The sequence below is a fragment of the Pseudomonas sp. B5(2017) genome, from assembly GCF_002112825.1.
Taxonomy (GTDB): Bacteria; Pseudomonadota; Gammaproteobacteria; order Pseudomonadales; family Pseudomonadaceae; genus Aquipseudomonas; species Aquipseudomonas putida_Z.
On record NZ_NEIR01000006.1, the window covers coordinates 56,950 to 283,535 of the forward strand.

Sequence of the window (226,586 nt, forward strand, 5' to 3'; positions counted from 1 at the left end):
GCCCGCGCCATCTGCGACCTCGAACACGAGCCGGTGCTGCTGATGACCGGTGGCACCTGGGACCCGCATTCCGAGTCGTTCCAGGGCCAGGTGGCCGAGCAGGTGTTGCGCTCCTACGATTTCGACCAACTGTTCATCGGCGCCGACGGCATCGACCTCGGCCGCGGTACCACCACCTTCAACGAACTTCTCGGGCTGAGCCGGGTCATGGCCGAAGTCGCCCGTGAAGTGATCGTGATGGTCGAATCGGACAAGGTAGGGCGCAAGATCCCCAACCTCGAGCTGCCCTGGGGCAGCGTGCACACCCTTATTACTGACGAACGCCTGCCCGCAGCGGCACGCGAACAAATTCAAGCCCGCGGCATCAACCTGATCTGCGCCGCGATCAGCCAGGAGCAATAAACCATGTGTGGAATCGTTGGTGCCGTCGCCGAGCGCAACATCACAGCCATCCTGATCGAAGGCCTCAAGCGTCTTGAGTACCGCGGGTACGACAGCGCCGGCCTGGCCGTCCTCACCCAGAACGGTGAACTGCAGCGCCGTCGCCGTATCGGCAAGGTCAGTGAACTGGAAGCCGCTGTTGCCGCCGAGCCACTGGCCGGCCAGCTGGGCATCGCCCACACTCGCTGGGCCACCCACGGTGCGCCGACCGAGGGCAACGCCCACCCGCACTTCTCGGGCAATGAAGTGGCCGTGGTGCACAACGGCATCATCGAGAACCACGAAGAACTGCGCGAAGAGCTGAAGGGCCTTGGCTATGTCTTCACTTCGCAGACCGATACCGAAGTCATCGTCCACCTGATCCACCACACCCTGAAGAGCATTCCGGACTTGACCGATGCCCTGAAGGCTGCGGTGAAGCGCTTGCATGGTGCTTACGGCCTGGCGCTGATCAGTGCCAAGCAGCCTGACCGCCTGGTAGCCGCACGCAGTGGCAGCCCGCTGGTCATCGGCCTGGGCCTGGGCGAGAACTTCCTGGCGTCCGACCAGCTGGCCCTGCGCCAGGTCACCGACCGCTTCATGTACCTGGAAGAAGGCGACATTGCTGAAATCCGCCGTGACCAGATCTCCATCTGGGACCAGGATGGCCACAAGGTCCAGCGCGAAACCGTGCAGTACCACGAAGGTGCCGAAGCTGCCGACAAAGGTGCCTACCGCCACTTCATGCTCAAGGAAATCCACGAGCAGCCAAGCGTGGTGCAGCGCACCCTGGAAGGCCGCCTGGGCAAGGACAACGTGATGGTCCAGGCCTTCGGCCCGCAGGCTGCCGAACTGTTCGCCAAGGTGCGCAACGTGCAGATCGTTGCCTGCGGTACCAGCTACCACGCCGGCATGGTCGCCCGTTACTGGCTGGAAAGCCTGGCCGGGATCCCGTGCCAGGTTGAAGTGGCCAGCGAGTTCCGTTACCGCAAGGTGGTAGTGCAGCCGGACACCCTGTTCGTCTCCATCTCGCAATCTGGCGAAACCGCAGACACCCTGGCCGCACTGCGCAACGCCAAGGAGCTGGGCTTCCTCGGTAGCCTGGCGATCTGCAACGTCGGTATCAGCTCGCTGGTGCGTGAGTCGGACCTGACCCTGCTGACCCTGGCCGGCCCGGAAATCGGCGTGGCCTCGACCAAGGCTTTCACCACCCAGCTGGTTTCGCTGATGCTGCTGACCCTGGCTCTGGGCCAGGTGCGCGGTACCCTGGAAGCCGGTGTCGAAGCCGAGCTGGTTGAAGAACTGCGCCGCCTGCCGGCCCGCCTGGGCGAAGCCCTGGCCATGGACGCCACCGTCGAGAAAATCGCCGAGCTGTTCGCCGACAAGCACCACACCCTGTTCCTCGGCCGTGGTGCGCAGTACCCGGTGGCGATGGAAGGTGCGCTCAAGCTCAAGGAAATCTCTTACATCCACGCCGAAGCCTACCCGGCAGGCGAGCTGAAGCACGGCCCGCTGGCGCTGGTGGACAGCGACATGCCAGTGGTAACCGTTGCGCCGAACAACGAACTGCTGGAGAAGCTGAAGTCCAACCTGCAGGAAGTACGCGCCCGTGGTGGCGAGCTGGTAGTGTTTGCCGACGAGCAGGCCGGCATGACCAATGGCGAAGGTACCCACGTGATCAAGGTGCCGCACATCGCCGACGCCCTGGCGCCGATCCTGTACACCATCCCGCTGCAGCTGCTGTCGTACTACGTCGCCGTGCTCAAGGGCACCGACGTGGACCAGCCGCGTAACCTGGCCAAGTCGGTTACGGTCGAGTAAGCCAGAAGCCAGGGGCGCTTTGCGCCCCATCACGACACAAGGCCGCTCCACAGGAAATTGCGTTCTCCTGTAGGAGCGGCCTTGTGTCGCGATGGGCTGCAAAGCAGCCCCCGGCTATCTCACATCAAATCTGCATCGCCATCCCGTCCACATTCATCGCTGCCTGGCGCAAGGCCTCGGAGCGGGTCGGGTGGGGGTGGCAGGTGAGGGCGATGTCTTCCGCCGAGGCCGAGAACTCCATGGCCACGCAGAACTCACCAATCATCTCGCTGACACTTGGGCCTACCAGGTGCACACCCAGCACTTCGTCGGTCTCGGCATCGGCGATGACCTTGGCGAAGCCTTCGGTCTCGTGGTTGATCTTGGCCCGGCTGTTGGCCGTGAACGGGAACTTGCCGACTTTATAGGCACGCCCTTCGGCCTTGAGCTGCTCTTCGGTCTTGCCCACGGTGGCCAGCTCCGGGCGGGTGTAGATCACGCCAGGGATAAGGTTGTAGTTGACCTCGTGGGGCTTGCCGGCGATGCGTTCGATGCAGGCCACCGCTTCGTCTTCGGCTTTGTGCGCCAGCATCGGACCGGAGGTGACGTCGCCAATCACCCAGATACCCGGCACGGAAGTGCGGTGGTGGTCGTTGCCGAGCATGCCGCGCTTGTCGGTTTCCAGGCCCACGCTTTCCAGGTTCAGCCCTTTGGTATAGGGGCGTCGTCCGATGGCGACGAGTACATAGTCAGCTTGCAGCGTTTCTGCGGTGCCACCGGCGGCCGGCTCCAGGGTCAGGTTCACGCCATCGGCGCTGGCGCTGGCGCTGGCCTGGGTCACCTTGCTGCCCAGCTTGAACACCATGCCTTGCTTGGCCAGGGCCTTCTGCAGGGTCTTGGCGGTTTCTTCGTCGGTACCCGGGCAGATGCGGTCGAGGTATTCGATGACCGTGACCTGGCTGCCCAGGCGGCGCCATACCGAACCCAGCTCAAGGCCGATCACGCCGGCGCCGATGACGACCAGGTGCTTGGGCACCTGTGGCAGCGACAGCGCGCCGGTCGAGTCGATGATGCGCTGGTTGTCGATGGTCACGCCCGGCAGGGGCGTAGGTTCGGAGCCGGTGGCAATGACAATGTCCTTGGCCTGCAGTGCGGTTTCGCTACCGTCCTCAGCCTTGACCACGACCTTGCCGACGCCGTCCAGGCGGCCCCAGCCCTTGATCCAGTCGACCTTGTTCTTGCGGAACAGGTACTCGATGCCCTTGGTCAGGCCGGTCACGCTCTCGTCCTTCTGTTTCATCATCTGGGCGAGGTTGAGGGTAGGTTTGACTTCGATACCGAGGTGGGCGAACTCGTCACCACTGGCGGCTTCGTACAGCTCGGAAGCATGCAGCAACGCCTTGGAGGGCATGCAGCCCACGTTCAGGCAGGTGCCGCCCAAGGTCTGGCGGCCTTCCACGCAGGCTACGCTCAGGCCCAGTTGGCCGGCGCGGATGGCTGCGTTGTAGCCGCCAGGGCCACCGCCGATGATCACCACGTCATAGGATTTCATGGGTTCAACTCCAGGATGAAGAAGCGCAAGAGGGGCACAAGGTTAAGCTGAGATGCAAAAATTGTATACAATCTGCTGCGTGGATAAGATCAGTTGGTTCTAGACCATGGTCTCGTTTAGAGGAAACATCCCACGAATGAACTACTCTGATCCGGCGACGTTCGAAATATCAGGCGTCGTGGCCAAATACGGACAGGAGGGTCGTTCATGCTTGCGCAACTTCCACCGGCACTGCAGAGCCTGCATCTGCCGCTGCGGCTGAAACTGTGGGACGGTAACCAGTTCGATCTGGGGCCTAGCCCACAGGTCACTATCCTGGTCAAGGAGCCACAGCTGATCAGCCAGTTGAGCCACCCGAGCATGGACCAGCTGGGCACGGCATTCGTCGAAGGCAAGCTGGAGCTGGAGGGCGATATTGGTGAGGCCATCCGCGTATGCGATGAGCTGAGCGAAGCGCTACTGACCGATGAGGACGACGCTCCACCGGAGCGCCGGGCCCATGACAAGAGCACCGACGCCGAAGCCATTTCCTACCATTACGATGTTTCCAACGAGTTCTACCAGCTATGGCTGGATCAGGACATGGCCTACTCGTGCGCCTACTTCCGCGAGCCGGACAACACGCTGGATCAGGCACAGCAGGACAAATTCGATCATCTATGCCGCAAGCTGCGCCTGGACGCAGGTGAGTACCTGCTCGACGTCGGCTGCGGCTGGGGCGGGCTGGCGCGTTTCGCTGCTCGCGAATATGGCGCCAAGGTGTTTGGTATCACCTTGAGCAAGGAGCAACTCAAGCTCGGTCGCGAGCGGGTGAAGGCAGAGGGGTTGGCCGACAAGGTCGACCTGCAGATTCTCGACTACCGCGACCTGCCTCAGGATGGCCGCTTCGACAAGGTTGTGAGCGTTGGCATGTTCGAGCATGTCGGGCATGCCAACCTGGCGCTGTATAGCCAGAAGCTGTTCGGTGCCGTGAGGGAAGGGGGGCTGGTGATGAATCACGGTATCACCGCCAAGCATGTCGATGGCCGCCCGGTCGGGCGTGGCGCGGGCGAGTTCATCGATCGCTACGTCTTCCCCCATGGCGAGCTGCCGCACCTGTCGATGATCAGTGCCAGCATCTGTGAAGCGGGCCTGGAGGTGGTAGACGTGGAAAGCCTGCGTTTGCACTACGCCAAGACCTTGCACCACTGGAGCGAGAACCTGGAGAACCAGCTGCACAAGGCGGCGGCGCTGGTGCCCGAGAAGACTTTGCGCATCTGGCGCTTGTACCTGGCCGGGTGTGCCTATGCCTTCCAGAAAGGCTGGATCAACCTGCATCAGATTCTGGCCGTGAAGCCGTACGCCGATGGGCACCATGACCTGCCTTGGACGCGTGAAGACCTGTATCGCTGAATTGCTCCAAAGCATGCAAGCGCGCCACCATACCCTGTGGGAGCGGGTTTACCCGCGAATGCGTCGGTACAGCCACTGACGTCTTCGCGGGTAAACCCGCTCCCACAAGGTCCGCGATACCCTGCAACGGGCGCAGGCGCATCAGAGAATCGGCGAAATCAGCCGCGCAATCCGCATCCCCAGTTGCTGCAGCCGATGAGTATCGCGGCTGTCCTCCGCAGTAATTTCCCGTGCCTGTTCAAAGTCATTGTTCAGCATGTTCTCGACCTGGTCAGCGAAGCCGCGGTCGACTGTCAGCAGGGTGATTTCGAAGTTCAGGCGGAACGAGCGGTTGTCCAGGTTGGCACTGCCGATCGCGCTGACATCGTCATCCACCAGCACCACCTTCTGATGCAGGAAGCCCGGTTGGTAGCGGAACATGCGCACACCCGCACGTACCGCTTCGAAGGCGAAAAGGCTGGAGGCGGCATAGACGATGCGATGGTCTGGGCGTGACGGAATCAGCACTCGCACATCGACCCCACGCAGTACCGCCAAACGCAATGCGGCGAACACCGCCTCGTCGGGGATGAAGTACGGGCTGGTGATCCACACGCGCCGGGTGGCTGAATGGATCGCCTCAAGGAAGAACAGCGAGCAGGTTTCCTGTGGGTCGGCCGGGCCGCTGGCCAAGGCTTGGCACAGTACGCCGTTGTCCGGGTAGGCATCCGGCAGAATCAGCGGTGGTAGCTGGCGCGTGGCCCAGTACCAGTCTTCGGCGAACGATTCCTGCAGGCAGGCCAGCACCGGCCCGCTGATCTGCACGTGGGTGTCGCGCCAGGGTGAGAGCTTCGGGTGGCCACCGAGGTACTCATCGCCCACGTTGTGCCCGCCGATGAAACCGAGCAAGCCATCCACCACCACGATTTTGCGGTGGTTACGGAAGTTCACCTGGAAGCGGTTGAACCAGCCACGACGGGTTGCGAAGGCATGAATCTGTACACCACCGTCGCGCAGCAACTGGCTGTAGCTTGCCGGCAAGGCGTGGCTGCCGACACGGTCATACAGCACGAACACCCGCACACCCTCGGCGGCCTTGCGCAGCAGCAGTTGCTGCAGCGCTTTGCCAAGGTTGTCGTCATGGATGATGAAGAACTGCACCAACACTACGTCGCGGGCTTTTTCGATGGCGGCGAATATTGCATCGAATGTTGCCTTGCCATCGATCAGCAGCTTCACCTCGTTATTGGCAAGGCAGGGCATACGCCCGAGCTTGGGCATGGCGCGCAACGCCGCATAGCTTTCCGACTCGCGGGCGGTAAGGGCTTCTTCTACCCAAGGCCGCCAGTTGAGGTTGGCCATGGCCACATGCATTTCCTGGTTGGCCTGGCGCCGGGCCTTGATGTAGGCATAGAACGAGCGCGCACCAAAGATCAGGTAAGGGATCAGGGTGAGGTAGGGGATGAAGAACAACGGCATGGCCCAGGCGATTGCGCCTTGGGCAGTGCGCACGGTGAACAGTGCGTGCAGTGCGGCGACGATACCCAGCAGGTGAACCAGGCCGAGTAGGTAACCGAAGAAGTAGGGGCTGTGGTAGTCCATATGCATCCTGCTTGCCGAGTACACTTGAGTAACAGAACACGTTCCCGGTCCGCCTTGCAACCTGCAGGTGGATTTGGCGTCTAAGGCTCAGCCCGGCCCGCTTGGCCGGCTTTTTTTCCAGGAGCGTTCGTCCATGAAGATTCGTCTGCCACTGTTGGCGTTGGCCCTAGGTGTGAGCAGCCCGCTGGTGCATGCTCAGATGCTACAGCCAGGTTTGTGGGAGCTGACCACCAGCAACATGCAGGTCGATGGCAAGCCGTTACCCGACATGGAGTTCATGCTCGGCCAGTTGAAGAACCTGCCGCCAGAGCAGCGCGCGATGATGGAAGGGGTGCTGGCCAAGCAGGGAGTGACTGTTGGGGGTAAGGGGGTGCGGTCGTGCCTGACGCCAGAACAGGTGGCAACCAACGATATCCCGCTGCAGGACCCGAAGTCAGGGTGTACCCAAAAGATCACCGACCGCACCGGCAATGTGTGGAAGTTCCAGTTCAGCTGCCCCAAAGCGCAGGGCAGTGGCCAGGCGACATTCCTCAGTGACCGGGAATTCACCACCCAGGTCAACGGTACGTTCAACGCCTCGGGTGTACAGCAGCAAGGCAGCATGAACACCCGTGCCGTGTGGTTGGGTAAAGACTGCGGCTCGGTCAAGCCGCGCAGCTGACATCCCATTGCCACTGGCTGGTCGCGACAGCATCGTGGGCATGCAGGCTTTCTGCATGTTCCACGCGCAGCTTGAAGGCCGTGCTCCATTCCATTTGCCGTAGCGCTTTGTGCAGGCGTCGTGCGGCGTCTTCGCAGAACATCAGGTTCTGGCCGTTGGCCAAGGCAAAGGCTTGTTCGTCTGCGCGCTTCACTGCGGTCTGCACCGCTGTCCCCAGGCTTGCTTCTATGCGGTCGATCAACTCGGTGATTGGCAGAACCTGCTGATTGCTGCGCAGTCTTACCTGGATTTGCGCGCTACTACGTTGGCTATGGGGCGTCGCTACGATGCCTTCGGCGCTGCCAAGCCACTGCAGCACTGCAGATTTGTCGACCTGCTCGGCGCTGAAATGCGCCTGGAACTGCTGCTGAATCAGCTGCCGTGCAAGTGCAGCCGAGCATGGGCAGGTTGAGGAGTAAGGGACGGAAACGGATAGTTCCACGTGGAACATTTCATTTTCGATCCTTGCATCGACTGTGACGGCATAGCTTTTCCAACCCTCCAGCGGGCTGATCAATGCAGGCCTTTTTAGCAGATGCTCGAAGCGCAGACGCAAATAGGCTGCGGAAGAAAGGCCTTCATGGCTGCTGAGGAAGTCAGTCAGCAGCTGGTGGATGGTGAGCGGCGTCAGGGGCTGGTGCTCCAACGACTCCAGGGCGAGATAAAGCCGCGACATATGGATACCGCGTGAGCTGCCGTCTACCAGGCTAACGCCGGCATCGACAGTGGCAGCTGCTGTGCGCCCCTCGAACTGCAAAGCTTGGGCGATCCCGCACATCCCCACCCAGTTCAAAGGCAAGGCGTATTCATGGGTTTGTGCGGCAATGTCGGGGAGCTTGAGCTGAGTCATCTGGTATTCCAAACAAAAGGGAGATCAGCGGCCACCACCGATCAAGCTGCAATGCCGGGAGGGGCACCCTGGCACTTGGCGGGTCATTTATCCTCCCGGGGGCACTCGTTCGTCACGAACGGCTTGGCGAAATTGTATTGTTACTTTATAACATTGTGCAATGCATCGTTTCGAATGCGCTCGCCTGAAGAGGTTTCGCCATGTCCAACCGTCTCCCTGTCACCGTGCTGTCCGGCTTCCTTGGCGCCGGCAAGAGCACCTTGCGCAACCATGTGCTGCGTAACCGCGACAACCTGCGGGTTGCGGTCATCGTCAATGACATGAGCGAAATCAACATTGATGCCAGCGAGGTGCAGCGCAACGTAAGCCTCAACCGTGCCGAGGAGAAGTTGGTGGAGATGAGCAATGGCTGCATCTGCTGCACGCTGCGTGAAGACCTGCTCGAGGAAGTGGCGCGGCTGGCCGAAGAAGGGCGTTTCGATTATTTGCTGATCGAGTCCACGGGGATCTCGGAGCCACTGCCGGTGGCCGAGACCTTCACCTTCCGCGACGAACAGGGCCGTAGCCTGTCCGACATGGCGCGCCTGGACACCATGGTCACTGTGGTCGATGGCCTGAACTTCCTGCGTGATTACCAGGCAGCAGACAGCCTGGCCAGCCGTGGCGAAACCCTTGGTGAGGAGGACGAGCGCTCGATCAGTGACTTGCTGATCGAGCAGGTCGAGTTCGCCGATGTACTGTTGCTGAGCAAGATCGACCTGATCAGCCAGCACGAGCGCGAAGAGCTCATGGCCATTCTGCGCAGCCTCAATGCCCGGGCGCAGATCGTGCCCATGGTCATGGGCCAGGTACCGCTGGAACGCATCCTTGACACCGGCCTGTTCGACTTCGACCAGGCCGCCCAGGCACCGGGCTGGCTGCAAGAGTTGCGCGGCGAGCATGTGCCGGAAACCGAAGAGTACGGCATTGCCGCCACCACCTGGCAGGCCCGGCGCCCCCTTCATCCACAGCGCTTTTTCGACTTTATCCACACGCCCTGGAGCAATGGCCGACTGCTGCGTTCCAAAGGTTTTTTCTGGCTGGCCAGCAAATACCAGGAGGCCGGCAGCTGGTCGCAGGCAGGCGGCATGATGCGCCATGGCCTGGCGGGCCGCTGGTGGCGTTTCGTGCCGCGCGAGCAGTGGCCACAGGATGTGGATAACACCACCGCGATCTTGAAGAACTGGGTTGCCGAGAGCGGTGACTGCCGCCAGGAACTGGTGTTCATCGGGCAGAATATCGACTTCGAAAAATTATCCACAGCACTCGATGCATGCCTTTTGACCGATCAGGAAATGGAATTGGGGCACATGGGCTGGTTGCGCCTGCCCGATCCGTTCGGTCCATGGCATGAGGAGGCCGCAGCATGAACCCTGCACGCAAGCCTGTGGATATTTTTCAGGTATTTGGCGAGACACCGCAGGTGCTGAGCGATGTGCTGCAGGATGGCGTGAACCTGGCGGTATGGCGCCGACGCTTGCCGCCACAACTGGAGGACTTTGCCGCGCTGGTAGTCAGCCTCGGCCAGCCCTTGGCAGACCAGCGCGTCATCGATGTGGACGAGCAGCACATGCCGGTATTCACCGAACTCTTGCGCGAAGCGGCCGACTTGCACGGCTATGAGGCATTCGTGGCGGATGTGGCCTGGCTGGTGGCGGCCTATACCTGCCTGGTGGGTGCGCAACGGGTAGGTTTGCGCCTGCGGGTACTGACAGGCCCGATGTGCCCGCGCTTCCATGTGGATAACGTTCCGCTGCGTCTGCTCACTACCTACGCAGGCCCAGGTAGCGAGTGGTTGAAAGAGGACGCGAGCCCTCGTGACAACTTACACACAGCAATACTGCCTGTGGATAACGTTCAGCACCTGCAAGCTGGCGACGTGGCTGTGCTCAAAGGTGAGAAGTGGCAGGGCAACGAAGGTGCGGGCCTGGTGCATCGTTCGCCGTCGGGGCAGCTGGGGCGCCTGCTGCTCAGCCTTGACTGGCTGGCCTGACAGCGCATAGTGAGGCATCACCATCGCCCGAAGCCGCCCCATGCTGCAGAACATTCCCACCCACGTGATTGCCGGCCCGCTGGGGGCCGGCAAGACCACCCTGATCCGTCACCTGCTGGCCCAGCGCCCGGCCAATGAGCGCTGGGCTGTATTGATCAACGAATTCGGCCTGGTAGGCCTGGATGCGGCCTTGCTCAGCCGTGACGAAGACGGCATCGCCATCGGCGAGGTCGCAGGTGGCTGCCTGTGCTGCGTCAATGGCATGCCGTTCCAGGTGGGCCTGGGCCGACTGCTGCGCAAATCCCGCCCTGACCGGCTGTTCATCGAGCCGTCCGGGCTGGGTCATCCCTTGCAGTTGCTTGCTCAGTTGCAAAAAGCCCCTTGGGCTGGAGTGCTGACAATACAGCCATTGCTGATGGTCGTGGACACGCAGTCGATGGTCCGGAACGAGCAGCTTCCGGAGGATCAACAGCAGGCGTTCGATGCTGCTGAAAGCGTTGTCTTGAACAAATCAGAGGCTGTGGATGAAAGCACTAAGTTGTTGATAACTAATAAATTTCATAAAAAGAAAATATTCTGGACCGTCCAAGGTAGGCTGCCCTTGTCGGACCTTCCGGCTGTACCCCATGGCATTGTCGACAGCTCGCTTGTGGATAACAGGATTGTCGACAATCTTGTAAATCCACCGGCAGCGCTATGGGCAGACCCCGGCCAGCCTATCTGTCTTGCCCAGCAGGGAGAGGGAGGTTGGAGCATCGGCTGGCGCTGGCACCCTGGCCAGCAGTTTTATCCACAGCGGCTGCAGGCGTTCTTGCGGGCTTGGCCGTGGCGGCGCGCGAAGGGGGTTATCCACAGCGTGGAGGGCTGGCAATCATTCAATGGCCTGAATGGGGACATGCCCGCCTGGCAGCCCAGCGACTGGCGCAGGGATACGCGTATCGAGCTGATTTTCGACCAGCCGCAATCGCAATCCGCGCTGCAGGCCGGGTTGAGCGAATGTCGTGTCAGCTGATCAGTTGCGCCAGCGGTTGTGCTCCTGGCGCCACTGCTGCATCTCGATGACATTGTCGGTGCGTGGTGGGGTCTTGATCTCGAACGGGTAGGGCGCCAGTTCGATCTGCACGCTGTGGGCGCCGAACTGGGTCACGGTACCGGGGTGGCGCTGTTCGCCCGTGACGGTGAACTCGAATGCGTAGACGCGCGCCAGGCGCTTGCGGCCGTTGGCGTCACGGACAAAGGCGATACGCTTGAGAGCGACCGCGTCGTCGAGCAGTTCGAGGTCGAGCTTGGCGCAATGCTGTTTGACCCGTTCCAGGGCTTTCTCGCGCAACCCGTGGTTGTGCCACAACCAGGCGCCTGCCGTGGCGACCAGCATCAGGACGAAGAGGTTTTCCAGGGTCAACATTTGCGTATGCTCCAAACAGGTCGATCCAGCTTAACTGCGTCCCTGGCCTGTCGTACAGGTGGCAATCGAGTTCATACTGCGTTGCGCACAATCCCTGAAACAGCTTTGGAAACCTCCCGCATGAAACGTACCCCGCACCTGCTCGCCATCCAGTCCCACGTGGTGTTCGGCCACGCCGGCAACAGCGCCGCGGTGTTTCCCATGCAGCGTATCGGGGTCAATGTGTGGCCGCTCAATACCGTGCAGTTCTCCAATCACACACAGTATGGCCAGTGGGCGGGTGAAGTGCTTGCCCCCGCGCAAATTCCTGCGTTGGTGGAAGGCATTTCCAACATCGGCGAACTGGGCCATTGCGACGCGGTGCTGTCCGGTTACCTGGGCAGCGCCGAACAAGGTCGGGCGATTCTGGCCGGCGTCGAGCGCATCAAGGCAGTCAACCCAAAGGCTTTGTACCTTTGCGACCCGGTCATGGGGCACCCTGAGAAGGGCTGCATCGTGCCAGCGGAAGTCAGCGAGTTCCTGCTCGACGAGGCGGCTGCCAGAGCTGACATCCTGTGCCCCAACCAGCTGGAACTGGACAGCTTCTGTGGCCGCCGAGCGCAGTCGCTGGAGGACTGCGTGAACATGGCGCGCAGCCTGTTGCAGCGCGGGCCGCAGGTGGTGCTGGTCAAGCACCTGGCCTACCCCGGGCGCGCCGAAGACCAGTTCGAGATGCTGCTGGTGACCGCCGAGCAAAGCTGGCACCTGCGCCGCCCGCTGCTGGCGTTCCCGCGGCAGCCGGTAGGGGTGGGTGACCTGACTTCAGGCCTGTTCCTGGCCCGCGTTCTGCTCGGCGACAGCTGGGTGCAGGCGTTCGAATTCACCGCTGCGGCCGTACACGAAGTGCTGCTCGAAACCCAGGCCTGCTCCAGCTATGAACTGCAGCTGGTGCGGGCCCAGGACCGCATTGCGCACCCGAGGGTGCGCTTCGAGGCACAGCTGCTGGCGCTTTAAATCGCGTCGGTTTTCAGGTCCTGGTAGCGCTTTTCCAGCTCCTGGCGGATCTGTCGGCGCTGCTGGCCCTGCAGGAAGCGGCGCTTTTCTTCACTGCTTTGCGGCTGGCGCGGCGGCACCTGCACCGGGCGACGGTTGTCGTCGACCGCGACCATGGTGAAGAAGCAGCTGTTGGAATGGCGCACCGAGCGCTCGCGGATGTTCTCGGTCACCACCTTGATGCCCACCTCCATCGAGGTGTTGCCGGTGTAGTTGACCGACGCCAGGAAGGTCACAAGTTCACCCACGTGCACCGGCTCGCGGAAGATCACCTGGTCGACCGACAGGGTGACTACATAGCTGCCGGCATAGCGGCTGGCGCACGCATAGGCCACTTCGTCGAGGTACTTGAGCAGGGTGCCGCCATGTACGTTGCCAGAAAAGTTGGCCATGTCCGGGGTCATCAGGACGGTCATGCTCAGCTGGGCGTTTCCAGGTTCCATAGTGTGCTCACGGTGAGGTTGCGCTGAATCGGGCGAATGGGGGGCATTATCTGCAGACACTTCTGTTCCCCTCTTTTGAATTTGCCTTCCTGGTACGGGACGTTGGCTGACGCTCCATCGTCACGCCGATCATGCCATCAGCGGCGCTTTTCCAGCCGATCTGTTTCTGCATATTGCACCGCCTTTTTGCGGCGGGGTGCGATGTTAACCTGACTACACCCATGCAACATGGGCTTTTCCTGCATTCAAAACAGTATGTACTTGCTGCTCGCTCAGGGTTGCCTTGGCAGAGGAGCGGTCTGTCCAGGCATCCAGCAACGGACGAGAAAAGGAGTATCACGCCATGCATGCCATCAGCTTCATCCAGGACCTGGCAGTCATCATGCTGGTTGCTGGCGTGGTCACCATTCTCTTCCACCGCCTCAAGCAGCCCGTGGTGCTGGGCTACATCGTCGCCGGCTTCATCATCGGCCCGCACACCCCACCGTTCGGCCTGATCCACGACGAAGACACCATCAAGACCCTCGCCGAGCTGGGGGTGATCTTCCTGATGTTCTGCCTGGGGCTCGAATTCAGCCTGCGCAAGCTGTTCAAGGTAGGCGCCACGGCGTTCATCGCGGCGTTCCTGGAAATCGTGCTGATGATCTGGATCGGCTTCGAGATCGGCCGCTGGTTCGGCTGGAACACCATGGATTCGCTGTTCCTCGGCGCCATCCTGGCGATTTCCTCGACCACCATCATCGTCAAGGCGCTCAACGACCTGAAGATGAAGAACGAGCGTTTCGCCCAGCTGATATTCGGCGTGCTGATCGTCGAGGACATCCTCGGTATCGGCATCATCGCCCTGCTGTCGGGCATTGCCGTCAGCGGCACGGTCAGCTCGGGCGAGGTGTTCTCCACTGTCGGCAAGCTGTCGCTGTTCATGATCGTTGCGCTGGTCATCGGCATCCTGCTGGTGCCGCGCCTGCTGGCCTACGTGGCCAAGTTCGAAAGCAACGAGATGCTGCTGATAACCGTATTGGGCCTGTGCTTCGGCTTCTGCCTGCTGGTGGTGAAGCTCGAGTACAGCATGGTGCTTGGCGCCTTCCTGATTGGTGCGATCATGGCCGAGTCGCGCCAGTTACTGAAGATCGAGAGCCTGATCGAACCGGTACGCGACCTGTTCAGCGCCATCTTCTTCGTCGCCATCGGCCTGATGATCGACCCCCAGGTGCTGATCGACTACGCCTGGCCGATCGTGGTCATTACCTTGGCGGTGGTGTTGGGCAAGATGTTGTCGTGTGGCATGGGCGCGTTCATTGCCGGAAATGACGGGCGCACATCGCTGCGGGTGGGCATGGGGCTTTCGCAGATTGGCGAGTTTTCCTTCATCATCGCCGCGCTGGGCATGACCCTGCAGGTGACCAGCGACTTCCTTTACCCGGTGGCTGTGGCGGTATCGGCAATCACCACGCTGCTGACACCCTACCTGATCCGTGCCGCCGACCCGCTGTCACTCAAGCTGGGCAAGGTGGTGCCCAGCCGCCTGGCGCGGGTGCTGTCGTTGTATGGCGAATGGTTGCGCAGCATCCAGCCGCAGGGCGAGGGCGCCATGCTCGCGGCGATGATCCGGCGCATCCTGTTGCAGGTTGGGGTGAACCTGGCGCTGGTGATCGCCATCTTCTTCAGTGGTGGCTATTTCGCCGGGCGTATCGGCAACTGGCTCAGCGAGTGGGTCAGCGATGCCAGCCAACAGAAAGCGCTGATCTGGGGGGCAGCGTTGTTGCTGTCGCTGCCGTTCCTGATTGCTGCCTATCGCAAGCTCAAGGCACTGTCGATGCTGCTGGCGGAGATGGGGGTGAAACCGGAAATGGCCGGGCGGCATACCCAGCGCGTGCGCCGTGTGATTGCCGAGGTGATTCCGCTGTTGTCGCTGCTGGTGATTTTCCTGCTGCTGTCGGCGCTGTCGGCGAGCATTCTGCCCACCAGCGAGCTGCTGCTGGTGATTGCCGTGGTGGCTGCGGTGGTGGTGGCCTTGCTGTGGCGCTGGTTTATCCGCGTGCATACGCGCATGCAGATTGCCTTGCTGGAGACGCTGGAGAACAGCCGCGAGAATACGCACTGAAGGGGGCAATGCTCCCTGCGCAAGATTTCACCGTCGTCCGAGGGGATGGAGCGGTAGCGATTTCGCCAGGCGCAGAAAGCCTGGCGATTTTGACTACATTGATGGCACTAGGCCATATTTTTTCCTATTCCTGTGCCGGCCTCTTCGCGGGTAAACCCGCTCCCACAGGTACTGCACAATGCTCAACACCTGTGCAGTACCTGTGGGAGCGGGTTTACCCGCGAAGAGGCCGGCACAGGCAGCATCAAATCAGAGGTTGGAATCAGCTCTCCAGCCAGACATCCCGCGCCCAGTGCCACACCGATTCCCAGCTGTCTTCACCGACGATTTCCTCTTCGGCATCCCACAGCACCACGGTGCCATCCTCTTCGACGCAGTAGTAGTTGTCGCCGTCCTGGCACAGCGGAATCAGGTCACGTGGCACGCCGGCATCCCAGGCGTTGGCGGCGACTTCTGGCAGGTAGGTATGCGACTGTGGGTCGGTAACGGTCACCGGCTCCAGTGAGCCATACACCACGTCACTGACGGTCAGCAGGAACTCTTTGAACACGAACGGAATGTTGATGAACAGCTCTTCTTCGATCTCGACCAGCTGGTCCTCGTCGGGAAGCTCAAGGGGCACCGGCACTGGCTCGTTGGCTTCACGGAGTTGTTCGATCACTTCTTCCACGGTTCACTTCCTCTGACCTAGATGACAACGCTGCGCGTTATACCCTAGTAGGCCACTCTGGCAAAAGCAAAAACCCCGGGACAGGCCCGGGGTTTTTTGTGCAGCACGCAGCGGTTAGCCGTTTTGACGGATACCGGCCACCAGCCAAGGCTGGTTTTCGCCCTGGGCGCGAACCATGTGCCAGCTTTCGCTGAACACTTCGCCCTGGTCGAAGCGCGAGTTCTTCGACACGCCACGGAAGGTCAGGGTGGCGTCGGTACGGTCGGCGCGGTCGTCGACACCGTCCAGCTGTACCTCGAGGTTGTCGATGTAGGTGGACTGGAAGCCATCACCCAGTTCGGCGCGCTCGCGCTTGAGGAACTCGAGCATCTGCGGGGTGACGAACTCGGCGATCTTGTCCATCTCGTTGGCGTCCCAGTGCTGCTGCAGCGCCTGGAAGTGGTTACGGGCAGCAGCCAGGAAGTTCTGCTCGTTGAACCAGGCCGGGGCGGTGATCACCGGGGCGGCTGCGGCAGCAGGTGCGGCCGAACCACCGAAGATCGACGGCTGGGCAGGCTGCGCGTGAGCTTCACGCTGCATCGGCGCATGGCCCGGCATGGCCATTTGCGGCTGCTGCTGGCGACGGCGCGCGGCGATGAAGCGGAACACCAGGAAGGCGATGAGCGCCACGATCAGGAAGTCCATGATCTGGAAGCCTTCGAAACCGTCGCCCATGAACATGGAAGCCAGCAGGCCACCGGCGGCGAGGCCGGCCAGAGGGCCCAACCAGCGCGAAGCACCGCTGGCGGCCGGGGCGGCACGGCCAGGTGCGGTCGGCGCGGCGGCAGGCGTGGTTGGCGTGGCCTGGCGGGTCTGGTGAATAGGCGCGGAGCCCGAGCTCTTGCCGCCGCCAAAACGCTTGGCGTTGGCGTCCAGGCTCAGCGTCAGGCCGACGCAGAGCGCCAGAGCGATGCTAAGAAAACGTTGCATAAGTGGGATATCCCCTGTTGTGGATTGCACGCGCGTCATGGTGCACAGGTTCCCGGGCACATGACCAGCGACATAATGTTTCGAGCTTTTGCCTGAATGTTACAAGGTGCTTATGACGGACCTGTAGGAGCGGCCTTGTGTCGCGATAGGGCTGCGAAGCAGCCCCGAGATATCAGTGTCAACGCCACGATTGTGGGGCCGCTTTGCGGCCCTATCGCGACACAAGGCCGCTCCTACAAGGGACCGCGCAGGCTTTTAGATGGCCTCGAGCTTGGCATACCCCAGCATCAGCCACTTGCTGCCTTCGGCAAAATTCACCTGCACCCGCGCCTGGGCGCCGGAGCCTTCGAAGTTGAGGATCACACCCTCGCCAAACACCGCATGCTGAACACGCTGGCCCAGATTGAACGGGGTCTGCGGAATGCTGGCATTGGCGAACAGGTTGCTGTTCGTGGCCGTCTTGGCCCCGCCGAACGGGCGGCTGACGCTGTTGGACAGGCGCACTTCCTGAACCAGGCCTGCCGGAATTTCGCGTACGAAACGTGACACCTTGTTGTAGGTCTCGCTGCCATACAGGCGACGCGTTTCGGCGTAGGTCATGACCAGCTGGCGCATGGCGCGGGTGATGCCCACATAAGCCAGGCGGCGTTCCTCTTCCAGGCGGCCAGGCTCCTCCAGGCTCATCTTGTGCGGGAACAGGCCTTCTTCCATGCCCACCAGGAACACATACGGGAACTCCAGGCCCTTGGCGCTGTGCAAGGTCATCAGCTGGACGCTGTCTTCATGCTCGTCGGCCTGGGCATCGCCTGCCTCGAGCGAGGCGTGGCCGAGGAACGCCGAGAGTGGCGAGAGGTCGGCGTCTTCTTCGGTGGATTCGAAGTTGCGCGCTGCGCTGACCAGTTCCTCAAGGTTTTCTACCCGTGCCTGGCCCTTCTCACCCTTTTCTTCCTGGTGATAGATGATCAGCCCGGACTGCTCGATGGTGGTCTGGGTCATGGTATGCAGTGGCATGTCCACGACCTTCGCCGCCAACCCCTCGATCAGCTCGATGAACGCACCCAGGGCACTGGCCGCGCGGCCTTTCAGGGCTTTGGCGGCGAGCAGCTGGCACATGGCCTCCCACATCGACACCTGGCTGTGGCGGGCGTGCTCGCGGATGGCTTCGACGGTTTTTTCGCCAATGCCACGTGGCGGCACGTTGATCACCCGCTCCAGGGCTGCATCGTTGCCACGGCCTTCGATCAGCCGCAGGTAAGCCATGGCGTTCTTGATTTCGGCGCGCTCGAAGAAGCGCTGGCCACCGTAGATGCGGTAGGGGATGCGTTCGCGCAGCAGGGCTTCTTCCAGCACCCGCGACTGGGCGTTGGAGCGGTACAGAATGGCGATCTCGTTGCGCGCATTGCCCTGCTTGACCAGGCTCTCGATGGTTTCCACCACGTAGCGGGCTTCGTCGTGCTCGTTGTAGGCCGCATACAGGGTCAGCGGTTCGCCTTCGCCCATGTCGGTCCACAGCTCCTTGCCCAGGCGCCCGCTGTTGTTGGCGATCAGCGCGTTCGCTGCCTTGAGGATGCCGCCAGTGGAGCGGTAGTTCTGCTCCAGGCGGATCATCTCGGCGTCGGGGAAGTCGGCAGTGTACTGGTGAATGTTCTCGATCTTGGCACCGCGCCAACCGTAGATCGACTGGTCGTCATCGCCCACCGCCATCAGGCTGTCACCGCCGCGCGCCAGCAGGCGCAGCCAGGCGTACTGCACGGCGTTGGTATCCTGGAACTCGTCCACCAGCACGTGGCGGAAGCGCCGCTGGTAGTGCTCCAGCAAGCCCGGGTGGTCGCGCCACAGGTCCAGGGCGCGCAGCAGCAGCTCGGAGAAGTCGATGACCCCGGCGCGCTCGCAGGCCTGCTCATAGGCGGTATAGACGTCGCGCATGGTCGACAGGAACAGGTCGCCCCCGGCCTGGATATGCTGTGGTCGCAGGCCTTCGTCCTTCTGCCCGTTGATGAACCACTGGGCCTGGCGTGCCGGCCATTTCTGCTCGTCCAGGCCCAGCTCGCGCATCACCCGCTTGATCAGGCGCTGCTGGTCGTCGCTGTCGAGGATCTGGAAGTTCTGCACCAGCCGTGCTTCCTGCCAGTGGGCCCGCAGCAGGCGGTGGGCCAGGCCGTGGAAGGTGCCGACCCACATGCCCGCCGGGTTGATGCCCAGCAGTTGCTCGATCCGCTGGCGCATTTCTGCCGCGGCCTTGTTGGTGAAGGTCACCGACAGGATCGAGTGCGGCGATGCCTGCTCCACCTGGATCAGCCAGGCAATGCGGTGCACCAGCACGCGGGTTTTACCGGAACCGGCGCCAGCAAGCACCAGTTGACGCCCGAGCGTGGCCGCTACGGCCTGGCGTTGGGCATCGTTGAGGGAATTCAGCAGGAGGGAGAGGTCGTCTGTGCGCATCGGGCCATTCTAGGGCGCGGCAGGAAATGGGGCAAACCTCTACTGTATAAATATTCACCTGCCGCATGCCCGTTCATCGAGCCGATGGCAGGTGCCAGGCCACCGCTCGGGCGGCCTGACAGGCAGCGGCTCAGTCAATCGCCTCGATGGTGCGAATTTCGCAGCGCTGCGAACCGTCGGCATGGATGATCTCCACGGTTTTCCAGCCAGTGCCGCCTGCACGTTCGAAAACCACGGCTTTTTCGGTCAGCACCTGCGGGGTGATTGCGCCGCTATCCAGCAGCTTTAGCTCCAGCACTTCCCAGCCACCCCGGTGGCGCAGCTTGGGCTCGACCAGCACCGGTTCGATGGCCGGAGAGGCGACCGTAACGGTGCCATGAACCCTGAAAACCTGCTTGCCGTGGGCGATGTCGTTGATTGCAACGAGGTTGGTGATAGTAGCCATTGTCTGCTCCTGTCTCGGGTTGAAAGTAGCGCCAGCGCGCTGGGGCTACTTTCTGCCCTTTAGCCTGCCACGGGAGCAGGGCAGTGCTTCAGCTATGCCAGTGCCTGCCGTGCCTGGCCAGCAGGCTGTTGGCTTGCTCCGGCCCGTTACTGCCTGCCGGGTACGGTCGCGGTGCCTGGAAGTGCTCTTCACAGCCCTTGATGATCGGGTCGATCCAGGCCCAGGCCGCTTCCACTTCATCGCGGCGCATGAACAGCGTCGAGTCGCCCTCCAGCACATCCAGCAGCAGGCGCTCGTAGGCGTCCCAGCGGCGGGTCTGGCTGAACACCTGGGCCAGATTCAGGTCCAGGTCCACAGGTTCCAGGCGCATGCCCTTGCCCGGGCTCTTGGTCATCATGCGCAGGCTGATGCGTTCGTCCGGTTGCAGCTGGATCAGCAGCTGGTTGACCTGGCCGCCATTGAAAAGCTCGTGGGGCACCGGCTTGAACTGGATGACGATCTGCGATGAGCGCCGTGCCATGCGCTTGCCGGTCCGCAGGTAGAAGGGCACGCCCGCCCAGCGCCAATTGTCGATGTGCGCCTCGATAGCGATGAAGGTTTCGGTGTCGCTGTCGTTGTCGACGTCCTTTTCGAAGTAATAGGCCGGCACTTCCTGGCCGCCGATGCGCCCGGCGCCATACTGGCCGCGTACGGTCTTGTCCTGCACGTCCTGGCCAGTGATGGGCTTGAGGGCCCGCAAGATCTTCACCTTCTCGTCACGCACCGCTTCGGCCTCGAACTGCGCGGGCGGCTCCATGGCCACCAGGCATAGCAGCTGTAGCAGGTGGTTCTGCAACATGTCGCGGGTCGCCCCGGCGCGGTCGTAGTAGGCGCCGCGGTTCTCTACACCCAGGGTCTCGCAAACGCTGATCTGCACGTGGTCGACCTGATTGTTGCGCCACACCGGCTCCAGCAGGGCGTTGGCAAAACGCAGGGCCATCAGGTTCTGCACGGTTTCCTTGCCCAGGTAGTGGTCGATGCGAAATACCTGGTTTTCCTCCAGCACTGCGCCAATCGCTTCGTTGATGGCGGTAGCCGATTCCAGCGAGTGGCCGATCGGCTTTTCCAGCACGATGCGCGCTTCGGCGTCGGCCAGGCCGGCGTTACGCAGGTGCTTGGCAATCGGCACGAACAGGTTGGGGGCGGTGGCCAGGTAGAAGATGCGCGTCAAGCCGCCGGGTTCGCCCAGGTAGCGCGCCAGGCGGCCGAAGTCGGCGCTTTGCGAAGCATCCATGGCGAAATAGTCGACCCGCGCGGAAAACCGCTGCCAGACCTCTTCGTCGAAGTCGTTGCGGGCAATTTGTGCCCGGCAATGGCGCTCGGCGAGCTTGAGATAATCGTTACGTGGCAAGTTGCGTCGTGCCAGCGCGATGATGCGCACGGCGTTGTTCAGACGGGCCTCGCGAAACAGGTGGTAGAGCGCCGGAAGCAGTTTGTGCAGGGCCAGATCGCCGGTGCCGCCGAAGACCAGAATGTCGCAAGGAATAGTCAAACCACCACTCTCCACGTTCGTTTAACTGGGCGGGTTGGCGTCCATGTAGTATAACTACAAGATAGCTACAACCCGGCCAGCCGATCATAACCGAGTCCAGCCTGTGAATCTGTTGCAACATATCGCCCAATCGCGCCACCTGCTGCGCAAATCGGAACTCAAAGTAGCCGACCACGTGCTACTCGACCCGGCTGCCGTCATGCACAGCTCCATGGCCGACCTGGCGCACAGCGTGGGTATCAGTGAACCGACCATCGTGCGTTTCTGCCGCGCGATCGGTTGCTCGGGCTTCCAGGACCTGAAGCTGAAGCTGGCGCAGAGCCTGGCTGCGGGGGCCAGTTTCGGCCAGTTCGCCATCCATGAAGATGACTCGGTCGCCGACTACAGCCTGAAGATCTTCGACACCACGCTGCACACCCTGATGGAAGTGCGCGAGCACCTCGACCCGCAGGCGCTGCAGCAGGCGGTGACCGCCATGGCCCAGGCGCAGCGTGTGGAGTTCTATGGCTTTGGCGCCTCCGGTGCGGTAGCGGCCGATGCCCAGCACAAGTTCTTCCGCCTGCTGCTCAGCGCGGCAGCCTATTCCGACCCGCACATGCAGGCGATGTCGGCGGTGACCCTGAAGCCGGGTGATGTGGCGGTATGCATTTCCCAGTCGGGCCGTTCCAAGGACCTGCTGATCACCGCCAACCTGGTCCGTGAGAGCGGCGCCAACCTGATAACCCTGTGCCCCAGCCAGACACCGCTGGCGGAGCTGTCGACGGTCAACCTGGCGATCGACGTGCATGAAGACACCGAAATCTACACCCCGCTGACCTCGCGTATCGCCCACCTGGTGGTGATCGACGTGCTGGCCATGGGCGTGGCCATGGCGCGCGGGCCGAGCCTGGTCAACCACCTGAAGAGTGTGAAGCGCAGCTTGCGCAGCCTGCGCTTGTCGCCCAAGTCGATCAAGGCTACCGACGACTGATCTGCATTGCCTGTGCTGGCCCTATCGCCGGCAAGCCGGGCTCCCACACAGTCACCACAGGCCTCGAGTCCTGTGGAGTACCTGTGGGGGCTGGCTTGCCGGCGATAGGGCCAGCACAGGCAGCAAAAATTCACTGTTTTGTCACCATTCCACAGCCAAACCGTAAACCACTCAAGCCAGTCTGAAACTCCCGCATCCTATCTGGGAGACAGGCAATGGCTCGTGACTTCGACGGTACGTACCAACCCAGCGCCAAGGCTCGCAAGCAGCAGGAAAAGGATCAGCGCCGCATGGAATACCGCCGCGCGATCGAGAGCTATTGCGACCAACGTCAACTGCTCCGCGAACTAGTGGATTACCCCGAGCTGCAAGAGCTCACGGTCTGGCAGGCGTCGGCAGCAGCTTCCCCGAAAAACGCTCAACCAGTGCGCTGATCAGCGCACGTTCGCTGCGGATGAACGCCAGGAAGGCCAAGGCCACCGGCGACTGCCGTTTGGCCTTGGACTGCACCACGCACCAGCTGCGGTACAGGGGTAGTTCCTCCACGGGCAGCTCCCTCAGCACACCGGTGGCCAGCTCCAGGTTGACCGCATGGCGGGTAAGCATGGCAATGCCCAGGCCGGCGATCACGCATTCGCGCTGGGCGTCGGCCGAGGCCACCTCCAGGGTCTGGGTGAAATGCACGCGCTTGTCCTTGAAGTATTCCTCGCAAGCCTTGCGCGTGCCCGAACCCTGTTCGCGGACCAGCAGGGTATGAGGCTCCAGGTCCTGCAGGCGCAGTTGCTCCAGCTTGCACAGCGGGTGCTCGGGCGGCGCCACCGCGACGATCGGGTTGTTGAGGAACGGCAGAAACTCCAGGCCCATGTCCTGCGGCACCATGGACATGATGATCAGGTCGTCGCGGTTGTCCGACAGGCGGCGGATGGCCTGGGCGCGATTGACCACCGTCAGGGTCAGGTTGACCTCCGGGTGACGCTGCTTGAAGGCCGCGAACAGGTGTGGCACGAAGTACTTGGCACTGGACTCGATCGCCAGTTTCAACTGCCCCTGCAATGAGCCCTGCATGTCCGAAAGCTGCATGTCCAGGCTCTCCAGGCGCCCGAAGATATCGCGGCTGGCGCGTTGCAGGGCCTCGGCAGCTTCGGTCAGGTAGAGCTTCTTGCCCACGTACTCGAACAGCGGCTGGCCGATCAGCTCTTCGAGCTGGCGGATCTGTAGACTAACGGCGGGTTGCGTCAGCGCCATCTCTTCCGCCGCACGGCTGTACGAACGCAAATCGCATACCTCGTTGAAGATCTGCAATTGACGCAAAGTCATACGCATCAAGGACTTACGCATTTTTATCCGCCCTTCGGCAACACCTTGTTACCGCACTATAAGCTTTTGCTAATACAGCCCCTAACAAATATTGATTTTTGTTTATCAATCTACAGCGCTAGGGTGAATGTGCGACTGGCCAGCAACGTCTGGTCACGCGCCGACCGGGAGAACCGGCTCGACTGTTCCTACGGCTTTGGGAAGACTCCAGTGATAAAAAAAATCCTGATCGCCAACCGAGGTGAAATTGCAGTTCGGATCGTGCGTGCCTGCGCCGAGATGGGCATTCGCTCGGTGGCGATCTATTCCGACGCCGACCGCCACGCGTTGCACGTCAAGCGCGCCGACGAAGCCCACAGCATTGGTGCCGAGCCGCTGGCCGGTTACCTGAACCCGCGCAAGCTGGTGAACCTGGCTGTGGAAACCGGCTGTGATGCCCTGCACCCGGGCTATGGTTTCCTGTCGGAAAACGCTGAACTGGCAGAGATCTGCGCCGAGCGCGGGATCAAGTTCATCGGCCCGGCCGCCGAGGTCATTCGCCGCATGGGCGACAAGACCGAAGCACGCCGCACCATGATCGCCGCCGGTGTACCGGTAACCCCGGGTACCGAAGGCAACGTTGCCGATATTCACGAAGCCCTGAGTGAAGGTGACCGCATCGGTTACCCGGTCATGCTCAAAGCCACTTCTGGTGGTGGTGGCCGTGGTATTCGCCGTTGCAACAGCCGTGAAGAACTGGAACAGAACTTCCCCCGCGTCATCTCCGAGGCTACCAAGGCCTTTGGTTCTGCGGAAGTGTTCCTGGAAAAGTGCATCGTCAACCCCAAGCACATCGAGGCGCAGATCCTCGGTGACAGCTTTGGCAACGTCGTGCACCTGTTCGAGCGCGACTGCTCGATCCAGCGCCGCAACCAGAAGCTCATCGAAATCGCCCCGAGCCCACAGCTCACCCCCGAACAGCGCGCCTACATCGGCGACCTGGCGGTGCGTGCGGCCAAGGCAGTGAACTACGAGAACGCCGGTACCGTGGAGTTCCTGCTCGCCGATGGCGAGGTGTACTTCATGGAAATGAACACCCGGGTGCAGGTGGAACACACCATCACCGAGGAAATCACCGGTATCGACATCGTCCGTGAGCAGATCCGCATTGCCTCGGGCTTGCCGCTGTCGGTCAAGCAGGAAGACATCCAGCACCGCGGTTACGCGCTGCAGTTCCGCATCAACGCCGAAGACCCGAAGAACAACTTCCTGCCCAGCTTCGGCAAGATCACCCGTTACTACGCCCCCGGCGGCCCGGGCGTGCGTACCGACACGGCGATCTACACCGGCTACACCATTCCGCCGTTCTACGACTCCATGTGCCTGAAACTGGTGGTGTGGGCGTTGACCTGGGAAGAAGCCATGGACCGCGGCCTGCGGGCCCTGGACGACATGCGCGTGCAAGGGGTGAAGACCACCGCCGCGTACTACCAGGAAATCCTGCGCAATCCCGAATTCCGTAGCGGCCAGTTCAACACCAGCTTCGTCGAAAGCCACCCGGAACTGACCAACTACTCGATCAAGCGCAAACCCGAAGAGCTGGCCCTGGCCATCGCCGCCGCCATCGCCGCCCACGCAGGCCTGTGAGGAATCCCATAATGTCCAAGAAAATTCACGTAACCGACACGATCCTGCGCGACGCCCACCAGTCCCTGCTGGCCACCCGCATGCGTACCGAAGACATGCTGCCGATCTGCGACAAGCTCGACAAGGTCGGCTACTGGTCGCTGGAAGTCTGGGGTGGCGCCACCTTCGACGCCTGCGTGCGCTTCCTCAAGGAAGACCCGTGGGAGCGCCTGCGCAAGCTGCGCGCGGCACTGCCCAACACCCGCCTGCAAATGCTGCTGCGCGGCCAGAACCTGCTGGGCTACCGCCACTACAGCGACGATGTGGTCAAGGCGTTCGTCGCCAAGGCAGCGGTCAACGGTATCGACGTGTTCCGCATCTTCGATGCGATGAACGACGTGCGTAACCTGCGCGTGGCCATTGAAGCGGTCAAGGCGGCCGGCAAGCATGCCCAGGGCACCATCGCCTACACCACCAGCCCGGTACACACCATCGAAGCCTTCGTGAAGCAGGCCAAGCAGATGGAAGCCATGGGTTGCGACTCGGTGGCGATCAAGGACATGGCCGGCCTGCTGACCCCGTTCGCCACCGGCGAACTGGTCAAGGCGTTGAAGGCCGAGCAGTCGCTGCCGGTGTTCATCCACTCCCACGACACTGCCGGCCTGGCCGCAATGTGCCAGCTGAAGGCTGTGGAAAACGGCGCCGATCACATCGACACCGCCATCTCCAGCTTCGCCTGGGGCACCAGCCACCCGGGTACAGAGTCGATGGTTGCCGCGCTCAAGGGCAGCGAATTCGATACCGGCCTGGACCTGGAGCTGCTGCAGGAAATCGGCCTGTACTTCTATGCCGTGCGCAAGAAGTACCACCAGTTCGAAAGCGAGTTCACCGCCGTGGACACTCGCGTGCAGGTCAACCAGGTACCGGGCGGCATGATTTCCAACCTGGCCAACCAGCTCAAGGAGCAGGGCGCCCTCAACCGCATGAACGAAGTGCTTGCCGAGATCCCGCGCGTGCGTGAAGACCTCGGCTTCCCACCGCTGGTAACCCCGACCTCGCAGATCGTCGGTACCCAGGCGTTCTTCAACGTGCTGGCCGGCGAGCGCTACAAGACCATCACCAACGAGGTGAAGCTGTACCTGCAAGGCGGTTACGGCAAGGCTCCGGGCGTGGTCAACGAGCAGCTGCGCCGTCAGGCGATCGGCAGTGAAGAAGTGATCGACGTGCGCCCGGCCGACCTGCTGAAGCCGGAAATGGCCAAGCTGCGTGCCGATATTGGCGCCCTGGCCCGTTGCGAAGAAGACGTGCTGACTTTCGCCATGTTCCCGGACATTGGCCGTAAGTTCCTCGAAGAACGCGAAGCCGGCACCCTGACCCCTGAAGTCCTGCTGCCAATTCCTGAAGCGGGCGCAGTGGCGTCTCATAGCGGTGAAGGCGTACCGACCGAGTTCGTCATCGACGTGCACGGCGAAACCTACCGCGTCGACATCACCGGTGTGGGCGTGAAGGCCGAAGGCAAGCGCCACTTCTACCTGTCGATCGACGGCATGCCGGAAGAAGTGGTGTTCGAGCCGCTCAACGAATTCGTCGGCGGCGGCAGCAGCAAGCGCAAGCAGGCCAGTGCCCCGGGCCATGTCAGCACCACCATGCCAGGCAACATCGTCGATGTGCTGGTCAAGGAAGGCGACATGGTCAAGACCGGCCAGGCCGTGCTGATCACCGAAGCCATGAAGATGGAGACCGAAGTGCAGGCGGGTATCGCTGGCAAGGTCGTGGCCATCCACGTGGCCAAGGGCGACCGCGTGACACCGGGCGAGATCCTGATCGAGATCGAAGGCTGAGATAAGCCTTCATCTACAAGCGGTTAACCTCTGGGGAGCGGAATGCTCCCCTTTTTTTATGGAACAATATGCAATTTAGTGCAGATTACAGGCGCCAAAGCCTCCATAATCTGCACTAAAATGCATAAATTGGGTGTGGTTCAGAAAAACATCTGCACTATACTGCAGGCTGACGGCTGAGGCTGATCGAATACATGCAGTAAATTGCAGGTGGCCAATGTACCGACTCACGCTCCAATTACATGACCAAGGTAAATGGCATGATGCTATTGCCATCGCCTTCGCCGAACCGGAAAGAAGCCTCTCCAGTCCTTGCGAGTTCGGATACACATCCAACTACGTCAAGACCAATCTGCATGCGTACGACAGCCTGTTCAGCCAGGCGGCCAGTGCCAAGCTCCCGGTGGACTTTGGCTCTCATCGTCTACCGCATGCTCCTGCATTCCTTTACGACATCGCGCCTGCAGGGGCTGCGAAGCGTTTTCTGCTGAGGCATATCGGTCGTGAAAAACCGGCAGGCATGGGGGAAGACTTGTTTCTGCTAGGGCGCTCCACCCCAGCTCCGATTGGCAATATGCGCATCAGGGAGTCGGCTGAGTTACTGGACCTTGCGGACCCCATCGGTTTTACCCGCCAGGACGTCATCGTTCGCGATCAACGTTTTCTGGAGTACGCCTACGAGCAGGGTGCGGCCATAGGTGGCGCGACAGGCGCCGGTGGAGAGGCGCCAAAGCTGCTGATGACCGAAGATGAAAACGGCCAGCTGTACCCGGACGCGGTGCTTGCGGATGAGAGGGCCTGTCGCCATTGGTTCATCAAGTTCGCCAGGCACCAGGCCTTGGCCGATGATCAGGAGATCCTGCGGGCCGAGTACCTCTATTACAGGGCGTTGCAGCAGCTTGGCATCGAGACGGTGGCCAGTGAACACATGGCGCTGGAAGAGGGAGCCAAGCCCAGCCTGTGGATGGAACGCTTTGACCGTCAGGTTACCGATCAGGGAGTACAGCGGTTTGCCGTGGAATCGATGTATTCCTTGTGTGGTGTAACCGAACCCGGTAGCCGGATGGGGCATTTGGAGGTGATCGAGACGCTCGTTGGCTTGTGGAAGATGGCCGGGCAGGGTAAAGAGGTGCCTGATCTGATCGCGGATTACCTGCGGCGCGACCTGATCAACAAGATCCTGGGTAACGCCGATAACCATGGACGTAATACAGCGATCATTCGTACCCGCGACACGGTGCGTCTTGCACCCATTTACGACTTGGCACCGATGGTGATGGATCAGGAAGGAGTAACCAGAACGACGAAGTGGCCCGCTTTGATCGAAAGAGCAGGCGAAATCGACTGGCAAGCAGCCTGTGTTGCGCTGGCCGAATTCATCGATCCGGATGAGGCTTACCAGCGTCTGCGTCAGGAGGCCCGGCACCTATTGGCATTGCCCGATATCTTGTCCGGCCTTGGGCTCCCGGAGGCAGTGATGAATCACCCGGCAATTGCGCTGGGCAAGCTCGAGCGCCGGATGGCGGAGTGGGGGTTGGCATGACGGTTTCCATCGATGCCCGAGGTCTGATGATCGATGGCGTGCGCGAAGGTATTGCCGACGGCACAATCGAGCTGGGTACTGCCGTTCGCCGCCTGCGCGTAGAAGTTGCAAAGATGCAGCAGACCCAGTTTGCGCTGATGTGCAAGATTTCCGTGCGAACGCTCATTCAGATCGAGCAGGGGGACGGTAACCCCACGCTCAAATCGTTGAACGCGGTATTCAAACCGTTCGGTTTGCAGATGGGCGTCGTCAGGCGTGCGAGCCCGATCAGATAACCGGGCTTGCACCGATCGCGGGCCTGCCGGCCCGTGATCGGTTATGCCGTTCACCCCCTACGGCAGTCCTCAAGTGTCCGCACCTGGCCTTGCGGCCGCTGGTTCTCTTCACTCAACCAGCGCTCGAACGCGGTCGCCAGCGCCGGCCACTCATCATCGGTAATCGAATACCACGCCGTATCCCGGTTGTGATCCTTCACCACCAGGTGCTTGCGGAAAACCCCCTCGAACACAAAGCCAAACCGCTCCGCCGCACGCTTGGAGCGTGCGTTGGCGTTGTTGCACTTCCACTCCAGCCGGCGGTTGCCCAGCTCGAAGCCCAGCTTACCCAGCAGGTACACCGCCTCGGTGCCCCTGGGCGTACGCTGCATGGCGGCGCCGAAGGCAATGTGGCCGATTTCGATGCGGCCGTGGTCGGGCACGATCGACATCAGGCTCAGGATGCCCTGGGCCTGGCCGCTGGCGCGGTCGATGACGGTGTAGAACAGCGGGTCGCGGCCAGCGGCGTTGCCTTCCAGCCAACGGTCGAAGGCGGCACGTTCTGTGAACGGGCCATAGGGCAGGTAGTCCCACAGCACCGGGTCGGCCGCCGGGCCTTGCAGCGCCTCCCAGAGGTCGTCGCCATGGCGCGCCCGGTCGAGCTTTTCCAGGCGGATGAAGCGGCCGTCGATGGGCTCGGCCTGGGGGGCTGCGGCGGGTTTCCAGTTCAATGCGTCGGTCATGTTCGGCTTAGAACTCTTTGCGGAATTGGATGAAGCCCGAGCGCTCGGCAACCTGTTGGTACAGGCTGATGGCGGTGGCGTTGGTCTCATGGGTAAGCCAGTGCACCTTGGCGCAGTTGTCGGCCTTGGCTTTGGCGTAGACGTGCTCGATCAGCTGGCGGCCAATGCCAAGGCCGCGCTGTGTGCTGTCCACGTACAGGTCCTGCAGGTAGCAGGCGTTTCCGATGCTCCAGTTGGAACGATGGTAGATGAAGTTGACCATGCCCACTGCCTTGCCATCGACCCAGGCAAGGGCCGAATGGGTCGGTTCGTTCGGGTCGAGCAGGCGTTGCCAGGTGTTGAGGCTGACCTCTTCGGTCAATTCGGTCTCATAGAAGTGCAAGTAGGCCTGCCACAGGGCGAGCCAGGCAGCATGGTCTTGGGTGGTAACAGGACGCAGGGTAACGCTGGACATGGGCTATTCCTTCAGAGTTGGCGCATGTGCGCCGCGAGTTGGTTATCCAGGTAATCGGGGCTGGCGCTCAGGCCTTCACGCACGCCGGCAATGTCTTGCTCAGAGCGGTTCTGGCTGAGCTTGCGCGCGCCTTGCAGGCGGGCGATGGGCAGGCGGATGCCGACGATGGCGCGGAGCATGCCATCGAGGTAGTCACGCGGGGCATCGGTGACGTTCCACGGTTCGCCGCGGCCTTGTTCGTGGCGCTCGGTCAGGCGGCTGACAATAGCCAGCAATGGCTCGGCTTCGTGAATCACTTCGGCCGGGCCATAGGCGTGCACGGCCAGGTAGTTCCAGGTTGGCACCACCTTGGGGTTGTCGGCCTTGCTCGGGTAGTAACCGGGGCTGACATAGGCATCGGCGCCGGGGAACACCAGCAGGGCTTCGCCACCTTGCTTCAGGTCGTGCCACTGGGGGTTGGCCCGCGCCAGGTGGGCATAGACGGTGCCGAATTCGCCTTCGGCGATATCGACCAGCACTGGCAGGTGCGTGGCCAGCAGGCCTTGTTCGCCCTGGCTGACCAGGATGGCCAGGCGGGTGTCGAGCATGTGCTGGTGCAGGCGCCCGAGGTCGTGTTCCTGATGGGGTTTGCTGTTGTACATGCTCGGTTTCCTTGTGCGATGGCTCCATCCTAGGCAGGCTATTGGTTCATAGTAAGAGCCATTAACGGCTGTTTTTATAGGTCCAATGCCATGAGCGAGCGCCCCCTAGTGTTGCCTTTCGACCCTGCCGGGATCGCCCTCGATCGCCGCCGCGGGCTCAGCCAGCAGCTGTACCAGGCGCTACGTGCGCGGGTGCTGGACGGGCGCCTGAGCAGTGGCACGCGGCTACCGGCCACTCGTGATCTGGCCGCCATGCTGGCGCTGTCACGCAACAGCGTGGTGCGGGCCTATGACCAGCTATATGCCGAGGGCTACATCGAAAGCCGGGTAGGCGACGGCACCTATGTCAGCCAGTTACCGAAACTCTCCACTGCAAAACTATCCACACAAGTATCCACAGGGTTATCCCGGGGGTTATCAACAGACTTATCCACATTTTCCTCAGAAAATACTGAGGATTTATCCAGCAAACGCTGTTCCAGCGAGCCTTTGCAGCGCCTGAAAAGTAACCATCTGCCGCCCCCAAGAAGCGGTGCACCGCGTGCTTTTCGCGTCGGTATTCCGGCGTTCGACCTGTTCCCGTTCGACGTCTGGGCCAAGCTGCAGGCGGGTTTCTGGCGCAACCCGGCTCCGGCGCAGTTGGGTTATGGCGACCCGGCAGGCGAGCCGCTGCTGCGCGAACTGATCGCGGCCTACCTGCGTCGCTCGCGTGGGCTGAGTTGTACTGCTGAACAAATTGTGATCACCAGTGGTGCGCAGCAGGCCATCAGCCTTTGTGCACAGTTGCTGTTGCAGCCCGGCGACGGTGTGGCTGTGGAAAACCCGGGTTACCGCGCAGCCGGACATGCCTTTGCGCTGGCCGGTGGCAGGTTGTGTGGTGTGCCGGTGGACGAGGACGGCATGGACTGTCGCCGGCTTGGGCAGCTGACGGATTGCCGGCTGGCCTATGTCACGCCAGCCCACCAGTACCCGACCGGGGTGACCATGAGCCTGGCGCGACGCCTGGAACTGCTGGCCTGGGCCGAGCGCAGCGAAGGCTGGATCATCGAAGACGACTACGACGGCGAGTATCGCTACAGCGGTGCGCCCTTGGCCCCGCTAGCGGCACTCGACCGGCACGGGCGGGTACTGTATGTCGGTACCTTCGGCAAGATCGCCTTTCCAGCGTTGCGCCTGGGCTACCTGGTACTGCCGCCGCAACTGGCGCAGGCGTTCAGCCAGGGCAGGGCGCTGGCGGTGCGGCATTCGGAGGTCAGTAGCCAGTGCGTGATGGCCGAGTTCATGGCCCGGGGGCACTTCCAGCGGCATATTCGGCGCATGCGCAAGGCAGCGTTGAGCCGGCGCAATGTGCTCAAGGCTGGCTGGCCTGTGGATATTCCGGGTTTGGGCGGCATGCCGGAGGTGGCGGCCGGGCTGCATGTGAAGGTCGATGTGGATAACTTTGCGCGGGAGCAGGAGCTGGTGGTCAAGGCTGAAGCGGTGGGGGTGGAGGTGACGCCGCTGAGTAATTTCTGGCTGGCGGACAGCGAGGTACCTGTGGATAAAAGGGCAGGGCTGGTGCTGGGGTTTGCAGCGGTGCCGGAGGGGGAGATTGCCGAGGCGTTGATGCGCTTGCGCAAGGCCTGGAGAAAGTGAATGGGGCCGCTGTGCGGCCCTTCGCGGGCACGCCCGCTCCCACAGGGACTGCACCGGTCTTGAGAGCTGTGCAGCCCTGGGGAGCAACTGCCTTGCACTAAATCCTCAAGCTTGCGAGATCCCTGTGGGAGCTGGCTTGCCGGCGATTGGGCTGCAAAGCAGCCCCCGGCTCTAAATCAGGTGCCGGACTTGATCCGCGTCCAGGCCCTGGTCCGAGCCCGCTCGGCATCCCGCGCCAGGGGCTTGAGGGTATACAGCTTGGCCATCGCCTCCGCCGTCGGATACAGGTTGGGGTTGTTGCGAATCGCCGGGCTCACCTTGTCGGTCGCGTCTTTGTTCGGGTTCGGGTACCCGACAAAGTCACTGATCGGCGCAATCACTTCGGGCCGCAGCAGGTAGTTGATGAACGCGTGGGCATCTTCCGGGTTGGCCGCGTTCTTCGGAATCGCCAGCATGTCGAACCAGATCGGTGCACCTTCCTTGGGCAGGCGCATGTCCACCACCACGCCATTCTTCGCCTCGACGGCGCGGTTGGCGGCCTGCGAGAAGCTGCCGCTGTAGCCCACTGCCACGCAGATATCGCCGTTAGCGATGTCGGCCATGTATTTCGAGGAATGGAAGTAGGTGATGTGCGGGCGGATCTTCAGCATCAGCGCTTCGGCTTTCTTGTAATCAGCCGGTTTGTCGCTGTTAGGTGGCAAGCCCAGATACTGCAACGCCAGCGGCATGATCTCCGACGGCGAGTCGAGCAGGGCCACGCCGCATTGCTTGAGCTTGGCGATGTTCTCTTCCTTGAAGATAAGGTCCCAGCTGTCCACCGGGGCGTTGTCGCCGAGCGCAGCCTTGACCTTGGCCGGGTTGAAGCCGATCAGCACGGTGCCGTACATGTAGGGCACGGCAAATTTGTTGCCGGGGTCGTTGGCCTCGATCAGCTTCATCAGCGCCGGGTCCAGGTGCTTCCAGTTCGGCAGCTTGCTGCGATCCAGTGGCTGGAACACCCCCGCTTCGATCTGCTTGGCGAGGAACACGTTGGACGGCACTACCACGTCATACCCGGAGTTGCCGGTCAGCAGCTTGGCTTCCAGCGCCTCGTTGGTGTCGAAGATGTCGTAGACCAGCTTTACCCCGCTGTCTTTCTGAAATTCGGTGAGGGTTTGCGGAGTGATGTAGTCGAACCAGTTGTACACCCGCAGGGTGCGCTGTTCGGCCTGGGCGTGCAGGGCACCGGTGAACAGGGTAGCGGCGATGAACGGGGCGAGCAGACGCTTGAGTCGGACCATTACCGGGCTCCTGGCTGGGCGTGCTGGAAGCCTTCCAGCACATTGACCGCGTTGATACCGATTTCTTCCACAGCGTAGCCGCCTTCCATCACGAACAGGGTCGGCTTGCCGAGCTGGGCGATGCGCTTGCCCATTTCCAGGTAGTCCGGGCTGTCCAGCTTGAACTGCGAGATCGGGTCGTCCTTGAAGGTATCCACGCCCAGCGAGATCACCAGCACATCGGCGTCATAGGCGGCGATGCGCTGGCAGGCGTCCTCCAGGGCAGCGCTCCAGGCGGCCCAGTCGCTGCCGGCCGGCAGTGGGTAGTTGATGTTGCAGCCTTCACCGGCACCCTCGCCGGTTTCATCGGAATAGCCGAGGAAGAACGGGAACTCGTCGCGCGGGTCGCCATGGATCGAGGCGAAGAACACATCGTTGCGGTTGTAGAAGATGTCCTGGGTGCCGTTGCCGTGGTGGTAGTCGACGTCGAGGATGGCGACCTTGCGCCGGCCCTGGTCGAGGAAGGCCTGGGCGGCGATCGCGGCGTTGTTCAGGTAGCAATAGCCACCCATGACTTCGCCGGCGGCATGGTGCCCTGGCGGGCGGCACAGGGCGAAGGCGGAATGGGCGCCTTGCTGGATAGCTGCCTGCGCGGTGAGGGCGACCTGGGCGGCGCTGTAGGCGGCCTGCCAGGTACCGGCGGTGATCGGTGCGCCGGCATCGAAGCTGTAGTAGCCCAGCTCACCGTGCAGGCCGGTGGGTTTTACCTGGCGCAGGGTGCGTGCGGGCCAGGTGAACGGCAGCAAGTCGCCTTCCTGGCCCAGTGCGGCCCAGCGCGCCCAGGCGCCTTCGAAGAAGTCCAGGTAGCCGGCGCTGTGGATGCGCAGCAATGGTGCGCGCCCGAAGTCGGTGGGGCCCTGGATGTCGCCAAGGTTGCGCTTCTTGACTTGGTCGAGCACATGGTCGGCGCGTGACGGCATTTCGAAACAGGGCATCAGCTTGCCGTCGATCAGCTCGCAGCGGCCGTGGTGCAGGCGGTGGTCATCGGAATAGATCGTCAGCATTGTTGTTCTCCGGTGGGTACTGGCGTGGGCCCATTCTCATGGGCGGGCCAGTGGGGGAGAACGACGCAAGTGGCCAAAAGGGGATCGATATGGCCAAGCTCTTTGGCTGGATTTGTTGGTGGCCTGTACTGGCCCTTTCGCGGGTGAACCCGCTCCCACAGGTACAGTGTTGCACCTGAGTGTGTGCAATCCCTGTGGGAGCGGGTTCACCCGCGAAAGGGCCGGTACAGGTCAACCGCGAAAATGGCTGGGCGCGACGCCACTCCAACGCTGGAAGGCATGCCGAAAACTGGCGGTCTCGCTGAACCCCAGGCACTCGGCAATCCGATAGATCGGCATCTGCTCATCAGCCAGCAATTGTTTGGCCCGCTCGAACCTCAGTTCATCCAGCAGCTGTTGATAACTGCTGCCCAACGCCTGCAAATGCCGGCGCAGGGTGCGCGATGAGCAGTTCATCTGCCGCGCCAGCCCTTCCAGCCCGGGCGCTGCATCCAGTTGCTGCGCCAGCAGTTGGCGAATCCTCCCCAGCCAGGCCTGGCGGCCGGTGAATTCCAGGTTCAGGCGCCGGCAGCGTTCGCTCATGGCCTTGTGGGTAATCGGGTCGGCCAGCGGCAGTGGCGTGTCCAGCCAGCGCCGTTCGAAGGCAAAGGCATTGTCCTCGGCTTCGAAACCGACCGGGCACTGGAATGCCCCGGCATAGAGTGCGTGGTAACCGGGCCGTGGGTGTTCGAAACGGGCTGCCAGCAGGGGCAGCGGGCGGCCGAGCAGGTCGTCGCAGATGACCTTCAGCGACACCAGGCAGAACTCGGCGTTGAAGGCGGTCAGCGTCGGGCTGTCGTGGTAGTCGCTGGCGCTGAACCAGACGCGCTGGCCGTCGTCGAGCAAACGCAGCTTGAAGACTGTTCCCAGCAGTGCCGGATACTGCAGCGCCAGGCGCAAGGCGTCACCCAAAGTGGCACTGGAGAGCAGGGCGTAACCGAGCATGCCGTAGCACGACACATGCATGCGTCGGCCCAGTTCCAGGCCGATATCCTCGCGTCGGGCAACGGCGTTGGCGCACACCTGCAGTTCCTGCTGGGTAGTGATGCGCGCATCGGCATGGCCCAGGTCTGCCGGGCCGATGCCGCTGCCGGCTAGCAGCGCCGACGCCTCGCAACCGTCTGCCTGGAAGACGTTGAGGATCAGCGAAACCGCGTTGAGGGTGGTCAGGTGGCTGTGCAGCATGCTGGGTAATCCCGTTGGGCTGGGCGCATTATGGAGCAAGTTGTGTGCCGATGTTCGGGGGCCGCTCCCACATTGGCCGGTGTACGCAGGGCTCTTGCAGGAGCGGCCTTGCGTCGCGATGGGCTGCAAAGCAGCCCCAAATCCTTCAGGCAAAAAAAAAGGCCCGAAGCATAGGCTCGGGCCTTGGAAAGGTTGAGAGGTGTCTAGTCCCTCGACCTGGTGAGACTGTTTACAGCGGCCTGGTTACGCCTTCAGCGGAACCAGACGGGGAGCGATCATGTTTTCCGGACGCAGGATGTCGTCGAGCATCGCGTCGTCCAGCAGCTTCTCTTCGCGCACCAGTTCCAGTACGCCGCGGCCGGTTTCCAGGGCAACGCGGGCGATACGGGTGGCGTTTTCGTAGCCGATGTACGGGTTCAGGGCGGTGACCAGGCCGATCGAGTGCTCGACCAGTTCACGGCAGCGCTGTTCGTTGGCGGTGATGCCGACGATGCAGTGCTCGCGCAGCATGTCCATGGCGCGTTGCAGCAGGCGGATCGAGTCGAAGATCTTGTAGGCGATCAGCGGCTCCATAACGTTCAGCTGCAGCTGGCCACCTTCGGCGGCGACGGTCAGGGCCAGGTCGTTGCCCATGATGGCGAAGGCCACCTGGTTGACGGCTTCCGGGATAACCGGGTTGACCTTGCCTGGCATGATCGAGCTGCCTGGCTGACGCGCTGGCAGGTTGATCTCGTTGATGCCGGTGCGCGGGCCGCTGGACAGCAGGCGCAGGTCGTTGCAGATCTTCGACAGCTTGACGGCGGTACGCTTGAGCATGCCGGAGAACAGCACGAAGGCGCCCATGTCCGAGGTGGCTTCGATCAGGTCGGCAGCCGGTACCAGTGGCTGGCCGCTAATGGCAGCCAGGCGCTGTACGGCCAAGGCCTGGTAGCCAGGGTCGGCGTTGATGCCGGTGCCGATGGCGGTACCGCCCAGGTTGATTTCGGTCAGCAGTTCCGGGGCCAGCGAGCGCAGGCGCTGCAGGTCTTCGGTCATGGTAGTGGCGAAGGCGCGGAATTCCTGGCCCAGGGTCATCGGTACGGCGTCCTGCAGCTGGGTACGGCCCATCTTCAGTACGTGGTCGAACTCTTTACCCTTGGCAGCGAAGGCCTGGATCAGGCTGTCGAGGCTGGCCAGCAGGGCGTCGTGGCCCAGCAGCAGGCCCAGACGGATGGCGGTCGGGTAGGCGTCGTTGGTCGACTGCGCCATGTTCACGTCGTTGTTCGGGTGCAGGTACTGGTACTCACCCTTCTGGTGGCCCATGGCCTCCAGCGCGACGTTAGCGATGACTTCGTTGGCGTTCATGTTGGTAGAAGTACCAGCACCGCCCTGGATCATGTCCACCACGAACTGGTCGTGGTAATCGCCTTTGATCAGGCGGGCGCAGGCTGCGGTGATGGCAGCGTGCTTGGCATCGCTCAGGTGACCCAGCTCACGGTTGGCGTCGGCAGCAGCCTGCTTGACCATGGCCAGGGCCACGACCAGCTTCGGGTAGTGCGACAGCGGAACACCGGAGAGGTGGAAGTTGTTGGCAGCGCGCAGGGTCTGGATGCCGTAGTAGGCATCTGCAGGAACTTCAAGGGTACCCAACAAATCTTTTTCGACGCGGAACGATGCAGCGGAGGACATGATGTATATCATCTCGATTTTGACCCGGCACATGCCGGAATGGCGCCAATCCTAGGCCTGAAGGTGATTTTGCGGCCAATGCTGTTGCACGCTAACCTATGCACAAACGGCATAGTGTTTCATGTGACGCCAATTGACATTCGAGCGTGTTCCATTTTGGTGCACGCCAGGAGATGTGCTTCGTGAACCTTGAAAGCAAATGGCTGGAAGACTTCAGCGCGCTGGCCGCCACCCGCAGTTTTTCCCAGGCGGCAGAGCGGCGTTTCGTCACCCAACCGGCCTTCAGCCGGCGCATTCGCAGCCTGGAAGCAGCCTTGGGCCTGCAATTGGTGAATCGTTCCCGCACGCCGATCGAGCTGACAGAGGCCGGCCAGCTGTTTCTTGTCACGGCGCGTACTGTTGTCGACCAGTTGAGCGAAATTCTCCGCCACTTGCATCATCTGGAAGGCGGGCAGGGTGAGGTGGTGCAGGTGGCCGCAGCACACTCCCTGGCATCGGGCTTTTTCCCGCGTTGGGTGGCCCAGTTGCGCAACGACGGGTTGAACATCGCCACCCGCCTGGTTGCGACCAACGTCGGAGATGCAGTGCATGCATTACGCGAAGGTGGCTGCGACCTGATGCTGGCCTTCTATGACCCGGATGCCGCCCTGCAGATGGATGCCGAGATCTTCCCGTCACTGCACATGGGCACCACTGAAATGTTGCCGGTATGCGCCGTGGATGCCGACGGCAAGCCGTTGTTCGACCTGGAAGGCGAGGGCAGCGTGCCGCTGCTGGCCTATACCGCCGGCGCCTTCCTCGGTCGCTCGGTCAATTTGCTGCTGCGTCAGCGCAACCTGCGCTATACCACCGTCTATGAAACCGCCATGGCCGACAGTCTGAAGAGCATGGCGCTGGAAGGCATGGGCATCGCCTGGGTACCGCGCCTGTCGATGCGTGGCGAACTGGAACGGGGCGAACTGGCGATCTGCGGCGGCAGCCAGTGGCACGTGCCGCTGGAAATCCGCCTGTACCGCTGCGCCCTGGTGCGCAAGGCCAATGTAAGGCTGTTGTGGCGCAAGCTCGAGGGGGCGGCAATGGTTGACCCAAAAGTCAGTCAAAGCCCCGAAAAATAAGGGGCGACAGTTGGTCGCCGGGGTGCCTTAAACGCACCACCTTACGGTATACTGCGCGGCCTTTCGACCGGATGCGTCCGGTCCTGATCAGCAAACAAGCCACGCCGGTCGTCCCGCGTGGCTTGTTGTTTTTTGACGCGCCCAAGGGCGCACAAGCGAAGAGGCTCGACGATGAGTGCACTGGTTGGCGTGATCATGGGCTCCAAGTCCGATTGGTCCACCCTTAGCCACACCGCCGATATGCTGGAAAAACTCGGCATTCCCTACGAGGTGAAGGTGGTTTCCGCCCACCGTACCCCGGATCTGCTGTTCCAGTATGCCGAGGAGGCTGGGGGCCGTGGCATCGAGGTGATCATCGCCGGTGCCGGTGGCGCAGCCCACCTGCCAGGCATGTGTGCCGCCAAGACCCACCTGCCGGTGCTGGGCGTGCCTGTGCAATCGTCGATGCTGTCGGGTGTCGATTCGCTGCTGTCGATCGTGCAGATGCCAGCCGGCGTGCCGGTTGCCACCCTGGCCATCGGTCGTGCCGGTGCGGTCAACGCCGCGCTGCTGTCGGCCAGCATCCTCGGCGCCAAGTACCCGCAGTACCACGCGGCGCTCAAGCAGTTCCGCACGGAACAGACCGACACCGTGCTGGACAACCCAGACCCGCGCCAGGCTTGAGGCTCAACCCATGAAGATCGGTGTAATCGGTGGCGGCCAGCTGGGCCGCATGCTGGCCCTGGCGGGTACCCCGCTGGGCATGAACTTCGCCTTCCTCGACCCGGCGCCGGACGCCTGCGCTGCGCCGCTGGGCGAGCACCTGCGTGCCGACTACGGCGACCAGGACCACCTGCGCCAGTTGGCCGACGAAGTCGACCTGGTCACCTTCGAGTTCGAAAGCGTCCCGGCCGAGACCGTGGCCTTCCTCTCGCAGTTCGTGCCGGTGTACCCCAGCGCCGAAGCGCTGCGCATCGCCCGTGACCGCCTGTTCGAGAAGAGCATGTTCCGCGACCTGGGTATCCCTACCCCGGCCTTCGCCGACATCCTCTCGCAGGCCGACCTGGACGCCGCGGTGGCCAGCATCGGCCTGCCGGCCGTGCTGAAAACTCGCACCCTGGGTTACGACGGCAAGGGCCAGAAGGTGCTGCGCACGCCTGAGGACGTGGTCGGTACCTTTGCCGAGCTGGGCAGCGTACCTTGCCTGCTGGAAGGCTTCGTGCCATTCACCGGCGAAGTGTCGCTGGTGGCCGTGCGTGCCCGTGATGGCGAAACCCGCTTCTACCCGCTGGTGCACAACACCCACGAAAGCGGCATCCTGCGCCTGTCGGTCGCCAGCCAGGCGCACCCGCTGCAGGCTCTGGCCGAAGACTACGTGGGCCGTGTGCTCAAGCAACTGGACTATGTGGGCGTGATGGCCTTCGAGTTCTTCGAAGTCGACGGCGGCCTGAAGGCCAACGAAATCGCCCCGCGCGTGCACAACTCCGGGCACTGGACCATCGAAGGCGCCGAGTGCAGCCAGTTCGAGAACCACCTGCGCGCCGTCGCCGGCTTGCCGCTGGGCTCGACTGCCAAGGTCGGCGAGAGCGCGATGCTCAACTTCATCGGTGAAGTGCCGGCGGTGGACAAGGTGGTTGCCATCGGTGACTGCCACCTGCACCACTACGGCAAGGCCTTCAAGGTTGGTCGCAAGGTTGGCCACGCCACCCTGCGCTGCCACGACATGGCCACCCTCGAGCGCAAGATTGCCGAAGTAGAAGCCCTGATCGGCAACTGATCGAACTTCTACCAGCGGCTTGCCCTCTGAAATGGCAACAAGCCAAAGCGCTGTCTAGGCTTTGGCTTGTTCCATCTTCACTGCAGAGGGATTGCCATGGGTATCATTGGAACCATCTTCATCGGCCTTATCGTCGGCCTGCTGGCCCGCTTCATCAAGCCGGGCGACGACAGCATGGGCTGGATCATGACCATCCTGCTGGGGATTGCCGGCTCGCTGCTGGCCACCTACGGCGGTCAGGCGCTGGGTATCTACCAGGCCGGGCAGGCTGCCGGTTTCCTTGGCGCGCTGATCGGTGCTGTGATCCTTCTGGTGATCTACGGATTCATCAAGAAACGCTGAATACTGGTTAGAATGCCCGGCAATTCATTCGAGTTGCCGAGCATTTTCATGCGTGCCTTTTTCCTCGCCCCACTGCTGTTGGCCAGCACCCTGGCCCATGCCGAACTGCCTGAAACCGACTGGCTGGAGCTGATGCCCAAGTCGGACCAGCAGGCACTCGAGCAAATGCCCGATATCGACCACAACTCGCCGGAAGCCATGGGCACCTTTACCGACAAGGGCGGCCTGAAGCAGAGCAAGGGCCTGCCGGCGGTGATGTACTCGACCAAGACCGTGGCGGCCATGAACGGCAAGGAAATTCGCCTGGGCGGCTACCCGGTGCCGCTGGAGAGCGATGCCAAGGGCAACAGCACGTTGTTCTTCCTGGTGCCGTACCCGGGCGCGTGCATCCATGTGCCGCCACCGCCACCGAACCAGCTGGTACTGGTGCGCTACCCGAAAGGCCTGAAGATCGATGATATCTACACACCGCTGTGGGTCAGCGGCAAGCTGAAGGTGGAGAAGGTCAGCAATGACCTGGCCGATGCGGCCTATGCGCTGGATGCCGGGAAGGTGAGGGTGGTGGAGGATGCAGACCTCTGATTGCCTGCACTGGCCCTTTCGCGGGTAAACCCGCTCCCACAGGGTCTCCACAAACCTTGAATATTGTGGAGACCTTGTGGGAGCGGGTTTACCCGCGAAGGGGCCCGAACAGGCACTGCAAAACTCAGATCATTTCACAGCCAATCCTGACCCCCAGCGAGCTGCTGCCCCCAGGCTTCAATTCCACCAGGTCATCCCACACATTCGCCGTCTCGATGCACAGCATCCGCTGCCACCCATCATCAGCCATGTCCGGCAGATCCCTGGCCCGTTCAGTCCAAGGGTTCCAGATCACCGCCGAGCGCGACCCACTGCTGGTCAAGGTAATGCGCCGCTCCCAATGCGGGTCGACGATGCTAAGGGTTTGCGGGGTCGCCAGGTAGATCCGGTCGGTCTCCCCGGCAAACGCCAGTGGCCCCTGCTGCTGGCGCTGCTCCCAGTCAGCCAGGGTCTCGATATAGCTCAGTCCCTCCACCCCTTCGACCCGCGCCTGGCGCACGTCACTGACCGCGAAGTAGCTGTGCAGGGCCTGGCTGATGGTGACGGGGGTATTGCCCATGTTGCGGCTGGTCAGGTTCAGCTTCAGGTCCTCGCCCAGCTCCACTACCAGCTTCAGCTCGACGTCATGAGGCCAGCCAGGCAGGTCACCCTGCGCTTCCGGCAGTTCGAATTCGATACGCAGGCCTTCGCCCGCTTCCTCGATAGCCAGCAATTGCCAGTCGCGCGCGCGCACCAGGCCGTGGGCGGGAGCCTGTTTGCCGTGGTACATGGCCTGCACGGCCTGGGGGTTGCGCTGCAGGTTGCCGAACCACGGCCAGCACACCGGCACACCGGCGCGTACCGACTTGCCCTGACGGAAGATGGCCTGGTCGCTCAGCCACAGCAGCGGTGGCTCGCCAACGCGCTGGTAGCTGAGGATCTGCGCGCCCTGCTGGGCGATCAGTAGTTCGGCTTGGTCGCTGCTGATACGCCAGCAGTTGAGTTCGCCATGTTGCTCGGTTACGACCTGGAAGGTAGCCATTGCATTCATCTCATTGATTGCCAGTGGGCCTTGGACCCGGGCACATGCAATGAGTTTACCGCCGGCGTGGCTCAGCGACGAGGTACGGAGCGGGTGCGGCCACTGCCGTCGATGGCGACGAAGACGAAGACTGCTTCGGTGACCTTGCGCCATTCGCTGGACAGCGGGTCGTCGCTCCACACTTCGACCATCATCTGGATCGAGCTGCGACCGATTTCCAGGGTCTGGGTATAGAACGACAGCTGCGCGCCGACGGCGACCGGGACCAGAAAGGCCATGCGGTCGATGGCTACGGTGGCCACGCGGCCGCCGGCGACACGGCTGGCCATGGCGGTACCGGCCAAGTCCATCTGGGCGACCAGCCAGCCGCCGAAGATGTCGCCAAACCCGTTGGTTTCGCGCGGCAGTGCGGTGATCTGCAAGGCCAGGTCACCTTGCGGGATAGGATCTTCTTGTTCGAGCTCAATCATGCGATGGGGCCTCTGACCCGTGACGCTTTTCGTTGGTGTGGCGCAAAGGCCGGGTAAACGATTCAGCTTGAAACATACTACGCCGATTTCGTTTCACTGAGCGGCCGTAGGGAAACTCTGCGAAACCGCCTGACATAAAGACCGGCGTTTTCGCACAACATCCCACGCTAGCAGCAACCTTTTCCTACGAACTGCCAGTATATAGAGCATAACGGCCAGCGACGACCGTGCATTCATGAATATGTGTAGGGATTTTGTATCGCTTCCGGCGCAGCTCAGCAATTTGCTATCTTCGCCTGTCTCCCACTCCAGAAGCCGCGTGCCAAGCGGCCTGCATGCCTACAAAGAGAACAATCAGCGATGACTTCCGTGCCGAGCAGTATCGAGCAGCCCTCGCGGCCGCTGACCCGCAGTGACTACAAGACTCTCTCACTGTCCGCCCTGGGCGGCGCGCTGGAGTTCTACGACTTCATCATCTTCGTGTTCTTCGCCACGGTGGTCGGCAAGCTGTTCTTCCCCGCCGACATGCCCGAATGGCTGCGCCTGATGCAAACCTTCGGCATTTTTGCCGCCGGCTATCTGGCGCGGCCGCTGGGCGGCATCATCATGGCCCACTTCGGCGACCTGCTCGGGCGCAAGAAGATGTTCACCCTGAGCATCTTCATGATGGCCCTGCCAACGCTGATCATGGGCCTGCTGCCCACCTATGCACAGATCGGCATGTGGGCGCCGATCCTGTTGCTGCTGATGCGCGTGATCCAGGGCGCGGCCATCGGCGGTGAGGTACCGGGCGCCTGGGTATTCGTGTCCGAGCACGTGCCAGAGCGCAACACCGGCTACGCCTGCGGCACCCTAACCGCTGGCCTCACCGCGGGTATCCTGCTTGGCTCGCTGGTGGCGACCCTGATCAACAGCGTCTACAGCGCAGAGGAAGTGGCCGATTACGCCTGGCGTATCCCGTTCCTGCTCGGCGGTGTATTCGGCCTGTTCTCGGTGTACCTGCGCCGTTGGCTGCACGAAACCCCGGTGTTCGCCGAGATGCAGCAGCGCAAGGCGCTGGCCGAGGAGCTGCCGTTGCGCGCGGTGCTGCGTGACCATCGCGGTGCGATCATCCTGTCGATGCTGCTGACCTGGATGCTGTCGGCCGCCATCGTGGTGCTCATCCTGATGACTCCGGCGCTGCTGCAGAGCATCTACCACATCAGCCCCACCGACTCGCTCAAGGCCAACAGCCTGGCCATCGTGCTGCTCAGCTTCGGCTGCATCGGCGCTGGCAGCCTGGCTGATCGTTTTGGCGCGGGCCGGGTGTTCGTGATCGGCAGCCTGTTGCTGCTGGCGACCTCCTGGACCTTCTACCACAGCTTGCCTACGCGCCCCGAGCTGCTGTTCCCGCTGTATGCAGTGACCGGCCTGTGCGTGGGCGTGATTGGCGCGGTGCCTTATGTGATGGTCAAGGCGTTCCCGGCGGTGGTGCGCTTCAGCGGGCTGTCGTTCTCGTACAACGTGGCCTACGCAATCTTTGGCGGGCTGACGCCGATGGTGGTGACTGCGCTGCTGAAAGTGAGCCCGATGGCACCGGCCTACTATGTGGCGGGGTTGTGTGCCGTTGGTCTGGTTGTGGGCCTGTACCTGCTCGCCAACAAGCGCTGATCGGCACCGATTGGTCAACGCAGTCATTGTAGGAGCGGCCTTGTGTCGCGATGGGCTGCGCAGCAGCCCCAGAGATCGCAACCCGGCACAAATTGCCGGGGCTGCTGCGCAGCCCATCGCGACACAAGGCCGCTCCTACAGGTATTGCCAAGCAGCTGAGCGGTGATGGCCTTTCATCCAATTGTCATATTCAAGTCATATCGTATTCATGCGGCCTGCAGATACTTGGGCCCGTTCCATCCAACACCCCAATATTCCTGCTAGGAGCAAGGCATGAAACTGAAGCGTTTGATGGCGGCCCTCACCTTTGCCGCCGCTGGCGTTGCAACCGCCAACGCGGTAGCCGCTGTCGATCCTGCGATCCCGACCTACACCAAGACCACCGGTGTTTCGGGCAACCTCTCCAGCGTCGGTTCGGACACCCTCGCCAACCTGATGACTCTGTGGGCCGAGGCCTACAAGAAGGAATATCCGAACGTAAACATCCAGATCCAGGCTGCCGGCTCCTCCACCGCGCCACCCGCGCTGACCGAAGGCACCGCCAACCTCGGCCCGATGAGCCGCAAGATGAAGGACGTCGAGCTGCAGGCCTTCGAGCAGAAGTACGGCTACAAACCGACCGCCATCCCGGTCGCCGTAGACGCCCTGGCTGTGTTCGTGCACAAGGACAACCCGATCAAAGGCCTGACCATGGCCCAGGTCGACGCCATCTTCTCTTCCACCCGCCTGTGCGGTGGCAAAGCCGACGTCAAGACCTGGGGTGACCTGGGTGTGACCGGCGACCTGGCCAACAAGCCAGTACAGCTGTTCGGCCGTAACTCGGTATCGGGCACCTACGGCTACTTCAAGGAAGAAGCCCTGTGCAAAGGCGACTTCAAGCCTAACGTCAACGAACAGCCTGGCTCGGCCTCGGTCGTGCAGTCGATCAGCTCCTCGCTGAACGGTATCGGCTACTCGGGCATCGGCTACAAGACTGCCAGCGTCAAGACCGTGGCCCTGGCCAAGAAGGAAGGCGGCGAGTTCGTTGAAGACAACGAAGCCAACGCCCTGAACGGCACCTACCCGCTGTCGCGCTTCCTGTACGTCTACGTCAACAAGGCCCCGAACAAGCCTCTGGCCCCGCTGGAAGCCGAGTTCGTCAAGCTGGTGCTGTCGCAAGCTGGCCAGCAGGTCGTGGTGAAGGATGGCTACATCCCGCTGCCGGCCAAAGTCGTCGACAAGACCTTGGCTGACCTGGGCCTGTCCCACGCTGGTAACGTCGCAAAAAAGTAAGTAATTGAAGGGGAGGCCGGCGCTGATGCCCGGCCTCTTCCACGAAATTCCAGTCCGAAGCCAGGTTTCCTGTGCGGCGGGCTTTCGTGCGTCACCACTTTGTAATGTTTTTGTCACACGGGACCGCTAGGGTGTGCGCATGAATGATCTGGCCAACTCCAACATGACCCAAAACTCCCAGCCCGTGCGGATTGATTTCAATACGCCGGAGTTGCAACGCAAGCGCCGCATGCGCGCGCTCAAGGACCGCCTGACCCGCTGGTATGTACTGGTGGGCGGGCTTGCCGTATTGGCGGCGATCACCCTGATCTTCTTCTATCTGGCCTATGTGGTGCTGCCGCTGTTCCAGGGCGCCGAGCTGACCAGCAAGAAAGCCTTGGAGCCGACCTGGTTGCAACAGGATGCCGGCAAGCCGCTGATGATCGCGCTTGAAGAGCAGAACCTGGTGGGCATGCGCGTTTCGGACAAGGGCCAGGCACTGTTCTTCGATACCAAGACCGGTAACGAGCTCAAGCGTTTCGACCTGCCGGTACCGGCAGGCACCCAGGTCACTTCGATCAGTGCCGACCAGCCGGGTAGCCCGCTGGTGGTGCTGGGCTTGTCCAATGGCCAGGCGCTGGTGTTCCACCACACCTACAAGATCACCTACCCGGACAACAAGAAAACCATCGCCCCCGGCATCGACTACCCGTACGGCGAGCAACCGTTCGTGCTCGACGAGCAGGGCCGTGCGCTGGAGCATGTCAGCGTCAACGTCAATGGCGACACCCTGCTGATGGCCGGTTCCACCGGCGCGCACCTGCAGGTGGTCGAGCTGACCCGCACCGAAAACATGATGACCGAAGAGGTCACCACCGAGCAGAACCGCATCGAATTGCCGCAGATGACCGAAACGGTGAAGAACATCTTCATCGACCCGCGTCAGCAGTGGCTGTACGTGATCAACGGCCGCGCCACCGCAGACGTGTTCAACCTGCGCGACAAGAGCCTCAACGGCCGCTACAAATTGTCTGAAAGCGCCGACACCGAAATTACCGCCACCGCCCAGCTGGTCGGCGGCATCTCGCTGATCATCGGCGACTCCAAGGGTGGCCTGGCTCAGTGGTTCATGGCCCGTGACCCGGATGGCGAATCCCGCTTCAAGCTGATCCGCACCTTCCAGATGGGCAAGGCCGCGGTCGTGCAGATCGACGCCGAAGAGCGCCGCAAGGGCTTCGTCGCCCTCGACGCCGCAGGCGAGCTGGGCGTGTTCCACAGCACCGCGCACCGTACCCTGCTGGTCGAGCCGGCCGCCGAAGGCCCCGGCATCCTGGCCCTTTCGCCACGTGCCAACCGCATCATCATCGAAGAAGGCGGCAAGCTGCTGCCACTGAGCCTGCGCAACCCGCACCCGGAAATTTCCTTCAGCGCGCTGTGGGGCAAGGTGTGGTACGAGAACTACGACGAGCCGAAATACGTCTGGCAATCGACCGCCTCGAACACCGACTTCGAGCCCAAGCTGAGCCTGTCGCCGCTGACCTTCGGTACCCTGAAGGCCGCGTTCTACGCCATGATCCTGGCGGCCCCGCTGGCGATTGCCGCGGCCATCTACACCGCCTACTTCATGGCCCCTGGCATGCGCCGCAAGGTCAAGCCGGTGATCGAACTGATGGAAGCGATGCCGACCGTGATCCTCGGCTTCTTCGCCGGCCTGTTCCTCGCCCCGTACCTGGAAGGCCACCTGCCGGGCGTGTTCAGCCTGTTCCTGCTGATGCCGCTCGGTATCCTGCTGGCCGGCTTCGCCTGGACCCGTCTGCCCGAGTCGATCCGCCTGCGTATCCCGGATGGCTGGGAAGCGGCGATCCTGATCCCGGTCATCCTGTTCACCGGCTGGTTCGCCCTGACCATGAGCCCGCACCTCGAGAACTGGTTCTTTGGCGGCGACATGCGCCTGTGGATCACCAACGACCTGGGGATAACCTACGACCAGCGCAACGCCCTGGTCGTGGGTATCGCCATGGGCTTCGCGGTCATCCCGAACATCTACTCCATCGCCGAAGACGCCGTGTTCAGCGTGCCGCGCAGCCTGACCCTGGGCTCCCTGGCCCTGGGAGCGACGCCATGGCAGACCCTGACTCGCGTGGTCATCCTCACCGCCAGCCCGGGTATCTTCTCGGCGCTGATGATCGGCATGGGCCGTGCGGTGGGCGAGACCATGATCGTGCTGATGGCCACCGGCAACACCCCGGTGATGGAGCTGAACCTGTTCGAGGGCATGCGCACCCTGGCCGCCAACGTGGCCGTGGAAATGCCGGAATCGGAAGTCGGCGGCAGCCACTATCGCGTGCTGTTCCTGGCCGCGCTGGTGCTGCTGATGTTCACCTTCATCATGAACACCTTGGCCGAGCTGATTCGCCAGCGTCTGCGCAAGAAATACTCGTCGCTTTGATAGAAAGGTAGCGATCCGTGAAAAAGGATTCCCTCAAAGGCTGGTTCAAGAGCGGCGCCCCAGGCGTCTGGATGAGCGGCGGCGCGGTGGCCATGGCAGTGATCATGACCGTTGGCCTGCTGGCGGTGATTGCCGTGCGCGGCCTGGGCCACTTCTGGCCGGCCGATCTTGTCCAGGCCACCTACAAGGTGCCGGGCCAGGCCGACCACGTCGTCATTGGCGAAGTGGTGCAAAAGGAAGAAGTACCCCGTGCCCGCCTGAAGGGCGCCGGCCTGCCAGTGCCTGACCAAGGCCCGGAGTTCATGACCCGTGAGCTGATCAAGGTGGGCAACCGCGATCTCAACGGCAGCGACTTCACCTGGGTGGTCGGCGACTGGCTGGTCGACGAAAAGCACCCGGCCGACCTGATCGCCCTGGAGCGTCGCGAGTGGGGCAACTTCTACGGCTACCTGGTCAGCGTCAAGGAAGAAGGCCGCGTGGTCGCCGAAGGTGCTGCCGCCTGGGCCGAGCTGCAGGCCCGCCTCAAGCGCGCCAACCAGCTCAACAGCGAACTGCAAAGCCTCGAGAAGAAAGACATCGGCGCCATCAACCATGGCCTCGAGCGCCTGCGTCTGCAGGCGCGCAAGCTGGAGCTGGACGGCAAGCTGGACGCCGCTGCCCAGGCCGACATGGACGCCGAGCGCGCCGAGCTGAACAGCCGCTACAAGGCCATCGAAGACCGCCTGACCGGCCTGCACCAGGCCTTCGCTCGCGACAGCCTGGTGGCCCGCGATGGCAACGGCCGTGAAGTGGAAATCAACCTCAGCAAGGTGGTGCACGCCATCCAGCCGAACGCCATGTCGGGGTTCACCAAGCTGGGGGCCTACTTCACCAAGGTCTGGGAGTTCCTCAGCGACGACCCGCGTGAAGCCAACACCGAGGGCGGTATCTTCCCGGCCATCTTCGGTACCGTGATGATGACCCTGATCATGGCCGTGATCGTCACCCCGTTCGGTGTGCTGGCTGCCGTGTACCTGCGCGAATACGCCAGACAGGGCCCGGTGACCCGCCTGATCCGCATCGCGGTGAACAACCTGGCCGGTGTACCGGCGATCGTCTACGGCGTGTTCGGCCTGGGCTTCTTCGTCTATGTGCTGGGTGGCTCGATCGACCGCCTGTTCTTCCCCGAAGCACTGCCGGCGCCAACCCTGGGTACCCCGGGCCTGCTGTGGGCATCTTTGACCCTGGCGCTGCTGGCCGTGCCGGTGGTGATCGTGGCCACCGAGGAAGGCCTGGCGCGTATCCCGCGTACCGTGCGCGAAGGCTCGCTGGCCCTGGGCGCGACCAAGGCCGAGACCCTGTGGAAGATCGTCCTGCCAATGGCCAGCCCGGCGATGATGACCGGCATGATCCTCGCCGTGGCCCGCGCCGCCGGTGAAGTGGCACCGCTGATGCTGGTAGGTGTGGTAAAGCTGGCCCCGTCGCTGCCGGTGGACGGGAACTACCCGTACCTGCACCTGGACCAGAAGATCATGCACCTGGGCTTCCACATCTATGACGTCGGCTTCCAGAGCCCCAACGTCGAGGCCGCGCGGCCGCTGGTATATGCCACGGCGTTGCTGCTGGTGCTGGTGATTGCGGCCCTCAACCTCTCGGCCGTGTGGATCCGTAACCACCTGCGCGAGAAGTACAAGGCCCTCGACAGCTGATCCTGATTGCAAGCGTGCCGCCCGTGAGCCGGGCGGCCCTTTGAAACGAATTGTTAGCGTATGGAGTTGACCATGCAGCAAGAATCCCATACCCACGGCATCGACATGTCTGCCCTGGGCCGCGACAAGCAGAGCCTGCGCCTGGCCGAAGAAACCGTAGCCATCGAAGTGCCGGGCCTGAGCCTGTTCTACGGCGACAAACAAGCGCTGTTCGACGTGCAGATGAACATCCCCAAGCAGCGCGTGACCGCCTTCATCGGCCCGTCCGGCTGCGGCAAGTCGACCCTGCTGCGCACCTTCAACCGCATGAACGACCTGGTTGACGGCTGCCGCGTGGAAGGCGCCATCAACCTGTACGGCAACAACATCTACCGCAAGGGCGAAGACGTGGCCGAGCTGCGCCGCCGTGTGGGCATGGTGTTCCAGAAGCCCAACCCGTTCCCCAAGACCATCTACGAAAACGTGGTCTACGGCCTGCGCATCCAGGGCATCAACAAGAAGCGCGTGCTCGACGAAGCGGTCGAGTGGGCGCTGAAGGGTGCGGCCCTGTGGGACGAGGTCAAGGACCGCCTGCACGACTCGGCACTGGGCCTGTCCGGTGGCCAGCAGCAGCGTCTGGTCATCGCCCGTACCATCGCCGTGGAGCCGGAAGTGCTGCTGCTCGACGAACCGTGCTCGGCACTGGATCCGATCTCGACGCTGAAAGTCGAGGAGCTGATCTACGAATTGAAATCCAAGTACACCATCGTCATCGTGACCCACAACATGCAGCAGGCGGCCCGTGTTTCGGACTACACCGCGTTCATGTACATGGGCAAACTGGTCGAATTCGGGGATACCGACACCCTGTTCACCAACCCGGCGAAGAAGCAGACCGAAGACTACATCACCGGTCGCTACGGCTGATCGCCGCTCCGGATAGGTACCTGGCCCCTGTGGGAGCGGGTTTACCCGCGAAGCAGGCGCCGCGGTGTCTGGCACCGGCTTCGCCGGTGTTCGCGGGTAAACCCGCTCCCACAGACCAGGGAACGAGACGAACAAATTGAAGCTTGCAGCTTCTTCGCGGAGCGAACGATGATCAACAAAGAAAGCCTTACGCATCACATTTCCCAGCAGTTCAACGCCGAGCTCGAAGAGGTGCGTAGCCACCTGCTGGCCATGGGCGGCCTGGTCGAAAAGCAGGTCAACGACGCAGTCACTGCGCTGATCGAAGCCGACTCGGGCCTGGCCCAGCAAGTGCGCGAAGTCGACGAGCAGATCAACCAGATGGAGCGCAACATCGACGAGGAGTGCCTGCGCATCCTCGCCCGTCGTCAGCCGGCGGCCTCCGACCTGCGCCTGATCATCAGCATCTCCAAGTCGGTGATCGACCTGGAGCGCATCGGTGACGAGTCGACCAAGATCGCCCGTCGCGCCATCCAGCTGTGCGAGGAAGGCGAGTCGCCGCGCGGCTATGTCGAGGTGCGTCACATCGGCGATCAGGTACGCAACATGGTCCGCGACGCGCTGGACGCCTTTGCCCGCTTCGACGCCGACCTGGCGCTGTCGGTGGCCCAGTACGACAAGACCATCGACCGTGAATACAAGACCGCCCTGCGTGAGCTGGTGACCTACATGATGGAAGACCCGCGCTCGATCTCGCGGGTACTGAGCGTTATCTGGGTCCTGCGTTCGCTGGAGCGTATCGGCGACCATGCGCGCAACATCTCCGAGCTGGTGATCTACCTGGTGCGCGGCACCGACGTGCGTCACATGGGCCTCAAGCGCATGACGGCAGAAGTGCAGGGCACTGCTGTTTCCGACGGCGAAAACGCTAATGTTCCGGCCGAACCTGACGATAAGTAAGGTTGCTCCCGAGCATCGACGCCCGGCCTTGGCCGGGCGTTTTCGTTTGCGGTCGAGGAGCCGGCAGGCACCCGCGAACGATGTGAAGAAGTCCCGGCGTGACCAGGTTGTAGCAAGTGGCCATTATTCGGCGGTAGGCTAGTCGGGATTCAGAAGGAGTATCGATGAGTAAAGTGAATGTGCTGGTCGTGGATGACGCCCCGTTTATCCGTGACCTGGTCCGCAAATGCCTGCGCAATGCCTTCCCGGGCATGACCATCGACGACGCCGTCAACGGTCGCAAGGCCATGGCCATGCTGGGCAAGGAAGCGTTCGACCTGGTTCTGTGCGACTGGGAGATGCCGGAAATGTCCGGTCTGGAACTGCTCACCTGGTGCCGCCAGCAGCCTGAGTTGAAGAACCTGCAGTTCATCATGGTGACCAGCCGTGGCGACAAGGAAAACGTCATCCAGGCGATTCAGGCGGGCGTTTCCGATTTTGTCGGCAAGCCGTTCACCAACGAGCAATTGCTGACCAAGGTGAAAAAGGCCCTGACCAAGATCGGCAAGCTCGACAGCCTGATGGCCAGCGGCCCGGCACGGGTCAACTCGGCGTTCGCCAATGACTCGCTGAATGCGCTGACCGCCGGCAAGCCTGAAGCGGTGAAGGTCACGGCGCCAGCGCCGGCACCTGCACTCGCCAGGCCAGTGGCCAATGCCCCCCGGCCCGCCGCTCCCGCGCCGACCGGCCGTGGCCAGGGCCAGTTGCGCCTGGCCGGCGGCATGCAGCCATGCGTGATCAAGGCGCTGAGCCTGAAAGAGGCCCTGCTGGTGGTGCGCCGTGGCGAAGCGCTGCCCCAAGTGCTGGAAGGCGCGGTGCTGGACCTGGAGCAGGGCGAGAACGCCGAAGTCGCGCGCCTGAACGGCTACCTGCATGCCGTCGCGGCACTGGAACCCAAGCCCGACAGTGACTGGTTGCAACTGACCTTCAAGTTCGTCGACCAGGATGCCCAGAAGCTCGACTACCTGTCGCGGCTGATTGCCCGCGGGACGGCGCAGAAGCATTTCACCCCGGGCGCCTGAGTAATGACTACTGGCCCCATTGCCGGCAAGCCAGCTCCCACAGGTACAGCGTCAACCTCTGGCCTTGTGCATTTCCTGTGGGAGCTGGCTTGCCGGCGATGGGGCCAGTCCTGTTGACGCCATCCGACCAACTGTCATACCCGCCGCAAAACCCCCTGCTAGGCTTCGACAAATCATAACTGTCAAAAAGCCACTATCATGCCCGCCCGCCTGCTGCTGTTCTGTGCATTGCTCATGGCCTCGGCGTCGAGCCTGGGCATGACTATCTACGAGATCACCGATGATGGCCGTGTGACCTCCTATTCCGACCGGCCCGGCCCCGGTGCCAAAACCTTTGTGCGGCGCGTACCCATGGTCGAAGTGCCCGAAGGCCAGGTGCTGCTGAACGCGATAACCTTCAACGGTGGCGTGAGCTTTTCGGCCCGCAACCAGCTGCATGTGCCGGTGGAGGTAGAGCTGCGCCTGGACAACCTGGTGAACGCACAAGGTGGCAATGCCCCGCGTACCGTGCGCCGGGTACTGCCGCCGCGCACCACGCAAATGCTCAGCGTGCTCAGGGGGCGTCCCGGGATGTTGCTGAACTACCGCTCGACCCTGCTGCAGGCCATGGGCGACCCGGGCAAGCGGCCCCAGGGCTTCCGCTATGCATTCCCCTGGATTGGCGGGCCGTTCCGCGTGACCCAGGGCCCCAATGGCCGGGTCAGCCATTTTGGGCCCAAGGGGCGTTATGCCATGGATATCGCCATGCCCGAAGGCACCACCATCATCGCGGCGCGGGAAGGGGTGGTGGTGAAGACGGAGAACAGCCAGAGCGGGCGCGGCCCCAACCCGTCGGGCAATTTCGTCAGGATCCTGCACCCGGACGGCACCATGGGTGTGTACCTGCACCTGATGCGCGGTTCGGTGGTGGTGGCAGAGGGGCAACGGGTGCGGCAGGGGCAGATGCTGGCCAAGTCGGGCAATACCGGCAACAGCACCGGGCCGCACCTGCATTTCGTGGTGCAGCGCAATGTGGGGTTGGCGCTGGAGTCGATACCTTATCGGTTCGACAGGCCGATCGGAGGGTTGCCTGACTTCACTGCGGGTAACCCTTGAGATTTTTGGGGCCGCTTTGCGGCCCCATCGCGACACAAGGCCGCTCCTACAGGGATACGCGAACCCCTGTAGGAGCGGCCTTGCGTCGCGAAGGGCTGCAAAGCAGCCCCCTGGCCCTCAATCCAGCTTGAGCACCTTGGCCAGCACGATCTTCGGCCCTTTCATCTTCTTGATGATGATGCGCAGCCCTTCGACCTCCAGCACTTCCTCTTCTTCAGGCACGCGCTTGAGCGTCTCGTAGACCAGCCCGGCGAGGGTTTCTGCTTCGATATGGTCAAGGTCGACGCCCAGCAGGCGCTCGACCTTGAACAGCGGCGTGTCGCCACGCACCAGCAGCTTGCCCGGCTGGTAGGCGAGGATGCCGCGCTCGGTCTTGCGGTGCTCGTCCTGGATGTCGCCCACCAGCACTTCCAGCACGTCTTCCATGGTCAGGTAGCCAATCACCTTGCCATCGGCTTCCTCCACCAGCACGAAGTGCGCGCCACCCTTGCGGAACTGCTCCAGCAACTGCGCCAGCGGCATGTGCCGCGACACGCGCTCCAGTGGCCGTGCCAGGTCGTCGAGGTCGATGGTTTCGGGCAGGTGCTCGAGTTCGGCCAGCTCCAGCAGCAGGTCCTTGATGTGCAGCAGGCCGGTGAATTCTTCACGCTCGGCGTCGTACACCGGGTAGCGGCTGAACTTGTGGCGGCGCACCAGGGCCAGGATCTGCTTCAACGGCGCATGGGCGTCGATGCTGACCATGTCCTCGCGCGAGTTGGCCCAGTCGACCACCTCCAGCTCGCCCATTTCCACGGCCGAGGCCAGCACGCGCATGCCTTGGTCGCTCGGGTCCTGGCCACGGCTGGAGTGCAGGATCAGCTTGAGCTCTTCACGGCTGTAGTGGTGCTCGTGGTGTGGGCCGGGCTCACCCTGGCCGGCAATGCGCAGGATGGTGTTGGCGCTGGCATTGAGCAGGTAGATGGCCGGGTACATCACCCAGTAGAACAGGTACAGCGGCACGGCGGTCCACAGCGACAGCAGCTCGGGCTTGCGGATGGCCCAGGACTTGGGCGCCAGCTCGCCGACCACGATGTGCAGGTACGAGATGACGAAGAAGGCGACGAAGAACGAGATGGCCTTGATCAGCTCGGGCGTGTCCACGCCCAGGTAGGCCAGCAGCGGCTCGAGCAGGTGGGCGAACGCCGGTTCACCGACCCAGCCCAGGCCCAGCGAGGCGAGGGTGATGCCCAGCTGGCAGGCCGACAGGTAGGCGTCGAGCTGGTTGTGTACCTTGCGCAGGATACTGCCACGCCAGCCATGCAGCTCGGCGATGGACTCGACGCGGGTGGCGCGCAGCTTGACCATGGCGAACTCGGCGGCAACGAAGAAGCCGTTGAGCAGCACCAGGAGCAAGGCAAAGATGATCATGCCGAAATCGGCGAATAACGAGGTGAGGCTGATACCAGGGGAAGGGTCCATGATGGAGTTTTTACGGGGTCCGTCTTCGAAATAGAGAGAAAAAAAGTGCCAGCTCTTGCTGGCACAGGGGGTCCAATGTAGCGGCTGGGGCCGTAAAAGCAAAGGGCGATGGATTCTTTGGGGGCGCTTTGCGCCCCATCGCGACACAAGGCCGCTCCTACAGGAGACCGCGATCCCGTGTAGGAGCGGCCTTGTGTCGCGATGGGCTGCAAAGCAGCCCCCGAGGCCCTCAAGCCTTGCCGTTGGCCAATTGTGCCGGCGCGAAGTGACAGGTAAAGGTACTGCCATGCCCCGGCACGCTGCTGATCTCCAGCTTGCCGCGGTGGCGCATCAGCACATGCTTGACGATCGCCAGCCCCAGCCCGGTGCCGCCGGTATTCGACGCACGGCTGGAATCGACCCGATAGAAGCGCTCGGTCAGGCGTGGCAGGTGCTTGGCATCGATGCCCACCCCCGAGTCCTGCACCGACAGGTGCGCGCCCTGGGCATCGGCCCACCAGCGAATACGGATGCTGCCTTCGTCCTGGGTGTACTTGACCGCATTGAACACCAGGTTGGAAAAGGCACTGCGCAGCTCCGACTCGCTGCCCTTCAACTGCACGCCAGGCGCGGCTTCCAGGGTGATGCGCTGGTTGCGGGGCCCGGACAGGGCCTGGGCGTCGTTCTTGATCGCGGCAAGCAAGGCATCGACCGCCACTGGCTGGTTGTCCGACGGGTAGTCGGTGGCCTCCAGCTTGGCCAGCAGCAGCAGGTCGTTGAGCAGTGTCTGCATGCGCGAGCCTTGCTGGCTCATCTGCTGCAGGGCTCGGCCCCAGCGCGGGTTCACGTCTTCGACGTTGTCCAGCAGGGTTTCCAGGTAGCCGGTGATCACCGTCAGCGGCGTGCGCAGCTCGTGGGACACGTTGGCGACGAAGTCCTTGCGCATCTGCTCCAGCTGGTGGATGCGGGTAACATCGCGCACCAGCATCAGGTGCTCGTTGTTGCCGTAGCGGGTGATGTGCAGCTGCACGCGCATACGGTCGTTGATCGGCGAGGGGATTTCCAGCGGCTCGAGGTAGTTCTCCGCCTCGAAGTATTCCTTGAAGCGCGGGTGGCGCACCAGGTTGGTCACCTGCTGGCCGCCGTCCTGTGGGGTCTTGAAGCCCAGCAGGGTCTCGGCGGCGCGGTTCCACCATTCCAGGTTGCCGTCGCTGTCCAGCATGATCACCGCGTCACGCAGCGCGGCGGTAGACTCCTGCACCCGGTCGATTACCGCCTGCAGGCGGCCGCGCACGCGCTGGTCGCGGCGTTGCAGGTGGTAGATGCTGTCGAACACTTCGCCCCACAGGCCGTAGCCATCGGGTGGTGCTTCGTCGGGTTGGTGGTTGCGCAGCCAGTCATGCAGGCGCAGCAGTTGCTTGAGGGTCCAGCCCAGGTAGAGCGCCAGGCCGATGGCCAGGCTCCAGCCATAGTAGCCGCTGACCAGCCCGCCGATCAGGCAGACGGTAATCAGCAGCAGCAGGTGGCGAATCAGGGTCGCGTGCCAGTTCTGGTTCAATTGACGGTCCTTGTACAACGACGTGCAGCTTGGCGCTTTTCAGCTCGATCAGCTCTTGGTCGAGAAGCGGTAGCCGGTGCCCCGGACGGTTTGTACCAGATTTTCGTAGGCTTCACCCAGCGCCTTGCGCAGGCGGCGGATGTGTACGTCGACGGTGCGCTCTTCGACATAGACGTTACCGCCCCACACCTGGTCCAGCAGCTGGCCACGGGTGTAGGCGCGCTCCTGGTGGGTCATGAAGAACTGCAGCAGGCGGTATTCGGTAGGGCCCATCTCGGCCGGCTTGCCGTCGATGGTCACGCGGTGGCTGATCGGGTCGAGCAGCAGGCCGCCGACTTCGATCGGTGCCTCGCTATCGCTCGGGCCAGTGCGGCGCAGCACGGCTTTCAGGCGGGCGACCAGTTCACGCGGCGAGAACGGCTTGGTGATGTAGTCGTCGGCGCCCACTTCCAGGCCCTGGATCTTGTTGTCCTCTTCACCCTTGGCGGTGAGCATGATGATCGGGATGTCGCCGGTCAGTTCGTCGCGCTTGAGGCGGCGGGCCAGTTCGATGCCGGAGGTGCCCGGCAGCATCCAGTCGAGCAGGATCAGGTCCGGTTTGCGGTCGACGATGATCGCGTGGGCCTGTTGGGAGTTTTCCGCTTCCAGGCAGTCATAACCGGCCATTTCCAGGGCAACGGCGATCATCTCGCGAATTGGTGCTTCGTCGTCGACGATCAGAATGTTCCTGCCAACCATGCTCAAAACCTCTCCTGGATACGGTGTCTTGGCCCGCATTAGATAACGGAATTATTGCAGCTGTGTGACAGGGTGTTGGCCGTTCTGGCGACATTCCATGACTGAACTAGGCTTGAAAGGGCCGTAGTTGTGGCAACCAGAACTCAATCCCCCCGAAACAATGGTGAATCCAATGACACGACAAACGCTGAGCTGGATGGCCCTTTTCACTGCGCTGGCGCTCCCGTGGGTGGCCTTGGCCGACCATGCGATGGAGAAGGGCGGGATGTTGGTCGATCATGCCGGCATGACCCTGTACACCTTCGACAAGGATGCGGGCGGCAAGTCGATGTGCAATGGCGAATGCGCCACCAACTGGCCGCCGCTGATGGTCAAGGCCAATGACGAACCGGCCAAGGACAAGTGGACAGTGGTGATGCGCGATGACGGCAGCAAGCAGTGGGCCTATGACGGCAAGCCGCTGTACACCTTCATCAAGGACAAGAAGGCCGGCGATATGACCGGTGACGGCATGAAGGACGTCTGGCACGTTGCCAAGCCTTGAGATTGCCGGGGCCGCTTTGCGGCCCTCTCGCGACACAAGGCCGCTCCTACAGGAATGCGCGATCCCCTGTAGGAGCGGCCTTGTGTCGCGATGGGCTGCAAGGCAGCCCCAGAATCCTCAGCGCAACGCGTAATCCAGCACCACCCCGATGAACACCAGCATCCCCGCCCAGTGATTGTGCAGAAACGCCTTGAAGCACGACTCCCGGTCCAGTTTGCGCGTCGCCCAGTACTCCCAGGCAAAGCACGCCGCCGCGCCCAGCAGCCCCAGGTGGAACCAGTCACCCAGCTCGAAGCGGCTGCCGGCCAGCAACAGGCAGCCCAGCGACAGCAGCTGCAAGGTCAGGATGATGGTGCGGTCGGCGTCGCCGAACAGGATAGCGGTCGACTTCACGCCTATCTTCAGGTCGTCATCACGGTCGACCATGGCGTAGTAGGTGTCGTAGCCCACCGTCCACAGCAGGTTGGCGATATACAGCAGCCAGGCGCTGGCCGGCAGCTCGCCACCCGCTGCGGTGAAGGCCATGGGAATGCCCCAGGAATACGCCGCCCCCAGCACCACCTGCGGGTAATAGGTGTAGCGCTTCATGAACGGGTAGCAGAACGCCAGTGCCACCGCACCGAACGACAGCCAAACCGTGCGGCTGTTGGTACACAGCACCAGCAGGAAGCTCACTCCGACCAGGATGGCGAACAGCGCCAGTGCTTCGCGCGGGCGGACCCGGCCGCTGGCCAGTGGGCGGTCGGCGGTACGTTTGACGTGGCCGTCCACCTTGCGGTCGGCAAAGTCGTTGATGCAGCAACCTGCAGCGCGCATCAGCACCACACCTAGGCCGAAGATCAGCACGTTGGCCAGGGTTGGTGAACCGTTGCCGGCAATCCACACCGCCGACAAGGTCGGCCACAGCAGCAGGTAGATACCAATCGGCCGGTCCATGCGGCTGAGCTGGACGAAGTCCCAGGCCCGCGGGTGCAGGCGGTTGAGCGACTTGAGCAGTTGCAGGTACATCAGCGGTTTTCCTCCTTGGCCGCTTGCCACAATGCTGGCAGAAACACCTCTGCCACCAGCAGGTCCAGGCCGCCACGTTCGAAGCGCGAACGGCGGCCCCACAGCGCCGCGTGGGCGGCTTCACCCGGCAGCCAGGCCTGTGGATAACTGCACACCTCGATGGGGTGGCGGATGAATGCCTGGTCACAGAACAGCAACTCGCCCAGCGAACGGCTGCCCAGGGTTTCCAGGTCCAGCCCGCCGCGCTCCAGGGCGCTGCGGCTGGCGACGCTGCGGGCGAACACCCAGGGTTGGCCATGGCCGCGCAGGTAAACCTCGCGCACCCAGCCTTCGGCGCCAGCGGCGATGCCCAGTGCCTGGCATTCGTCATCGCGCAGCGGCTGCCAGCCCTCGAACAGCGGGGTGACGGAGAAGTGATCGTTGGACAGGCGGGTCAGGCGGCGGGTCAGCGAGCCCTCGTCGAACAGCCAGTCAAGGGTGGGCTGGTCGAGATCGGTCGCCAGCTGTGAATACGGCAGCCACGCGACAGCGGCTGCTTGCGGGGATTCGTACGACACGTCGGTCTGCTTGTTACAACCAGAGAGGCGGCGAGCTTAGCATGATTGCCCCGACTGCTTGCATACTGCTGGCAGGGCCGCTACAAAGCCCCACGAATTGCGCGCTGGTCTCTTCGCGGGCATCAGCAGCAACACAAAGCTCCAGCCTGAACCGAGGAAACCCACCCCCATGAAAAAGTGGCAATGTATTGTCTGTGGCCTGATCTACGACGAAGCCGAAGGCTGGCCAGACGACGGCATCGCCCCCGGCACCCGCTGGGAAGACGTGCCTGAAGACTGGCTGTGCCCCGACTGCGGCGTGGGCAAGAGCGACTTTGAAATGATCTCCATCGGCTAATCGAGGAAAGCACGACATGACGTCCCCTGTGGTAATCATCGGTACCGGCCTTGCGGGCTACAACCTGGCCCGTGAATTTCGCAAGCTCGATGCGCAGACGCCGCTGCTGCTGATCACCGCCGATGACGGTCGTTCCTACTCCAAGCCCATGCTGTCCACCGGCTTTGCCAAGCAGAAGGACGCCGACGGCCTGTGCATGGCCGAGCCGGGCGCCATGGCCGAGCAACTGAATGCCGAGATTCGCACCCATACCCGCATCAGCGGCATCGACCCGGGCCACAAGCGTTTGTGGATAGGTGAAGAGGCGGTGGAATACCGCGACCTGGTGCTGGCCTGGGGCGCGCAGACGGTGCAGGTGCCGATCGAAGGTGATGGCGGCGATCGAGTGTTCCCGATCAACGACCTGGAAGACTACGCGCGCTTCCGTGCCGCCGCCGTCGGCAAACAGCGCGTGCTGATCCTCGGTGCCGGCCTGATCGGCTGCGAATTCGCCAACGACATGAGCCTGGGCGGCTTCCAGGTCGATGTGGTGGCGCCGTGCGAGCAAGTCATGCCGACCCTGCTGCACCCGGCCGCTGCCACTGCCGTGCAGGCCGGGCTGGAAGGCCTGGGCGTGCGTTTTCACCTCGGCCCGGTACTGACCCGCCTGCAGCAGGTGGCCCAGGGGCTGGAGGCGCACCTGTCCGACGGCAGCGTGATCGCCTGCGACCTGGTGGTTTCGGCCATCGGCCTGCGCCCGCGCACCGACCTGGCCGCAGCCGCTGGCCTGCAGACCAACCGCGGCGTTTGCGTGGACCGCCAGTTGCGCACGTCCCACGCGAACATATTCGCCCTTGGCGACTGTGCCGAAGTCGATGGCATCAACCTGCTCTATGTGATGCCGCTGATGAGCTGTGCCCGGGCTCTGGCGCAAACCCTGGCCGGCAAGCCGACAACGGTCGCCTACGGGCCGATGCCGATCACCGTGAAAACCCCGGCCTGCCCGCTGGTGGTCTCGCCGCCGCCCCAGGGCCACGAAGGCACCTGGCAGGTAGAAGGGCAGGGCAGTGACCTCAAGGTGCTCTGCCTTGATGCAGAGGGCAAGCTGCTGGGCTACGCCCTCACCGGGGCGGCCGTGATGGAAAAGCTGGCCCTGAATCGCCAGCTGCCGGCCGTGATGGCGTAAATAGCTGGCGTTCTGTCGGATTTATCCTGTTGTTGCTTGCACAATGGCCGCCCAGATACTGGCGCGGCCCCTGTGCACGTGCCATCCTCACTTCCGTCTGCCGCAGATTAGAGCCTGCGGTGCCTTGAGCGCTGCTCCCAGGGCAGCACGGCATAACAACAAGAATTCCGTCAAAGAGGCTTCACTATGCGCAAACCAGAACTCGCCGCCGTCATCGCCGAAAAGGCCGATCTGACCAAGGAAAAGGCCAATCAGGTTTTGAACGCGATTCTCGACAGCATCACGGGTGCCCTGGACAAGGACACTGTGACCCTGGTCGGTTTCGGCACCTTCGAAAAACGTCATCGCGGTGCGCGTACCGGCAAGAACCCGCAAACCGGTGAACCGGTCAAGATCAAGGCCAGCAATACCGTGGCTTTCAAGCCAGGCAAGAACCTGCGCGACAGCGTCAACGCCCCCGTCAAGCCGGCCAAGAAAGGCAAGTGATCGCTCCCTGACAACCCCAGTGTCAGCCAAGCGGGCGCCCCAGGGCGCCCGTTGTGCTTTCTGCAGGCAAAATGTTTCGAACTTGCATAAATAGTTTCGGAAAAGGATAGACTGCGCGCCTTAGTCACTTTTAATTCGAGGCGCGTTGATGAAGTTCCGCTTTCTTCTCTGGGCCATGGGGCTGTTGATGGCCAGGGCCAGCCGCAACAACCCGGCATTCCAGCAGCAGCTCAAAGGCAAGGACTTGGTGTTCCAGATGCAGACCCTGGACGGCAAGGTCGCCCGGCACTTCATCGTCAACAACGAACGCGTCAGCAGCAAGGGCGGTGCGCACCCGCAGCCGGCGTTCGCCATTGCCTTCAAGGACGCCGCCTATGGCTTCGCCACCATGCAGGCAGGAAACAAGCAGTTGGCGTTCATGCAGGGGATCCAGGACAAGCATATCCAGATCAAGGGCAACCCGGCGCTGGTGATGTGGTTCCAGGGGTTGATGAAGTACCTGAAGCCGAAGAAGAAGGGCTGAAATTGTAGGGGCCGCAAAGCGGCCCCATTTGATATCAGTGAGGTGTGTGGAACTGCGAAGCCAGCTCACGCAGCAGGCTCTCTGCCTCGAGCACCTTGTTCACCACATCCTCGGCCTTGTCCCGGGTAATCCCCAGCCGCTCCAGCAACTCGTCTGGAATCTCCTGCTGCGGCCCCGAGCCAATCCCCCGCGAGCGCAGCAGGCGGGTGGCCAGGCACACCAGGTTGGGGAACGCCGAAAACTCGCCTTCATAGGCCGGGTCGTGCTGGAAGCGCAGCGCGGTGGACAGTTCTTCCGGCATGTCCCACAGCTTCATCAACCAGGCACCGATCTGCTCGCGGCTGATGCCCAGCAGGTGTTGTTCCACGTAGGTGTGGCACAGATGCGGGTTGACCTCCAGGTGGCGGCAGATCAGCGAGAAGTGCGGCGGGAAAACGTGCGCCAACAGCAGGTAGCCAAAGTTGTGCAGCAGCCCGGCCAGGTAGGTGAGGCCGGCCTCGGGGCGCTCGGCCCGTGGCATGGCGCGGGTCAGGCCTTCGATGATCGCGGCGGTGTAGATCGACTGCTGCCAGTACGGCGTGGCTTGCTGCGGGTGGTCTTTCGGCAGGCTCAGGGTCTTGCCCAGCGCCAGGCCCAGGGCCAGGTTGATCACCAGGTCGAAGCCCAGCACACGCACGATGGCATCTTCTACCGAGCGGATCTTGCCAGGTGAGGCGTAGTAGGGCGATGCCGCCCAGCTCACCACCTGTGCTGCCAGCGCCGGGTCGGTTTCGACCACGCCGGTGATATCGTCGATGCTGGCGTTGGGGTCTACCCGCAGCTTGATGATCTTTTGCGCGGTGTCGGCCAGCGGCGGAATTTCGATGGTTTCTTCCAGGCGCTTCTGGATGCGCCGGGCAGTGAAGGCCTGGACGGCGTTGGTGATTTCCCGGGTGTCATCATCGGGGCGGTCGAGGTTGGGGCTGATGGCCTCGACTTCCTGGCCGAAGCTGCTGGCGCTGGCCTTGACCAGCATGCGCTTGAAGTGCGCGCGTTCGATTTCCAGCAGCAGGCCGGCTTCGCCAGACTGGATAAACACTTTATCGGCGTCGAGCAGGCTCTTTTCGTACTGGCAGGGCGAGCTGGTCAGCGCCGGGATGCCCGGCAGGGCCTTGAGCTGGTGCTTGTCCAGCATCTGCTTCAGGCGCGGCACCGACACCGCGGTGAGCTTGCGCCCGGTCAGTTCGGCGAGGCGGTTGAGGTCCAGCAGCTGGCTCTGCGGGAACAGCACCATCAGGGCGCCGACCTCGTCGTCGAGCAGCACGGCCTGTACCCGCGACGCTGCCGGCAGGTGCGGATGTTCGACCACCTCGCGGTAGGCCACGCCGAGTTTGTCGAGCAGCAGCCGGATGACCGAGGGAGCGTGTGGGGTTGCGGTGTCCAAGGCAACTTCAGTCATGGTCCGTATCCACTGATTCTTTTAAACGCGAAGTATAACCAGCCTGGGGGCAAAACTGGATCCATTATGGGACCAGCGTCACACTTGGCCATATTGCTGGCCATGACGCAGCCAGCGATCGAGCAGGGGGCTGACGTGCTCCGGCCAGCGTGCGACCAGGGCCTGGGCGGCGTCGCGCACGGCCGGCAGCAGGTCGGCGTCGCGCATCAGATCGGCGACCTTGAACTGCAACAGGCCGGTCTGGCGGGTGCCGAGCATCTCGCCTGGACCACGCAGTTCCAGGTCTTTCTCGGCGATGATGAAGCCGTCGTTGGTTTCCCGCATGATCCCTAGGCGCTCGCGGCCGATCTGCGACAGTGGCGGGTGGTACAGCAGCACGCAATGGCTGACGGCGCTGCCCCGGCCAACCCGGCCGCGCAGCTGGTGCAACTGGGCCAGGCCCAGGCGCTCGGGGTTCTCGATGATCATCAGGCTGGCGTTGGGCACGTCCACGCCCACCTCGATGACCGTGGTTGCGACCAGCAGCTGCAGGTTGCCGGCCTTGAACTCGGCCATGATCTCAGCCTTTTCCGCCGGCTTCATGCGCCCGTGGATCAGCCCCACCCGCAGCTCGCCCAGGGCGCTGCCCAGCTCCTCGTAGGTGCTTTCGGCGGCTTGGCAGGTCAGCTCTTCGGATTCTTCGATCAGGGTGCACACCCAATAGGCCTGGCGCCCTTCGGCGCAGGCGGCGCGCACCCGCTCGACCACTTCGAAGCGGCGGCTGTCGGCCACCAGCACGGTGTTCACCGGGGTGCGCCCGGGTGGCAGTTCGTCGAGCACCGAGGTGTCCAGATCGGCATAGGCGCTCATGGCCAGGGTGCGCGGAATGGGCGTGGCGGTCATGATCAGCTGGTGCGGGCACAATTCCCCGGCCACGCCCTTCTTGCGCAGGGCCAGGCGTTGCTGCACGCCAAAACGGTGTTGTTCATCGATGATCGCCAGGGCCAGGTGCTTGAACTTCACCTCTTCCTGGAACAGCGCATGGGTGCCGACCACCATTGGCGCACCGTTGGCGATCTGCTCCAGGGCGGCTGCCCGAGCCTTGCCCTTGAGCTTGCCGGCCAGCCAGGCCACTTCTATGCCCAGCGGTTCGAGCCAGCGCTTGAAGGTGATGTAGTGCTGTTCGGCGAGGATCTCGGTGGGCGCCATCAAGGCCACCTGGTAGCCGGCCTCCAGGGCCTGCAGCGCGGCCAGGGCGGCGACCACGGTCTTGCCGGCACCCACATCGCCCTGCACCAGGCGCATCATCGGCTCGTGCTGGCTGAGGTCGTAGGCAATTTCGTTGGCCACCCGCTGCTGCGCGCCGGTCGGCTGGAAGCCCAGGTTGGCCAGGTACTGCGCCTGCAGGCGCTGGGCCTTGGGCAGCACTGGCGCGCGCAGGCTGCGCAGGCTTTCGCGCAGGCGTTGCTGCGACAGCTGGTGGGTCAGCAGTTCTTCGAAGGCCAGGCGGTGCTGGGCCCAGTGCTGGCCTTCGGCAAGTTCGTCGAGGTCGGCGTCGGCCGGCGGGTTGTGCAGGTAGCGGATGGCATCGTCCAGCGGCGCCAGCTGGTAGTCCCGGGCCAGTTCGTCGGGCAGCCAGTCTGGCAGGCTGCGCGGGCCGAGCAGGCCCAGGCTCTGCTGGCACAGCAGGCGCAGGCGTTGCTGGGTGAGGCCTTCGGTGGACGGGTAGATCGGCGTCAGGGTCTGCTCGACCGGTGGCGGCGGCTCGTCGCCGTTCAGTGCGCGGTACTCCGGGTGGTAGATTTCCAGGCCCGAGGCGCCGGGGCGGGCTTCGCCGTAGCAGCGCAGGTGGGTACCACGCTTGAGGCCTTCCTTCTGCGCGTTGCTGAAGTGGTAGAAGCGCAGGCTCAGCACGCCGCTGCCGTCACCCAGGCGCACCACCAGGCTGCGGCGCTTGCCCATGGTCACGTCGGCGCCGCTGACCACGCCCTCGATCACCGCGTCCTGGCCAGGGCGCAGCTGGCCGATCGGCACCACGCGGGTGCGGTCCTGGTAGCGCAGGGGCAGGTGGAAAAGCACGTCCTGCAGGTTCTCCAGGCCGACCTTGGCGAGTTTCTCCGCCATGGCCTCGCCAACCCCCTTGAGTACCGTGACCGGGACCTTCGACAGCTCACTCATGACTCAGGCCGGTTGTTCCGCAGGGGCTTTGGCGACCGAGCACAGGCGGATCGAGTCGGCGAGGATCTCGATGGCCTTCGGCCGCGGGAAGCTGGCGCGCCAGGCGATGGCCACGGTGCGGAATGGTGCCGGTGCGGTCAGTGGGCGAACCTCGATGACGCCGGGGGCGTAGTGGTGGCTGTGCACCGCCGACAGCGGCAGGATCGACACGCCAAGGCCCGAGGCCACCATGTGGCGGATGGTTTCCAGCGAGCTGGACTCGACCGTGGTGTGCTTGGAGCCTTCACCGCCCTTGTTCAGCGTTGGGCAAGCTTCCAGTACCTGGTCGCGGAAGCAGTGGCCTTCACCGAGCAGCAACAGGCTCTTGTCGTTGAGCATGGCGGTGTCGATGGTCTTTTTCGCCGTCCACGGGTGGTCGGCCGGCATCAGGGCGCAGAACGGTTCATCGTACAGCGGCAGGGTCAGCACGTCGGCTTCGTTGAACGGCAGGGCGATGATCACCGCATCCAGTTCGCCGTTGCGCAGCTTTTCGCGTAGTACATGGGTGAAGTTCTCTTCGATGTACAGCGGCATCTGCGGCGCCACGCGGTGCAGCTGAGGGATCAGGTGCGGGAACAGGTACGGGCCGACGGTGTAGATGGCACCAACCTTGAGCGGGGCGGTCAGCTGGTTCTTGCCGGCCTGGGCCAGCTCGCGAATGCCTTGGGCCTGCTCCAGTACCTTTTGCGCCTGGGCGACGATGCTTTCGCCGACCGGGGTCAGGCGGACCGCGCTCTTGCTGCGCTCGAAGATCAGCACGCCAAGCTCATCCTCGAGCTTCTTCACACCGACCGACAGGGTCGGCTGGCTCACGTGACAGCGTTCGGCGGCATGGCCGAAGTGCTGTTCCTGGGCGAGTGTGACGATGTAGCGTAATTCTGTGAGGGTCATAACGTGCGTCCATGAAGTTGCGAGCCCAGCATAGCGGCTGCAATCGATAGACGCACGTTATCAGACTTGCCGATTTGTGACAGAAACAAAAGTCTCAGCGGCGGTCCAGCGAGTAGACGAACGGTGCCACGACCTCGATCGTGCCATTGTTCAGCAACTCGGGTGGCGGCTTGGGTACCGTGCCGGCCCGACGGATCATTTCCAGGGTCGCCCGGTCCAGGGCGGCACTGCCCGAGCCACCGGCCATGGAGTACGACACCACCTTGCCTTCGGCGTCGACCACGAAGCGCAGGCGGTTGATGCCCTGCAGACCGCGACGGCGCGCGTCTTCCGGGTAACGCTTGTACTTGGCCAGGTGACGCAGCAGGTCGCTCTGCCAGGTCGGCAGGGCGTTGCTGTTGGACGCAATGCTCGGCGCCGGTGCCGCGGACTTCTGCGGCGGCGTGTTGCTGGGCGGTGCGTCTACCGTTTGTTCGGTCGGCGGTGCTTCCTTCGGCGGCTCAGGCTTTTTCTCGGGCTTGGGCGGCTGTGGCTTGGCCTTCGGCTTGGGCGGCTTGGGAATGGCGATCTTGGGCTTGGGTGCCTCGGCCAGCTTCGGCAGCGGCGGTTCCTCGACCGGCGCCGGTGGCTGCGGCGCCGCTTTCGGGGGCGGTGGTGGCGCAGGCTCCGGCAATGGCGCCAGCTCGACCATCATGGCTGCCGGTGGCAGTTCGATGGCCTGGGGCACCGACCAGTTGAGCGTCAGCAGCACGGCGACCACGTGCACGCCCAGCACGATCGCCAGGCTGCCACCGTAGCGCGCCATGTTAGAGCGCGTTTTTGTCATTTCTTGGCTGCCGTCTCGAGACCTACCAGACCGACTTTCAGGTAGCCGGCCGCGCGCATGTTGTTCATCACTTCCATCAGGTCACCGTAATCCACGCCTTTGTCAGCCTGGAAGAAGATGGTGGTTTCCTTGTCGCCCTTGGTTTTGGCATCGAGCATCGGGCCAAGCTGGTCGGGGGCAGGGACCTGATCGTCGCCGACGTACAGCTTCTGGTCGGCCTTGACGCTGACGAACACCGGTTTCTCGGGCCTCGGCGCCGGCTTGGCGGTCGAGGCCGGCAGGTCGACCTTGATGTCGACCGTGGCCAAGGGGGCTGCGACCATGAAGATGATCAGCAGCACCAGCATCACGTCGATGAACGGCGTAACGTTGATTTCGTGGTTTTCGGCGAGGTCGTCGCCACCTTCGTTGAGATGCAGGCCCATGGCTTACCCCACTTTCACCATGTGCGGGGCAACACGCTCGCTGCCCTGGTGGTCCAGGTCACGGCTGACCAGCAGCAGCACCTGGGCGGAGGCGTCGGACACCTGGGCCTTGTAGCCGGCGATGGAGCGGGCGAAGACGTTGTAGATGACCACGGCCGGGATTGCGGCGACCAGGCCCAGGGCGGTGGCCAGCAGGGCCTCGGCGATACCCGGGGCAACCACGGCCAGGTTGGTGGTCTGGGTCTTGGCGATGCCGATGAAGCTGTTCATGATGCCCCATACGGTACCGAACAGGCCGACGAATGGCGCAGTGGAGCCGATGGTGGCGAGTACGCCGGTGCCGCTGCTCATGGTGCGGCCGCTGGCATGTACCAGGCGCTCCAGGCGGAAGCTGACGCGCTCCTTGATGCCTTCTTTTTCGCGGGCGTTGGCCGACAGGCGCATCTCCTCGAGGGCGTCGTGGACCAGGGTGTGGGCCAGGGTGCCTTCCTTGTTGGAAACGTCGCTGGCTTCCTTGAGGCTGGCGGATTTCTTCAGCAGGGCGATTTCACCACGCAGGCGACGCTTGGCGCCCATCAGCTCGAAGCCTTTGGCGATCCAGATGGTCCAGGTGATGATGGAGGCGATGGCCAGGCCGATCATCACCGCCTTGACCACCACGTCGGCGTTCTTGTACATGCCCCATGGGGACAGGTCGTGGGCCATGCCCAGCGAGGTGTCTTCAACCAGGGCTTCGACGCTCGGGTCTGCAGCGACCGGGGCATCAACCGGGGTGGCGGCAACTGCGTCGGCAGCCGGTGCTGCGGCTGGGGCAGCGGCCGGCGCAGCTGGTGCGGTAGCGGCAGCAGGCGCGGCAGCATTGGCGGTTGGCTCATCGGCCATGGCCACCGGGGCCAGCACCAGGCTGAGCGTCAGCGCGGCGATGGCGCGCCAGGCGCGCGACGGGGTTGGCGAAGCGGAAGGTTGAGTACGTGTCATGCTGGCCGGACCTGATGAAGAATAAAGTGAACGTTCTCCAAGGCCTCGAGGTAGGCCGAGAACAATTTGGCGGCCATTATTGCAAGTAATTCTTGTTAACAAAAGTAATCTTGTTGCTTTTTTCGCCTATGGTCTAGCCATCCATCGTGTAGCGTGGTCAGGCTGATCAATTGGTCTAGGGAGTTAAGAGATGTCAGACCTTTCCGTGATGGTGGTGGGATGTGGTGATGTAGGCGGGCGTCTTGCCCGGCAGATGCTTGCGCGCGGCTGGCAGGTGAGCGGCCTGCGTCGCTCGGTCGGGCAGTTGCCTGCGGGGGTCGTGCCGGTGGCGGCGGACTTGTCCGAGCCATCGATCCCCGACGCCTGGCCGCAGCGCGCGCCGGACTACCTGGTGTATTGCGTGGCGGCCAGCCAGCACGACGAGGCGGGTTATCAGGCAGCCTATGTCGACGGTTTGCACCATGTGCTGGGTTGGCTGGCCGAGCGCGGCCAACGCCCACGGCGCCTGCTGTTCGTGTCCAGCAGCAGCGTGTATGCACAGAAGGACGGCGAGTGGATCGAAGAAGGCGCGACCACCGAGCCTGAAGGTTATTCCGGGCGGTTGATGCTGGAGGCTGAGCGGCTGGCGCTGGCCAGCGGCATCCCGGCCAGCGTGGTGCGCCTGACCGGCATCTATGGCCCCGGTCGCGAGTGGCTGCTCAGTCAGGTGCGCGAGGGCTACCGCGTGGCCGAGGAGCCACCGCTGTATGGCAACCGCATCCATGCCGAGGATGCCGCCAGCCTGTTGGCGTTCCTGTTGCTGGCCGATGCTGATGGCAAGGTGCTCGACGACTGCTACATCGGCGTCGACGACGACCCGGCACCGCTGGCCGATGTGGTGGCCTGGCTGCGGGCGTACATGGGGGTAACCGAGTGGTCGGATGAGCAGCGAGTGCGGCGTACCGGCAGCAAGCGCTGCAGCAATGCGCGGGCGCGGGCGTTGGGCTGGGCGCCGGTGTATCCGAGCTACAGGGAAGGCTATGCGGCCATCCTGAAAGGGAAAAACTAACTCCAGGTTTGATGCGGCCTCTTGTGGGAGCGGCCTTGTGTCGCGAAAGGGCCGCAAAGCGGCCCCAGGATTTCAGCGTTACGGCACCACCTGCCGGGGCTGCTTTGCAGCCCTTTCGCGACACAAGGCCGCTCCCACAAAGGGGCGGCGCTTGGTCAGGGACGGTTTTCAGTCCAGCTCCAGCACCCACTGGCGCTTGCCGGCTGCCAACACTGGCATTTCATCCGGCTGTGCGCGGTTCACCGCCTGGAAGATCTCCAGCTTGTCGCCATCGCGCTTGAGGATGAACGGGGCGCCACGCTGGTTGCGCTCCAGCCACAGGCTGTCATTGCTGCCACCCATGGTCGCGCAGTCACCCGCCAGGCACAGGGCGAAACGGTCTGGCCCAGGCAGGCCGGTGACGTTGCCGGTGTCGCCGAAGCGCACGCTGGCACCTTTGCCCTGGCCTTCGATGATCTTCCAGTTGCCGCCCAGATAGGCCTGGTACAGGGCTTTCTCGAAGCTGCTGCCCAGTGGCGCATTGGTCGCCGCCGGTGCTTTGGCGCGCACGAAGGTCTGCTTGCCGCCGCTTTGATCGACAGCCTGCAGTTCGTCGCCATCGAGCGACAGCTGTTCGGTCTGGCCGCCTTGGAAGCTGGCCTGCCATTGCTTGTCGGTGGCGCTCAGCTGGCCGTCGGCTGCTTCGAAACCATTGCTGTAGCTGGCCTGTTGGCTGGCGACGTCGAGCTTCCACTCGAACACCGGCCCGTGCTCACTGAGCGCCTGACGCAGGCTGCCGCCCTTGACGGCCGCATTGATGGCGTCCTGGTTGATCCAGGTACCGTTGAAATCTTCGGGTTTGTGGCTGGCGCAGCCGCCCAGAAGCAGGGCTGCCAGCGCGAGGGGCAGTGCTTGACGCATGACGGGGTAACCTTGCAGAGAAGGGAAGGTGACGGGCAGGGCGCCCGTCACCGGGGGCATCATTCGATGACCAGGATAGCGTCCATTTCGACCTGGGCGCCTTTCGGCAGCGCGGCAACGCCGATGGCGGCGCGGGCCGGGTAAGGCTGCTCGAAGTAGCGGCCCATCACCTCGTTGACCTTGGCGAAGTGGCTCAGGTCGGTGAGGAAGATGTTCAGCTTGACGATGTCCTTGAACGAACCGCCAGCGGCTTCAGCCACGGCCTTGAGGTTCTCGAACACCTGTACGGTCTGGGCTTCGAAGCCTTCGACCAGTTCCATGGTCTTCGGGTCCAGAGGGATCTGGCCCGACATGTACACGGTGTTGCCGGCCTTGATCGCCTGCGAGTAGGTGCCGATGGCGGCAGGGGCCTTGTCGCTGTTGATGACGGTCTTGCTCATGATGACTCCTTGCGGTTGGCGGACTACGTACGCATGCGGGTGATGCGGACCACACCGGTCAGGGTACGCAGCTTCTTGATCACACGCGCCAGGTGCACGCGGTCGTGCACGCTGACCACCAGTTGGACCACGCTGATACGGCCGTCGCGTTCGTCCATGCTGATCTTCTCGATGTTGCCGTCGGCGGCGTTGACACTGCTGGCCAGCAGGGCAATCAGGCCGCGCTGGTGCTCCAGTTCGACACGCAACTCGACATTGAATTCACCGGTGATGTCCTTGGCCCAGGAAAGCTGTACGCACTTCTCCGGGTTGTGGCGGATTTCACTGATGTTGCGGCAGTTTTCCAGGTGCACGACCATGCCCTTGCCGGCTGACAGGTGGCCGACGATCGGGTCGCCCGGGATCGGCGTACAGCACTTGGCGTAGCTCAGCACCAGGCCTTCGGTACCGCGGATCGCCAGCGGGCCTTCCGGTGCCGGCAACTGCTCGCCCTCGGCCGACAGCAGGCGGCGCGCGACCACGTAGGCCATGCGGTTGCCCAGGCCGATGTCTTCGAGCAGGTCTTCGATCAGCTCCAGGCGGTACTCGGCGAGAATCGCCTGGATACGCTCCTGGGGGATCATTTCCAGGCTGCTGTCGAAGCCGGTGAGCACCTTGTTCAGCAGGCGTTCGCCCAGGCTGATGGACTCGGAGCGGCGCTGTTGCTTGAGCGCGTGGCGGATGTGCGTGCGCGCCTTGCCGGTAACCACGAAGTTGAGCCAGGCCGGGTTCGGCCGTGCGCCCGGGGCGCTGACGATTTCCACCGTCGAGCCGCTTTGCAGCGGTTCGGACAGCGGCGCCAGGCGGCGGTTGATGCGGCAGGCGATGCAGCTGTTGCCGACGTCGGTGTGCACCGCGTAGGCGAAGTCGACCGCCGTGGAGCCTTTGGGCAGCTCCATGATGCGGCCTTTGGGCGTGAACACGTAGACCTCGTCCGGGAACAGGTCGATCTTCACGCTTTCAATGAATTCCAGCGAGTTGCCGGCACGTTGCTGCAGCTCGAGGATGCCCTTGACCCACTGGCGGGCGCGGGCGTGGCTGCCCTTGGGCTGCTCGTCGTCGTTGGATTTGTACAGCCAGTGCGCGGCGATGCCGTTGTTGGCCATCTCTTCCATCTCGCGGGTGCGGATCTGGATTTCGATGGGCACGCCGTGCATGCCGAACAGCGTGGTGTGCAACGACTGGTAGCCGTTGGCCTTGGGGATCGCGATGTAATCCTTGAAGCGACCGGGCAGCGGCTTGTACAGGTTGTGCACCGCACCGAGTACGCGGTAGCAGGTGTCGACCTTGTCGACGACGATGCGGAAGGCGTATACGTCCATGATCTCGTTGAAGGCGCGGCGCTTGCCGCGCATCTTCTTGTAGATGCCATAGAGGTGTTTCTGCCGGCCGCTGACCTCGCCCTCGATGCCGTCGGCGGCCAGGCAGTTGGCCAGCGAATGCTCGATCTTGGCGACGATCTCCTTGCGGTTGCCGCGAGCGCTTTTCACCGCACGGTGGATCAGCGACGAACGCATCGGGTGCATGGCCTTGAAGCCGAGGTCCTCGAACTCCACGCGCACGGTGTGCATGCCCAGGCGGTTGGCGATGGGGGCGTAGATCTCGAGGGTTTCCTTGGCGATGCGCCGGCGTTTTTCGCCGGACAGCACTTCCAGGGTGCGCATGTTGTGCAGGCGGTCGGCCAGCTTGACCAGGATCACGCGGATATCGCGGGCCATGGCCATGGCCATCTTCTGGAAGTTTTCGGCCTGCGCCTCGGCTTTGGTCTCGAAGTTCATCTGGGTCAGCTTGCTGACCCCATCGACCAGTTCGGCCACGGTCTCGCCAAACTGCTGGCTGAGGGCTTCCTTGGCGATGCCGGTATCTTCGATCACGTCGTGCAGCATGGCCGCCATCAGGCTCTGATGGTCCATGTGCATGTCGGCGAGGATGCTGGCCACGGCCAGCGGGTGGGTCACGTAGGGCTCGCCACTGCGGCGGCGCTGCCCATCGTGGGCCTGTTCGGCGTAGAAATAGGCGCGCCGGACCAGATTGACCTGTTCGGGGCCAAGATAGGTCGACAGCCGTTCGGCCAAGGCTTCTATACCCGGCATGGGTTCACCTCCTGCCGAGGAAGGGGGCCTTGCGCCGTGCGACGTCGACCTGGCATCAATCAGACAGCCTCGTTGTTCTCGTCCTCGAACGCGGCGAACACCGGATCCTCGGTGACGATCTCTTCAGCGGCGATGAACTCGTTGGTGACGATGCCTTCGGCGATTTCACGCAGGGCAACAACGGTCGGCTTGTCGTTTTCCCACGCAACGCGTGGCTCTTTGCCGCCGGTCGCCAGCTGGCGAGCGCGCTTGGTCGAGAGCATGACCAGCTCAAAGCGGTTATCCACGTGTTCCAGGCAGTCTTCAACAGTTACGCGGGCCATGGTCTTCCTCAGTAGCAATTGCGGTGGGCGTGCAGCCCAATAATGGGCAGGCGGACTCGATAGTTTAAAAAATCACCAGCCAATAGGGAAGCGCTGTTTTGTCGGGTGGTTACCTTCAAGCCCTGTGTTGCCTTCTTCGCGGCTGAAGCCGCTCCCACAGGGACCGCATTGTCCTCAGGTTCATCACCGCACCCTGTGGGAGCGGCTTCAGCCGCGAAAGGGCCGGAACAGACACCCTATCGCTTGAACCTGACGATAACCTCAGAGCATCGCATCACGCAACCGCGGGGTCAGCTCCTCGAACAGGGTCTGCACCGAGCGCAACGCCCGGCAGTCCGGCCGGGTCAGCAGCCACAGCTGTGTGTCGCAACCCGGCAGCGGCCCGCTCAGCGCATCCACCCCGGGCAGCGCGTGCACCATGTAGTCCGGCAACGCTGCCACGCCGAGCCCGGCCGTGACCAGCTGGGCGATGGTCGACATGCCGCTGCACTGGTAGCGCGGGCTCAAGCCCGGGTGCTGCTGGTTGCGCCAGACCACCGTGGGGTGGTCCTGCATCGAGTCGTCGGGGGCGATCCACGGCACGCTGGCAGGTGACTCGGCCAGGCGCTCGCGCCACTGCGGCTGGCCGCAGACCACGTAGGAGGTGGACCCCAGGTTGCGGCCCACCAGGTGCTCCGGCGGCATGTTGGTCAGGCGCAGGGCAATGTCGGCATCGCGCCGGCTGAGGTTGGCGAAGGTGTTGGAGGTACCCATCTCCAGCGACAAGGCCGGGTAGTTGGGCATGAACTCGGCCAGCGCCGGCAGCAGCAGGCTGTGCATCACCGCCTCGGTACAGGTCAGGCGCACGGTGCCGCTGACCACCTGCTCGCCACTGGTCATGGCGATGCGCGCCGCCTCCAGCGCCTGCTCGGCGCGTTCGGCCTGCTCGGCCAGGGCCTGGGCGGTGTCAGTCGGCAGGTAGCCTTTGCGGCTCTTGACGAACAAGGCTGTGCCCAGCGCCGACTCCAGCCGGCGGATCGAGCGGAACACCGTCGAAACATCGACCTTGAGCAACTCGGCAGCCTTGGCCAGCGAGCGGCCACGTTCCAGGGCCAGGACCAGGGAGAGGTCGGCATGGGTAATCTGATATTGCATTGGTGCACGCTCTGCTTGCCGAATTGCCAATGTCTGTTGCGTTTTGGCCATTTTATAGTGAAACGGCCCCCGGGAATCAATGCGCCCGGTCGGGTAACCAATCCCCACGATGGGAAAGTGAAAAGAACAACAGCTGCAACCATCGTCGCCCGTGAGGCGCCAGCCGTATCCCCCACATCGCCGCAGCAAATCAAAGGATGTACAGCCATGACGTCGGTAACCCCGTGCGCCAGTTCTTCCAGCGAGATGAATGACTTCCTCCAGGCCCATCCGGACACGCAGTACGTCGACCTGCTGATCTCCGACATGAACGGCGTGGTACGTGGCAAGCGCATCGAGCGGGCCAGCCTGCACAAGGTGTACGAGAAGGGCATCAACCTGCCGGCATCGCTGTTCGCCCTGGACATCAACGGGTCCACCGTCGAGAGTACCGGCCTTGGCCTGGACATCGGCGATGCCGACCGCATCTGCTTCCCGATCCCCGGCACGCTGTCGGACGAGCCGTGGCAGAAACGCCCCACCGCCCAGCTGCTGATGACCATGCACGAACTGGATGGCCAGCCGTTCTTCGCCGACCCGCGCGAAGTACTGCGCCAAGTGGTGAGCAAGTTCGATGACCTGGGCCTGGATATCTGCGCCGCGTTCGAGCTGGAGTTCTACCTGATCGACCAGGACAACCTCAACGGTCGCCCGCAGCCGCCGCGCTCGCCGATTTCCGGCAAGCGCCCGCAGTCGACCCAGGTGTACCTGATCGACGACCTCGATGAATATGCCGACTGCCTGCAGGACATGCTCGAAGCGGCCAAGGAGCAAGGCCTGCCCGCCGACGCCATCGTCAAGGAAAGCGCCCCGGCACAGTTCGAGGTCAACCTGCACCATGTGGCCGACCCGCTGAAGGCCTGCGACTACGCGATCCTGCTCAAGCGCCTGATCAAGAACGTTGCCTACGACCATGAAATGGACACCACCTTCATGGCCAAGCCCTACCCGGGCCAGGCAGGCAATGGCCTGCACGTGCACATTTCGTTGCTGGACAAGAAAACCGGCAAGAACATCTTCGCCAGCGACGACCCGCTGCAAAGCGACGCGCTGCGCCACGCCATCGGTGGTGTGCTGGAGACCATGCCGGCGTCGATGGCCTTCCTCTGCCCGAACATCAACTCCTACCGCCGCTTCGGCGCGCAGTTCTACGTGCCCAATGCGCCAAGCTGGGGCCTGGACAACCGTACCGTGGCGGTGCGCGTGCCCACCGACAGCAGCGACAACGTGCGCCTCGAGCACCGCGTGGCCGGTGCCGACGCCAACCCCTACCTGATGCTCGCGGCGATCCTCGCCGGTGTTCACCACGGCCTGACCAACCAGGTCGAGCCGCAGGCACCGATCGAAGGCAACTCCTACGAACAGCTGGAGCAGAGCCTGCCGAACAACCTGCGCGATGCCCTGCGCGCGCTGGACGACAGCGAAGTCCTCAACCAATACATCAGCCCGGACTACATCGATATCTTCGTGGCCTGCAAGGAAAGCGAACTGGCCGAGTTCGAAGTGTCGATTTCCGACCTCGAGTACAACTGGTACCTGCACACGGTGTAAGCCCATGAGCGCAAATGCGGTCCCCTTGATCGGTGTCAGCGCCTGCCGCCAGCAGGTGGGGAAGAACTCGTCGCATACGGTAGGCGACAAGTATGTCGAGGCGGCCGGCTTTGCCGGCTTGCCATTGATCTTGCCGGCCCGTGACGGGGGCAGCGACACGCAGGCGCTGCTGGCCCGTCTGCACGGCATTGTTTTTACCGGCTCACCTTCAAATATCGAACCGCATCATTACAATGGCGCCCCCAGCGCGGCGGGTACCCGGCACGATCTGGCACGCGATCGCCTGACCCTGCCGTTGTTGCAGGCGGCCATTGCCGCCGGTGTGCCGGTGTTCTGTATCTGCCGTGGCTACCAGGAATTGAACGTGGCCCTGGGCGGCAGCCTGCACCAGCGCGTGCAGGAACTGCCCGGCTACCTTGACCACCGTGAACCTGAGGACGCACCCCTGGAGGTGCAATACGGCCCTCGTCACCTTGTCGGCATCGAGCCTGGCGGGTTGTTCGAGCGCCTGGGCCTGGCGGCGCAGTTCGAGGTCAACTCGCTGCACAGCCAGGGCATCGACCGACTGGCCCCGGGCCTGCGCGTCGAGGCACGGGCCCCGGATGGCCTGATCGAAGCAGTGTCCATGCCTGCGGCGCCGGGTTTTGTGCTCGGCGTGCAGTGGCACCCGGAGTGGCGATTTACCGAAAACCCGGTCTCGCGGCGCCTGTTCCAGGCGTTTCGTGAGGCCTGCATTGCTTACGCTACACGGGAGGGCGCACGGCAGGAGGCATTCTGATGTCACCCGAAGGTCTCGGATGACTTGTTCCCGGCAGCAAGCTTTCAATGAGTGAAAGCGGGCCTTGTACGCAAGGCCTGTGAAAACAATTCCAAAATTTACGGCAAATACTCATGAGCAATTACACAGAAGCCGGCCGCCCACCCGACGTGGCGGCCGACGCGGGCAACACCCAGCGCAGCAAGGGCCTGGCCACCGGCCGGCTGGGCTTGCTGGCCAGCGTGGTGCTGGGCATTTCCACCATCGCCCCGGTCTACACCCTAACCGGTGCCCTTGGCCCGACCGTGCGTGAAGTGGGCGCGCACCTGCCGGCGGTGTTCATCGTCGGCTTCCTGCCGATGCTGCTGGTGGCCTTGGGTTACCGCGAACTGAACTCGGCGGAGCCGGACAGCGGTACTTCGTTTACCTGGTCGGCGCGTGCCTTCGGCCCGATGATCGGCTGGATCGGTGGCTGGGGCCTGGTGGTCGCCACCACCATCGTGTTGTCGAACCTGGCAGGGGTGGCGGTCGACTTCTTCTACCTGTTCCTTGGCCAGATCACCGGCAAGCATGAACTGGCGGCCTTGGCCGACAACCTGCTCATCAACATAACCACCTGTTGCGTGTTCATCGCCCTGGCGGTGTGGATCTGCTGCCGCGGAATGACCACCACCATGACCGTGCAATACGGCTTGGTGGCCCTGCAGTTGCTGGTGCTGATCGGCTTTGCCTTTGCCGCTTTCGGCGAAACCACCGCGCCGCCACCGCTGGAATTCGATTTCGCCTGGTTCAACCCGTTCGGCGTCGAATCGTTCTCGGCCTTTGCCGCCGGGCTGTCGCTGTCGATCTTCATCTTCTGGGGCTGGGACGTGTGCCTGACTGTCAGCGAGGAATCGGTCGGCAGTGACGAAGTGCCGGGCAAGGCGGCCACCTGGACCGTGCTGCTGATCCTCGGCCTGTACCTGTTCACCGCGATTGCCACCCTGCAGTTTGCCGGTATCAGCGAACAAGGCCTGGGCCTCAACAACCCGCGCATCCAGGAAAACGTCTTCGCCCACCTGGCCGGTCCGGTCATGGGGCCGCTGGCGATCCTGATGTCCATCGCGGTGCTGGCCAGCACCGCGGCGTCGCTGCAGTCGACCTTCGTGTCGCCGGCGCGCACCCTGTTGGCCATGGGTTACTACGGTGCGGTGCCGCAGAAGTTCGCCAGCGTCTGCCCTCGTTCGCAGACCCCGCGTTACGCCACCATCTGCGCTGGTGTGGCCGCGGGCCTGTTCTACGTGACCATGCGCACCCTGAGCGAGAACGTGTTGGCAGATACCATCACTGCACTGGGCATGATGATCTGCTTCTACTATTCGCTGACGGCGTTCGCCTGTGTCTGGTACTTCCGCCACAGCCTGTTCGACAGCCTGCGCCACTTCCTGATGCGCGGCCTGTGCCCGCTGGTGGGTGGGGTGATCTTGTCGGTGATCTTCGTGCGTACCGCCATCGACAGCGCCTCGCCGGACTTCGGCAGCGGCTCGCATGTGGGCGGGCTGGGGCTGGTGTTCGTGATCGCCGCGATCATCTCGGTGCTGGGGATCGTGCTGATGATGCTGTCGCGCCTGCGCGCGCCGGCGTACTTCCTTGGGGCTACCCTGCGTCAGCAGGCTACCTTGCCACTGCAGGAATAAGGCTGGGGGCGCTTCGCGCCCCTTTCGCGACACAAGGCCGCTCCTACAACAGCACGGCGTACGCCTTCCGATGTAGGAGCGGCCTTGTGTCGCGAAAGGGCCTCGAAGAGGCCTCGGCAATCTTCAGCCGATCATTTGCTTCAGCAATGCCGCATGACGCTGTTGCTGCTTCTTCAGCACCAGGCGGTTCGAGCGGAACACTGCCTTCAAGTCTTCCAGCGCCACGTCGAAGTCATCGTTGATGATCACGTAGTCATACTCGTCGTAGTGCACCATCTCGCTGACCGCTTCTTTCATGCGCCCGGCGATGATCTCTTCGCTGTCCTGCCCGCGGCCATCCAGGCGCTCGCGCAGGGCCTGCTGGCTTGGCGGCAGGATGAACACCGACAAAGCCTCGGGCATCAGCTTGCGTACCTGCTGGGCGCCTTGCCAGTCGATTTCCAGGATCAGGTCATTGCCCTGGTCGAGTACCTCTTGCAGCGCACTGCGCGAAGTCCCGTAGAAATTGCCGAACACTTCGGCGTGCTCGAGGAAGTCACCCTTGGCGATCAGCCCCTTGAAGTCGTCATGGCTGACGAAGTGGTAGTTCACGCCGTGCTGCTCGCCCGGGCGCATGGCGCGGGTGGTGTGCGAGACCGAGACGCTTACGCGCTTGTCGGCCTTGATCAGGGCTGTGACCAGGCTGGTCTTGCCGGCGCCCGAAGGGGCCGAAACGATGTAGAGGGTGCCGCTGCTGTGGTTCATGGTCGGGGTGGCCTTACTCGATGTTCTGTACTTGTTCACGCATCTGTTCGATCAATACCTTCAGGTTGACCGCCGCTTGCGTGCTGCGTGGGTCGAAGGCCTTGGAGCCGAGGGTGTTGGCCTCGCGGTTGAGTTCCTGCATCAGGAAGTCCAGGCGCCGGCCGGCGGCGCCGCCACCCTTGAGCACCCGGCGCACTTCGGTGACGTGGGTGGTGAGGCGGTCGAGTTCCTCGGCCACGTCGCTCTTCTGGGCCAGCAGCACCATCTCCTGCTCCAGGCGTTGCGGGTCGAGTTCGGCCTGCATGTCGCCGAAGCGGTCGAGGATCTTCTGCCGCTGAGCTGCCAGCATCTGCGGCACCAGGGCGCGCAGGGTGGTGACTTCGCTGGCCATGTTGTCCAGGCGTTCGTTGATCAGCCGGGCCAGTTCCTGGCCTTCACGCTGGCGTCCGGCCTTGAGCTCGGCCAGTGCTTCATCGAACAGCGCCATGGCTTCGGTATTCAGTGCCTGCGGGTCGCTGGCGTCGGCCACCAGCACGCCTGGCCACGACAGCACCTCCAGCGGGTTCAGTGGTGCCGGCTGCTTGATCAGGCCGGCCACTTCCTCGGCGGCGGCAACCAGCTGCGCGGCGCGCTCGCGGTCCACCTTCAGCGGTTTGCCGTTGCTGTCTTCGTTGAGGCGCAAGGTGCATTCCACCTTGCCCCGCGACAGGCCCTGGCGCAGGCCTTCGCGCACGGCGCCTTCGAGGTCGCGCAGGGCCTCGGGCAGGCGCAGGTGCGGCTCCAGGTAACGGTGGTTGACCGAACGCAGCTCCCAGACCAGGGTGCCTTGGCTGCCGGCGCGCTCGACACGAGCAAAAGCGGTCATGCTGTGCACCATGGGGAGTACCTCGCGTATATGAATGAACGGTGGGAGCCTCTCGGCTGCAAGGCGCAGGATTGTAGCGCAGTGGGGCCTTGGCGCCCAATCCACCCATGTTACCGACGGGTGGCCTGGCCGGCAGGAAAAGGCGACGGGCTGTGTCGGGCGCGACAATAGGCATGTCTTCCCCGGGCCGTGGGCTCTATAATGCTCGGCAGATTCAAAGTCCCAGTACAGGTATCCCAGATGAAACGTCCAAGTGGTCGCGCCGCCGATCAGCTCCGCTCGATCCGCATCACCCGCAACTACACCAAGCACGCCGAAGGGTCGGTACTGGTCGAGTTCGGTGACACCAAGGTCATCTGCACGGTCAGCGTGGAAAACGGTGTGCCGCGCTTCCTCAAAGGCCAGGGCCAAGGCTGGCTGACCGCCGAATACGGCATGCTGCCGCGTTCCACCGGCGAGCGTAACCAGCGCGAAGCCAGCCGTGGCAAGCAGGGTGGCCGCACCCTGGAAATCCAGCGCCTGATCGGCCGTTCGCTGCGCGCCGCGCTGGACATGAGCAAGCTCGGTGACATTACCCTGTACGTCGACTGCGACGTGATCCAGGCCGATGGTGGCACCCGTACCGCATCCATCACCGGTGCCATGGTCGCCCTGTGCGACGCCCTGGCGGTGATCAAGAAGCGCGGTGGCCTGAAGGCCGGCAACCCGCTCAAGCACATGATCGCCGCAGTGTCGGTGGGCATGTACCAGGGCGAAGCGGTGCTCGACCTGGACTACCTGGAAGACTCCGCCGCCGAAACCGACCTGAACGTGGTCATGACCAGCGCCGGTGGTTTCATCGAAGTGCAGGGTACTGCCGAAGGTGCGCCGTTCCAGCCTGAAGACTTCAACGCCATGCTCGCCCTGGCACAGAAGGGCATGAGCGAGATCTTCGAACTGCAGCAGGCGGCACTGGCCGACTGAACCCAGCCAGGGAGGTGAGGGGCATGAGCGAATCGAACCTGTCGATCACCCCGCCCAATGCCGAAATCCGGCAGTGGGCGATGTTCTGCCACCTCTCCGCGCTGCTGGGCCTGGTGGTGCCGCTCGGGCACTTGCTGGGCCCGCTGGTGCTGTGGCACCTCAAGCGCGAGCAAGACCCTTTCATCGACGCCCAGGGCAAAGAGGTGCTGAATTTTCAGATCAGCGTGACCATTGCCGGGTTCATCTGCTTCCTGCTGATGTTCGTGTTCATCGGGCTGGTGCTGTTCGCCATGCTGATGGTCGCGGTGATGATCCTGATCATCATTGCGGCTGTGCGGGCGAATGAGGGCAAGCCGTATCGCTACCCGATGATCTGGCGGCCGATCAAATAAGGCTGGGGCTGCTTTGCAGCCCTATCGCGACACAAGGCCGCTCCTACAAGGGATATGCATTCCCCTGTAGGAGCGGCCTTGTGTCGCGATAGGGCCGCAAAGCGGCCCCATGCCTTCAGATGGTCAACGTCCAGTCATAGTCGACAATCAGCGGCGCATGCTGGGAGAAGCGCGGTTGACGCGGCAGGCGGGCGTTGCGCACGAAGCGGCGCAGGCCCGGGGTGAGGATCTGGTAGTCGAACCGGTAGCCCAGGTTGAGCATCTCGGCCTGCTCGTTGTCCGGCCACCAGCTGTACTGGTCGCCCTCACGGCTGACTTCGCGCAGGGCATCGACGTAACCCATCTCGCCAGTGATCGCGTCCATCCAGGCACGCTCCGGCGCCAGGAAGCCCGGCGACTGCTGGCTGTCACGCCAGTTCTTGATGTCGAGCTTCTGCTGCGCCACGTAGAACGAGCCGCAGTAGATGTATTCGCGACGCTTGCGACGCTGTTTGTCCAGGTACTTGGCGAAGTCGTCCATCAACTTGAACTTCTGGTTCAAGTCTTCGTCGCCGTTCATACCCGAAGGCAGCAGCAGGCTGGCAATACTGACTTTGTCGAAATCTGCTTGCAGGTAACGCCCGTAGCGGTCGGCTGTCTCGAAGCCCAGGCCGGTGATGACTGCCTTGGGCTGCATGCGCGAATACAGGGCCACACCACCTTGGGCAGGCACCTCCGCGTCGCAGGCATAAAGGAAATAGCCATCGAGCTGGAAAGCTGGGTCATCGAGTTCAAAGGCCGAGGCGCGGGTATCCTGAAGGCAGATGACGTCGGCATTCTGGGCTTGCAGCCAGCTGAGCAAACCACGCTCGGCCGCAGCCTGAATGCCATTTACGTTCACACTGATGATCCGCATAAATGGCCCCAAAAATCTCGTGCGTGTATGATACCCGAGCTCAACCCATTTAGCTAAATCCGTGGTGTCCGGGACTATCCATGCAGCCGTATCAGCGCGACTTCATCCGTTTTGCCATCGATCGCGGGGTACTGCGTTTCGGTGAATTCACCCTGAAATCGGGGCGTACCAGCCCGTATTTCTTCAATGCCGGCCTGTTCAACACCGGTTCCGCCCTGGCCGAACTGGGCCGTTGCTATGCTGCAGCCATCGTCGACAGCAAGATCCCGTTCGATGTGCTGTTCGGCCCGGCCTACAAAGGTATCCCGCTGGCAGCGACTACTGCCGTGGCCCTTGCCGATCAGCATCAGCTCGACGTGCCATGGTGCTTCAACCGCAAGGAAGCCAAGGACCACGGTGAAGGTGGCAGCCTGGTCGGTGCCCCGCTGGCCGGTGATGTGCTGATCATCGACGACGTGATCACCGCCGGTACCGCCATTCGTGAGGTCATGCAGATCATCAATGCCCAGCACGCCAAGGCCGCTGGCGTGCTGATCGCGCTGAACCGCGAAGAGCGCGGCAATGGCGAGCTGTCGGCGATCCAGGAAGTGGAGCGTGACTTCGGTATCCCTGTGGTCAGCATCGTTTCGCTGACCCAGGTGCTGGAGTTCCTGGCCGATGACCCACAGCTGAAGCAGCATCTGCCAGCTGTCGAGGCTTACCGGGCGCAGTACGGTATCTGATCCGGGCCCGGAAATGAAAAAGGCGACCTTCTTGTGAAGGTCGCCTTTTTTTGTGTCGCCTGTTCTGGCCTCTTCGCGGGCATGCCCGCTCCCACAGGTACAGCACCGCCTTTGAGGGCTGTGGAGATTCTGTGGGAGCTGGCTTGCCGGCGATAGGGCCAGTGCAGGCTAACCAACCAATCAGCGCTGCTTGCGGTTGGTAATCAGGGTACCCACGCCGCTGTCGGTGAAGATCTCCAGCAGCACCGCATTCGGCACGCGGCCATCGATGATGTGCGAGCTGTTGACACCGCCCTGCACCGCATCCAGCGCGCACTTGATCTTCGGCAGCATGCCGCCGTAGATGGTGCCGTCGGCGATCAGTTCGTTGACCTGCTCGGTGGTCAGGCCGGTCAGTACTTCGCCCTGCTTGTCCATCAGGCCGGCGATGTTGGTCAGCAGCATCAGCTTCTCGGCCTTCAGTGCTTCGGCTACCTTGCCTGCCACCAGGTCGGCGTTGATGTTGTACGACTCACCATTGGCACCCACGCCGATCGGCGCGATCACCGGGATGAAGTCGCCCTTCACCAGCATGTTCAGCAGGTCGGTGTTCACGCTTACCACTTCGCCAACGTGGCCGATGTCGATGATTTCCGGGGTGGTCATCTCGGGCGTCTGGCGGCTGACGGTCAGCTTGCGGGCGCGGATCAGCTCCGCGTCCTTGCCGGTCAGGCCGATTGCGCTGCCGCCGTGGCGGTTGATCAGGTTGACGATGTCCTTGTTGACCTGGCCACCCAGCACCATCTCCACCACGTCCATGGTCGCCGAGTCGGTGACGCGCATGCCGTCGATGAAGTGGCTTTCGATCGACAGGCGCTTGAGCAGGTCGCCGATCTGCGGGCCACCACCGTGGACCACCACCGGGTTGATGCCCACAGCCTTCATCAGCACGATGTCACGGGCGAAGCCGGTCTTGAGCTCCTCGCTCTCCATCGCGTTGCCGCCGTACTTGATCACCAGGGTCTTGCCGACAAAGCGGCGGATGTAAGGCAGTGCTTCGGACAAAACCTCGGCTACATGGGAAGCGGCATCGCGATCGAGGGTCATGCAGGGCTCCTGTAAGGAACAGATAGTCGGTCAGAACGGCAGTTGCAGCTCAGGCTCAACCCGCAGCAACTGGGTACGGAAAACATCCTTGATACGTTGCAATTCGGCGTCGCTGTCGGCCTCGAAGCGCAGCACCAGCACCGGGGTAGTGTTGGAGGCGCGAACCAGGCCCCAGCCGTGGGCGTAATCCACCCGCACACCGTCGATGGTGGTCAGGTTGGCTTCGCCCCAGTCGGCGTCGCGTTGCAGTGCATCAATGATGCTGAATTTACCCTCGTCGGTCACATCAATATTGATTTCCGGCGTGGAAATATCGTTCGGGAACGCGGCGAACAGGTTTTCGGCGCTCTGCCCGGCCTTGCTGAGGATCTCCAGCAGGCGCGCGGCGCTGTAGATGCCGTCGTCGAAACCGTACCAGCGTTCCTTGATGAAGATGTGACCGCTCATCTCGCCGGCCAGCAGCGAGCCGGTCTGCTTCATCTTCTTCTTGATCAGCGAGTGACCGGTCTTCCACATCAGAGCGCGGCCGCCGTGCTGCTCGATCAGCGGGGTCAGGCGACGGGTGCATTTGACGTCGAAGATGATCTCGGCGCCCGGGTTGCGCGATAGCACGTCCTGGGCAAACAGCATCAGCAGGCGGTCTGGGTAGACGATGCTGCCAGTGTTGGTCACCACGCCGACGCGGTCGCCGTCACCGTCGAAGGCCAGGCCGATGTCGGCGCCGGTTTCCTTGACCTTGGCGATCAGGTCTTCGAGGTTTTCCGGCTTGCCCGGGTCCGGGTGGTGGTTGGGGAAGTTGCCGTCGACCTCGCAGAACAGCGGGATCACTTCGCAGCCAAGGGCTTCGATCAGTTGCGGCGCGACCACGCCGGCGGCACCGTTGCCGCAGTCCACGACCACCTTGAGCTTCCTGGCCAGCTTCACGTCTTCGACGATCTGCTGGAAGTAGCGGTCAAGGATCTCGACCTTTTCCACGCGGCCTTCGGCGCGGGTCAGGTCGTTGGTTTTCAGGCGCGTCAGCAGGGCCTGGATCTGTTCGTTGGCCAGGGTGTCGCCAGCGATGACGATCTTGAAGCCGTTGTAGTCCGACGGGTTGTGGCTGCCGGTCAGCATCACACCGGACTTGCCGGCCAGCACGTTGGCTGCGTAGTACAGCGCCGGGGTGGGTACCAGGCCGACGTCACTGACCTGGCAGCCGGCATCGACCAGGCCCTTGATCAGCTGTTCGACCAGCATCGGGCCGGACAGGCGGCCATCGCGGCCGACCGAAACCTGCGGTTCGCCCTGGGCCAGGCTCTGCGCGCCGATGGCGCGGCCGATCCAGTAGGCGGTTTCGGCGTGAAGGGTCTTGCCGACCACGCCGCGAATGTCATACGCGCGGAAAATGCTGTCTGGCAGTGCGGCGGGTACCAGGTGGGCCATGTCGTTCATCTCTGGAAGCTCCATTAGTCAAAGGCTTTCTGGGCAGGCGCAAACTGAACGCTTGGACGGTGGTTTCGCCAGAGAGTTCGCCATCCTTGGCCTGAACGGTCATTTCTCGGCTCAGTGGCTGCCGGAATGGCCGAAGCCGCCAGCACCGCGCTGGCTTTCATCGAACGCTTCGACGATGTCGAAATGGGCCTGTACCACCGGTACCAGCACCAGCTGGGCAATGCGCTCGCCAACGGCGATGGTGAACGGGGTGTTGCCGCGGTTCCAGCACGACACCATCAACTCGCCCTGGTAGTCCGAGTCGATCAGCCCGACCAGGTTGCCCAGCACGATGCCGTGCTTATGGCCCAGGCCCGAGCGCGGCAGGATCACCGCCGCCAGGCCCGGGTCGCCGATGTAGATCGACAGGCCGGTGGGGATCAGCAGGGTCTGGCCTGGCTCGAGGACGGTGTCTTCCTTGAGCAGGGCGCGCAGGTCCAGGCCGGCGGAGCCGGGGGTGGCGTACTGCGGCAGGGGGAATTCGGTGCCCAGGCGTGGGTCGAGGATCTTGGCTTGAAGAGCGTGCATGTAACTTATTGAACCTGATTGAGCCGTTCGGCGATGAAGGCGACCAGTTGCCGGGCAATCTTGCCCTTGCTGGTCTGCGCGAAGAGGGTCTGGTGCTGCTGGCGGTCGATCACGGTCAAGGCGTTTTCCTCGCTGTTGAAGCCGATGCTGGGGTTGGCCACATCATTGGCGACGATCAGGTCGAGGTTCTTGTCCTTGAGCTTGCGCGTGGCGTAATCGAGCAAGTGTTCGGTCTCGGCGGCGAAACCGACGCTGAACGGGCGGTCGGCGCGGCCAGCGATGGTGGCAAGGATATCGGGATTGCGCACCATCTGCAGCAGCATGCCGTCGCCCGTCGTAGGATCTTTCTTCAATTTTTGCGTGGCAACGACTTCCGGGCGGTAGTCCGCAACCGCCGCAGAGGCGATGAACAGGTCGCACGGCATGGCCGCTTCACAGGCCGCGAGCATGTCCCGCGCGCTGACCACGTCGATACGGCTGACCCGGTCGGGGGTCGGCAGGTGCACCGGGCCAGTGACGAGGGTCACCCGAGCCCCGGCTTCGGCGGCCGCTTCAGCCAGGGCGAAGCCCATCTTGCCGGAGCTATGATTGGTGATGTAGCGCACCGGGTCGATGTTTTCCTGGGTCGGGCCGGCGGTGATCAGCACGTGCTTGCCGGTCAGTGCCTGGCGCTTGAAGCTTTCCGCGGCACACCAGGCCAGGTCGGTGGCTTCGAGCATGCGGCCCAGGCCGACATCGCCACAGGCCTGGCTGCCGGACGCCGGGCCGAACACCTGGATGCCACGGCTCTTGAGCAGTTCGAGGTTGGCCTGGGTGGCCGGGTCGCGCCACATGGCCTGGTTCATGGCCGGGGCCACGGCAACGGTGGCATCGGTAGCCAGCACCAGGGTGGTCAGCAGGTCGTCGGCCATGCCTTGGGCCATGCGCGCCATGAGGTCGGCGGTGGCCGGGGCGATCAGCACCAGGTCGGCCCATTTGGCCAGTTCGATGTGGCCCATGGCCGCTTCGGCGGCAGGGTCGAGCAGGTCCATGTGCACCGGGTGGCCCGACAGCGCCTGCAGGGTCAGCGGGGTGATGAACTCTGCACCACCACGGGTCATGACGACGCGCACCTGCGCGCCGTGCTCCAAGAGTCGGCGAATCAGTTCGGCGCTTTTGTAGGCGGCAATGCCGCCACCCACGCCGAGAACGATGCGCTTGCGATACAGCCGCTGCATAGGCTTGCCTTTTTCCAGTGAGAGCGGGCGACGACGTTTGAAAATGCCTGCGGCAGAACGTCGCATGTACGAGGCGAAATAGATTAACACAGGGCCGAAATGGGCCGCAGCAAGGGCAGAGGGACGGGATGAATATCAGGGAGTGGCCGGCTGAAGAGCGGCCGAGGGAGAAGTTGTTGCAGCGTGGGGCTGGAAGCCTGACGGACGCGGAATTGCTGGCTGTATTTCTCGGCTCAGGTGTGCGTGGGCGCAATGTCGTGGAGCTGGCGCGAGGTCTGCTCGTGAAGTTCGGGGGTTTGCGCCAGTTGCTGGAGGCCGACCGTGAGGCTTTCGTCGGCGAGCTTGGGTTGGGCCCGGTGAGGTACAGCCAGCTGCAGGCGCTGCTGGAGATCGGGCGCAGGCACCTTGCAACTTCGATTGAGCGTGAATCCGCGATGGACAGCCCGGCAACGGTGAGGCGCTATTTGAAAGCGATGCTGCGACATGAAGTCAGCGAAGTGTTCGGGTGCCTCTTTCTCGATACCAAGCACAGGCCGTTGGCGTTTGAGATCCTCTTCCGAGGCACGATAGATCGGGCCAGCGTCTACCCGCGGGAAGTGGTGCGGCGGGCATTGCTGCATAACGCAGCGGCCTTGATCCTGTGCCACAACCACCCCTCGGGCAACAGTGAGCCCAGCCAGGACGATGTGCACTTGACCCTGTCGTTGAAGCGGGGGCTGGCGTTGATCGATGTGCGGGTGCTGGATCACATCATCATCGGTGACGGGGAGCCACTGTCGATGGTCGAGCATGGGTGGATTGTGGCTTAGGCACTTTTGCTGCCTGTCCCGGCCCTTTCGCGGGTAAACCCGCTCCCACAGGGAAAGTGCCATGTTGAAAGTTGGCGCGGTCCCTGTGGGAGCGGGTTTACCCGCGAAGAGGCCGGTGCAGGCTTACTTGTTCACAGACACCTTGCTGAAATCCAACCGCCCGAACGGGCTCACCTGGTACCCCTCGACCCCTTGGCGCAGCAAGGTCGCCGCCGTCGGGTGCGCCAGCGGCACCCACAGCGCCTGCTGCTGGATCAGCGTCTGTGCCTGCTGATAAAGCCGGCTGCGCACACTCTGGTCGTTGGTGGTGCGCCCGGCGCTGATCAACTGGTCCAGGCGGCTGTCGCAGAAGCGTGCGAAGTTGGTCCCCGACTGCACCGCCGCGCAGGAAAACTGCGGGCTGAGGAAGTTATCCGGATCGCCGTTGTCACCCGCCCAACCCATGAACAGCAGGTCATGCTCGCCCGCCTTGGCGCGGCGGATCAGCTCGCCCCACTCGATCACGCGGATCTCGGCCTTGATGCCAATCTTGGCCAGGTCGGCCTGCAGCATCTGCGCACCGAGGCTGGGGTTGGGGTTGAGCAGGCTGCCCGACGGGCGGGTCCAGATCGTGGTGCTGAAGCCCTCGGCCAGGCCGGCCTTGGTCAGCAGGGCCTTGGCTTTCTTCAGGTCCAGCGGGTAGCCGGGCAGGTCCTTGGCGTAGCTCCAGGTGTTGGGCGGGTAGGGGCCGTTGGCGGCCACCGCGGAGTCTTCGAACACGGCCTTGAGGTAGGCCTGTTTGTCGAAGGCCAGGTTGATGGCCTGGCGCACTTCCGGCTTGTCCAGCGGTGGGTGCTGGCTGTTGATGGCGACGAAGGCGGTCATGAACGCCGGGGTGGTGGCCACCTTGAGGTTGCCGTCCTTGCCGGCTTCGGCAATGTCCAGCGGCTTGGGCGACAACGCGACCTGGCACTCGCCGCGCTTGAGCTTCTGCAGGCGCACGTTGGCATCGGTGGTGATGGCGAAGATCAACGGGTCGACCGCTGGCTTGCCGGCGAAGTAGTCGGGGTTGGCGCGATAGCGCACCACGGCGTCCTTCTGGAAGCGCTGGAAGATGAACGGCCCGGTGCCGACCGGCTGGCTGTTTAGCTTCTCCGGCGTACCGGCCTTGAGCAGTTTGTCGGCGTACTCGGCGGAGTAGATCGAGGCGAAGCCCATGCTCAGGGTGGCCAGGAAGGTGGCGTCCGGGTGGCTGAGGGTGAAGCGCACGGCGTTCGGTGCCGGCGCCTCGATTGCCTTGATCAGGCTGCCCAGTTGCAGCGACTGGGCATGCGGGTAGCCGCCCGGTGCAGTCTTGTGCCAGGCATGGGCGGGGTAGAGCATGCGCTGGAAGCTGAACAGCACGTCGTCGGCGTTCAGTGCGCGGCTTGGCTTGAAGTAGGCGGTGGTGTGAAATTTCACATCATCGCGCAGGGTGAAGTCGTAGATCAGGCCGTCGGCCGATACCGTCCAGCTGGCCGCCAGGCTCGGCACCACCTTGCCTTGCGCCGCGTCGAACTCCACCAGGCGGTTCATCAGCACATCGGCCGTGGCGTTGGTGGTGGTCAGCGAGTTGTACTGCACCACGTCGAAGCCTTCGGGGCTGGCCTCGCTGCAGACGCTCAGCGGGTCGGCCTGGGCAACGCCGGCGGCGAACAGGGCGCCTGCGGCGAACAAGGAGTTGAACAATAAGGAAAGGGCGGCAGCACGCATAGTGGCTCCTTGGCTGTCAGTGGCCCATCTGCCAGTGCAGTCTGGAAAAGGCCTACCCTAGTGTGCCCGTCGGGAAATGACCACACCCTTTTTTACAAAATTGGCGACGGGCGGTCGACGGCTGGCGGGGCCTGCCGCTATGCTGGCCCGGCGCGTTCCGGCTCGTGACAATGTGCATCTAATGTTGTTGCGGCCAAGTCTTTCTGGTATAAAGCAGCGCTCTTTTCTAGGGGCTCGGCCTGTCGCATAAGCGGATCCGGTCGATAAGACCTCCAGAATCACGGCGCCTAGGCGCCAAAGACTGAGAGATTAAGCGGCCAACCCATGCCGGGTTGGGCATGTGGTTTTAGAGGGCTGAGTCATGTCGAGAGTCTGTCAAGTTACTGGTAAGGGTCCAGTAACCGGGAACAACATTTCCCACGCAAACAACAAAACCCGTCGTCGTTTCCTGCCGAACCTGCAGCACCACCGTTTCTGGGTTGAATCCGAGAAGCGTTTCGTGCGTCTGCGCGTATCTGCCAAAGGCATGCGCGTTATTGACAAGCGTGGTATCGACGTAGTGCTGGCCGAGCTGCGCGCTCGCGGCGAAAAGTTCTAAGGAGAACGTCATGCGTGAATTGATCCGTCTGGTTTCGAGTGCTGGCACTGGCCACTTCTACACCACCGACAAGAACAAGCGCACCACTCCGGACAAAATCGAGATCAAGAAATACGATCCGGTTGTTCGCAAGCACGTGGTGTACAAGGAAGCCAAGATCAAGTAATTGATCGGCGACCTGAAAAAAACCCGCATCCGAAAGGAGGCGGGTTTTTTTATGCCTGTGCTGGCCTCTTCGCGGGTAAACCCGCTCCCACAGGTACATCACAAGCCTTTAGGGCGGTGAAATCCTTGTGGGAGCGGGTTCACCCGCGAAGAGGCCGGCACAGCCTCAAATCATTTCTGCTCGAACATCACATAGATCTTGCGGCAAGGCTCCAGCACCTCCCAGGTGCCCTTGAAGCCGGCCGGGATGACAAACCGATCACCGGCACGCAGGGTCTTGGCTCCGCCATCCTGGTCACGCAGCACCGAAACGCCCTGGACGATCTCGCAGTACTCATGCTCGGTGTAGTTCACCGTCCACTGCCCCACCTCGCCTTCCCACACGCCCGCGGCAAACTGCCCGCAGGGGCTGGAATAATGGTTGTAGACAGCCTGGTCGGGCTCGCCCTTGAGGATTTTTTCCGCCGCCGGGCGGTAGCGTTCGGCCTCGGTAATGACCTGCGCGAAGTCGATGATGCTGTCGATGCTCATGGTTCGGCTCCTGTTGTTGTTTAATAAAATGCACATGAGTAGGCTTTTGAGCCATTCGTGTCAAATATATTGATAGTTTACACGGGCTGGTTTAGGGTGTCGGTAGCTAAAATGCCCTCGACGCTTGGGCAGAATTCTGACAACGCCTGTGAGTCCTCAGTGCGGCGTTGCACCTATACAAGAGGAGGAGTTTCGTATGACCACCCTGACTCGTGCGGACTGGGAACAACGTGCCCAGCAACTGAAGATCGAAGGCCGTGCCTTCATCAACGGCGAATACACCGATGCCGCATCCGGTGAAACCTTCGAGTGCCTGAGCCCGGTCGACGGACGCTTCCTGGCCAAGGTTGCCAGCTGCGACCTGGCCGATGCCAACCGCGCTGTGGAAAACGCCCGTGCCACCTTCAACTCCGGCGTGTGGTCGCAGCTGGCCCCGGCCAAGCGCAAGGCCAAGCTGATCCGCTTCGCCGACCTGCTGCGCAAGAACGTCGAAGAGCTGGCGCTGCTGGAAACCCTGGACATGGGCAAGCCGATCGGCGACTCCTCCAGCATCGACGTACCTGGCGCGGCCAATGCCATCCACTGGACTGCCGAAGCCATCGACAAGGTCTACGACGAAGTCGCCCCGACCCCGCATGACCAGCTCGGCCTGGTCACCCGCGAAGCGGTGGGTGTGGTCGGTGCCATCGTACCGTGGAACTTCCCGCTGCTGATGGCCTGCTGGAAGCTCGGCCCGGCCCTGGCCACCGGTAACTCGGTAGTGCTCAAGCCGTCCGAAAAATCGCCGCTGACTGCCATTCGTATTGCCCAGTTGGCCATCGAAGCCGGTATCCCGGCTGGCGTGCTGAACGTGCTGCCAGGCTACGGCCACACCGTGGGCAAGGCCCTGGCCCTGCACATGGACGTCGACACCTTGGTATTCACCGGTTCGACCAAGATCGCCAAGCAACTGATGGTTTACGCGGGCGAATCGAACATGAAGCGCATCTGGCTGGAAGCCGGCGGCAAGAGCCCCAACATCGTCTTCGCTGACGCTCCGGACCTGCAAGCTGCCGCCGAAGCTGCCGCCAGCGCCATCGCCTTCAACCAGGGCGAAGTGTGCACCGCCGGCTCGCGCCTGCTGGTCGAGCGTTCGATCAAGGACAAGTTCCTGCCGATGGTGGTCGAGGCCCTGAAAGGCTGGAAGCCAGGCAACCCGCTGGACCCACAGACCACTGTCGGTGCCCTGGTCGACACCCAGCAGATGAACACCGTGCTGTCGTACATTGAGGCTGGCCACAAGGACGGCGCCAAGCTGCTGGCCGGCGGCAAGCGCACCCTGGAAGAAACCGGTGGCACCTATGTCGAGCCGACCATCTTCGACGGCGTGACCAACGCCATGAAGATCGCCCAGGAAGAAATCTTCGGCCCGGTGTTGTCGGTGATCGCCTTCGATACCGCCGAAGAAGCCGTCGCCATTGCCAACGACACGCCGTATGGCCTGGCCGCTGGCATCTGGACCTCGGACATCTCCAAGGCTCACAAGACCGCCCGTGCCGTGCGCGCTGGCAGCGTCTGGGTCAACCAGTACGACGGCGGCGACATGACCGCGCCGTTCGGTGGCTTCAAGCAGTCGGGCAACGGCCGTGACAAGTCGCTGCATGCGCTGGAGAAGTACACCGAGCTGAAGGCGACCTGGATCAAGTTGTAATCCCGGGGGCCGCCTAGCGGCCCATTCGCGGGTAAACCCGCTCCCACAGGTACTGCACCGCTCTCAAGGGCGGTGGTGTACCTGTGGGAGCGGGTTTACCCGCGAATGGGCCATGGAAAATTCTTGGCCTGGGAGGCTGCAATGCGTTGGGGTACCTACTTCGCCGTACTGGCATCGGTGCTAAGCGTCGGGCTGGCACTCGGCGTGAGCATGCCGCTGGTATCCCTGCGCCTGGAGGCCTGGGGCTACGGCAGCTTCGCCATCGGTGTGATGGCCGCGATGCCGGCGCTGGGCGTGCTGGTAGGTGCCAGCCTGGCCAGCCGCCTGGCCGGCTGGGTCGGCGTGCCCTCGGCCATGCGCCTGTGCCTGTGGGGCGGGGCGCTGTCGATCGGCCTGGTCGCACTGCTGCCCAGCTACCCGCTGTGGCTGCTGTTGCGATTGCTGATCGGTATGTCGCTGACCGTGGTGTTCATACTCGGCGAAAGCTGGATCAACCAGCTGGTGATCGAGCAATGGCGCGGCCGCTTGGTGGCGCTGTATGGCAGCAGCTATGCCCTCAGCCAGCTGGCCGGGCCGCTGGTGCTGGGCTTTCTCGGCTCGGATGACGACTTCGGCTTCTGGGCCGCTACCGGCCTGCTGCTGGTGGCGCCGCTGATTCTCCTGCGCCGTGGCGGGGCACCCAGCACAGAGGCCTGCAGCGTCACCTTCGGCGACCTGTTCGCCTTCTGCCGGCGCTTGCCGGTGATCGCCTGGGCCATTGCCCTGTTTGCCTCGTTCGAGGCAATGATCCTGACCTTGTTGCCGGTGTATTGCCTGCAGCAAGGCTTTACCACTGAAATCGCCCTGTTCATGGTCAGTACCGTGGTGGTGGGCGATGCGGTGCTGCAACTGCCCATCGGTGCGCTGGCCGACCATATGTCGCGGCGCGCTCTGTTTACCGGCTGTGCGGTGACCCTGCTGGTATCCAGCCTGGCGATTCCGTTGCTGCTGCATACACCGGCGATCTGGCCGCTGTGGGTGCTGTTCGGGGCCAGTGCGGGGGGCTTGTTCACCTTGTCGCTGGTGCTGATTGGTGAGCGCTACCGGGATGATGCGCTGGTGCGGGCCAACGCCCATGTGGCGCAGCTGTGGGGTATTGGCTGCCTGCTAGGGCCGCTGCTGGCCGGGGCAGGCAGCCAGTGGATCAGCGGGCATGCGTTGCCGTTGCTGATGGCGGCGGGGGCTGCGGGTTTGGTGGTGTTGACCCGGCGGCGCGGGGCGTTTGAGCCTGCCTCTGCCTGATGGATTCTGGGGCCGCTACAACATCTTCTCCAGGCCAACCGCCTTGCTGATCCAGGCATTGAACCGCCGCCACATCCCGCCCGGTTCGGATGTGAGCATGCGCCGCCTGCCATTTTCCTCGGTCACCCACACCATCTGGTTACCCACCAGCGTCGGCTGATAGCTCAAGGCCGGGGCCATGCCCTGTACCGCCAGCGCGCGGGTGTACTCGGCCAGCTCCGGGCTGTCCACCAGCACTCCGACCTCGGTATTCCACAACACCGAACGCGGGTCGAAGTTGAACGAGCCGATGAAGGTCTTGCGCCGGTCGAACACGATCGCCTTGCTGTGCAGGCTCGAGTCCGAGCTGCCATGGAAGCTCACGTGGTGCTGCGCGCTGGGGTCGCCTGGTTGGCGGCGCAGCTCGTACAGCTGCACGCCATGCTCCAGCAGCGCCCGCCGATACGGCGCGTAGCCGCCATGCACCGCCGGCACGTCGGTAGCCTCCAGCGAGTTGGTCAGCAGCTTGACCGATATGCCCGCGTCAGCGCTGTGGGTCAGGTACAGCAGGCCGGACTCGCCGGGCACGAAGTACGCCGATACCAGGATCAGCTCGTGTTGCACCTTGCTCAAGTCAGGGGCCAGTTGCTGGGTCAGCAGCAGTTGCGGGTCCGGTTCGTCATCGGCCAGCACCTTGCTCGGCGCATCCCACAGCGCCTGGGCATGGGCCCAGATAAGCTCGTTGCGCCACACATCCAGGCGTGGCTGCGACTGGTAGGCCATCAAGCGGTCATACAGGGCTTTGCGCTGGGTCCTGGCTTCGGCCAGTGAAACTTCCAGGCGGTGGCGGCTGGCGCGCAGGTCGCTGGCATCCGGGTCGCGCCAGAGGAAGTCGGTAATCGGCCGGCTCAGGGCGCTGTTCCAGTATTGGTCGAAGCTGTGGCCGAGCTGTTCGGCCACCGGGCCGACGCCCAGCAAGTCGATGTCGGTGAAGTTGAGGTTGGGTTCGGCATCGAAATACTCATCGCCCAGGTTGCGCCCGCCGACGATGGCCATGCTGTTGTCCACCAGGAACAGCTTGTTGTGCATGCGTCGGTGCTGGCGCGACAGGTTGAACAGGCGGCCCACTGCGCGCGTCACGCCGGTGCTGCGGCCCAGATGCAGCGGGTTGAACACGCGTATCTGAATGTTCGGGTGGGCATCGAGGGTGCCCATGATGACGTCCAGGCCGTCGCTGGTGGTGTCGTCGAGCAGGATGCGCACGCGCACGCCACGGTCGGCGGCGCGCAGCAGTTCATGCACCAGGGCGCGGGTGCTGAGGCCATCGTGGACGATGTAGTACTGCAAGTCGATGCTCGCCTGGGCGTTGCGGATCAGTTCGGCGCGGGCGCGGAACGCCTCGTTGCTGTTGGGCAGCAGGCGAAAGCCTGAGCGGCCGCCGTAGGGCGCGGCCTGGCGCAGAACCGAACGGCCGAAGGCCGAGTCGTTGGCAGGCAGCGCCTGGCTGGTTTCGCGGGGCGTGCCGACGCTGGCGCAGCCGGCAAGGCCGAGCAGTAGCACCAGCAGCAGAGGCAGGGCTCGCTGGAGTCTCAAGGGTGGATCGTCCTGTGCAGCAAAGGCTTGATAGGTTGGACCGTGGCGGGCGGCGCAAAGTTACGCGCCGGCGCTTTCTTCATCCAGTAGACGAAGGGCGGTTTCACCAACCTTGCGCACGGCGGCTTCGATCTGCGGCGTCGGCCGCGCGGCGAAGTTCATGCGCAGGCAGTGGCGGAACTTGCCCGAGGCCGAGAAGATGCTGCCCACGGCAACCTGTACGTCCTGCTCCAGTAAAGCCCGGTTCAGGCGCAGCGTATCGAAATGTTCGGGTAATTCCACCCACAACATGAAGCCACCTTGCGGCCGGCTGACCCGGGTGCCCGCCGGGAAGTAGCGGGTCACCCAGTCGCTCATCAGGTCGCGGCCACGCTGGTACTGGCTGCGCATGCGCCGCACGTGGGGTTGGTAGTGCCCGCCGGCGATGAAGTCGGCAATGGCCAACTGCGGCTGGCTGGCCGTGCTGCCGGTGCTGATGTACTTCATGTGCAGCACCCGCTCCAGGTAACGACCGGGTGCCACCCAGCCTATCCGCAGGCCGGGGGCGAGGGTCTTGGAGAACGAACTGCAAAGCAGCACGCGGCCGTCGTCGTCAAACGACTTGAGGGTGCGTGGGCGCGGGTAGGTATAGGCCAGGTCGCCGTATACATCATCTTCGAGGATCGCCACGTCGTAGCGCTGGGCCAGGCTCAGCAGGGCCTTCTTGCGGGCCTCGGGCATGATGTAGCCGAGCGGGTTGTTGCAGCTGGGGGTGATCTGGATGAGCTTGATCGGCCACTGCTCCAGGGCCAGTTCCAGCGCTTCCAGACTGATACCGGTGACCGGGTCGGTAGGGATCTCCAGGGCTTTCATGCCCAGGCCCTTGAGGGTTTGCATGGCGCCGTGGAAGCTGGGGGAGTCGACCGCGACGATATCGCCCGGCTCGCACACTGCGCGAATGCTGCATGACAGCGCCTCATGGCAGCCGGTGGTTATCACCAGGTCGCCCGGGCCCAGGCGGCAGCCGGAGTCGAGCGTCAGCCGGGCCACCTGTTCGCGCAGGGCCAGGTTGCCGTGGATGTTGTCGTAGTACAGGCCGGGCATGTCCTGCCGCCGGCTCAGCTGGGCGAGGCTGCGCAGCAGTGGCTTGAGGGTGGGGCTGTCGATGTCGGGCATGCCGCGGCCGAGCTGGATCACGCCTTGGCGTGGGATGCTGCGCACCAGTTCCAGCACCTGCTCCCATTGCGAGATGTCTACCGGGCGCTGGGCCGGGCGGCTGACGGCGGGCAGGGCTGGCAGGTGGCGGTGGTCGTTGACGAAGTAGCCGGACTTGGGCCGGGGCGAGACCATGCCGCTGTCTTCCAGCATGCGGTAGGCCTGCTGCACGGTGCTCAGGCTGACCCCGTGCTCCACACTCAGGGCGCGCACTGACGGCAGGCGCTGGCCGGGGCGGTAGAGGCCCTGTTCAATGCGCGCACCGAGCAGTTCGGCGAGGTTCAGGTAAAGGGTCACGGCATACTCCTTCGCTGCAATAGCGTGGCGACCGGTACAGTTGCGCTGAAAATACAGCATTCAGTCGGCCTGCGGCCAATTCTGTATGGGAATAATAAGGCTGTATTGGATCTGTATTGCCGGTGCTGTCGACGCGCATGCTTTCACCACGGTATCAACTGAACGAGAGGATGCGGTGATGGGTGGCATGAGCGATGTGCGCTTGCAACTGTTGGCCAAGGAACTGGAAGCCGGGCAGCAAGCCAAGGTGTTCAACGCGCCGGAAGGGTTGGGGCGTTGGGGGCTGATGCTGCATCGCTGGCACACCCGCAGGGCGCTGCTGCAGTTGACCGATGACGAGTTGCGCGATGTCGGGCTGAGCTGGGAGCAGGCCCGGACCGAGGGGCGTAAGCCCTTCTGGAAGGACTGACCATACAGATGTTGCTCGGTCGATGTAGGAGCGGCCTTGTGTCGCGATTGGGCCGCAGAGCGGCCCCAGCGATATTTGCGGCAAAGCTGAAACCTGGGGGCGCTACGCACCCCTTTCGCGACACAAGGCCGCTCCTACAGGGACCGCGTGGCTTTCAGATCAGCTCTTTCAGGCGATGCCACAGCATCCCCAACGCCAGCAGCGGCGAGCGCAGGTGCTGGCCGCCGGGGAAGGTGATGTGCGGCACCTTGGCAAACAGGTCGAACCGCCCGCTTTCCTGGCCGCTGATGGCTTCGCCGAGCAGGCGCGCAGCCAGGTGGGTGGCGTTGAGCCCATGGCCGGAGTAGGCCTGGGCGTAATACACGTTCGGCTGGCTGGCCAGGCGGCCAACCTGTGGCAGGCGGTTGGCGCCGATGCCGATCATGCCGCCCCACTGGTAGTCGATGCGCACATCGGCCAGTTGCGGGAATACCTTGAGCATCTTTGGCCGCATGTAGGCGGCAATGTCCTTCGGGTCGCGGCCTGAATAGTGGCAGGCACCGCCGAACAACAGGCGCTGGTCGGCGGACAGGCGGTAATAGTCCAGTGCCACGCGCTGGTCACACACCGCCATGTTCTGCGGCAGCAGCGAACGGGCACGTTCCTCGCCCAGCGGCTCGGTGGCGATGATGTAGCTGCCGGCTGGCAGCACCTTGCCGCCCAGTTCGCGGTTGAGGTCGTTGTGGTAGGCGTTGCAGCACAGCACCAGAGTCTTGGCGCGTACCCGGCCCTGGGCGGTGTGTACCTGTACTTCCGGGCCGTAGTCGATGCGTGTGACCTCGGACTGCTCGAACAGCTTCACGCCCAGGCGGCTGGCCACGGCAGCCTCACCCAGGGCCAGGTTGAGCGGGTGCAGGTGCCCGGAGCCCATGTCGACCAGCCCGCCGACATAGCAGTCGGCGCCGACCACGCTGTGGATATCGTCCTTGCCGACCAGGCGCAGTTCATGTGCGTAGCCGAGGGTGCGCAGTTCTTCAGCATCCTCCGCAAAGCCCAGCAGTTCGGCGGGTTTGTTGGCCAGGTCGCAGTAACCCCAAGTCAGGTCGCAAGCGATGGCATGCCTTTCGACCCGCTCGCGGACGATCTGCACGGCTTCCAGGCCCATCAGTTTCAGGCTGCGCACGCCTTCCTCGCCGATGACCGGGAGGAATTGTTCCAGGCCGTGGCCGACGCCACGGATCAGTTGCCCACCATTGCGCCCGCTGGCGCCCCAACCGAGCTTGCGCGCTTCCAGCAGGATGACCGAGAAGCCGCGTTCGGCCAGTTCGATGGCGGTGTTCAGGCCCGAGTAGCCGCCGCCGACGATGCACACGTCGGCGCTGTGCTCGCCTTGCAGGAAGGAGTGGTCGGGGTGTGGCGCGCTGCTGGCGGCGTAGTAGGAGGCGGCGTGCTGCGCGCTGTGGATCATTGGGCAGGTCCTGAGGCTGGTGGGCTGAGGGGGAGGAGGATAAGCCGGGGTAGGGTGGTGGGCAACAAGGCGAGGGCTGCGCCCTCGTTCGCGGGCAAGCCCGCGAATGGGCCTATAATCTGGCCAATTTCCTAGTTTTGAACCCAGCCATGTCCTGCAACCGCCACAAGATCCACTTCCTGCGCGAACTCATCCCTTCCTTCGAGTGCGAGCCCGGCTGCCACGACTGCTGCGGCCCGGTCACCACTTCGGCGGAAGAAATGGCCCGCCTGCCGCGCAAGTCCCAGGCCGAGCAGGACGCCGCCCTGGAGCGCCTGGACTGTGTGCACCTGGGCCCCAACGGCTGCACGGTGTATGAAGAGCGCCCGATGATCTGCCGCCTGTTCGGCACCACCCCGCGCCTGGCCTGCCCGCGTGGCCGTGGCCCTGAACAGATGATCGAGCCCGCTGCCGAGCAGTTGGTCCACCAGTTCATTGCCACCACCCGCCAGGTGCTGGTCTGACTTCAGTCCGGGATCGGCAGGCAAAGGCTCTCCTTCACCTCTTCCATCACGATGTAGCTCTTCGATTCGCGCACGTGCGGCAGCTTCAACAGGATGTCGCCGAGCAGCTTGCGGTACGAGGCCATCTCGGAAATGCGCGCCTTCACCAGGTAGTCGAAGTCGCCTGAAACCAGGTGGCATTCCAGCACGTGGGGCAGTTTCAGCACCGCGCGGCGGAACTCCTCGAAGGTGTCGCCCGACTTGTAGTCCAGGCTGATTTCCACGAACACCAGCAGGCTGCCCTTGAGGTGCTGCGGGTTCAGGCGGGCGTTGTAGCCCATGATGATGCCCTCGCGCTCCAGGCGGCGGACCCGCTCGGTGCAAGGGGTGGTGGAAAGCCCAACTTTCTCGCCCAGTTCGGTGAAGGAAATACGCCCGTCATTCTGCAGGATACGCAGGATGTTACGGTCGATCTTGTCCAGTTCACGCTTGCTCTGGTGCTGGGTTCTCATAGGGGATGCCCCTCCGTGAAAGGCGATTTTGCCGAGAATTCTCGCCAATAATAGGCTTTTATATAGTGAATTGCACTGCCTTCAAATTCCTATACTGCGCGCATTCATGCCATTTCAATAAAAGTCTGCGGCGCGCCGCATGCGAGGGATAAAACGATGCGAGTTCTGGTACTTGGTAGCGGTGTGATCGGAACCGCCAGTGCCTACTATCTGGCCCGGCAAGGTTTCGAAGTAACGGTGGTCGATCGCCAGCCGGCGGTGGCCATGGAAACCAGCTTTGCCAACGCAGGCCAGATCTCGCCCGGCTATGCCTCGCCCTGGGCCGCCCCAGGCGTGCCGCTGAAGGCCATCAAATGGCTGCTGGAGCGCCACGCGCCCCTGGCCATCAAGCTCACCGGCGACGTCGACCAGTACCTGTGGATGGCACAGATGCTGCGCAACTGCACCGCCAGCCGTTACGCGGTGAACAAGGAGCGCATGGTGCGCCTGTCCGAGTACAGCCGTGACTGCCTCGACGAACTGCGCGCCGAAACCGGCATCGCCTACGAAAACCGCAGCCTGGGCACCACCCAGCTGTTCCGTACCCAGGCCCAGGTGGATGCCGCGGCCAAGGACATTGCCGTGCTGGAGCAGTCCGGCGTGCCTTACGAGCTGCTCGACCGCGACGGCATTGCCCGCGTCGAGCCGGCCCTGGCTGGCGTCAAGGACATCCTGGCCGGCGCCCTGCGCCTGCCAAACGACCAGACTGGCGACTGCCAGCTGTTCACCACCAAGCTTGCCGAAATGGCCGTTAAGCTGGGCGTGGAGTTCCGCTTCGGCCAGGACATCCAGCGCCTGGACTTCGCGGGTGACCGCATCAATGGCGTGTGGATCGACGGCAAGCTGGAAACCGCCGACCGTTACGTGCTGGCGCTGGGCAGCTACTCGCCGCAGATGCTCAAGCCGCTGGGCATCAAGGCCCCGGTGTACCCGCTGAAGGGCTACTCGCTGACCGTGCCGATCACCAACGCCGACATGGCCCCGACCTCGACCATTCTCGACGAGACCTACAAGGTCGCCATTACCCGTTTCGACAACCGTATCCGCGTCGGCGGTATGGCTGAAATTGCCGGTTTTGACCTGTCGCTGAACCCGCGTCGGCGCGAAACGCTGGAGATGATCGTCAACGACCTTTATCCTCGCGGCGGTGATCTGAGCCAGGCCAGTTTCTGGACCGGCCTGCGCCCGGCGACCCCGGACGGCACGCCGATCGTCGGCGCCACGGCGTTCCGCAACCTGTTCCTGAACACCGGTCACGGTACTTTGGGCTGGACCATGGCGTGCGGCTCCGGTCGCCTGCTGGCCGACCTGATTGCGCGCAAGAAGCCGCAGATCAGTGCCGAAGGCCTGGACATTTCCCGTTATGGCAACAGCCCGGAAGTGGCCAAGCACGGGCAGACTGCGCCGGCTCACCAGCAGTAAGTTCGCCTGTACCGGCCTCTTCGCGGGCTCGCCCGCTCCCACAGGAACACCACAGATATTGAAAACTGTGCAGTACCTGTGGGAGCGGGCGAGCCCGCGAAGAACCCAACACCGTTTTCAACCTGTGAACCACCATAAGGCAGCCGCCATGCGTCCCGCCCGCGCCCTGATCGACCTCCAGGCCCTGCGCCACAACTACCGTCTGGCCCGTGAACTGACCGGTGCCAAAGCCCTCGCCGTGATCAAGGCCGACGCCTACGGCCACGGCGCCGTGCGCTGTGCCCTGGCCCTGGAGGCAGAAGCCGACGGCTTTGCCGTGGCCTGCATCGAAGAAGCGCTGGAGCTGCGCGCCGCCGGTATCAAGGCCCCGGTGCTGCTGCTGGAAGGCTTCTTCGAAGCCAGCGAATTGGCCCTGATCGCCGAACACGACCTGTGGTGCGTGGTGCACTCGCTGTGGCAACTGGAAGCGATCGAAAAGACCCAGCTGCACAAGCCGCTCACCGTCTGGCTCAAGCTCGACAGCGGCATGCACCGCGTCGGCCTGCACCCCAAGGACTACCACGAGGCCTACCAGCGCCTGCTGGCCAGCGGCAAGGTCGCGCGCATAGTGCTGATGAGCCACTTCGCTCGCGCCGACGAACTGGATGCCGACGCTACCGCCCAGCAGATCGCCGTGTTCGAGGCCGCCCGCCAGGGCCTGGCCGCCGAGTGCAGCCTGCGCAACTCCCCCGGTGTGCTGGGCTGGCCGCAGGCCCCCAGCGACTGGGTGCGCCCGGGCCTGATGCTGTACGGTGCCACACCGTTCGAAGTGGCCCAGGCCGAGGCCGAGCGCCTGCAACCGGTGATGACCCTGCAATCGCGGGTGATCAGCGTGCGCGAGCTGCCTGCCGGCGAGCCGGTGGGCTACGGCGCCAAGTTCGTCAGCCCACGGCCAACCCGCGTTGGTGTGGTTGCCATGGGCTATGCCGATGGCTACCCGCGCCAGGCGCCCAACGGTACCCCGGTGCTGGTCGCCGGCAAGCGCACCCAACTGATCGGCCGGGTGTCGATGGACATGCTCAGCATCGACCTGACCGACGTGCCGGAAGCCACCGTCGGCAGCCCCGTCGAACTGTGGGGCAAGCATGTGCTGGCCAGTGAAGTGGCTGCGCACGCGGGTACCATTCCGTACCAGATTTTCTGCAACCTGAAGCGGGTACCTCGGGACTACGTCGGCGAATGACACGCTGAAGCGGACAGGTTGAGGGGCGGTGTGTTGTAAATACTGAACGGCATTGCCATGATATCGTTCACATCCACCCCCCTTTCCACCGTTTCAGGAGGCTCCAGCTTTGGACGTCGGCGAACGACTGCAAGCCATCCGCAAGCTCAAGGGCCTGTCCCAGCGTGAACTCGCCAAGCGTGCCGGCGTGACCAACAGCACCATCTCGATGATCGAGAAGAACAGCGTGAGCCCGTCGATCAGCTCGCTGCGCAAGGTGCTGAGCGGCATTCCCATGTCCATGGTCGAGTTCTTCTCGGTCGAACTGGAACCTGAAAGCCCCACGCAGATCGTCTACAAGGCCCATGAACTGATCGATATCTCCGACGGTGCGGTGACCATGAAGCTGGTCGGCAAGTCGCACCCCAACCGTGCCATCGCCTTTCTCACCGAGGTGTATCCACCGGGTGCCGATACGGGGGCCGAAATGCTTACCCACGACGGCGAAGAAACCGGCATCCTGCTCGAAGGCCGCCTGGAGCTGGTGGTCGGCAACGAGATCTTCATCCTTGAAGAGGGCGACAGCTACTACTTCGAAAGCACCCGCCCGCACCGCTTTCGCAACCCGTTCGACCGGCCGGCGCGGCTGATCAGTGCGGCGACGCCTTCAAACTTTTGATCCAGCGCAGTGCATTGATTCGGCAATACCCCTTTCCTGTGTGGGGTCGTTTCACGGCCTCTGGGTTCCCGCTATACTTTTCAACGCTCGCCGATCCGTGGCCGCGAGCGTGATTAGCCACCATGAGGGTGTTCGCGTGAACCAAATCAAGAAGATGCTGGCCGTACCAGCAGCCGTATTCGCCCTCTGGGCAATGAGCGCAACCGCTGCGACCAATGATGACATCGCCAAGCGCCTGGAGCCGGTTGGCCAGGTGTGCGTCCAGGGCCAAGAGTGCAAAGGCATGGAAGTGGCCGCCGCCGCAGGTGGCGGTGGTGCCAAGACGCCGGACGAGATCATCGCCAAGCACTGCAATGCCTGCCATGGCTCCGGACTGCTCGGCGCACCGAAGATTGGCGATACCGCGGCGTGGAAGGAACGCGCCGACCACCAGGGCGGCCTGGACGGCATCCTGGCCAAGGCCATTACCGGCATCAACGCCATGCCACCGAAAGGCACCTGCGCGGACTGCTCGGATGACGACCTGAAAGGGGCGATCAAGAAAATGTCCGGGCTGTGAGAAACAGCTGAATTGCATGAGGCCCGCCATTGATGGCGGGCTTTGTTTTTGTGGTGCCTGTGCCGGCCCTTTCGCGGCTAAAGCCGCTCCCACAGGTGCAGTGCAGGCTTCAAGGGCTGTGGGGCCCCTGTGGGAACTCACAGGTACAGCACAGGACTCAAGGGCGGTGAGGTCTCTGTGGGAGCGGCTTTAGCCGCGAAGAGGCCGGCACGGGCAACCAACCCACCAAAGCCCATGTCCAACCCCTGAACCCATGGATGTCTCAGGAGGCCCCGATGCACCTCTGCTCCATCGACCAGGCCGTCGAGCAAGTCCTGTCGCGCCTGCCAGCCCATATCCACATGGGCCTGCCGCTGGGCCTGGGCAAGCCCAACGCCTTCGTCAATGCGCTTTACGCCCGCATCCGCGAGCTGCCCGAACGGCAGCTGACCATCTACACGGCCCTGTCCCTCGGACGCCCGTCACTGGGTGACGGTTTGCAACGGCGATTTCTCGAACCCTTTGTCGAACGCGTTTTCGCCGACTACGAAGAACTCGCCTACCTCACCGACCTGCGCAACGACACGTTGCCATCCAACATTCGCGTCGAACAGTTCTTCATGCAGCCGGGCAGCCTGCTGCACAGCGCGTCGGCCCAGCAGAGCTACATCAGCAGCAACTACAGCCACGCCGCACGCGACATCAATGCCAAGGGCCTGAACCTGATCGCGCAGCTGGTGGCCGCCACCCCCGAGAGGCCGGTGCACCTGAGCCTGGCCTGCAACCCCGACATCACCCTCGACCTGCTGCCGATGATCGCCAAGCGCCGCGTCGCCGGCGAGACCATCCTCATGCTCGGCCAGGTGCATGCCGAGCTGCCTTATATGCCGGGTGACGCCGAGCTACCCATCGATACGTTCGACCTGCTGATCGATACAGCCGAGCAACGCCGCCTGTTCTCCACGCCGAACATGCCGGTCAACACCCAGGACCACTGCATCGGCCTGCACGCCAGCAGCCTGGTTCGCGACGGCGGCACGCTACAGATCGGCATTGGTGCCATGGGCGATGCGGTAGCTGCCGCATTGCTGGCGCGCCAGGGTGACAACGCCGGTTATCGTGCCGTGCTCGACGCGCTGGGTGCTGGCTCGTGGCAAGCGCTGACCGAACGGGAAGGGGGCCTCGATACCTTCGCCCAAGGCCTGTACGGCTGCAGTGAGATGTTCGTCAACGGCTTGCTGGCGCTGGCCGAAGCGGGCCTGTTGCGGCGCCCGGCGGACGAGCAGGGGGCGGCAGTGCTGCATGGCGGTTTCTTCCTCGGCCCCCAGGCGTTCTACCAGCGCTTGCGCGACATGCCGCTGGAACAGCGCGCAAGGTTTGCCATGACCCGTATCAGCTTCATCAACGAGCTGTACGGGCAGGAGGAACTCAAGCGCCGCCAACGCCGTGATGCCCGCTTCATCAATACCGTATTCGGCATGACCCTGCTCGGCGCCGGGGTGGCCGACCAGCTGGAGGATGGCCGGGTACTCAGTGGCGTGGGCGGGCAGTACAACTTCGTCGCCCAGGGCCATGCGCTGGAGGGCGGGCGTTCGATCCTGCTGCTGCGCAGCTGGCGTGAGGCGGGCGGGGAGGTAACCTCGAACCTGTTCTGGAACTATGGCCATTGCACCATCCCCCGGCACCTGCGCGATATCGTGGTGACCGAGTACGGCATCGCCGACCTGCGTGGGCAGACCGACAGCGAGGTGATTGCGCGGTTGCTGGCGGTATGTGATTCGCGGTTCCAGCAGGGGCTGATCGAGCAGGCAAAGGATGCCGGCAAGCTGGCCAAAGACTTTCAACTGGAGGCGTGCTTTACCGACAATACGCCGCAGCGGCTGGAGGCGATCAGGGCGCGGCACTCGCGGTTGTTCCCGGAGTATCCGCTGGGCACGGACTTTACGGCTGAAGAGCGGGATTTGCTGCGGGCACTGAACTGGTTGAAGAGCAAGTTCAAGCTGAGCGAGGTGCTGGAGCTGGGCAAGGCAGCGCTGGATGCGCCGGGGCCAGAGGGGTATGCGAGGCATCTTGCGCGGATGCAACTGGATCAGCCGCAGGGGCTGAAGGAAGAGCTTTACCAGCGGTTGCTGCTGGCGGGCTTACAGGCTGCAAAATAAGCGCTCGGACATACTGTCCCCTGTGGGAGCGGGTTTACCCGCGAATGCGATGGCGCATCCCAAATCGCCTTCGCGGGTAAACCCGCTCCCACAGAGATCGCGTAGCGGCCTTATTCGATGAAGGACACCACACCACCTTCCAGCGACTTCACCCGGGCCAGCGACTCAACGCGATAGCCCTGGCTGTCCAGCTCGGCACGGCCGCCCTGGAACGACTTTTCGATCACGATACCCAGGCCGGCCACGGTGGCGCCGGCCTGCTTGATGATCGAGATCAGGGCCTGCGACGCCTTGCCGTTGGCCAGGAAGTCGTCGATCACCAGCACGCGGTCGCTGCTGTTGAGGTGACGCGGCGAGATGGCCACGGTGTTCTCGGTCTGCTTGGTGAAGGAATACACCGAGGCGGTCAGCAGGTTCTCGGTCAGGGTCAGCGACTGGTGCTTGCGGGCGAAGATCACCGGCACGCCCAGCTTCAGGCCTGTCATCACCGCCGGGGCAATGCCCGAGGCTTCGATGGTGACGATCTTGGTCACGCCCGCGTCGGCGAACAGGCGGGCGAACTCGTCACCGATCAGCTGCATCAGCGCCGGATCGATCTGGTGGTTGAGAAACGCGTCGACTTTGAGAACCTGATCGGAAAGCACGATGCCTTCTTCGCGAATCTTCTGATGCAGTGCTTCCACTTTGTTTTCCTCGATGTAGCAAAGGTGGCCGCAAATAGCGGCAAAGTTAAAGAGTAATGGTTGATCAGCGTTTGAGCATTGCCCGGATATCGGCCAGGGCATTGTTGCCCCGTGCGGCCTTTACCTCGACCGGCGCATCGTCCAGGCCTTCCCAGGCCAGGTCGTCCGGTGGCAGTTCGTCGAGGAACCGGCTGGGCGTGCAGTCGATGATTTCACCGTACTGCTTGCGCTTGGCGGCGAAGGTGAAGGCCAGGGTCTGGCGCGCGCGGGTGATGCCCACGTAGGCCAGGCGGCGTTCCTCTTCGATGGTGTCGGCCTCGATGCTGGAGCGGTGCGGGAGGATTTCCTCTTCCATGCCCATGATGAACACGTAGGGGAATTCCAGGCCCTTGGAGGCATGCAGGGTCATCATCTGCACACCTTCGGCGTTCTCTTCCTCTTCCTGCTGGCGCTCGAGCATGTCGCGCAGCACCAGCTTGCCGATGGCGTCCTCGATGGTCATGTCACCCTCTTCGTCTTTCTCGAGGGTGTTCTTCAGCGCTTCGACCAGGAACCAGACGTTGCTGATGCGGAACTCGGCAGCCTTGTCGCTGGCGGTCTGCTGGCGGATCCAGTTCTCGTAGTCGATATCGCGGATCATCTCGTGCAGCGCGGCAATCGGGTCTTCCAGGGCAACCTTGTGGCGCACCCCGTCCAGCCAGTGCTTGAAGCGCTGCAAACGCTCGGTATAGCGGGCGTCCAGATGCTCGCCCAGGCCAAGCTCCTCGCTGGCGGCGTACATCGAAATACCGCGCTCGGTGGCGTAGTTGCCGAGCTTTTCCAGGGTGGTGGAGCCGATTTCGCGGCGCGGTACGTTGATCACCCGCAGGTAGGCGTTGTCATCGTCCGGGTTCACCAGCAGGCGCAGGTAGGCCATCAGGTCCTTGACCTCCTGGCGGCCGAAGAAGCTGTTGCCGCCCGAGAGGCGATACGGCACCTGGTGGTGCTGCAGCTTCAGTTCGATCAGCTTGGCCTGGTAGTTGCCGCGGTAGAGGATGGCAAAGTCGCTGTACGGGCGGTTGGTGCGCAGGTGCAGGGTGAGGATTTCCATGGCCACGCGTTCGGCCTCGGCTTCCTCGTTCTTGCAGCGGATGACGCGGATCTCGTCGCCCACGCCCATCTCGCTCCACAGCTGCTTCTCGAACGCGTGCGGGTTGTTGGCGATCAGCACGTTGGCGCAGCGCAGGATGCGGCTGGTGGAGCGGTAGTTCTGCTCCAGCATCACCACTTTCAGGGAGGGGTAGTCCTCCTTGAGCAGCATCAGGTTTTCCGGCCGGGCGCCACGCCAGGCGTAGATCGACTGGTCGTCGTCGCCTACCACGGTGAACTGGTTGCGCATGCCGATCAGCATCTTCACCAGCAGGTACTGGCTGGCGTTGGTGTCCTGGTATTCGTCCACCAGCAGGTAACGCACGCGGTTCTGCCAGCGCTCCAGCACATCGGGGTGTTCCTGGAACAGCTTGACCGGCAGCAGGATCAAGTCGTCGAAGTCCACCGCGTTGAACGCCTTGAGCGTGCGCTGGTAGTGGGTGTAGACGATGGCTGCGGTCTGCTCGCGCGGGTTGCGCGCCTTCTCCAGGGCTTCGGCGGGCAGGATCAGGTCGTTCTTCCAGGCACCGATCATGTTCTTGATCTCGTCGATGCCGTCGTCGCCGGAGTATTCCTTCTGCATGATGTCCGACAGCAACGCCTTGATGTCGGACTCGTCGAAGATCGAGAAACCCGGCTTGTAGCCCAGGCGCTCGTGCTCCCTGCGGATGATGTTCAAGCCCAGGTTGTGGAACGTGCACACCGTCAGGCCACGGCCTTCCCCCGGGCGCAGCAGGGTACCGACCCGCTCCTTCATCTCGCGCGCGGCCTTGTTGGTGAAGGTCATCGCCACGATGTACTGGGCACGGATGCCGCAGTTCTGGATGAGGTGGGCAATCTTGCGCGTGATCACGCTGGTCTTGCCCGAGCCTGCACCGGCGAGCACCAAAAGAGGGCCGCCGACATAGTCACGGGCTTCCTGCTGCCGGGGATTGAGTCGGGACATGCTAGAAACCGGGGGTCGCCAGAAAATAGCCGCGCATTCTAACAGGCATGGGGCGTTTGTGGCGCGACCGTCTGACGTCTGAGTCAAATATGTAAACGGGATTTGCCGGCTGGCGCAGTTTCGCGCAGGATGCACGACAAAATACGTCGGGATGCTACACCCGTAAAAACATGTATTAAATTGAAAATCATTTTCATTAATGCAGTAGCATACCTGGCAGTTTCCGTTGCACCGTGAAGCCCTAAGGAGCCCGCTTGTCCACGCCTGTCGAACCATTGCGTTTGCTGCTGTTGGCCGATGAGCCGGAATGGGGTGCGCTGCTACGCGAGTGCACGCCTGCACTGGGTGGCAGCGCCGTGCTGCTGACGGCGCCGAACTGGGAGTCGGTCGACAGCCTGTTCAACCAGGACCGCCAGGCTGTCGTGCTGGCAACCCCGGCCCTGCAGCCCGCGCCCGGGCGCTGCGAGTTGCCGACCATCCTGCTGCTCGACCACGAGCCCCAGGTAGCGCCCACCGCTGTCAGCGACTGGCTGGTGCGTGACCAGCTCAATGCCGACACATTGCGCCGCTCGCTGCGCCATGTGCGTGAGCGCGGCGTGCTGGTGGCCACCTTGCAGCGCCTGGCCGAGCAGGACCCGCTGACCGGCATCGCCAACCGCCAGGGCTTCCAGGCCTTGCTGACCGCGCGGCTGGCCGAGAACGACGGCCGTGGCCTTGCCCTCGGCCACCTGGACCTGGACAACTTCCGCCACGTCAACGATGCCCTCGGTCACCAGAGTGGTGACCGCCTGATCCTGCAGGTGGTGGCGCGCCTGAAACAGCAACTGGAAGCGGGTGACCAGCTGGCGCGCCTGGGCAGCGACGAGTTCGCCCTGCTGATCGACACCCGACGCGACCCCAATCGTGCCGAATCGATTGCCGAGCGGATTGTCGAGGCGTTGGCCGAACCCTACTGGATCGACGGCGAAAGCCTGCTGCTGGGCTGCAGCCTGGGCCTGGCCCATGCCCGCGCTCAGGGTGGTGCCGACCCGCTGATGTGGCACGCGCACATCGCCATGCGCCAGGCCAAGGGCAGCCAGGGTTGCACTTTCCATGTGTTCAACGAACGCATCAACCGCAACGCCCGCAGCCTTGCCGACCTGGAAAGCGAACTGCGCCGCGCCCTGCGCCGGGACGAGCTGGAGCTGCATTATCAGCCGCGGTTGAACCTGGCCGACGGGCGCATCGTCGGCCTTGAGGCGCTGGTGCGCTGGCGGCATGCCGAGCGCGGCCTGTTGCCGCCCAGCGAGTTCGTGCCGCTGGCCGAGCAGAGCGGCCTGATCGTGCCGCTGGGCTACTGGGTGATTTCCCGTGCCCTGCGCGACATGCAGGCGCTGTGCGAGCGCGGCCTGGAGCCGCTGCACATGGCGGTCAACCTGAGCTTCCGCCAGTTCCAGGACAGCCAGTTGCTGGCGACCTTGAGCCGCCTGATTCTCGAACATGGCGTGGATGCCCGCTGGCTCGAGTTCGAACTGACCGAAACGGCGGTGATGCGCCGCAACGAACTGGTGCGCCAGACCATGGACGCCCTGGGGCGTCTGGGCGTGCGCTTTTCGCTCGATGATTTCGGTACCGGGTTCTCTTCGTTCGTGCACCTCAACAGCCTGCCGATCACCTTGCTCAAGGTGGACCGCAGCTTTGTCGCGGAAATGGAAATGCGCGAGGAGAACCGCAAGCTGGTGCACGCCATGATCAACCTGGCGCACAACCTCAACCTGGAGGTGGTGGCCGAAGGGGTGGAGAGCGAAGAGCAGATGGCGTTGCTGCGCGGGTTTGGCTGTGACCAGGTTCAAGGCTTCCTGGTCAGCAAGCCGCTGCCGGTGGGGGAGTTGATGGAGTTCTTGCTGCAGGCGACCGGCTGCCAGTTGGGCACAGCCCTTTAGGGCCCTTTCGCGGGTGAACCCGCTCCCACAGGCTTTGCACAGTATTCAGACCCTGCGCAGTCCCTGTGGGAGCGGGTTTACCCGCGAAGAGGCCCGCAAGTCAGGCCGAAGCCGTCGCTGCTCCACCAATCCCGGCCTTGCCCAAAAGCCGCTTCATGCGCCACTCAAAGCCAAAGGTCAGTGCCACCGCCGCACACGCCAGCCCCAACGCCAGCCCCCACCACACCCCGACCGCGCCACCACCCAGGGTAAAGGTGAACAGCCAGGCGCTCGGCGCCCCCACCAGCCAGTAGCACACCAGGCCGATCAGGAAGGTGGTCTTGGCATCCTTCAGCCCACGGATCGAGCCCATCGCGATCGTCTGCATGCCATCGAACAGCTCGAACCACGCAGCCACCATCAGCAACTGCACCGCCAGCTGGAAGATCGCCGCAAATGCCGGGTCGTCACGGTCGATGAACAGCCCCACCAGCGCATCGGGCAGCAGCCAGAACAGCGCGGCGAAGGCAAATATGATCATCGCCCCGAAGCCGATGCCCACCCGCCCGGCACTGCGCGCCGCCAGCAGGTTGCCGGCGCCGTAGTACAGCCCCACGCGCATGGTCACCGCATACGACAACCCGGTCGGCACCATGAACGCCGTGGAGACGATCTGCAGGGCGATCTGGTGCGCCGCCAGCTCGGTGCTGCCCAGCACGCCCATGCACAGCGCGGCGAAGGCGAACAGGCCGACTTCCACCATGTAGGTGCCGCCAATCGGCAGGCCCAGCCGCCACAGCTCGCGCAGGGCCGGCAGCGAAGGGCGCGACAGGCCCTTGCGCAGTGGGTAGGCGGCATAGGCCGGGTGCCAGCGGATATACAGCGCCAAGGCAATGGCCATGCCCATCGACACCACCGCGGTGACCAGGCCGATACCCATCAGGCCCAGCTTGGGCAGGCCGAACATGCCTTCGATCAACGCCACGTTGAACAGGTAGTTGAGCACCGTGCCGACCAGGCTGATGACCATCACCGGGGTCGAGCGGCCCAGCGCGCTGGTGAAGCCGCGCAAGGCCATGAAGGTCAGGTAGCCGGGCAGGGCCAGTGGCAGCAGGGTGAGGAATTCGGCGGCCGAGGCAACGTTCTCGGGCTTTTGCCCGAACAGCAGCAGTACCGGCTCAAGGTTCCACAGCACCAGCGCAGCGAACAGCGCCAGGCCCCAGGCCAGCCACAGGCCACCCTGCGCCAGGCGGGTGGCGCCCTCGATGTCGTTGGCGCCCTTGCGAATGGCCACCAGGGTGCCGACCGCAGCGATCACGCCAAGGCAGAAGATCGACACGAACGAGTAGCTCGCCGCGCCCAGGCCGCCGCCAGCCAGGGCTTGCGGGCTGATGCGGGCCATCATCAGGGTATCGGTCAGCACCATCAGCATGTGCGCCAACTGCGAGGCGATCAGCGGCCCGGCCAGGCGCAGCAAAGCCTTGAGTTCTGTGGTGGGCGCGACATGCATGGGGGCAGTCCTTTTCCTGGGGTGATCAACGAAGGGCGATTCTGAGGCTTTGGTCAACTTTGCACAAAAGGATAAAAGCGATCATTGGCATGAGTCTGACTCATGTATATATGCTTCCCGGTGATTCATTTCACAGCCCCGTATGGCAGGTGCCTCATGTCCCGTCAGCTCCCCCCGCTGTATGCCCTGCGCGCATTCGAAGCCGCCGCGCGGCTAAGCTCCTTCACCCGTGCCGGCGAAGAGCTGTCGATTACCCAGAGCGCGGTCAGCCGGCATATCCGCACGCTGGAGGAGCATTTTGCCTGCCGCCTGTTCGTGCGCAGCGGCCGCAGCCTGCAACTGACCGAAGCGGCGCGGGTGTTGCTGCCCGGTGTGCGTGAAGGCTTTGCCGCGCTGGAACGGGCTTGCGATACCTTGCGCGGTGAGGATGACATCCTGCGCATGAAGGCCCCCTCGACCCTGACCATGCGCTGGTTGCTGGCGCGCCTTAGCCGCTTTCGCCACTTGCAGCCTGGCAACGAAGTGCAGCTGACCAGCGCCTGGATGGATGTCGACCATGTGGACTTCAACCAGGAGCCGTTCGATTGCGCGGTGTTGCTCAGCGACGGGGTGTTCCCGCCGGAATGGGAAGTGCGCAGGTTGTTCCCGGAGCTGCTGATCCCCGTGGGTGCGCCAGACCTGCTCGACGAAGAACCCTGGGACGAGCGTCGGCTGGCCTGCATCGAGCTGCTGCACCCCACGGTGGACAAGCGCGACTGGCGGGAGTGGTTGGAGCGCATGGGGTTGAGTGACAAGGTTTCGCTCAAGGGCGGGCAGGTGTTCGACACCCTGGAGCTGGGCATGATTGCCGCGGCGCGTGGCTATGGCATTTCCATGGGTGATTTGCTGATGGTGGCCGAAGATGTGGCGCAGGGGCGCTTGAGCCTGCCTTGGCCGACGGCGGTGCCCAGCGGGATGGATTATTACCTGGTGTGGCCGCGCACTCGGCCAGGGGGCGAGCGGTTGCGGCGTTTGAGCGCGTTTCTGGAAGAGGAGGTGGCGGCGATGGATTTGCCGAATGTGCAGATCCTGCCGGCCCTTTGATCGCCTGTACCGGCCTCTTCGCGGGTAAACCCGCTCCCACAGGTACAGCGCAGGCCTGAAAGCCTGCATCGAACCTTTCCCAGGTACAGTACTGGCCTCAAGGCCTGCGCCGAAGCTTCCACAGGACAGCGCTGGCCTCAAGGACTGCACTGTACCTGTGGGAGCGGGTTTACCCGCGAAGAGGCCGCAATGCCTTACATCGAGCCCAGGTTCAAAGCCTGTGCACACGCCTGCAGCGACCGACGCTCGCTCTGCGCATACAGCGCCAGCTCATCCTGCACCTGCAGCCCCAGCGCCGCTTCGAACGCATCGCGGTTGGCGTTGCTGCCGTACTCGGCCTGCGCATCGTCACCCAGGTTGGACTGGAAGATCCCCGCCGCGCTCACCGGCAGGAAGTCCTCGTACACCAACGCCTCGAAGTGCACATGGCCAGCCTCGATCAGCCCTTCCAGTGTGGTCGGGCGGCCGTCCTGGTCGCGCGCAGCCAGGCCTTTTTCGGTGGCGAAGTAGCGGAAGTAGGCCAGCCCTTGTTCACGCATCTGTGCCAGGTCATCCGGGAACTCGGCAAATGTGTCCTTCAGCAACGCCATGTAGCGTTCGGCATTGGCCTCGGCCGGGGCGCCACCCAGGGCGGCGCGGGTGGCGTCGAGCAGCTTGTCGTACAGCTGGCGACCTTTCGGCGTCAGCGCCGCACCGCGTTGCTCGATTTCGCCGAAGCGCGCGGTATGGCTGCCTTCGCTGCCCTGCTGATCGCTGAACGCGACCTTTTCCTGCAGGGCCTTGAAGCTGGTCTGGCGCAACAGGATCGGGTGGCGGCGGGTGGGTGGGCCTTCGACCACGGCCTTTGGCGGGATGCCCTTGGCCGGCATGCCAAGCTGGATTGCATCGATGTCCAGGGTGCGCGGGGTCAGGTGGTTGATGTGCGGGCCCTTGAAGGCCACCACATCGGCGATCAGGCGGTGCTGGTCGTGCAACTGCTGGTACTGCTCGGCAGTGACGGTGGCGTCATGGTGCCAGCGGAAGGTGTGCAGCGCTTCCTGCACGAACGCTTCGGCATCGGCGGCGTTCAGGCCACCATCGCGCTCGCATTGGGCGATCAGTTCGAGGGCACGTGCGGTGAAGATCTGGCGCTTGGCCAGGATGCTCTCTGCCAGCTCGCGCAGTTGCGGGTTGTCGATCAGTTCCAGGCGCAGCAGCGAGGTGAACACGCGGAACGGGCTGACATGCAGCGACTGCTCGTGCACCGCGCGGAAGGCGGTGGAATGCACCGGCACGCCAGCGGAACTGAGGTCGTAGTAGCCGACTGGCTGCATGCCCATGACCGCGAACAACCGGGCGATGGTGGCCAGCTCTGCGGCGGTGCCCACACGGATGGCGCCGTGGCGCTCCTGATCAAGGCGCTCGATTTCGCCGGTCCAGCGCAGGGCCTCGGCAACCTCGGGTTGCTGGGCCATGACCTGCTGGTTGATTTCGCTCACCAGCTCCAGCAGCGTGCCGTACAGGGGCACTTCCTGTTTGTACATGAGCGACATGGCGGCAGAGAACTGCGCGCGGATGCTGTCGGGGCTGACGAAATCGTGGGCGGGCATCGCTAGCTTCCTGGTTGGGTTCGGACGCTTACATGAAAGCTGGGAATGCACTTTGCTCACAAGCGAAAAAAAGTGAGTGTGTCATTCCTTTTTTGATCGACCTCAAGGGTCCTTTCGCGGGCACGCCCGCGAAGAGGCCCTCAGGTCGATAGCTGCTCACGAATCCATTCCACCAACGCCCTTACCTTGGGCACCTCCGCCGCATGCTCGGCATACGCCAGGTAATGCGCCCCGGCACTGCGCATCGCATGGTTCCACGGCACCACCAAACTCCCCTCGGCCAGCTCCTTCTCCGCCAGGTAGCGCGGCACCAACGCCACCCCGCACCCGGCCTGCGCCGCGCTCAAGGCCATGTAGAAGGTATCGAAGCGCGGCCCGTGGTAGGCGCTGACGCTCTGCAAGCCCAGCTCCAGGAACCACTCGTGCCAGGCTTCTGGCCGCGAGGTGCTCTGCAGCAGCACCAGTTCGGCCAGCTCCCCGGCATCGTTCAGTTCACGCCCGGCCAGCAACTCCGGCGCGCACACTGGCACCACCTCCTCACCGAACAGCTCAACGCAGGTGGCCCCCGGCCAGGTGCCCTGGCCATAGAAGAACACCACGTCCGCCGAGCCCTGCAGCAGGGCGAACGGTTCCATCTCGTTGCGGATGTCCAGGTGGATGTTGCTGTGGCGCTTGCCAAAGCCCTTGAGGTGCGGGATCAACCAGCGCACGCCAAAACTCGGCTGAGTGGCTACCTTCAATATCTCGGTCTGCTCGCCGTAGGTGAGCACGTAGCGGCTGGACATGTCCACCTGGGTGAGGATCTTGTTGACCTCGGCCAGGTACAGGCTGCCCGCCGGCGTCAGCTGCAGGCGGCGGCGGATACGCAGGAACAGGTGGTGGCGCAGCATGTCTTCAAGCTGCGCCACCTGCTTGCTGACCGCGCTCTGGGTCAGGTGCAGCTCTTCGGCGGCACGGGTAAAGCTCAAATGGCGGGCTGCAGCTTCGAAGCACTGCAGGGCGGTCATGGAGGGCACCAGGCGTTTGGACATAGCGGTCTCTGCGGCTCAAATCATTACCTGACGGAATGATATGCGGAATAAAGGTCGTTTGTTGCACCGGTGTGATCGGATTAATACTGATCCACATCATTTTTCCACCCCATCACCCGATGTAGGAGATGCACAAATGGTTGCTGGACTGCTCGAGCGCCTTGGCGTTGCTGCCGAGGCTTACACCCAGGGCGACTACCCTGTTCACACGCCGATCGACGGCAGCCAGATCGCCTCGGTGAAACTGCTCGGCAAGGCCGAGACCATCGCCCGCATCGATCAGGCCCAGAGCGCCTTCGAAGCCTGGCGCAGCGTGCCGGCCCCGCGCCGCGGCGAGCTGGTGCGCCTGTTCGGCGAAGTGCTGCGTGAGCACAAGGCCGACCTCGGCGAGCTGGTTTCGATCGAAGCCGGCAAGATCACCCAGGAAGGCCTGGGCGAAGTGCAGGAAATGATCGACATCTGCGACTTCGCCGTTGGCCTGTCGCGCCAGCTGTACGGCCTGACCATCGCTTCCGAGCGCCCTGGCCACCACATGCGTGAAACCTGGCACCCGCTGGGCGTGGTCGGCGTGATCAGCGCCTTCAACTTCCCGGTCGCAGTCTGGGCCTGGAACACCGCCCTGGCCCTGGTCGCCGGTAACTCGGTGGTATGGAAACCGTCCGAGAAGACCCCGCTGACCGCCCTGGCCTGCCAGGCGCTGTTCGAAAAAGCCCTGAAAGCCTTTGGTGATGCCCCGGCTGGCCTGGCACAACTGGTAATCGGCGGCCGTGAAGCCGGCGAAGCCATGGTCGACGACCCGCGCGTACCGCTGGTCAGCGCCACCGGCAGCACCCGCATGGGGCGCGAAGTCGGCCCACGTGTGGCTGCCCGCTTCGGCCGCAGCATCCTCGAACTGGGCGGCAACAACGCCATGATCCTGGCCCCGAGCGCCGACCTCGACCTGGCCGTGCGTGGCATCCTGTTCTCCGCAGTCGGCACCGCCGGCCAGCGTTGCACCACCCTGCGCCGCCTGATCGTGCACCGTTCGATCAAGGACGAAGTGGTTGCCCGTGTCAAAGCCGCCTACGGCAAGGTGCGCATCGGTGACCCACGCAAGGACAACCTGGTGGGCCCGCTGATCGACAAGCAGTCGTTCGACGCCATGCAGGGCGCGCTGGCCAAGGCCCGCGACGAAGGTGGCCAGGTATTTGGTGGTGAGCGTCAGCTGGCCGACCAGTACCCGAACGCCTACTACGTATCGCCTGCCATCGCCGAAATGCCGGCGCAGAGCGACGTGGTGCGCCACGAAACCTTCGCCCCGATCCTGTACGTGCTGGCCTACGACGACTTCGAAGAGGCCCTGCGCCTGAACAACGAAGTGCCACAAGGCCTGTCGTCGTGCATCTTCACCACCGACATCCGTGAGGCCGAACGCTTCCAGAGCGCCTCGGGCAGCGACTGCGGCATCGCCAACGTCAACATCGGCACCAGCGGCGCCGAGATCGGCGGTGCTTTCGGTGGCGAGAAGGAGACTGGCGGTGGCCGTGAGTCCGGTTCGGATGCCTGGAAAGGCTACATGCGTCGCCAGACCAACACCGTGAACTACTCGCGCGAACTGCCGCTGGCGCAGGGTATCGTGTTCGACTGATCGGCTGATGCTGCATGGCCGGGGGCCTGGCCCCCGGTTCGCGGGTAAACCCGCTCCCACAGGTACAACACAGTTTTTGAAACCTGTGATGCACCTGTGGGAGCGGGTTTACCCGCGAATGGGCCGCACAACGGCCCCAAACAAGAACAAATTGCTGGAGCCGGGCCATGTCCGAACTGCGTCAAGAATGCTTGTGGGAATTCGTCAGCAAACCGACCGTCGCCGCCCAGGCCCTGGCCGGTGAGCACAAGGCCGATGTCTGCGTGATCGGTGGCGGCATTACCGGTCTGTCGGCGGCCATCCACCTGCTCGAACAGGGCAAGTCGGTGATCCTGCTGGAGGCCTGGAAGATCGGTCACGGTGGCTCCGGGCGCAACGTCGGCCTGGTCAACGCCGGCACCTGGATCCGCCCCGACGATGTCGAGGCCACCCTTGGCCTGCAGCAGGGCAGCCGCCTGAACCAGGTGCTCGGCGAAGCCCCGGCCGAAGTGTTCGCCATGATCGAACGCCTTGGCATCGACTGCCAGGCCCAGCACAAAGGCACGCTGCACATGGCGCACAACGCCACCGGTATCGCCGACCTCGAGGCCCGCCACGAACAATGGCGCCGCCGTGGTGCCGATGTGGAGCTGCTGACCGGCGCCCAATGCCAGGAATACTGCGGCACCGACAAGATTTCCGCCGCGCTGCTCGACCGCCGCGCCGGCACCATCAACCCCATGGGCTACACCCAGGGCCTGGCCGCAGCGGTGGCACGCCTGGGTGGCAAGCTGTTCCAGCAGTCTTCGGTCGAAGGCCTGGAGCGTGACGGCGATGCCTGGCGGGTGAAGACCGCACGTGGTTCGGTGCGCGCCGACAAGGTGGTGATTTCCACCGGCGCCTACACCGAAGGCGACTGGAGCAACCTGCAGAAGCAGTTCTTCCGTGGCTACTACTACCAGGTGGCATCCAAGCCGTTGCAGGGTGCTGCAGCCGACAAGGTGCTGCCACATGGCCAAGGCTCGTGGGACACCCGCACCGTGCTCAGCAGCATCCGTCGCGACGACCAGGGCCGCCTGCTGCTCGGCAGCCTGGGCCGGGTCGACAACAAGCCGGCCTGGTTCGTGCGCAGCTGGGCCGACCGCATCCAGAGCCACTATTACCCGGAGCTGGGCAAGGTCGAGTGGGAAATGCACTGGACCGGCTGCATCGACTTCACCCCAGACCACCTGATGCGCCTGTTCGAGCCGGCGCCGGGGCTGGTGGCGGTGACCGGGTACAACGGGCGGGGTAATACTACCGGGACCGTGATTGGCCGGGCGTTTGCCGAGTTCCTGCTGAAGGGGGAGGCGGGCAGCCTGCCGATTCCGTTTTCGCCGATGAAGGGCGTGAGTGCGCCCTCGCTGCGGACGGCGTTCTATGAGTCCGGGTTCTCGCTGTACCACGCGGGGCAATGTTTGAGAGTTGTGTTGTAAATACTGGCCTCTTCGCGGGTAAACCCGCTCCCACAGGTACTGCGCAGCGTTCTGAATTTGCGCGGTCTCTGTGGGAGCGGGTTTACCCGCGAAGAGGCCGGCACAGGCTTACTTGTGCAACCAGCTGAGAAAGCCGCCCTTCTTGATCGAAACCGGCTTCTGCAGCAACAACGACTCCCGGCTCTGCCGCCGAAACCGTTGCAACTTGCTCAAGGCCGTCTGCACATCGCCGCGTTGCACCAGGCAGCTCTTCACCTGTTCCTTGTCGATCCGATACAGCACGCAACCGGTCAGCGTGCGGAACTCGGCCAGCGATTCCTCTTCGTCGATGATTCCTTCGATTCCCAGCACCTCGCCCGGCCCCATGCGTCCTGCTTCGACCAGCTTGTCGCCATCGCGAATCGACGCCGAAACCACCCCGCTGCCAATCACCAGCAAATGATCGGAATGCTCGCCCACGCCCAGGATTACCTGGTCGGCCAGGTATTCCACCGCCGTCATGCGCTGGCTAAGCGCATCGCGCTCTTCCGCGCTCAGCGAGCGGAACACCCGCACCTCGTCCAGCACCTCGCGCTGGCGGCTGCGTGGTGGCATGGCCAGGTCGGTGTTCCACATTACCCCGCTGGCCTCCAGGTGCCGGTGGGCCAGGTCGAACAGCTGGTTGCGCGCGTCGCCCTTGGCGCCCGCATCGGCCACGAAGCCACTGGCTTCGTATTCCACTGATTCCAGCGTCGAGGCTTTCACCGTCACCTTTGGTCTTGGTGTAGCCAGGATGGCACTGACGCCTTGCAAGGCTTTTTCCAGAGCATCGAACACCCGTTTGGGCCGCACCTTGGCCGGTACCACCACGCTGACCGACACTCCGTGCACATCGGCCGGGCGGCTGTGGTTGAGCAGCCGGGCCTTGGCCGCCACCGAGTTGGGGATCACCGCCAGGCTGCCGGTGCTGGTGAGCAGGCGGGTGGCACGCCAGTCGATTTCCAGCACCTTGCCTTCGGTGCTGTCGATGGAGATCGAGTCGCCAATCTGATACGGCCGCGTGGTGTTCAGGATGATGCCACTGAACACGTCGGCCAGTGTGCTCTGCAGCGCCAGGCCGATGACGATGGCCATTACCCCCGATGTGGCCAGCAGGCCCTTGACCGGCAACTGCAACACATAGCCTGCGGCAGCGACCACGGCAGCCAGGAAGATCAGCGCCCCCAGCACATCCTGCAGCAAACGCCCGCCATGGCTGCCGCGGGCCACCAGCAACAGGCCGAACACCACCGTCACCGTGCGTGCGCCGAACAGCCACCAGCCGATCGCCAGTACCGTGGCGATCAGGTTGCGCGAGACATCATCGGGCCAGGGTGGTGGTTGCAGCGGGCTCATGCCGGCAGCCACCAGCACCGAGCTGAACAGCAGGAACAGCACCAGCCGCGCGCCGATGCGCCAGGCCCGGTGCTGGAGAGGGATCAGTTGCCAAAGCACGAGGTCGAGCAGGATCAGGGCGGTGCCGAGCAACAACGGGTATGACTGGATGAACGCCAGCATGGTGGTCTCGGGTGAGGGGAGGGCTGTGGGTAGTAATAGAGCAGGTTGGCCGGGCAGGCAATGGGGCCTGTGCCGGCCTATTCGCGGCTAAAGCCGCTCCCACAGGTACTGCGCACGATTCAAATCCAGCGCAATCCCTGTGGGAGCGGCTTTAGCCGCGAAAGGGCCGGTCGAGCCCATACAAAACCATCGTTCATAAAACAGAACGCTAGAGCCAAAAACCGCTATCTACCGCCAGAAAGGTCATGGTTTTAATCTTCTCCCATCAACGCGAAACACCCAACTTACTGAAAAGATCAAAACCCTTAGGAGCAACGACCATGACCAACTTCAAATACAACCGCCTGAACAAAGACGACGCCGCTGTCCTGCTGGTCGACCACCAGGCTGGCCTGCTGTCCCTGGTCCGCGACATCGAGCCGGACGCGTTCAAGAACAACGTATTGGCCCTGGCCGACCTGGCCAAGTTCTTCAACCTGCCGACCATCCTCACCACCAGCTTCGAACAAGGCCCGAACGGCCCGCTGGTACCAGAACTGAAAGCCCTGTTCCCGGACGCCCCCTACATCGCCCGCCCAGGCCAGATCAACGCCTGGGACAACGAGGACTTCGTCAAGGCGGTGAAGGCCACCGGCAAGAAGCAGCTGATCATCGCCGGCGTGGTGACCGAAGTGTGCGTAGCCTTCCCGGCGCTGTCGGCCCTGGAAGAAGAGTTCGAAGTGTTCGTGGTCACCGATGCCTCCGGCACCTTCAACGCCATGACCCGCGACGCCGCTCACGACCGCATGAGCCAGGCCGGCGCGCAACTGATGACCTGGTTCGGCGTGGCCTGTGAGCTGCACCGCGACTGGCGCAACGACATCGAAGGCCTGGCCGCGCTGTGCTCCAACCACATCCCGGACTACCGCAACCTGATCACCAGCTACAACGCCTTCAACGCCAGCAAGTAAACCGATCGCCCCGGGCACCGCCAGTCGGTGCCCGGCAAGGCAGCACACCTGTCCAATCCAGCGCCCGTCCGCCGTTGCACAGTGGATGCGGGCAAGCTCATCCCAAGGAACGCTGATGAACACCGCACTCCAAGACAACCGCGAAGTGGTAACCGTATGCCTGCAACACCAGGTTCTTGATAGCACCCCGGGCACCACGGCAGCGCAACCGCCGCGCTGGAAACAGGCGCTGCTGACCTACCTGGTGATCTGCCCGATGACCATGATCATTCCGCAACTGCTGGCACCGCTGTTTGCACGCTTCCCGCAGCTGGGCGGTGTGATTGCCGGCAACCTGATCGTCAATGTGTTCGTCATCCTGCCCGTGGTGTTCTACATCATGCCTTGGGTAACCCGCCGCTGCGCCAACTGGCTGCGTGGCTGAGCCAGGCCTTTACCTCGACATTTTCAAGGAGATACCGACATGAGCACGTTCGTTACCCGCGATGGCACTTCGATCTACTTCAAGGACTGGGGCAGCGGCAAACCTGTGCTGTTCAGCCACGGCTGGCCACTGGATGCCGACATGTGGGATTCGCAGATGGAATTCCTGGCCAGCCGCGGCTACCGCGCCATCGCCTTCGACCGCCGTGGTTTCGGCCGTTCGAGCCAGCCATGGAGCGGCTACGACTACGACACCTTCGCCGATGACATCGCCCAGCTGATCGAACACCTCGACCTGCGCGATGTGACCTTGGTGGGCTTCTCGATGGGTGGCGGCGACGTCAGCCGCTACGTCGCCCGCCACGGCAGCGAGCGTGTGGCCGGGCTAGTGCTGCTGGGCGCGGTGACGCCGGTGTTCGGCAAGCGTGACGACAACCCTGAAGGTGTCGACCTGTCGGTGTTCGAGGGTATCCGCGCCGGCCTGCGTGCCGACCGGGCGCAGTTCATCGCCGATTTCGCCGCGCCGTTCTATGGCATCAACCATGGGCAGCAGGTGTCCCAGGGTGTGCAGACCCAGACCTTGAACATTGCGCTGATGGCATCGATCAAGGGCACCCTGGATTGCGTGACCGCGTTCTCCGAAACCGACTTCCGCCCGGATATGGCCAAGATCGATGTGCCAACCCTGGTGATCCACGGTGACGACGACCAGATCGTGCCGTTCGAGAGTACCGGTAAGCGGGCGGCGGAGCTGATTCGCGGGGCTGAGCTGAAGGTGTACGCGGGGGCGCCGCACGGGTTTGCGGTGACTCATGCACAGCAACTCAATCAAGACTTGCTGGCGTTCCTTCAGAAGTAACTGTGCTGGGGCATTCGCGGGTAAACCCGCTCCCACAGGGGATATCACAGTCTTCCAGGCCTGTGGTGTCCCTGTGGGAGCGGGTTCACCCGCGAAGAGGCCAGCCCAGGCAGCACAAATGCTGAACAGGGCTAACCTTCAACCACCCACCGCACATCCATCCAAGCCTTGCCCCTACACCAACCGGCATGCTCCGCAGTTGCGCCTGCCCGCTGCCGCACCCAGACGGAGAACCCCATGTCCCAGGACCGCAACGACAAGACCCGTCGCCAGTTCCTCGCCACCAGTACCGTGCTCGGTGCCGCCGGCGCGCTCTGGTCCGCATTGCCTTTTACCGGTTCCGCCGGTTCCGCTCACGCATCCACCCAAGGAGGTTCCATGACCGCCGATCTGATTCTGTTCAACGGCAAACTGCACACCGTTGATCGTGAAAAGCCCACCGCGACCGCCGTCGCCATCAAGGATGGCCGTTTCATCGCCGTGGGCAACGACGCCGAAGCCATGGCCCACAAGGGCGCCACCACGCAGATCATCGACCTCAAGCAGCGCACGGTCATCCCCGGCCTGAACGACTCGCACCTGCACCTGATCCGTGGTGGCCTGAACTACAACCTGGAACTGCGCTGGGAAGGCGTGCCTTCGGTGGCCGATGCCCTGCGCATGCTCAAGGACCAGGCTGCGCGTACGCCGACCCCGCAGTGGGTGCGCGTTGTCGGTGGCTGGAACGAGTTCCAGTTCGCCGAAAAGCGCATGCCCACCCTGGAGGAAATCAACCAGGCCGCACCTGACACCCCGGTATTCCTGCTGCACCTGTATGACCGCGCACTGCTCAACCGCGCCGCGCTCAAGGCCGTCGGCTACACCAAGGACACGCCCAACCCGCCGGGCGGCGAGATCCAGCGTGACAAGTTCGGCAACCCGACCGGCATGCTCATCGCCCGCCCCAACGCGATGATCCTCTACGCCACCCTGGCCAAGGGGCCGAAGCTGCCGCTGGAATACCAGGTCAACTCCACCCGCCAGTTCATGCGCGAGCTCAACCGCCTGGGCCTGACCAGCGCCATCGATGCCGGTGGTGGCTACCAGAACTACCCGGACGACTATCAGGTGATCCAGGAGCTGGCCGACAACAACCAGCTGACTGTGCGCATTGCCTACAACCTGTTCACCCAGAAGCCCAAGGAAGAGCTGGACGACTTCCGCAAGTGGACCTCCAGCGTGAAGCTGCACAGCGGTACCGACTTCCTGCGCCACAATGGCGCCGGCGAGATGCTGGTGTTCTCCGCCGCCGACTTCGAGGACTTCCTCGAACCGCGCCCGGACCTGCCGCAAACCATGGAACAAGAGCTGGAGCCGGTGGTACGCCACCTGGTCGAGCAGCGCTGGCCGTTCCGCCTGCATGCCACCTACAACGAATCGATCACGCGCATGCTCGACGTGTTCGAGAAGGTCAACCGCGAAATCCCGTTCAATGGCCTGCCGTGGTTCTTCGACCACGCCGAAACCATCACCCCGCAGAACATCGAGCGTGTGCGTGCGCTGGGCGGCGGTATTGCCATCCAGGACCGCATGGCCTTCCAGGGTGAGTATTTTGTCGACCGCTACGGTGCCAAGGCTGCCGAGCAGACCCCGCCAATCAAGCGCATGCTCGACATGGGCGTGCCGGTGGGCGCCGGTACCGACGCCACTCGCGTGTCCAGCTACAACCCGTGGACTTCGCTGTACTGGCTGGTCAGCGGCAAGACCGTCGGTGGCATGGAGCTGTACCCGGAAGGCCTCAGCCGTGACACCGCGCTGCAGCTGTTCACCCAGGGCAGCGCCTGGTTCTCCAGCGAGCAGGGCAAGAAAGGCCAGATCAAGGTGGGCCAGCTGGCCGACCTGGCGGCGCTGTCGCTGGACTTCTTCAGTGTCGATGAAGAGGCGATCAAGGGCATCGAGTCGGTGCTGACGGTGGTCGACGGCAAGGTGGTGTATGGCGCGGCGGAATTCGACAAACTCGGGCCGCCCCAGGTGCCGGTGCTGCCGGAGTGGTCGCCGGTGACCAAGGTGCCGGGCCACTGGCGCGTGGGCGCGCCGTCGCTGGCAGCGGTGGCGCACCAGTGTGTCGGGCCTTGCGGGGTGCATGCGCACAGCCATGAGAAGGCACGGCATTCGAGTGTGCCGGTGAATGACTTCCAGGGCTTCTGGGGGGCGTTGGGTTGTTCGTGCTTTGCTTTCTAAGCTGAGCTGATGTGAAAAAGGGGGGGCCAGTTATTGGCCCCCTTTTTTGTTCCTTCTGTGCTGGCCCTATCGCCGGCAAGCCAGCTCCCACAGGTACTGCACAGCCCTCAGGACCTGTGGAGACCTTGTGGGAGCTGGCTTGCCGGCGATAGGGCCGGAGAGGCCAACATCAATGGTGAGCCTTGTGCTCAGCTCCAGCCAACAGATGCCGAATCTTCACTTCCACCCCATCGGTCTGCAGCATCCGCACCCTGGCCTCGATCTTCAGCTCACCCCGGGTTACCCGGTGGTGATGTCTCAAATGCTCCAGCCACGATTCCTCGAAGAAGAACTCCAGCCACAACGCCGGGTCCGCACTGTCGCGCATCAACCCCCACGACAACGCGCCATTGCGCTTGCGCATCGCCTCCAGCTCCCGCGCTGCCTGCTGGAACGCCTCGGCCTTGGCCGGGTCGATGTGGTATTCCACGGTGACCATCACCGGCCCGCTTTCCTTGTCCATGTCGTCGCTCAGCAGCGGCACCGGCCAATGCAGTGACGGCGTCAGCTCCTCGGCTGCGGTTTCCGGCAGCGTCACCTTGCAGGTCAGCAGCGTGCCCAGTGCCAGGCCTCCTGCGGCCAGCAGCAGGCTCAAGGTGATCGTTGCATGGCTGGCCAGCGTGCCCCACAGCAACCCGCCACTGGCCATGGCACCAAAGAAGATCAGGATGTACACCGACAGCGCCCGCGCCCGTACCCAGGCCGGCACCGAGGTCTGCGCCGCCACCTGCAGGTTGGACAGCACGGCAATCCACGCCGCGCCGCTGAGCAGCATTGCCGGCAGCAGCACATAGAAGTTGCGCACCAGCGCCAGGGCCAGCAGGAACAGGGCATACAGCAGGCTGGCGAGCAGCACCAGGCGGTCGCGGCTGATGCGTTCGCGCAGGCGTGGCAGCAAGGTGGCGCCGGCCACCGCGCCGATGCCGATGGCCGCCAGCAGCAGGCCGAAATCGGCGGCGGTGCCATGCATCTCGCCACGCACGATCAACGGCAGCAGCGAGGTGCCGGCGCTGGCGCAGAAAAAGAAAGCCAAGGCGCGCAATATCACCGCCTGCAAGGGTTTGGCACTGCGCGCGAAACGCAGCCCGGTGCGCATGGCGCCGACGAAGCGCTCGGCTGGCAGCAGTAGCTCCTTCACCTCGCGCTTCCACAGGAACAGCACCAAAATCACCCCGGCGAACGAGATGGCATTCAGGGCGAAGGTCAGCCACGGGCCGACCATGCTCACCACCACGCCCGCCAAAGCCGGGCCGATGGCGCGCGACACATTGATACCGACACTGGAAAGCGCCACCGCGTTGGCCAGGTCGTCCTTGCCCACCAGCTCCGGTGTCAGCGCGCTCCAGGCCGGCATCATCAGTGCCGTGCCGATGCCCAGCGCCAGGGTAAGCACCAGCAGCAGGGTGACGTTCATCAGCCCGAGCAGGGTCAGGGCCGCCAGCACCACGGCCACCGAAGACATCCACAGTTGCACCAGCAACAGGTAGCGGCGCTTGTCGACGATATCCGCCGCCGCGCCGGCCGGCAGGGCGAGGAAGAACATTGGTAGCGAGCCGGCTACCTGGATCAGGGCCACATGCAACGGGCTGGCCGACAGCGTGGTCATCAGCCAGCCGGCGCCCACCTCGTGCATCCAGGTGCCGATGTTGGAAGCGATGGTGGCGATCCACAGCATGCGGAAGGTGGCGTTGCGCAATGGGCTCCAGGCGCCTGAAGGGGTCGTGCTCATGTCAGAAGCTGCCTTTGAGTGGGTATTCGATGATCAGGTAGATCCGGTCGATGTCATCGCCGGCCTGGGCCTGGTTGGCGCGGTGGCTGACGTGGGAAAACGACAGGCTCAGGTCCTTGGCGGCGCCCGACTGCACCACGTATTTCAGGTCGATGTCGCGCTCCCAGTGCTTGCCGCCGTCGCCGTACAGGCCCACATAGGCGCCGCCTGCCGGGGCATGGCTGCCGTCGATGCCACGGCCGCTGACGTAGCGGCCCATCAGGCTCAGGCCGGGGGCGCCGAGGGTGGCGAAGTCGAGGTCGTAGCGCAGTTGCCACGAGCGCTCGCCGGGGCCGTTGAAGTCGGCGTACTTGATCGAGTTGGCCAGGTAGATGGAGTCGCCGCCGACGAAGTCGAACGGGGTATCGCCCTCGACCTTCTGGTAGGCCAGGCTCAGCGCCTGGGCGCCAAAGCTGTACCTGGCCAGCAGGCTGTAGGCGAGGGTGTCGATTGCCCCGGCACTGGCATTGCCGGTGTCGCGGGTCTTGTACAGGTTGCCGTCCAGGCGCCAGTTGCCCTCGGCCAGGTTCAGGTTGAGGTAGGCCTGGCGCCAGGTGTCCTCCAGCTGGCCTGCGTACAGTGCGCCACCAAATGGCCCGTCGGGTGCGAACGCGGCACCGGCCAGGCTGATGGCACGGTTGTCGGTGGTAGCGCCGTAGCCGCTGAAGTCATCATGGCCGGAGCTGTTGTCCTGGTTGTTGAAGGCGGTGAAGTGCCCGGCCTGCAGGCGCCAGTCGGGCAGGTCGGTGTTGTCCAGGAACCAGCCGGTGGCGTACTCCGGGTGCAGGCGTTTGTCGCTGGTGTCGAACACCGGGGTTTCCACGGTCATTTCGCCGTAGCGCAGTTGGGTATTGCCCATCCGCAGCTTGAGTGCGGCGCCGGCGCTGGAGTAGTCGGACTCGGCACGGCCATCGCTGTCGCGCGGCAGCAGGCCGGTGCCGGCATGGCCGCGGCCGCCGTCCAGCTTGAGGCCGAGAAAGCCATGGGCATCGATGCCGACGCCGAGTGTGCCCTCGGTGAAGCCGGAGCGGATTTCGCCAATGAAGCCCTGGGCCCATTCCTGGCGGTAGTTCTGGCCACTGCCGGAGGGCGAGCGGAAGTCGCTGTGCAGGAAGTAGTTGCGGCTGAGCAGCGACCAGCCGGGCTCTTCGGCCTGGCTGAGCGCCGGGCACAGGGCTAGGGTGGCGAGCAGGGCGCGGCCTGGTCCGTGAGTGGCGCGGATCATGGGGGCTCCGGGAGGGATGATCCGGGAATGTGGATGAAGGATAGGCCAGGGGTCTTGTATGTGTGTGCTCTGGCTGGTTTTGCCTGTGCCGGCCTCTTCGCGGGCTCGCCCGCTCCCACAGATTCACCGCAGGCTCTGAACCCTGTGCAATACCTGTGGGAGCGGGCGAGCCCGCGAAGAGGCCCGTACAGCCAACCCAGAACTCAAGCCATGTCGCTGATCGCAAACTCCTCGGCCAGATGATCGATCAGCGCCCGCACCGACGGCAGCAACCCCCGCCGCGACGGGAAGATCGCATGCACGATGCCGCAACGCGGGTGCCATTCCGGCAACAACTCCACCAGCCGCCCCGCCGCCAGGTCTTCACGCACCGCCACCCGTGGCAGGTGCGCAATACCCACCCCGGCCACCACGAAATGGCGCAGGGCGAACAGGTCGTCCGTCACCATGCGCGGTGTGTGCGGGATGACGATGCTGTGGCTGCTGTCCTCACCCTGGAACAGCTCCCATTGGTACTCACGCTGGGCGCTGCCCCAATGCAGGCTCGGCAGCGTGCCGAGCAGCTGCGGGTCGAAGCCCTTGGGCAACTGCTCCAGGTACTGCGGCTGGCCGACCAGGCACTGGGTACTGTTGCTCAGTACCTTCATCACCATGTCGGTGTTCTCCAGCGGCGGAAAGCGCACCCGCAGGGCAATATCGAAGCCCTCGTGCAGCAGGTCGACGCGGCGGTTGGTGCTCTCGATGAACAGCTCCACCTGCGGGTACTTGAGCATGTAGCGGGTCAGCATCGGCCCGACCCAGGAATTGAGCAGGGTGGTCGGGCAACTGATACGCACCAGGCCACGCGGTTCGCTGCGGTTGCGCTCGATGATCTCCGCCGCGCCCTCGGCCTCCACGCGCATGGCCAGGCAGCGGTTGTAGTAGGCCTGGCCGATCTCGGTGAGCGAACAATGGCGGCTGGTGCGGTGCAGCAGGCGCACGCCCAGGCGGTCTTCGAGATCGGCAATGCGCCGGCTTAGCTTGGACTTGGGCATGTCCAGCGCCCGGCCAGCCGGGGCGAAGCCGCCGTGTTCGACTACCTGGGTGAAGTAGTAGAGGGAGTTGAGGTCTTCCAATGATCGGTCTCCGGGTACTTGGTTGCCTGTGCCGGCCCTTTCGCGGGTAAACCCGCTCCCACAGGTACTGCACAGGGCTCAAGCCCGGCGCCATCCCTGTGGGAGCGGGTTTACCCGCGAAGAGGCCGGCACAGCCCCTACGAATCTATCGTTCATAAAACGGAACGCTAAAGCCAAATTCTGCTATCTACCGCCACAAAGGTGATGATTTTAATCTGTGCCCATCAACGCGAAACACCCCCGAATGCTGAAAAATTCATAACCCTTAGGAGCACGGACCATGAGCAAATTCACCTACAACCGCCTGAACAAAGACGACGCCGCTGTCCTGCTGGTCGACCACCAGGCTGGCCTGCTGTCCCTGGTCCGTGACATCGAGCCGGACAAGTTCAAGAACAACGTGCTGGCCTTGGCCGACCTGGCCAAGTTCTTCAACCTGCCGACCATTCTCACCACCAGCTTCGAACAAGGCCCCAACGGCCCGCTGGTACCAGAGCTGAAAGCCCTGTTCCCGGACGCCCCCTACATCGCCCGCCCAGGCCAGATCAACGCCTGGGACAACGAAGACTTCGTCAAGGCGGTGAAGGCCACGGGCAAGAAGCAGCTGATCATCGCCGGAGTGGTGACTGAGGTCTGTGTAGCGTTCCCGGCGCTGTCGGCCCTGGAAGAGGAGTTCGAAGTGTTCGTGGTGACTGATGCTTCCGGCACCTTCAACGAAATGACCCGCGATGCTGCCCATGACCGCATGAGCCGCGCAGGCGCGCAAATGATGACCTGGTTCGGCGTGGCCTGTGAGCTGCACCGCGACTGGCGCAACGACATCGAAGGGCTGGCGGCGCTCTGCTCCAACCACATTCCGGATTATCGCAACCTGATTACCAGCTACAACGCGCTGACTGCGGGTAAGTAACAGTCCGTTAGTTGAATGCAAAAAGGCCGGCTTCCTCTGTAGGGAGCTGGCCTTTTTTGTTTGCTGCGCTGGCCCTTTCGCGGGTAAACCCGCTCCCACAGGTACTGCACAGTTTCAGCTCCTGTGGTGATCCTTGTGGGAGCGGGTTCACCCGCGAAGAGGCCAGCAAGGACAACATCAATTCATGGGCTGCGACTCAATCCCATCCAACAATGCCTCAACCAACCCTTCTGCCATTTCGACTGCATTCAGGTTGCTCCAGAACAGGCTCTTGCCGGTTTCATCCAGGTGTTCCAGGGCTTTGTAGCCACAGTCGTAGGCGCCGCGCAGGTACTGGGCGATATGCACCAGGGCGTCGTGGGCAGAGACGCCCGGGTTTACTGTGAACAAAGGTGGATGGCCGGCATCGCAGCGGCTGAAAGCGCGCTCTTTGGTGTCGGGAAGAGGTGGATTGGGGACAATCTTTTTCATTGCAGTAAGCTCTCTAGGTTGTACTGCAACCATCCGTTTCCACGCGAAGGGTGGCAGTTGTACGCGGGGTGGAAAACCGGTGAGAGGCAACCCGGTAGGCCATACGGCCTCCCGCGCACAACTGCCATTGACGACAGAACCTCAAACCGAGACGGGTTTCCACACCCGATCGCTGAACCGACAGCGACCCGGCAAGCCTAGAGAGCAGGCTTTCCCCGGACAATCAGACGGGCGTCGACACGGTGCGTAGGATAATTCGTCAGGGTCAGCATTAACGTAGGAAATGGTTCGCTAGGAGGTAGGACCTTGCTGAGACGGACGATTTTTTGATGGTTTTTTGGTATCCGCGTAATGGCAGGGAGGTGACCGTCGGGAGGTTGCAGAATGGCCTCCAGGTGCCTGACGATAGATTTCTGGCGCCTATGAGACCGAGCGCCGCGCGGGCGGCGCTCGATCTCAAGGCCGCTACATCTCTACAGCCATGCGCTCGAAACCCTCAATCCGCATCCGAATCAAACAACCGCTCCAACTCCGCCCGGGCCTCCTTGGCCGTCTGCATCACCTTGGCCCGGTCATCACGCACCTGCCCCTGGGCCACCAGCACCTCTTCGTCATGCTGGGTAAACCGCGCAATCCGGTCCGCCGCCTGCGCCTCGCTCAACCCCAACCCCACCAATGCCCGGCGGGTCATCTCCAGGCTGGAGTAGAACGTCTCGCGAATCGGCTCGGCGCCGACATCCGCCAACTTGTGCACATGCTGGCGGTTACGCGCGCGGGCCAGCACTTTCAGGTGCGGGTACAGGCGTTTCACCCGTTCCGCCGTGTGAATGGCAGCTTCCGGGTCATCGATGGTGATGATGAAGTATTCCGCCTCGCCCACCTTGGCGGCATGCAGCACCTCGGGGCGCAGCGGGTCGCCGTAGAACACGGGTACCTGTTCGAACATACGGGTCATCTCGATGGTGTCCACCGAGGTTTCCAGGGCAATGAACGGAATCTTCTGTGCCCGCAGGATGCGCGCGACGATCTGGCCCATGCGGCCCATGCCGACGATCACCACCCGTGGCGTGTCAGCCTGGATCTGCTTGTAATGCTCCGGCACCTCACGCACAGGTTGCGGGCGCTTGAGGGCGTGGGCGCAGCCAATCATCAGCAGCGGGGTAATGGCCATCGACAGGGTGATGGTCATCAGCAGCAGGTCGTAGGTCTGGGTGTCGAACAAGCCTTGGTCCTTGCCCAGCTTGAACACCACGAAGGCAAATTCGCCACCGGCAGCCAGCACCATGCCCAGGCGCAGGGCGCTGGCGCTGTTCAGGCCACCGGCCAGGCGCCCGACGCCGATCAGCAGTACCAGCTTCACGGCCACCAGCAGCAGGGTCAGGCCCAGCACCACCAAAGGCATTTCAATCAGCAGGCGCAGGTTGGCGCCCATGCCGACGCTGATGAAGAACAGCCCCAGCAGCAGGCCCTTGAACGGTTCGATCTGCGATTCCAGCTCGTGGCGGTATTCCGAGTCGGCCAGCAGCAGGCCGGCGAGGAAGGCACCCAGGGCCATGGAAATGCCGGCTTCTTCCATCAGCCAGGCCGTGCCGATCACAACCAGCAGCGCGGTGGCGGTGGACACTTCCGGCAGGCCGGTGCGGGCCACGGTGCGGAACACCGGGCGCAGCAGGTAGCGGCCACCGACGATGACCACGGCGATGCTGGCGAATACCTTCAGGCCATGCTCCAGGCTGTCGCCGTGGCTGGTGTCCGGGCCACTGGCGGCCAGCAGTGGAACCAATGCGATCAGTGGGATGGCGGCGATGTCCTGGAACAGCAGGATGGCGAACGCCAGGCGGCCGTGCGGGGCGTTGAGCTGCTTGCTTTCGGCCAGGCTCTGCAGGCCAAGGGCGGTGGACGACAGCGCCAGGCCCAGGCCGAGCACGATGGCCGCCGGTAGCGTCTGGCTGAAGCCGAACAGGGCGATGGCGCCGATCAGCGCACCGGTCAGCAGCACCTGGGCGGTGCCGACGCCGAATACGGACTTGCGCATCAGCCACAGGCGCTTGGGCGAAAGCTCGAGGCCGATGATGAACAGCAGCAGGACCACGCCCAGCTCGGAAATGTGCGCCACGCTTTCGGTATCGCGGATCAGGCCCAGCGCCTGCGGGCCGATGATCACGCCGGCGAGCAGGTAACCGAGCACGGCCCCCAGGTGCAGGCGCTTGGCCAGGGGGACGGCGAGGACAGCGGCGAGCAGGAAGATCACCGCGGTTTGCAGAAGGCTGCCTTCGTGTGGCATTGGCTCGTACTCCATGAGCTGCCGGGGCAGCGTTAGATCAGTTTGGCGGACAATTCTGGGGAATGTGGGAGTGCCAGACAATCTGCTGTGAGGAAGACACATTGTCCTGAATCAGGTGACAATCGTGCTGGCCTCTTCGCGGGTGAACCCGCTCCCACAGGTACAGCGGTGTCTTCAAGCCTGCGCAACACCTGTGGGAGCGGGTTCACCCGCGAAGAGGCCGGCACAGGAAATCTGCATACTCAACTGCCACCAAACTGCGCCCGATACTGCGCCGGCGTCATGCCAATCCGCTCGCAGAACACCTTGCGCAAATGCCGGTCACTGCCAAACCCGCACTGCGCCGCCACTACCTTCAACGGCAGGTCGGTGTCTTCCAGCAGCTTGCGCGCGCGGTCGATGCGTGCGTTCTGCAAGTATTGCAGCGGCGTGATGCCCACCTCGCGTTGAAAGGTGCGGGCGAAGTTGCGCCCGCTCATGGCCACCAGGTCGGCCATCTTCTGCACGGTGAAGGCTTGCTCGATATGGTCGACGATATACGCCTGCACCCGTGCAATCGGCGAATCATCCCGCGGCACAGCCGCCAGCAGTGGCCCGTAAGGCGTTTGCCCACCCTGGCGATGGCGGGCGACCAGCAGCACCTTGGCCACTTCCAGGGCCAGCGCCTTGCCGTGGTCTTCGGCCACCACCGCCAGTGCCAGGTCGATGCCAGCGGTGATGCCGCCTGAGGTAATCAGGCAACGGTCGATCACGTAGATCTGCTCTGTCTCGACCTTCGCCTCGGGGAACGCTTGTGCCAGGCGCTCCACGTAGTTCCAGTGGGTGGTACAGCGATAGCCGTCCAGCAGCCCGGCCCGGCCCAGAAGGAATACCCCGGTGCATATTGCACCAAAGCGTTTGGCCCGGCGCACGGCCTGGGGCAGCCAGCGCTCGATGCCTGGCAGGGCGACGTCATAGGCGCCCGGGCCGCCTGGCACCAGCAACAGGTCGACGGCTTCCGGCAAGTCCTCCAGACGCAGGTCGGCCATCACTTTCAGCCCGCATGAGCCGCGCACCGCCGCTTGCCCCTCGGCCAGGGTCAGCAACCGGTATTGCCGCTCTGCAGGCAAGAACCGGTTGGCTATGGCGAAGGCATCCATGGGACCGGTGACATCCAGCAACAACACATCATTGAACAACACCATGGCCACGGTGCGGTGGGCGGGTTTTTCCTGCATCGCTCTTTTGCCTTGAATGCCGGCCGCCACCAGCGGCCCGAAGCTGAATACGAAACGCATCTTAAGGTATCGGCAAAACCGTCAGGGCCAGCAGCGCGCAATTAACAACAATTCAGGTTTGGCTCAGGACTTTGTCATGTGCCGGAGGCGAGACTTTCTGCATTGAACAGGAGAGCCGCCATGCACCCCGGGACGCCCCAAGCGCCGCTGCAAACCCCCGGCGCACTGACGCCGGCGCGCTTGCGCCGGGCCAAGGAACTGATGTTGCACAGCCCGTTGTCGATCATCGAAATCGCCGGGTTATGCAACCTCACCCGCAGCCACTTCTCGCGTGCGTTCAAGGTCAACACCGGCCTCTCGCCCCAGGCGTGGCGCCTGCTGGCACGCATGGAAAAGGCCAAGCGTCTGCTCGCCACCGAGGCGCCGATCACCCACGTGAGCCTGGAATGCGGCTTCTGCGACCAGGCCCATTTCACCCGCGCCTTCAGCCGCCTGGTCGGCCAGCCACCCAAGGCGTGGCGCCAGGCGCAGGCCCATCCTTAAGCCGAACCTATCCGCCGGTATAGCCCCTTGTGAACAGTGCCGGCCTGTTTTCCCAACCCAAGGAGTCACCCCGATGAGCCAACCCGATTACAAGCGCCTGAACAAAGACGACGCCGTGGTGCTGCTGGTCGACCACCAGACCGGCCTGATTTCGCTGGTGCAGGACTTCTCGCCCAACGAGTTCAAGAACAACGTGCTGGCCCTGGGCGACCTGGCCAAGTTCTTCGGCCTGCCGACCATCCTCACCACCAGCTTCGAGCAAGGCCCGAACGGCCCGCTGGTGCCCGAGCTGAAAGAGATGTTCCCGGATGCGCCGTACATTGCCCGCCCTGGCCAGATCAACGCCTGGGACAACGAAGACTTCGTCAAGGCGATCAAGGCCACTGGCCGCAAGCAGCTGATCATCGCTGGCGTGGTGACCGATGTGTGCGTGGCGTTCCCGACCCTGTCGGCGCTGGCGGAAGGTTTTGAAGTGTTCGTGGTGACCGATGCTTCGGGCACCTTCAACGAAACCGTGCAGCAGGCGGCCTGGGTGCGCATGACCCAGGCGGGTGCGCAGATGATGAACTGGTTCTCGGTGGCCTGTGAGCTGCACCGCGACTGGCGCAATGACATCGAAGGGCTGGGTAACCTGCTGTCGCAGCGCATTCCCAACTACCGCAACCTGATGAACAGCTATGCGGCCCTGAGCGCCCGTTGATGTAAACCTGTACCGGCCCTTTCGCGGGTGAACCCGCTCCCACAGGAACCGTGCAGTTCTCAAGCTGTGCACTATCCCTGTGGGAGCGGGTTCACCCGCGAAAGGGCCGGTACAGGCTCAAGAAGGATTCACAGGCAGCGTAAAGCGAATCCGACACCCCCCCAACTCCGACACCAGCGCCTGCAACTGCCCACCATGGGCCTGCACCACCGAGTTGCAGATCGCCAAGCCCATCCCCATGCCGCCGATCTTGGTGGTATGAAACGCATCGAACACTCGCTCGCGCTCATCCGTTGCAATCCCCGGCCCGTTGTCGTCCACGCAGATTTCCACCCCATCCCCGACCACCGCCGACGCAATCCGCAGCACCCCATCGCTGCGATACCCCGCCAGCGCCTCCAGGCCATTGGTAATCAGGTTGAACACCAACTGCTGCAACTGCACCGGGTCGGCCATCACGCTCACCCCCGCCTGCAAGCGCATCTGCACATCCACCGTGCCCTTGGCGGCATCGGCCGAGGTCAGGCGCACCACTTCGCGGATCAGTTCGTCCAGCTTCAATACCTTGAGCTGCATCGGTGACTGCTTGGCCAGCGAGCGCAGTGCACGCACGATGTTGGCGGCCCGTTCGCTGTCGTTGCGGATGTCTTCCAGGCCGGCAATCGCCTCTTCCAGGTCGGGCTTGGCGCGCTTCAGCCAGCGCAGGCTGGCAGCGGCGTTGGAGGCGATGCCCAGCAGCGGCTGGCTGATCTCGTGGGCGATGGACGCTGACAGCTCGTTCATCACCTGCAGGTGCGCCGTGCGCGCCAACTCCGCGCGGGAGCGGCGCAACTCGGCCTCCATCTGGGCGCGGGTCTGGTTGTCTTCGGCCAGGCGTGTGTAGAACTTGGCGGTTTGCAGCGACACTGCCGCCTGCGAGGCGAGTATTTCCAGCATGGCCAGGCGCTGGCTGCCGAACAGGTTCGGTACCAGGCGGTTTTCCAGGTACACCAAGCCGATAAGCACGCCCTGGATCACCAGCGGCAGGCACAGCACCGAACGGGCCTTGCGCGCCTGCAACTGCTGGCGGAAGGCCTCGGGGCAATCGCTCTGGGCATCGTTGAGCACCAGGGGCTTCTTGGTGCGCATGGTGGCGTTGATGATCGACAGCGGCGCCTGGGTCATGAACTTCTGGCAGTCGTCCATGCTCACGTGCAGCCCGGCGTCGTCGATGTAGGCGAGGGCCGCCATCTGGAATTCGGCACCGCTGACGATCAGCAGCGCACCGTGGTCGGCGCCGGAATGCTGGGTCAGCTGGCCCATCAGGGTTTCGATCAGGCCCTCGAGCAGCACTTCCTCGGACAGCGCCCGTGCTGCCTCGATGCCGGCTTCCAGGTCGAGCTTGGCCTGGTGGGTGGCGCGGTGGCTTTCCTGGATCGGCTGGGTGCGCAGGAACGGGTGCAAAGCCTCCAGTTGGTGCACCTTGCCTGTCGCGCCCCAGATATGGAAACAGTCGCGGGCGATGCGCAGGTGCAGGTTGGCGCCGGAGATCAGGCCGCTGGGGATGCATACCTCGGCCAGCTGTTCGTGGGCCAGCGCCTGCTCGTGGATGAAGCCGGCGGCGGTGGCGGCGATCTGTGCCTGGTCGAAGCAGCGGATGGCGACCAGGCCGTCGCCTTCGAGCTTGGCGATCACACCTTCGATCAGCAACAGCTTGTTGCGGAAGGTGGCCGGGTTGAAGCCGGCCCAGCGGCCGAAGCGCTCGCGCAGGGTGTGTAGCTCGCGCAGCTTGTCGGCAAGGCTGCCAATAGCCTCGGGGCTGCCCAGGGCCAGGCCACGGAACAGGTGATAGTCGGCCAGGTTGATGTGCGCCGGTACCGCCCAGGTGTTGTCGCCGGCCAGTGCCAGGTTGCGCATGGCCTGCGGGATATTGCCCAGGTAGAAGTCGCACATACCGGCCATCAGGTACTGGAAGAACCGCGTGGTAGGCGATTTCGAGGCTGCGGCCGAGGCCGGGCAGGGCGTGCCGCTCAATTTGGCGACGAACGCTTGCTGGGCCTGCAGGATCTGCTCGATGTCGCGGTAACCGTAGCGACGCACGGTGGCCAGGCCTTGCGCCAGTTCCTCCACCACGTCCGGCAGGTAGCGGCCCATGAACAGCGAATCGGAAACCAGGTGGTTGCAGGCATAGCAGCTCATCGCCAGGTCGCCGCTCACGCGCCCTGAGTCGACCGCATCCAGCGCGGTACGGCGGGCAAACTCCATGGGCGAGGTCCAGGCGCTTACCTGGTCCAGGGCCAGCAGCGCGCTGGTCAAGTCAGCGTCGAAACCGTGCCGCTCTATCAGTTTGAGCGCAGCCAGGCAGCAAGCATGGCCATCATGGTAGGCGCCGAAGCGCTCGGCAATCATCACTCCGTACCAGGCCATGCCGTAGGTGCTACCCGGGGCGACGCCGTGCAGCAGCGACAGCTCCATTAGCTTGGCCAGGTGCAGGAAGCAGATGTCGTCCTTTACGAAAAACGATGACGACAGGGTGGCCAGCAGGCTGATGGCAACCGTCACTTCCTCCGAATCGGTGCGCTGCAGCGACTCCAGGCAGTGGCGGCCTTTCTGTTCGACCAAGGCCTGTACATGGGCATGACTGGCCTCGACCTGTTGCCAGTCGACACCCCGCACCGGGCTTATACCCAGCAAGTCCAGGCCGGATATGGCGCTGTCGATGGCCGCCTGATAGTCGCCGCGCAAGGTGTACAGCAGCGCCTGCAGGCGACACACCCGCGCCTGGTCCAACGCCGAGCGAGCGCGCTGGCGGCATTCAGTGATGCGGGCCTCGGCCGCGATCATTCGCGACAGTTGCATGTCGCATTCGGTCGCCATGCAGGCGATGGCAAAGCCATGCGTGGCGCGGCTTTCCAGCGTTGCGCCGTGGTGCAGCAACTGCTCGGCCGTGTGCAGGTAGCCAGCTGTCTGTTCGAAAGCGCCGCCGTCGCGTGCGCGTGCCGCGGCTTCGCGTAGAAGCTGCAGGAACGCTTCGCAGTCATCCGCTGCAAACCCGCATGGGCTGGCGCGTTGCAGCTGGTTGGCAAGCTCGAACAGTGCCTCGTGCAGGCGCCCCGGCCAGGCCTGGCGCATGGCCAGGGCGATATTTGCATGCAGCTGGGCACGCTCGCGCGCGGGCGTGAGAGCGTACGCGGCTTCCATCACCCGCTCGTGGGCGAAGCCCAGGCCGTTCTGGCCCGATTGCAGGAAACCCGCGCCAATCAAGGCTTTCAACGGTTCGCCGGGCACTTGAGAGAGCACCTGCTGAAGCAGGCGTTCATCGCAGCGGCTGCCCGCAGCGCTGGCCACTCGCAGCAGGTCGCGCTGCGGCTCTGGCAGGCGCGCCAGGCGGTGGATCATCAGGTCGGCGACATTGTCGGAATAGCGGTGGCGGGCCACGGCCTTCAGGCACCATGACCAGCGCATGGCCTGGGTGTCGAAGGTGAACAGCTGGTCCTCGACCAGGGCCCGGAGAATCTGATTGATGAAGAACGGGTTGCCCGCCGTCTTGTCGTGCACCAGTTCGGCCACCTGCAATGCATCCTCGGGGCCGACATGGTAGCGCTCGCCGATCAGCTCGGTCACCGCGCCCACCGCCAGGGGCCGCAGGTTCAGCGTGGTGCTGCGCACCGCTGCGGGCAAGGCAAGGGGTGTACTGCTGGCTGGCGCATCATTGCGCCGGGCGAAGATCAGCAACAGGTTGCCGGGCGCGTGAGCCAGCAGTTGCGCCAGCAGTTGCTGGCTGGCGTCGTCGACCCACTGCAGGTCATCGAAGAACAGCACCAGCGGCTGGCCGGGGCGGCTGAACACCTGCAGGAATTCGACGATCGCCCGCAGCTCCTTCTGCAGCGCCAGGCGCGTGGGCTTGGCCGGCAATTCGGGCAGGGGGCCGAGGACCAGTTGCAGGTCTGGCGCCAGCTTGCCGAGCAGCCGGCCGTGGCCCTTGATGCGGCGCAGGATCTCGCGGCGCAGAGTGTCGAGGTCCTGGCTGTTCTGGGCCAGCAACTGGGTGGTCAGCGCGCCGAGAATTTCGACCCAGGGCGCGTAGGGCACGGCCTGGGCAACGCCGCTGCACTTGCCGGTGGCCCAGTAGCCCTGGGCGTTGGCCTTGAGTGCTGCCTCGACCAGGCTCGACTTGCCCATGCCGGTAGCCCCATTGATGAACAGGGCCTGTGGCTTGCTGTCACGGCGCAGGGCCTTGAGCAGCAGGGCGATGGCCTTCTGCTCGGCGCAGCGGCCATACAGGCGTGCGCGGTCGGGCGTGACCGGGTCGGCACAGCCTGGTTCGAAGGCCTCCATGGACTTGCTGGCGGCCCACTGCCGCTGGCAATGGGCCAGGTCCACCGACAGGGCGCGGGCACTCTGGTAGCGGGCGTCCGGCTCTTTGGCCAAAGCCTTGGCCAGGATCCGGCTGAGAGGTTGCGGCACATTGCTGTCCACTTCGCAGGCCGCTCGTGGCTGCACGCCGGCATGCAGCTGGCGCCAGTGCTGGGTGTCGCGTCCGGCCAGCGGCAATTCGCCCAGCAGTAGCTGATAGAGGATCGCGCCAAGGGCATAGATGTCGGTGCGTCGGTCGCTGCTGCTGCCATGTGGGCAGACCTGTTCCGGCGCCAGGTACGCCCAGTTGCCGAGCGCGGTGCCCTGTTCACTGATCAGCTCCGCCGGGTCGGCGCGAAAGCAGCCCAGCCGCACTCGCTGGTTGGAGTGCAGGCACACATGTTCGGGCTGCAGCGCGCCGTGCAGCACGTTGCGTTCGTGGGCCTGGGCCAAGGCAGTGGCCGCGTTTACTGCAATCTCGAGAAACGGCGTCAGGGCTGCTGGGCCTTCTGCGATAAGGTCGGCGATTGAGCGGCCGGCCGGGTACACCAGTAGCGGGCCTTCGGCCGAACGTACGAACGCCGAGGGGATCACCGCCCACTGCGGGTCGAGTTGCAGGCGGTAGTCACGTTCCAGGCGCTGGCAGGCGGCGGGGGCCTCGCGCGGGGCGCGCACGGCGATCCAGGCCTGGTGGGTGGCAGGGTCGCGCAGGCGGAAGTAGCTGAGCTCACCTTCCTGGCCCAGCGCGCTGATGTCGCACCGGTTCAGCCAGCCCTCGTCGACGGTCTGGTCGTAATCGATGGGCCTGTGGGCAAGGCGTTCATCGAGCATAAGGCACCCCTGCTAGCGACATCCTGACGCGCGAGTATACGCAGCGAGCCCAGCACGGATGCGGCCTGCAGCCTGCTTGGCAGGAACGGGCACGCTGTTGTCCGTTATCGTCCCCTGGGGGCTGGCGGGCTTTTGTATAGTCCCCAGGCCAACCTATCCCTCGGGATAATTGTCTGAAGGCGTACGCTGGCCTAGGCTGCCCGGGGCTGGGAAACGCCCATGCCCGCGCGAGGAAGCCATGATCCGAATAGGTAATGCCCAGGTGTCGCTGGAGCGGCGCGAAGCCTTTGTTGATGGCAAGCCGATCCTGTTGGGCGGGCGTGCCTTCGAGGTGCTGGCTACGCTGATCAAGGCCAAGGGCCGGGTGGTCGGCAAGGACGAGCTGTTCAGCCAGGTGTGGGCTGGCACGGTGGTGGAGGACAACAACCTGCAGGTGCAGGTGTCCTTGCTGCGCAAGGCCTTTGGCGACCGTGGCCTGATCCAGACCGTGCCGCGCCGGGGCTATCGCCTGGCCGCCGAGATCAGTCTCGAGGTGCCTGGCGAGGCGTTGGGCAAATCGCCGCTGTGCGCCGTGGCCGACACTGTCGAGTTGTTCGATGAGCACTTGAACGTGCCGGTGCTGGTGGTGGATGACGACCCGTCGGTGCGTACGGCGTTAGGCCGCCTGCTGCGCTCGCAGGACATTCCGCATCATTTGTTCGCCAGTGCCGAGGCGTTGTTCGAGGCCCGCCTGGAAACCCCCTATGCCTGCCTGTTGCTGGACATGCACCTGCCCGATACCAGCGGCCTGGAGGTACAAGACGCGCTGCGCCGGCTGGCGCTGCCCTGGCCGATCGTGTTCATGACCGGCTTCGGCACCATCCCGATGACCGTCCAGGCCATGCGTGCCGGGGCCGTGGAGTTCCTGACCAAACCGTTCGACGAAGACCAGCTGCTGACACTGCTGCAGGCGGTGCGCACGCGTGCCGTGGCCGAAGGGCGCAGGTGGCACCATGCGCGGCAGGTCGAGGAAAAGTACCAGCGCCTGACCCAGCGCGAGCGCCAGGTGTTCTCGCTGGTGGTTGGCGGCCTGTCGCACAAGCAGATCGCCAAGCAGATCGGCACCAGCGAGGTGACGACCAAGGTGCACAAGAAGAACATCATGAACAAGATGCAGTCCCGCTCGCTGCTGGAGCTGGTGGCCATGCACAACGTCATCGGGGCGCAGCCTGAGGGCCTGGGCGGCGCATGAGCAGAGCGGTGTGCATCGTCGACGACGATGCGTCGGTGCGCAAAAGCCTGGCCAACCTGCTGCGTTCGGCAGGTTTCGAGACCTTGTCGTTTGCTGCAGGGGACCTGTTCCTGGCCTCGGCACTGGCGCGGCAAGCGGGGTGTGTGCTGCTCGACCTGAGGATGCCCGGAATGAGCGGGCTGGCGGTGCAGCGCGAACTGGCCCGGCTGGAGTGGCGTTTGCCGGTGATCTGCATGTCGGCGCATTGGGATGAAGGGGCGGTGCGGGCGGCGATGGCGCTTGGGGCGCTGGTCTGCCTGGGCAAGCCATTTTCTGAAGAGGTGCTGCTGAAGGTGGTTGAGGATGCTTTGGTGGGCAGCCAGTGATGCCTGTGTCGGCCCTTCGCGGGCTTGCCCGCTCCCACAGGGATCTCCACAACCCTTGAAACTGTGGTGTCTCTTGTGGGAGCGGCCTTGTGTCGCGATGGGCTGCAAGGCAGCCCCGGCAATTTAACTGCTCCCCGGCCGGTACTGCAGGGCCTCGGCCAGATGCGCCCGGCCAATTGTCTGGCTACCTTCCAGATCCGCCAGCGTTCGCGCCACCTTCAACAACCGGTGTGCCGCGCGCAACGACAGGGTCAGCCGTTCACATGCCCCCTCCAGCCAGGCCTGGTCCGCCGCTGCCAACCCACAATGGCGGCGCAACCCCTCAAGGTCGAGAAACGCATTCGCACACCCTTGCCGCCGCTGTTGCAGTTCACGTGCCTCGGCTACCTTGGCCGCCACATCGGCACTGGTCTCGCCGCAGGGCTGGTTGTTCAGCGTGGTGCTCTCCCGGGCCACGGTCAGGTGCAGGTCGATACGGTCCAGCAACGGCCCGGACAGCTTGTTGCGATACCGCGCGATCTGCTCGGTACTGCAGCGGCAGCGGCCAGTGGGGTCGCCCAGGTAGCCGCAAGGGCAGGGGTTCATTGCCGCCACCAGTTGGAAACGTGCCGGGAAGCGCACCTTGTCGCGGGCCCGGGCAATCACGATCTCGCCCGACTCCAACGGCTCGCGCAACACCTCCAGCACACGCCGCTCGAATTCCGGCAGTTCGTCCAGAAACAGCACGCCATGGTGGGCCAGGGTGATTTCGCCCGGTTGCGGCCGGCTGCTGCCGCCGACCAGTGCCGGGCCGGAGGCGGAGTGATGCGGATGGCGGAAGGGCCGCTGCGGCCAGCTGCTCAGTGGCGTATGGCCGCTGACCGACTGTATCGCCGCCACTTCCAGTGCTTCGTGCTCGTCCAGTGGTGGCAGCAGCCCCGGCAAGCGGCTGGCAAGCAAGGTTTTACCGGTACCGGGAGGCCCGGTGAACAAAAGGTTGTGCGCCCCGGCCGCCGCTAGCAGCAGCGCACGCTTGGCCGCCAGTTGGCCCTGCACTTCGCTCAGGTCCGGGTACGGACGTTGCTGCAGGATCAGGCCGTTGGCGGCATACGGTGGCAACGGCACCTGGCCGTTCAGGTGGGCGACCAGTTCCAGCAGGTGCCCCACTGCATACACCACCAGCCCGCCTGCCAGGCTGGCTTCCTCGGCATTCTCCCGCGGCACCACCAGCGCCCGGCCTGCTTCGCGTGCCGCCAGTGCTGCGGGCAACACGCCCTGCACCGGGCGCAACTTGCCAGACAGCGCCAGTTCGCCCAGGCATTCGACCTCGGCAAGGGTGGCCGTTGGTACCTGGCCATCGGCGGCGAGGATACCCAGGGCAATTGCCAGGTCATAGCGCCCGCCATCCTTGGGCAGGTCGGCGGGGGCGAGGTTCTGGGTGATGCGCCGCTGCGGGTAGTTCAAACCGGAGTTGACGATGGCGCTGCGTACCCGGTCCTTGCTCTCTTTGACCGTGGTTTCCGGCAGACCGACCAGCGTGAGATGGGGCAAGCCGTTGGCCAGGTGGGTTTCGACGCTGACCGCCGGTGCCTGCACGCCCACCTGGGCGCGGCTGTGGACGAGGGCTAGGGACATGGACGCTCCGTTGTCGCTGAAAAGGGCCGCTTCCTGCGGCTTTGCAAGCATAGCCAGCGCGGCCCGGGCCGGAGCTACAAGTGTGCGTCGTGGTTTTTCAGGCTAGGGCGTTACCCTGTATTTTCATGCCCTTGCGCATTCATTCATCCTGCGGGGCTGGATTCAGCCGTGCTTCCAGTTCGGCTACCTGTTTTTCCAGGGCTTCGAGGCGTGCGCGGGTGCGCGCCAGGACGACCATCTGGCTGTCGAATTCTTCGCGGCTGACCAGGTCCAGCTTGCTGAAGGCACCTTGCATCAGCACCTTGAACTGGCTTTCCAGTTCGGCGCGGGGCTGGGCGGTATCGCTGCTGAACAGGCGCGAGGCCTGGTCGCTCAGGGCATCGAGAAGGGCTTTGGGCGCGAGCATGGGGCTGTCCACTGATACTGGGAAATGGCCGGCAGTGTAGCACGCACACATGCGCATCTGATCCGGTCGCGGGCTTGTGTAGGAGCGGCCTTGTGTCGCGAAAGGGCCGCACAGCGGCCCCAGCGATATCAGTATCCAGGCACAAATCGTGGGGGCGCTTCGCACCCCTATCGCGACACAAGGCCGCTCCTACAGAAAGCAGCGCACCTCTGAAACTGCACATTTTTCGAGCAATGCGCCAGGCCGGGATGCACCGAAATTGTGCATGTTTCCCATGCTGGCGACTGGCCAATCCCGACTGATTCACATAACTCCCTGTTTTCCCGAGCTTTGACGGAACTGGCAAGGTTTCTGCAAAGACCAGTGCGAGCCATGCACTGATGCAGTTCCTTGTGACCAGGCAGTGCGCACGCGGAGCCGGATGCCGACGACGCGTTACAAAGCCAACCGCTGCGCTTAGACTTGAGACGGGTTTGTTTTCCTGGGGCAAGTCCACCAAATCGGGAGAGAGTTTCATGAAGCTAGTCACAGCCATCATCAAGCCGTTCAAGCTGGACGACGTGCGCGAGTCGCTGTCGGAAATCGGCGTGCAGGGCATCACCGTCACCGAAGTCAAAGGCTTCGGTCGGCAGAAGGGCCATACCGAGCTGTATCGCGGTGCTGAATACGTGGTCGATTTCCTGCCCAAGGTGAAGATCGATGTCGCCATCGATGACAAGGACCTTGATCGGGTAATCGAAGCCATCACCAAGGCAGCCAACACCGGCAAGATCGGTGACGGCAAGATTTTCGTGGTGAATCTGGAGCAGGCGATCCGTATCCGTACCGGCGAAACCGATACCGACGCGATCTAAGCAGCAACAAAGCCTCACCAAACCCAACGCCCCAGGAGAAAACAACATGACTCTGCGTAAGATCGCAGGGCTAGGAGCCCTATTGTCCCTCGTAATGCCCGGGCTTGCCCTGGCAGAGGAAGCTGCCCCAGCGCTGAACTCCGGCGACACCGCCTGGATGCTGACCGCAACGGCGCTGGTGCTGTTCATGACCATTCCGGGCCTGGCCCTGTTCTATGGCGGCATGGTGCGTTCCAAGAACGTGCTGTCGGTGATGATGCAGTGCTTTGCAATCACTGGCCTGATGAGCATTCTCTGGGTCGTCTACGGCTACAGCATGGCCTTCGATACCACTGGTATGGAAAAGGGCGTGCTCAACTTCAATTCCTTCGTCGGCGGGTTCTCCAAGGCGTTCCTCAGCGGCGTCACGCCCTCGAACCTGACCTCGGCTGCCGCGCTGTTCCCTGAAGCGGTATTCATCACCTTCCAGATGACCTTCGCCATCATCACCCCGGCGCTGATCGTCGGTGCCTTCGCCGAGCGCATGAAGTTCTCCGCGATGCTGGTGTTCATGGGCATCTGGTTCACCCTGGTCTACGCGCCGATCGCGCACATGGTCTGGAGCGGTGACGGTGCACTGATGTGGGACTGGGGCGTGCTGGACTTCGCCGGCGGCACCGTGGTGCACATCAACGCCGGTATCGCTGGCCTGGTCTGCTGCCTGGTGCTGGGCAAGCGCAAGGGCTACCCGACCACCCCGATGGCCCCGCACAACCTGGGCTACACCCTGATGGGCGCGGCCATGCTGTGGATCGGCTGGTTCGGCTTCAACGCAGGCTCTGCCGCTGCCGCCAACGGCACCGCCGGCATGGCCATGCTGGTGACCCAGATCGCCACCGCCGCCGCGGCCCTGGGCTGGATGTTCGCCGAGTGGATCGGCCACGGTAAGCCGAGCGCCCTGGGCATCGCATCGGGCGTGGTCGCCGGCCTGGTCGCCATCACCCCGGCTGCCGGTACCGTAGGCCCGATGGGCGCCCTGGTGATCGGCCTGGTCTCGGGTGTGGTCTGCTACTTCTGCGCCACCAGCCTCAAGCGCAAGCTGGGCTATGACGACTCGCTGGATGCCTTCGGCGTGCACGGCATCGGCGGTATCATCGGCGCCATCCTCACCGGCGTGTTCGCAGCCCCGGCGCTGGGCGGCTTCGGTGCCGTCACCGACATCGGCATGCAGGTCTGGATCCAGGCCAAGGGCGTGATCTTCACCGTGGTCTACACCGCCATCGTCACCTACGTGATCCTCAAGGTGCTGGATGTGGTGATGGGCCTGCGGGTCAGCGAAGAAGAAGAGTCGGTCGGCCTCGACCTGGCTCAGCACAACGAGCGCGGCTACAACCTGTAACTGCGACGCGGTAAAAACTTGCCCGGCTTGCCGGGCATTTTTTTGCCAGATTTTTAGCATTTCCCGCACGGCAAACGGTTTATCCGACACGTTCGCGACGTAGGCGGAAATCTTACAAAACGCAGAGCATTCATGGTGCTTTGCTTTTTCTGCTGGCGCGCTAGAATGCGCGCCGAAGGGTGTTTGACGAGTAGTCCACACGCTTCGCCAGCCTTTGCTAGGCTTGCCAATAGCGTGTGGCCAGCAGGGGCTAAAGGATTTGTCAGGTCCTGCCAGGAGCAGGGCCTGCTGGGTGCCGCCTCCCATCAGGAGCGCCGACCCTAGGGCAGTGGCCTAACCCACGGCCAGTTGAATTTTCACTGGTGGCTGCCGGTCTACGGCTGCACTGGTCTATAACTAACCTGCTTTTCGCAAGTCATGAGGTAGAACATGAGCGACGACGATCTGGAAAATGATGACCTCGAAGTAGGCGACGAAGACGAGGGCGATGAAGGCCTCGAAGCGGCAGCTGATGACGGCGCCGAAGACGCTGGCGATGACGACAGCAGCCCGGCACCCGCTGCCAAGGGCAAATCCAAGGCCGCGGTCTCGGTAGACGAGATGCCGAGCATGGAAGCCAAGCAGAAGGAGCGTGACGCCCTGGCCAAGGCCATGGAAGAGTTCCTCGCTCGCGGCGGCAAGGTTCAGGAAGTCGAGGCCAACGTGGTCGCCGACCCGCCCAAGAAACCGGACAACAAGTACGGCAGCCGCCCTATCTGAGTGGCTGATCGGAAAAAAGCCCGCCGTCGCTGCGGGCTTTTTTGTGCCTGCTGTTCAGGCCAGGTTGACGCGGTCCCTGTAGGAGCGGCCTTGTGTCGCGAAAGGGCTGCGAAGCAGCCCCAGGGTTTTTGCGTAGATGCACGAATTGCTGGGGCTGCTTCGCAGCCCTTTCGCGACACAAGGCCGCTCCTACAACGGGCCGCGCAGGCCTCGAGGGCTGTGCAGTACCTGTCAGCGCCAGCGCGCGAGGATGTCGGGTAACTGCGACAGGCGCTGGATCTCGGCATCAGGCGCCTGTTCGCCTGCCCACGCCTTGCCCTGCGGGTTGAACCACACCGCACGCAGCCCGGCGCGCTGGGCGCCGGCGATGTCATCGCCCGGGTGGTCACCGATGTGCACCGCCGCGCTGGCTTCCACGTCGCCGCGGCGCAGGGCTTCGAGGAACGGCGCCGGGTCCGGCTTGCCGATGCCGAGGTCCTCGGCACACAGGGCAAAGCGGAAATAGTCCGCCAGCCCCAGCCGGCTCACGTCGGCATTGCCGTTGGTGACCACGCCCAAGGTGTAGTGATGGCGCAGGATCTCCAGCACCGGCTGTACCTCCGGGAAGATCTCCACCTGGTGACGGGCATGCAGGAATACTTCGAAACCTTCGTTGGCCAGCTCCTGCGCATGCTTTTCGCTGTAGCCGACTTCTTCCAAGGCATGGAACAGCACCCGTCGGCGCAGGGCGCTGATGCGGTGCTTCAGGCCGGGTTCAGCTTGCACCAGGCGCTCGCGAATGGCGAACAGGTGCTCCACCGGCACGCCGCCAAGGATTGGGGCGTTGGCTTCGAGCCAGTCGCGCAGCACGACTTCCGCGCTGGCAATCACCGGCGCGGTATCCCACAGGGTGTCGTCGAGGTCGAAGGTGATCAGCTTGATGCTCATGAGTCTGTGCCTTTGCTGCGTTTGGCCCGAGGGTGGGCGCTGTCGTACACCGCGGCCAGGTGCTGGAAGTCCAGGTGGGTATAGATCTGCGTGGTGCCGATGTCGGCATGGCCGAGCATCTCTTGCACTGCGCGCAGGTCCTGGGACGATTCCAGCACGTGGCTGGCGAAGGAATGGCGAAGCATGTGTGGGTGCAGGTGCTGGCCCAGCTCGCGCTCACCGGCTGCCTTCACCCGTTGCTGAACGGCCCGTGGGCTGATGCGGTTGCCCTGGCGGGTGATGAACACCGCGCGGTCGCGCGGGTTGCCGATGCCGCGCAGGCGGTACCAGGCCTGCAACGCTTCGCGGGCCTTGCGGCCGACCGGCAGCACGCGGGCCTTGCCGCCCTTGCCCAGCACCTGCACCAGGCCGGCGGCGAGGTCCAGGTGATCGAGGTCGAGGTTGGTCAGCTCGGACAGGCGCAGGCCCGACGAATAGAACAGTTCGAGGATGGCCTGATCGCGACGGGCGATGAAGTCATCGTCGACACCGCCATCGAGCAGTTGCAGGGCGCGGTCGGTGTCCAGCACCTTGGGCAGCCGGCGTTCGCCCTTGGGCGCGCTCAGGCCGCTGGCCGGGTCGTGCTGGCACAGGCCTTCGCGGTTGAGATAGCGGTACAGGCCACGCACCGCCGACAGTAGCCGGGCCAGGCTGCGCGAGGACTGGCCGTGGTGGTGCTGGCGGGCGATCAGCTGGCGCAGTTGCTGGATCTGCAGCGCCTGCCAATCGGCAATGCCGTGCTCCTTGCAGTAGGCGACCACCTTGTCCAGGTCGCGACGGTAGCCCAGCAGGGTGTGTTCGGACACCTGGCGCTCGTTGCGCAGGTGTGCGCAATAAGCCTCCAGCTGGCGTTCCATCAGCGTACCGGGCGCAGGGTCTGGGTAACGCGTGGCACAACGCGGCCAAGCACCTCGGCAATGTAGCCAAGGAACAAGGTGCCGACGCTGCTCTTGTAGTGTTGCGGGTCGCGGCTGCCGATCGCCAGCACCCCGTGCAGACCCTGGTATTCCAGGGCAGCCACGGCGCTGGAGCCCACTTCCCGGCGCTGTTCTTCACCGAACAGGAAGGCCAGCTCGTGCTCGCGCAAGTTGCCGCTGACCGTCTTGCCGCCGCCCAGCAGGGCACCGATGGCCTGCTGCGCTTCGGCGTTGCTGACCCAGCGCCCGACCGGCGCGACGTTTTCGCCGAACAGGATCAGGCTGACGAAGGGCACCTGGAACTCCTGGCGCAGGCTGTCTTCGACCGCCATCACCACTTCTTCCAGGCTGCCGGCGTCGAGCAGGTCGAGGATCAGCCGGCGGGTCTTGTCGAACAGCCGATCGTTGTCGCGGGCCACGTCCATCAGTTGCGACAGGCGGTGGCGCATCTCGATGTTGCGGTCGCGCAGCAGCTTGAGCTGGCGCTCCACCAGCGACACGCTGTCGCCACGCTGGTGCGGGATGCGCTGTTCGATCAGCAGCTCGTCGTGCTCGGCGAAGAAGGTGGGGTGGGCGCGCAGGTAGGCGACCACCGCTTCGGCATCGAGCTCGGCGGACTGCTGGGGTACAACCTGGGGCTGATCGGTCATGGCGGTTACTCGCTTAGAGACGAACCTGTCCTTCGTAGACGCGTACGGCCGGGCCGGTCATCACCACGGGCTTGCCGGGGCCGGCCCATTCGATGTGCAGGCGGCCACCGGGCAGGTCGAGGGACACCGGGGAGTCCATCCAGCCCTGGCTGATCGCCGCCACGGCGGCGGCGCAGGCGCCGGTGCCGCAGGCCTGGGTTTCGCCCGCACCACGTTCCCACACACGCAGGTTGGCGCGGTGGCGGTCGATGACCTGGAGGAAGCCGGCATTCACCCGCTGCGGGAAGCGTGGGTGGTTTTCGATCTTCGGGCCCAGCTGGTGCACAGGGGCGGTACGCACGTCGTCGACACGCAGCACGGCATGCGGGTTACCCATGGACACGGCGGCAATCGAATGCACCTGGCCGTCGACTTCCAGTGGGTAGTTCAGCGCCTGCTCGTCGGCGACGAAGGGGATTTCGGCAGGGATGAAGCGCGGTGGGCCCATGTCGACACTGATCTGGCCGTCGTTCTGCACGTCCAGCTCTATGATGCCGCTCTTGGTTTCCACGCGGATGCGCTTTTTCGCGGTCAGGCGCTTGTCCAGCACGAAGCGGGCGAAGCAGCGCGCACCGTTGCCGCACTGCTCGACCTCGGAGCCGTCGGCATTGAAGATGCGGTAGCGGAAGTCCACTTCCGGGTTGCTCGGCGCCTCGACGATCAGCAACTGGTCGAAGCCGATGCCGGTGTGGCGGTCACCCCATTGCTTGGCGTGCTTGGGCTGGATGTGCGCGTGCTGGCTGACCAGGTCGAGGACCATGAAGTCGTTGCCCAGCCCATGCATCTTGGTAAAACGCAGCAGCATGGGCTTACTCCGGCAGCAGGCTTTCGCCAGCGTACAATTCGGCGATGGTCTCGCGGCGGCGTACTTCGAAGGCCTGGTCGCCGTCGACCAGGATTTCAGCGCAACGGCCACGGGTGTTGTAGTTGGAGCTCATGACAAAACCATAGGCGCCCGCGGACTGTACGGCCAGCAGGTCACCTTCGGCCAGGTTCAGCACGCGGTCCTTGCCGAGGAAGTCGCCAGTCTCGCAGATCGGACCGACCAGGTCGTAGGCACGGCCTTCGCCTGCGCGTGGCTTGACCGCGCTGACACCCATCCAGGCCTGGTACAGAGCCGGGCGGATCAGGTCGTTCATCGCCGCATCGATGATGGCGAAGTCCTTGTGCTCGGTGTGCTTGAGGTATTCCACGCGGGTCAGCAGGACGCCGGCGTTGGCCACGATGTAGCGGCCCGGCTCGAACACCAGGGCCAGGTCGCGGTCGCCGACGCGCTCGCGGATCGCCTTGATGTAGTCGGCCACCAGCGGCGGCTCCTCATCGCGGTAACGCACGCCGACACCGCCACCCAGGTCCAGGTGGCGCAGGTGGATGCCGCACTCGGCCAGGCGGTCGACCAGCACCAGCAGGCGGTCGAGGGCATCGAGGAAAGGCTCGACGGTGGTCAGTTGCGAACCGATGTGGCAGTCGACACCGACCACTTCCAGGTTCGGCAGCTGCGCCGCGCGCACGTAGATGGCCTCGGCGTCGGCGATGGCGATGCCGAACTTGTTCTCTTTCAGGCCGGTGGAGATGTACGGGTGGGTGCCGGCGTCGACATCCGGGTTGACCCGCAGCGAGACCGGGGCAACCTTGCCCATCTCGGCGGCCACCACTTGCAGGCGCTCCAGTTCGTCGGTGGATTCGACGTTGAAGCAGTGCACGCCGACTTCCAGGGCACGGCGCATGTCGTCGCGGGTCTTGCCGACACCGGAGAACACCACGCGGTCGGCACGGCCGCCAGCGGCCAGCACGCGCTCCAGCTCACCGCCAGAGACGATGTCAAAGCCTGCGCCCAGGCGTGCCAGCACGTTCAGCACGCCAAGGTTGGAGTTGGCCTTGACCGCGAAACATACCAGGTGCTCGGTGCCTTGCAGTGCATCGGCGTAGCTACGGTACTGGGCCTCGATGTGGGCGCGCGAATACACGTAGGTAGGGGTGCCGTAGCGTTCGGCGATGGCCGACAGGCCCACGCCTTCCGCGAACAGCTCGCCGTCGCGGTAGTTGAAAGCGTTCATCTGGTTTCCTTACTGCGCTGGCGACTGCTCGGGCTCGAGCTCCGGCTGCTGCTCTTGTACCGGGGCCGGCTTGGCTTTTGGCTGGTGCTGGTGCGACTTGTGCGCTTTGCCGTTATCGCCGTCTTCTGGCAGATACAGCGGGCCTTTCTGGCCGCAGGCCGAAACGAGGCAGGCAACAGCGACCAGCGCCGCGAGGGAGGAAATCAGGCGCTTCATGGGTGAAATCCTTAGAAATATGCAGTATTGCGCCCGAGTATACCGAGCGACCGACGGCTTGCCTATGCAAGGGCCGGCCCGCCTGGCGGGCTATTCTTACCGCCTGCAAGGGCCCTTTCGCGGCTGAAGCCGCTCCCACCTCGACCGCATCGGCCTCACGCCATGTGCAGTACCTGTGGGAGCGGCTTTAGCCGCGAAGGGGCAAGTGAAGGTAGCGGCTAAACCTTTGCATTCGGCGGCAAGCGCCCGTATCTTGCCGGGCTTGCCTGTAACGCAGCCAATTTCGAGGTTCCTGCAATGAGTTTGAGTGAAGCGCGTTTCCATGATCTGGTCGACGCGACCCAACAGGCCCTGGAAGACCTGTTCGACGAGAGCGGCCTGGACCTGGACATGGAGAACTCCGCTGGCGTCCTCACCGTCAAGTTCGAAGGCGGCGCCCAGCTGATCTTCAGCCGCCAGGAGCCGCTGCGCCAGCTGTGGCTGGCCGACCGTTCCGGCGGTTTCCACTTCGACTACGACGAAGACAGCGGCAAGTGGGTGTGCGAGAAGAGCGAGGAGCTGCTGGGCGAAATGCTCGAGCGCATCGTCTGGGAGCGGGCCGGCGAGAAGCTGGACTTCGACGAGATCTGACATGAGCAGCACCCAGGCCCGGCCGCCCAAGCCGCTCTACAGCAACGTCAGCCCCGCAGTACCGTCGCCCTGCATCAGCGTTTGCCGGCTGGACGAACAGCGGGTCTGCACGGGTTGCCACCGGCATGTCGAGCACATCCGCGAATGGCGTTCGGCCGATGACCAACGGCGCCGGCAGATCTGCCGCGAGGCCCAGGCCCTGCGCGACCAGGCTAAGGCACACTGATCGCAGGGGCTTGAGTATTTACCCGGCTGTGGTAACGTCGGGTTCTGCGTCGGTGACGCCAAAGCCTTCACAAACCCCGCCCTTGGGCGGGGTTTTGCTTTATCTGCACGATGAAAACCGCCTGTTCAAAGGAGTCTGACTGGATCATGAGCACCAAGCCTTCCCTCATCCTCACCCGATTGGACGTACAACGTCTGGAGCGTCTGATCGACAGCCTCGACGAGAGTACGCCGGGTGTGCTCGCCCTGCAGGACGAGCTGGACCGCGCCGAGCAGGTGGTCGGTCACGAGGAAGTCCCGGCTGGCGTGGTGACCATGAACTCGCGCGTGCACTGCCGTGAGGAAGCCAGCGGCAAGGACTACCACCTGACCCTGGTGTACCCGAAGGATGCCGGGCCGGAAGGCAAGGTCTCGATCCTGGCGCCGATCGGTTGCGCCTTGCTGGGGTTGTCGGTGGGTGCGCAGATCGACTGGCCGGCACCGGGGGGCAAGACCCTCAAGCTGAAGCTGCTGGAAGTGGAATACCAGCCGGAAGCGGCGGGCGATTTCGACCTGTAAGGGCCAGGGGGCCGCTTTGCGGCCCATCGCGACACAAGGCCGCTCCTACAGGATTACGCATTCCCCTGTAGGAGCGGCCTTGTGTCGCGAAAGGGGCGCAACGCGCCCCCGGCAATTCAAGCTTCTTGCGCCAAAACCTGCTCCAACCCCTCGTTCAAAGCCTGCTCCAGCTCCCGCTTGTAGCGCAGGTACAGCTGCGTCGACCCCAGCTGGTCATCCAGCAACTCGGACAAATCCAGGTCAGTGATGTAGCAGCGGTACTGCCCTGCACCATGTCGCTGCCCGATGATCTGCCGGGCGGCTACCGCATACAGCTGTTCACCATGCTCCAGTTCGGAAAACTCCTGCTGGTCGCAATACAGCGTCACGTGCGCCGCACCCGCCACTCCGGCCTGGATTATCGCCTGCACCTCATAGTAAGGCTGGTCGCTACCCTCGAGCGGGGCCTGGCGCGGCTCGATGCTGCGCGCCTTGCCTGGCCCGGAAGGCAACAGTTGCGCGTAGTGGATGTCCAGTGAGGCCGCGCGCTGGGTGTCCAGCGGCAGCCGGGCATCACGGCGCATCACCACCGAACGCAGAAAGCGCTGCAGCGGCAACAGCAGGTGGGCTTCGTCGTGCAGAGGCAGGCGTTGCTGCCACAGGGCATTGTATTCATCCAGCACGTACAGCTCGGCCCAGCCACCCTGCAGGCGGTAGAACACCTGGATGCAGGCCGGCCGGCCCTGCTCCAGCACCAGGTGCAGGTCGTGGTCCTGCAGGGCGTTGGCATCCAGGTACAGCGGGCTGTAGGCGCTACGCTCTTCGCCCAGGTGGTCCAGCAGTGCCTCGTGCTCGGCCAGGGTGGTGAGGCCGACGTGCCCGGCCAGCAGCTCCAGCACATGGGTGTGCTGGGCCACCTGCAGCAGGTAGCGGTGGTTCAGGCCCTGGTCCAGCAGCAGCTGCACGGTGTCGAAGATTTCCTCCACGCGTTGGCCGATGGCTTGGGCGCGGCTGTGGCAGAAGCAGCGCACCCGCACCCTCGGCCGGTGGCCGCGCAGCACGGGGCTGTTGAGGAAGTCGCGCAGGCAGCGCACCAGCGCGTGCTCGCCGTCATAGCGCTGGACCAGTACCTCGTTCCAGCTGTTGAGGGTGACCTGGTCCAGGGTCAGGACCAGGTTTTCGCGCACGCCTGCATAGCTCAACGAGTCGGTACGCTCGGTGGTCATCAGGATGTTCAGGTCGCGGTGGTGGCGCAGTGGGTCGATGGCGACGTTGACCAGCAGCAGCACCTCGTCGGCAACGCTGGGTTGCAGCAGGCGCACTTCGCTGACGGTCGGCAAGGGCAGGGGGATGCTCTGCTGCAGGCAGCCGACCAGGTTGAACAGCTCGAATTCGCTGAGGTCGCTGACACCCGGGTGCAGCGCCAGACGCGTGCTGCTGTCGATCACCCCGTTGCGATGGGCCCAGGTCAGCAGTTCGAGCAGTTCGCGGCAACGCTTGAGCGGGCTGAAGTGGTCCACCTCATGGGGGCTCAGGTTGCCGGTGTACAGCTCCCAGTGGTGGCTGCCGGGCTCTTTGCGGTTAGGCGCCTGGACCAGGGTCAGGGTGCCTTCGGCCAGGTCCGGGGCGATACCGGGGTTGATCACTTCGACCTTGCCGGCGCGGCGCTCGAAGGCCGCGTAAAGGCGCCGGCCCAGCACATTGAGATCGCGCTGGTCGGCGCGGCTGCTGGCGTTCTGAGTGCGGGCGAACTGGCTGAGAAAGCGGTAGCTGTGGTTCAGTTCGGCCACCAGCTCGCGGCGCTCGACGGCAACCTGCTGCACTTTCCATTGGTTGCGACTGTCCAGCAGGGCCAACTGGCGCTCGTCCCAGCCCCACTCGTCGGCCAGGCGCTGCAACAGCCGGCGTTGCCAGCCATTGGCCCGGGCCGGGTCGCTGAGCTTCTTGTTCACCTTCAGGTACAGGCTGCGCCGCACCAACTCCAGGCGCGCGTGTTCGCCACGCTGCAGCAGGTAGCACTCGATGCGCCGGTACACCATCACGTACGGGTCCAGCTCGTCGAGGTCGAGCTGGTTGGCGAACACTGCCTGCTTGTAGTCCAGGCTCAGGCAGCGTACGGCGGGGTGTTCGCTGGCATAGGCCTCGGTCAGCAGCAGCTTGAGCAGCGACTTGTAGGGCGAGTCGATGCCTTTGAACAGTTGCCACAAGCCGGCGCCGACGAACTCGCCGGGCGGAATGTGCGCCAGGTTGCCGAGATCGAGGGCGTCCTGGCTGCGGATGAAGCGCTTGGACAGCAGGGTCTGGGTATAGGTGTGGTAATCGTGCTCCTGGTAGACCGGCACCAGCCACCACAGTGGCGTGCGCCCGGCCAGCCAGATAGTGGTGCGGTAGAACTCGTCCAGCAGCAGGTAGTGCTGGGTGGTGCCGCAATCGTCGGAACCGAGCTGGCCCTCGCGTTGGCCCTGGGCGAAACCTTGCGTGTCGATCAGGAAGAAGTGTGCCTCGGCACCCAGGCTTTCCGCCCATGCCTCCAGCAGTTGGCATTTGCGGCGCAACTCGCCCAGCAGCTCGTCGGCCAGACCGGGTGCATGGCACACCCACAGGTCCATGTCGCTGTGCTCGGCCTGGGCCAGCGAGCCCAGGCTGCCCATCAGGAACAGGCCGTGGATCGGCCGCGGCGGATTGCCATGGCGGGCCTTGTAGGTGAACGAGCGTGCCAGGCGCTGGGCCTCGACTACCAGGTCGGCGCTTGGCTCGTAGCCCGATACGCCGGCGGGGGTGCTGCCGGAGACATAGCCCGGCAGCAACGGGTGGTTCACATGAAACAGCAGCGGCAGCAGCGTCAGCACCTGTTGCTGGCGCGTCGACAGGCCCTCCAGGGCCCGCTGCAGCCGACCCTGGTTGAGCCGCAGGAAGCGCGCACGCAATGTCGCCAGGACCTTGCGGTCGATGCCTTCGTCCAGGTCGGGGCGGATTTCGTGGGGGTGGTTCATTGCGCACTCGGGCAGGCCAGCGGAGCTGTGGCGAGTGTAGCCTGAGTGGCGGGGTCGGATAAGCGGCAATTGAAATATTGGCGCCATTTTCCCAGCGCGCGTGGGCGGCGGCTGCAGCTTTCGTTGCGCTTGAGGCATGATGGGGGCCTCAAGCTGATTGCGAGGTTTTCCGATGCGTGTGTGGATCGATGCCGACGCCTGCCCCAAGGCGGCCAAGGATCTGATCGTCAAGTTCGCCCTCAAGCGCAAGTTCGAGGTAGTGATGGTGGCGGGCCAGGCTGTGGCCAAGCCGGCGTTCGCGATCGTGCGCCTGATCGTGGTGCCCAGCGGCATGGACGCGGCCGATGATTACCTGGTGGAGCACGCCGTGCCTGGCGAGCTGGTGATCTGCAGTGACGTGCCGTTGGCCGACCGCCTGGTGAAAAAGGGCGTGGCGGCACTGGACCCGCGCGGGCGCGAGTTCGACGAGCGCAACATGGGTGATCGGCTGGCGGCGCGCAACCTGTTCACCGAGCTGCGCGAGCAGGGCCAGGTGGGGGGAGGGCAGGCGCCTTATGGCGAGCGAGAGAAACAGGCGTTTGCCAATGCGCTGGACCGGATCATTGCCCGGTTGTCCAGAGCCTGAGGGCAGGAGCGGTCCCTGTAGGAGCGGCCTTGTGTCGCGATCGGGCCGCAGCGCGGCCCCAGGTTTTCAGCTTCGCCGCATAAATTGCCGGGGCCGCTTCGCGGCCCGATCGCGACACAAGGCCGCTCCTACACAGCGCGTGCCAGCAAGAACCTATTCGTGCGTCAGCTCCAGCACCCGATCCACCAGCTTGTAGATCCCGCCAGCCGCTTCACTGATCGACTTGGCCTCCATGTACGCCGGGGTGGTCACCAGCTTGCGCTGGGTGTCCTCGACAATATCGTGCACATCGCACTCTTCATGGGTGCCACCCATCTTCGTCACGGCCGCCGCAGTGCCAGCGTCGGTACCGATGGTGCAGACCACGCCTGGTCCGTAGATCTTCGCCGCCAGCGCCGGCGAGATGCAGATCAGGCCAACCGGCTTGCAGGCGTCGGCAAAGGCTTCGGCCAGGGCCAGCACATCTGGGTGGACGCTGCAGTTGGCGCCTTCCACGGCAAAGTTGGACAGGTTCTTCGCCGCCCCGAAACCGCCCGGCACGATCAGCGCATCGAAGTCTTCGGCCTTGGCCTCGCGGATGTCCTTGACCTCGCCGCGGGCAATGCGCGCCGACTCCACCAGCACATTGCGCGATTCGGGCATTTCCTCGCCGGTCAGGTGGTTGATCACATGCATCTGCGCAATGTTCGGCGCGAAGCACTGCACCTGCGCACCACGCTGGTCGAGGCGCAGCAGGGTGATCACGCTTTCGTGGATTTCGGCGCCGTCATAAACGCCACAGCCGGAAAGAATCACCGCTACTTTTTTTGTCATGCTTTTTACTCCAGTGTCGAGGCGCTAAATGTCCTCTAGTTTGGCAGATGTAGCCATAGGGATTCCTGCAAGCGCGGCCTAATCTTGGCGGATAACACCTGAGGTCGTACCCATGGACCTGATCCTGCTGGCCGTGCCGTTTTTCTTCGTGCTGATCGCCGTCGAACTGCTGGCCGACCGTGTGCGCGGCCAGCGCAACTTCACCCTGGCTGACTCGATCAACAGCCTCAGCACCGGTGCGCTGTCGACCAGTACCGGGTTGCTGACCAAAGGGGTGGGGCTGGTGACCTATGCCCTGGCGTTCGAGCACATGGCGTTGCTGCGCCTGCCGCCGCAGGCCTGGTGGGTGTGGCTGCTGGCCTTTGTCCTGTACGACTTCTGCTACTACTGGCTGCATCGTCTTGGCCACGAGCGCAACGTGCTGTGGGCTGCCCACTCGGTTCATCACCAGAGCGAGGAATACAACCTCACCACGGCGCTGCGCCAGACCAGCAGCGGGTTCATCTTCTCGTGGCTGTTCTACCTGCCGCTGGCGTTGCTCGGTGTGCCGCCGCTGGTGTTCATCACGGTGGCGTCGCTCAACCTGCTGTACCAGTTCTGGGTGCATACCCGGCACATTCCCAAGCTGGGCTGGCTTGAGTGGGTGTTGATCACGCCATCCAACCATCGCGTCCACCATGCGCAAAATCCTGCTTACTTGGATCGCAATTACGGCGGCGTGTTCATTCTCTGGGATCGTCTGTTCGGCACCTTCAAAGAGGAAGATCCGGCAGAGCCGGTGGTGTTCGGGGTGACCACGCCGCTGGCCAGCTGGAACCCGCTGTGGGCCAACCTGCAGTTCTATGCCCAGCTCTGGCACGACGCCCGTCGCGCCGGCAGCCTGTGGGACAAACTGCGCATCTGGTTCATGCCCACCGGCTGGCGCCCGGCCGATGTGGCCGCACGCTACCCGCAGGCCAAGCAGGACCTGGCGTTGTTTCGCAAGTTCGAGGTTGCCCTGGGCCGTGCGCAGCAGGCCTATGTAGCGGCGCAATTCGTGGGTTACGTGGCGCTGGGCAGCTATCTGATGGAGGTGGCCGAACGCGTGCCAACCTCCGCCCTGGTACTCGGCTGGGCGCTGATGGCGTTTGGCTTGTTCGTGCTTGGCGCGCTGCTGGAGAACCGGCCATGGGCCGTGCGCCTGGAGCTGGTACGGTTGCTGGCGAATGCGCCGGCGCTGTACCTGGCCGGCGCACTGGGCCTAGCGGTGGTCGTGCCGCTGGCCTGGTTGCTGCTCGTGGCTTACAGCCTGCTCAGCCTCTGGGGCCTGGGCCTTGCCCGCCGCCTTGCGCTCCGCGCGCAACGTGCGGAAGCGCCGGCGCAGCCACAGCAGGCCGCCCAGCGCCAACAGGCCACCGAGCACCCATAGCTCGTAGCGCTTCACGTTGCCCAGCAGGCCTTCGAGGATGGCGCCGAAGTGATACGCGGCCGCGCCCAGGGCCACTGCCCAGATGGCCGCGCCAAGACCATTCAGCAGCAGATAGCGGCGTGGCGGGTAGCCGGACAGGCCAATGGCCACCGGCATGACCGTGCGCAGGCCATAGACGAAGCGGAAACTCAGTACCCAGATGTCGGGATGGCGACGGATGTGGTCCAGCGCCCGGTCACCCATCGCCTGCCAGCGCGGTTTGCGTGCCAGGATCCTGCGCCCGTGGCGACGGCCCATGAAGTACCACAGCTGGTCGCCGGCATAGCTGCCGAAAAACGCCACCAGGCACACCAGGTTGATATCCATGTAACCGCGGAACGCAAGGAATCCCGCAAGCACCAGAATGGTCTCGCCTTCGAAGAAGGTGCCTAGAAAAAGGGCGAAGTAGCCGAAATCCTGCAGGAATTGTTGAAGCATTTTCTGAGGTGCTGGCGAAATGAACGCGAAGCCTACCCCTTCGCGCGCGTTCGTGAAAGTGTCCAAATGTGTCTCGACATGAACAATTCCTGCTCGGAGAATGCCAGAAGCCACGCGCCATGGCTTGCCCTGGCATGTAACACAGGCGTCATAATGGGCGCTTATCTTGCCGCTCAATAGATGATAGGGCGTTAACGTCCTCAGGAACGCCAGATGAATAATGAAGTGCTAACCCCTGTCGCGATCAAGGATGCTCAGGAGCTTCCCGAAGAGATGGTGCAGACCCCGCCAGACCTGCCGCCGGCGCCCCTGCCTGCCGCGGAACCGGTGGCAGAAACTGCGGCTCCGGCCCCCGCGCCGGCCCCTGCAATCATCATCCCAGGCCTGGACGACAGCAGCCTGTACATTCATCGCGAGCTCTCGCAGCTGCAGTTCAATATCCGTGTGCTGGAACAGGCGCTGGACGAGAGCTACCCGCTGCTCGAACGCCTCAAGTTCCTGTTGATCTTCTCCAGCAACCTCGACGAGTTCTTCGAGATCCGCGTCGCCGGGCTGAAGAAGCAGATCAACTTCGCCCGTGAGCAGGCCGGTGCCGACGGCCTGCAGCCGCACCAGGCGCTGGCACGCATCAGCGACCTGGTGCACAGCGAAGTGGAGCGCCAGTACGCGATCCTCAACGACGTGCTGCTGCCAGAGCTGGAAAAGCACCATATCCGCTTCATCCGCCGGCGTTACTGGACACCCAAGCTCAAGACCTGGGTGCGCCGCTACTTCCGCGACGAAATCGCCCCGATCATCACCCCGATCGGCCTCGACCCGACCCACCCGTTCCCGCTGCTGGTGAACAAGAGCCTCAACTTCATCGTCGAGCTCGAGGGTGTCGACGCCTTCGGCCGCGATTCGGGCCTGGCGATCATCCCGGCCCCGCGCCTGCTGCCGCGGGTCATCCGGGTGCCAGAAGAGGTGGGTGGACCGGGCGCCAACTATGTGTTCCTGTCGTCGATGATTCACGCGCACGCCGACGACCTGTTCCAGGGCATGAAGGTGAAGGGCTGCTATCAGTTCCGCCTGACCCGTAACGCCGACCTGGCGCTGGACTCCGAAGAGGTCGACGACCTGGCCCGCGCCCTGCGCGGCGAGCTGTTCTCGCGCCGCTACGGTGACGCTGTGCGCCTGGAGGTGGCCGACACCTGCCCGAAACACCTGTCGGACTACCTGCTCAAGCAGTTCAGCCTCAGCGAAAGCGAGCTGTACCAGGTCAACGGCCCGGTCAACCTTACCCGCCTGTTCAGCATCACCGGCCTGGACAGCCACCCCGAGCTGCAGTACACGCCGTTCACCCCGGCGATCCCCAAGCTGCTGCAGAACGCCGACAACATCTTCAGCGTGATCGGCAAGCAGGACATCCTGCTGATGCACCCGTTCGAGTCCTTCACCCCGGTGATCGACCTGCTGCGCCAGGCCGCCAAGGACCCGCACGTGCTTGCCGTGCGCCAGACCCTGTACCGTTCCGGGGCCAACTCGGAAATCGTCGACGCGCTGGTGGACGCGGCGCGTAACGGCAAGGAGGTCACTGCGGTGATCGAGTTGCGGGCGCGCTTCGACGAAGAGTCCAACCTGCAGATGGCCAGCCGCCTGCAAGCGGCCGGTGCGGTGGTGATCTACGGCGTGGTCGGCTTCAAGACCCACGCCAAGATGATGCTGATCCTGCGCCGCGAGCAGGGCGAGATCGTGCGTTATGCGCACCTGGGCACTGGTAACTACCACGCCGGCAACGCCCGCCTGTACACCGACTACAGCCTGCTGACCTCCGACGACGCCCTCACCGAGGACGTCGGCAAGCTGTTCAGCCAGCTGATCGGCATGGGCAAGACCCTGCGCATGAAGAAACTGCTGCACGCGCCGTTCACCCTGAAGAAGGGCATGCTCGACATGATCGCGCGGGAAACCCAGTTCGCCCTCGAAGGCAAGCCGGCGCATATCATCGCCAAGTTCAACTCGCTGACCGACGCCAAGGTCATCAAGGCGCTGTACAAGGCCAGCCAGTCGGGCGTGAAGATCGACCTGGTGGTGCGTGGCATGTGCTGCCTGCGCCCAGGCATTCCGGGGGTTTCGCACAACATCCAGGTGCGCTCGATCATCGGCCGCTTCCTTGAGCACACGCGGGTGTTCTACTTCCTCAATGGCGGCGAAGAGCAGATCTACCTGTCCAGTGCCGACTGGATGGAGCGCAACCTCGACAAGCGTGTCGAGACCTGCTTCCCGGTGGAAGGCAAGAAGCTGTTGCTGCGGGTGAAGAAGGAGCTGGAAGGCTACCTTACCGACAACACCCACGCCTGGACCCTGCAGCCGGACGGGCGCTACGTGCGCAGCACGCCAACCGGCAACCAGAACCCGCGCAGTGCCCAGGCGACCCTGCTGGAGCGCCTGAGCAACCCGGTCCTCAACGTACGCTGAGGACGAAGCCGACCCGGGCCAGCCACTCCGCCTCGTTGGCGAAGTCGGCCTGGGTCAGCTGGTTCTGTTCCAGCCAGCCCTCAGGGAAGGCCACATCGAGGCTGCTGTCGGCAGCCTTGAGCTCGACCTTCGGCATCTGCTGGTTGCCACGGATGTGGTGGAACAGGATGGCGAAGCGCAGCAGCACGCACAGGCGCAGCAGCTTGACCCCTTCCTCACCCAGCTCGGCGATCTTGTCCTTGGGGATGTTGCGGCGGTGGCCGCGCACCAGCAAGGCCATCATTTGCTGGTCCTCGCGGGAGAAGCCCGACAGGTCGGAGTGTTCGATCAGGTAGGCGCCGTGCTTGTGATAGTGGTAGTGGGCGATATCCAGGCCGATTTCGTGCACTTTCGCCGCCCAGCCCAGCAGATCGCGCCAATTCCCGTCTTTGAGGTCCCACGCGTCGGCCACCTGGTCGAAGGCGTGCAATGCCTTGCGCTCAACGCGCGCAGCCTGGCCCTGGTCCACGTGGTAGCGCTCCATCAGCGAGTTCAGGGTGCGTTCGCGCACGTCTTCGTGGTGGTGGCGGCCGAGCAGGTCGAACAGCACGCCTTCGCGCAGGGCGCCGTCGCAGTGGTCCATGCGCTGCAGTTCCAGGGCATCGAAGATCGCTTCGAGAATCGCCAGGCCCGCCGGGAAGATGGTGCGGCGGTCCGGCTTGACGCCTTCGAAGTCGATCTTGTCGACCTCACCCAGCTTGAACAGCTTGCGCTTGACCCAGGCCAGCCCCTCGGCGTTGACCTCGCCATTGCCCAGGCCGCCTGCCTTGATGGCGGCGCCGATGGCACGAATGGTACCGGACGAGCCAATGGCCTCGTCCCAGGTCAGGCGGTGCAGGGCATTCTCGATGCTCATCAGCTCGAGGCGCGCGGCAGTGTAGGCCTGGGCGTAGCGGGCCGGGGTGATCTTGCCGTCGCGGAAGTAGCGCTGGGTGAAACTGACGCAGCCCATCTGCAGGCTTTCGCGCAGCAGAGGCTCGAAGCGCTGGCCGATGATGAACTCGGTACTGCCGCCGCCGATATCGGCCACCAGGCGCTTGCCGGGGGTATCGGCCAGGGTGTGCGACACACCCAGGTAGATCAGGCGCGCTTCTTCACGGCCGGAGATCACCTCGACCGGGTGGCCAAGGATGGCTTCGGCGCGCTGGATGAATTCGTTGCGGTTGCGCGCTTCGCGCAAGGCGTTGGTACCGACGATGCGCACCGAGCCTGCCGGCATGCCGTTGATCAGTTGGGAAAAGCGCTTGAGGCAATCCAGGCCTCGTTCCATTGCCTCTTCACTGAGCTTGCGTTCTTCGTCGATGCCAGCGGCCAGCTGAACCTTCTCGCCGAGCCGCTCGAGAATGCGGATTTCGGTATGGTGGGCCTTGGCCACGACCATGTGAAAGCTGTTGGAGCCAAGGTCGATGGCGGCGATCAGGGACAGGTTCTTCGCGATGGTTTGCGGCATGATCTGGTTGTTCTCGGTCGTTAACCCGGCAATCGTGCCACGATAGCAGGCTGTCGCCAACGCGTGGTACATAGCCGTTGAGCTGGCCTTGATGCAAGGCAATGTGCCATTCGATGCTATGACGTTTGTATGACAGTTTCGATTCGTGGCGTCTTGCACAACTATAGTTACACTCAATCGTCCGTGGCTTCCTGTCGGGCGTGGGTGCGGCTATCATGGGCCACGTTTTTTTGCTTACGACCCTGGAGATATCCATGAGCAGCGATCTGATCAAACATGTCACCGACGCCTCCTTCGAAGCCGATGTCCTGAAGGCCGAAGGCGCGGTATTGGTCGACTACTGGGCTGAATGGTGCGGTCCATGCAAGATGATCGCTCCAGTACTGGACGACATCGCCGCTACCTACAACGGCAAACTGACCGTCGCCAAGCTGAACATCGACGAGAACCAGGAAACCCCGGCCAAGCACGGCGTGCGTGGTATCCCGACGCTGATGCTGTTCAAGAACGGCAACGTCGAAGCCACCAAGGTCGGCGCCCTGTCCAAATCGCAGCTGGCCGCGTTCCTCGACGCCCACCTGTGATATGAAAAAGCCCCGCAGATGCGGGGCTTTTCTTTGCCCGAAGGGCCTGTGGGAGCGGGTTTACCCGCGAATTCGATGCCGAACCCGCTGCCGCCTTCGCGGGTAAACCCGCTCCCACATGGCACGATTTACCCGGTCAAAACCACTAGACGTCGAAAAAAGCAAGTGTTACATTCGGCCTCGCACTGCTTCTCCAGTGCCCTCTACACGCCGTCGCCGAAGCATCCCTAATTCGAATCAGTACGCGATCCTGTCGCCATCTAGCGGCGCGGCCTCATTAAGCCAGAAGCTTAATTCTCCCTTCTTACATGATTACGTCACTCCCCTTATGAACCTGACTGAACTCAAGCAAAAGCCGATTACCGATCTTTTGGAAATGGCCGAACAGATGGGCATCGAAAACATGGCCCGTTCGCGCAAACAGGACGTGATTTTCGCCCTGCTGAAGAAGCACGCGAAAAGCGGCGAAGAGATCTCGGGTGACGGCGTGCTGGAGATTCTCCAGGATGGTTTCGGTTTCCTGCGTTCGGCTGATGCGTCCTACCTGGCCGGCCCTGACGATATCTACGTCTCGCCCAGCCAGATCCGCCGCTTCAACCTGCGTACCGGTGACACCATCGTCGGCAAGATCCGCCCGCCGAAGGAAGGGGAGCGTTACTTCGCCCTGCTGAAGGTCGACACCATCAACTTCGACCGCCCGGAAAACGCGAAGAACAAGATCCTGTTCGAAAACCTGACGCCGCTGTTCCCGAACAAGCGCCTGAAGATGGAAGCCGGTAACGGCTCCACCGAAGACCTGACCGGCCGCGTCATCGACCTGTGCGCCCCGATCGGCAAAGGCCAGCGTGGCCTGATCGTTGCTCCGCCGAAAGCGGGCAAGACGATCATGCTGCAGAACATCGCGGCCAACATCACCCGCAACAACCCCGAGTGCCACCTGATCGTTCTGCTGATCGACGAGCGCCCGGAAGAAGTGACCGAAATGCAGCGCACCGTGCGCGGCGAAGTGGTTGCTTCCACCTTCGACGAGCCGCCAACCCGCCACGTGCAGGTTGCCGAAATGGTGATCGAGAAGGCCAAGCGCCTGGTCGAGCACAAGAAGGATGTGGTCATCCTGCTGGACTCCATCACCCGTCTGGCGCGTGCCTACAACACCGTGATCCCGAGCTCCGGCAAGGTACTGACCGGTGGTGTCGACGCCCACGCCCTGGAGAAGCCGAAGCGCTTCTTCGGTGCCGCGCGTAACATCGAGGAAGGCGGTTCGCTGACCATCATCGCCACCGCGCTGGTCGAAACCGGCTCGAAGATGGACGAAGTGATCTACGAAGAGTTCAAGGGCACCGGCAACATGGAGCTGCCGCTGGACCGCCGCATCGCCGAGAAGCGCGTGTTCCCGGCCATCAACATCAACCGTTCCGGTACCCGCCGCGAAGAGCTGCTGACCGCCGACGACGAACTGCAGCGCATGTGGATCCTGCGCAAACTGCTGCACCCGATGGACGAAATCGCCGCCATCGAGTTCCTGGTCGACAAGCTCAAGCAGACCAAGACCAACGACGAGTTCTTCCTGTCGATGAAGCGCAAGTAAGCGTTTCAGGCCGGAATTGATTGGGGCCGCTTCGCGCCCCATCGCGACACAAGGCCGCTCCTACAGGGGAATGCGTAATCCTGTAGGAGCGGCCTTGTGTCGCGATGGGGCGCGAAGCGGCCCCAAGTCATTTTTGGCTATTAGGCACTGAACGGCGCTACACTCTGCACCCCCGACCGATACGGCCAACACGAGGCTCCTGCATGCAGTATCGCGACTTGCGCGACTTCATCCGTGGCCTGGAACAGCGCGGCGAGCTCAAGCGCATCCAGGTTCCGATCTCCCCCGTCCTGGAAATGACCGAGGTCTGCGACCGCACCCTGCGTGCCAAGGGCCCTGCATTGCTGTTCGAAAAGCCCACCGGCTTCGACATCCCGGTGCTGGGCAACCTGTTCGGCACCCCGGAGCGCGTGGCCATGGGCATGGGCGCCGAGTCGGTCGATGAACTGCGGGAAATCGGCAAGCTGCTGGCCTTCCTCAAGGAGCCTGAGCCGCCGAAGGGCCTGAAGGATGCCTGGTCCAAGCTGCCGATCTTCAAGAAAGTCGTGTCGATGGCGCCGAAAGTGGTCAAGGACGCGGTGTGTCAGGAAGTGGTGGTCGAGGGGGACGATGTCGACCTCGGCGCTCTGCCGATTCAGCACTGCTGGCCGGGCGACGTGGCGCCGCTGATCACCTGGGGCCTCACCGTCACCCGCGGCCCGAACAAGGACCGCCAGAACCTGGGCATCTACCGCCAGCAGGTGATCGGCCGCAACAAGGTCATCATGCGCTGGCTCAGCCACCGTGGCGGGGCCCTGGACTACCGCGAATGGTGCGAGAAGAACCCTGGCCAGCCGTTCCCGGTCGCCGTGGCCCTGGGCGCTGACCCGGCCACCATCCTCGGCGCCGTGACCCCGGTGCCGGACACCCTCTCCGAGTACGCCTTCGCCGGCCTGCTGCGCGGCAACCGCACCGAACTGGTCAAGTGCCGGGGTAGCAACCTGCAGGTACCGGCCACCGCCGAAATCATCCTGGAAGGCGTGATCCACCCGGGCGAAATGGCCCCGGAAGGCCCGTACGGCGACCACACCGGCTACTACAACGAAGTGGACAGCTTCCCGGTGTTCACCGTCGAGCGCATCACCCACCGGCAGAAACCGATCTACCACAGCACCTACACCGGCCGCCCGCCAGATGAGCCGGCGATCCTCGGCGTGGCGCTGAACGAAGTGTTCGTGCCGATCCTGCAGAAGCAGTTCCCGGAAATCGTCGATTTCTACCTGCCGCCGGAAGGCTGCTCGTACCGCATGGCGGTGGTGACCATGAAGAAGCAGTACCCGGGCCACGCCAAGCGCGTGATGCTGGGTGTGTGGTCGTTCCTGCGACAGTTCATGTACACCAAGTTCGTTATTGTCACCGATGACGATATCAATGCCCGCGACTGGAACGATGTGATCTGGGCCATCACCACGCGCATGGACCCCAAGCGTGATACGGTGATGATCGACAACACCCCGATCGACTACCTGGACTTCGCGTCGCCGGTATCCGGGTTGGGGTCGAAGATGGGCCTGGACGCCACGCACAAGTGGCCGGGCGAGACTACACGCGAATGGGGACGGGTCATCGTCAAGGACGAAGCCGTCACCCGCCGTATCGATGAGCTGTGGGATCAGTTGGGAATAGATTGATGCAGGTAACGTTGCAGCCGTCCGGGGCGGTGCTGGCGCTCGAACCCGGGGAACGGATCCTGGATGGAGCGCGGCGGCTGGGCTATGACTGCCCGAACAGCTGCCGCAATGGCAATTGCCATGTCTGCGCCGCGTTGTTGGTCGAAGGCCGGGTACGCCAGGACGGTGAAGTCCGCGACCATGGCGAGCTGTTCACCTGCATTGCCGAACCGCTGGAGGACTGCGTGTTGCTCTGGGATGGTGTGCTCGCCCTGGGCGAGTTGCCGGTGCGCAAACTGGCGTGCAGTGTCAGTGAGTGCGTCGAGGTCGGTGGCGACGTCTGGCGCGTGCGGTTGCGCGCGCCGGCTGGCAGGCCGCCGCGCTACCACGCGGGGCAGTACCTGATGATCGAGCGCGAAGGCGGCAAGCAGGCGGCGTTTTCGCTGGCTTCCGCACCCCATGCCGGGCGCGAGCTGGAGCTGCATGTGCTGGCGCGCGAGCCCAGTGCGGTACAACTTATCGAGCAGCTCAAGCGCGACGGCCTGGCGCGCATCGAAATGCCGTTCGGCGACACCCACCTGGCCGAGTTGCCCGATGGGCCGCTGGTGCTGATCGCTGCTGGCACCGGCATGGGCCAGATGCACAGCCTGGTCGAGCATTGCCGGGCTCAGGGTTTCAAGCACCCGGTGCACCTGTACTGGGGCGTGCGCCGGCCCGAGGACTTCTACCAGATCGAGCACTGGGACGAATGGCAGCGCCTGCCCAACCTGTTCCTGCATCAGGTGGTCAGCGACCTGTGCGGTTGGGAAGGCCGTTGCGGCATGCTGCATGAGGCGGTCTGCGAGGACATCGCCAACCTCAACAGCGTGCATGTATATGCCAGCGGCTCGCCGAACATGATCTATGCCACGCTCGACGCCCTGGTCGAAGCCGGAATGGATGCGCACCGCATGCGCGCCGATGTGTTTGCCTACGCACCACGCGGCTAATAACCGAAGTTTGAAAGTGTGGGTATAAGGCGGTAATTGTTACCGCCTTGGCTAATAACTTTCACAGTTGCCGAAACAGTACTTTCCAGTCGTCGGGAGCGCGGATGAAACTCTGGCGCGAGGGCTTGAGTATTCCTGCACTTCTGTCCTATGGTTACTGCAAGCGCCCTTGGTACAGAGGCTGGGGGCGCATCGTAATCGAATCTCGCTACATCCGTAGTTCACAGGGATAATGGCGGCAGCTTATGTCGGCACTTGAAAGTATGTCCTGGGAAGTTTCATATCCACCGACACTCGACTTCGGTCAGCAACATACCCGCGAACAGTTGTTCAATTCCATGAAGACAACTATGTCTCGCCATCAGGGTGGGCCGGTGTGGTTGTTCGCCTATGGTTCGTTGATCTGGCGACCGGAGTGCAACTCGGTGGAGCGCCAACGCGCGCGGGTACATGGTTACCACCGTGGCTTGTACCTGTGGTCGCACGAACACCGCGGCACCCCGGAAACCCCCGGGCTGGTGTTCGGCCTGGACCGTGGGGGCTCCTGCAGTGGTTTTGCCTACCGGCTGGATGAAAGCAGCCTGGACGAGTCGCTGATGGCCCTGTGGCAGCGCGAGATGCCGTACCCGGCGTACCGGCCGCACTGGCTCAGTTGCCGGTTGGGTGATGGCAGCAAGGTGCAGGCCCTGGGCTTCGTGCTGGAGCGGCATCTGCCGTGCTATGCCGGGAACCTGCCGGACACCCTGCTCAGCCAGATCCTGGCCAGTGCCAAGGGGCGCTATGGCACCACGCGTGATTATGTCGAACAGACCTTGAATGCCCTGCGCAGCCACCAGATGCCCGATCGCAACCTGGAGGCGCGGTTCAGGCGCTGCCATAACCTGCGCGAAGTTTGATTAGCCTGCACCGGCCTCTTCGCGGGCACGCCCGCTCCCACAGGATCACCACAGCCTCGAACGGCATGGTATTCCTGTGGGAGCGGGCGTGCCCGCGAAAAGGCCGGAACTGTCTTACCTGGCCAGCACCACCAACTTACCCACAGCCTGACGCTGCCCCAACTTTTCAATGGCAGCCCCTGCCTTAGCCAGTGGATAAGTCTGCGACACCAGCGGCTTCAACTTGCCTTCGGCATGCCATGCAAACAGCTGCCGGAAGTTGGCCGCATTGTCCTCCGGCTGACGCTGGGCAAACGCCCCCCAGAATACCCCGAGCACCGCCGCGCCCTTGAGGAGCACCAGGTTGGCCGCCAGCTGCGGGATGGTCCCGCTGGCAAAACCCACCACCAGCAACCGGCCATTCCAGGCCAGCCCGCGCACTGCCTGCTCGAACAACTCGCCACCCACCGGGTCGTAGATCACGTCCACGCCCTGGCCGCCGGTCAGGCGCTTGATCTCGTCACGCAGGCTGGCCTGGCTGTAGTCGATCAGTTCATCCGCGCCGGCTGCCTTGGCCACGGCCAGTTTTTCCGCACTGCTGGCGGCCGCGATCACCCGCGCACCCATGGCCTTGCCGATCTCCACCGCCGCCAGGCCGACCCCGCCGGACGCGCCCAGCACCAGCAGGGTCTCGCCCGCCTGCAACTGGCCGCGCTGGCGCAGGGCGTGCATGGAGGTGCCGTAGGTCATGCCGAATGCCGCGGCAGTGGTGAAGTCCATGCTCGCCGGGATCGGCAACACATTGTAGAGCGGTACCGCCACCTGCTCGGCGAATGCACCCCAGCCGGTCAGCGCCATGACCCGGTCGCCGACCTTGAACGCGCCGGCCTTTTCCCCAACGGCGGCCACCACGCCCGCTGCCTCGCCGCCGGGGGAGAACGGCAACGGTGGCTGGAACTGGTACTTGCCTTCGATGATCAGGGTGTCGGGGAAGTTGACCCCGGCGGCCTGCACATCCAGCAGGATCTCGTTTTTCTTCGGCACCGGGCTGGCCACCTCTTCCAGCACCAGGTCGCGCGCCGGGCCCAGGGTTTTGCACAACACAGCTTTCATCGGGGCTATTCCTTTGCGGGTCGTGGCCGATAAGTGTAGGAGGGCCGCCTGCCCGGTCAACGAGCATGGGGCGCCCTGATGTGCAGGCATAAGTGGCGGCACAAGCCCGGGCTTGGGTTTGAGCGGCATGCTGGGTAAGCTGGCGCCAACTGTATTGAGGAGCAAATTCGTGAAAGCGTGGATCTTGATGGTGCTGGCGCTGCTGCTGCCGGCTGCGGCCATGGCCGAGGAAGCCAAGGAAGGGGCGCCGAAAGTCGCCTACATCAGCCTGAGCCCGCCCTTTGTCGGTAACTACGCCCTCGACGGCAGCCCGCGGCTGCGCGTGTACAAGGCCGACGTGGCCCTGCGCGTAACCGGCGACGAAGCCGCCAAGGCGGTGAAGCACCACGAACCGCTGATCCGCAACCAGCTGGTGGCGCTGTTCACCCAACAGTCGGTGGACAGCATGAGCAACGTCGAGGCCAAGGAGCATCTTCGCCAGGAAGCGCTGAAACAGGTGCAGCAGGTGATGGAAGCCGAAGAGGGCAAGCCGATCGTTGAAGACTTGCTGTTCAACAACCTGATCGTGCAGTGACCGGCAAGCCGGCTCTCTCAGGAACAGCGCAATCCGCACTGTGGCGCGATCCCTGTGGGAGCGGCTTTAGCCGCGAAGAATCCAACGCGGTGCATGGCACCGGCTGCGCCGGTGTTCGCGGGTAAACCCGCTCCCACAGGAATCGCGCAATCTTTCAGATTTTGAGCCGGGTATGCGCGGATCAGGACGCCAGGCTTCGGCGAAACCGCGCCAGCGCCACACCGAACAACACCAGCCCGATCACGGCCAGTGCCAGGATGTCCGGCCACACCACCGTCCATCCGGCATCACGGAACAGGATTGCGGCGCCAAGGCTGACAAAGTGCGTCGACGGCGACCCTTGCATCACCCACTGCAGCCACTGCGGCATGCTGTCCAGCGGTGTGCTGCCGCCGGACAGCAACAGCATCGGGATGATCACCGGGATTGCCAGCAGGCCGAATTGTGGCGTCGAGCGCGCCAGTGTGGCGAGGAAGATGCCCAGTGCGGTGCTGGCGAACAGGTACAGCGCGGTCACGGCCAGGAACAGGCCCATCGAACCGGAGAGCGGCACGCCAAGCGCGCCCTTGACCACCACCACCAGCGAAATCCAGGTGCATATCACCACCACCAGCGCGTTGCTGGCGATTTTCGCCAACATGATTTCCAGCGCGGTCAGCGGCAGCACCAGCAGGTGGTCGAGGGTGCCGTGCTCGCGCTCGCGCAGCAACGCGGTGCCGGTGAGGATGATCGCCAGGATGGTGATGTTGTTGACGATCTGGATCACCGCCAGGAACCAGCCACCCTCCAGGTTGGGGTTGAACAGCGCCTTGGCGTTGATTAGCACCGGGCTCTGCGTGTTGTTGCGCTGGCTGTAGTCGAGCAACTCGCGTTCGAAGATACGGCCGATATAGCCGGCCCCCATGAACGCCTGACTCATGGCCGTGGCGTCGACATTGATCTGCAGTTCCGGCGAGCGCCCGGCCAGCAGGTCGCTCTGGAAATTCACCGGCACGTTGATCACGAAGGTGTACTGGCCGCTGTCCATGGCCTGGTCCAGGCGCCCCGGGGGCAGCGGCACGGCGGGCTGGAATTCGGGTGGTTGCAGGGCTTCGCCGAGCTTGCGTGACAGCAGACTGTGGTCTTCGTCCACCACCGCGACGCTGGCGTTGTGCACGCCGATCACCGAGCCGGCTGCGGGCATGTAGATGGCCACGCTGAAGGCATACAGCAGGAACAACAGCAGCACGCTGTCATGGCGCAGGCTGGTCAGCTCTTTCAGGCCCAGGCGCAGGGTGTGGTTCAGGCGCGACATCTCAGGCCTCCTGCTTCTTCAGCATGGCCAGGCTCAGGCCAGTGAACACGACAAAGAAACTGAGCAGGATCAGGCACTGCGGCCACAGTTCGCGCAGGCCCAGCGCCTTGGTGAAGGTGCCGACCGCGATGTCGAGGAAGTAGCCCGCCGGGAACAGCTGGCCCATCACCGCCGCCGCGCCGTCCAGCGACGAGCGTGGCACGATCAGCCCGGAAAACTGGATGGTCGGCAGGCTGGTGATGATCATGGTGCCCAGGATGGCGGCGATCTGTGTGCGGGTGAAGGCCGAGATCAGCAGGCCCAGGCTGGTGGTCGCCAGCAGGTAAGCGACGCCGCCACAGGCCAGGGCCAGCACGCTGCCCTTGAGCGGCACGGCGAACAGCCAGCGGTTCATCGCCACCAGCAGCGCCAGGTTGACCAGGCTCACGGCCAGATAGGGCATCTGCTTGCCGAGCAGAAACTCCAGGCGGGTGAGGGGTGTGGCGTAGAAGTTGGTGATGGAGCCGAGCTCTTTCTCGCGGACGATACCCAGCGCGGTGAGCATGGCCGGGATGAAGGCCAGGATCAGCGCCATTACCCCCGGGCCGATGGCGTTCACGCTGACCACATCCTGGTTGTAGCGAAAACGGGTTTCCAGACGCACCAGGTCCTGGCGCGGCTGCGGCTGTGGGCTGGCCTTGGCCAGTTGCTCGAGGTTGGCCTGATGCACGGCTTCCACGTAGTTGCGGCTGGTTTCCGCGCGGAACGGCATGCCGCCATCGAGCCAGGCAGCCACCACCGGTTGACGCCCGGCGTACAGGTCGCGGCCAAATCCGGGCGGAATTTCCAGCGCCAGTTTGATTTCCGAGCGCTGCAGGCGCTGGTGCATTTCGCGGGTATCGCGGATAGGCGCCTGTTCGGCGAAATAGCGTGAACCACGGAAGGCTTCCAGATAGGCTCGGCTTTGCGGGCTCTGGTCCTGGTCGTGTACGGCGAAGGCGAGGTTTTCCACATCCAGCGAAATGCCATAGCCGAAGATCACCATCATGAACACTGCCCCCAGCAGGGCGAAGGCCAGGCGTACCTTGTCGCGCAGCAGCTCCTTGCCCTCACGGTTGGCCACCGCCAGCAGGCGACGCAGGCTGAAGCCCTGGCGCAGCGCCGGCGCAGGCGTGGTGGCCTGCTCCAGCACGGCGTTGTCGGTGGCCTGCGGCGCCATTTCCTGGGCCTGTTCCAGGCAGCGTACGAACGCGTCTTCCAGGGTGTTGCCCTGATACTGGCGTTGCAGGGCACCCGGCGTGTCGCAGGCCAGCACCCGGCCTGCATGCATCAGCGAGATGCGGTCGCAGCGTTGGGCTTCGTTCATGAAGTGGGTAGAAAGGAAAATGGTCACGCCCTGCTCGCGTGACAGCTCCACCAGCAGGCGCCAGAAGTCGTCACGGGCAGCCGGGTCGACGCCGGAGGTGGGTTCGTCGAGGATCAGCACTTCCGGGCGGTGCAGCACCGCCACCGCCAGTGACAGGCGCTGGCGCAGGCCGAGGGGCAGGGCGCCGGATGGCTGGTCGGCGATGGCACCCAGGTCGAAGCGCTCGATCAGCTCGTCGATACGCTGGGCGCTCTCGGCCTTGGGCAGGTCGAACAGGCGGGCATGCAGGGTCAGGTTCTGTCGGGTGCTGAGCTCGCCATACAGCGAAAAACTCTGCGACATGAAACCGACCCGCTTGCGCGTGGCCAGGTCGCTGGCATCCACCGGGCGGCCGAGCAGGCTGGCGCTGCCTTCGCTGGCCGGCATCAGGCCGGTGAGCACTTTCATGGTGGTGGTCTTGCCGCAGCCGTTGGAGCCCAGGAAGCCGAAGATCTCCCCGCGGCCAATGGCGAAGCTGACCTTGTTCACTGCAGTGAAATCGCCAAAGCGCAGTGTCAGGTCGTGGGCCTCGATGGCGACCGAGGTGTCAGTGGCCGGGCGCGGTGGAATGATGAGCGGAGGGTGTTGTGCCTTGCCTGCACCTTGGTAATGGGTGAAGGCGTCGTCCAGCTTGCCACTGGGGGTGACTGCGGCAAGCTCATGGCTGGGGCCGGCGGCCAGCAGGCGGCCGCCATCGAGCATCAGGCAATGCTCGAACTGTTCGGCCTCCTCCATGTAGGCGGTGGCCACCAGCAGGGTCAGTTGCGGGCGCTGCGCGCGTACCTGTTCGACCAGCTCCCAGAAACGCCGCCGTGACAGTGGGTCGACGCCGGTGGTCGGCTCGTCGAGGATCAGCAGGTCCGGCTCGTGGATCAGCGCGCAGCACAGGCCCAGCTTCTGTTTCATGCCGCCCGACAGCTTGCCCGCCGGGCGCTCGGCAAAGCGCTGCAGGTCGGTGGCCTGCAGCAGGTTGGCCATGCGCTGTTCGCATTCGCGGCGGCCGAGGCCGAACAGGGTGGCGAAAAAACGGATGTTCTCGCTGATCGACAGCTCCGGATACAGGTTGTTGCCCAGCCCCTGCGGCATGAACGCCACTTTCGGGTACAGCGCCGCGCGATGGCGCCGCTGGCGGATCGAGCCACCCAGCACCTGCAGTTCGCCCTGTTGCAGGCGCTTGACGCCGGCGATCAGCCCCAGCAGGGTCGATTTGCCAGCCCCGTCAGGGCCGATCAGCGCGCAGCGGGTGCCCGCCGGCAGGCTGAACCCGAGGGGGTGCAGGGCCACCAGGTCGCCGTAGCGATGGCTGATACCCTCGGCCAGCAGTGCCGGGGCGTTCATTGCAGGTTGGCCGGCCAGTCCACCTCAGCCGTGCGTACATAGCCGGCGCCTGGCATGCCCGGCTTGGCCTGCGGTACGGCGCCCGGGTCGGTCAGGCGCAACTTGACCCGGAACACCAGCTTCTGCCGCTCGTCGCGGGTTTCCACCTGCTTGGGGGTGAACTGGGCCTTGGCCGCGACAAAGGCCACCTTCGCCGGCAGCGCCCGCTCGGGCAGGGCGTCGAGCACGATCCGCGCCTGGTCGCCGACGGTCAGCCGGCCGCTGGTGGAGGCGGGCAGGTAGAGGTTCATGTACTGGTCGCTGGGGTCGATCAGCATCAGTACGCGGCCGCCGGCACCCAACACTTCACCGGGCTCGGCCAGGCGCAGCTGGATGATGCCGTCGATCGGTGCGCGCAGGCTGCTGTCGTCGATCTCGCTGGTGAGCTGCGCCACCTGGGCCTCGGCGGCGCCGATGGCGGCCTTGATCGCCGCCAGTTGGGCGCGGGCGGCGACCACGGCGGCGTTGGCCGTGTCGAAGCGCGCCTGCTGTTGGTCGAGCAACTGCTGGCTGGCGTATTTGCGCTGGAAGATCTCGCGCACGCGCTTGAGCTCCTGGCTGGCCAGTAGCAGTTCGCTTTGGCGCAGCTGCACGCTGGCCTGGGCGGCGGCGTAGTTTTCCCGAGCGCGCAGCACTTCGGCTTCGGCCTGGCTGCGCTGGGCTTCCATGGTACGGGTGTCGATGCGCGCCAGCAGCTGGCCGCGAGTTACCTTGTCACCTTCGTCGACCAGCACTTCGGCCAGGCGGCCGGGGATTTTGCTGGCGATCTGCACTTCGGTGGCTTCCAGGCGGCCGTTGCCCATGCTCAGGCCTTCGGGCAGCTGGTCGTGGAGCGACTTCCAGTACCCCAGCCCACCGGCGGCTGCGAGTAGGGTGATCAGTGCGGTGGCGAAGATCCTGGGGGCGTATCGGTTCATCGGTCTGCATCCTTGCGGTCATGCACACTGCATCATGGCCTGCGGCCATGCGTAGCGTGTTGATATCGGTCAAGCCCATGACAGGGGCTGCTTCGCAGCCCATCGCCGGCAAGCCAGCTCCCACAGGGGCAGCGCATGGCTTGAGGTCAATGCAGTCGGGGTGGGAGCTGGCTTGCCGGCGATGGGCCGCAGGGCGGCCCCTTTGGTTTATGACCTTAGCCGCAGTTTCAACGCAAAGCGACAATCACCGCCCATTGCTCTGGCGTCACCGGCATCACCGACAGGCGGCTGCCCTTCTGCACCAGCGGCAGTTCGGCCAGGCCTGCCTGCTGTTTCAGCCAGCCCAGCTCCAGCACCCGTGGCAGGGTTTGCACATGGGCCACATCCACCGCGCTCCACGGGTTTTTGTCGGCCGTGGCCTTGGCATCGTAGTAGTGGCTTTGCGGGTCCAGCGCGGTCGGGTCGGGGTAGGCAGCGCGGGTGATCCTGGCAATGCCGGCGATGCCCGGCTGCGGGCAGCTGGAGTGGTAGAAGAAGAACTCGTCGCCAACGCTCATGGCCCGCAGGAAATTGCGCGCCTGGTAGTTGCGCACGCCGTCCCAGCGCGCTTCGCCGAGGCGGCCGAGGGCTTCGATGGAGAGCTCGTCGGGCTCGGATTTCATCAGCCAGTAGGCCATGGGTGCTGCTCCTGAAAAGGTTTGAAATAACCTGTTGCATGAAACCGACAGTCGGTTGGCGTCAAGGTTTGCGTGCAGACGCAGGTTGTCGGAAAATGCGCCCCGTTTAAAGCGCGATGCTCCGGCGATACCCAGAAAATTGCCGAGCCTGAACAGTTTGCCTGGGGGGCAATCTTCGATGAATCAACGTAACAAGCCGGATCTGCTGTGGATTCTGGTGTTCATTTTCGGCCTGGGTGTGGTCACGACCGGTTATGCGCAAGGGATCTGGGAGCGCAAGCTGGACAACGCCTATCAGATGCCGGTCGACGCCAGCCAGCCGCAACGTTGATGCCCCCGCCGGCGCCGCTCAACGCGGCGCCAGGTACCAGCCACGGTCCGAGACCGTCCCCTGCAGCGGTACATCCCAACTGGCCTGAGCCAGCCGCTCGACCTTCTGGCATTCATGTGCCAGCCCCAACAGCAAAGGCTTTTTCCAGGTCTGGCGACGTGCCTGGTAGGCCAGGCTGCGATCATAGAAGCCACCGCCCATTCCCAGGCGACCGCCCACTTCGTCGAAACCGACCAACGGTAGCAGGATCAGGTCCAGCGACCAGATCGGGCGCTGGCGCTTGCGCTCGGTGACCGGCTCGGGAATGCGAAAGCGGTTGGGCTTGAGCTTCTCGCCCTGCTCGAAGCGCTGGAACACCATGCGCGTGCGCGGCCAGGCGTGCAGCACCGGCAGGTAGGTGCGCTTGCCGCGGCGCTGGGCTTCGCGCAGCAGCAGGTAAGGGTCGATTTCGCCGTCGTTGGGCAGGTACAGGGCAATGTGCCGGGCGCGGCGGAACAGCGGGTGCTGCGCCAGCTGGCGGTACAGGCCAAGGGCGGCCTGGCGTTGCTGGGCAGGGGTAAGGGCGCGGCGGGCATTGCGGAGCAGGCGACGGAGCTGGGGGCGGGTGAGCTGCGCGGTGTCGGTCATGGCACGGGCGATCCCAGGTGCTGGCCGACGTGGTCGGCCAAAACGAATTGCCCGCCGGAAGGGGCGGGCAAGAGAATTCAGGCTCCCCGATAAGACCGCTATCGGTGTAGCCCTTGAACCCGAAAGTTCAAGGTGGAGATTGCAGGGGGCGTTAAGGCTTTCCGTCGGGCGGACATGCACACCGGCCCCAGCGTGCAACCCCCGTGGTTGTGCGTATCGGCTCAGGGACATAACCGACTGGCGCATCCCCCAGGGAGTGGCGCCAGTATACCAATCTCAGCCGATTTTGGTATCCGCGTCGTCGGACAGTGCCTGGTCGACCCGTTCCAGCAGGTCGCGCACCTGTTCGCGGGTGGTGCCGCCTGCCGGGGCATCGTTGCGGTCTTCCTGGCGGTGCAGCATTTCGTGGGTGATGTTCAACGCTGCCATGACCGCGATGCGGTCGGCGCCGATCACCTTGCCGCTGCTGCGGATCTCGCGCATCTTGCCGTCCAGGTAGCGCGCGGCGCTGACCAGGTTGTTGCGCTCTTCCGGCGGGCAGATGATCGAATATTCCTTGTCGAGGATCTGCACGGTGACGCTATTGCTTGAACTCATGAGTCTTGCTCCAGAGCCTTGAGGCGTAAAATCATCGACTCGACCTTGCGCTTGGCGATCTCGTTCTTTTCGATGAGGTGGGCGCGCTCTTCGCGCCAGGATTTTTCCTGAGCTACTAGGAGTGCATTTTGCCGTTTTAGTTGCTCGACACGTTCGATCAGCAACTCGAATCGGCTCATCAGTGCCTGCAGGTCGTTCTCTTGCGTGGGTTGCACTCGATTCGCTCCGTCGTTGAGTCACCTGGCGATGATGCCTCTCCCTGAGCGGCGACGGCCAGTGCCGATGGTCTTGGCGCGCCTGCCGGTGCTAGGATACAAGGTCTCCATTCTAGTCATTGCGCCGTCTGGCGCCTAGCTGCCCATGCCCAATACCCAATCGCCCTACATCGCCTTCGCCATGCTGCTGTCCAGCAATGGTCATCCTGTCACCCCGGCCGAACTGCACGGCCTGCTGATCGGCCGCAGCTGCGCCGGTGCCGGCTTCGACGCCGACGGCTGGCTGGCCGATGCCGCCCAGCTGCTGGAAACCGAGCCCGGTGACACCGTGCGCAACGCCCTGGTCGGCCTGCAGGAAATGGTCAAGGGCGAGCTGACCAGCGACGACATGGCCATCGTCCTGCTGCTACCTTCCGACGACGCCGCCCTGAGCGACCGCGCCACCGCGCTGGGCCAGTGGTGCCAAGGCTTCATTACCGGTTTCGGCCTGAATGCCGGTGGCAAGGACCTGTCCGACGAGGCCAAGGAAGTGCTGCAGGACCTGGTGGCCATTTCCCAGGTCCAGGAAGCCCTCGAGGAGTCCGAGGACGGCGAGAGCGATTACATGGAAGTCATGGAATACCTGCGCGTGGCGCCACTGCTGCTGTTCTCCGAGCTGGCCAAGCCGGCCGCCCCTGCACCCAAGCCATCGCTGCACTGATCAACCGGGGGTAGTCTGCCCATGAGCCACATTCCCAAGGCCGAGTATGCCCGTCGGCGCAAGGCGCTGATGGCGCAGATGGTCCCCAACAGCATCGCCATCCTGCCCGCCGCCGCGGTTGCCATCCGCAACCGCGACGTCGAGCACGTTTACCGCCAGGACAGCGACTTCCAGTACCTCAGCGGTTTCCCCGAGCCGGAAGCGGTGATTGCGCTGATCCCGGGGCGCGAGCATGGCGAATACGTGCTGTTCTGTCGTGAACGTAACCCCGAGCGCGAGCTGTGGGATGGTCTGCGGGCCGGCCAGGAAGGTGCGGTGCGCGATTTTGGCGCAGACGATGCCTTCCCCATCACCGACATCGACGAGATCCTGCCGGGCCTGATCGAAGGCCGTGAGCGGGTGTACAGCGCCATGGGCAGCAACCCCGAGTTCGACCGCCGGCTGATGGACTGGATCAACGTGATCCGCTCCAAGGCGCGCTTGGGCGCCCAGCCGCCGAACGAGTTCGTTGCGCTGGATCATCTGCTGCACGACATGCGCCTGTATAAATCGGCAGCGGAAGTGAAGGTGATGCGCGCTGCCGCAGACATCTCGGCGCGGGCCCACGTGCGGGCCATGCAGGCCTGCCGGGCCGGGTTGCACGAATACAGCCTGGAAGCCGAGCTGGACTACGAGTTCCGCAAGGGCGGGGCGAAGATGCCGGCCTACGGCTCTATCGTTGCGGCCGGGCGCAATGGCTGCATCCTGCACTATCAGCAGAACGACGCCCCGCTCAAAGATGGCGACCTGGTGCTGATCGACGCCGGCTGCGAGATCGACTGCTACGCCAGCGACATCACCCGTACCTTCCCGGTCAGCGGGCGCTTTTCGCCGGAGCAGAAGGCCATCTACGAGCTGGTGCTCAAGGCCCAGGCAGCGGCGTTTGCCGAGATCGCCCCCGGCAAGCACTGGAACCACGCCCATGAGGCGACCGTGCGGGTCATCACCGAGGGCCTGGTGGAACTGGGCCTGCTGACGGGCGAGGTGCAGGCGCTGATCGACAGCGAGGCCTATCGTGCCTTCTACATGCACCGCGCCGGGCACTGGCTGGGCATGGATGTGCACGATGTGGGCGAGTACAAGGTGGGCGGTGAGTGGCGGGTGCTAGAACCCGGCATGGCGCTGACCGTCGAGCCGGGCATCTACATAGGCGCCGACAATCAGGCCGTGGCCAAGAAATGGCGCGGCATTGGTGTAAGGATCGAGGACGACGTGGTAGTGACCAGGCAAGGTTGTGAAATCCTGACTTCGGGCGTGCCGCGCACGGTCGCCGAGATCGAGGCGCTGATGCAGGCCGCCCGCAAGGACGCGGCATGAATCGGGTAAACCTGGCGATCATCGGTGGCGGCCTGGTGGGCGCGAGCCTGGCCCTGGCCCTGCAGGCGGGGGCCAAGGCGCGAGGCTGGAAGATCCTGCTGATCGAGCCGTTCGCCCCCGGTGACAGCTTCCAGCCCAGCTACGACGCGCGTTCGTCGGCACTGTCGTTCGGTACCCAGCAGATCTACCAGCAGCTGGGCCTGTGGCAGGCCATCGGCCATCGCGCCGAGCCGATCCGGCAGATTCACGTATCCGACCGCGGCCGCTTCGGCGCCACCCGCCTGGATGCCCTGGAAGAGGGCGTGCCGGCGCTTGGCTACGTGGTGGAAAACGCCTGGCTGGGCCAGTGCCTGTGGCAAGGGCTGGACAGCGAGGTGGTGAGCTGGCGCTGCCCGGCGGAGGTGACCGCGATGCAGGCCATCGACGGTGGCTACCGCCTGCTGTTGAACGACGACACCCAGCTGGAGTGCGACCTGGCGGTACTGGCCGACGGTGGCCGCTCCGGCCTGCGCGAACAGCTGGGCATCCATGTGCGCCACACGCCCTACCAACAGAGCGCGTTGATCGCCAATATCACCCCGGGCGAGGCCCACGGCGGCCAGGCCTTCGAGCGCTTCACCGAAGAAGGCCCCATGGCCCTGCTACCGCTGCCGGATAACCGCTGCGCGCTGGTCTGGACCCGCCAGGGCATGGACGCGCGACGCCTGGCCGACATCGACGAGCGCAGTTTCCTGCGCGAGCTGCAGGGCGTGTTCGGCTATCGCCTGGGCGCCTTGCGCCAGGTCGGCGCGCGGCACCTCTACCCACTGTCGCTGATCGAGGCCCAGGAGCAGGTGCGGCCGCATCTGGTGGTGCTGGGCAACGCCGCGCACAGCCTGCACCCCATTGCCGGCCAGGGCTTCAACCTGTCGCTGCGTGACGTGCAGGCGCTGGCCGAGGCGCTGCTGGCCGGGCCGCAGCAGCCTGGCGATCTGACCACGTTGCAGGCCTACCACCAGCGCCAGCGCCTGGACCAGGCCATGACCATCGGTTTTTCCGACCAGGTCACCCGCCTGTTCGGCAGCAGCCAGCCATTGCTGGCTGCCGGGCGCAACCTTGGCCTGCTCGGGCTCGACCTGCTGCCACCGGCCAAAAGCTGGTTCGCCCGCCAGGCCATGGGCCTGGGCACCCGCCCCGATCCGCGAGGTCAGGCATGAGTGACGACGCGCGCAGGCTGGCGCGCCGGGCGTGCCTGTTGCGCTGGCGGCTGAACCTGTTCCCGCCGCACCTCGGTGCTGGTATCCGCGTGCAGCACATCAGCCCGGACCTGCGCAGCGTCAAGGTGGCGATGAAGCTGACCCGCTGGAACCGCAACTACGTCGGCACCCAGTGCGGCGGCAGCCTGTACGGCATGGTCGACCCGTTCTACATGCTGCTGTTGATCGAGCAGCTGGGGCGTGACTACATCGTCTGGGACAAGGCTGCCAGCATCGATTTCATTTCGCCGGGCAAAGGCCCGGTGTATGCCGAACTCCACGTCGATGACGCGCTGCTGGACGAAATCCGCCAGCAGACCGCCACCGGCAAGAAGTGCCTGCCGCGTTTGCAGGTCGATATCCGCGACGGCGCCGGCGAGCTGGTGGCGCGGGTCGATAAAACCCTATATGTGCGGCTCAAGCCGCAAGCGAGGCTGGCGTAAGGCATGGAAATGCGCGCAGATCTGTTGATTGTCGGTGCCGGTATGGTCGGCAGCGCCCTGGCCCTGGCGTTGCGCCACAGTGGCTTGCAAATCCTCTTGCTCGACGGCGGCCCGCTGACGGTCAAGCCGTTCGATGCCCAGGCCCCGTTCGAGCCGCGTGTCAGCGCGCTGTCGGCAGCCAGCCAGCGCATCCTCGAGCGCCTTGGCGCCTGGGATGGCATTGCCCAGCGGCGTGCCACTCCATACTCGGACATGCATGTGTGGGATGGCAGCGGCACCGGGCAGATTCACTTCTCGGCTGCCAGCGTGCATGCCCAGGTGCTCGGCCACATCGTCGAGAACCGGGTGGTGCAGGATGGCCTGCTGGAGCGCCTGCATGACAGCGACATCGGCCTGCTGCCCAACGCGCGGCTCGAACAGCTGCGCCGCTCCGGCGACGAGTGGCTGCTGACCCTCGCCGATGGCCGCCAGCTGCGTGCGCCGCTGGTGATTGCGGCCGACGGTGCCAACTCTGCAGTGCGGCGCCTGGCCGGCTGCGAAACCCGCGAGTGGGATTACCTGCACCATGCCATCGTCACCAGCGTGCGTTGCAGCGCCGGGCACCAAGCCACGGCCTGGCAGCGCTTCACCGATGAAGGGCCACTGGCGTTCCTGCCGCTGACCCGCGATGGCCAGCAGGACTGGTGCTCGATCGTGTGGTCGACCACCCCCGAGCATGCCGAGCAGTTGATGGCGCTGGATGAAGCGGCCTTCCTGAAAGCCCTGGAGCGGGCTTTCGAGGGGCGCCTGGGTGATGTGCTGCAGGCCGACCCGCGGCTGTGCGTGCCGCTGCGCCAGCGCCACGCCAAGCGCTATGTGGATGAAGGCCTGGCATTGATCGGCGATGCCGCGCACACCATTCACCCGCTGGCCGGGCAGGGCGTGAACCTAGGCTTCCTCGATGCTGCGGTGCTGGCCGAGGTGCTGGTCAACGCCTGCGAGCGTGGCGAGCGGCTGGCGGATGTGAAGGTACTGAGCCGTTACGAGCGACGGCGCATGCCGCACAACCTGGCGCTGATGGCGGCGATGGAAGGGTTCGAGCGGTTGTTCCAGGCCAACCCGTTGCCGTTGCGCTGGTTGCGTAACAGCGGGTTGAAGCTGGTGGAGCAGATGCCGGAGGCCAAGGCGCTATTCGTGCGGCAGGCGCTGGGTTTGAGCGGTGATCTGCCGGATCTGGCCAAGGCTTGAGATTGTCGTGGCCGCTTTGCGGCCCTTTCGCGACACAAGGCCGCTCCTACAGGGGGACGCAATCTCTTGTAGGAGCGGCCTTGTGTCGCGATGGGCTGCACAGCAGCCCCCTCTGCAACATCCGGTAACGCCTATGTAGATGAGTCGGAAAATGGGATTCACTACCATTTGCGCCTCTCATACGATCCGAGGAGTGCTTTCCATGTTGCCACGCAAGCCCCTACTGGCCGCCCTGGCCCTGACCCTGTTTGGCGGCACCGCCCACGCAGCGGACGAAGTGGTGGTGTACTCCTCGCGCATCGACGAGCTGATCAAGCCGGTGTTCGATGCCTATACCGCCAAGACCGGGGTCAAGATCAAGTTCATCACCGACAAGGAAGCCCCGCTGATGCAGCGCATCAAGGCCGAGGGCGAAAACGGCGTGGCCGACCTGCTGCTGACCGTCGATGCCGGCAACCTGTGGCAGGCTGAGCAGATGGGCATCCTGCAGCCGATCAAGTCCGACATCATCGACCAGAACATCCCGTCGCAGTACCGCGCCTCGTCCCACGACTGGACCGGCCTGAGCCTGCGCGCCCGCACCATCATCTACTCCACCGAGCGGGTCAAGCCGCAGGAGCTGAGCACCTACGAAGCCCTGGCCGACAAGCAGTGGGAAGGCCGCCTGTGCCTGCGCACGGCGAAGAAGGTGTACAACCAGTCGCTGACCGCCACCCTGATCGAAACCCACGGCGAGGCGAAGACCGAGCAGATCGTCAAAGGCTGGGTCAACAACCTGTCCACCGACGTGTTCTCCGACGACAACGCAGTGATCCAGGCCATCGAGGCCGGCCAGTGCGACGTGGGCGTGGTCAACACCTACTACTACGGCCGCCTGCACAATCAGAACCCGAAACTGCCGGTGAAGATCTTCTGGCCCAACCAGGGTGACCGTGGCGTGCACGTGAACCTGTCGGGCATCGGCCTGACCAAGCATGCGCCACACCCGGAGGCGGCGAAGAAGCTGGTGGAATGGATGACCGGTGAAGAGGCGCAGAAGCTGTTCGCCGACATCAACCAGGAGTTCCCGGCCAACCCGAAGGTCAAACCATCGGAAGAAGTGGCAGCGTGGGGCAGCTTCAAGGCTGACAGCATTCCGGTGGAAATCGCCGGCAAGCGCCAGGCTGAAGCGATTCGCTTGATGGATCGGGCTGGCTGGAACTAAGCGCCAGGCTTTATCCTTCCGGGGCCTTTCAGGGCCTCTTCGCGGGCATGCCCGCTCCCACAGGATTACTCGATCCCTGTGGGAGCGGGCGTGCCCGCGAACGACCGCATAGCGGTCGCAAATCAGCCACAGAGACATTCAACTTGCCCCACACCCCCCAACGCCGCTGGTACCTCCCGGTCACCCTGGTCGCCGCCCTGGTGCTCCTGCCCCTGAGCGTCCTGCTGTTGTCCTGGCAGTCGATCGACCTGCAGATCTGGTCGCACCTGCTCGACACCCAGATGACTCGCCTGCTGGGCAATACTCTGACGCTGGTGGTGGGTGTGGGCATCGGCGTCACCGTGCTGGGCGTCAGCCTGGCCTGGCTGACCAGCCTCTGCGAGTTCCCTGGCCGGCGCTGGCTGGACTGGGCGCTGATGCTACCGTTCGCCATCCCGGCCTATGTGCTGGCGTTCGTCTTCGTCGGCCTGCTGGACTTCGCCGGCCCGGTGCAGAGCGCCCTGCGCGAGGTGTTCGGGCCGATGCGCCTGCCGCGGGTACGCTCTACCGGCGGGGTGATCGTCGTCCTGGTGCTGGTGTTCTACCCCTATGTCTACCTGCTGGCGCGCAGCGCATTCCTGGCCCAGGGCAAGGGCCTGATGGAAGCGGCGCGGGTGCTGGGGTTGTCCCCGCTGCAAGCGTTCTGGCGTGTGGCCCTGCCTATGGCACGGCCCGCGATCGGCGCCGGTATTGCCCTGGCCCTGATGGAAACCCTGGCCGACTTCGGCGCGGTGGCGGTGTTCAACTTCGACACCTTCACCACGGCCATCTACAAGACCTGGTACGGCTTCTTCAGCCTGTCCAGCGCGGCCCAGCTGGCCAGCCTGTTGCTGCTGGCGGTGATGCTGGTGCTGTATGGCGAGCGCCGTGCCAGGGGGGCCAGCCGCAGCGGCAACGAGCGGCCGCGCGGGCAGGCGCTGTATCACCTGCGCGGGTTCAAGGCATTGCTGGCCAGTGGCTGGTGCCTGCTGGTGTTCGCCTGCGCATTCGTCATCCCGCTGCTGCAACTGCTGGCGTGGTTCTGGCAGCGCGGGCGGCATGACCTGGACGAGCGCTATGTCGGCCTGGTGCTGCACACCCTGTACCTGGGCGGCATGGCGGCGCTGGTCACGGTGTGCGTGGCGTTGCTGCTGGCCTTTGCCCGGCGCCAGGCGCCGACGGGCGGTATCCGCGCCGGGGTAGGCCTGGCCAACCTGGGCTATGCCTTGCCCGGCTCGGTGCTGGCGGTGTCGATCATGCTGGCCTTCAGTTACCTCGACAACCACCTGGTCATCCCGCTGTCCAGCTGGCTGGGCGGTGCCGGCAAGCCGCTGCTGCTGGGCAGCCTGGCCGCATTGCTGCTGGCCTACCTGGTGCGCTTCATCGCGGTGGCCTACGGGCCGCTGGAGAGCAGCCTGGAGCGGATCCGCCCGTCACTGCCCGAGGCATCCCGCAGCCTGGGCGTCGGTGGCGTGGGATTGTTTTTCAAGGTGTATCTGCCGCTGCTGGTGCCTGGCGCGCTCAGCGCCGCCCTGCTGGTGTTCGTCGACGTGCTCAAGGAAATGCCGGCCACCTTGCTGATGCGCCCGTTCGGCTGGGACACCTTGGCGGTAAGGGTGTTCGAGATGACCAGCGAGGGTGAGTGGGCGCGTGCATCTTTGCCGGCACTGACGCTGGTGCTGGTGGGCCTGCTGCCGGTCATCGGCCTGATCCGCCGTTCGGCACGTCGACCCGGTCACAGTCACTGAGGGTGCCAGCCCGCGCCCTTGCGGCTACAATGCGCGGCATTCGCGCGGCGGGTCCTACACAAGAAGAGCTGACGACCCGACGTCATCGACCGCCGCCGCTTCGCCACGCCCGGAAGGAGAAACCCATGGGACAGCGCACGCTTTTGTATGACCTGCACCTGGCGCTTGGCGCCAAGACGGTCGATTTCGGTGGCTGGGACATGCCCCTGCACTATGGCTCGCAGGTCGAGGAGCACCATCAGGTGCGCAGCGATTGCGGGGTGTTCGATGTTTCTCACATGACCGTGATCGATGTCGATGGTAGCGACGCCACTGCCTGGTTGCAGCGTCTGCTGGCCAACGACGTGGCCCGCCTCGACGACACCGGCAAGGCGCTTTACAGCCCGCTGCTGCAGGCGCAGGGCGGGGTGATCGATGACCTGATCGTCTACCGCACGGAAGATGGCTATCGTCTGGTCACCAACGCCGCCACTCGCGCCAAGGTGCTCGACTGGCTGCAGCTGCAGCGTGACGGTTTTGCCGTGGACTTCAAGGTCCGCCCAGACCTTGCCATCCTTGCCATCCAGGGCCCGCATGCCCGAGATAAGGTTGCGGCCCTGCTCAGCTCCGCGCGTGCCGCGCTGATCCGCGAGTTGCGCCCGTTCGAAGGCGTTGCCGAAGGCGACTGGTTCATTGCCCGCACCGGTTATACCGGTGAAGACGGCCTGGAGATCATCCTCCCGGGCGAGCAGGCCGTGGCTTTCTTCAACGACCTGGTCGGTGCCGGTATAGCCCCTAGCGGCCTTGGTGCCCGCGATACCCTGCGCCTGGAAGCCGGCATGAACCTGTACGGCCAGGACATCGACGAAACCCACACCCCGCTTACCTCCAACCTGGGCTGGAGCATCGCCTGGGAGCCGGCCGAGCGCGATTTCATCGGCCGCGCCGGGCTGCTGGCGGAAATCGAGCACGGCGTGCAGGAAAAACTGGTCGGCCTGGTGCTGGAAGAGCGCGGCGTGCTGCGTGCCCACCAGGTGGTGCGTGTAGCCGGGATTGGCGAAGGGGAGATCACCAGTGGTAGTTTCTCGCCTACGCTGAGCAAGTCCATTGCCCTTGCACGCGTGCCCATGGCCACCGGCGACCGGGCCGAGGTGGAAATCCGCGGCAAGTGGTACCCGGTGCGGGTGGTCAAACCGACCTTCGTGCGCCACGGCAAGATCCTGATCTGAACAATTTTTAACCGGCGGGCGTACCGCTGAGCCAATCGAGGAATTCAAGACATGAGCAATATCCCCGCCGACCTGCGTTTTGCCGAAAGCCACGAGTGGGCTCGCGTGGAAGCCGACGGCACCGTGACCGTGGGTATCAGCGACCACGCCCAGGAAGCCCTGGGTGACGTGGTGTTCGTCGAGCTGGCCGAAGTCGGCAAGGTATTCGCCGCTGGCGACGCTGCCGGTGTGGTCGAGTCGGTCAAGGCCGCCTCGGACATCTATGCCCCGGTCGGTGGCGAAGTGATCGCGGTCAACGAAGAGCTGGCTGACAGCCCTGAGCTGCTCAACGAAGAACCTTACGAGTCGTGGATCTTCAAGCTGAAGCCAAGCAACCCGGCCGAGCTGGACAAGCTGCTGGATGCTGCTGGTTACGCGGCCGCCATCGGCGAGTAAGACCGCGTTGCCTTCTTCGCGGCTAAAGCCGCTCCCACAGGGACTGCACAGCGTCTGATACCTGTGCGGTCCCTGTGGGAGCGGCTTTAGCCGCGAAGAGGGCGGTACTGCAAAACAAGTTTCCCCGCAGAATCGGCAATCCCTTCCTAGACTTGTAAGTCTCCATGAGAGCTGTTCCAGGAAGAGAGCGTCGTCATGTCCCAGTCGCCATCCCTGCATCAACTGCAAGAGCTCAACCCATTCCTGCGTCGCCACCTGGGCCCGGATGCCACGGAGCAGCAGGCCATGCTCAACGCGCTGGGTGTCGCCAGCCGCAGTGAACTGATCGAGCAGACCGTACCGCCAGACATCCGCCTCAATCGCCCCCTCGACCTGCCGCCGGCACTGGACGAACAGGCCGCCCTGGCCAAGCTCGCCGGTTACGCCGGGCAGAACCAGGTCTGGACCAGCCTGATCGGCATGGGCTACCACGGCACCATCACCCCCACGGTCATCCTGCGCAACGTGCTGGAAAACCCGGGCTGGTACACCGCTTACACGCCTTATCAGCCCGAGATTGCCCAAGGCCGGCTGGAGGCGCTGCTGAACTTCCAGCAGATGGTCATCGACCTCACCGGGCTGGCCCTGGCCAATGCCTCGCTGCTCGACGAAGCTACCGCCGCCGCCGAGGCCATGGCCCTGGCCAAGCGGGTGGCGCGCAACAAGAGCAATGCCTTCTTCGCCGACGAGCACTGTCACCCGCAGACCCTGTCGGTACTCAAGACCCGTGCCGAGGGCTTCGGCTTCGAGCTGATCGTCGACTCTGTGGATAACCTTGGCAAACACGCGGTTTTCGGGGCCTTGCTGCAGTACCCGGATACCCACGGCGAGGTGCGCGACCTACGCCCGCAAATCGACCATTTGCACAGCCAGCATGCCCTGGCCTGCGTAGCCGCCGACCTGCTCAGCCTGGTGGTGCTGGCACCGCCTGGGGAGCTGGGTGCCGATGTGGTGCTGGGCTCGACCCAGCGCTTTGGCGTACCGATGGGCTATGGCGGCCCCCACGCGGCCTATTTCGCCTGCCGCGATGACTACAAGCGAGCCATGCCGGGGCGCATCATCGGCGTATCGCGCGATGCCCGTGGCAACACCGCGTTGCGCATGGCCCTGCAGACCCGCGAGCAGCATATCCGCCGCGAGAAGGCCAACTCCAACATCTGCACGGCCCAGGTGCTGCTGGCCAACATTGCCGGCTTCTACGCGGTGTACCACGGCCCGGAAGGCCTGCAGCGCATTGCCCAGCGCGTGCACCGGCTGACCTTCATCCTGGCCGCCGGCCTCGAGGCCAAGGGCATCAAGCGCCTAAACCAGCACTTCTTCGACACCCTTACCCTGGACGTCGGCGGTGCCCAGGTGGCCATCATCGAAAGCGCCGAAGCCGCGCAGATCAACTTGCGCATCCTTGGCCGCGGGCATCTGGGCGTGAGCCTGGACGAGACCTGCTCGGAGCAGACGGTGCTGCGCCTGTTCGACATCTTCCTGGGGGTGGACCACGGCCTGGATATAGCCGCACTCGACCAGCTGGCCCTGCCCGAAGGCATCCCCGCCAGCCTGGTGCGGCGCACGCCGTTCCTCGCCCACCCGGTGTTCAACCTGCACCACAGCGAAACCGAGATGCTGCGCTACCTCAAGCAGCTCGAGAACAAGGACCTGGCGCTGAACCAGTCGATGATCCCGCTGGGTTCGTGCACCATGAAGCTCAATGCCACCAGCGAGATGATCCCCATCACCTTGCCTGGCTTTGCCCAGCTGCACCCGTTTGCCCCGGCAGCCCAGGCCACCGGCTACAAGGCGATGATCGACGAACTGGAAAGCTGGCTGTGCGCCATTACCGGTTTCGATGCCATCTGCATGCAGCCCAACTCCGGTGCCCAGGGCGAGTACGCCGGCCTGATGGCCATTACCCGCTACCACCGCAGCCGCCACCAGCCGCAACGCACGCTGTGCCTGATCCCGTCGTCGGCCCACGGCACCAACCCGGCGTCGGCGCAAATGGCCGGCATGGAGGTGGTGATCGTCGATTGCGACGACGATGGCAACGTCGACCTGGCCGACCTCAAGGCCAAGGCCCACTCGGCCGGGGATCGGTTGTCGTGCCTGATGATCACTTACCCGTCGACCCACGGCGTGTATGAAGAGGGGATTCGCGAAATCTGCGAAGTGGTCCACCAGCACGGTGGCCAGGTGTACATGGATGGCGCCAACCTCAATGCCCAGGTGGGCCTGGCGCGGCCGGCGGATATCGGTGCCGACGTTTCACACATGAACCTGCACAAGACCTTCTGCATCCCCCACGGTGGTGGCGGGCCGGGCATGGGCCCGATCGGCATTCGCGCGCACCTCAAGCCGTTCGTCGCCAGCCACCCGGTGGTGCCGGTACCCGGCTTGGACCCGAACAACAGCGCGGTCAGTGCGGCGCCCTGGGGCAGTGCGAGCATCCTGCCGATCAGCTGGATGTACATAGCCATGATGGGCCCGCAGCTGGCCGATGCCAGCGAGGTGGCGATCCTCTCGGCCAATTACCTGGCCAGCCAGCTAGGTGGGGCCTTCCCGGTACTCTACCGCGGGCGCAACCAGCGGGTGGCGCATGAGTGCATTCTCGACCTGCGGCCGCTGAAGGCGCTGACCGGCATCAGCGAAGAGGACGTGGCCAAGCGCCTGATGGACTATGGCTTCCACGCGCCGACCATGTCGTTCCCGGTGCCGGGCACGCTGATGGTCGAGCCGACCGAGAGTGAGTCGAAGGCCGAACTGGACCGCTTCGTCGAGGCGATGCTGGCGATTCGGGCGGAAATTGGCGAAGTGCAGGAGGGCAACTGGCCGGCGGAGAACAACCCGCTCAAGCATGCGCCGCATACCCTGGCCGATGTGCTGGCGGTGTGGGACAGGCCCTACAGCCTGGAACAGGCGGTGGCGCCCAGTGCTCATGTGCGCCAGCACAAGTACTGGCCAGCGGTGAACCGGGTCGACAACGTGTATGGGGACAGGAATCTGTTCTGTGCTTGTGTGCCGGTGGAGGCTTACCGCTAATTGTGGTTTGCCTGTGCCGGCCTCTTCGCGGGTAAACCCGCTCCCACAGGGCTTGTACAAGTTTTGAATACTGTGCAGTACCTGTGGGAGCGGGTTCACCCGCGAAGCAGGCGACGCGGTTACTCGGCTACCGCATTCTTGGCCAGGATGGCATTGGCCAGTTCCATGTCAGAAGCCTGCATCCCCGGGTTCTCCGCGCGGGCCTGGCGAATCGCCGCTTCAAGGAACGGCCCGCGGATCGCGCCTTCGCTGGCCACGAAGCTGCCGGCGTCATCCTGCGCCGCCATCACCAGCTTGTGATCCCCGGAAGTCAGGTAGCTCGATGCCGTGGTAGCACCGGTAGTCATCACGTTACGCCAGAAGGTATCGGCCATGGCCGAGCCGATAGGCAGCGAAAGCAAGGCAGCGGCAGCGATGGCGGTTTTGAAACGCATGTTGAAACACCTCGAAGGGTGAGGGTTGAAGATGCGCGATTTGATCCTGCCACAGGGGTGCAAGTTCCTTGAATACAAAGGATTTTTGCTCAGGAACAGGCCCGTAGCACTTCCTCTTGGCGGGTCTGCCCGCAGGCTACCTTGGCTTCGCCGCAGCGGCGCAGATCGAGCAAGCCATCGGCCACGGCCTGGCGCCGCAAACTGGCCAGATCGCTGCCCGGGCCTATCAGGGCGCGCAGGCTGTCGCTGGGTATCAGCAGCTCGAACAACCCTGTGCGGCCATGGAACCCCGTGCCACGACAGGTACGGCATGGCTGCCCTTCGCGCAGCGCTGTATAACCCCGGCAATCCGCGCACAGTGTGCGCACCAACCGCTGGGCCATTACCCCAACCAGCGTTGCCTTGATCAGGTAGTCGGCCACACCCAGCTCCTGCAGGCGGGTGATCGCGCCGCAGGCGTCGTTGGTATGCAGGGTCGACAGCACCAGGTGCCCGGTCAGGGCTGCCTGCACCGCCACCAGGGCGGTCTCGCGGTCACGGATTTCGCCGATCATGATGATGTCCGGGTCCTGGCGCAGCATGGCCCGCACACCGTTGGCGAAACCCAGGTCCAGGGCGGGCTGCACCTGCAACTGGTTGAAGGTGGGATCCAGGCGCTCGATCGGGTCTTCGATGGTGCACAGGTTGACCTGCGGCGTGGCCAGCAGCTTGAGGCTGGCGTACAGCGTGCTGGTCTTGCCGGACCCGGTGGGGCCGGTGACCAGGATGATGCCCTGGCGCTGGCGCAGCAGGCCTTGCCACTGGTCCAGTTGTGGCCCATCCAGGCCCAGCCGGTCGAAGCCTTCTTGCAGCTGTTGCGGGTCGAACAGGCGCAGCACCAGTTTTTCGCCGAACGGGGTCGGCAAGGTCGACAGCCGCAGTTCCACCTCGCCGCCGCCAGGCAGGCGGCTTTGCAGCCGGCCATCCTGCGGCCGGCGCTTTTCGGCGACGTCCATGCGCCCCAGGTGTTTCAGGCGGCTGACCAGCGCCAGGGTCACCCCGGCGGGGAAGGTATAGACGTTGTGCAGCAGGCCGTCGATGCGATAGCGCAGCTGGCCCTGCTCGCGGCGTGGTTCCAGGTGGATATCGCTGGCGCGTTGCTCGATGGCGTACTGCAGCAGCCAGTCGACGATATGCACGATGTGCGCGTCGTCCGCACTGGCCTCGGCCTGGCGCTTGCCCAGCTCCAGCAGCTGTTCGAGTTCGCCCAGGCTGGCTGACTGCTGGTGTTGCGCACCCTTTACCGATTGGGCCAGGCGGTGGAACGACTGCCCTGCCTGGCGGACCTGCTGCGGGTTGGCCAGCACGCGATGGATCGGCCGGCCCAGGCTGCGGGTGAGGTCGGCCAGCCAGTCGTCCTGGTAGGGCTGGGCGCTGGCGACGGTGACGCTGGAGGCATCGGCGGCGACGATAAGAATGCCGTGGCGCTGGGCGAAGGCCGGGGATATCAGGCCGGTGACCTGGGGCAGGTCCAGTTGCAGCGGGTCGATGCGCAGGTAGGGCTGGCCGACCTTGTTGGCCAGCCATTGGCAGAGGCGGTCCAGGTCCAGGGGCTGGCCAGGGTGTCGGCGGTCTTCCAGGGCGCAGGCGGCGATCTGTTCCAGCGGGTGGGCGGTGGGGTGATTGGCGGCGTGCTCGAGTACCGGGAGGGTGTCGTTGGCGTGCAGGTGCTGGTCGGCGAGCAAGGCCTGGAGCAGGAGCTTGAGGTCGAGTGCCGGGTTGTCGGGGGTGTGCATGGTTGGCGTCCGTGCCTGATAGGGGAGTGCTGATCAAGGCTAGCCGGGCGAGGGAGGGTTACCGAGGGTGAAAGGTTTCGGAATCTTGCAGTGCCTGTACTGGCCTCTTCGCGGGTTTACCCGCGAAGAGGCCGGCACAAGCACCGAGCATGGCTCAGACCACCGCCAGCTCCACCCGCTGCAGGTTGCTCAGGCTCACTTCACCCACACACACCAGGTTACGCAGTTTCTGCGCAATCACCTCGGCCCGGTGCCAGCTCAGGCCGCCGATGCCGACCTCGATATCCAGCCAGTCATCCTGTTGGCTGACCTGCACGCTGTGCGGGGTCAGGAACTGCAGGGCAAACAGGTTGAGCACCCGGCACAGGCTGTCAGGCTCGGCCTCGGCCTGCAGGCGATAGTGCACGGTGCTATGGGCGCTGCTGGCGGCCCAGGCGTCGGTACGGGGCTGTGCGTTCATGCTGGTCTCCGCAAATGTGGGAGAAATTCTTGCACGTTGGCGGCGGTATTTTTTCGCTATGATTTGATCATTTCGCTGTATTGGCGAATTGTTCTATTCATGAAGTGCTGTTCAGGAGAATTATTGATGCACAGCGAGCTGGACGCCTACGACCGCCGTATCCTCGAACTGCTGCAGGAGGACGCTTCTCTGTCCAGCGCGCAGATCGCAGAACGCGTGGGGCTGTCGCAATCGCCGTGCTGGCGGCGTATCCAGCGGTTGAAGGAGGAGGGGGTGATTCGCGGGCAGGTGACCTTGCTGGACCGCAAGAAGGTCGGCCTGAACACGCAGATATTCGCCGAGGTGAAACTGAACGCCCACGGGCGCTCCAACTTCACCGAGTTCACCGACGCAATCCGCGGGTTTCCGGAGGTGCTGGAGTGTTATGTGCTGATGGGGTCGGTGGACTTTCTGTTGCGCATCGTCACCCCGGATATCGAGGCTTATGAACGGTTCTTCTTCGAAAAACTGTCGAACGTGCCGGGGATACAGGAGGTGAACTCGATCGTGGCGCTGTCGGAGATCAAGTCCACCACCAGCCTGCCACTTTCGCGGTAAGACCGTTTCAGACCCGCCGACGCGGTCCCTGTAGGAGCGGCCTTGTGTCGCGAAAGGGGCGCGAAGCGCCCCCAGGCTTTGTGCACCAAGCAGATATTGCCGGGGCCGCTGTGCGGCCCTTTCGCGACACAAGGCCGCTCCTACAAAGGCTGCGTCAGCCTTCAGAAGGGCTCACGCCTTGAGCAGGTGTTTCCAGCCGCGGCTCTGATCCACCGCCCGAGCCTGTTCGATACGCGCTTCCAGCACTTCATCGCTGATCGGCTGTTCAGCCAGCTCATGCAGCTTCTTCAGGTCGCCATACAGGCGGTCCATCTGCGGCGCTTCCAGCACCTGACGGGCATGGTGCAGCCAGGCCAGCAGCTGCTCGATACGCGGCAGTTGCTCGGCCAGGTCTTCCGGACGCTGGGTGTACAGCGGCAGTTTCAACGCTCGGCCTTCTTCGCCCAGCAGGTGCGCCAGCCAGCTTGCCAGCTGCGCCTTGCCCTGGCGCTCGCCACGGCCTTTGCGCTCCACGGTCCAGGCACGGGCCAGCAGCCAGCGCGAGGTTTCCAGCGAGAACTGGCCCCAGCGCACGTCCTCCAGCTCTTCGGCGAACTGCTCGGGGGCGGCGCGGCGGATATCTTCGTCTTCGTTGCCAGCCTGCACCAGCGGGCGCCAGTCTTCGAGCAGGGCGTCAAGGCTGCTGCGCAGGTCGCGGGTGGTGGCGCGCGGCGCGGCCTGGCCCAGGCTGGCGGTAATGGCACGCAGCTCGCTCAGGCACTCGACCCAGTCTTGCAGCAGGCGCCAGTGGCCGTTGTGGCGGTATTGCTCGGCCAGGCGCTGGCTGCTGCCCAGCAGTTGCCAGGCCAGTGCGGCGTAGGCGTCGTCCACGGCCATTTCGGCTTCCAGCTCGGTGTGCGGCAGGCCCAGCTCGTAGCTGTCCGGCTCCAGCAGGCGGTAGCCACGCTCGGCCTTGCTGATGTCGCATGGCATCAGCGGCAGGCTGGCGGCCAGCTCGGCGGCCAGTTCCAGCAGTGCCTGCGGCTCGCCTTCACGCAGTTCCAGTTCCAGCTCGCAGATTTCTTCCTTGCGCTTGCCGGCGATCACGAAACCCTGGTCCAGCGCGGCCTCGATCACCACCTTGCTCTTGCCACGGCCCCAGGCGATTTCGGCGTATTCACGGCTGAAGTCGGTGGTGAACAGCGGCTTGATGGTCTTTTTGTCCAGGTTGGCCAGTTGCGCGGGCCAGCAGCTGTCGTCGAGCTTCTTCAGGTCGAGCTTGACCTTGTCCAGCTGCCATTCGTGCTCGTTGCGCTCGGACAGGCCGGCCACGCTGGTGCCGCGGCACTTGAGGGTCTGGATGATGGCCTCGCCATCGCGGCGCAGGCGCAGGGCGACACGGGCGGCGGAGAGCTCGCGCTCGGGGGTGTCGAAGTACTGGTTGAGCAGTTCGCGGGTCTGCCAGCCGGACTTGTTGCGCTTCTTCAGCAGAGGGTGCTCGCGCAGGGCGGCAAGGGTCTCGCGGCTGGCGCGGAGCTTGAGTTCGGTTTCTTTGTGCATCACAGGCTCGAAGGAGGGGGCGTGGTTGCCCAGCAGTCTACAGGAGTCGGCTCTCGTCTGTTGGATCGTGGTGGCCTTCTTCGCGGGTGAACCCGCTCCCACAGGTACTGTGTAGCCCTCAGGTGTAGCGCTTTCCCTGTGGGAGCGGGTTTACCCGCGAAGAAGCCCACACGGTTGGACGGCATTGCTATGATGGGCAACGCTTCCGAGGAGTACGCGCATGCCGTTGCCGACGCTGAAAGACCAGTTCGCCGCCCTGATCGCCGCGCCCTCGGTCAGTTGCACCCAGCCTGCGCTGGACCAGTCCAACCGCCAGGTCATCGACCTGCTGGCCGGCTGGCTGGGCGACCTGGGTTTCAGGTGCGACATCCAACAGGTCAGCCCCGGCAAGTTCAACCTGCTGGCCAGCCGTGGCACCGGCCCGGGGGGCCTGGTGCTGGCGGGGCACAGCGACACCGTACCCTATGACGAACAGCTGTGGGCCAGCGACCCGCTGAAGCTGACCGAAACCGATGGCCGCTGGGTCGGCTTGGGCAGCTGCGACATGAAGGGCTTCTTCGCCCTGGTCATCGAGGCGGTCATCCCACTGCTGGAGCACGATTTCAAGCAGCCGCTGCTGATCCTCGCCACCTGTGACGAAGAAAGCTCCATGTCCGGTGCCCGCGCCCTGGCCGAGGCCGGCCAGCCACTCGGCCGTGCGGCGGTGATCGGCGAGCCCACCGGGCTGCGGCCGATCCGCATGCACAAGGGCATCCTCATGGACCGCATCGACATCCTCGGGCGCAGCGGCCACTCCTCGGACCCAAGCCTGGGCCGCAGCGCCATGGAGGCCATGCACGCAGTGATGGGCGAGCTGATGGGCCTGCGCCAGCAATGGCAGCAAACCTACCGCAACCCGCAATTCACCGTACCGACCCCGACCATGAACTTCGGCTGCATCCACGGCGGTGACAACCCCAACCGTATCTGCGGCCAGTGCGCCCTGGAATTCGACCTGCGCCCGCTGCCAGGCATGGACGTGGAGCAACTGCGCGCAGCCATCCGCGGCAAGCTGGTACCGGTGGCAGAGCGTTTTGAGGTGCGCATCGACTATGCGCCGCTGTTCCCGGAGGTGCCGCCATTCGAGCAGGCCGCCGACGCCGAGCTGGTGCAAGTGGCGGAGCGCCTGACCGGCCATCGCGCCGAAGCGGTGGCGTTCGGCACGGAAGCGCCTTATCTTCAGCAACTGGGTTGCCAGACCATCGTGCTGGGCCCCGGCGACATCGCCTGTGCCCACCAGCCCGGCGAATACCTGGAAATGTCACGAATCGAGCCTACCGTGCGTCTATTGCGTGACCTGATCCGGCACTATTGCCTGGACTAAACGTCAACCGAACTGTTTCGTTCCTGCCTAGAGGAGACCGCGCGTGACCGCAAGCCTGTTCCGACGATGATCCTGAACGCCCCCTGTATCGCCGTTCTCCGTCCACTTATCCACAGGCCCTGTCATGCCCGACTACGTCAACTGGCTGCGTCATGCCTCCCCGTATATCAATGCCCATCGCGACTGCACCTTCGTGGTCATGCTCCCTGGTGATGGGGTGGAACACCCTAATTTCGGCAACATCGTCCACGACCTGGTGCTGCTGCACAGCCTGGGCGTGCGCCTGGTGCTGGTGCATGGCTCGCGCCCGCAGATCGAAAGCCGCCTGGCTGATCGCGGCCTGACCCCGCACTACCACCGTGGCCTGCGCATCACCGATGCCGCCACCCTGGATTGCGTGATCGATGCCGTCGGCGCCTTGCGCCTGGCCATCGAGGCACGCCTGTCGATGGACATCGCCGCTTCGCCGATGCAGGGCTCGCGCCTGCGCGTGGCGTCCGGCAACCTGGTCACGGCGCGGCCGATCGGCGTGCTCGAAGGCGTGGACTACCACCACACCGGCGAAGTGCGCCGGGTCGACCGCAAGGGCATCAGCCGCCTGCTCGACGAGCGCTCCATCGTGCTGTTGTCGCCGCTGGGCTACTCGCCCACGGGTGAAATCTTCAACCTGGCCTGCGAAGACGTGGCCACCCGCGCCGCCATCGAACTGGGTGCCGACAAGCTGCTGCTGTTCGGTGCCGAGCCGGGCCTGCTGGATGCCGATGGCAAGCTGGTGCGTGAGTTGCGCCCGCAGCAGGTTGCCCCGCATCTGCAGCGCCTGGGCAGCGATTACCAGGGCGAATTGCTGGATGCCGCGGCCGAAGCCTGCAAAGGCGGCGTGGCGCGCAGCCATATCGTCAGCTATGCCGAGGACGGTGCCTTGCTGACCGAGCTGTTCACCCGTGGCGGTGGCGGTACGCTGGTGTCGCAGGAGCAGTTCGAAGTGGTGCGAGAGGCGACCATCGAGGACGTGGGCGGCTTGCTGGAACTGATCAGCCCGCTGGAAGAGCAGGGCATCCTGGTGCGCCGTTCGCGTGAGGTGCTGGAGCGGGAGATCGAGCAGTTCAGCGTGGTCGAGCGCGAGGGCATGATCATCGCCTGTGCGGCGTTGTACCCGATTGCCGACTCCGACGCCGGCGAACTGGCGTGCCTGGCGGTGAACCCGGAGTACCGCCATGGCGGGCGTGGCGACGAGTTGCTGGAGCGCATCGAAAGCCGGGCGCGGCAGTTGGGGCTGAACACCCTGTTCGTGCTGACGACGCGTACCGCGCACTGGTTCCGCGAACGCGGGTTTGCGCCGAGCGGGGTCGAGCGCCTGCCAGCGGCGCGGGCTTCGCTGTACAACTACCAGCGCAATTCGAAAATCTTCGAGAAGCCCTTGTAAACCTGTACTGGCCTCTTCGCGGGTGAACCCGCTCCCACAGGATTTTCACCGGACCTGAGGCCGGCGCGGTCCCTGTGGGAGCGGGTTTACCCGCGAAGCAGGCGACACCGATCTCGAACAAAAACGCCGCCCTTGTGGGCGGCGTTTTTGTTTACACGGTATGCAGGTACCAGTTGTACTCGAGGTCGGAGATCGAGTGCTCGAACTCCTCCAGCTCGCTCTCCTTGCACGCGACGAAGATGTCGATGTACTTCGGATCGATGTACTTGTTCAGGATCTCGCTGTCGTCCAGCTCGCGCAGGGCATCGCGCAGGTTGTTGGGCAGGCTCTGCTCCAGCTGCTCGTACGAGTTGCCTTCGATCGGCTCACCCGGCTCGACCTTGTTGGTCAGGCCATGGTGCACGCCGGCCAGTACGGCGGCCATCATCAGGTACGGGTTGGCGTCGGCACCGGCCACGCGGTGCTCGATCCGCACGGCGTCCGGCGAACCGGTCGGCACGCGCAGGGCCACGGTGCGGTTGTCCAGGCCCCAGCTTGGCGCGTTCGGCACATAGAACTGCGCGCCGAAGCGGCGGTACGAGTTGACGTTCGGGCAAAGGAACGCCATGGACGCGGGCAGGGTCTCGAGCACACCGCCGACAGCGTGACGTAGCGCGGCGTTCTGCTCGGGATCCTCGCTGGTGAAGATGTTGTTGCCATCTTTGTCCAGCACGGAAATGTGTACATGCAGGCCGTTGCCTGCCTGGCCCGGGTAGGGCTTGGCCATGAAGGTGGTGTCCATTTCATGGTCGTAGGCGATGTTCTTGATCAACCGCTTGAGCAGTACCGCGTAGTCGCAGGCCTTGAGCGGGTCGGCCACGTGGTGCAGGTTGACTTCGAACTGCGCCGGGGCGCTTTCCTTGACGATGGCGTCGGCCGGGATGCCTTGCTCCTTCGCGCCTTCCAGGATGTCCTGCAGGCAGTCGGCATATTCGTCGAGGTCGTCGATCAGGTACACCTGGGTCGACTGCGGGCGCTTGCCCGAAATTGGCGAGCGCGGCGGCTGCGGGCGGCCGTTCACGTTCTCCTGGTCGATCAGGTAGAACTCCAGCTCGAACGCGGCGCAGATGGTCAGGCCCAGTTCGTCGAACTTGCTCACCACCTGACGCAGCACTTCACGCGGGTCGGCGAAGAACGGCTCGCCTTCGAGCTCGTGCATGGTCATCAGCAGCTGAGCGGTAGGGCGCTTTTGCCACGGCTCGTTACAGAGGGTGTCAGGGATTGGATAGCAGATGCGGTCAGCATCGCCGATGTCCAGGCCCAGCCCGGTGCTTTCAACGGTGGAGCCGTTGATGTCCAGGGCGAAGAGGGAGGCAGGCAGGTTGATGCCTTTCTCGTAAACCTTGTGGAGGCTGGTGCGCTCTATGCGCTTGCCACGCACCACACCATTCATATCTGCAATCAGAAGGTCAACGTAGAGAACCTCAGGATGTTCCTTAAGGAACGCGTTCGCTTCGTTAAGCTGAACGGCACGCGGGGGTACCGACATGATGCAACACCTTTGTTGTTAAAAATATCAATCAAGGGGGGCTTGCAAGACCAGTCAATCGAAAAGACAAACTGATGTCAAGCCAACCCCATGATGCCCTGAAATGGCACATCGACGGCAGATTTGCTGCATCTCGGGGCAAACCATTATCCGCTATTTCCCGCGCAAAGGGCTATCTCCGACCAACCGTGTTTTATTTTTTACGGAGGTGTTGTGTAAAAAAATGAACAAGGCTAAGCTCGGTCTCAACCCAGAACACAATAATACGAGGGTCACATGGTCCGCTTGCCGAGACCTGAAAGCACTGCCTGCGCAGTGCCATCGGGTACATCCGTCATTTTTGCAAGCTTCGTCAATGGCGTGGCCGCCCTGGCCGCAATAATTGACGTTTGGCGCTCCCGGACCTGCCCTCGTAGCGGCTTGCCGCCTTTCGTTTCGTCTTCCTGCCCTTCGAACTCATTACGGACGCACCTGTTTTCAGTGTATCCACTGTGGCTCTGCGCGGGGGTTTTTGCTTTAGCAATGTACTCCATCCAGAATCAGTGCGCGGACCACCTTACCTCCTGAGGTATTTATGAGTAACAACCTCGACCAGCTCACCGATTGGTTGAAAGAGCACAAGATCACCGAAGTCGAATGCATGATCAGTGACCTGACCGGCATCACGCGCGGCAAGATTTCGCCTACCAACAAATTCATCGCCGAAAAAGGCATGCGCCTGCCCGAGAGCGTGCTGCTACAGACCGTGACCGGCGACTACGTCGACGACGACATCTATTACGAACTGCTGGACCCGGCGGACATAGACATGATCTGCCGCCCCGACGAGAACGCCGTGTTCCTGGTGCCATGGGCCATCGAGCCGACCGCCCAGGTGATCCACGACACCTACGACAAGAAGGGCAATCCGGTCGAACTGTCGCCGCGCAACGTGCTGAAGAAAGTCCTCAAGCTATATGCCGACAAGGGCTGGCAGCCGATCGTCGCGCCGGAGATGGAGTTCTACCTGACCAAGCGCAGCGAAGACCCGGACTTCCCGCTGCAGCCCCCGGTAGGCCGTTCGGGCCGCCCGGAAACCGGCCGCCAGTCGTTCTCGATCGAAGCCGCCAACGAATTCGACCCGCTGTTCGAAGACGTCTACGACTGGTGCGAACTGCAGCAGCTGGACCTCGACACGCTGATCCATGAAGACGGCACGGCGCAGATGGAGATCAACTTCCGTCATGGCAACGCCCTGCACCTGGCTGACCAGATCCTGGTGTTCAAGCGCACCATGCGCGAGGCCGCGCTCAAGCACAATGTGGCCGCCACCTTCATGGCCAAGCCCATGACCGGCGAGCCAGGCAGTGCCATGCACCTGCACCAGAGCGTGGTCGACGTGGCTACCGGCAAGAACATCTTCAGCAACGACGACGGCAGCATGAGCGAACTGTTCCTGCACCACATCGGTGGCCTGCAGAAGTTCATCCCCGAGGCATTGCCGCTGTTTGCCCCCAACGTCAACTCGTTCCGCCGCTTCCTGCCCGACACCTCGGCGCCGGTGAACGTGGAATGGGGCGAGGAAAACCGTACCGTCGGCCTGCGCGTGCCGGACGCCGGCCCACAAAGCCGCCGGGTCGAGAACCGCCTGCCAGGCGCCGACGCCAACCCTTACCTGGCCATCGCCGCCAGCCTGCTGTGTGGCTACATCGGCATGGTCGAAGGCATCGACGCCAGCGCGCCGGTGCAGGGCCGTGGCTACGAACGCCGCAACCTGCGCCTGCCACTGACCATCGAAGATGCCCTGGAGCGCATGGAAAACAGCCGTGCACTGGTGCAGTACCTGGGCAAGAAGTTCATCACCGGCTACGTCGCCACCAAGCGCGCCGAGCACGAGAACTTCAAGCGAGTCATCAGTTCCTGGGAGCGTGAGTTCCTGCTGTTTGCTGTCTGATCAACTTGGTGCCGCAGGACGCGGCTGTCGAACAACGGAGAAGCACATGAGCGTCAACAACCCGCAAACCCGTGAATGGCAAACCCTGAGCGGGGAGCATCACCTCGCGCCCTTCAGCGACTACAAGCAGCTGAAGGAGAAGGGGCCGCGCATCATCACCAAGGCCCAGGGTGTGCATTTGTGGGATAGCGAGGGGCACAAGATCCTCGACGGCATGGCTGGCCTGTGGTGCGTGGCAGTGGGTTATGGCCGTGAAGAACTGGTGCAGGCGGCAGAAAAGCAGATGCGCGAGCTGCCGTACTACAACCTGTTCTTCCAGACTGCCCACCCGCCTGCGCTGGAACTGGCCAAGGCAATCTCCGACGTGGCGCCGCAAGGCATGACCCATGTGTTCTTCACCGGCTCCGGCTCTGAAGGCAACGACACCGTGCTGCGCATGGTCCGCCATTACTGGGCGCTGAAAGGCAAGCCACAGAAGCAGACCATCATCGGCCGCATCAACGGCTACCACGGCTCCACCGTGGCTGGTGCCAGCCTGGGCGGCATGAGCGGCATGCACGAGCAGGGCGGCCTGCCGATCCCGGGCATCGTGCATATCCCGCAGCCTTACTGGTTCGGCGAAGGCGGCGACATGACCCCGGATGAGTTCGGGGTGTGGGCGGCCGAGCAGCTGGAGAAGAAAATCCTCGAAGTCGGCGAAGACAATGTCGCCGCCTTCATCGCCGAGCCGATCCAGGGCGCCGGCGGCGTGATCATCCCGCCGGAAACCTACTGGCCGAAGGTGAAGGAGATCCTCGCCAAGTACGACATCCTGTTCGTCGCCGACGAAGTGATCTGCGGTTTCGGCCGTACCGGCGAGTGGTTCGGCTCCGACTACTACGACCTCAAGCCCGACCTGATGACCATCGCCAAGGGCCTGACTTCCGGTTACATCCCCATGGGCGGTGTGATCGTGCGTGACACCGTGGCCCAGGTACTCAGCGAAGGCGGCGACTTCAACCACGGCTTCACCTACTCCGGCCACCCGGTAGCGGCCGCCGTGGGCCTGGAAAACCTGCGCATCCTGCGTGACGAGAAAATCGTCGAGAAGGCGCGCAGCGAAGCGGCACCGTATTTGCAAAAGCGTTTGCGTGAACTGCAGGACCACCCTCTGGTGGGCGAGGTACGCGGCCTGGGCCTGCTCGGCGCGATCGAGCTGGTCAAGGACAAGGCCGCCCGCAGCCGTTACGAGGGCAAGGGCGTGGGCATGATCTGCCGCACCTTCTGCTTCGAAAACGGCCTGATCATGCGCGCGGTGGGTGACACCATGATCATTGCGCCGCCGCTGGTGATCAGCCATGCAGAGATCGACGAACTGGTGGAAAAGGCACGTAAATGCCTTGATCTGACGCTCGAAGCGATCCGCTGACAGTTTGCTAGGCTAGCGATGTGACATTAAGTCGTTACAAGGCCCTGCTTTCCTTGATACAGAGCCTTGTAACTTGCCAGACTAGCGACTGTTTCAGTCGCCGCGCGCTCTGCACCGTAGGTCCTGGCTGCTGAACAGATGGCTAAATAAAAAATTCTGGAGCATTACGCATGAATAAAATGGGCAAGACGTTGCTGGCCGCCGCCCTGATGGGTGCCATGGCTACCGCTGTTCAGGCTGAAGACAAGGTGTTGAACGTCTACAACTGGTCGGACTACATCGCTCCGGACACCATCGCCAAGTTCGAGAAACAGTCGGGCATCAAGGTCAAGTACGACGTCTTCGACAGCAACGAAACCCTCGAAGCCAAGCTGCTGGCAGGCAAGTCGGGCTATGACATCGTCGTGCCTTCGAACAACTTCCTGGCCAAGCAGATCAAGGCTGGCGTGTACGAGGAACTGGACCGCTCCAAGCTGCCGAACTGGAAGAACCTCGACCCAGACCTGCTCAAGGCCGTTGGCGATGCCAGCGACAAGGACAACAAGCACGCCTTCCCTTACATGTGGGGCTCGATCGGCATCGGCTACAACCCGGAGAAGGTCAAGGCCGCGCTGGGCGTGGACAAGATCGACTCGTGGGACGTGGTGTTCAAGCCTGAGAACATCGCCAAGCTCAAGAGCTGCGGCGTGAGCTTCTTGGATGCCCCGACCGAAATGCTGCCGGCTGCGCTGCACTACCTGGGCCTGCCGAGCAACAGCACCAAGAAGGAAGACCTGAAGGCCGCCGAGGACCTGTTCCTCAAGATCCGTCCTTCGATCACCTACTTCCACTCGTCCAAGTACATCGGCGACATGGCCAACGGCAACATCTGCGTAGCCGTCGGTTATTCGGGTGACCTGGAGCAGTCCAAGGCCCGTGCCCACGAAGCCGGCGACAAGGTCAAGGTGGACTACGTCATTCCGAAGGAAGGTGCCGGTACCTTCTACGACATGGTCGCCATCCCCAAGGATGCCGAGCATAAAGACGCCGCCTACCAGTTCATGAACTTCCTGATGCAGCCGGAAATCATGGCCGAGATCACCAACGCCGTGCGCTTCCCGAACGGCAACGCTGCCGCCACCCAGTTCGTGGACAAGGAAATCACCAGCGATCCGAGCATCTATCCGCCAGCTGAAGTGAAGAAGCAGCTGTACGCGATCGCTGCGCCTGAAGCGTCTGCCCAGCGTGTGATCACCCGCAGCTGGACCAAGATCAAGTCGGGCAAATAAGCCCGATGCGGTACCTCTGGGCCGGGGAATCCCGGCCCAGAGCCAGTGAAAGGCAATTGATGATTGCGGCATCGAAGCTGCGAAGGTAAGTTGCGCGCCGGTTTTGCGTGTGCGGCAGCATTGTCGCTACCCAGGCACTGATTGTGAGGACCACCCACTTGTCCATTTCTGTATTCCGCAAGGCCTTGATGGCTGGAGCGGGCCTGACGCTGGCATGCAGCGTCCAAGCGGCGCCTACGGTGCACTTCTACAACTGGTCCGACTACGTCGGCCCGACCACACTCGCGGACTTCGAGAAAGCCACGGGCATCAAGCCCGTGCAAGACGTGTTCGACTCCAACGAAACCCTGGAAGGCAAGCTGCTGGCCGGCAACACCGGCTATGACGTGGTAGTGCCATCCAACCATTTCCTCGGCAAGCAGATCAAGGCGGGCGCGTTCCAGAAGCTCGACAAGAACCTGCTGCCCAATTATTCCAACCTGGACCCGGCGTTGATGAAACGCCTGGAAAAGAACGACCCGGGCAACCAGTACGCCGTGCCTTACCTGTGGGGCACCAACGGCATCGGTTACAACGTCGACAAGGTGAAGGCCGCGCTGGGCGTGGACACCATCGACTCCTGGGCGGTGCTGTTCGAGCCCGAGAACATGAAGAAGCTCGCCAAGTGCGGCGTGGCCTTCCTCGACTCGGCGGACGAAATGCTGCCGGCGGTGCTCAACTACATGGGGCTGGACCCCAACAGCACCAATGCCAAGGACTACCAGGCCGTCGAGAAGAAACTGCTGGCGGTACGCCCGTACGTGACCTACTTCCACTCGTCCAAGTACATCACCGACCTGGCCAACGGCGACATCTGCGTCGCGGCAGGTTTCTCGGGTGATGTGTTCCAGGCCAAGGCCCGCGCCGAAGAAGCGAAGAAGGGCGTGAACCTGGCCTACGCCATTCCCAAGGAAGGCGGCAACCTCTGGTTCGACGTGCTGGCGATCCCCAAGGACGCCAAGAACGTCAAAGAGGCGCATGCCTTCATCAACTATTTGCTGAAGCCTGAGGTTATCGCCCAGGTCAGTGATTACGTCGGTTACGCCAACCCGAACCCCAAGGCTGGCGACCTGATGGACCAGGCCGTGAGGACTGACGCCGCGGTTTACCCACCGCAGGAAGTGCTGGACAAGATGTTCGTGAACTCAGAGTTGCCACCCAAGGTGCAACGGCTGATGACCCGTAGCTGGACCAAGGTCAAGTCGGGCAAGTAAAAATCCAGGCCCGTGGCGGCACCTGTAGAACAGGGCTCGCGGGCACAAAAATCTTGTTGGGAGTTTCACTCATGGCAGTTGCCTCCGGTGCCTATAAAAAAGCCCTCGAGGGTGGCCAGCAACCCAAGCAGGTGCTGGTCAAGATCGACCGGGTCACGAAAAAGTTCGACGAAACGGTAGCCGTGGACGATGTGTCCCTGGAAATCCGCAAGGGCGAGATCTTCGCCCTGCTGGGTGGCTCCGGTTCCGGCAAGTCCACCTTGCTGCGCATGCTGGCCGGCTTCGAACGCCCGACCGAAGGGCGGATCTTCCTCGATGGCGTCGACATCACCGACATGCCGCCCTACGAGCGGCCGATCAACATGATGTTCCAGTCCTACGCGCTGTTCCCGCACATGACCGTGGCGCAGAACATCGCCTTCGGCCTGCAGCAGGACAAGATGCCCAAGGCCGAAATCGACGCCCGCGTGGCCGAGATGCTCAAGCTGGTGCACATGACCCAGTACGCCAAGCGCAAGCCGCACCAGCTGTCCGGCGGCCAGCGCCAGCGCGTGGCCCTGGCCCGCTCGCTGGCCAAGCGCCCCAAGCTGCTGCTGCTCGACGAACCGATGGGCGCACTGGACAAGAAACTGCGTTCGCAGATGCAGCTGGAACTGGTGGAGATCATCGAGCGTGTGGGCGTGACCTGCGTGATGGTGACCCACGACCAGGAAGAGGCCATGACCATGGCCCAGCGCATCGCCATCATGCACCTGGGCTGGATCGCCCAGATCGGTTCGCCGGTGGACATCTACGAGACGCCTACCAGCCGCCTGGTGTGCGAGTTCATCGGCAACGTCAACCTGTTCGAAGGTGAAGTGGTCGACGACGCCGAAGGCCACGCGATCATTGCCAGCCCGGAGCTGGAGCGCAAGATCTATGTCGGCCACGGCATCACCACGTCGGTGGAAGACAAGCACATCACCTATGCCCTGCGCCCGGAAAAGATGCTGGTCACCACCCAGCAACCGACCTGCGAGCACAACTGGTCGCGCGGCAAGGTTCACGACATTGCCTACCTGGGTGGCCATTCGGTGTTCTACGTCGAGTTGCCGAGCGGCAAGGTCGTCCAGTCGTTCGTCGCCAACGCCGAGCGCCAGGGCACCCGCCCGACCTGGGGCGATGAAGTGTACGTGTGGTGGGAAGACGACAGCGGCGTGGTACTGCGGTCATGAAGCTGCGCAAGCTCAAGCGAGCCTTCCAGCGTATTACCCCGGAGGGGCGGCACCTGGTGATCGGCGTGCCGTTCATCTGGCTGTTCCTGTTCTTCATGCTGCCGTTCTTCATCGTGCTGAAGATCAGCTTCGCCGAAGCCGACGTGGCGATCCCGCCGTATACCGAGATCTACAGCTACGTCGAAGACAAGCTGCAGCTGGTGCTCAACCTGGCCAACTATGGCCTGTTGACCGAGGATGAGCTGTATATCTCGGCCTACCTGGGCTCGCTGAAGATGGCCTTCTTCAGCACCCTGTTGTGCCTGCTGATCGGCTACCCGATGGCCTATGCCATTGCCAACGCCAAGAAGGAAACCCAGACGGTCCTGCTGTTGCTGATCATGATGCCGACCTGGACCGCGATCCTGATCCGCGTCTATGCCTGGATGGGTATTCTCAGCAACAACGGCCTGCTCAACGGCTTCCTGCTGTGGACCGGGTTGATCGACCAGCCGCTGCAGATCCTCAACACCAACCTGGCGGTGTACATCGGCGTGGTCTATTCGTACCTGCCGTTCATGATCCTGCCGCTGTTCGCCAACCTGGTGAAGCACGACCCGAGCCTGCTCGAGGCCGCTTCGGACCTGGGTTCGAGCACCTTCAACAGCTTCTGGAAGATCACCGTGCCACTGTCGAAGAACGGCATCATCGCCGGCTGCATGCTGGTGTTCATCCCGGTGGTGGGCGAGTTCGTGATCCCTGAACTGCTTGGCGGCCCGGAAACCCTGATGATCGGCAAGGTGCTGTGGCAAGAGTTCTTCAACAACCGTGACTGGCCGGTGGCCTCTGCGCTGGCGGTGGTGATGCTGGCGATCCTGATCGTGCCGATCCTGCTGTTCAACCGCAGCCAGGCCAAAGAAATGGAGGGCAGGGCATGAAGCGCTTCAGTTTCTCCAAGCTGATGCTGGTGCTCGGCTTGCTGTTCATCTACCTGCCGATGTTGATCCTGGTGATCTACTCGTTCAACGCCTCCAAGCTGGTGACGGTATGGGGTGGCTGGTCGGTGAAGTGGTACGTCGGCCTGCTCGACAACACCCAGTTGATGGGTTCGGTGATGCGTTCGCTGGAAATCGCCTGCTACACGGCGGTGGCAGCCGTGGCGCTGGGTACCTTGGCGGCGTTCGTGCTGACCCGGGTTACCCGCTTCAAGGGCCGCACGCTGTTCGGTGGCCTGGTCACCGCGCCGCTGGTAATGCCCGAGGTGATCACCGGCCTGTCGCTGTTGCTGCTGTTCGTGGCCATGGCGCAGATGATTGGCTGGCCGCAGGAGCGCGGCATCGTCACCATCTGGATCGCCCATACCACGTTCTGTGCCGCGTATGTGGCGGTGGTGGTGTCGGCACGCCTGCGTGAGCTGGACCTTTCGATCGAGGAAGCGGCGATGGACCTGGGTGCCAAGCCGTGGAAGGTGTTCTTCCTGATCACCATCCCGATGATCGCGCCGTCGCTGGCGGCGGGCGGCATGATGTCGTTCGCCCTGTCGCTGGATGATCTGGTACTGGCCAGCTTCGTGTCAGGCCCTGGTTCGACCACCTTGCCGATGGAAGTGTTCTCGGCGGTGCGCCTGGGCGTGAAGCCGGAGATCAACGCCGTGGCAAGCCTGATCCTGCTGTCGGTGTCGCTGGTGACCTTCTTCGTCTGGTACTTCAGCCGCCAGGCCGAAGAGCGCCGTCGCAAGGCGATACAGCAGGCGATCGAAGAGGGCGCTGCAGCGAATGCTTCGCAGCCACAGGTGAAGCGCCCGGCGCAGGTTGCGGCGTCGGCCTGATCTGGCCTCTTCGCGGGTGAACCCGCTCCCACAGGAATATCACTGCCTCGGGCCTGTGTTAATCCCTGTGGGAGCGGGTTTACCCGCGAATGCCTCAACTCTAATTTAAAGCCAGACTGCATCCCAATGTGGATAGTCCCTGACACTTCTGACCAGGCCAGCCCGCAAGGGGTCGGCGACAATGTATCTGGCAACATGCACCATGCTCTCCTCCCGCCGCAGTGCCCGGTCCTGATACCCAGGCTGCCATACCGGATCATGCTCAACCCCCGCCTGATGCAAAACCAGACTGGACCTGGACTTGAACCTGCGCATCAAGGTGCCCAACGTCGTACCTTTCAACTCGATCAGCCAATGCAGATGGTCCGGCATCAGCACCCAGGCCAATGATCGGCAGGCATGTTCCTGGTCTGATTGTCGCAGTTGGTGAATGACCAGCCGGGCATGGTGGAAATCATGGAACAGCGGCTTGCGCTGGTGGGTGACGGTGGTCAGCAGATAGAGCCGGCCAAGTTCTGAATAGCGACCACGGCGAAGCAGGTGAGACTGGGCTCGCGACATTGGCTTCTTCCTTGAAAAGCAGGTGACTTTTCAAAGGTAGTGGCTGAGATGCAGGTGCTGTGTAGATCATGGTTTCTGGATATGGCAGAGACTTGCGGATGGCAGTACCGGCCCATTCGCGGGTAAACCCGCTCCCACAGGTATTGCACAGGTCCTGAAGGCTGCACATAACCCTGTGGGAGCGGGTTCACCCGCGAAGAGGCCCGCAAGGCGTACGACTTTTCATCAACTCAAACCAAAGGCTTCAGTTGAATCGGCTTGGGAATTATCCTACGAGCCGTGTGGAAGCTGCTCTGTTGCTGGGGAAATGCCCCAGGGATAACGTCGTTGAGTCGCCAATCAAGGTGACCGGGTGTGAGAAACCCGCTCGATGTTGAACAGGCTTCCTGTCATGGCGGCCTTGCGTGGGCAGGCCTCGGCCTGGCCGGGTTCAATGTCCTCGGTTTTCTCACCCCGCGTACGGCTGCCACCCCTTATCCGTGAGAAAGATGAGCTGGCGGTTCCATAAACGACATTGGATCCCGACCATGACAACGCACGTTCCAAATCACCCAAAAAACAGCAGCACCGTCGGTAAAGAAACCTGCATGGACCTTTTCCGCGTCCAGGCCAATATCCCCTTCAACCATGCCTTCTCCGGTAGTGCCGCGAGAATTCTCAGTGGCTTTGCCAAAGCACTGATCGATGACATCGAACTGGGACTGAACAAGGCTTCAGTTCAGCTCTGACCTGTACCGGCCCTTTCGCGGGTAAACCCGCTCCCACAGGGTCATGTGCAGCCTTCAGGGTTTGCGCAATACCTGTGGGAGCGGGTTCACCCGCGAAGAGGCCCGCGCAGGCGCCGAAAATGCCAGCTTGATCGCGGTCAGTGCCGTTTATCGAACCCTGAACTACGCTGACAGTCGCATCCCACGAATCATTTGCGCGCAAGCAAGGAGCCTGCATGACGTTGATACGTCCGCTGTTGGTCGTCTGCCTGGGGCTTGTGTCCCTGCTGTCGGGCTGTAGTAAGGAAGAAACCACCGAAACACTGCCACGCGTAGGCGTGCAACAGGTATCACCCACCGATTTCGCTGCCAGGGTCACCCTGACTGGCGATGTGCAGGCGCGGGTGCAGACCGACCTGTCGTTTCGTGTGGGCGGCAAGATCATTTCGCGCAGTGTCGATGTCGGCGACCACGTAAAGGCCAACCAGGTGTTGGCGCGGCTGGACCCGAAAGACCTGCAGAACAATGTCGACTCGGCCAAGGCCGAGGTGTTCGCCGCGCAGGCGCGGGTCACCCAGACCAGCGCTGCCTTCGTACGCCAGCAAAAGCTGTTGCCCAAGGGCTACACCAGCCAGAGCGAATACGATTCCGCCGAAGCCGCGCTGCGTAGCAACCAGAGCGCGCTCAAGGCCGCACAGGCGCAATTGGCCAACGCCAACGAACAACTGAGCTATACCGCGTTGGTCTCCGAGGCCGATGGGGTCATTACCGAGCGCCAGGCCGAGGTCGGCCAGGTGGTTCAAGCGACCATGCCAATCTTCAGCCTGGCCACCGATGGCGACCGTGATGCCGTGTTCAATGTCTACGAATCGCTGCTGGTGGCTCCGCCCAGCGATGCCGGCGTGATCGTCAGCCTGCTGGACGATCCCAAGGTCCAGGCCCGTGGCTTCGTGCGCGAAATCACCCCCACGGTGTCCGCGCAAAGCGGCACGGTACAGGTCAAGGTCGGGCTGAGGGATGTGCCGCCAGGGATGCAACTGGGTGCACCGGTGACGGCCACCACCAATGCCCAGGGCCGACCAAGTATCGAGCTGCCATGGTCGGCACTGACCAAGGCCCTGCATGAGCCCGCCGTCTGGGTGGTGGGCGAGGGTGACAAGGTAGAGCTGCGCAAGGTCGAGGTCAGCCGTTACCTCACCGGCAGGATCGTGGTCGCCAGTGGCCTGAAAGGCGGCGAGACCGTGGTGGTCAATGGCGGGCAGTTGCTGCACCCCGGCATGCAGGTGCTGAAGATCGATGCCAAGGGCAACGGGGGTGAGCTATGAAGCGCCTGCTGCTGATGCTGTCGGCCGGCCTGCTATTGGCCGGCTGCAGTAGCGAGGATGAAGTGCCGGAGCCGATTCGGCCGGTACTGTCGGTCAAGGTCGAACCCCAGGTGCAGTCGCAGCTGGGCCGTTTCGCCGGCAGTATCCAGGCACGTTTCGAAAGCACCTTGGGCTTCCGGGTATCCGGGCGTATCGCCCGGCGCTGGCTGGATGTGGGCGCCCAGGTGAAACCGGGTGACACTCTGGCCACCCTCGACCCGACTGACCAGCAGAACCAGTTGCGCGCTGCCGAAGGCGACCTGGCCAAGGTGCAGGCGCAGTGGATCAACGCCCAGGCCGATGCCCGCCGCCAGCAACAGCTATACGACCGTGGCGTAGGCGCCCAGGCCCAGCTGGATATCGCCCAGACCAACCTGAAGACCACCAGCGCGGCGTTGGAGCAGGCGCGCTCTGCGCTCAGCCAGGCGCGTGACCAGCTCGACTACAGCACCCTGCGCACCGACCACGCCGCGGTAATCACTGCCTGGCAGGCCGAAGCCGGGCAAACCGTCACCGCCGGCCAGGCCGTGGTAACCCTGGCCAGGCCGGATGTGAAGGAAGCGGTGATCGACCTGCCGATCGGCCTGGCCGAGCAGTTGAGCAAAGGCCTGACCTTCACCGTTGCTTCGCAGCTGGACCCGACCATCAACACCACCGCCAGCCTGCGGGAACTGGAACCCCAGGCCGACGCCACCACTCGCACCCGCCGCGCGCGCCTGACCCTGGCCAGCACCCCGGCGGCCTTCCACCTGGGCACCGCCATCAGCGTGACCCTGAGTTCGGAGGTGTCGCCGCGCAGCGAACTGCCCTTGAGTGCCTTGCTCGAGCGCGACGGCAAGACCCAGGTATGGGTGATCGATACGCAGCAGAAGACCGTGGCCACTCGTGACGTGGCCCTGATCGGCCGCACCGCCGACAGCGTCGTCCTGAGTTCGGGCGTACAGCCCGGCGAGCGGGTGGTGACTGCGGGCGTGAACAGCCTCAAGCCCGGCCAGAAGGTCACCTTCGACGAGGATGCGCAATGAAAGGAAGCTTCAACCTGTCCGACTGGGCACTCAAGCATCAATCGTTCGTCTGGTACCTGATGTTCGTTGGCCTGCTGATGGGGATCTTCTCCTACTTCAACCTGGGCCGTGAGGAAGACCCGTCGTTCACCATCAAGACCATGGTCATCCAGACCCGCTGGCCCGGCGCGACCCAGGACGAAACCCTGTACCAGGTCACCGACCGTATCGAGAAGAAGCTCGAGGAACTCGACTCCCTCGACTACACCAAAAGCTACACCCGCCCCGGCGAATCCACGGTCTACGTGTACCTGCGCGATACCACCAAGGCCAAGGACATCCCGGAAATCTGGTATCAGGTGCGCAAGAAGATCCAGGACATTCGCGGTGAATTCCCTGCGGGCATCCAGGGGCCCGGGTTCAACGATGAATTCGGCGATGTGTTCGGTTCGATCTATGCCTTCACCGCCGACGGCCTGACCCTGCGCCAGTTGCGCGACTATGTGGAACAGGCGCGGGCCGAAGTGCGCGATGTGCCCAACATCGGCAAGATCGAGCTGATCGGCACCCAGGACGAAGTGCTTTACCTGAACTTCTCCACCCGCAAGCTGGCAGCCCTGGGCATCGATCAGCGCCAGGTCATGCAGGCCCTGCAATCGCAAAACGCCGTGACCCCTGCCGGTGTGATCGAGGCCGGGCCGGAACGTATCTCGGTGCGTACCTCCGGGCAGTTCACCTCGGAAAAAGACCTGCAAACCGTCAACCTGAAGATCAACGACCGCTTCTTCCGCCTGGCCGACATCGCCGATATCGAGCGCGGTTACGTCGACCCTCCTTCGCCGATGTTCCGCTACAACGGCCAGACGGCGTTGGGCCTGGCCATCGGCATGAAGGCCGGCGGCAATATCCAGGTGTTCGGCGCGGCGCTGAAAAAGCGCATGGACAAGGTGATCGAGGATCTGCCGGTGGGCGTCGGGGTGCACACTGTTTCCGACCAGGCGGTGGTGGTCAAGCAAGCGGTCGGCGGCTTCACCAGTGCGCTGTTCGAGGCGGTGGTGATCGTGCTGGCGGTGAGCTTCGTCAGCCTCGGCGTGCGTGCCGGGCTGGTGGTGGCCTGCTCGATCCCGCTGGTGCTGGCCATGGTGTTCGTGTTCATGGAATACAGCGGCATCACCATGCAGCGGATTTCGCTGGGGGCGCTGATCATCGCCCTGGGCCTGCTGGTGGACGATGCGATGATCACCGTGGAGGTGATGGTCACACGGCTGGAGATGGGCGAGAGCAAGGAGCAGGCGGCGACTTTTGCCTATACCTCCACAGCCTTCCCCATGCTCACCGGCACCCTGGTGACAGTGGCCGGCTTCGTGCCGATCGGCCTCAACGCCAGTTCGGCGGGCGAGTACACCTACACGCTGTTTGCGGTAATTGCCGTGGCGCTGATGGTGTCGTGGGTGGTAGCGGTGTTCTTCGCCCCGGTGCTCGGCGTGCACATTCTCAGCAGCGCCAAGCTCAAGCCCCACGAAGCCGAGCCTGGCCGTGTCGGCCGGGTCTTCGAGCATGGTTTGTTGTGGTGCATGCGCAACCGCTGGCTGACCATCATCGGCACCGTGGTGCTGTTCGCCCTGGCGATATTCTGCGAGCGTTTCGTGCAGAACCAGTTCTTCCCGTCCTCGGACCGCCCGGAAATCCTCGTCGACCTCAACCTGCCGCAAAACGCCTCGATCGAAGAGACGCGCAAGGTGGTCGACCGCTTCGAGGCGCGGATCAAGGACGACCCGGACCTGGTGCACTGGAGTACCTACATCGGCCAAGGCGCGATCCGCTTCTACCTGCCCCTCGACCAGCAGTTGCAGAACCCGTACTACGCGCAGCTGGTCATCGTCAGCAAGGGCTTCGAAGAACGCCAGGCCATGATGGACCGCCTGCAGAAGATCCTGCATGAAGAGTTCGTTGGCGTCGGCACCAACGTGCAATCGCTGGAAATGGGCCCGCCAGTGGGCCGGCCGATCCAGTATCGGGTCAGCGGCGCCAATATCGACCAGGTACGCAAGCACGCCATCGAGCTGGCCACCTTGCTCGACCAGAACGAGCACATCGGCGAGATGATCTACGACTGGAACGAGCCGGGTAAGGTGCTGCGCGTGGAAATCGCCCAGGACAAGGCGCGCCAGCTGGGCCTGTCGTCGGAGGACGTGGCCAATGTGATGAACAGCATCGTCAGCGGCGTGCAGATCACCCAGGTCAACGACAACATCTACCTGGTCGACGTGGTCGCCCGTGCCGAGGACAGCGAGCGTGGCTCGCCCGATACCCTGCAGAACCTGCAGATACTGACGCCCAACGGCACCTCGATCCCGCTGCTTGCGTTCGCCACCGTGCGCTACGAGCTGGAGCAGCCGCTGGTGTGGCGCCGTGACCGCAAGCCGACCATCACCATCAAGGCCTCGGTCAACGGCGACATCCAGCCCACCGACCTGGTGGCCCAGCTGAAGCCGAAGATCGACGAGTTCGCCAGCAAGTTGCCGGTCGGCTTCGAAGTGGCCACCGGCGGTACGGTGGAGGAGAGCGCCAAGGCGCAGGGGCCGATCCGCAAGGTCATCCCGCTGATGCTGTTCCTGATGGCGACGTTCCTGATGATCCAGCTGCACAGCGTGCAGAAGCTGTTCCTGGTGGTCAGCGTGGCGCCGCTGGGGCTGATTGGCGTGATCATTGCGCTGGTGCCCACAGGTACGCCCATGGGCTTCGTGGCGATTCTCGGCATTCTCGCGCTGGCGGGCATCATCATTCGTAACTCGGTGATCCTGGTGACCCAGATCGACGAGTTCGAGGCCCAGGGCTTGTCGCCGTGGGATGCGGTGGTGGAGGCCACCAACCACCGGCGCCGGCCGATTCTGCTGACCGCGGCGGCGGCGAGCCTGGGCATGATCCCGATTGCCCGCGAGGTGTTCTGGGGGCCGATGGCCTACGCCATGATTGGCGGGATCATCGTGGCGACCCTGCTGACGCTGCTGTTCCTGCCGGCCTTGTATGTGGCCTGGTACAAGATCCGCGAGCCACAGAAACACAGCTGAAGCCCTGCACGGATCCTGTGTGAGCGGGTTTACCCGCGAATGCGATGGTGGAACCACCGCCGCATTCGCGGGTGAACCCGCTCCCACAGGGCCTTCCGTCGCCTTCGAAATTGTCTTTTGTTTTTGGTTATATAAACATTCTTAAACAGTATTTTTAAGAATAACCCAGCCTCACTACTATTGCCCTCAAGCCAGGCGCAAATCCCCTTCAAACCTCAGCCCGGCACCCTCACTCCAAGGAGAACGAGCATGAGTGCATCTCTGCGTAGCATCGACGGTCAGGACGAAGCCACCATTCTGCGTGAAATCCAGAGCGCTCTGCGCGACCTGCGATTCGGTGCGGTGGAGATTACCGTGCACAACGCTCAGGTCGTGCAGATCGAGCGCAAGGAGAAGTTCCGCCTGCAGCAGCCCGGCAACAAGACCGGCTGATCGCACCACACATTCAAAACTAGAAAAATGCCAATCGGGAGCTTCACCATGTCCATCCGCCGTTATGCGCTCGCCGCCCTGGCCAGTGCTGTTTTTGCCGGTTCCGCCATCGCCAAGGACTACGAACTGCTGAACGTGTCCTACGACCCGACCCGCGAGCTGTACCAGCAGTACAACGCCGAGTTCATCAAGCACTGGCAGCAGGCCCACCCGGGCGACAAGGTGAAGATCCAGCAATCCCACGGCGGTTCGGGCAAGCAGGCCCGTGCGGTGATCGATGGCCTGCGTGCCGACGTGGTGACCCTGGCCCTGGCCGGCGACATCGATGAAGTCGCCAAGCTTGGCAAGACCCTGCCAGAAAACTGGCAGACCCGCCTGCCGGATGCCAGCACCCCGTACACCTCGACCATCGTGTTCCTGGTGCGCAAGGGCAACCCGAAAGGCATCAAGGACTGGGGCGACCTGATCAAGAAGGACGTGTCGGTCATCACCCCCAACCCGAAAACCTCCGGCGGCGCCCGTTGGAACTTCCTGGCTGCCTGGGCCTATGGCCTGAAGGCCGGCGGTAGCGAAGCTAAGGCCAAGGAGTATGTGCAGGAGTTGTTCAAGCACGTACCGGTGCTGGATACCGGCGCTCGTGGCTCGACCATCACCTTCGTCAATAACGGCCAGGGCGATGTGCTGCTGGCCTGGGAAAACGAAGCCTTCCTGGCACTGAAGGAAGACGGTGGCGCCGACAAGTTCGAGATCGTCGTGCCGTCGCTGTCGATCCTCGCCGAGCCGCCGGTGGCGGTGGTGGACAAGAACGCCGAGAAGAAGGGCAATACCGAGATTGCCAGCGAATACCTCAAGCACCTGTACAGCCCGGCCGGGCAGAAGATCGCCGCCGAGAACTTCTACCGCCCGCGTGACGAGAAGGTCGCAGCCGAGTTCGGCAAGCAGTTCCCAAAACTGGACCTGGTGACCATAGACAAGGACTTTGGTGGCTGGAAGACTGCACAACCTAAATTCTTCAATGATGGCGGTGTGTTCGACCAGATCTATCAGGCACAGTAAGGGCCAAGGAAAAGCGGGGCCGCGCTGCGGCCCATCGCGACACAAGGCCGCTCCTACAGAGGTACGCGCACCCCTGTAGGAGCGGCCTTGCGTCGCGATGGGCTGCAAAGCAGCCCCAGGATTTCAGAAGCTAGCACCAGCCCGGGATCGTTCCCGGGCCAAGTGCGTTCAACCAGGGATATTTATGTCACGCCGCATTTCCCCCGTCATACCCGGCTTCGGGCTGACGCTGGGCTACACCTTGGTGTACCTCAGCCTGATCGTGCTGATACCGCTGGCCGCCATGTTCGTGCATGCCGCACAGCTTACCTGGGAGCAGTTCTGGAACGTCATCAGTGCGCCGCGGGTGATCGCCGCGCTCAAGCTGAGTTTCGGCACCGCCCTGTTCGCCGCCATCATCAATGGAGTGATCGGCACCCTGCTGGCCTGGGTGCTGGTGCGCTACACCTTCCCCGGGCGCAAGATCATCGATGCGATGATCGACCTGCCGTTCGCCCTGCCCACGGCCGTAGCCGGTATCGCCCTGACCGCCCTGTACGCGCCTTCGGGCTGGGTCGGTCAGTTCGCCACCGACCTGGGTTTCAAGATCGCCTACACCCCGCTGGGCATCACCCTGGCGCTGACCTTCGTCACCCTGCCGTTCGTGGTGCGTACGGTGCAGCCGGTACTGGCCGACATTCCGCGTGAAGTGGAGGAGGCCGCCGCCTGCCTGGGCGCCAAGCCGCTGCAGGTGTTCCGCCATGTGCTGGCGCCAGCGCTGCTGCCTGCCTGGCTGACAGGCTTTGCCCTGGCCTTCGCCCGCGGCGTGGGCGAGTATGGTTCGGTGATCTTCATTGCCGGCAACATGCCGATGAAGACCGAAATCCTGCCGCTGCTGATCATGGTCAAGCTCGACCAGTACGACTACACCGGCGCGACCTCCATCGGCGTGCTCATGCTGGTGGTTTCCTTCATCCTGCTGCTGCTGATCAACCTGCTGCAGCGCCGCATCGAAACCCCTTGAAGGAGGCCGGCATGTCCAGTTCATCCCTGAATGCAACCGCCGCCGCCAACGCCGCCCGCCGGGGCAGCGCCACTTCGCGGCGTATTCTGATCGGCCTTGGCTGGCTGGTGTTCGCGCTGTTCCTGCTGCTGCCACTGGTGATCGTGGTATCGCAGGCGCTGAAGAACGGCTTTGGCACCTTCTTCGAAGCGATCTTCGAGCCTGACGCGTTGTCGGCGCTGAAGCTGACCCTGCTCGCCGTGGTCATTTCGGTACCGCTGAACCTGGTGTTCGGCGTCAGCGCCGCCTGGTGCGTGAGCAAGTACACCTTCCGTGGCAAGAGTATCCTGGTCACCCTGATTGACCTGCCGTTCTCGGTATCGCCGGTGATCGCCGGCCTGGTCTACGTGCTGATGTTCGGTGCGCAAGGCCTGTTCGGGCCGTGGCTGCAGGACCACGATATCCAGATCGTGTTCGCCCTGCCGGGCATCGTCCTGGCCACCATCTTCGTCACCGTACCGTTCGTGGCCCGTGAGCTGATCCCGCTGATGCAGGAGCAGGGCACGCAGGAAGAGGAGGCCGCGCGCCTGCTCGGCGCCAATGGCTGGCAGATGTTCTGGCACGTGACCCTGCCGAACATCAAATGGGGCCTGATCTACGGCGTGGTGCTGTGCACTGCGCGGGCGATGGGCGAGTTTGGCGCGGTGTCGGTGGTGTCCGGCCACATTCGCGGCGTGACCAATACCTTGCCGCTGCACGTGGAGATCCTCTACAACGAGTACAACCACGTCGCGGCCTTCAGCGTGGCCAGCCTGCTGCTGATCCTGGCGCTCTTCATCCTGCTGCTCAAGCAGTGGAGCGAGAACCGTATTAACCGCCTGCGCCACAGCGCCGCGGAGGAATGATTCATGTCGATCGAAGTTCGTAACGTCAGCAAGCGCTTCAACAGCTTCCAGGCCCTGGACAACATCAACCTGGACATCAACAGCGGCGAGCTGGTGGCCCTGCTCGGCCCGTCCGGCTGCGGCAAGACCACGTTGCTGCGCATCATCGCCGGCCTGGAAACCCCCGACCAGGGCAATATCGTGTTCCATGGCGAGGACGTGTCCGGCCATGACGTGCGCGACCGCAACGTCGGTTTCGTGTTCCAGCACTACGCGTTGTTCCGCCACATGAGTGTGTTCGACAACGTCGCCTTCGGCCTGCGCATGAAGCCCAAGGGCGAGCGCCCGAGCGAGAGCAAGATTGCCGAGAAGGTGCATGAACTGCTGAACATGGTGCAGCTGGACTGGCTGTCCGACCGCTACCCCGAGCAGTTGTCCGGTGGCCAGCGCCAGCGTATCGCCCTGGCCCGTGCGCTGGCGGTGGAGCCCAAGGTGCTGTTGCTGGACGAGCCTTTCGGTGCGCTGGATGCCAAGGTGCGCAAGGAGCTGCGCCGCTGGCTGGCGCGCCTGCACGAGGATATCAACCTGACGTCGGTGTTCGTCACCCACGACCAGGAAGAAGCCATGGAGGTGGCCGACCGCATCGTGGTGATGAACAAAGGCGTGATCGAGCAGATCGGCTCGCCGGGCGAGGTGTACGAGCACCCGGCCAACGATTTCGTCTACCACTTCCTCGGTGATTCCAACCGCCTGGCCCTGAGCGAAGGGCATCATGTGCTGTTCCGCCCGCACGAAGTGTCGCTGTCGCGGCACGAGACCGAAGGGCACCATGCGGCAGAGGTGCGGGATATCCGGCCGCTGGGCGCGACCACGCGGGTGACCTTGAAGGTGGAAGGGCAGAGCGAGCTGATCGAGGCAGAGGTGGTCAAGGACCATGACAGCCTGACCGGGTTGGCGCGGGGAGAGACATTGTTCTTCCGGCCGAAGGTTTGGCAGAAGGTGGCGGATATCTGAGTCGCCTTTGGTGATGAAAAAGCCCGGGGTTGGTCCTGGGCTTTTTTATGCCTGATGGATTGCCGGGGCTGCTTTGCAGCCCATCGCGACACAAGGCCGCTCCTACAGGGGATCGCGTAATGCCTGGGGCTTGCGCGGTCCGTGTAGGAGCGGCCTTGCGTCGCGATCGAGGGCGCAGCCCTCGCGGCAATCTCATGCCTTACGCGAATATTTCACATGCCGGCAATGCATGATTGAAAACCCGCCCGGCCACAGCCCGCGAATTCCGCGGCTTTGCCACAATCCCTGGAAAACTATATTCAGTAAAGTTCTAACCATAATTTTAAACATTACTTTAAGAGATAAGCCCCTGGCCGCGATGATTCAGCCACACACCTGAATCGAGACCCCAGGAGTTTGATCAATGGGTAATGTCCAGTCGGCCGTCAGGGCCTACGACCAGCCATGGCGCCCGGCACCGGGCGACCTGGTCGACCTTGGACGCACGCTTCGCCTCCCGCTTGGCCAGCTGCGCCTGCAACGCACGCCCGTCAGCGGGCTCAAGCGCCGCGACAAGCTGGTGTTGGGCCTGCTGGTGCTGGCCCTGCATGGCGCAGCAGCGTACTGGGTCAGCCAGGCACCAACGCCCGAGCTGCCGGTGGTGCCACCGCAAGTACCGCCGATGACCATCGAGTTCGCCGCGCCAGCACCGCCTGTGGTCGAGCCACCGCCACCAGCCCCGGCACCGCCGGTGGTCCAGCCGCCACCGCCGCCGGTGGTCGACGAGCTGGCCGCCAAGCCCAAACCCAAGCCAAAGCCCGTGCCCAAGCCGGTGGTCAAGCAACAGCCCAAACCGCAGCCCAAGCCGGTCGAAGCGCCGCCGCCAGCGCCTGTGGCCGCTCCGGCACCGCCAGCGCCACCCGCGCCGGCCCAGGTCACCCCGGCATCGGCCAACGCGGCGTACCTGAAGAACCCGGCGCCGGAGTACCCGCAGATGGCCCAGCGCCGCGGTTGGGAAGGCACCGTGCTGCTGCGCGTCGAGGTGCTGCCCAGCGGCAAGCCCGGGCAGATCCAGATCCAGAAGAGCAGCGGCCGTGATGCCCTCGACGCTGCCGCACTGGCCGCGGTCAAGCGCTGGAGTTTCGTGCCTGCCAAGCAGGGCGACGTGGCCCAGACCGGCTGGGTCAGCGTGCCGATCGATTTCAAGCTTCGCTAACTTTTTCGCAGAACACAGGAAGACATCATCATGAGCCTGCTGGCATCCCCCCTCGAATCCGTTGAAAGCGCAGTCATCTGGCTGCTGGTCGGTTTTTCTGTCGCCACCTGGGCCCTGGCCCTGGTCAAGGTCGTGCAGTTCGTGCGGCTGAAGAACCAGGACAAACGCTTCCACCAGCAATTCTGGGCCGCCTCGAGCCTGGACTCGGCTGCCGAGCCCAGCCACGACCTGCCTGGCCCTGCCGCCCGTGTTGCCCAGGCCGGTTATGCCGCCATCGCCGTCGGTGACAGCCAGGCCAATGACCTGAGCCACGCCATCAACCACCAGGACCGCCTGGAGCGTGCCCTGCGCCAGCAGATCGTGCGTGAGCGCCGTTCGCTGGAAACCGGCCTGGCGGTGGTCGCCAGTATTGGCAGTACCTCGCCCTTCATCGGCCTGTTCGGCACCGTCTGGGGCATCATGGAAGCACTCAAGGGCATCAGCGCGGCCGGTTCCGCCAGCCTGGAAACCGTGGCCGGGCCGATTGGCGCGGCACTGGTGGCCACCGGCGTGGGTATCGCCGTCGCGGTGCCGGCGGTGCTGGTCTACAACTACTTCCTGCGCCGCCTCAAGCTCACCGCGGCCGACCTCGATGACTTCGCCCACGACTTCTACAGCCTGGCGCAGAAGAGTGCCTTCCGCGTGCTGGTGCACCCGGCCGTGCACAGGCCCCAGGCCGGTTTCACCCAACCGGTGAAGGAGGCGTCCTGACATGGCATTTTCGACCCAGGACAGCGACGAAGTCCTCAGTGAAATCAACGTCACGCCGTTGGTGGACGTCATGCTGGTGCTGCTGGTGGTGTTCATCGTCACCGCGCCGCTGCTGACCAATGCCATCCCCATCAACCTGCCCAAGACCGAGGCCGTGGCCCCGGTGGAGCAGAAGGACCCGCTGGTGGTCAGCATCGACGGTGACGGCAAGTTGTTCATCAACAAGGACGAGATCCAGCCCGACCTGCTGGAAACCAGCCTCAAGGCCGCCAAGGACAAGGACGTGGACGTGCGCGTACAGCTGCAGGCCGATGACGGCGTGAACTACGGCGAAGTGGCGCGGGCCATGGCGGCTATCGAACGTGCGGGGATCAGCAAGCTGGCGGTGATTACCGCGCGCTGAACCCGTCAACTTTCTTCAGGCAAGTGCTTAGGGGCCATATCTCTTGGCAGGGGATGGCCCTTTTTTTTGCCGGATTTCATGGCTATCAATGCCCCCTGTGGGAGCGGGTTCACCCGCGAATGCGATGTAGGCATCACCGACGCATTCGCGGGTAAACCCGCTCCCACAAGGATTGCATTTTGGTTATTAATAAATAGCTTCTTATTCCTTTACTGATATAACTCCCTCCCTATACTTGTCTCCAAGCACGCAAACTCACTGGAGGCGTCCCCATGCGCAATGAGTCGATTCGTTACCTGATTGTGCCGGGCTGGCAAGGATCGCCAGACAACCATTGGCAAAGTCACTGGCAGCGCACCCTGCCCAACAGTGCCCGGGTCGAGCAGCACGACTGGCTTACCCCGCAACGTAAGGACTGGGTGCAGGCACTGGAGCAGGCGATTGCCGCCGAGCGCTCGCCGGTGATTCTGATTGCCCATAGCCTGGGCTGCATAACCGTCGCTCATTGGGCCGCGCAAGCCAGCCCGGCCCTGCTGCGGCGGGTACGTGGCGCGCTGCTGGTGGCGCCCGCTGACGTGGAGCGGCCAACCTGCGCGCCGGCTCTGCGCAACTTCGCGCCGATCCCGACCGAAGCACTGCCATTCCCCAGCCAGGTGGTCAGCTCGGACAACGACCCGGCCGTAAGCGTGCCAAGGGCGCTGTACCTGGCCCAGGTCTGGGGCGCCGAAGCAGGGCTGCTGACCAACGCCGGGCACATCAACGTCAAGTCCGGCCATGAGCGCTGGGAACAGGGTTTCGCCTACTTGTATCGCTTGCAGAGCCGGGTCGAGCAGCGCGCACTGCGCCGCGCCTGATCGCCCTTACTGTTTACCGTTTGCCTGACGCCCGGCCATTGAAGGCCTGGGGCGGGAGTTTGTCATGACTTTTCAAAACCCTTTTGGCCAGCCGTTGCTGACCTTCCCTGAGCTGGACAAGAGCCCGTTGAGCATCCGCGCCAAGGCGCTGGTGTTCATCGACCCACGTTCGCAGCAGCTGCGCGAGGAGCTCGAGCACCTGGCGCCACAACCCTTGCCAGTGCTGATCCGTGGCGAAACCGGTACCGGCAAGGAACTGCTGGCTCGGCAGATCCACCGTGCCAGTGACCGCAGCGGGTTGTTCGTGTCGGTCAACTGCGCTGCCATCAGCCCCACCTACGCCGATGCCGAGCTGTTCGGCTACAGTGCCGGCAGCCAGGGCGGCACAGCCAGCAGCCGTGCCGGCTGGTTCGGCTCGGCCAACGGCGGCACGTTGTACCTGGACGAGATCGCCGACTTGCCGCTGGCCATCCAGGGCAAGCTGCTGGCCGCCCTGGAAAACCGCGAGGTTACCCGGGTGGGCGCGCAGCAGCCGCAACCGGTGGACGTGCGCCTTGTGGCCGCTACCAGTATCGACCTAGCGCGGGTGGTGCGCGCGGGGCGCTTCAACGAGCGCCTGTATCAATACCTGCGCGAGGGGGCGCTGGAGCTGCCGCCACTGCGCGAGCGGCCGGGCGATATCCTGCCGTTGGCCGAGTACTTCGTGGGCATCTACAGCGTGCGCCTGCAACGGCCTGTGCCGCTGGTGAGCGAGGCGGCGCAGCAGGTGCTGGAAGCACACCCCTGGCCCGGCAACACCCGTGAACTGGAGAACGTCATCCACTTCGCCTTGCTGGTGAATGACGGCGAAGAGATCCTGGCTGAAGACCTCGACCTGCCAAACCCCGCGCGCTAGACATCGCTCATAAGCAAAGTGGCTGATGGCAGTTTGTTTTTGGAATAAGAAGCTAAATAAAAGATATTGTTACGGAATAAAAAATCTGGGTATTGTCCGCCTCACGCCCGCTGGTGAACCGGTTGGGCACCCGATTCGCCATCGTCGATGGCCCAGAACCAGAACAAGGACCACCATGAAGAAGACCCTGCTGACCACTGCCCTGGCTGCTGCCCTGTCGTTTGCCGGCCTGGCTGCCGCCGCCGAGAAACTGGTGGTTGCCGCCACCCCGGTACCGCACGCCGAAATCCTCGAGCTGATCAAGCCGACCCTGGCCAAGGAAGGTGTGGACCTGCAGATCAAGGTCTTCACCGATTACGTGCAGCCGAACGTGCAGGTTGACCAGAAGCGCCTGGACGCCAACTACTTCCAGACCCTGCCGTACCTGCAGAACTTCAACGAAGGCAAGGGCACCCACCTGGATACCGTGATCGGCGTGCACGTCGAACCCTTCGGTGGTTACTCGAAAAAGGTCAAGAGCCTGAGCGAACTGAAAGAAGGCGCTACCGTTGCCATCCCTAACGAGGGCAGCAACAGCGGCCGAGCCCTGCTGCTGTTGCAGAAGGCTGGCCTGATCACCCTGAAGGACCCGAAGAACGCCCTGGCCACCCCCAAGGACATTGCCGAGAACCCGAAGAAGCTGAAGTTCCGCGAGCTTGAGTCGGCCATGCTGCCGCGTGTGCTGGACCAGGTCGACCTGGACATGATCAACACCAACTACGCCCTGGAAGCCGGCCTGAACCCGGCCAAGGACGCGCTGGTAATCGAAGGCAGCGACTCGCCATACGTGAACTTCCTGGTCGCTCGCCCGGACAACAAGGACAGCGAAGCCATCCAGAAACTGGCCAAGGCCCTGACCAGCCCGGAAGTGAAGGAATTCATCGCCAAGAAATACCAGGGTGCGGTGCTGCCGGCGTTCTGATGCGCTTGCATTACCTTGCATGACCCAACGCCGACACCCTTGTGTCGGCGTTTTTGTTTGTGGGCATAGTTACCTGTGGGAGCGGGTTTACCCGCGAACACGGGCGAAGCCCGTGCCATCCACCGCGTTGTCTGCTTCGCGGGTAAACCCGCTCCCACAAGGACCTGCGTGTGCCGTCAATACATGCATCCAGCGCGGAACTCTCAGTGATATGCATATGCTACAAAGGTATTTATCAAAAAGTTTTTAGATCATTAGAGTCTAGCTATCGTGCCCACGCGCACCCTGCAGACCTGCTTCACCATGACCCTCGACACCGCATTCATCCTCGGCACGCTGCCCGCCTTCCTCAAGGCCGTGGGCGTGACCCTGCAGGTCGGCCTGATCGCCATCGCCACCTCGCTGCTGGTCGCCCTGGTCAACGCCACACTGCTGGTATTACGCACCCCGTACCTGTGGCGCCTGGTAAAAACCTACGTGGAGCTGGCCCGCAACACGCCGCTGCTGATCCAGCTGTTTTTCGTCTACTTCGCCTTGCCCAGCCTGGGCCTGAAGATTTCCGGCTTTGCCGCAGCGATCATCACCATGACCTTCATGGGCGGTGCCTATCTCACCGAGGTGCTGCGTGCCGGCATCGAGGCCGTGCCCCGTGCCCAGCTGGAGTCCGGGCGCTCCATCGGCCTGTCCGAAGGCCAGCTGCTGCGTCATGTGGTGCTGCCCCAGGCCGGCATCCTCAGCCTGCCGGCACTGTTCGCCAACTTCATCTTCCTGCTCAAGGAAACCACCGTGGTGTCGGCGGTGGCCGTGCCGGAAATTCTCTACACCACCAAGAACTACATCGCGCTGTACTACAAGACCTATGAAATGCTCACCGTGC

Annotated in this window: 205 protein-coding genes, 1 other RNA gene and 2 pseudogenes (2 of these 208 only partly in view); 118 read left to right on the forward strand and 90 right to left on the reverse strand. The window is 63.6% G+C overall.

Features of this window, described 5'->3' with window-relative positions; all coding sequences use genetic code 11:
• Both CAG00_RS10675 and glmS read left to right on the forward strand, forming a co-directional pair.
• Positions 1–402 carry the 3' portion of a DeoR/GlpR family DNA-binding transcription regulator gene (locus CAG00_RS10675; protein ID WP_015268400.1) on the forward strand. It extends 375 nt beyond the left edge of the window, so the window shows 402 of its 777 coding nt (coding positions 376–777); its start codon lies off the left edge, out of view; its stop codon occupies positions 400–402.
• A 3-nt stretch (positions 403–405) separates the two neighbouring features.
• Positions 406–2,241 (forward strand): glutamine--fructose-6-phosphate transaminase (isomerizing), encoded by a 1,836-nt coding sequence (glmS, locus tag CAG00_RS10680; protein WP_085664237.1) that lies wholly within the window; start codon positions 406–408, stop codon positions 2,239–2,241.
• A 124-nt stretch (positions 2,242–2,365) separates the two neighbouring features.
• Here the strand turns inward: glmS and lpdA are convergent, their stop codons facing one another.
• A complete protein-coding gene (lpdA, locus tag CAG00_RS10685) occupies positions 2,366–3,772 on the reverse strand; it encodes a dihydrolipoyl dehydrogenase (RefSeq protein WP_085664238.1) in 1,407 nt (468 codons plus the stop codon).
• Between the two features lie 207 nt (positions 3,773–3,979).
• Here lpdA and cfaB point away from each other — a divergent pair, with 207 nt between their 5' ends.
• A complete protein-coding gene (cfaB, locus tag CAG00_RS10690; RefSeq protein ID WP_085616010.1) occupies positions 3,980–5,164 on the forward strand; it encodes a C17 cyclopropane fatty acid synthase CfaB in 1,185 nt (394 codons plus the stop codon).
• A 141-nt stretch (positions 5,165–5,305) separates the two neighbouring features.
• On the opposite strand, the gene cls is transcribed toward cfaB, so the two are convergent.
• Positions 5,306–6,745 carry a cardiolipin synthase gene (gene cls / locus CAG00_RS10695; protein ID WP_085664239.1) on the reverse strand — a complete coding sequence of 480 codons (1,440 nt, stop codon included), beginning with the start codon at positions 6,743–6,745 and terminating at the stop codon, positions 5,306–5,308.
• Positions 6,746–6,878: 133 nt separating this feature from the next.
• Between cls and CAG00_RS10700 the strand changes: the two genes are divergently transcribed.
• Positions 6,879–7,406 (forward strand): DUF3617 domain-containing protein, encoded by a 528-nt coding sequence (locus tag CAG00_RS10700; RefSeq protein ID WP_085664240.1) that lies wholly within the window; start codon positions 6,879–6,881, stop codon positions 7,404–7,406.
• Here the strand turns inward: CAG00_RS10700 and folE2 are convergent.
• Entirely contained in the window at positions 7,390–8,295 is a 906-nt protein-coding gene (gene folE2, locus CAG00_RS10705) for a GTP cyclohydrolase FolE2 (protein ID WP_085664241.1), read from the reverse strand. The two genes, CAG00_RS10700 and folE2, sit on opposite strands and share 17 nt — an antisense overlap.
• 200 nt (positions 8,296–8,495) lie before the next feature.
• On the opposite strand from folE2, the gene zigA reads away from it, so the two are divergent.
• From zigA to CAG00_RS10720, 3 genes are read left to right on the forward strand one after another with little or no spacing between them, the layout of a single operon-like run.
• On the forward strand, positions 8,496–9,704 hold the full coding sequence (gene zigA, locus CAG00_RS10710) for a zinc metallochaperone GTPase ZigA (RefSeq protein WP_085664242.1): 1,209 nt from the start codon (positions 8,496–8,498) through the stop codon (positions 9,702–9,704).
• Positions 9,701–10,327, forward strand: a complete 627-nt coding sequence (locus tag CAG00_RS10715) for a DUF1826 domain-containing protein (protein ID WP_085664243.1) — start codon at positions 9,701–9,703, stop codon at positions 10,325–10,327. The genes zigA and CAG00_RS10715 overlap by 4 nt, the downstream gene beginning before the upstream one ends.
• Positions 10,328–10,367: 40 nt before the next feature.
• On the forward strand, positions 10,368–11,339 hold the full coding sequence (locus CAG00_RS10720; RefSeq protein ID WP_085664244.1) for a GTP-binding protein: 972 nt from the start codon (positions 10,368–10,370) through the stop codon (positions 11,337–11,339).
• Here the strand turns inward: CAG00_RS10720 and CAG00_RS10725 are convergent, their stop codons facing one another.
• The gene (locus tag CAG00_RS10725; RefSeq protein WP_015272369.1) at positions 11,340–11,732 is read right to left on the reverse strand and encodes a DUF3301 domain-containing protein; all 393 of its coding nucleotides are present in this window, start codon (positions 11,730–11,732) and stop codon (positions 11,340–11,342) included. It lies immediately after the preceding gene.
• A gap of 120 nt (positions 11,733–11,852) precedes the next feature.
• Between CAG00_RS10725 and pdxY the strand changes: the two genes are divergently transcribed.
• A complete protein-coding gene (gene pdxY, locus CAG00_RS10730; protein WP_085664245.1) occupies positions 11,853–12,725 on the forward strand; it encodes a pyridoxal kinase PdxY in 873 nt (290 codons plus the stop codon).
• Here the strand turns inward: pdxY and CAG00_RS10735 are convergent.
• Entirely contained in the window at positions 12,722–13,207 is a 486-nt protein-coding gene (locus CAG00_RS10735; RefSeq protein ID WP_003260046.1) for an acyl-CoA thioesterase, read from the reverse strand. The two genes, pdxY and CAG00_RS10735, sit on opposite strands and share 4 nt — an antisense overlap.
• 343 nt (positions 13,208–13,550) lie before the next feature.
• Between CAG00_RS10735 and CAG00_RS10740 the strand changes: the two genes are divergently transcribed.
• Entirely contained in the window at positions 13,551–15,311 is a 1,761-nt protein-coding gene (locus CAG00_RS10740; protein ID WP_075046791.1) for a cation:proton antiporter, read from the forward strand.
• Between the two features lie 262 nt (positions 15,312–15,573).
• On the opposite strand, the gene CAG00_RS10745 is transcribed toward CAG00_RS10740, so the two are convergent.
• The 5 genes from CAG00_RS10745 to zwf form a co-directional block, all read right to left on the reverse strand.
• Entirely contained in the window at positions 15,574–15,981 is a 408-nt protein-coding gene (locus CAG00_RS10745) for an SMI1/KNR4 family protein (protein ID WP_025341149.1), read from the reverse strand.
• A gap of 114 nt (positions 15,982–16,095) precedes the next feature.
• On the reverse strand, positions 16,096–16,950 hold the full coding sequence (locus tag CAG00_RS10750) for a Tim44 domain-containing protein (RefSeq protein WP_085664246.1): 855 nt from the start codon (positions 16,948–16,950) through the stop codon (positions 16,096–16,098).
• Positions 16,951–17,205: 255 nt separating this feature from the next.
• A complete protein-coding gene (gene uvrD, locus CAG00_RS10755) occupies positions 17,206–19,392 on the reverse strand; it encodes a DNA helicase II (protein ID WP_085664247.1) in 2,187 nt (728 codons plus the stop codon).
• Positions 19,393–19,522: 130 nt separating this feature from the next.
• Entirely contained in the window at positions 19,523–19,837 is a 315-nt protein-coding gene (locus CAG00_RS10760) for a hypothetical protein (protein WP_085664248.1), read from the reverse strand.
• Between the two features lie 88 nt (positions 19,838–19,925).
• On the reverse strand, positions 19,926–21,368 hold the full coding sequence (zwf, locus tag CAG00_RS10765) for a glucose-6-phosphate dehydrogenase (protein ID WP_025341145.1): 1,443 nt from the start codon (positions 21,366–21,368) through the stop codon (positions 19,926–19,928).
• A 103-nt stretch (positions 21,369–21,471) separates the two neighbouring features.
• Between zwf and hexR the strand changes: the two genes are divergently transcribed.
• Positions 21,472–22,338, forward strand: a complete 867-nt coding sequence (hexR, locus tag CAG00_RS10770) for a transcriptional regulator HexR (protein WP_011536461.1) — start codon at positions 21,472–21,474, stop codon at positions 22,336–22,338.
• Positions 22,339–22,553: 215 nt separating this feature from the next.
• A complete protein-coding gene (locus CAG00_RS29050; RefSeq protein WP_075046785.1) occupies positions 22,554–22,772 on the forward strand; it encodes a PA3496 family putative envelope integrity protein in 219 nt (72 codons plus the stop codon).
• On the opposite strand, the gene CAG00_RS10780 is transcribed toward CAG00_RS29050, so the two are convergent.
• Positions 22,714–23,676, reverse strand: coding sequence for a LysR family transcriptional regulator (locus CAG00_RS10780; RefSeq protein WP_046615347.1), 963 nt, complete (start codon positions 23,674–23,676; stop codon positions 22,714–22,716). The two genes, CAG00_RS29050 and CAG00_RS10780, sit on opposite strands and share 59 nt — an antisense overlap.
• A 189-nt stretch (positions 23,677–23,865) precedes the next feature.
• Between CAG00_RS10780 and CAG00_RS10785 the strand changes: the two genes are divergently transcribed.
• The 4 genes from CAG00_RS10785 to CAG00_RS10800 all read left to right on the forward strand — a co-directional run bounded on the left by CAG00_RS10785 (position 23,866) and on the right by CAG00_RS10800 (position 28,919).
• On the forward strand, positions 23,866–25,281 hold the full coding sequence (locus CAG00_RS10785; protein WP_013974837.1) for an acetyl-CoA carboxylase biotin carboxylase subunit: 1,416 nt from the start codon (positions 23,866–23,868) through the stop codon (positions 25,279–25,281).
• An 11-nt stretch (positions 25,282–25,292) separates the two neighbouring features.
• A complete protein-coding gene (oadA, locus tag CAG00_RS10790; RefSeq protein ID WP_025341144.1) occupies positions 25,293–27,101 on the forward strand; it encodes a sodium-extruding oxaloacetate decarboxylase subunit alpha in 1,809 nt (602 codons plus the stop codon).
• Between the two features lie 217 nt (positions 27,102–27,318).
• Positions 27,319–28,644, forward strand: a complete 1,326-nt coding sequence (locus CAG00_RS10795; RefSeq protein ID WP_085664249.1) for a type II toxin-antitoxin system HipA family toxin — start codon at positions 27,319–27,321, stop codon at positions 28,642–28,644.
• Positions 28,641–28,919, forward strand: coding sequence for a helix-turn-helix transcriptional regulator (locus tag CAG00_RS10800; RefSeq protein WP_085588857.1), 279 nt, complete (start codon positions 28,641–28,643; stop codon positions 28,917–28,919). The genes CAG00_RS10795 and CAG00_RS10800 overlap by 4 nt, the downstream gene beginning before the upstream one ends.
• A gap of 50 nt (positions 28,920–28,969) precedes the next feature.
• Here the strand turns inward: CAG00_RS10800 and CAG00_RS10805 are convergent, their stop codons facing one another.
• The 3 genes from CAG00_RS10805 to CAG00_RS10815 are packed head-to-tail and all read right to left on the reverse strand — an operon-like array spanning position 28,970 to position 30,736.
• Positions 28,970–29,641: a GNAT family N-acetyltransferase gene (locus CAG00_RS10805; protein WP_085664250.1), complete on the reverse strand. Its 672-nt coding sequence runs from the start codon at positions 29,639–29,641 to the stop codon at positions 28,970–28,972.
• 7 nt (positions 29,642–29,648) lie between these two features.
• Positions 29,649–30,095, reverse strand: coding sequence for a GNAT family N-acetyltransferase (locus CAG00_RS10810; protein ID WP_085664251.1), 447 nt, complete (start codon positions 30,093–30,095; stop codon positions 29,649–29,651).
• 11 nt (positions 30,096–30,106) lie between these two features.
• Entirely contained in the window at positions 30,107–30,736 is a 630-nt protein-coding gene (locus CAG00_RS10815; RefSeq protein ID WP_075046782.1) for an FMN-binding negative transcriptional regulator, read from the reverse strand.
• Between the two features lie 90 nt (positions 30,737–30,826).
• On the opposite strand from CAG00_RS10815, the gene CAG00_RS10820 reads away from it, so the two are divergent.
• Entirely contained in the window at positions 30,827–32,371 is a 1,545-nt protein-coding gene (locus CAG00_RS10820; RefSeq protein ID WP_085664252.1) for a PLP-dependent aminotransferase family protein, read from the forward strand.
• A gap of 176 nt (positions 32,372–32,547) precedes the next feature.
• Here the strand turns inward: CAG00_RS10820 and CAG00_RS10825 are convergent, their stop codons facing one another.
• From CAG00_RS10825 to aspA, 4 genes are all read right to left on the reverse strand, one after another.
• Positions 32,548–33,651 carry a polyamine ABC transporter substrate-binding protein gene (locus tag CAG00_RS10825; protein WP_085664253.1) on the reverse strand — a complete coding sequence of 368 codons (1,104 nt, stop codon included), beginning with the start codon at positions 33,649–33,651 and terminating at the stop codon, positions 32,548–32,550.
• Entirely contained in the window at positions 33,651–34,694 is a 1,044-nt protein-coding gene (locus CAG00_RS10830; RefSeq protein WP_085664254.1) for a histone deacetylase family protein, read from the reverse strand. The genes CAG00_RS10825 and CAG00_RS10830 overlap by 1 nt, the downstream gene beginning before the upstream one ends.
• A 231-nt stretch (positions 34,695–34,925) precedes the next feature.
• On the reverse strand, positions 34,926–35,918 hold the full coding sequence (locus CAG00_RS10840) for an AraC family transcriptional regulator (protein ID WP_085615984.1): 993 nt from the start codon (positions 35,916–35,918) through the stop codon (positions 34,926–34,928).
• A 243-nt stretch (positions 35,919–36,161) separates the two neighbouring features.
• Complete coding sequence (gene aspA / locus CAG00_RS10845; RefSeq protein ID WP_003260072.1) at positions 36,162–37,586, reverse strand: aspartate ammonia-lyase; 1,425 nt, start codon at positions 37,584–37,586, stop codon at positions 36,162–36,164.
• Between the two features lie 182 nt (positions 37,587–37,768).
• Here aspA and CAG00_RS10850 point away from each other — a divergent pair, with 182 nt between their 5' ends.
• From CAG00_RS10850 to CAG00_RS10870, 5 genes are all read left to right on the forward strand, one after another.
• Positions 37,769–38,701: a LysR substrate-binding domain-containing protein gene (locus CAG00_RS10850; RefSeq protein ID WP_161797629.1), complete on the forward strand. Its 933-nt coding sequence runs from the start codon at positions 37,769–37,771 to the stop codon at positions 38,699–38,701.
• Positions 38,702–38,872: 171 nt separating this feature from the next.
• On the forward strand, positions 38,873–39,364 hold the full coding sequence (gene purE, locus CAG00_RS10855) for a 5-(carboxyamino)imidazole ribonucleotide mutase (protein ID WP_085664256.1): 492 nt from the start codon (positions 38,873–38,875) through the stop codon (positions 39,362–39,364).
• 10 nt (positions 39,365–39,374) lie between these two features.
• Positions 39,375–40,457 carry a 5-(carboxyamino)imidazole ribonucleotide synthase gene (locus CAG00_RS10860; protein ID WP_025341133.1) on the forward strand — a complete coding sequence of 361 codons (1,083 nt, stop codon included), beginning with the start codon at positions 39,375–39,377 and terminating at the stop codon, positions 40,455–40,457.
• Positions 40,458–40,553: 96 nt separating this feature from the next.
• On the forward strand, positions 40,554–40,799 hold the full coding sequence (locus CAG00_RS10865) for a GlsB/YeaQ/YmgE family stress response membrane protein (protein ID WP_012274863.1): 246 nt from the start codon (positions 40,554–40,556) through the stop codon (positions 40,797–40,799).
• Positions 40,800–40,847: 48 nt separating this feature from the next.
• Positions 40,848–41,381 carry a DUF3299 domain-containing protein gene (locus tag CAG00_RS10870; RefSeq protein ID WP_176240873.1) on the forward strand — a complete coding sequence of 178 codons (534 nt, stop codon included), beginning with the start codon at positions 40,848–40,850 and terminating at the stop codon, positions 41,379–41,381.
• 124 nt (positions 41,382–41,505) lie between these two features.
• Here the strand turns inward: CAG00_RS10870 and CAG00_RS10875 are convergent, their stop codons facing one another.
• Positions 41,506–42,402 (reverse strand): D-hexose-6-phosphate mutarotase, encoded by an 897-nt coding sequence (locus tag CAG00_RS10875; RefSeq protein ID WP_085664258.1) that lies wholly within the window; start codon positions 42,400–42,402, stop codon positions 41,506–41,508.
• 71 nt (positions 42,403–42,473) lie between these two features.
• A complete protein-coding gene (locus CAG00_RS10880) occupies positions 42,474–42,872 on the reverse strand; it encodes an acyl-CoA thioesterase (RefSeq protein ID WP_003253317.1) in 399 nt (132 codons plus the stop codon).
• A 360-nt stretch (positions 42,873–43,232) separates the two neighbouring features.
• On the opposite strand from CAG00_RS10880, the gene CAG00_RS10885 reads away from it, so the two are divergent.
• The 8 genes from CAG00_RS10885 (at position 43,233) to CAG00_RS10920 (ending at position 53,911) form a co-directional block, all read left to right on the forward strand.
• Positions 43,233–44,522, forward strand: coding sequence for an MFS transporter (locus CAG00_RS10885; protein WP_085664259.1), 1,290 nt, complete (start codon positions 43,233–43,235; stop codon positions 44,520–44,522).
• Positions 44,523–44,795: 273 nt separating this feature from the next.
• Positions 44,796–45,794 carry a phosphate ABC transporter substrate-binding protein PstS gene (locus CAG00_RS10890; protein WP_013974822.1) on the forward strand — a complete coding sequence of 333 codons (999 nt, stop codon included), beginning with the start codon at positions 44,796–44,798 and terminating at the stop codon, positions 45,792–45,794.
• A 139-nt stretch (positions 45,795–45,933) separates the two neighbouring features.
• Complete coding sequence (locus CAG00_RS10895) at positions 45,934–48,222, forward strand: ABC transporter permease subunit (protein ID WP_085588835.1); 2,289 nt, start codon at positions 45,934–45,936, stop codon at positions 48,220–48,222.
• A gap of 71 nt (positions 48,223–48,293) precedes the next feature.
• Entirely contained in the window at positions 48,294–49,910 is a 1,617-nt protein-coding gene (gene pstA, locus CAG00_RS10900; RefSeq protein ID WP_176240879.1) for a phosphate ABC transporter permease PstA, read from the forward strand.
• A 72-nt stretch (positions 49,911–49,982) separates the two neighbouring features.
• Positions 49,983–50,816 (forward strand): phosphate ABC transporter ATP-binding protein PstB, encoded by an 834-nt coding sequence (gene pstB / locus CAG00_RS10905; RefSeq protein WP_003258171.1) that lies wholly within the window; start codon positions 49,983–49,985, stop codon positions 50,814–50,816.
• Between the two features lie 168 nt (positions 50,817–50,984).
• The gene (gene phoU / locus CAG00_RS10910; protein WP_013974818.1) at positions 50,985–51,755 is read left to right on the forward strand and encodes a phosphate signaling complex protein PhoU; all 771 of its coding nucleotides are present in this window, start codon (positions 50,985–50,987) and stop codon (positions 51,753–51,755) included.
• A 164-nt stretch (positions 51,756–51,919) separates the two neighbouring features.
• Positions 51,920–52,816 carry a response regulator gene (locus CAG00_RS10915; RefSeq protein WP_025341128.1) on the forward strand — a complete coding sequence of 299 codons (897 nt, stop codon included), beginning with the start codon at positions 51,920–51,922 and terminating at the stop codon, positions 52,814–52,816.
• A gap of 198 nt (positions 52,817–53,014) precedes the next feature.
• Positions 53,015–53,911 (forward strand): M23 family metallopeptidase, encoded by an 897-nt coding sequence (locus tag CAG00_RS10920; protein ID WP_013974816.1) that lies wholly within the window; start codon positions 53,015–53,017, stop codon positions 53,909–53,911.
• Positions 53,912–54,028: 117 nt separating this feature from the next.
• Here CAG00_RS10920 and CAG00_RS10925 read toward each other — a convergent pair whose 3' ends face one another.
• From CAG00_RS10925 to phoB, 3 genes are all read right to left on the reverse strand, one after another.
• Positions 54,029–55,369, reverse strand: a complete 1,341-nt coding sequence (locus CAG00_RS10925) for a hemolysin family protein (RefSeq protein ID WP_013974815.1) — start codon at positions 55,367–55,369, stop codon at positions 54,029–54,031.
• 229 nt (positions 55,370–55,598) lie between these two features.
• Positions 55,599–56,906 carry a phosphate regulon sensor histidine kinase PhoR gene (gene phoR / locus CAG00_RS10930; protein WP_025341127.1) on the reverse strand — a complete coding sequence of 436 codons (1,308 nt, stop codon included), beginning with the start codon at positions 56,904–56,906 and terminating at the stop codon, positions 55,599–55,601.
• Positions 56,907–56,954: 48 nt separating this feature from the next.
• Positions 56,955–57,644, reverse strand: coding sequence for a phosphate regulon transcriptional regulator PhoB (gene phoB / locus CAG00_RS10935; protein WP_003253341.1), 690 nt, complete (start codon positions 57,642–57,644; stop codon positions 56,955–56,957).
• 172 nt (positions 57,645–57,816) lie between these two features.
• Between phoB and CAG00_RS10940 the strand changes: the two genes are divergently transcribed.
• Positions 57,817–58,188 (forward strand): hypothetical protein, encoded by a 372-nt coding sequence (locus CAG00_RS10940; protein WP_085664261.1) that lies wholly within the window; start codon positions 57,817–57,819, stop codon positions 58,186–58,188.
• Positions 58,189–58,305: 117 nt separating this feature from the next.
• Here CAG00_RS10940 and ubiA read toward each other — a convergent pair whose 3' ends face one another.
• Both ubiA and CAG00_RS10950 read right to left on the reverse strand, forming a co-directional pair.
• A complete protein-coding gene (ubiA, locus tag CAG00_RS10945; protein ID WP_085664262.1) occupies positions 58,306–59,196 on the reverse strand; it encodes a 4-hydroxybenzoate octaprenyltransferase in 891 nt (296 codons plus the stop codon).
• Entirely contained in the window at positions 59,196–59,753 is a 558-nt protein-coding gene (locus CAG00_RS10950; protein ID WP_085615968.1) for a chorismate lyase, read from the reverse strand. Before CAG00_RS10950 ends, ubiA begins: the two co-directional genes overlap by 1 nt.
• A 169-nt stretch (positions 59,754–59,922) precedes the next feature.
• Here CAG00_RS10950 and CAG00_RS10955 point away from each other — a divergent pair, with 169 nt between their 5' ends.
• The 4 genes from CAG00_RS10955 to CAG00_RS10970 all read left to right on the forward strand — a co-directional run bounded on the left by CAG00_RS10955 (position 59,923) and on the right by CAG00_RS10970 (position 62,264).
• Positions 59,923–60,090 carry a rubredoxin gene (locus tag CAG00_RS10955; protein ID WP_003253349.1) on the forward strand — a complete coding sequence of 56 codons (168 nt, stop codon included), beginning with the start codon at positions 59,923–59,925 and terminating at the stop codon, positions 60,088–60,090.
• 16 nt (positions 60,091–60,106) lie between these two features.
• Positions 60,107–61,255, forward strand: coding sequence for an NAD(P)/FAD-dependent oxidoreductase (locus CAG00_RS10960; RefSeq protein WP_085588827.1), 1,149 nt, complete (start codon positions 60,107–60,109; stop codon positions 61,253–61,255).
• 186 nt (positions 61,256–61,441) lie between these two features.
• Entirely contained in the window at positions 61,442–61,741 is a 300-nt protein-coding gene (locus CAG00_RS10965) for an HU family DNA-binding protein (RefSeq protein WP_013974808.1), read from the forward strand.
• 148 nt (positions 61,742–61,889) lie between these two features.
• Positions 61,890–62,264 carry an SCP2 sterol-binding domain-containing protein gene (locus CAG00_RS10970; RefSeq protein ID WP_025341122.1) on the forward strand — a complete coding sequence of 125 codons (375 nt, stop codon included), beginning with the start codon at positions 61,890–61,892 and terminating at the stop codon, positions 62,262–62,264.
• Positions 62,265–62,298: 34 nt separating this feature from the next.
• On the opposite strand, the gene CAG00_RS10975 is transcribed toward CAG00_RS10970, so the two are convergent.
• From CAG00_RS10975 to exbB, 6 genes are all read right to left on the reverse strand, one after another.
• Positions 62,299–63,702, reverse strand: a complete 1,404-nt coding sequence (locus CAG00_RS10975) for an aminoacyl-tRNA deacylase and HDOD domain-containing protein (protein ID WP_075046765.1) — start codon at positions 63,700–63,702, stop codon at positions 62,299–62,301.
• Positions 63,703–63,780: 78 nt separating this feature from the next.
• Positions 63,781–65,859 (reverse strand): ATP-dependent DNA helicase RecG, encoded by a 2,079-nt coding sequence (recG, locus tag CAG00_RS10980; RefSeq protein WP_085664263.1) that lies wholly within the window; start codon positions 65,857–65,859, stop codon positions 63,781–63,783.
• Between the two features lie 3 nt (positions 65,860–65,862).
• Positions 65,863–66,789 (reverse strand): hydrogen peroxide-inducible genes activator, encoded by a 927-nt coding sequence (locus CAG00_RS10985; protein ID WP_013974805.1) that lies wholly within the window; start codon positions 66,787–66,789, stop codon positions 65,863–65,865.
• 94 nt (positions 66,790–66,883) lie between these two features.
• The gene (locus CAG00_RS10990; protein WP_016489831.1) at positions 66,884–67,615 is read right to left on the reverse strand and encodes an energy transducer TonB; all 732 of its coding nucleotides are present in this window, start codon (positions 67,613–67,615) and stop codon (positions 66,884–66,886) included.
• Positions 67,612–68,040, reverse strand: a complete 429-nt coding sequence (gene exbD / locus CAG00_RS10995) for a TonB system transport protein ExbD (RefSeq protein WP_013974803.1) — start codon at positions 68,038–68,040, stop codon at positions 67,612–67,614. The genes CAG00_RS10990 and exbD overlap by 4 nt, the downstream gene beginning before the upstream one ends.
• Before the next feature lie 3 nt (positions 68,041–68,043).
• On the reverse strand, positions 68,044–69,018 hold the full coding sequence (exbB, locus tag CAG00_RS11000) for a tonB-system energizer ExbB (protein ID WP_075046764.1): 975 nt from the start codon (positions 69,016–69,018) through the stop codon (positions 68,044–68,046).
• A gap of 190 nt (positions 69,019–69,208) precedes the next feature.
• On the opposite strand from exbB, the gene CAG00_RS11005 reads away from it, so the two are divergent.
• Positions 69,209–70,066: an NAD-dependent epimerase/dehydratase family protein gene (locus tag CAG00_RS11005; RefSeq protein ID WP_085664264.1), complete on the forward strand. Its 858-nt coding sequence runs from the start codon at positions 69,209–69,211 to the stop codon at positions 70,064–70,066.
• Between the two features lie 168 nt (positions 70,067–70,234).
• On the opposite strand, the gene CAG00_RS11010 is transcribed toward CAG00_RS11005, so the two are convergent.
• The 5 genes from CAG00_RS11010 to CAG00_RS11030 all read right to left on the reverse strand — a co-directional run bounded on the left by CAG00_RS11010 (position 70,235) and on the right by CAG00_RS11030 (position 74,995).
• Entirely contained in the window at positions 70,235–70,966 is a 732-nt protein-coding gene (locus CAG00_RS11010) for a hypothetical protein (protein WP_085664265.1), read from the reverse strand.
• Positions 70,967–71,025: 59 nt separating this feature from the next.
• Positions 71,026–71,406, reverse strand: coding sequence for a RidA family protein (locus tag CAG00_RS11015; protein ID WP_009684531.1), 381 nt, complete (start codon positions 71,404–71,406; stop codon positions 71,026–71,028).
• 23 nt (positions 71,407–71,429) lie between these two features.
• Positions 71,430–73,538 (reverse strand): bifunctional GTP diphosphokinase/guanosine-3',5'-bis pyrophosphate 3'-pyrophosphohydrolase, encoded by a 2,109-nt coding sequence (spoT, locus tag CAG00_RS11020; RefSeq protein ID WP_013974799.1) that lies wholly within the window; start codon positions 73,536–73,538, stop codon positions 71,430–71,432.
• A 59-nt stretch (positions 73,539–73,597) separates the two neighbouring features.
• Positions 73,598–73,861: a DNA-directed RNA polymerase subunit omega gene (gene rpoZ / locus CAG00_RS11025; protein WP_003253383.1), complete on the reverse strand. Its 264-nt coding sequence runs from the start codon at positions 73,859–73,861 to the stop codon at positions 73,598–73,600.
• Positions 73,862–74,122: 261 nt separating this feature from the next.
• Positions 74,123–74,995 (reverse strand): LysR family transcriptional regulator, encoded by an 873-nt coding sequence (locus tag CAG00_RS11030; RefSeq protein WP_085664266.1) that lies wholly within the window; start codon positions 74,993–74,995, stop codon positions 74,123–74,125.
• A gap of 207 nt (positions 74,996–75,202) precedes the next feature.
• Between CAG00_RS11030 and CAG00_RS11035 the strand changes: the two genes are divergently transcribed.
• The 3 genes from CAG00_RS11035 (at position 75,203) to CAG00_RS11045 (ending at position 79,018) form a co-directional block, all read left to right on the forward strand.
• Entirely contained in the window at positions 75,203–76,585 is a 1,383-nt protein-coding gene (locus CAG00_RS11035) for a glutamine synthetase family protein (protein WP_015272334.1), read from the forward strand.
• 4 nt (positions 76,586–76,589) lie between these two features.
• Positions 76,590–77,363, forward strand: coding sequence for a gamma-glutamyl-gamma-aminobutyrate hydrolase family protein (locus CAG00_RS11040; RefSeq protein ID WP_085664267.1), 774 nt, complete (start codon positions 76,590–76,592; stop codon positions 77,361–77,363).
• 113 nt (positions 77,364–77,476) lie between these two features.
• A complete protein-coding gene (locus tag CAG00_RS11045) occupies positions 77,477–79,018 on the forward strand; it encodes an APC family permease (RefSeq protein WP_013974795.1) in 1,542 nt (513 codons plus the stop codon).
• A 123-nt stretch (positions 79,019–79,141) separates the two neighbouring features.
• On the opposite strand, the gene gmk is transcribed toward CAG00_RS11045, so the two are convergent.
• The gene (gene gmk / locus CAG00_RS11050; RefSeq protein WP_075046762.1) at positions 79,142–79,762 is read right to left on the reverse strand and encodes a guanylate kinase; all 621 of its coding nucleotides are present in this window, start codon (positions 79,760–79,762) and stop codon (positions 79,142–79,144) included.
• A gap of 13 nt (positions 79,763–79,775) precedes the next feature.
• Entirely contained in the window at positions 79,776–80,639 is an 864-nt protein-coding gene (locus CAG00_RS11055; protein ID WP_085664268.1) for a YicC/YloC family endoribonuclease, read from the reverse strand.
• A gap of 228 nt (positions 80,640–80,867) precedes the next feature.
• Here CAG00_RS11055 and rph point away from each other — a divergent pair, with 228 nt between their 5' ends.
• Together rph and CAG00_RS11065 are read left to right on the forward strand one after the other, a co-directional pair.
• Entirely contained in the window at positions 80,868–81,590 is a 723-nt protein-coding gene (rph, locus tag CAG00_RS11060) for a ribonuclease PH (RefSeq protein ID WP_013974792.1), read from the forward strand.
• 23 nt (positions 81,591–81,613) lie between these two features.
• A complete protein-coding gene (locus CAG00_RS11065) occupies positions 81,614–81,982 on the forward strand; it encodes a DUF4870 domain-containing protein (protein ID WP_085664269.1) in 369 nt (122 codons plus the stop codon).
• Positions 81,983–82,097: 115 nt separating this feature from the next.
• Here CAG00_RS11065 and CAG00_RS11070 read toward each other — a convergent pair whose 3' ends face one another.
• Positions 82,098–82,877, reverse strand: coding sequence for an exodeoxyribonuclease III (locus CAG00_RS11070; protein WP_003253401.1), 780 nt, complete (start codon positions 82,875–82,877; stop codon positions 82,098–82,100).
• A gap of 80 nt (positions 82,878–82,957) precedes the next feature.
• On the opposite strand from CAG00_RS11070, the gene pyrE reads away from it, so the two are divergent.
• Positions 82,958–83,599: an orotate phosphoribosyltransferase gene (gene pyrE / locus CAG00_RS11075; RefSeq protein ID WP_085664270.1), complete on the forward strand. Its 642-nt coding sequence runs from the start codon at positions 82,958–82,960 to the stop codon at positions 83,597–83,599.
• A gap of 180 nt (positions 83,600–83,779) precedes the next feature.
• Here the strand turns inward: pyrE and argB are convergent, their stop codons facing one another.
• From argB to coaBC, 4 genes and pseudogenes are all read right to left on the reverse strand, one after another.
• Positions 83,780–84,685: an acetylglutamate kinase gene (argB, locus tag CAG00_RS11080; protein ID WP_003258198.1), complete on the reverse strand. Its 906-nt coding sequence runs from the start codon at positions 84,683–84,685 to the stop codon at positions 83,780–83,782.
• 30 nt (positions 84,686–84,715) lie between these two features.
• Positions 84,716–86,083: pseudogene (locus tag CAG00_RS11085) on the reverse strand (phosphomannomutase/phosphoglucomutase); the annotation flags it as partial.
• 144 nt (positions 86,084–86,227) lie between these two features.
• Entirely contained in the window at positions 86,228–86,683 is a 456-nt protein-coding gene (gene dut, locus CAG00_RS11090) for a dUTP diphosphatase (protein ID WP_015272329.1), read from the reverse strand.
• 5 nt (positions 86,684–86,688) lie between these two features.
• A complete protein-coding gene (coaBC, locus tag CAG00_RS11095; protein ID WP_003253409.1) occupies positions 86,689–87,900 on the reverse strand; it encodes a bifunctional phosphopantothenoylcysteine decarboxylase/phosphopantothenate--cysteine ligase CoaBC in 1,212 nt (403 codons plus the stop codon).
• Positions 87,901–88,028: 128 nt separating this feature from the next.
• Between coaBC and radC the strand changes: the two genes are divergently transcribed.
• Positions 88,029–88,709, forward strand: a complete 681-nt coding sequence (gene radC / locus CAG00_RS11100) for a DNA repair protein RadC (protein ID WP_039612333.1) — start codon at positions 88,029–88,031, stop codon at positions 88,707–88,709.
• Positions 88,710–88,832: 123 nt separating this feature from the next.
• Here the strand turns inward: radC and CAG00_RS11105 are convergent, their stop codons facing one another.
• Entirely contained in the window at positions 88,833–90,440 is a 1,608-nt protein-coding gene (locus tag CAG00_RS11105) for an ABC transporter substrate-binding protein (protein ID WP_085664272.1), read from the reverse strand.
• Positions 90,441–90,801: 361 nt separating this feature from the next.
• Here CAG00_RS11105 and rpmB point away from each other — a divergent pair, with 361 nt between their 5' ends.
• Together rpmB and rpmG are read left to right on the forward strand one after the other, a co-directional pair.
• A complete protein-coding gene (rpmB, locus tag CAG00_RS11110) occupies positions 90,802–91,038 on the forward strand; it encodes a 50S ribosomal protein L28 (protein ID WP_003258972.1) in 237 nt (78 codons plus the stop codon).
• Positions 91,039–91,048: 10 nt separating this feature from the next.
• A complete protein-coding gene (gene rpmG / locus CAG00_RS11115; RefSeq protein ID WP_003253507.1) occupies positions 91,049–91,204 on the forward strand; it encodes a 50S ribosomal protein L33 in 156 nt (51 codons plus the stop codon).
• A 170-nt stretch (positions 91,205–91,374) separates the two neighbouring features.
• Here rpmG and CAG00_RS11120 read toward each other — a convergent pair whose 3' ends face one another.
• Positions 91,375–91,734: a cupin domain-containing protein gene (locus tag CAG00_RS11120; protein ID WP_003258971.1), complete on the reverse strand. Its 360-nt coding sequence runs from the start codon at positions 91,732–91,734 to the stop codon at positions 91,375–91,377.
• A gap of 196 nt (positions 91,735–91,930) precedes the next feature.
• Between CAG00_RS11120 and CAG00_RS11125 the strand changes: the two genes are divergently transcribed.
• Positions 91,931–93,424 carry an aldehyde dehydrogenase gene (locus CAG00_RS11125; protein ID WP_013974786.1) on the forward strand — a complete coding sequence of 498 codons (1,494 nt, stop codon included), beginning with the start codon at positions 91,931–91,933 and terminating at the stop codon, positions 93,422–93,424.
• Positions 93,425–93,565: 141 nt separating this feature from the next.
• A complete protein-coding gene (locus CAG00_RS11130; RefSeq protein ID WP_085664273.1) occupies positions 93,566–94,705 on the forward strand; it encodes an MFS transporter in 1,140 nt (379 codons plus the stop codon).
• 15 nt (positions 94,706–94,720) lie between these two features.
• On the opposite strand, the gene CAG00_RS11135 is transcribed toward CAG00_RS11130, so the two are convergent.
• The gene (locus CAG00_RS11135; RefSeq protein ID WP_085664274.1) at positions 94,721–96,277 is read right to left on the reverse strand and encodes a phospholipase D family protein; all 1,557 of its coding nucleotides are present in this window, start codon (positions 96,275–96,277) and stop codon (positions 94,721–94,723) included.
• Positions 96,278–96,337: 60 nt separating this feature from the next.
• Positions 96,338–97,768 carry a PLP-dependent aminotransferase family protein gene (locus CAG00_RS11140; RefSeq protein ID WP_176240874.1) on the reverse strand — a complete coding sequence of 477 codons (1,431 nt, stop codon included), beginning with the start codon at positions 97,766–97,768 and terminating at the stop codon, positions 96,338–96,340.
• Positions 97,769–97,946: 178 nt separating this feature from the next.
• Between CAG00_RS11140 and CAG00_RS11145 the strand changes: the two genes are divergently transcribed.
• Positions 97,947–98,177 (forward strand): DUF1127 domain-containing protein, encoded by a 231-nt coding sequence (locus CAG00_RS11145; protein WP_085615949.1) that lies wholly within the window; start codon positions 97,947–97,949, stop codon positions 98,175–98,177.
• Positions 98,178–98,331: 154 nt separating this feature from the next.
• On the opposite strand, the gene CAG00_RS11150 is transcribed toward CAG00_RS11145, so the two are convergent.
• A complete protein-coding gene (locus tag CAG00_RS11150; protein WP_085615947.1) occupies positions 98,332–99,624 on the reverse strand; it encodes an FAD-binding oxidoreductase in 1,293 nt (430 codons plus the stop codon).
• 149 nt (positions 99,625–99,773) lie between these two features.
• On the opposite strand from CAG00_RS11150, the gene CAG00_RS11155 reads away from it, so the two are divergent.
• Positions 99,774–100,127 (forward strand): YkgJ family cysteine cluster protein, encoded by a 354-nt coding sequence (locus CAG00_RS11155; RefSeq protein WP_013974780.1) that lies wholly within the window; start codon positions 99,774–99,776, stop codon positions 100,125–100,127.
• A gap of 2 nt (positions 100,128–100,129) precedes the next feature.
• On the opposite strand, the gene dadR is transcribed toward CAG00_RS11155, so the two are convergent.
• A complete protein-coding gene (gene dadR / locus CAG00_RS11160) occupies positions 100,130–100,618 on the reverse strand; it encodes a transcriptional regulator DadR (protein WP_003258963.1) in 489 nt (162 codons plus the stop codon).
• A gap of 156 nt (positions 100,619–100,774) precedes the next feature.
• On the opposite strand from dadR, the gene dadA reads away from it, so the two are divergent.
• From dadA to CAG00_RS11185, 5 genes are all read left to right on the forward strand, one after another.
• On the forward strand, positions 100,775–102,079 hold the full coding sequence (gene dadA, locus CAG00_RS11165) for a D-amino acid dehydrogenase (RefSeq protein ID WP_013974779.1): 1,305 nt from the start codon (positions 100,775–100,777) through the stop codon (positions 102,077–102,079).
• A 148-nt stretch (positions 102,080–102,227) separates the two neighbouring features.
• Positions 102,228–103,301, forward strand: a complete 1,074-nt coding sequence (gene alr, locus CAG00_RS11170) for an alanine racemase (RefSeq protein WP_025341100.1) — start codon at positions 102,228–102,230, stop codon at positions 103,299–103,301.
• 109 nt (positions 103,302–103,410) lie between these two features.
• Positions 103,411–103,959 (forward strand): cupin domain-containing protein, encoded by a 549-nt coding sequence (locus tag CAG00_RS11175; RefSeq protein ID WP_013974777.1) that lies wholly within the window; start codon positions 103,411–103,413, stop codon positions 103,957–103,959.
• 154 nt (positions 103,960–104,113) lie between these two features.
• On the forward strand, positions 104,114–104,518 hold the full coding sequence (locus CAG00_RS11180; RefSeq protein ID WP_038408395.1) for a cytochrome c5 family protein: 405 nt from the start codon (positions 104,114–104,116) through the stop codon (positions 104,516–104,518).
• A gap of 275 nt (positions 104,519–104,793) precedes the next feature.
• Positions 104,794–106,656, forward strand: coding sequence for an acetyl-CoA hydrolase/transferase C-terminal domain-containing protein (locus tag CAG00_RS11185; protein ID WP_085664276.1), 1,863 nt, complete (start codon positions 104,794–104,796; stop codon positions 106,654–106,656).
• A 110-nt stretch (positions 106,657–106,766) separates the two neighbouring features.
• On the opposite strand, the gene CAG00_RS11190 is transcribed toward CAG00_RS11185, so the two are convergent.
• A complete protein-coding gene (locus tag CAG00_RS11190) occupies positions 106,767–107,339 on the reverse strand; it encodes a xanthine phosphoribosyltransferase (protein WP_003253535.1) in 573 nt (190 codons plus the stop codon).
• A gap of 64 nt (positions 107,340–107,403) precedes the next feature.
• On the reverse strand, positions 107,404–109,413 hold the full coding sequence (rep, locus tag CAG00_RS11195; protein ID WP_025341098.1) for a DNA helicase Rep: 2,010 nt from the start codon (positions 109,411–109,413) through the stop codon (positions 107,404–107,406).
• Positions 109,414–109,667: 254 nt separating this feature from the next.
• Here rep and CAG00_RS11200 point away from each other — a divergent pair, with 254 nt between their 5' ends.
• Complete coding sequence (locus tag CAG00_RS11200) at positions 109,668–111,335, forward strand: bifunctional diguanylate cyclase/phosphodiesterase (protein ID WP_085664277.1); 1,668 nt, start codon at positions 109,668–109,670, stop codon at positions 111,333–111,335.
• 100 nt (positions 111,336–111,435) lie between these two features.
• On the opposite strand, the gene CAG00_RS11205 is transcribed toward CAG00_RS11200, so the two are convergent.
• Positions 111,436–112,824, reverse strand: a complete 1,389-nt coding sequence (locus CAG00_RS11205) for a NorM family multidrug efflux MATE transporter (RefSeq protein WP_085664278.1) — start codon at positions 112,822–112,824, stop codon at positions 111,436–111,438.
• A gap of 156 nt (positions 112,825–112,980) precedes the next feature.
• On the opposite strand from CAG00_RS11205, the gene CAG00_RS11210 reads away from it, so the two are divergent.
• Positions 112,981–113,907, forward strand: a complete 927-nt coding sequence (locus tag CAG00_RS11210; RefSeq protein WP_085664279.1) for a LysR substrate-binding domain-containing protein — start codon at positions 112,981–112,983, stop codon at positions 113,905–113,907.
• A 194-nt stretch (positions 113,908–114,101) separates the two neighbouring features.
• On the opposite strand, the gene CAG00_RS11215 is transcribed toward CAG00_RS11210, so the two are convergent.
• Both CAG00_RS11215 and CAG00_RS11220 read right to left on the reverse strand, forming a co-directional pair.
• Positions 114,102–115,496 (reverse strand): VOC family protein, encoded by a 1,395-nt coding sequence (locus tag CAG00_RS11215; RefSeq protein ID WP_025341095.1) that lies wholly within the window; start codon positions 115,494–115,496, stop codon positions 114,102–114,104.
• A gap of 140 nt (positions 115,497–115,636) precedes the next feature.
• Complete coding sequence (locus tag CAG00_RS11220; RefSeq protein ID WP_085664280.1) at positions 115,637–116,527, reverse strand: LysR family transcriptional regulator; 891 nt, start codon at positions 116,525–116,527, stop codon at positions 115,637–115,639.
• Positions 116,528–116,663: 136 nt separating this feature from the next.
• Between CAG00_RS11220 and CAG00_RS11225 the strand changes: the two genes are divergently transcribed.
• Entirely contained in the window at positions 116,664–118,154 is a 1,491-nt protein-coding gene (locus CAG00_RS11225) for an aldehyde dehydrogenase family protein (protein WP_003253547.1), read from the forward strand.
• A gap of 167 nt (positions 118,155–118,321) precedes the next feature.
• Entirely contained in the window at positions 118,322–119,608 is a 1,287-nt protein-coding gene (locus CAG00_RS11230; protein ID WP_085664281.1) for an FAD-binding oxidoreductase, read from the forward strand.
• A gap of 108 nt (positions 119,609–119,716) precedes the next feature.
• On the opposite strand, the gene CAG00_RS11235 is transcribed toward CAG00_RS11230, so the two are convergent.
• A complete protein-coding gene (locus CAG00_RS11235) occupies positions 119,717–121,144 on the reverse strand; it encodes a mechanosensitive ion channel family protein (protein WP_085664282.1) in 1,428 nt (475 codons plus the stop codon).
• Positions 121,145–121,464: 320 nt separating this feature from the next.
• On the opposite strand from CAG00_RS11235, the gene ycaC (CAG00_RS11240) reads away from it, so the two are divergent.
• From ycaC (CAG00_RS11240) to CAG00_RS11255, 4 genes are all read left to right on the forward strand, one after another.
• Entirely contained in the window at positions 121,465–122,094 is a 630-nt protein-coding gene (ycaC, locus tag CAG00_RS11240; protein WP_015272313.1) for an isochorismate family cysteine hydrolase YcaC, read from the forward strand.
• 115 nt (positions 122,095–122,209) lie between these two features.
• Positions 122,210–122,518 (forward strand): hypothetical protein, encoded by a 309-nt coding sequence (locus tag CAG00_RS11245; protein ID WP_085664283.1) that lies wholly within the window; start codon positions 122,210–122,212, stop codon positions 122,516–122,518.
• Between the two features lie 39 nt (positions 122,519–122,557).
• Positions 122,558–123,376 (forward strand): alpha/beta fold hydrolase, encoded by an 819-nt coding sequence (locus CAG00_RS11250; protein ID WP_085664284.1) that lies wholly within the window; start codon positions 122,558–122,560, stop codon positions 123,374–123,376.
• 378 nt (positions 123,377–123,754) lie between these two features.
• Entirely contained in the window at positions 123,755–125,596 is a 1,842-nt protein-coding gene (locus tag CAG00_RS11255; RefSeq protein ID WP_176240880.1) for an amidohydrolase, read from the forward strand.
• Between the two features lie 169 nt (positions 125,597–125,765).
• Here the strand turns inward: CAG00_RS11255 and CAG00_RS11260 are convergent, their stop codons facing one another.
• The 3 genes from CAG00_RS11260 to CAG00_RS11275 all read right to left on the reverse strand — a co-directional run bounded on the left by CAG00_RS11260 (position 125,766) and on the right by CAG00_RS11275 (position 129,743).
• Positions 125,766–127,364: an MFS transporter gene (locus CAG00_RS11260; protein WP_085664286.1), complete on the reverse strand. Its 1,599-nt coding sequence runs from the start codon at positions 127,362–127,364 to the stop codon at positions 125,766–125,768.
• Position 127,365: 1 nt separating this feature from the next.
• On the reverse strand, positions 127,366–128,628 hold the full coding sequence (locus CAG00_RS11265) for an OprD family porin (protein WP_085664287.1): 1,263 nt from the start codon (positions 128,626–128,628) through the stop codon (positions 127,366–127,368).
• A 203-nt stretch (positions 128,629–128,831) separates the two neighbouring features.
• Entirely contained in the window at positions 128,832–129,743 is a 912-nt protein-coding gene (locus CAG00_RS11275; RefSeq protein WP_025341085.1) for a LysR substrate-binding domain-containing protein, read from the reverse strand.
• Between the two features lie 280 nt (positions 129,744–130,023).
• Between CAG00_RS11275 and ycaC (CAG00_RS11285) the strand changes: the two genes are divergently transcribed.
• Positions 130,024–130,653, forward strand: coding sequence for an isochorismate family cysteine hydrolase YcaC (ycaC, locus tag CAG00_RS11285; RefSeq protein ID WP_013974760.1), 630 nt, complete (start codon positions 130,024–130,026; stop codon positions 130,651–130,653).
• 177 nt (positions 130,654–130,830) lie between these two features.
• On the opposite strand, the gene CAG00_RS11290 is transcribed toward ycaC (CAG00_RS11285), so the two are convergent.
• The 3 genes from CAG00_RS11290 to CAG00_RS11300 form a co-directional block, all read right to left on the reverse strand.
• Complete coding sequence (locus tag CAG00_RS11290; RefSeq protein WP_085664289.1) at positions 130,831–131,124, reverse strand: hypothetical protein; 294 nt, start codon at positions 131,122–131,124, stop codon at positions 130,831–130,833.
• A 496-nt stretch (positions 131,125–131,620) separates the two neighbouring features.
• Complete coding sequence (locus tag CAG00_RS11295) at positions 131,621–133,408, reverse strand: monovalent cation:proton antiporter-2 (CPA2) family protein (RefSeq protein ID WP_085664290.1); 1,788 nt, start codon at positions 133,406–133,408, stop codon at positions 131,621–131,623.
• 242 nt (positions 133,409–133,650) lie between these two features.
• Positions 133,651–134,625: a GlxA family transcriptional regulator gene (locus CAG00_RS11300; protein ID WP_085664350.1), complete on the reverse strand. Its 975-nt coding sequence runs from the start codon at positions 134,623–134,625 to the stop codon at positions 133,651–133,653.
• Between the two features lie 180 nt (positions 134,626–134,805).
• Here CAG00_RS11300 and CAG00_RS11305 point away from each other — a divergent pair, with 180 nt between their 5' ends.
• Positions 134,806–135,168, forward strand: coding sequence for a helix-turn-helix domain-containing protein (locus CAG00_RS11305; protein WP_013974756.1), 363 nt, complete (start codon positions 134,806–134,808; stop codon positions 135,166–135,168).
• A gap of 73 nt (positions 135,169–135,241) precedes the next feature.
• A complete protein-coding gene (gene ycaC / locus CAG00_RS11310) occupies positions 135,242–135,868 on the forward strand; it encodes an isochorismate family cysteine hydrolase YcaC (RefSeq protein ID WP_004375560.1) in 627 nt (208 codons plus the stop codon).
• Between the two features lie 117 nt (positions 135,869–135,985).
• On the opposite strand, the gene CAG00_RS11315 is transcribed toward ycaC (CAG00_RS11310), so the two are convergent.
• Complete coding sequence (locus CAG00_RS11315; protein ID WP_085664291.1) at positions 135,986–141,034, reverse strand: ATP-binding sensor histidine kinase; 5,049 nt, start codon at positions 141,032–141,034, stop codon at positions 135,986–135,988.
• A 238-nt stretch (positions 141,035–141,272) separates the two neighbouring features.
• Here CAG00_RS11315 and CAG00_RS11320 point away from each other — a divergent pair, with 238 nt between their 5' ends.
• Both CAG00_RS11320 and CAG00_RS11325 read left to right on the forward strand, forming a co-directional pair.
• The gene (locus CAG00_RS11320) at positions 141,273–142,265 is read left to right on the forward strand and encodes a response regulator (protein ID WP_085615914.1); all 993 of its coding nucleotides are present in this window, start codon (positions 141,273–141,275) and stop codon (positions 142,263–142,265) included.
• Positions 142,262–142,630 (forward strand): response regulator transcription factor, encoded by a 369-nt coding sequence (locus tag CAG00_RS11325; RefSeq protein ID WP_176240875.1) that lies wholly within the window; start codon positions 142,262–142,264, stop codon positions 142,628–142,630. The genes CAG00_RS11320 and CAG00_RS11325 overlap by 4 nt, the downstream gene beginning before the upstream one ends.
• Positions 142,631–142,753: 123 nt before the next feature.
• Here CAG00_RS11325 and CAG00_RS11330 read toward each other — a convergent pair whose 3' ends face one another.
• Together CAG00_RS11330 and CAG00_RS11335 are read right to left on the reverse strand one after the other, a co-directional pair.
• Entirely contained in the window at positions 142,754–144,244 is a 1,491-nt protein-coding gene (locus CAG00_RS11330) for a YifB family Mg chelatase-like AAA ATPase (RefSeq protein ID WP_085664293.1), read from the reverse strand.
• A 139-nt stretch (positions 144,245–144,383) separates the two neighbouring features.
• Complete coding sequence (locus CAG00_RS11335) at positions 144,384–144,650, reverse strand: accessory factor UbiK family protein (protein ID WP_025341076.1); 267 nt, start codon at positions 144,648–144,650, stop codon at positions 144,384–144,386.
• A 515-nt stretch (positions 144,651–145,165) separates the two neighbouring features.
• Here CAG00_RS11335 and glnK point away from each other — a divergent pair.
• From glnK to sutA, 3 genes are all read left to right on the forward strand, one after another.
• The gene (glnK, locus tag CAG00_RS11340) at positions 145,166–145,504 is read left to right on the forward strand and encodes a P-II family nitrogen regulator (RefSeq protein WP_002555808.1); all 339 of its coding nucleotides are present in this window, start codon (positions 145,166–145,168) and stop codon (positions 145,502–145,504) included.
• Between the two features lie 46 nt (positions 145,505–145,550).
• Positions 145,551–146,882: an ammonium transporter gene (locus CAG00_RS11345; RefSeq protein ID WP_025341075.1), complete on the forward strand. Its 1,332-nt coding sequence runs from the start codon at positions 145,551–145,553 to the stop codon at positions 146,880–146,882.
• Positions 146,883–147,311: 429 nt separating this feature from the next.
• Complete coding sequence (gene sutA / locus CAG00_RS11350) at positions 147,312–147,641, forward strand: transcriptional regulator SutA (RefSeq protein ID WP_013974748.1); 330 nt, start codon at positions 147,312–147,314, stop codon at positions 147,639–147,641.
• A gap of 231 nt (positions 147,642–147,872) precedes the next feature.
• On the opposite strand, the gene CAG00_RS11360 is transcribed toward sutA, so the two are convergent.
• The 6 genes from CAG00_RS11360 to CAG00_RS11385 are packed head-to-tail and all read right to left on the reverse strand — an operon-like array spanning position 147,873 to position 152,486.
• Positions 147,873–148,568 carry an HAD family hydrolase gene (locus CAG00_RS11360; RefSeq protein WP_038410237.1) on the reverse strand — a complete coding sequence of 232 codons (696 nt, stop codon included), beginning with the start codon at positions 148,566–148,568 and terminating at the stop codon, positions 147,873–147,875.
• Complete coding sequence (gene xerC, locus CAG00_RS11365) at positions 148,565–149,464, reverse strand: tyrosine recombinase XerC (protein ID WP_013974746.1); 900 nt, start codon at positions 149,462–149,464, stop codon at positions 148,565–148,567. Before xerC ends, CAG00_RS11360 begins: the two co-directional genes overlap by 4 nt.
• Complete coding sequence (locus CAG00_RS11370; RefSeq protein ID WP_015272252.1) at positions 149,464–150,174, reverse strand: DUF484 family protein; 711 nt, start codon at positions 150,172–150,174, stop codon at positions 149,464–149,466. The genes xerC and CAG00_RS11370 overlap by 1 nt, the downstream gene beginning before the upstream one ends.
• 13 nt (positions 150,175–150,187) lie before the next feature.
• Positions 150,188–151,018 carry a diaminopimelate epimerase gene (gene dapF / locus CAG00_RS11375; RefSeq protein WP_085664295.1) on the reverse strand — a complete coding sequence of 277 codons (831 nt, stop codon included), beginning with the start codon at positions 151,016–151,018 and terminating at the stop codon, positions 150,188–150,190.
• 4 nt (positions 151,019–151,022) lie between these two features.
• Positions 151,023–152,270: a diaminopimelate decarboxylase gene (gene lysA, locus CAG00_RS11380; RefSeq protein WP_013974743.1), complete on the reverse strand. Its 1,248-nt coding sequence runs from the start codon at positions 152,268–152,270 to the stop codon at positions 151,023–151,025.
• A 9-nt stretch (positions 152,271–152,279) separates the two neighbouring features.
• Complete coding sequence (locus tag CAG00_RS11385) at positions 152,280–152,486, reverse strand: lipoprotein (protein WP_075046725.1); 207 nt, start codon at positions 152,484–152,486, stop codon at positions 152,280–152,282.
• A 297-nt stretch (positions 152,487–152,783) separates the two neighbouring features.
• Here CAG00_RS11385 and cyaY point away from each other — a divergent pair, with 297 nt between their 5' ends.
• From cyaY to rnk, 3 genes are all read left to right on the forward strand, one after another.
• Positions 152,784–153,116, forward strand: a complete 333-nt coding sequence (gene cyaY / locus CAG00_RS11390; protein ID WP_004575827.1) for an iron donor protein CyaY — start codon at positions 152,784–152,786, stop codon at positions 153,114–153,116.
• A 1-nt stretch (position 153,117) separates the two neighbouring features.
• A complete protein-coding gene (locus tag CAG00_RS11395; RefSeq protein WP_085615904.1) occupies positions 153,118–153,342 on the forward strand; it encodes a DUF1289 domain-containing protein in 225 nt (74 codons plus the stop codon).
• Between the two features lie 146 nt (positions 153,343–153,488).
• Positions 153,489–153,899 (forward strand): nucleoside diphosphate kinase regulator, encoded by a 411-nt coding sequence (gene rnk / locus CAG00_RS11400; protein ID WP_025341069.1) that lies wholly within the window; start codon positions 153,489–153,491, stop codon positions 153,897–153,899.
• Positions 153,900–154,015: 116 nt separating this feature from the next.
• On the opposite strand, the gene CAG00_RS11405 is transcribed toward rnk, so the two are convergent.
• Positions 154,016–156,871: a class I adenylate cyclase gene (locus CAG00_RS11405; RefSeq protein ID WP_085664296.1), complete on the reverse strand. Its 2,856-nt coding sequence runs from the start codon at positions 156,869–156,871 to the stop codon at positions 154,016–154,018.
• A 172-nt stretch (positions 156,872–157,043) separates the two neighbouring features.
• Between CAG00_RS11405 and CAG00_RS11410 the strand changes: the two genes are divergently transcribed.
• Positions 157,044–157,496 (forward strand): YaiI/YqxD family protein, encoded by a 453-nt coding sequence (locus CAG00_RS11410; protein ID WP_025341067.1) that lies wholly within the window; start codon positions 157,044–157,046, stop codon positions 157,494–157,496.
• A gap of 153 nt (positions 157,497–157,649) precedes the next feature.
• Here CAG00_RS11410 and elbB read toward each other — a convergent pair whose 3' ends face one another.
• A complete protein-coding gene (elbB, locus tag CAG00_RS11415; RefSeq protein ID WP_025341066.1) occupies positions 157,650–158,309 on the reverse strand; it encodes an isoprenoid biosynthesis glyoxalase ElbB in 660 nt (219 codons plus the stop codon).
• 310 nt (positions 158,310–158,619) lie between these two features.
• Between elbB and CAG00_RS29055 the strand changes: the two are divergent.
• Positions 158,620–159,048: pseudogene (locus CAG00_RS29055) on the forward strand (sterol desaturase family protein); the annotation flags it as partial.
• A gap of 501 nt (positions 159,049–159,549) precedes the next feature.
• Here the strand turns inward: CAG00_RS29055 and CAG00_RS11425 are convergent.
• Positions 159,550–160,194, reverse strand: coding sequence for a DedA family protein (locus tag CAG00_RS11425; RefSeq protein WP_085704029.1), 645 nt, complete (start codon positions 160,192–160,194; stop codon positions 159,550–159,552).
• Positions 160,195–160,407: 213 nt separating this feature from the next.
• Between CAG00_RS11425 and ppk1 the strand changes: the two genes are divergently transcribed.
• Positions 160,408–162,651 carry a polyphosphate kinase 1 gene (ppk1, locus tag CAG00_RS11430; RefSeq protein WP_084785300.1) on the forward strand — a complete coding sequence of 748 codons (2,244 nt, stop codon included), beginning with the start codon at positions 160,408–160,410 and terminating at the stop codon, positions 162,649–162,651.
• Here the strand turns inward: ppk1 and ppx are convergent.
• Positions 162,638–164,140, reverse strand: coding sequence for an exopolyphosphatase (gene ppx / locus CAG00_RS11435; RefSeq protein WP_025341063.1), 1,503 nt, complete (start codon positions 164,138–164,140; stop codon positions 162,638–162,640). The two genes, ppk1 and ppx, sit on opposite strands and share 14 nt — an antisense overlap.
• A gap of 254 nt (positions 164,141–164,394) precedes the next feature.
• Here ppx and trxA point away from each other — a divergent pair, with 254 nt between their 5' ends.
• The 5 genes from trxA to CAG00_RS11460 all read left to right on the forward strand — a co-directional run bounded on the left by trxA (position 164,395) and on the right by CAG00_RS11460 (position 169,846).
• On the forward strand, positions 164,395–164,724 hold the full coding sequence (gene trxA, locus CAG00_RS11440; protein WP_075046720.1) for a thioredoxin TrxA: 330 nt from the start codon (positions 164,395–164,397) through the stop codon (positions 164,722–164,724).
• Between the two features lie 328 nt (positions 164,725–165,052).
• On the forward strand, positions 165,053–166,312 hold the full coding sequence (rho, locus tag CAG00_RS11445; protein WP_003253661.1) for a transcription termination factor Rho: 1,260 nt from the start codon (positions 165,053–165,055) through the stop codon (positions 166,310–166,312).
• A gap of 203 nt (positions 166,313–166,515) precedes the next feature.
• Complete coding sequence (gene ubiD / locus CAG00_RS11450) at positions 166,516–167,982, forward strand: 4-hydroxy-3-polyprenylbenzoate decarboxylase (protein ID WP_025341062.1); 1,467 nt, start codon at positions 166,516–166,518, stop codon at positions 167,980–167,982.
• Positions 167,982–168,950 carry a CDP-6-deoxy-delta-3,4-glucoseen reductase gene (locus CAG00_RS11455; RefSeq protein ID WP_085664298.1) on the forward strand — a complete coding sequence of 323 codons (969 nt, stop codon included), beginning with the start codon at positions 167,982–167,984 and terminating at the stop codon, positions 168,948–168,950. The genes ubiD and CAG00_RS11455 overlap by 1 nt, the downstream gene beginning before the upstream one ends.
• Before the next feature lie 245 nt (positions 168,951–169,195).
• Positions 169,196–169,846: a gamma-glutamylcyclotransferase gene (locus tag CAG00_RS11460; protein WP_025341060.1), complete on the forward strand. Its 651-nt coding sequence runs from the start codon at positions 169,196–169,198 to the stop codon at positions 169,844–169,846.
• A gap of 114 nt (positions 169,847–169,960) precedes the next feature.
• Here CAG00_RS11460 and CAG00_RS11465 read toward each other — a convergent pair whose 3' ends face one another.
• A complete protein-coding gene (locus tag CAG00_RS11465) occupies positions 169,961–170,938 on the reverse strand; it encodes an NADPH:quinone oxidoreductase family protein (protein ID WP_085664299.1) in 978 nt (325 codons plus the stop codon).
• A 169-nt stretch (positions 170,939–171,107) separates the two neighbouring features.
• Here CAG00_RS11465 and CAG00_RS11470 point away from each other — a divergent pair, with 169 nt between their 5' ends.
• Complete coding sequence (locus CAG00_RS11470; RefSeq protein WP_025341058.1) at positions 171,108–171,512, forward strand: flagellar basal body-associated protein FliL; 405 nt, start codon at positions 171,108–171,110, stop codon at positions 171,510–171,512.
• 181 nt (positions 171,513–171,693) lie between these two features.
• Here the strand turns inward: CAG00_RS11470 and CAG00_RS11480 are convergent, their stop codons facing one another.
• The 4 genes from CAG00_RS11480 to CAG00_RS11495 all read right to left on the reverse strand — a co-directional run bounded on the left by CAG00_RS11480 (position 171,694) and on the right by CAG00_RS11495 (position 177,161).
• The gene (locus CAG00_RS11480) at positions 171,694–172,806 is read right to left on the reverse strand and encodes an ABC transporter permease (protein WP_085664301.1); all 1,113 of its coding nucleotides are present in this window, start codon (positions 172,804–172,806) and stop codon (positions 171,694–171,696) included.
• Between the two features lies 1 nt (position 172,807).
• Entirely contained in the window at positions 172,808–175,528 is a 2,721-nt protein-coding gene (gene rbbA, locus CAG00_RS11485; protein ID WP_085664302.1) for a ribosome-associated ATPase/putative transporter RbbA, read from the reverse strand.
• Positions 175,525–176,484 carry an HlyD family secretion protein gene (locus CAG00_RS11490; protein WP_085664303.1) on the reverse strand — a complete coding sequence of 320 codons (960 nt, stop codon included), beginning with the start codon at positions 176,482–176,484 and terminating at the stop codon, positions 175,525–175,527. The genes rbbA and CAG00_RS11490 overlap by 4 nt, the downstream gene beginning before the upstream one ends.
• A 227-nt stretch (positions 176,485–176,711) precedes the next feature.
• Positions 176,712–177,161: an EVE domain-containing protein gene (locus CAG00_RS11495; protein WP_025341054.1), complete on the reverse strand. Its 450-nt coding sequence runs from the start codon at positions 177,159–177,161 to the stop codon at positions 176,712–176,714.
• Positions 177,162–177,339: 178 nt separating this feature from the next.
• Between CAG00_RS11495 and CAG00_RS28795 the strand changes: the two genes are divergently transcribed.
• Complete coding sequence (locus CAG00_RS28795; RefSeq protein WP_013974724.1) at positions 177,340–177,492, forward strand: hypothetical protein; 153 nt, start codon at positions 177,340–177,342, stop codon at positions 177,490–177,492.
• A gap of 18 nt (positions 177,493–177,510) precedes the next feature.
• Here the strand turns inward: CAG00_RS28795 and CAG00_RS11500 are convergent, their stop codons facing one another.
• From CAG00_RS11500 to CAG00_RS11515, 4 genes are all read right to left on the reverse strand, one after another.
• A complete protein-coding gene (locus CAG00_RS11500; protein ID WP_003259369.1) occupies positions 177,511–178,119 on the reverse strand; it encodes a 5-formyltetrahydrofolate cyclo-ligase in 609 nt (202 codons plus the stop codon).
• A 79-nt stretch (positions 178,120–178,198) separates the two neighbouring features.
• Positions 178,199–178,378, reverse strand: a non-coding RNA gene (gene ssrS, locus CAG00_RS11505) — 6S RNA.
• Positions 178,379–178,395: 17 nt separating this feature from the next.
• Positions 178,396–178,716: a cell division protein ZapA gene (locus tag CAG00_RS11510; protein ID WP_003259368.1), complete on the reverse strand. Its 321-nt coding sequence runs from the start codon at positions 178,714–178,716 to the stop codon at positions 178,396–178,398.
• On the reverse strand, positions 178,713–178,895 hold the full coding sequence (locus CAG00_RS11515; RefSeq protein WP_029886233.1) for a TIGR02449 family protein: 183 nt from the start codon (positions 178,893–178,895) through the stop codon (positions 178,713–178,715). Before CAG00_RS11515 ends, CAG00_RS11510 begins: the two co-directional genes overlap by 4 nt.
• A gap of 181 nt (positions 178,896–179,076) precedes the next feature.
• On the opposite strand from CAG00_RS11515, the gene CAG00_RS11520 reads away from it, so the two are divergent.
• The 10 genes from CAG00_RS11520 to gcvP all read left to right on the forward strand — a co-directional run bounded on the left by CAG00_RS11520 (position 179,077) and on the right by gcvP (position 191,574).
• On the forward strand, positions 179,077–179,631 hold the full coding sequence (locus tag CAG00_RS11520) for a YecA family protein (RefSeq protein ID WP_003259367.1): 555 nt from the start codon (positions 179,077–179,079) through the stop codon (positions 179,629–179,631).
• 21 nt (positions 179,632–179,652) lie between these two features.
• Positions 179,653–180,987 carry a Xaa-Pro aminopeptidase gene (pepP, locus tag CAG00_RS11525; protein ID WP_025341052.1) on the forward strand — a complete coding sequence of 445 codons (1,335 nt, stop codon included), beginning with the start codon at positions 179,653–179,655 and terminating at the stop codon, positions 180,985–180,987.
• Positions 180,984–182,183 carry a 2-octaprenyl-6-methoxyphenyl hydroxylase gene (gene ubiH / locus CAG00_RS11530; RefSeq protein ID WP_085664304.1) on the forward strand — a complete coding sequence of 400 codons (1,200 nt, stop codon included), beginning with the start codon at positions 180,984–180,986 and terminating at the stop codon, positions 182,181–182,183. Before pepP ends, ubiH begins: the two co-directional genes overlap by 4 nt.
• Complete coding sequence (locus tag CAG00_RS11535) at positions 182,180–182,665, forward strand: DUF4442 domain-containing protein (RefSeq protein WP_085615886.1); 486 nt, start codon at positions 182,180–182,182, stop codon at positions 182,663–182,665. The genes ubiH and CAG00_RS11535 overlap by 4 nt, the downstream gene beginning before the upstream one ends.
• A 9-nt stretch (positions 182,666–182,674) precedes the next feature.
• Positions 182,675–183,892 (forward strand): 2-octaprenyl-3-methyl-6-methoxy-1,4-benzoquinol hydroxylase, encoded by a 1,218-nt coding sequence (locus tag CAG00_RS11540; protein WP_176240876.1) that lies wholly within the window; start codon positions 182,675–182,677, stop codon positions 183,890–183,892.
• Positions 183,893–184,094: 202 nt separating this feature from the next.
• On the forward strand, positions 184,095–185,096 hold the full coding sequence (locus CAG00_RS11545) for an extracellular solute-binding protein (protein WP_085615884.1): 1,002 nt from the start codon (positions 184,095–184,097) through the stop codon (positions 185,094–185,096).
• A 143-nt stretch (positions 185,097–185,239) separates the two neighbouring features.
• Positions 185,240–186,862 carry an iron ABC transporter permease gene (locus CAG00_RS11550; protein ID WP_085664306.1) on the forward strand — a complete coding sequence of 541 codons (1,623 nt, stop codon included), beginning with the start codon at positions 185,240–185,242 and terminating at the stop codon, positions 186,860–186,862.
• A 125-nt stretch (positions 186,863–186,987) separates the two neighbouring features.
• Entirely contained in the window at positions 186,988–188,070 is a 1,083-nt protein-coding gene (gcvT, locus tag CAG00_RS11555) for a glycine cleavage system aminomethyltransferase GcvT (protein WP_085664307.1), read from the forward strand.
• 51 nt (positions 188,071–188,121) lie between these two features.
• Positions 188,122–188,505 (forward strand): glycine cleavage system protein GcvH, encoded by a 384-nt coding sequence (gcvH, locus tag CAG00_RS11560; protein ID WP_085664308.1) that lies wholly within the window; start codon positions 188,122–188,124, stop codon positions 188,503–188,505.
• Between the two features lie 195 nt (positions 188,506–188,700).
• Positions 188,701–191,574, forward strand: coding sequence for an aminomethyl-transferring glycine dehydrogenase (gene gcvP / locus CAG00_RS11565; protein ID WP_085664309.1), 2,874 nt, complete (start codon positions 188,701–188,703; stop codon positions 191,572–191,574).
• 119 nt (positions 191,575–191,693) lie between these two features.
• Here the strand turns inward: gcvP and CAG00_RS11570 are convergent, their stop codons facing one another.
• The 3 genes from CAG00_RS11570 to CAG00_RS11580 all read right to left on the reverse strand — a co-directional run bounded on the left by CAG00_RS11570 (position 191,694) and on the right by CAG00_RS11580 (position 194,243).
• Entirely contained in the window at positions 191,694–192,008 is a 315-nt protein-coding gene (locus CAG00_RS11570; RefSeq protein ID WP_003259356.1) for a DUF2388 domain-containing protein, read from the reverse strand.
• 89 nt (positions 192,009–192,097) lie between these two features.
• Positions 192,098–193,783: a GspE/PulE family protein gene (locus CAG00_RS11575; RefSeq protein ID WP_085664310.1), complete on the reverse strand. Its 1,686-nt coding sequence runs from the start codon at positions 193,781–193,783 to the stop codon at positions 192,098–192,100.
• 154 nt (positions 193,784–193,937) lie between these two features.
• The gene (locus CAG00_RS11580; RefSeq protein ID WP_003259353.1) at positions 193,938–194,243 is read right to left on the reverse strand and encodes a hypothetical protein; all 306 of its coding nucleotides are present in this window, start codon (positions 194,241–194,243) and stop codon (positions 193,938–193,940) included.
• A 126-nt stretch (positions 194,244–194,369) separates the two neighbouring features.
• Between CAG00_RS11580 and CAG00_RS11585 the strand changes: the two genes are divergently transcribed.
• Positions 194,370–194,840, forward strand: a complete 471-nt coding sequence (locus CAG00_RS11585; protein WP_015272225.1) for an Lrp/AsnC family transcriptional regulator — start codon at positions 194,370–194,372, stop codon at positions 194,838–194,840.
• A gap of 171 nt (positions 194,841–195,011) precedes the next feature.
• Here CAG00_RS11585 and CAG00_RS11590 read toward each other — a convergent pair whose 3' ends face one another.
• Positions 195,012–196,379 carry a CYTH domain-containing protein gene (locus CAG00_RS11590; protein WP_003259352.1) on the reverse strand — a complete coding sequence of 456 codons (1,368 nt, stop codon included), beginning with the start codon at positions 196,377–196,379 and terminating at the stop codon, positions 195,012–195,014.
• Positions 196,380–196,599: 220 nt separating this feature from the next.
• Between CAG00_RS11590 and argE the strand changes: the two genes are divergently transcribed.
• Together argE and argA are read left to right on the forward strand one after the other, a co-directional pair.
• Positions 196,600–197,742 carry an acetylornithine deacetylase gene (argE, locus tag CAG00_RS11595; RefSeq protein ID WP_085664311.1) on the forward strand — a complete coding sequence of 381 codons (1,143 nt, stop codon included), beginning with the start codon at positions 196,600–196,602 and terminating at the stop codon, positions 197,740–197,742.
• Between the two features lie 124 nt (positions 197,743–197,866).
• Positions 197,867–199,165 (forward strand): amino-acid N-acetyltransferase, encoded by a 1,299-nt coding sequence (argA, locus tag CAG00_RS11600; protein ID WP_013974710.1) that lies wholly within the window; start codon positions 197,867–197,869, stop codon positions 199,163–199,165.
• Positions 199,166–199,316: 151 nt separating this feature from the next.
• On the opposite strand, the gene CAG00_RS11605 is transcribed toward argA, so the two are convergent.
• Both CAG00_RS11605 and CAG00_RS11610 read right to left on the reverse strand, forming a co-directional pair.
• Positions 199,317–200,693, reverse strand: a complete 1,377-nt coding sequence (locus CAG00_RS11605) for a glutamine synthetase family protein (RefSeq protein WP_003259348.1) — start codon at positions 200,691–200,693, stop codon at positions 199,317–199,319.
• Between the two features lie 272 nt (positions 200,694–200,965).
• The gene (locus tag CAG00_RS11610) at positions 200,966–201,226 is read right to left on the reverse strand and encodes a hypothetical protein (RefSeq protein ID WP_085664312.1); all 261 of its coding nucleotides are present in this window, start codon (positions 201,224–201,226) and stop codon (positions 200,966–200,968) included.
• Positions 201,227–201,267: 41 nt separating this feature from the next.
• On the opposite strand from CAG00_RS11610, the gene CAG00_RS11615 reads away from it, so the two are divergent.
• The 7 genes from CAG00_RS11615 (at position 201,268) to CAG00_RS11645 (ending at position 209,576) form a co-directional block, all read left to right on the forward strand.
• Positions 201,268–202,626 carry a glutamine synthetase family protein gene (locus tag CAG00_RS11615; protein ID WP_013974708.1) on the forward strand — a complete coding sequence of 453 codons (1,359 nt, stop codon included), beginning with the start codon at positions 201,268–201,270 and terminating at the stop codon, positions 202,624–202,626.
• A 46-nt stretch (positions 202,627–202,672) separates the two neighbouring features.
• Entirely contained in the window at positions 202,673–204,034 is a 1,362-nt protein-coding gene (locus tag CAG00_RS11620; RefSeq protein ID WP_085615866.1) for an aspartate aminotransferase family protein, read from the forward strand.
• A 170-nt stretch (positions 204,035–204,204) separates the two neighbouring features.
• Entirely contained in the window at positions 204,205–205,302 is a 1,098-nt protein-coding gene (locus CAG00_RS11625; RefSeq protein ID WP_025341036.1) for a polyamine ABC transporter substrate-binding protein, read from the forward strand.
• Between the two features lie 158 nt (positions 205,303–205,460).
• Positions 205,461–206,555 carry a polyamine ABC transporter substrate-binding protein gene (locus CAG00_RS11630; RefSeq protein WP_085664313.1) on the forward strand — a complete coding sequence of 365 codons (1,095 nt, stop codon included), beginning with the start codon at positions 205,461–205,463 and terminating at the stop codon, positions 206,553–206,555.
• A gap of 71 nt (positions 206,556–206,626) precedes the next feature.
• Positions 206,627–207,769, forward strand: coding sequence for a polyamine ABC transporter ATP-binding protein (gene potA / locus CAG00_RS11635; RefSeq protein ID WP_013974704.1), 1,143 nt, complete (start codon positions 206,627–206,629; stop codon positions 207,767–207,769).
• Complete coding sequence (locus CAG00_RS11640) at positions 207,766–208,686, forward strand: ABC transporter permease subunit (protein ID WP_013974703.1); 921 nt, start codon at positions 207,766–207,768, stop codon at positions 208,684–208,686. The genes potA and CAG00_RS11640 overlap by 4 nt, the downstream gene beginning before the upstream one ends.
• Positions 208,683–209,576 (forward strand): ABC transporter permease subunit, encoded by an 894-nt coding sequence (locus CAG00_RS11645; protein ID WP_003258560.1) that lies wholly within the window; start codon positions 208,683–208,685, stop codon positions 209,574–209,576. Before CAG00_RS11640 ends, CAG00_RS11645 begins: the two co-directional genes overlap by 4 nt.
• A 105-nt stretch (positions 209,577–209,681) precedes the next feature.
• On the opposite strand, the gene CAG00_RS11650 is transcribed toward CAG00_RS11645, so the two are convergent.
• Positions 209,682–210,137 (reverse strand): transposase, encoded by a 456-nt coding sequence (locus CAG00_RS11650; RefSeq protein WP_085664314.1) that lies wholly within the window; start codon positions 210,135–210,137, stop codon positions 209,682–209,684.
• A 527-nt stretch (positions 210,138–210,664) separates the two neighbouring features.
• Here CAG00_RS11650 and CAG00_RS27905 point away from each other — a divergent pair.
• From CAG00_RS27905 to CAG00_RS11725, 16 genes are all read left to right on the forward strand, one after another.
• Positions 210,665–210,865: a hypothetical protein gene (locus CAG00_RS27905; RefSeq protein ID WP_139832762.1), complete on the forward strand. Its 201-nt coding sequence runs from the start codon at positions 210,665–210,667 to the stop codon at positions 210,863–210,865.
• Positions 210,866–211,080: 215 nt separating this feature from the next.
• Positions 211,081–212,169 carry an efflux RND transporter periplasmic adaptor subunit gene (locus CAG00_RS11655; RefSeq protein ID WP_075046698.1) on the forward strand — a complete coding sequence of 363 codons (1,089 nt, stop codon included), beginning with the start codon at positions 211,081–211,083 and terminating at the stop codon, positions 212,167–212,169.
• Positions 212,166–213,233: an efflux RND transporter periplasmic adaptor subunit gene (locus tag CAG00_RS11660; RefSeq protein WP_085664315.1), complete on the forward strand. Its 1,068-nt coding sequence runs from the start codon at positions 212,166–212,168 to the stop codon at positions 213,231–213,233. The genes CAG00_RS11655 and CAG00_RS11660 overlap by 4 nt, the downstream gene beginning before the upstream one ends.
• Positions 213,230–216,283: an efflux RND transporter permease subunit gene (locus tag CAG00_RS11665; RefSeq protein WP_085664316.1), complete on the forward strand. Its 3,054-nt coding sequence runs from the start codon at positions 213,230–213,232 to the stop codon at positions 216,281–216,283. The genes CAG00_RS11660 and CAG00_RS11665 overlap by 4 nt, the downstream gene beginning before the upstream one ends.
• 249 nt (positions 216,284–216,532) lie before the next feature.
• Positions 216,533–216,715 carry a sulfur starvation response protein OscA gene (oscA, locus tag CAG00_RS11670; protein WP_003258557.1) on the forward strand — a complete coding sequence of 61 codons (183 nt, stop codon included), beginning with the start codon at positions 216,533–216,535 and terminating at the stop codon, positions 216,713–216,715.
• 48 nt (positions 216,716–216,763) lie between these two features.
• On the forward strand, positions 216,764–217,771 hold the full coding sequence (locus CAG00_RS11675) for a sulfate ABC transporter substrate-binding protein (RefSeq protein WP_085664317.1): 1,008 nt from the start codon (positions 216,764–216,766) through the stop codon (positions 217,769–217,771).
• Positions 217,772–217,955: 184 nt separating this feature from the next.
• Positions 217,956–218,774, forward strand: a complete 819-nt coding sequence (gene cysT, locus CAG00_RS11680) for a sulfate ABC transporter permease subunit CysT (protein WP_025341028.1) — start codon at positions 217,956–217,958, stop codon at positions 218,772–218,774.
• A gap of 11 nt (positions 218,775–218,785) precedes the next feature.
• Entirely contained in the window at positions 218,786–219,658 is an 873-nt protein-coding gene (gene cysW / locus CAG00_RS11685) for a sulfate ABC transporter permease subunit CysW (protein ID WP_025341027.1), read from the forward strand.
• A 3-nt stretch (positions 219,659–219,661) separates the two neighbouring features.
• Positions 219,662–220,651, forward strand: a complete 990-nt coding sequence (locus tag CAG00_RS11690; RefSeq protein WP_013974693.1) for a sulfate/molybdate ABC transporter ATP-binding protein — start codon at positions 219,662–219,664, stop codon at positions 220,649–220,651.
• A 403-nt stretch (positions 220,652–221,054) separates the two neighbouring features.
• Positions 221,055–221,846 (forward strand): energy transducer TonB, encoded by a 792-nt coding sequence (locus CAG00_RS11695; protein WP_085664318.1) that lies wholly within the window; start codon positions 221,055–221,057, stop codon positions 221,844–221,846.
• 30 nt (positions 221,847–221,876) lie between these two features.
• Positions 221,877–222,596, forward strand: a complete 720-nt coding sequence (locus tag CAG00_RS11700; protein WP_085615853.1) for a MotA/TolQ/ExbB proton channel family protein — start codon at positions 221,877–221,879, stop codon at positions 222,594–222,596.
• Position 222,597: 1 nt separating this feature from the next.
• A complete protein-coding gene (locus tag CAG00_RS11705; RefSeq protein ID WP_025341024.1) occupies positions 222,598–222,999 on the forward strand; it encodes a biopolymer transporter ExbD in 402 nt (133 codons plus the stop codon).
• A 272-nt stretch (positions 223,000–223,271) separates the two neighbouring features.
• A complete protein-coding gene (locus CAG00_RS11710; RefSeq protein ID WP_025341023.1) occupies positions 223,272–223,853 on the forward strand; it encodes an alpha/beta hydrolase in 582 nt (193 codons plus the stop codon).
• A gap of 64 nt (positions 223,854–223,917) precedes the next feature.
• Positions 223,918–224,748, forward strand: a complete 831-nt coding sequence (locus tag CAG00_RS11715) for a sigma 54-interacting transcriptional regulator (protein ID WP_025341022.1) — start codon at positions 223,918–223,920, stop codon at positions 224,746–224,748.
• Between the two features lie 175 nt (positions 224,749–224,923).
• Positions 224,924–225,709: a MetQ/NlpA family ABC transporter substrate-binding protein gene (locus tag CAG00_RS11720; protein ID WP_025341021.1), complete on the forward strand. Its 786-nt coding sequence runs from the start codon at positions 224,924–224,926 to the stop codon at positions 225,707–225,709.
• Between the two features lie 303 nt (positions 225,710–226,012).
• A protein-coding gene (locus CAG00_RS11725; RefSeq protein WP_085664351.1) for an amino acid ABC transporter permease crosses the window boundary here: on the forward strand, positions 226,013–226,586 show its 5' portion. Its footprint extends 92 nt past the window's final position; 574 of the gene's 666 nt are visible here — the first part of the coding sequence; it begins with the start codon at positions 226,013–226,015; its stop codon lies off the right edge, out of view.

Coding starts and splice junctions, on each gene's coding strand:
- glmS (WP_085664237.1), top strand. CDS start 406: ATGTGTGGAATCGTTGGTGCCGTCGCCGAGCGCAACATCACAGCCATC.
- lpdA (WP_085664238.1), bottom strand. CDS start 3,772: ATGAAATCCTATGACGTGGTGATCATCGGCGGTGGCCCTGGCGGCTAC.
- cfaB (WP_085616010.1), top strand. CDS start 3,980: ATGCTTGCGCAACTTCCACCGGCACTGCAGAGCCTGCATCTGCCGCTG.
- cls (WP_085664239.1), bottom strand. CDS start 6,745: ATGGACTACCACAGCCCCTACTTCTTCGGTTACCTACTCGGCCTGGTT.
- CAG00_RS10700 (WP_085664240.1), top strand. CDS start 6,879: ATGAAGATTCGTCTGCCACTGTTGGCGTTGGCCCTAGGTGTGAGCAGC.
- folE2 (WP_085664241.1), bottom strand. CDS start 8,295: ATGACTCAGCTCAAGCTCCCCGACATTGCCGCACAAACCCATGAATAC.
- zigA (WP_085664242.1), top strand. CDS start 8,496: ATGTCCAACCGTCTCCCTGTCACCGTGCTGTCCGGCTTCCTTGGCGCC.
- CAG00_RS10715 (WP_085664243.1), top strand. CDS start 9,701: ATGAACCCTGCACGCAAGCCTGTGGATATTTTTCAGGTATTTGGCGAG.
- CAG00_RS10720 (WP_085664244.1), top strand. CDS start 10,368: ATGCTGCAGAACATTCCCACCCACGTGATTGCCGGCCCGCTGGGGGCC.
- CAG00_RS10725 (WP_015272369.1), bottom strand. CDS start 11,732: ATGTTGACCCTGGAAAACCTCTTCGTCCTGATGCTGGTCGCCACGGCA.
- pdxY (WP_085664245.1), top strand. CDS start 11,853: ATGAAACGTACCCCGCACCTGCTCGCCATCCAGTCCCACGTGGTGTTC.
- CAG00_RS10735 (WP_003260046.1), bottom strand. CDS start 13,207: ATGGAACCTGGAAACGCCCAGCTGAGCATGACCGTCCTGATGACCCCG.
- CAG00_RS10740 (WP_075046791.1), top strand. CDS start 13,551: ATGCATGCCATCAGCTTCATCCAGGACCTGGCAGTCATCATGCTGGTT.
- CAG00_RS10750 (WP_085664246.1), bottom strand. CDS start 16,950: ATGCAACGTTTTCTTAGCATCGCTCTGGCGCTCTGCGTCGGCCTGACG.
- uvrD (WP_085664247.1), bottom strand. CDS start 19,392: ATGCGCACAGACGACCTCTCCCTCCTGCTGAATTCCCTCAACGATGCC.
- CAG00_RS10760 (WP_085664248.1), bottom strand. CDS start 19,837: ATGGCTACTATCACCAACCTCGTTGCAATCAACGACATCGCCCACGGC.
- CAG00_RS29050 (WP_075046785.1), top strand. CDS start 22,554: ATGGCTCGTGACTTCGACGGTACGTACCAACCCAGCGCCAAGGCTCGC.
- CAG00_RS10780 (WP_046615347.1), bottom strand. CDS start 23,676: ATGCGTAAGTCCTTGATGCGTATGACTTTGCGTCAATTGCAGATCTTC.
- oadA (WP_025341144.1), top strand. CDS start 25,293: ATGTCCAAGAAAATTCACGTAACCGACACGATCCTGCGCGACGCCCAC.
- CAG00_RS10795 (WP_085664249.1), top strand. CDS start 27,319: ATGTACCGACTCACGCTCCAATTACATGACCAAGGTAAATGGCATGAT.
- CAG00_RS10800 (WP_085588857.1), top strand. CDS start 28,641: ATGACGGTTTCCATCGATGCCCGAGGTCTGATGATCGATGGCGTGCGC.
- CAG00_RS10805 (WP_085664250.1), bottom strand. CDS start 29,641: ATGACCGACGCATTGAACTGGAAACCCGCCGCAGCCCCCCAGGCCGAG.
- CAG00_RS10810 (WP_085664251.1), bottom strand. CDS start 30,095: ATGTCCAGCGTTACCCTGCGTCCTGTTACCACCCAAGACCATGCTGCC.
- CAG00_RS10815 (WP_075046782.1), bottom strand. CDS start 30,736: ATGTACAACAGCAAACCCCATCAGGAACACGACCTCGGGCGCCTGCAC.
- CAG00_RS10820 (WP_085664252.1), top strand. CDS start 30,827: ATGAGCGAGCGCCCCCTAGTGTTGCCTTTCGACCCTGCCGGGATCGCC.
- CAG00_RS10825 (WP_085664253.1), bottom strand. CDS start 33,651: ATGGTCCGACTCAAGCGTCTGCTCGCCCCGTTCATCGCCGCTACCCTG.
- CAG00_RS10830 (WP_085664254.1), bottom strand. CDS start 34,694: ATGCTGACGATCTATTCCGATGACCACCGCCTGCACCACGGCCGCTGC.
- CAG00_RS10840 (WP_085615984.1), bottom strand. CDS start 35,918: ATGCTGCACAGCCACCTGACCACCCTCAACGCGGTTTCGCTGATCCTC.
- aspA (WP_003260072.1), bottom strand. CDS start 37,586: ATGTCCTCCGCTGCATCGTTCCGCGTCGAAAAAGATTTGTTGGGTACC.
- purE (WP_085664256.1), top strand. CDS start 38,873: ATGAGTGCACTGGTTGGCGTGATCATGGGCTCCAAGTCCGATTGGTCC.
- CAG00_RS10860 (WP_025341133.1), top strand. CDS start 39,375: ATGAAGATCGGTGTAATCGGTGGCGGCCAGCTGGGCCGCATGCTGGCC.
- CAG00_RS10865 (WP_012274863.1), top strand. CDS start 40,554: ATGGGTATCATTGGAACCATCTTCATCGGCCTTATCGTCGGCCTGCTG.
- CAG00_RS10870 (WP_176240873.1), top strand. CDS start 40,848: ATGCGTGCCTTTTTCCTCGCCCCACTGCTGTTGGCCAGCACCCTGGCC.
- CAG00_RS10875 (WP_085664258.1), bottom strand. CDS start 42,402: ATGGCTACCTTCCAGGTCGTAACCGAGCAACATGGCGAACTCAACTGC.
- CAG00_RS10880 (WP_003253317.1), bottom strand. CDS start 42,872: ATGATTGAGCTCGAACAAGAAGATCCTATCCCGCAAGGTGACCTGGCC.
- CAG00_RS10885 (WP_085664259.1), top strand. CDS start 43,233: ATGACTTCCGTGCCGAGCAGTATCGAGCAGCCCTCGCGGCCGCTGACC.
- CAG00_RS10890 (WP_013974822.1), top strand. CDS start 44,796: ATGAAACTGAAGCGTTTGATGGCGGCCCTCACCTTTGCCGCCGCTGGC.
- CAG00_RS10895 (WP_085588835.1), top strand. CDS start 45,934: ATGAATGATCTGGCCAACTCCAACATGACCCAAAACTCCCAGCCCGTG.
- pstA (WP_176240879.1), top strand. CDS start 48,294: ATGAGCGGCGGCGCGGTGGCCATGGCAGTGATCATGACCGTTGGCCTG.
- pstB (WP_003258171.1), top strand. CDS start 49,983: ATGCAGCAAGAATCCCATACCCACGGCATCGACATGTCTGCCCTGGGC.
- phoU (WP_013974818.1), top strand. CDS start 50,985: ATGATCAACAAAGAAAGCCTTACGCATCACATTTCCCAGCAGTTCAAC.
- CAG00_RS10915 (WP_025341128.1), top strand. CDS start 51,920: ATGAGTAAAGTGAATGTGCTGGTCGTGGATGACGCCCCGTTTATCCGT.
- CAG00_RS10920 (WP_013974816.1), top strand. CDS start 53,015: ATGCCCGCCCGCCTGCTGCTGTTCTGTGCATTGCTCATGGCCTCGGCG.
- CAG00_RS10925 (WP_013974815.1), bottom strand. CDS start 55,369: ATGGACCCTTCCCCTGGTATCAGCCTCACCTCGTTATTCGCCGATTTC.
- phoB (WP_003253341.1), bottom strand. CDS start 57,644: ATGGTTGGCAGGAACATTCTGATCGTCGACGACGAAGCACCAATTCGC.
- CAG00_RS10940 (WP_085664261.1), top strand. CDS start 57,817: ATGACACGACAAACGCTGAGCTGGATGGCCCTTTTCACTGCGCTGGCG.
- ubiA (WP_085664262.1), bottom strand. CDS start 59,196: ATGTACCTGCAACTGCTCAAGTCGCTCAACCGCCTGCACCCGCGGGCC.
- CAG00_RS10955 (WP_003253349.1), top strand. CDS start 59,923: ATGAAAAAGTGGCAATGTATTGTCTGTGGCCTGATCTACGACGAAGCC.
- CAG00_RS10960 (WP_085588827.1), top strand. CDS start 60,107: ATGACGTCCCCTGTGGTAATCATCGGTACCGGCCTTGCGGGCTACAAC.
- CAG00_RS10965 (WP_013974808.1), top strand. CDS start 61,442: ATGCGCAAACCAGAACTCGCCGCCGTCATCGCCGAAAAGGCCGATCTG.
- CAG00_RS10970 (WP_025341122.1), top strand. CDS start 61,890: ATGAAGTTCCGCTTTCTTCTCTGGGCCATGGGGCTGTTGATGGCCAGG.
- CAG00_RS10975 (WP_075046765.1), bottom strand. CDS start 63,702: ATGACTGAAGTTGCCTTGGACACCGCAACCCCACACGCTCCCTCGGTC.
- recG (WP_085664263.1), bottom strand. CDS start 65,859: ATGAGTGAGCTGTCGAAGGTCCCGGTCACGGTACTCAAGGGGGTTGGC.
- CAG00_RS10985 (WP_013974805.1), bottom strand. CDS start 66,789: ATGACCCTCACAGAATTACGCTACATCGTCACACTCGCCCAGGAACAG.
- CAG00_RS10990 (WP_016489831.1), bottom strand. CDS start 67,615: ATGACAAAAACGCGCTCTAACATGGCGCGCTACGGTGGCAGCCTGGCG.
- exbD (WP_013974803.1), bottom strand. CDS start 68,040: ATGGGCCTGCATCTCAACGAAGGTGGCGACGACCTCGCCGAAAACCAC.
- exbB (WP_075046764.1), bottom strand. CDS start 69,018: ATGACACGTACTCAACCTTCCGCTTCGCCAACCCCGTCGCGCGCCTGG.
- CAG00_RS11005 (WP_085664264.1), top strand. CDS start 69,209: ATGTCAGACCTTTCCGTGATGGTGGTGGGATGTGGTGATGTAGGCGGG.
- CAG00_RS11010 (WP_085664265.1), bottom strand. CDS start 70,966: ATGCGTCAAGCACTGCCCCTCGCGCTGGCAGCCCTGCTTCTGGGCGGC.
- CAG00_RS11015 (WP_009684531.1), bottom strand. CDS start 71,406: ATGAGCAAGACCGTCATCAACAGCGACAAGGCCCCTGCCGCCATCGGC.
- spoT (WP_013974799.1), bottom strand. CDS start 73,538: ATGCCGGGTATAGAAGCCTTGGCCGAACGGCTGTCGACCTATCTTGGC.
- rpoZ (WP_003253383.1), bottom strand. CDS start 73,861: ATGGCCCGCGTAACTGTTGAAGACTGCCTGGAACACGTGGATAACCGC.
- CAG00_RS11030 (WP_085664266.1), bottom strand. CDS start 74,995: ATGCAATATCAGATTACCCATGCCGACCTCTCCCTGGTCCTGGCCCTG.
- CAG00_RS11035 (WP_015272334.1), top strand. CDS start 75,203: ATGACGTCGGTAACCCCGTGCGCCAGTTCTTCCAGCGAGATGAATGAC.
- CAG00_RS11040 (WP_085664267.1), top strand. CDS start 76,590: ATGAGCGCAAATGCGGTCCCCTTGATCGGTGTCAGCGCCTGCCGCCAG.
- CAG00_RS11045 (WP_013974795.1), top strand. CDS start 77,477: ATGAGCAATTACACAGAAGCCGGCCGCCCACCCGACGTGGCGGCCGAC.
- gmk (WP_075046762.1), bottom strand. CDS start 79,762: ATGAACCACAGCAGCGGCACCCTCTACATCGTTTCGGCCCCTTCGGGC.
- CAG00_RS11055 (WP_085664268.1), bottom strand. CDS start 80,639: ATGGTGCACAGCATGACCGCTTTTGCTCGTGTCGAGCGCGCCGGCAGC.
- rph (WP_013974792.1), top strand. CDS start 80,868: ATGAAACGTCCAAGTGGTCGCGCCGCCGATCAGCTCCGCTCGATCCGC.
- CAG00_RS11065 (WP_085664269.1), top strand. CDS start 81,614: ATGAGCGAATCGAACCTGTCGATCACCCCGCCCAATGCCGAAATCCGG.
- CAG00_RS11070 (WP_003253401.1), bottom strand. CDS start 82,877: ATGCGGATCATCAGTGTGAACGTAAATGGCATTCAGGCTGCGGCCGAG.
- pyrE (WP_085664270.1), top strand. CDS start 82,958: ATGCAGCCGTATCAGCGCGACTTCATCCGTTTTGCCATCGATCGCGGG.
- argB (WP_003258198.1), bottom strand. CDS start 84,685: ATGACCCTCGATCGCGATGCCGCTTCCCATGTAGCCGAGGTTTTGTCC.
- dut (WP_015272329.1), bottom strand. CDS start 86,683: ATGCACGCTCTTCAAGCCAAGATCCTCGACCCACGCCTGGGCACCGAA.
- coaBC (WP_003253409.1), bottom strand. CDS start 87,900: ATGCAGCGGCTGTATCGCAAGCGCATCGTTCTCGGCGTGGGTGGCGGC.
- radC (WP_039612333.1), top strand. CDS start 88,029: ATGAATATCAGGGAGTGGCCGGCTGAAGAGCGGCCGAGGGAGAAGTTG.
- CAG00_RS11105 (WP_085664272.1), bottom strand. CDS start 90,440: ATGCGTGCTGCCGCCCTTTCCTTATTGTTCAACTCCTTGTTCGCCGCA.
- rpmB (WP_003258972.1), top strand. CDS start 90,802: ATGTCGAGAGTCTGTCAAGTTACTGGTAAGGGTCCAGTAACCGGGAAC.
- rpmG (WP_003253507.1), top strand. CDS start 91,049: ATGCGTGAATTGATCCGTCTGGTTTCGAGTGCTGGCACTGGCCACTTC.
- CAG00_RS11120 (WP_003258971.1), bottom strand. CDS start 91,734: ATGAGCATCGACAGCATCATCGACTTCGCGCAGGTCATTACCGAGGCC.
- CAG00_RS11125 (WP_013974786.1), top strand. CDS start 91,931: ATGACCACCCTGACTCGTGCGGACTGGGAACAACGTGCCCAGCAACTG.
- CAG00_RS11130 (WP_085664273.1), top strand. CDS start 93,566: ATGCGTTGGGGTACCTACTTCGCCGTACTGGCATCGGTGCTAAGCGTC.
- CAG00_RS11145 (WP_085615949.1), top strand. CDS start 97,947: ATGGGTGGCATGAGCGATGTGCGCTTGCAACTGTTGGCCAAGGAACTG.
- CAG00_RS11150 (WP_085615947.1), bottom strand. CDS start 99,624: ATGATCCACAGCGCGCAGCACGCCGCCTCCTACTACGCCGCCAGCAGC.
- CAG00_RS11155 (WP_013974780.1), top strand. CDS start 99,774: ATGTCCTGCAACCGCCACAAGATCCACTTCCTGCGCGAACTCATCCCT.
- dadR (WP_003258963.1), bottom strand. CDS start 100,618: ATGAGAACCCAGCACCAGAGCAAGCGTGAACTGGACAAGATCGACCGT.
- dadA (WP_013974779.1), top strand. CDS start 100,775: ATGCGAGTTCTGGTACTTGGTAGCGGTGTGATCGGAACCGCCAGTGCC.
- alr (WP_025341100.1), top strand. CDS start 102,228: ATGCGTCCCGCCCGCGCCCTGATCGACCTCCAGGCCCTGCGCCACAAC.
- CAG00_RS11180 (WP_038408395.1), top strand. CDS start 104,114: ATGCTGGCCGTACCAGCAGCCGTATTCGCCCTCTGGGCAATGAGCGCA.
- CAG00_RS11185 (WP_085664276.1), top strand. CDS start 104,794: ATGCACCTCTGCTCCATCGACCAGGCCGTCGAGCAAGTCCTGTCGCGC.
- rep (WP_025341098.1), bottom strand. CDS start 109,413: ATGTCCCGACTCAATCCCCGGCAGCAGGAAGCCCGTGACTATGTCGGC.
- CAG00_RS11205 (WP_085664278.1), bottom strand. CDS start 112,824: ATGCATGTCGCGCCCACCACAGAACTCAAGGCTTTGCTGCGCCTGGCC.
- CAG00_RS11210 (WP_085664279.1), top strand. CDS start 112,981: ATGTCCCGTCAGCTCCCCCCGCTGTATGCCCTGCGCGCATTCGAAGCC.
- CAG00_RS11215 (WP_025341095.1), bottom strand. CDS start 115,496: ATGCCCGCCCACGATTTCGTCAGCCCCGACAGCATCCGCGCGCAGTTC.
- CAG00_RS11220 (WP_085664280.1), bottom strand. CDS start 116,527: ATGTCCAAACGCCTGGTGCCCTCCATGACCGCCCTGCAGTGCTTCGAA.
- CAG00_RS11225 (WP_003253547.1), top strand. CDS start 116,664: ATGGTTGCTGGACTGCTCGAGCGCCTTGGCGTTGCTGCCGAGGCTTAC.
- CAG00_RS11230 (WP_085664281.1), top strand. CDS start 118,322: ATGTCCGAACTGCGTCAAGAATGCTTGTGGGAATTCGTCAGCAAACCG.
- CAG00_RS11235 (WP_085664282.1), bottom strand. CDS start 121,144: ATGCTGGCGTTCATCCAGTCATACCCGTTGTTGCTCGGCACCGCCCTG.
- ycaC (WP_015272313.1), top strand. CDS start 121,465: ATGACCAACTTCAAATACAACCGCCTGAACAAAGACGACGCCGCTGTC.
- CAG00_RS11245 (WP_085664283.1), top strand. CDS start 122,210: ATGAACACCGCACTCCAAGACAACCGCGAAGTGGTAACCGTATGCCTG.
- CAG00_RS11250 (WP_085664284.1), top strand. CDS start 122,558: ATGAGCACGTTCGTTACCCGCGATGGCACTTCGATCTACTTCAAGGAC.
- CAG00_RS11255 (WP_176240880.1), top strand. CDS start 123,755: ATGACCGCCGATCTGATTCTGTTCAACGGCAAACTGCACACCGTTGAT.
- CAG00_RS11260 (WP_085664286.1), bottom strand. CDS start 127,364: ATGAGCACGACCCCTTCAGGCGCCTGGAGCCCATTGCGCAACGCCACC.
- CAG00_RS11265 (WP_085664287.1), bottom strand. CDS start 128,628: ATGATCCGCGCCACTCACGGACCAGGCCGCGCCCTGCTCGCCACCCTA.
- ycaC (WP_013974760.1), top strand. CDS start 130,024: ATGAGCAAATTCACCTACAACCGCCTGAACAAAGACGACGCCGCTGTC.
- CAG00_RS11290 (WP_085664289.1), bottom strand. CDS start 131,124: ATGAAAAAGATTGTCCCCAATCCACCTCTTCCCGACACCAAAGAGCGC.
- CAG00_RS11295 (WP_085664290.1), bottom strand. CDS start 133,408: ATGCCACACGAAGGCAGCCTTCTGCAAACCGCGGTGATCTTCCTGCTC.
- CAG00_RS11300 (WP_085664350.1), bottom strand. CDS start 134,625: ATGCAGGAAAAACCCGCCCACCGCACCGTGGCCATGGTGTTGTTCAAT.
- CAG00_RS11305 (WP_013974756.1), top strand. CDS start 134,806: ATGCACCCCGGGACGCCCCAAGCGCCGCTGCAAACCCCCGGCGCACTG.
- ycaC (WP_004375560.1), top strand. CDS start 135,242: ATGAGCCAACCCGATTACAAGCGCCTGAACAAAGACGACGCCGTGGTG.
- CAG00_RS11315 (WP_085664291.1), bottom strand. CDS start 141,034: ATGCTCGATGAACGCCTTGCCCACAGGCCCATCGATTACGACCAGACC.
- CAG00_RS11320 (WP_085615914.1), top strand. CDS start 141,273: ATGATCCGAATAGGTAATGCCCAGGTGTCGCTGGAGCGGCGCGAAGCC.
- CAG00_RS11325 (WP_176240875.1), top strand. CDS start 142,262: ATGAGCAGAGCGGTGTGCATCGTCGACGACGATGCGTCGGTGCGCAAA.
- CAG00_RS11330 (WP_085664293.1), bottom strand. CDS start 144,244: ATGTCCCTAGCCCTCGTCCACAGCCGCGCCCAGGTGGGCGTGCAGGCA.
- CAG00_RS11335 (WP_025341076.1), bottom strand. CDS start 144,650: ATGCTCGCGCCCAAAGCCCTTCTCGATGCCCTGAGCGACCAGGCCTCG.
- glnK (WP_002555808.1), top strand. CDS start 145,166: ATGAAGCTAGTCACAGCCATCATCAAGCCGTTCAAGCTGGACGACGTG.
- CAG00_RS11345 (WP_025341075.1), top strand. CDS start 145,551: ATGACTCTGCGTAAGATCGCAGGGCTAGGAGCCCTATTGTCCCTCGTA.
- sutA (WP_013974748.1), top strand. CDS start 147,312: ATGAGCGACGACGATCTGGAAAATGATGACCTCGAAGTAGGCGACGAA.
- CAG00_RS11360 (WP_038410237.1), bottom strand. CDS start 148,568: ATGAGCATCAAGCTGATCACCTTCGACCTCGACGACACCCTGTGGGAT.
- xerC (WP_013974746.1), bottom strand. CDS start 149,464: ATGGAACGCCAGCTGGAGGCTTATTGCGCACACCTGCGCAACGAGCGC.
- CAG00_RS11370 (WP_015272252.1), bottom strand. CDS start 150,174: ATGACCGATCAGCCCCAGGTTGTACCCCAGCAGTCCGCCGAGCTCGAT.
- dapF (WP_085664295.1), bottom strand. CDS start 151,018: ATGCTGCTGCGTTTTACCAAGATGCATGGGCTGGGCAACGACTTCATG.
- lysA (WP_013974743.1), bottom strand. CDS start 152,270: ATGAACGCTTTCAACTACCGCGACGGCGAGCTGTTCGCGGAAGGCGTG.
- CAG00_RS11385 (WP_075046725.1), bottom strand. CDS start 152,486: ATGAAGCGCCTGATTTCCTCCCTCGCGGCGCTGGTCGCTGTTGCCTGC.
- cyaY (WP_004575827.1), top strand. CDS start 152,784: ATGAGTTTGAGTGAAGCGCGTTTCCATGATCTGGTCGACGCGACCCAA.
- CAG00_RS11395 (WP_085615904.1), top strand. CDS start 153,118: ATGAGCAGCACCCAGGCCCGGCCGCCCAAGCCGCTCTACAGCAACGTC.
- rnk (WP_025341069.1), top strand. CDS start 153,489: ATGAGCACCAAGCCTTCCCTCATCCTCACCCGATTGGACGTACAACGT.
- CAG00_RS11405 (WP_085664296.1), bottom strand. CDS start 156,871: ATGAACCACCCCCACGAAATCCGCCCCGACCTGGACGAAGGCATCGAC.
- CAG00_RS11410 (WP_025341067.1), top strand. CDS start 157,044: ATGCGTGTGTGGATCGATGCCGACGCCTGCCCCAAGGCGGCCAAGGAT.
- elbB (WP_025341066.1), bottom strand. CDS start 158,309: ATGACAAAAAAAGTAGCGGTGATTCTTTCCGGCTGTGGCGTTTATGAC.
- CAG00_RS11425 (WP_085704029.1), bottom strand. CDS start 160,194: ATGCTTCAACAATTCCTGCAGGATTTCGGCTACTTCGCCCTTTTTCTA.
- ppk1 (WP_084785300.1), top strand. CDS start 160,408: ATGAATAATGAAGTGCTAACCCCTGTCGCGATCAAGGATGCTCAGGAG.
- ppx (WP_025341063.1), bottom strand. CDS start 164,140: ATGCCGCAAACCATCGCGAAGAACCTGTCCCTGATCGCCGCCATCGAC.
- trxA (WP_075046720.1), top strand. CDS start 164,395: ATGAGCAGCGATCTGATCAAACATGTCACCGACGCCTCCTTCGAAGCC.
- rho (WP_003253661.1), top strand. CDS start 165,053: ATGAACCTGACTGAACTCAAGCAAAAGCCGATTACCGATCTTTTGGAA.
- ubiD (WP_025341062.1), top strand. CDS start 166,516: ATGCAGTATCGCGACTTGCGCGACTTCATCCGTGGCCTGGAACAGCGC.
- CAG00_RS11455 (WP_085664298.1), top strand. CDS start 167,982: ATGCAGGTAACGTTGCAGCCGTCCGGGGCGGTGCTGGCGCTCGAACCC.
- CAG00_RS11460 (WP_025341060.1), top strand. CDS start 169,196: ATGTCGGCACTTGAAAGTATGTCCTGGGAAGTTTCATATCCACCGACA.
- CAG00_RS11465 (WP_085664299.1), bottom strand. CDS start 170,938: ATGAAAGCTGTGTTGTGCAAAACCCTGGGCCCGGCGCGCGACCTGGTG.
- CAG00_RS11480 (WP_085664301.1), bottom strand. CDS start 172,806: ATGTCGCGCCTGAACCACACCCTGCGCCTGGGCCTGAAAGAGCTGACC.
- rbbA (WP_085664302.1), bottom strand. CDS start 175,528: ATGAACGCCCCGGCACTGCTGGCCGAGGGTATCAGCCATCGCTACGGC.
- CAG00_RS11490 (WP_085664303.1), bottom strand. CDS start 176,484: ATGAACCGATACGCCCCCAGGATCTTCGCCACCGCACTGATCACCCTA.
- CAG00_RS11495 (WP_025341054.1), bottom strand. CDS start 177,161: ATGGCCTACTGGCTGATGAAATCCGAGCCCGACGAGCTCTCCATCGAA.
- CAG00_RS28795 (WP_013974724.1), top strand. CDS start 177,340: ATGAATCAACGTAACAAGCCGGATCTGCTGTGGATTCTGGTGTTCATT.
- CAG00_RS11500 (WP_003259369.1), bottom strand. CDS start 178,119: ATGACCGACACCGCGCAGCTCACCCGCCCCCAGCTCCGTCGCCTGCTC.
- CAG00_RS11510 (WP_003259368.1), bottom strand. CDS start 178,716: ATGAGTTCAAGCAATAGCGTCACCGTGCAGATCCTCGACAAGGAATAT.
- CAG00_RS11515 (WP_029886233.1), bottom strand. CDS start 178,895: ATGAGCCGATTCGAGTTGCTGATCGAACGTGTCGAGCAACTAAAACGG.
- CAG00_RS11520 (WP_003259367.1), top strand. CDS start 179,077: ATGCCCAATACCCAATCGCCCTACATCGCCTTCGCCATGCTGCTGTCC.
- pepP (WP_025341052.1), top strand. CDS start 179,653: ATGAGCCACATTCCCAAGGCCGAGTATGCCCGTCGGCGCAAGGCGCTG.
- ubiH (WP_085664304.1), top strand. CDS start 180,984: ATGAATCGGGTAAACCTGGCGATCATCGGTGGCGGCCTGGTGGGCGCG.
- CAG00_RS11535 (WP_085615886.1), top strand. CDS start 182,180: ATGAGTGACGACGCGCGCAGGCTGGCGCGCCGGGCGTGCCTGTTGCGC.
- CAG00_RS11540 (WP_176240876.1), top strand. CDS start 182,675: ATGCGCGCAGATCTGTTGATTGTCGGTGCCGGTATGGTCGGCAGCGCC.
- CAG00_RS11545 (WP_085615884.1), top strand. CDS start 184,095: ATGTTGCCACGCAAGCCCCTACTGGCCGCCCTGGCCCTGACCCTGTTT.
- gcvT (WP_085664307.1), top strand. CDS start 186,988: ATGGGACAGCGCACGCTTTTGTATGACCTGCACCTGGCGCTTGGCGCC.
- gcvH (WP_085664308.1), top strand. CDS start 188,122: ATGAGCAATATCCCCGCCGACCTGCGTTTTGCCGAAAGCCACGAGTGG.
- gcvP (WP_085664309.1), top strand. CDS start 188,701: ATGTCCCAGTCGCCATCCCTGCATCAACTGCAAGAGCTCAACCCATTC.
- CAG00_RS11570 (WP_003259356.1), bottom strand. CDS start 192,008: ATGCGTTTCAAAACCGCCATCGCTGCCGCTGCCTTGCTTTCGCTGCCT.
- CAG00_RS11575 (WP_085664310.1), bottom strand. CDS start 193,783: ATGCACACCCCCGACAACCCGGCACTCGACCTCAAGCTCCTGCTCCAG.
- CAG00_RS11580 (WP_003259353.1), bottom strand. CDS start 194,243: ATGAACGCACAGCCCCGTACCGACGCCTGGGCCGCCAGCAGCGCCCAT.
- CAG00_RS11585 (WP_015272225.1), top strand. CDS start 194,370: ATGCACAGCGAGCTGGACGCCTACGACCGCCGTATCCTCGAACTGCTG.
- CAG00_RS11590 (WP_003259352.1), bottom strand. CDS start 196,379: ATGCACAAAGAAACCGAACTCAAGCTCCGCGCCAGCCGCGAGACCCTT.
- argE (WP_085664311.1), top strand. CDS start 196,600: ATGCCGTTGCCGACGCTGAAAGACCAGTTCGCCGCCCTGATCGCCGCG.
- argA (WP_013974710.1), top strand. CDS start 197,867: ATGCCCGACTACGTCAACTGGCTGCGTCATGCCTCCCCGTATATCAAT.
- CAG00_RS11605 (WP_003259348.1), bottom strand. CDS start 200,693: ATGTCGGTACCCCCGCGTGCCGTTCAGCTTAACGAAGCGAACGCGTTC.
- CAG00_RS11610 (WP_085664312.1), bottom strand. CDS start 201,226: ATGGAGTACATTGCTAAAGCAAAAACCCCCGCGCAGAGCCACAGTGGA.
- CAG00_RS11615 (WP_013974708.1), top strand. CDS start 201,268: ATGAGTAACAACCTCGACCAGCTCACCGATTGGTTGAAAGAGCACAAG.
- CAG00_RS11620 (WP_085615866.1), top strand. CDS start 202,673: ATGAGCGTCAACAACCCGCAAACCCGTGAATGGCAAACCCTGAGCGGG.
- CAG00_RS11625 (WP_025341036.1), top strand. CDS start 204,205: ATGAATAAAATGGGCAAGACGTTGCTGGCCGCCGCCCTGATGGGTGCC.
- potA (WP_013974704.1), top strand. CDS start 206,627: ATGGCAGTTGCCTCCGGTGCCTATAAAAAAGCCCTCGAGGGTGGCCAG.
- CAG00_RS11640 (WP_013974703.1), top strand. CDS start 207,766: ATGAAGCTGCGCAAGCTCAAGCGAGCCTTCCAGCGTATTACCCCGGAG.
- CAG00_RS11645 (WP_003258560.1), top strand. CDS start 208,683: ATGAAGCGCTTCAGTTTCTCCAAGCTGATGCTGGTGCTCGGCTTGCTG.
- CAG00_RS11650 (WP_085664314.1), bottom strand. CDS start 210,137: ATGTCGCGAGCCCAGTCTCACCTGCTTCGCCGTGGTCGCTATTCAGAA.
- CAG00_RS27905 (WP_139832762.1), top strand. CDS start 210,665: ATGACAACGCACGTTCCAAATCACCCAAAAAACAGCAGCACCGTCGGT.
- CAG00_RS11655 (WP_075046698.1), top strand. CDS start 211,081: ATGACGTTGATACGTCCGCTGTTGGTCGTCTGCCTGGGGCTTGTGTCC.
- CAG00_RS11660 (WP_085664315.1), top strand. CDS start 212,166: ATGAAGCGCCTGCTGCTGATGCTGTCGGCCGGCCTGCTATTGGCCGGC.
- CAG00_RS11665 (WP_085664316.1), top strand. CDS start 213,230: ATGAAAGGAAGCTTCAACCTGTCCGACTGGGCACTCAAGCATCAATCG.
- oscA (WP_003258557.1), top strand. CDS start 216,533: ATGAGTGCATCTCTGCGTAGCATCGACGGTCAGGACGAAGCCACCATT.
- CAG00_RS11675 (WP_085664317.1), top strand. CDS start 216,764: ATGTCCATCCGCCGTTATGCGCTCGCCGCCCTGGCCAGTGCTGTTTTT.
- cysT (WP_025341028.1), top strand. CDS start 217,956: ATGTCACGCCGCATTTCCCCCGTCATACCCGGCTTCGGGCTGACGCTG.
- cysW (WP_025341027.1), top strand. CDS start 218,786: ATGTCCAGTTCATCCCTGAATGCAACCGCCGCCGCCAACGCCGCCCGC.
- CAG00_RS11690 (WP_013974693.1), top strand. CDS start 219,662: ATGTCGATCGAAGTTCGTAACGTCAGCAAGCGCTTCAACAGCTTCCAG.
- CAG00_RS11695 (WP_085664318.1), top strand. CDS start 221,055: ATGGGTAATGTCCAGTCGGCCGTCAGGGCCTACGACCAGCCATGGCGC.
- CAG00_RS11700 (WP_085615853.1), top strand. CDS start 221,877: ATGAGCCTGCTGGCATCCCCCCTCGAATCCGTTGAAAGCGCAGTCATC.
- CAG00_RS11705 (WP_025341024.1), top strand. CDS start 222,598: ATGGCATTTTCGACCCAGGACAGCGACGAAGTCCTCAGTGAAATCAAC.
- CAG00_RS11710 (WP_025341023.1), top strand. CDS start 223,272: ATGCGCAATGAGTCGATTCGTTACCTGATTGTGCCGGGCTGGCAAGGA.
- CAG00_RS11715 (WP_025341022.1), top strand. CDS start 223,918: ATGACTTTTCAAAACCCTTTTGGCCAGCCGTTGCTGACCTTCCCTGAG.
- CAG00_RS11720 (WP_025341021.1), top strand. CDS start 224,924: ATGAAGAAGACCCTGCTGACCACTGCCCTGGCTGCTGCCCTGTCGTTT.